The organism is Ralstonia nicotianae (genome assembly GCF_018243235.1).
In the GTDB taxonomy this organism is placed as follows: Bacteria; Pseudomonadota; Gammaproteobacteria; order Burkholderiales; family Burkholderiaceae; genus Ralstonia; species Ralstonia nicotianae.
Window position 1 is genome coordinate 805,511 of record NZ_CP046675.1, and the last position, 230,686, is coordinate 1,036,196.

The following is a 230,686-nucleotide window of genomic DNA, read 5'->3' on the forward strand; positions in this document are numbered from 1 at the left end:
GCGAGCGACCGTTGCCATGCCCGCATGGCGCTCAGCACCCTCATGGCGCTGACTCAGGCCCGAAAGCGAGCACCGCAAAGTCAAGGAAACTGCGCAGCTTGGGGGTCACTCGCCGATCTGGCGCGTATAGCACGTGCATGGGCCGCGTCGGTGGCTCGTACTGGGGCAACACGCCCACCAGACTGCCATCGGCCAGCGCGCTTCTGACCAGCTCCAGCGGCTGCAACAGGACACCCATCCCAGCCAGCGCGGCACAAAGCAGTGGCTCACCATGATCGACCATCAACCGGCTGGACACCGGCACGACCACGCGGCCATCCGGCCCATCGAACGTCCAATGCGTGCGCAGTTCGGTATAGGCGAATCCCAGGCAGTTGTGCTGCCGCAGATCCCAGGGTGTGGTCAGCGGTGGTCGTCCTTCCAGGTAGGCCGGGGCCGCACAAAGAACCAGGCGATAGGGTGCGAGAGGCCGCGCGATGAGCCCGCTATCGGAAAGTTCTCCCACGCGGAAGACGGCATCGTAGCCCTCGTTAATCAGATCCACCGTCCGATTGCTCAGGGTCATCTCCACCTCGACCTCTGGATAGCGCTTCATGTATTCGGGCAGGCGCTGGGCCAGTGTGTGCATGCCAAAGCTCACCGGCGCATTGATGCGCAGCTTTCCCGTGGGCACGGCGCGGGTTTCCTCCGCCAGACTCTCGGCAATCTCAACTTCCGCCAGGATGATCTTGGATCGTTCGTAGAAGGCTCGACCGAAGTCGGTCAGGCTTTGCCGCCGTGTGGTTCGGTTGAGCAGGCGCACGCCCAGGCGCTGTTCGATGCCCTGCACATGCTTGCCCACGAGCTGCGAAGACATCTGCAACACCTCGGCCGCGGCGCTGAACGACCCGAGTTCCACTGCCTTGACAAACACCGCCATGCTGGTCAGTCGATCCATTTGAAATATCTGTTTTCCAATGCATATACATTTTAGTTATTTATCATGAATTTATTCAAATCTATGCTGGCTATTCCTCAACAAGACCTCCGGAGAAATCGCCATGAAGATCGCAGTCATTGGCACCGGCAACATCGGTGCGGCCTACGCCCGTGCCCTGGCCGATGCGAAGTTTGAAGTCGTGATTGGGCATCGTGAGCCGTCCAAGGCCGCCGCCCTGGCCCAGGAGATCAGCCCGAATGTGGAGGGCGGTGGCATTTCAGCTGCGTTCAAGCTCGCCGACATGGTTCTACTGGCCCTGCCATATCCGGCCATCGCCGAAGTCCTGGCCGATGCCGGTGATTTGACGGGCAAGGTGCTGATCGACGTGAGCAATCCGCTGAGCGCGGATTTCCAGAATCTTGTGGTGGGCCTGACGACTTCCGCTGCCGAGCAGATCCAGACCGCGGCACCGTCGGCGCACGTGGTCAAGGCGTTCAACACCATCTTTGCTGGGCTGGTTCCGGCCCAGGCCCGCGAAGGCAAGCAATTGCAGGTGTTCGTGGCCGGCGACGATGCCGCGGCTACGGCCCAAGTGCGCGAGTTGGCGCGGGCATTGGGCTTCGTGCCTGTCAATGCCGGTCCGCTGCGCAACAGCCGCTTCCTGGAGCCGGTCGGGATGATGAACATCCAGTTCGGTTTCTTCCTCGGAGCCGGCCCGGCCACAGCACCGGCCTGGATACACGCCTGACCCTCAACGCTGCCAGACGAGATACGCTTCCATGCGAAACCTCACCTTCCGGGTGGTGTGTGCCCTGGCACTGGCCGTTGCATCCGGCACCACGATGGCAGCCTCTGCCATCGCGGTGCTGGGCAAGGACTTTGCGTTCCCCAGCAAGATCCAAGGCCTCCCCGAAAAGCTTTCGGACTTCAAGGACCTGCGAATCAATACCTTCACCACCAGCGACGGCGTGAAGCTGTCTTACTGGGAGGCGGGAGAGGGGGAGCCCCTGATCTTCGTGCCGGGTTGGTCAGCCAACGGCGCGCAGTACATCAACGTGATGTATCTGCTGCGTCGGCACTACCACGTGTATGTACTCGACGTCCGTAACCAGGGGCTGTCCGAACGTGTGGACTACGGCGTCCGCATTTCACGGTTTGCCGCCGACCTGAAGGAGTTCAGCGATCACCTGGGCCTGAAGCAAGCGGATTACTGCGGCTGGTCGATGGGGGCCTCGGTGCTGTGGAGCTATATCGATCTGTTCGGCACTCGGGGCATCCACAAAGCCGTGTTCGTCGACGAGCCGATCTCAATCTACTCGCATCAGGACTGGAGCGAGCAAGAGAGGCTCGACGCCGGCGGCACAACGACCTCGCCCGAACGCATGATCGCAGGCTTCGTCCGGGGCGCGCCGCTCAACAGCCTGGTCACCGACCTGGCGCCGTGGCAACACGCGATGGCCAAGGATTCGCTCAGCTACGTGAACTCCGAGGCGTTCGCCAATGCCTTCGTCAAGAACGATCCGCAGGCGATGGGCGAGGTGCTGTTCGACCACATCACCAATGACTGGCGCGACGTCGTCAAGCACAAGCTCAACGTACCGGTGGCAATCTTCTCCGGCGACGACAGCAACAACCTGCCGAGCCAGCGCTGGATGCAGAAGACCATTCCCGGATCGAAACTGTTCGTCTATTCCAAGGCTGAACAGGGCGATCACTTCCTGATGTTCAAGAATCCGTTCAAATTCACCGCCGACCTCCGCGCGTTTCTGGCGGATGAGATGCCGCAGGATGTGCAAACGCGCCGCGAACGCGCTGTCCAGGAAAGCGTTGCAGGCGATGGCGCGCATGCGGTCGAGTCTTACCGCCTCTCAGGCGTGCAACTGCGTCCGTCGGCGTACCGGGGAAGCGCGGCCCTGGAGCTCCGCATGCCGTCCTCGGCCTATCAGGATCCGGCCAGAGAACAACTCAGCGATCGGAACTTCATGGCCTGGCTGCCGGTGGATTTCCAGGACGGAACGATTGAAGTGGAGGTTGCCAGCGACTTGGCCCCCGACGCCCCAGCCTACGCGAGAGGCTTTGTCGGGATCAGCTTCCGCATTGACGGGCAGGGACGATTCGAGAGTGTCTACCTGCGCCCCACGAACAGCACCGCCGATGACCAGCAGCGGCGCAATCATAGTGTGCAGTATGTCGCCTACCCGGACTTCCGCTTCAATCGCTTGCGCGCGGAATCGCCGGAGAAGTACGAAACCTATGCCGAGCTCGCCCTCGGAAGATGGATCCACATGAAGCTGGTCGTGGCGGGAAGCCAGGCCCGGCTGTACCTGGATCGAAAGGCGGAACCGGCGCTGGTCGTGCATGACCTGAAACTTGGACCCATGCAGCGGGGTGGCGTGGGCATCTGGCTTGAGTCTGGCACCATCGCCCACTTCCGAAACCTGCAGATCAAGCCGGCAAATCCCTCTCCGAGCGAGCCGATGCGCCCGGATACGCCTCTGTGAGCACGGTGGTGAATCCGATCACCACCGTCCACACTTTTCAGCGACACCCATACCCAAGCCCCAGGCGGCAACCGCCGCCCCCAACCCTGACCATGAGGAGGAACAAACACCATGCCAGTCGTTCGCGTGAGTTGGTTCGAAGGCAAGGATGCGAAAGCCAAGAAGGCCGTCGCCGCCGAGATCACCGACAGCATCGTCAAGCATGCGGGCACCGACCCCAAATACATCTACGTCATCTTCGAGGACATCAAACCATCCGACTGGGCTGGCGCCGGTCGGCTGTACGGCGAGGAACCCGGAACACCCTGACCGGGGAATGCACCTTTGCTGGCGTCCTTCCTTCGCGCATGTGTCCCCCGTCCGGGCCGACATGCGAGCGTTCCATGGTGAACAGGCCCTAGGCCAGGCCCAGGATCACGCTCGACGCCTCGAACACCGCCACCACTTCCACGCCTTCGGCCAGCGCCATCGCCTCCACCGCGGTGCGCGAGGCCATGGCAGCCAGCACGGTCTGCGTGGCCGCTGCGCCGGCATCCCGCAGGCGCAACCGCACCTCGGTCTGCACCGCGCCTTCGCGAATCTCCGTGACCTCGCACGGCAGCTGGTTCTCGGCGGACAGGCGCCAGTCGCCCGCGCCGCGCAGCAGCATCACGGCCGGCGCCTTGATGAGCGCGACCGCGTCCACGCCGGGTTTCAGGCCGAGCGCTTGCGTGCTTTCGCGGGTGATGGTGGCGACGACCGGCTGGCCGCCCGGCAGGCGCAGCGTCACGGCATCGTTGACCGCGCCCGGCACGACCGTCTCGACCGTGCCGAACAGCGCATTGCGGGCGCTGGTGCGCAGCATCAGCCGGCGCAGCAGGCCCGCGTCTGCGTGCGCGGCCTGCGTGGCGGCGTCGAGCCGCTCGACAAAGCGCCGGTGCTCGCGCTCCAGCAAGCGGAAGCTTTCGATCAGCCGCTGCGCCCGCGGCGTCAGCACGCTGCCGCCGCCGCCCTTGCCGCCCGTGGTGCGCACCACCAGCGGCTCGCCGGCCAGGTTGTTCATGGTGTCGATGGCATCCCACGCCGCCTTGTACGACAGCCCCACGGCCTTGGCCGCCGCCGTGATGGAGCCCTTCTCGCCGATGCGCGCGAGCAGTTCGATCCGGCCGTGACCGCCCCAGTTGTCGTCACCGGCGCGCAGCCAGATGGTGCCGTCGAGTTCCAGCATGTCGTCCCGTCTTGGTTGGTGGTTGCAACATGCGGATGGTAATCCCGATCGACGGATCGCCCCGGGGCCCGCGGCCGGGCCGGTGCCCTCAAGCCGCCATCGGGCACGGCGCGCGCGCCGCCAGCAGGATCGAACGCGCCAGCAGCAGCCCGCCCAGCAGGCCGAACACAAAGCTGAACAGCGCCATGAAGCCCGCCGCATGCTGCACTTCCGGATGGATCGCCAGCATCACGCGGTAGGCGTAGCGCGACACGAACAGCCCGACGATCACCGCCATCGGCACCCAGCTGCCGGGCACCCGCACGCTGTCGCCTGCCCCGGCAGGGATGCCCCTGGGCGGCGCCAGGCGCATCAGCAGGAACGCCACGGCCATTGCCAGCAGCCATGCCGCCAGCGCGAGCCGGCTGTAGCCGCTCGCCAGCGCCACACCGTAGAGCGAAGACCCCGCCACCGCCAGCGGCAGCACAATCAGCCGGCGGCGCGATACCGTGCGCGGCCGGGCCTGCCTGAAGCCGAGCACGACCAGCCCGGCAAACACGACGCGCACCCAGGTCGGGGTATGGGACAGGATGGATGCAAGCATGGCGGCCTCCGTTGGCATGCCGCCAGCTTAGGTGGCGCACGCAGCGCCCGGGAGCGCCATGCGATGAACGGCGGAAACGGCGGCGCGAACGGGCCGCCCGGCACTCAGCCCGCCGCCGTGCGCACCCCGGCATCGACCACCGCCAGGTGCGCCCGCAGCAGCCGGTCGAACCCCTCGGCGGTGACCGGCTTGCCGATGTAGTAGCCCTGGATCTCCTGGCAGCCCGCCTTGGCCAGGAACTCCACCTGGTCGGCGTCTTCCACGCCTTCGGCGGTGACCGTCATGCCCAGCGCGCGGGCCATGGCGACGATGGCCTCCGTCAGCGCCACCGAGTCGGGGTCGCCGGGAATGCCGAGGATGAACGACCGGTCGATCTTCACGTTGCTGATCGGGAAGCGCTGCAGGTACGACAGCGACGAATAGCCGGTGCCGAAATCGTCGATGGAAATGCGGATGCCCTGCGCGGTGAGCGCGTCGAACATCGGGCGCACCTCGTCGGCGCCGCCCATCAGCAGGCTTTCGGTGATCTCCACCTCCAGCGCAGTCGGCGGCAGGCCGGTCTCGGCCAGGGTCTGCTCGATCGTCGGCACCACGTCGCCGGTCTGGAACTGGCGCGCGGACAGGTTGACCGCCATGCGGAAGTCGTAGCCCAGCGCCTGATACCACTCCACGGCCTGCTCGCAGGCGCGGCGCAGCACCCACTCGCCGATCGGCACGATCAGCCCGGTCTCTTCGGCCACCGGGATGAACTCCGCCGGCGACACCGCCCCCAGCTTGACGCTGTTCCAGCGCAGCAGCGCCTCGGCGCCGACGATGCGATGGCTGGCCAGGTCGTACTTGGGCTGGTAGACGAGCTGCAGCTCGCTGTTGTCGCGCGCGTCGCGCAGCGCGGTTTCCAGCAGGTAGCGGCGCTGCAGGCGGGCATTGAGCTCGGCCGTGTAGAACTGCGCGCGGTTGCGGCCGTTCTGCTTGGCGCGGTACATCGCCGCGTCCGCCGAGCGCAGCAGGTCGGAGCCGGAGATGCCGTCGTGCGGATACAGCGCCACGCCGATCGACACGCCCAGGTAATAGCGCCCATTGACGGTATCGAACGGCTCGCGCATGGCCGCCAGCAGGCGCTCGGCCAGCTGCGCGATGCGCTTGCCCTCGACGCGCTGCTCGATCAGGATGACGAACTCGTCGCCGCCCAGCCGGGCGATCACGTCGCCGGGGCCGATGCAGTCGGTCAGGCGCGCGGCGGCGCTCTGCAGCAGGGTGTCGCCGCAGGCATGGCCGGCGGTGTCGTTGACGCTCTTGAAGCGGTCCAGGTCCAGGAAGAACAGGGCCAGCTCGCGGCTCTCGTCGCGGGCACGCTCGATGGCGCTGTCCAGGTGGGCGATGAAGAAGCTGCGGTTGGTCAGCCCGGTCAGCGCATCGTGCGAGGCCAGATGGCGCAAGCGCTGCTCGGCGCGCTTGAAATCGGTGATATCGGCGAACGACAGCATGATGCTGGACGGTGCCGCATCGCCATGGCGACGGATCGGGATGATGTTCATCCGGGCCCAGATCAGCTCGCCGGTCTTCAGCAGCAGGCCGTAGATGCGTCCGAGGATGGCTTCGCCGCTCTGCCGCACCAGCTTCGAGGGCAGCACGTCGAGCGCGACATCCTTGCCGTGCTCGTCGACCACGCGCTGCATCATGTCGAACCGGTTGCGCCCGACCAGTTGCCCCGGACGCACGCGCAGGATGCGCTCGGCGCTGGCATTGGCCGCCAGCACCACGCCGTCCAGCGTCTGGATCAGCACGCCTTCGTTGAGGTGCGAGACCGCCAGCCGGTAGCGCTCCTCGCTCTCGGCCAGGCCGCGCTCGGTGGCGTCCTTCTGGATGGCGACGCCGGCCAGGTGCGTGACGTCGTCGAGGAATTGCTGCTCGTCCTCGGTCGGCAGGCAGGACTGGCGATGGAACAGCGCCAGCACGCCCAGTTTGTCGCCGCGCGAAGCGCGGATCGGCAGCGCCCAGGCGGAGGCGAAGCCGGCGGCAAGCGCCGCCGTGCGGTCATGCTGCGAGCGCGGGTCGGTGGCGATATCGCCGATCAGCGCGGCATCGCCCAGATACGCCGCGCAGCCGCAGGCGCCGGCATCGGGGCCGATGGGCGAGCCCTCCAGCGTGGTGGCATAGGCGGCCGGCAGCGTGGGCGCCGCGGCCACGCCCAGCGTCTGGCGCTCGGCATCGAGCAGCAGCACGGCCGACATCGCGTTCGGATAGACCTGCTCGACATACAGGCACAGATGGCGCAGCACGGTCGACAGCGAAGCATTGGAAGCGAGTTGCGCAAGCACGGCATTCTCCGAGGCCAGCAGGCGGCGCGCGTGCAGGGCCTCTGCGCGGGCCTGCACGGCATTGCGTTCGAGCGCATGGCGCGAACCCGCCTCGCGCAGGACGAGCATCACCGCCGGCTGCCCGGCATGCGTGCAGCGCGCGGCTTCGCTGGTGACCAGCACGTGGGTGAAATCGGCACGCACCAGGCGATGTTCGATGGGGTCGGCAGGCACGCTGCCGGCGGCAGCGCGCGACAGGCTCGGCATGACCAGCCCGACGTCGTCCGGATGGATCACGCTGGTGAGCGCCACGCCGGCCAGCCACTCGGGCACCGGCGCGGCCAGCAGATGCGTGGCGGCCTGGTTGCCCTGGACGATGCGCCCGTCGACCACCACCAGCACGGCATCGGCCGACAGGCGCGCGAGCGTATCGAACTCCACCGCGTCCGCCAGCGCGGCGGCGAGGGGCGGATCCACCGGGCGCACCACGGGCTCCGATACGAGGACAGCGTCGACAGGATAGGCACCAGCGTGGGCCGGGGTGAAACGGGTCATCGGGGTGGTGATTGCGTGAACTGCATGACTGCCCCAGGCGCGAAAGCGCGCCCGATCCGATCATGAACGGCAGCCCGGCCCGAAACTGTAGCGCAGCAGCGGAAAACCCTGCTGAGGATGTGACGGACACACCGACATGCGGTGTGCGCGGGCAAAGAAAACCCGCGCTCAGTTGACGAGGCGCGGGTTGAAGTCTCTGGACCGTGTCGATCTGTTCCAGAGAGGAGAACCGTCGCATGAGCGGGCAGCCGATACACCGGCCAACCACGACTCCACGCTTTGAATGATAGTTGTCTGCTGCCAAAAACAAAGGGCGGAAAAAGCGGGGAAACCCTTCCCTTTTTCCTGACCGCGGCCGGCCGTGGTCCGCCATCGCGGCGCATCCCGCCTGGCGGTCGGGCGCGCGGTCCGCAGCGACGTGCGGGTGAAATATCCCTGGCCTATATTGGTGGGTCAGGCGGCATCGGCCAAGGCTCCGGAGGGGCCGGCAACGTCCGGACCCCGTTCCATTTTGCGCAGACAACATCACGCCATGCGCTGACATCCCATCAAGTTTCCCGCACGCGCGCCGTTAATGCCGGCAACAGGTGCCATCCGCACGAAGGCACCTCGAAGTCATTGCAACCGGTTTCGCATGCCGTCACTCTCACCGACTTCTTCAACTTTCCGCCGGCGCGCCGCGCGCACGCTGATCGCGATGACCGTGCTCGCCGCGCTGGTGGCGCTACCGCGTGCGCGCGCCTCCACCACGCAGCCCGCGTCCGACGTTACGCCGGCCGCCGCCAGCACGGTCACGGCATCCGCGCCGGCTGCCGGCAAAAACCCCACCTGCCAGGCCATCATGCAGCGCCTGTCCGGCAGCCTGGCCGGCACGCCCAGCCAGATCGGCGGAAAAAAAACGGCGGCCGTGCTCGTCGATGTCGACAAGGCCGGCGTGACGATGGCGTGCAGCCATTCGGACGCCGTGGCGATCCCCGTACCCGCCGGCGCCAAGACGCGATGACACCGGTCCGCTGGCGGGCCGTCCTGGCGGCGATGCTCCTGGTTGCAGTGCATGGCGCCCCTGCTGCCGGGCCCCGCACGGACCGGTGGATCGCCCTGCCGACGCAGCCCGATAGCCGCGCCTTGCTCGATGCCGCCAGCGTGCAGCGGATGCCGAGCGGCCCGGTGAGTGCATGGGTGCGCGTGGAAACCCGCACCCCGAACAGCACGCGCGCGCTGCGGCGCATGTTCGGCGCCGTGCGCGGCGACACGGCGGATTTTCTCTACACCATCGACTGCCGCACCCGGCAGTACGCCGTCTCGAGCGCCAAGCTGTACCAGGGCACGCTGATGCTCGGCGAGAAGCGCTTCGGCAACGACGCGGGCTGGCAGCCCATCGACGGCGCCAGCCTCGCGGCAGCGGTGGCGCACCACCTCTGCGCGGGCTGACGGCACGACCGCCCCGCCCCGCGCGCGCCATCCGTTGGTAACATCGGAACGTGCGCCCCACCTCCACGCCTCTCCCGGCCGATCCCCGCGTGACCGCAGACGCCAGCGTCTTCGGCACGCTCACGCGCGGCTCGCGCGCCACGCTGGAACGGGTGGCCGACCTGGGCGACGGCGTCACCGCCGCCATCTGGCGCAACGAGCATACCGAGGCGCGCTATGTCCAGCCCGGACACCACACGCTGTCGGTCTACCTGCAAGGCGGCTACACCACGCACCGGCAAGACCAGCCGCACCGGTTCGGCGCGCCGGGACGCGTCTGCATGCTGCCGGCCGAGCACGAATCGGCATGGGTGATCGAGCAGCCGATGCGCTTCGTGCATCTGTATTTCGCGCCCGAGGCGCTGGCCGGCCATGCCGTGCGCCTGCTCGACGCGGAGCCGCGGCTGTTCACCCTGCACGACCGCACATTCATCGAAGATCCGCACCTCGCGCAGTGGTGCACCCGCATCGCCGGGCTCGACTGGATCGACCTCGACGACCGCATGCTCGCCAACGCGCTGGCGAGCGACGCGCTGTCCCACCTGGTGCGCACACAGGGGCGCACCCGCGCCCTGCCGGTGCGCGGCGGCCTGGCGCCGCATGTGTGCCGGCGCATCGCTGCCATGATCGATGCCTCGCTGCAGTTGCCGCTGTCGATCGGTGCGCTGGCGCGCGAGGCAAACCTGTCCGAATTCCATTTCGCGCGCATGTTCCGCGTGTCGTTCGGGATCGCACCGCACGAGTGGGTCATGCAGCGCCGGCTGGCCCGCGCCCGCGATCTGCTGCGCCACACCGCGCTGCCGCTGGTTGCGATTGCCGACCGATGCGGCTTCGCCAGCCCCGCCCACTTCAGCCGGCGCTTTGCCGCCCATGCGGGGGTATCGCCGTCGCGCTACCGGCAGGCATGGCAGGGCGATGCCCATGCCGCGACCGATTTCATCCGTTGCCCAGGAGACCCTCATGCTTGCGCTGCGCCCCGGCTGTGAATGCTGCGACCGCGACCTGCCGCCCGACTCCACCGAGGCGCGCATCTGCACCTACGAGTGCACCTTCTGCGCAGACTGCGCGGAGAACCGGCTGCATGGCCTCTGCCCCAACTGCGGCGGCGAACTGGTCAGGCGCCCGCGCAGGCCGGCGGCCATGCTGGCCAGGCACCCAGCGTCCACCGAGCGCATCCATCGCCCGGAAGGCTGTCGGAACGCTGCCTGATCAACCTGACAGGATGCGTGCGCCGGCCGGACCGGGGACGCACGGAAACGAACGATCGCATTTTTTTGACAGCGGCTGCGGCTGCGGCTGCGGCTGAAGGCGGCAGGCGGCAGGCGGCAGGCGGCAGGCGGCAGGCGGCAGGCAGCGCCTAGCGTTTTCCACGATGGAGCCGGCGTGCGCAGCGCAGTAGCTTGGAAGCGGGTTCCCCGTGGAGAGTGCCATGTTCACCCACATCCTGCTGCCCACTGATGGCTCATCCCAGTGCACCAAGGCGATCGACGGGGCGCTGAAGCTCGCGCACGCCGCTGGCTGCCGCCTGACGGCCTATACCTGCATCGAAGACTTCCCGAGCATGGCGTACTCGGGCGGCGCCGGCGAATGCCCCTACTCGCACTACATGGAGCAGGTGCAGGGCTACGCCAAGGACTGTATCGACCGCATCGCCGAGCGCGCGCGGGAAGAAGGCGTTGAATTCGACAGCGACGTCACGCAGTTTGCCGAGCCTTACCTCGGCATCCTGGACGCGGCGCGCCGGCATGCGTGCGATGTCATCTTCATGGCGTCGCATGGACATCGCAGCCTGACGGGCCGCCTGCTGATCGGCAACGAAACGCGCAAGGTACTCACGTACGCGCACATTCCGGTCGTGGTGTACCGCTAGCCCCCGGCCGGGTCTCGTCTCGGACCCGGCCTTCGGGCGCCGCGGGCCGTGCCGTTCAGCCGCGGCGCACGATTACATCATCGGCTGCGGCGGCGGGCCGGCTTCTTCCTCCATCGCGGCCACGCGCTGGGCTTCGCGATCGCTGATCTGCTTGCGCTGCTCGGGCGTCAGCAGTTGCAGGATCTTCGCGTCGGCCTGCGCGCGCAGTTGCGTCTCGCGGGCGACGGCGCGGCCCAGCGCATCGGTCAGGGCGCGGCTGCGCGCTTCGTCGTACTGCCCGGACACCACCATCTCACGCAGGTCGCGGCGGGCATGCTCGATCGCCTTGCGCTGCTCGCGCAGTTCCGGCATCTGGGCGTATTCGATCGCGAAGACCTTGTCACGCTGCGCTTCGGTCAGCTTCAGGCCGTGCAGGAAGAGGCCGCCATGATGCGGGCCCATGAAGCCGGGGCCACCCGGCATGTGCGGCATGCCGTGCGGCGCCATCGGCGGACGGGGCGAAGCCTCGGGCGCGGAGCTCTGCGCATAGGCGACGGCACAGGACAGCAGCAGCCCGGCGGCAACGGCGGCCAGACTGCGACGGGGAGTAACAGCAAACATGGTTTTGACTCCTAGCGAGATCACTAGCCGGAAGGCTCCGGCGATGCATTCACTGTAGCCGCCGGCCCTGCCCCAAAGGTGGGAGAACGGTGAAGTCTTCTTGAAAAGCTGTGACTGCCGGCAACCCGCGCCCCATCAGGCATCGAGCCGATAGCCGACGCCATAGACCGAGTGGATCAGCTCCGTGCCGGGGCTCACCAGCTCCATCTTGCGGCGCAGGTTCTTGACGTGCGTATCGACGGTGCGGTCGGTGACCACGCGGTGGTCGTCGTAGATCTGCTCCAGCAGGTTGGCGCGCGACAGGATGCGGCCCGGCGCGTTGGCCAGCGCGCTCAGCAGGCGGAACTCCACCGGCGTGAGATCGAGCCGCTGGCCGCGCAGCGTGGCCGAATAGGCGGTGTTGTCGATCTGCAGGAGACTGTCGGACTGCGCGCCGCTGCGCTGCACGCGGCGCAGGATGGTCTTGATGCGCGCGACCAGCTCGCGCGGGCTGAACGGCTTGCAGATGTAGTCGTCCGCGCCCAGCTCGAGCCCCAGCAGCCGGTCGATTTCTTCCACGCGCGCGGTCACCATGACGATGGGCAGGTCGCTGAAAGCGCGCACCTCGCGGCAGATCTCCAGCCCGTCCTTGCCGGGCAGCATCAGGTCCAGCAGCACCAGCTCGGGGGAGGTCTCGCGCACGCGCTGCACGGCGCGGGTGCCGTCATCCACCCACTCGGTCTCGTAGTGGGCGGCGCGCAGATAGTCCGCCATCAGCGCGGCGAGCTTGGGTTCGTCTTCAACGATCAGGATCATGGTCAGCAACAGAGGAGTTGGCAGCCGGCAGGCGGATCGCAATCCACAGCCCGCCCAGCGGTGAAGGTCTGGCGTCGATGGTGCCACCGTGCGTCTGCACGATAGTCTGGCACAGGCTCAGGCCCAGCCCGGCCCCGCCTTGCGCGCGGCCCCGGGAAGGATCGGCGCGGAACAGCCGGTCGAACACACGCGGCAGCATCGCCTCCGGCACGCCCGGCGCGCTGTCCTGCACGTCCAGGCACCACCACGCGCCTGCGCGATGGACGTGGATGCGCAGCGTGCCGCCCGCGTCGGTATAGCGCAGCGTGTTCTCCAGCAGGTTCTGCATCAGCTGGCGCAGGCGCTGCGGATCGCCCTGGATGGCCGCGTCGCGCGACGGCCCCGTCGGCAGGTCGAGTTGCAAGGCGATGCGCTTGTCCATCAGGCGCGGGGTGAACCCCTGCGCCGCGCTGCATACGGTATCGGCCAGGTCGATCGACTCCATGTGGAAGGCCAGCGCGCCCACATCGGCCAGGGACAGCTCGTACAGATCGTCGATCAGCTTGGACAGCGTGCCCACCTCGGCCTGCAGCGAGGTCAGCGACGCGGGCGTGAGGGCCCGCACGCCGTCCTCGAGCGCCTCCAGTTCGCCGCGCAGCACCGCCAGCGGCGTGCGCAGCTCGTGCGAAATGTCGGCCGTCAACTGGCGGCGCATCTTCTGGTTGGCCTCGAGCGTTTCGGCCAGCCGGTTGAAATCGTCGGCCAGGTGGCCGATCTCGTCGCCCGAATGCACATCGACCCGTGCCGCGTAGTCGCCCTCGGCCATGCGGCGCGTGGCATGGGCCAGCCGCCGCATCGGCGCCAGCACGCCGCGCGCGAGCAGGATCGCCACGCCCGCCGCGAGCAGCACCGACAGCGCGGCGATGATCCAGGTGGCGCGCAGCTGCTGGGCCAGGAAGGCCTGGTCGGCCCCCTCGGGCACGTGCATGCGCTGCGGGGTCGCCAGCCAGCCGACGGTCTGGCCGTTGTGATGCAGCGCATGCCACTGCGAACCCGGGCCGGGCGGCGGGCCGTCGCCGACAATCGGGACGCGCCCGGCATCGAGCAGCCAGATCGGCGGATGCATGCCGGGCCCTTCGCCGGGCGGATGCTGCGGCGGGCGATCGCCGGCATCCGGAGGCGGCGGCGGCAGACCGGGCGGCGGCACGTCCCCCGGCGGCGGAGCGAAGGGCGGCACGGGCTCGGCCCCCCCGCGCGGACCGCCGAATGGCCCCGCATGGGTGCGGCCGATCTCGCGCCGGATCAGGCGGTACCAGGCCTGCCGGTCATTGCGCAGGGCATCCCAGTTCCCATGCTCGGCATAGACCGATTCGATGCTCTGGGCGAACACCGCCATGCGCTCGGCTTCGCGAGCGTTGACGTAGTCGAGAAAGTTGGTGTCGAAACGCCAGCGCACCGCCGCGCCCATGGCGAGCGCGACGACCATGCTCAGCGCGAACAGCGCGACGAACAGCTTGGAGGTGATGCCGAAAGACGGACGCATGAATCGATCAGGGCAGCGCGAAGGCGCAACAACAGGAAGCGCCTGCGCGCGGGTCAGCGGCCATCCTCGCATCCATTGGCGGTGCCGCTCAGCGGGAGGCCCAGCGTGATATTACCGGTATCGCCGCTGCCCGACGCCGTCAACGGGACTGCGAGCGACGACACGTCGATACCGTCGGCCGCGTTGGCGGTATCCGGCTGAACCTGCGTGCGCGAGGTATACCGCCCGAAAAGATGGGCACGGCGATCGAGCAGCGCGAAAGCCTTCACGCCCAGAGGCAACGGCTTGCGACACGAAGAAGTCTTCTTGTCAGCCATGGCGCGCTCCGGGGGTGGGAATGGGCTGAGCATAACAACCCCCTCCCCTCGAAAATTGAGCGAAATAAGGAGAAGTTTCCACCGGATCGTGGGGGTATGCCACCCGATGCACACATCCACACGCCGGGTCGACTACCCCGGCTTGCGGGTCCGCGTGCCGCCGGCCGCGCGCGCAGGCCCCTCGGGCTGGGGCTTCAGCAGCAGGTGCAGCACCTTGCGGTGGGTTTCCCGGATGTTGCGGTACTCGCTCTCGGCCACGTCCTGGTGAAACACCATCCGGCAAACCGCCACATACAGCACCGGCGCCATCACGAAGCTGAAGTAGTCGGTCACCGGCGTCTGCGGCATCTGGCCCGCCGCGACGTACTGTTCGATGCGGCGCTGCTGCTCGGCACGGGCCGGCACCACGGTTTCTTCGTGCCAGCGCTGGATCAGGTGCGGCACCCGATGGCTCTCCGCGATCAGCAGCCGGATCACGGCGATAACCTGCGGGGTGAGCCCCGCATACGCCTCGTCGATGAAGGCGTCGATCAGCTCATCGAGGTTCTGCCCCTGCCGGGCCTGCTGCAGCAGCGCGCGGGACGGCACGAGCAGATCCCGGAGCAGGGTCTCGAAGATCTCGTCCTTGTTCGAGAAATGCACGTAGAGGTTGGCCTTGGACGTGCCCGCCCGGCGCGCGATCTTGGCAATGCTCGCGGCGGTGAAGCCCAGGGTGCTGAACTCGACCAGCGCCGCATCGAGAATCTGCTGCCGCCGCACCTCCGGCGACAGGCGGACCCGCTTCCTGGGCGCGGCTTCGGCCGTGTCCGATGTCTGTTTTCGAGAAGAACGCATGTCTGCCTTTGCGGGCCGGGCGATGGCCCGACCTGAAGATCGAGCGCGCGACAGTACCACCTCGCCGCGCCCATCTAATGACCGATCGATCATTATCCAATGTATCATCTACTGACCGATCGATCATTAGTGATCGGTCGGCCACCGCGCGTCGACTGCCGCTGCCGCTCGCACCGGCGGCAGCAAGGCAGCCCGGCATCATTTCGTACTGTGCGTAAGGAGCCCACCATGCACACCTCCCTCGGTTTGCGTCTCGCCTGTCTCGTCGCCGTAGCCGGCGTGACCTTCCATGCCCACGCTGAAAGCTTCACATCAGCGGCATCCAGCGCCGGATCGGCCTCCAGCGGCAGCGTGTCGACCTCGCTGAACAGTTCGAGCCACAGTTCGACGGACGACGAGAAGACCGCGAACGGCGACTACCGCATCGTCGACGTGGCCCAGGCGCCCGACCGGGCCGACTACCTGCGGGTGACGATGGTCGCGGACGAATCACAGCAGCGCATCGCGCTCGACTTGCCGGCGGCCGTCTTTGCAAAGCAAGGCCTGGGACATGGCGACCTCGTGCGCGCGCAGCGCCGGGTCTACGGCTTCGAGTTCGCGCGCCAGGACACCCGCGAAGCGTTCTATCTCGTGCTCGCCGACAACTGGCACGATGAACTCGCGCCGCGTCCCGTGGTGAATCTGTGAGCGCCGGCCGCCTGCTGGTGCTGGCACTGGCATGCGCTGCGGCGGCGGCCGGCAGTGCGGCACGGGCGGCGACCGGCCTGTCCGCCTGGTCGGCCGCGTCGCAGTTCTGCGACCGCGCGCAGCCGTTCACCGCCGGCCAGCAGGACCGGCTGCTGCGCTTTGCCGCCGTCGTGCGCGAAGAGGTGGCGGCCACCGAGGGCGGCGCGGTGCTGATCAGCCGCTCCGGCCTGGACCTGTCGCGCTTCCGTCTGCGCTATTCCCACGCGGCCATCGCGTGGCGCAGCGACGCCGGTGCGTGGTCCGCCCGCCAGCTCTACTACGCCTGCGACGAAGGCCGCCCGCGCCTCTACGACCAGGGGCTTGCCGGCTTCACCATGGGCATCGACGATCCGTCGCTCGGCTACATCTCGATCGTGCGCCTGCCCGCCGATGCGGCAGATGCCCTGCGCCGCGCGGCCACCGACACACCGCGCGCGCTGCGGCTGCTGGCGGCAAGCTACAGCGCCAACGCCTATGCGTTCAGCGTGCGCTACCAGAATTGCAATCAGTGGGTCGCCGAGCTGCTCGCCCTGGCGTGGGGTGAGCTCGACCATGACGGCAATGGCACCGATGACGCCGATGACGCCGATAGCGATCTGCGCGAGCGCGCCCAGCGCTGGCTGCGCCAGGCCAGCTATGCCCCGCAGCCGGTCGACATCGACTCGCACGCGCTGATGTTCGCGTCGACCTTCGTGCCGCTCGTGCACCTGGACGATCATCCTGAGGCTGACGTCTTCGCCATGAAGCTGAAGATCAGCCTGCCGTCGACCGTGGAGCGCTTCATCCAGGAGCGGCTGCCGGGCAGCGAGCGCATCGAGCTCTGCTACGACCGCGAGCGGGTAGTGGTGCACCACGGATGGACGCCGATCGCAGAGGGCTGCCAGCCCGGTGAGGGGGATCGGGTGGTGCCGCTGAGGGCATAGCCGCTGGCACGACCGTCAATCCGTGCCCGGGAGCAAACGGCCGCGCAAGCGAGCGGATCGCGAATCGAGCGATAAAAAAACAGCGGCCGATTTGCTCCTTGCTGCATCCTTCCGTTCGCCGCGATCACCCAAGCCCTCGCCCTTGAGCATTTTCCAGGCTGACCGCCCAGAATGGAGAAAGCGAACGAGATAATGCAGCACAACCCCAGAAGTAAATATATTTCAATATACTTTTTTGCACACATCTTCAGACTGATCACCATAAAGTGTCATCACAACCCGGCGCATATATAAAGAATTCCAACGCCCCGTGGTGCGCACAAACAGAAACCGTTCCCCAACGATGGCGGTGGAATCACGTTTTGATTGATCACGATGATTTAAAGGGTTTTCCCTGACCCAAAGGTGCACACGTAGCCCCCTGATGGGCCGCGGTGCAACCTCACATCCATGCGCCGTGCCTGATCCCGGATGCGTTCATATCTTGGCCTTCCGGCAATTCCCCACAGGAGAATAAAAATGGTACGAATTGCGACGCCACTCAGTGAAATCAAGGAGCATTACGACATTGTGGTGATCGGGTCCGGCTATGGCGGAGGCATTGCTGCATCGCGCATGGCGCGAGCGGGCCGCACAGTCTGTCTGCTGGAGCGCGGCCGCGAAATCATTCCCGGCGAATATCCCAATACCCTGGCGGAGGCGACGGAAGAGTTTCAAGTCCATCACCCCGATGGCCATATCGGCTCACGCACCGGTTTGTACGATCTGCATGTCAATGCCCAGCAAAACGTCGTCGTGGGCTGTGGCCTGGGCGGCACCTCGCTGATCAACGCCAACGTCTCGCTGGAGCCTGAGCCTCAGGTCTTCGAAGACCCGCGATGGCCCCGGCACGTGCGTGAGCATGCCGATACCTTGCTCAAGGAAGGCTTCGCCCGGGCGCGGGAAATGCTCCGGCCCACCCCTTACCCCGGCACGGCGGCCGCCTTGCCCAAGCTGCAGGCCAACGAAAAGTCCGCCTCGCAGATGCAGGCTACGCACACCTTCTATCGCCCGCCCATCAATGTCACGTTCGACGACTTGCCGGACAACCGCAACCACGTGGGCGTGGAGCAATTGCGCTGCAACGATTGCGGCGACTGTGTCTCCGGCTGCAACAACAAAGCCAAGAACACCACGCTGATGAACTACCTGCCCGATGCCAGCAATCACGGCGCGGAAATTTTCTGCCAGGCATCGGTCCGCTATCTGGAGCGCGATGGCGATGGCTGGATCGTGCACTACCAGTATGTCGGCACCGGGCGGGAGGCGTTCGATGCGCCAACGCTGTTCGTCAAGGCCAATATCGTCGTACTCTCCGCCGGCACGTTGGGCTCGACGGAGATCCTGCTGCGTTCGCGCACCCAGGGCTTGCTGCTCTCCGATAAGCTGGGCAAGCACATGAGCGGCAACGGCGACATCCTGGGCTTCGGTTACAACAACAACGACAAGATCAACGGCATCGGGTTCGGCGCGCACTCCGGCAAAGGCATCGGCCCGGTGGGGCCCTGCATCACCTCCATCATCGACATGCGCGATGAGAAGGACTGGACACAGCGCATGGTGATCGAAGAAGGGTCGATCCCGGGAGCCCTCGGCGGCGCCATCGTGCCCGCCATGGCCGCCGCATCGACGCAGATCGGACGGCCGACCTCTACCGGGGTGGCCGCGAAGATAGCGCACGCCGCCAGAGAGGTGGAGAGCGCGGTACTGGGGCCCTACTACGGGGCGGTCAATCGCCTGCAAACCTATCTGATCATGAGCCACGACAATGGCGCGGGCGAGATGAAGCTGGACGACCACGACCAACTGTGCGTCCACTGGCCCGGCGTGGGAGAACAGCCCAACTTCAAGATCGGCAACGACCGACTGTATGACGCCACGCGCGCACTGGGCGGCACCTATGTTCCCAATCCCATCTGGACCGACCTGTTCAAGCACAGCCTGATCACCGTACACCCGCTGGGCGGGTGCGTGATGGGCGAGGACGCGGCACAGGGCGTCGTCAACCACAAGGGGCAGGTGTTCAGCAGCGCGTCAGGCAGCGATGTCTACCCGGGGCTGTATGTGACCGATGGCTCGGTCATCCCCACTTCGCTGGCGGTCAACCCATTGCTGACCATTTCGGCTGTCAGCGAGCGAACGATGGCCTTGCTGGCGCAAGACCGGGGCTGGAAGATCGACTACACCTTGCCGTCGGCGCCCAGCAAGCCCGCCCGGCCAGTCAAGCCGGGCATCGAATTCACCGAAGCCATGAAAGGGTATGTCTCCCTGGCCCATCGACAGGCGCAAGGCACCGATCCCGCCGTCTACGAGGCGGCCTACCAGGCCGGCAAGGACGCCGGGTCCACCATGGCGTTTATCGTGACGATCAGGTCCGACGACCTGGACCAATTGATCGCCAATCCCCAGCATCCGGCCACGATCGTCGGCACACTGAATGCCCCCGCTTTGTCTGCGCGGCCGCTGACGGTGAGCCATGGCGTGTTCAATCTGTTTGAGGCATTTCCGGAACAGGTTGGCGTGCGGCACATGAACTACAACATGGCGCTGACCGCGGAAGACGGCAAGGAATACTTCTTCAGCGCCTTCAAGTCCGTGCCCAGCGACCACAGCGTGTTGCGAGCGTGGGCCGACACCAGCACGCTCTATGTCACGGTCTACGACGGCACGGACAACACCGGACCGGTCGTCGGATCGGGCGTCCTGCATATCGAACCGGCCGACTTCGCCAAGCAGATGACCACGATGAAGGTCCTCAACGCCTCCGGCGAGGCTGAGCGCCTGAAAGATCTGGCCCGTTTCGGCAAGTATTTTGCCGGGGTGCTGTGGGAGAGCTACGGCGGGGTGCTGGCCGGGAACGCCTACTTCAACCCGGATGCCCCGCCGCGCAAAAAGCGCCCGCTCAACGCCGGCGCGCCGGAAGTGTTGTTCTTCCAGACCGAGGACAACGTGACGCTGCGCCTGACCCGCTTCCAGGGCGGCAGCAAGGGGCCGGTGATGCTGGTGCACGGCCTGGGCGTGGGGTCGAACATTTTCTCGACCGACACCATCGCCACCAATCTGCTGGAGTTCCTCTACCAGCACGGCTACGACGTCTGGTTGCTCGATTTCCGCGTCAGCATCTTGCTGGAGGCCAGCCGGCAGCAATGCGATGGCGACCAGATCGCGCGGTACGACTTCCCGGCTGCCATCGACCGGATTCGCCAAGCCACCGGAGCCGACGACGTGCAATGCGTGGTGCATTGCTATGGCGCCACCACGTTTTTCATGTCCCTGCTGGCCGGTCTGCAGGGTGTGCGCTCCGTCGTGTGCTCGCAGATTGCCACCGACATCGTCGTGCCCCCGGCAACCGCCGCCAAGACCGGGCTGCACATCCCATCGGTGCTGGACAAGCTCGGCGTGAAGTCCCTCACCGCCTATACCCAGGCCAACGCCGACTGGCTCGAAAAACTCTATGACACGGCGCTTAAAGGCTATGCGCTAGTCGAAGCACAAGGCTATTGCAACAACCCGGTCTGCCACCGCATCACCTTCATGTATGCCTCGCTGTACCGCCACGAAACGCTCAACGAATCCCTGCACGACAACCTGCATGAGCTGTTCGGCGTGGCCAACATGCGGACCATGGAGCATCTTGCCCTGATGTGCCGGACGGGCCATCTGGTGGGCTTCGGCGGAGAAGACATCTACATGCCGCACCTGGACAGGCTCCAGTTGCCGATCCTGTTCATCAGCGGAGCGCAGAACGAATGCTATCTGCCTGAAAGCACCCGGCGCACGTATCAGCAACTGGTGGATCGCTTTGGCCCGGAACGGTACAGCCGGCTGGTCATACCGGGATACGGCCATATCGACTGCATGTTTGGCAAGAATGCCGCCATGGATGTCTATCCGGCCATCCTGGCCCACCTGGACAAAACCGCCTCGGCCTGAGGCAACCGCGACATCACCCAGGTTGCGCAGCATCGACTTGCAGTATCGCCGGCCGGCGCATGTTGCCGACCGACCCGTAATGGCAACACCGTGAGGGAGCAGGCGCCCAGGCACCCCTGCTACCGCAGCCATTGACGCCGTCAAGGGGACATCAGCATGTTGAAGACCGGCTCCACAGTCCAATGCATCCAGTGGTACCAGCGCTTTATCTGGATCGGGATCGCGATCAATCTGGTGTTCGCCATCCCGGCGCTGTTCTGGCCCGATTTTCTCAACGCCACCTTCGGGCTCCCCACGCAGGCCACGTACCCGTGGCTGCAGAACACCGGCATGCTTCTGGTGGGCATCAGCCTGTTTTACGCCCCGGCCGGGATCCACGCGCTGAAGTACCCGGTGTACGCGTGGCTATGCGTACTGTCGAGGCTGATTGCCGTCGTCTTCTGGATCTACCTGATCAACACGTCCGGCTATCCGGAGGCATTCCGCCCCCTGATGTACTCGGACGGTGCCATGTTCCTGATCCTGGGCGGTCTGCTGTATGGCGCCATGCCCAGCGATCAGCGGCCCTGGGCCCTGATCGTGGCGGGGCTCGATGGCTTATGGAGGTGCCTGAAGGCGAGCTTGACCGGTCCCCGCCGCAAGGTGTCGCTGGTGGTCGCGCTGATCGTGGCATTCGTGGGCTTCGAAACCTGGGTCAATCTGTTTCGCGAAATACCACAGCCCGCATTGCAGTCGGACGTGGATCATTTCAAATATGCGCCGATCGGTCTCGGGCAGGATTCCCGCATCCCGCTCTATGTGTTCAATGTGTTGCCGCGCGCCTGCGCGCAGCACATGCCGAAGCAAAGCCTGGGCTGGCAATCGTTCGGCTTCGTCTATGAGGGTGGCCATGACTTGCCGATCGGGCTGGCCAGACGCCAGATCGGCTATCCCTCGGTGGAGGCCAACTGCGCGCTGTGCCACACCGGGCAATACCGCAAGAGCGTGGACGATGTCCCCGTGCCGGTGCCGACCGCCCCGGCGGCGTTGCTCAACCTGGAATCCTTCCAATGGTTCTTGTATGACTGCGCCGGCGAGCCGGACTTCACCAGCAGAGTGATGCAGGAAATCGACAAGCACTACAGCCTGGGCACCATCGAGCGGCTGTTCTACCGCTTCGTCATCGTTCCCGCCACGCAGAAGGCATTCCTGAAGCAGAAGCAGCAGTACGCCTGGCAGAAGCTCCGCCCCGAGCAGGGGCCGGGCCGCACGGACACCTTCAATCCCACCAAGATCGTGATCTTCGGCTTCCCGGACGACTCAACCATCGGCACGGTGGATCTGCCGCAAATCTGGAACCAGAAGCCGCGCGAATCCATGTATCTGCACTGGGACGGCAACAACAACGACATTCATGAGCGCAACTACGCCGCGGCCATGGCTGTCGGTGCGACACCGCAGTCGGTGCTGCCCGCCGAGTTCAAGCGCGTGACGGACTGGCTGCTCGACCATCAACCGCCGAAGTGGCCATTTGGTGAACTGGACCCAGTCCGGGTGCGTCGCGGCGAGAGCCTGTGGCAGGCCCACTGCGCAAACTGCCATGCCTTCGGCAAGGCCGCCACGGGGCAGGTCACGGTCAGGCTGGATCAGTTGGGGACGGATCCGGACCGGCTCAACTCATTCACCGTCGGGCTGGTGAGCAAGTTTCACCAGTTCAAGTCCGCACCGTTCGATTTCGGCGCCTACCGCAAGACCCAGAGCTACAGCAACACGCCGACCGACGGTATCTGGCTGAGGGCGCCCTATTTGCACAATGGCTCCGTTCCCACGCTATGGGACCTCCTGCAAAAGCCGGAGCACCGGCCCAAGGTGTTCTATCGCGGCTCCAGCGTGTTCGACCGGGAACATGTCGGCTTCGTCACCGCCGGGCCGGATACCAAGGGTGGCGGCACGTTCAAATTCGATACCGGACTGCCGGGCAATCGCAACACAGGACATGCGTACGGCACGGACCTGACCGACAGCGAGAAGTGGGACCTGATCGAATACATGAAAACGCTGTAAGGCCGCAAACACGTGGAGGTGTGCGATGTTCTTCGAGGACTGGAAAACCCGGATCGAAACGTATTTCGAAAATGCACGGCACAACCTGCAGCGGAAACAACAGATCCTGGCACGGCTCAAGCAAGTGCATCAGCAGGTGCGGGAAGTCATCGACTCAGGCTCCACCTCGGCGACCGGCATCCCGTGGGAGCTCGCGCATGGCCTGACCATCCTGGACGGCGTGGCAGCCGGTAAACCGCTGCCGACCACCGTGGCCGAGTTGCCGACCCGGGTGATGGACGATGGCACGCTGCTGGGCTGCCGCAAATGGGAACTGCTCGACCCAAAGTGGGGCGAAGCCCTGGTGGAGTGGATGGAACACCTGGTGGACCGTGCATCGTGGGGCCAGACCCCCGGCAGCGTCGCCATGCCCCCCGAACACGTCAGTCTGGCCATCGCCGGCGACTGGGGGACCGGTGACGGCATCGCCGGCAAAGTCGCCAAGGCCATGGGGCAACGCCCCGCGGACTACACCGTCCATCTGGGCGATGTCTACTACGCCGGCGCGAACCCCGATGAAGGCCGGGACCTCTCCGCCTGGCCGGCGGGCACGCTGGGGCAGTTCACCCTCAACTCCAACCACGAAATGTACAGCGGCGCAGTCGGCTATTTCCGGGAGCTGGCCCAGCGTTTCCCCTTGCAGAACGGCACCAGCTATTTCAGCCTGCAGAACGACCACTGGCTGATCGTCGGTCTCGATACCGCTTACTACGCGGACGAGATGAACCTGTATATGGATGGCGCGCTAGGTGACCAGCAAACGGCCTGGCTGAAGCAATTGGCCCAGGGTTGTTCCAAGCGGATCCTGCTGCTGTCGCACCATCAGGGCTACTCCATCGACGGCACCAGCAAGACCGCGCTCTACGATCAGGTACTGAATGCCTTGGGCCGGGAGCCGGATTACTGGTACTGGGGCCACCTGCACAACGTCATCTGCTATCAGCCGCAAGGCAAGCTCCGCGGCCGCTGTGTTGGCCATGGCGCCATTCCCTATGGCAGGGCCAGCATTCTGGACAACCAGGCGCGGGTGGCCTGGACCGAAACACAGTCCGCCGGCGACGACCAGTACCCGGATCGAATACTGAACGGTTTTGTCAGGCTGACGCTGGACGGCGAGACGCTGCGGGAAGAATGGATCGACGAGAACGGAAACAAGCGCTGGCCGTTGCCTTGAAGCGATGCGATGGCGTCGAAGCGGGGCGTCGAATCATGGCCCCCCTGCCTTGAGATCGCGCAGGAAGGCCCGCCATCCGATGCCCCATCGTCGGTCAATCAACACACACGCAAGCCATGCCGCGGCAGAATCGCGTCAAGCAGCACAGAGCGATGCTCCTTCACGGCATCGTGGAAATGGCGGTAGTGCGACGTTTCGAATGCCGGCTGCCATTGCGGTCGGTGGCTGCCGTCGTCCGACGCGGTGATTCCCGTCGCCATGTGCTTCCACGAACCCGCCCCCTTGGCGATGTAGGGCGGGATACGTTCAACACCGGGAAACTTTTTTTCATCGACCGCTTTCTGGATGGCGGCCAGCCGCTTATTGGCATCCTCCCAACGGTTGGCATCCAGCAACGCCCGCAAGGCAGCGGCCGTCTCTGCCGGTAGTGCCGGCGTGTTGTTCAAATCCGCCTTGCCATCCTTGAAGGCGCGTATCGCACCATAGGCCCGGTCGGCCGCCGCAAGGAAATCGTCCAGGTTGTTGCGGACGATCTTTGTCCCAAAACCGTTCGTGTAGTGCCACATGGTCCACGGCTGATCGGGAAAGCTCAGCGCTGCGCCGTGTCCCAGCGGCAAGTACCAGCTCAGGGTCATGGCCACGATCTTGTCCTTTAGCCATTCGAACGCCGCTGCGATTTTCCCCGTCATGCCGGGGTGGCTGCTGCCGTCAACGGTGATGTCGTCGACGTGGTTGTGTTGGCTGACAATGCCGCTGAATCCCTGGTGGGCCCAGGTATCGACGTAGGCGTGCAGCGTCACGCCGAGGCGATGCAGCGCGTTGTCCTGGCGGTGCCTGGCCAGCGCGTCGCAGACCAACGCTTGAGCAATCGCACTGTTCGGACGGCAGACCAGCCGGTCTTCGAACGTGGCGCCGTCACCGCCCGGCACGAAATGGAAGGGGATCCACGACTCCCGGTTGTCCTCATTGATACGATTTCGGTAGTCGATCATGCCGTGCGCACTGGCAAAACGCTCGAAGCGCTGCCCATCACGAAATTTCAATAGCCCGTCTGTCGTCGCATCATCGACATACTGGCACGCATGCGCCACGGTCTGCGCCTCATCCCGTGTCAGCCCGGCTGTACGGGCGAGGATGAAGATCACGCCATAGTGAAAATCGATGTTCATATGCATGCCCCTCCGAGTTGTTGGACGCCGGTCCTGATTGCCTCGCCTGCGCGTTTCGTCTCAGAGCGCAGGATCCAGAGGCGTGATCCGTGTCAGCATCACCGTGTATTCCTCCGCGGCAATCTGCCGGAATTTCATTCTCGCCACGGCTTCCCGCTGCCCCGGATCGGTATCCGGAAACAGGCGGCCTGCGGCCTCCGCGATGACAGCGTTGGGATTCTCGATCTTGGGCAGGTTGTCCGACGCGATGCCGTCGGTCGCTTTCATCAGCAGGTCGATCGGCACGACATCGGCCAGCCCGATGGGGAGCAGCACCGATGCATTGCTGCCGAAATGGCGGCGCACGATGGCCTGCGAACAGAGTCGCAGCGTGAAGCGAAACGGGAAACCGGTTCGGATGGAAAGCAGCACGGGATCCGCCGCGGCGACTTGCTCGACGGAGTTGATTCCCTCGGCTTCCAACACGGACACGATCGGCAGCGTGACCCCACTGAGGGAAAGCAGCCGGTCGGGAGCATTCTCTTTTTTTTCGATCTCCGTGAACTGAGGAAACCCCAACCTGCGGACGATCTTGAGCAATGCATCCACGGGGAATGCCCCCAGTGCAAAGACGGCCAACGCGTGAGCACCATCCGTCCCGTCCTGGCCGTTGACGGCGAGGGCAATCGGTATTGCCAACAGGATGCGCAGCGCGTACCAGTAGACGTCGGAGACATTCAGCGACCTGCGCCGGATGCTGAGCACGGCATCGCTCACGACAAACATCAACGCGCCGCCGCATGATCCAACCAGAACCTGTTGGCTGATTCCGTAGACGCAGGTTTTCAACGCGGCGACATCGCATTGGGCCGGGTTGTAGTTGCAGCCCACCAGGGAAGCGGCGGCATACGCGACGGTCAGAAGGATGACAAACGGCGGGACAAATGGCACCAAGCCGTATTGCTCGTGATAGATGCGAGCAAACAGCCGGTCACACAAGTCGAACCGCTCATCCGCGACTTTCCGCCAGCGATCGCCGGCCGGCATCGATTCCGGCGAATCCTGTAGCGCGGCGTTGTATTGCAGAACCTGCATCAGGCGCTTTGACCAGTAGCGCTGCAGATAGGCGGAGAGGGCATCGCCCTTCAGGCTGTTCTGGAATTCGCGGTATCGCGTGTACCACCCCAGGCAGAGGAACGCGATCAATGGCGCACCGATCATCACGGTGACCATTGCCGACAGGATGATGGCGAGTTCCAACTGCGCTGGGCGACAGCGAACCACCCTCCAGAGAAAGAGTCCGCCGGTTACGTTGATGCCGATGAGCGTCAGCGTCAGAATGACGGCGCGTCCTCGCGCCATCCAATGCGCCTCTGTCAGCGGGCGCTCAACCTGCCTTGGATCTGTTGGTGACGCCAACGAACCGTTCATGTTGTGCCCCTGCCCCGACCTGAATGTGCGCCTTCAGCGTTCGGCGGAAAAGGCGTGGCATCTCAAGGCCGGCTTCGGGTCGGCCTCGCAAGGGCGGAGCTGGGTCTCGCTTGCGCGTGCCGATGCAAAACGGCCCGGCGCAGGCTTCCCGTCCGCACACCTCTCCCCCTAGGCTGATTCTAGTGATCGGCCCCATGACGCGCGGTGGCGAACATGTTGAAATAAATTTATGCCCAGGGAGCACCGGACTTCATATCACGCATGCAAACGATCCTCGAGGCATGACGGCGGGATGTTGTCTCCAGACTGCCCCATGCGGGCTCACGCTCGCTTGCGCTGCCACTTGCCCTCGGTTCGTTGACGAGCCGCGCGTTAGCGGCCCCGATGACGGCCGCCCGCGCCGCGCCCAAACGATGGCGCGGCGGGCGGCTCCGGCTCAGGCCTCCGCCTCCGGCGCCGTCACGTCTTCCATTCGCTCGATGCGCACGCGCATGATGCGGCGGCTGCCGACTTCCAGGATCACGAAGCGCAGGTCGTGGCGCACCAGCGCATCGCTGACCTCGGGCAGCCGGTCCCACTGGCGGAACAGGTAGCCGCCCAGGCTGGTGGCACCGCCGCCCTCGTCGAGCAGCCAGTCGACGTGCAGGACGTCTTCCAGTTGGCGCAGATCGGCCTCGCCGGCCACTTCCCAGCAGCCTTCGCGGAGCGCCACCACGCCGGGGCGCTCGTCCTCGTCCGGGAATTCGCCGGCGATGGCTTCGAGCACGTCGATGGGCGTGACCACGCCCTGCACCACGTTGAGCGGGTCCGTCACCACCATCATGCGCCCGCGCGAGCGCTTGAGCTGATCCATCAGGCGCAGGATGCCGATGCCGTCCGACACCTTCAGCGCCGGCTTGACCGAGCGCTCCACGTCGATGGCGCCGCGCGTGTCGAGGTCGCCCATCAGGTCTTTCGCGCGGGCGACGCCCACTAGGTCGTCCAGCCCGCCGCGGCAGACCGGGAACTGGTTGTGGGGCACGGCCAGCAGCAGTTGCCGGGTGTGCGCGATGTCGCCTTCCAGGTCGACCCAGGAGATATCGTGGCGCGGCGTCATGATCGAACGGACCGAGCGCTCGGCCAGGCCCAGCACGCCGCTGACCATGCTGCGCTCTTCGGGCCGGAACACCGTCTCGGGCGTGGGCAGACCGGGCGCGTGCGAGGCGGCGGCCTCCGCCTCGCCGGTGCCGTGGTCGGCGCGACGCTCGCCCAGCAGGCTCAGCACCGTATCGGCAGTGCGCTCGCGCAGCGGGCGGCGCCGCTCGTAGCGGTCGGAGTTGCGCTGCGCGACCTGGTTGAAGAACTCGATCAGGATCGAGAAGCCGATCGCCGCGTACAGATAGCCCTTCGGAATATGGAAGCCCAGCCCTTCGGCGACCAGGCTGAAGCCGATCATCAGCAGGAAGCTCAGGCACAGCACCACCACGGTACGGTGCGCATTGACGAAGTCCGTCAGCGGGCGCGACGCGAACAGCATCGCGCCCATCGCCACCGCCACCGCCGCCATCATCACCGGCAGGTCGTTGACCATGCCCACCGCGGTGATGACCGAATCGAGCGAGAACACCGCATCCAGGACCACCACCTGCGCGATCACGTTCCAGAACTTGCCCTGCCCCGCGCCATGGCTGTCGTCCTGGGGCTGGCCGTCGAGCCGCTCGTGCAGCTCGGAGGTCGCCTTGAACAGCAGGAAGAAGCCGCCCAGCAGCAGGATGATCGACCGGCCCGACAGCGCGACCGGCCCCAGCGTCAGCAGCGGCTTGGTCAGCGTGATGAGCCACGACATCATCGACAGCAGCACCATGCGCATCACCAGGGCCAGCCCCAGGCCGATCATGCGTGCGCGGTCCCGCAGCGCGGGCGGCAGTTTGTTGACGAGGATGGCGATGAAGACGAGGTTGTCGATGCCGAGAACGATCTCGAGCACGACCAGCGTCACGAGTCCGATCCAGATGGACGGGTCAGCAAGCCAGGACATAGAAAGGAGTGGGTCTCACGACAAAACGAATCCGCCGATGATAACCGCAGCGCACGCCCGCCCAGCGCGACGCGGCATCGCGCTCGCAGCGGCCGGGCCGGCGGGGCGGGTCAACGCTTGGCCACCGGGCGGCTCGGGCGGTAGCCGTCGGTCAGGGTCTTGAGGAAGGCGACGATGTCGCGCACCTCGGCCTCGGACAGCACGGGCCGGTCACCCGGCTTGCCGCCGAAGGGCGGCTCCGTGTTGACGTTGGCGCGATACCGCGGCGGCAGATCGTCGAACGTGTCGAGGGTGCCGTCGGGCTTGCGCGGATACCACTTCCAGGGCTGCGTATCGCGCTGCGCGTAGAAGCGCACCGCGTCTTCCAGCGAGTGGATGGCGCCGTTGTGGAAGAAGGACTTGCGCAGCGCCACGTTGCGCAGCGACGGCGTGCGGAAGCGTCCGCAGTAGTCGCGGCGATCCGTCAGGTCGGTCCGGTCGGGGCCGCACAGGCCGAGATCGTAGAAGGCCGGATCGGCATTGGCCGCCAGTTGCCGGTTGCGCGGCACGCCGACGGCAATGTGGCCGAAATCCGAAAAGGCCGGGAAGGCGCCGTCTTCCTTGATGGTGCTGGTGTGGCACGACGCGCAGTTGCCCTTGCCCGGGTCGTTGAACAGCCGCAGGCCGCGCATCTCCTGCGGGTTCAGGCTGGCCTGCTTGCGCAGGAAGGCGTCGTACTTGCTGTCGTACGGATAGAACTCGGACGGCGTTTCCTGGAACACCTCGAGCGCCATCAGCGCGGCGCGGAAGGCGGTGTCTTCGCTGTCGAGGATGTCGTTGCCGAACACCTGGCGGAACGTCTGCGCGTGCCGGCCGCCGCGCAGCCTGGCGACCACGCCGGCCGGCGTGCCGTTGGCCATCTCGTGCGCGGAGAGCAGCGGGATGCGCGCCTGGTCGTGCGTGGACGAAGCGCGGCCGTCCCAGTTGTAGCCGCCGGTCGGGCCCTGGTCTTCGGCGTCGTTGCCGTCGTTCTCGTGGAAGTGCTCGGAGAACGGCGGCACGTTCTGCAGATAGCGCAGCGACGGCGCGGCGCGCGCGCCGGTCTTGTCCATCTCCGGGCCGCCGGGCTGGACGGACAGGTCATTGGGCGGCCCGTAGGCATGGGCCGGGCTGTGGCAGCTGGCGCAGGCCAGCCGGCCCGAGGCGGACAACGCGGGATCGAAGAACAGCGCCTTGCCCAGCGCCGCCATGGCGGGCACGGACGGACGGCGTGTCGCCATCATCGTGTAGAAGGCCTTCTCGTAGGCCGGCGCCGCGCCGGCCTGCGGCGCAGCGGCGGGCGGCGTGGCGGCCCGCGCTTCGGAAAGCTCGCCGCGTCCGCATGCGCTCAGCCCGGCAAACGCGAGCGCCACGACAGCCAACAGGCGGACAGAGGCGACAGAAAGCAGGCGGCGCATTGAAGCTCAGCGAAGTATCGGGAGCCCGGCAACTTAACATGACGGCCGTGACAGTTTCGTGTCGTCAACCGTTTGTCATGCCAGTCCACGGAGATCCCGCATGCTGCCCAATGTCTTCAAACGTTCGGCTGTCCCCCTCCTCGCCCTGACGGTGGTCGTCAGCGTGAATTGGGCCGAAATGCGCACCCAGACTGGGTCTTCATCATCAGCTTGTCATACGGCAAGCCCAGACTCGCGCTCATTTTCTCCCCACACACAACAATTCAGGGAAACCATGAGCCGAGCGTTCCATCTTCTGCCGTTGACCGCGCTGGTCGCGGCCAGCATGTCCGCCTGTGGCGGCAGTGACTCCAACAGCAGCGCCTCCGCTTCCACCTCCGGGGTGGTGACCGGCAGCTACTTCGAGCATGCCAAGGTCTGCATCGACACCAACAGCAACGGCAAGTGCGATGCGGGCGAGACCAGCACCTACACCGACGCCAACGGCGCCTACACGCTGACCGGCCAGGGCGCCATCACGGTGGAAGTCGGCACGGACGCGTTCCGCAACGACCCCGCCACGGGTTCGCACACCGCCATCACACGCCCGTTGGTGTTCCGCGCACCGGCCAGCGCCAACGGCGTGGTCAGCGCGATCACCACCGAACTGGTGGCGCTGATGGAGAGCAACGGCGGCGATCTCGGCGCCGCCAAGACCATCCTGGCCGCGCGCCTGGGCGTCACCGCTGACAAGCTGCTGGCCGACCACAACAAGGAAACCGACCCCACCGCCAAGGCCACGCTGCAGGCCGAGATCGACCAGACCATCGACCTGATCGCCGATGCGGTGGGCAACGGCGGCGACTTCCTCAAGGGCATCCGCGACGGCGTCGGCAAGCGCGTGGCGCTGGTCAACAACGTCAAGACCATCGTCGTGATCTACGCGGAAAACCGCGGCTTCGACAACCTGTACGGGCTGTTCCCCGGCGCCAACGGCGTCCCGGGCGTGAACCCGACCTCGACCGGCACCGCCGCCGCGCAGAAGGACTTCGACGGCTCCACCCTGCCCTCGCTGCCGCCGACCTGGGGCGGCCTGACCGCCGCCGGCCAGAGCGTGACCGTCACGCAGGCGCAGACCACCGGCTGGGCCAACAAGCCCTTCCAGATCGACGATCCGAGCGGCGTGAACGGCACCGGCGTGGTGGTGCCGCAGAGCGTCATCACGCGCGACCTGGTGCACCGCTTCTATAACAACCAGATGCAGATCAACGGCGGCGCGAACGACAAGTTCACCGCCTACTCCGATGCCGGCGGCCTGTCGATGGGCTACTACGACGGCAGCAAGATGTCGATGTGGAGCCTGGCCAAGCAGTACGTGCTGGCCGACAACTTCTACATGGGCACCTTCGGCGGCTCGTTCCTGAACCACCAGTACCTCATCTGCGCGTGCGCGCCGACCTATCCGAACGCCGACACCTCGGTGGCCTCGGGCAGCATCGCGAAGATCGACACCGATGCCAGCGGCAATTTCGTGCGCCTGACGCCGGGCACCAACACCCCGACCTCGGTGCTGTCGGGCAAGGCCACCTATGCCAATGACGGCGCGCTCACGCCGAAGGACGCGGCGGGCATGTTCTACGCCGTCAACACCATGCAGCCGCCGTACCAGCCGAGCGGCAACAACGCCCCGTCCGGCGGCAACGCGAGCTACGCCGACCCGGCCAAGGCCTCGACCCTGCCGACGCAGTCGCAGACCAACATCGGCGACCTGCTGACCGCCAAGGGCATCAACTGGGCCTGGTATGCCGGCGCCTGGAACGCGGCCACCTCCGATGCGCCCAACGCCACGCGCAGCGTGATCTATGCCGGCACCACGCAGTTCCAGCCGCACCATCAGCCGTTCAACTACTACAGCCGCTTCGATCCGGCCACCACGAGCGGCGCCGCCGAGCGCGCGGCCCACCTGAAGGATTACGACGCCGCCTTCCTGCAGGATGCCGCCGCCGGCACGCTGCCCGCCGTGACGTTCTACAAGCCGCAGGGCAACCTGAACCAGCATCCGGGCTATGCCAACGTGGCGGACGGCGATGCCCACATCGCCAGCGTGATCGCCCAGCTGCAGCAGAGCCCGCAGTGGAAGAACATGGTGATCGTCGTGACGTATGACGAAAACGGCGGCTTCTACGACCACGCCGCGGTGCCGAAGGCCGACCGCTGGGGTCCGGGCACGCGCATCCCGGCGATCATCGTGTCGCCGTTCGCCAAGAAAGGCTTCGTGGACCACACCCAGTACGACACGGCCTCGGTGCTGCGCCTGATCACGCACCGCTTCGACCTGCCGACCCTGCCGGGCCTGAAGCAGCGCGACGCGGCCCTCGTCATCAACGGCGGCAAGCCGATGGGCGACCTGACCAACGCGCTGGACTTCTCGCAGTCGCAGTAACGGCGCCGGGACGTTCCCGGACGGCCGGGCAAAAAGGGGCGGCTCCAGGGCCGCCCCTTGTCATTCGCCGCCGCTGCGGGCGCCGGCGTGCCGGACGGTGTGATCGCGCTATTTGCCTTTCTTCTTGCCCGACGGCTTGCCGCCGCTTTCCGCCTGCTCCAGCCGCATCCCCACCTTCAGCGTCACCTGCCAGTGGGCGATCTTGCCGTCCACCAGGTGCCCGCGCGTTTCCATCACCTCGAACCAGTCGAGGTAATGCAGCGTTTCCGAGGCCCGGGCGATGGCATTGCGGATGGCGGCATCGCTCGACTCCGGAGAAGACCCCACCAGTTCGATCATCTTGTAGGTATGCGAACCCATATTGCCTCCTGGTTGTTGGCTTCGGACAAGGGACGCGGCCAGGCACGGACCGGACGCCGGGCGCGCGCCACGTCACTCTCTCCAGAATGGCACCTGCCGCCCCGCTCTGGTAGTCCGATTTTGGGGGACGCTGCAAATGCCTGGCGGTTAATTGCACTTATGGAGCTGACAAACCTTGTCAGGCCGGCCGACGCGACACGTCAGGCCGGCAAGCCGGCCTGATCCAACTTGCCATTTTCCGCAAGCGGTGCGCAGCCGGCCGCACCGCAATCGAGCATCCGGCCCCTGGCACGGAACCTGCCTCAGTGGCTGCAACCGTTTCACCGACAGGAGACGCCATGCGTCATCCCGACCAGCACGCCGCTTCACGCCACAGCCACTCCGACACCGCCCGCCTGCTTGCCGATACCGTTGCGTTCCATATCGACCGGGGCGGCCGCCGCATCGACGCCACGTACTCGGCCCGCAACGGCATCGTGACCGTCAGCCACCAGGGCAAGAGCCTGTCGACCTACTCGCCGGAAGCCGACCACCACACCGTCGCCCGCAAGCTGCTCAGCGTCATGCTGACCCTCTGAGCCCGGCACACCCCTGCGCTGCCGCTTCGGTGGCGGCGGCGCTTGCCTGCCGCGCTATGCGCGGGCCGGCTGAGCCGGATGCGCGGGCGCGCCTTTGCCCGCTCATGCACCTGCCCGTAGCCGCCGTCGGCTTCGGGTGCGATGCCGGCCTGCGCGCACGGGATCGGATGGCCCGGATTCGGGAGGCCGCCAGGATCGGGCCGCCTTTGCGCGATGCCGCTGCGTCCCGCAAGGGCCATTCCCGCCGCGCGGGCTGGAGCCACGCCGCCCCATGACTTGCGCTACGATGGCGGGCATCCCGCACCCCACTCCCACCCGTCGCCGGCTGCCGGCGCTTTTGTAACGTGTCTGGCGACGCCGGCCTGTCCTCTCCTCCCGCCCCCGCGCAAACGCTGTCGCACGCGCCCTTCGCCTATCCCGCCTTCCGGCTGTTCTGGCTGGCCCGGCTGTCCACCACCTTCGCCTACCAGATGTTCGGCGTGGCGGTCGGCTGGCAGATCTATGACCTGACGCGCAGCGCCTATGTGCTGGGGCTGGTGGGGCTCGCGCAGTTCCTGCCGTCGGTGGTGCTGGTGCTGGCCTCGGGCCACATCGCCGACCGCTACGACCGGCGGCGCGTGGTGCGCATTTGCCAGGCGATCGAGGCGTTGGTGGCCGCCATGCTGGCCGCGGCCACGCTGACGGGCCACGCCAGCATCCAGCCGATCTTCGTGTTCGTGGTGGTGATCGGCGCGATGCGCGCATTCGAAACGCCGACCCTGCAGGCGCTGCTGCCCTCGCTGGTGCCGCCGGCGGCGCTGCCGCGCGCGGTGGCGCTGTCCAGCTCGGCCGGGCAGACCGGCATCATCCTGGGACCGGCCGTGGGCGGCTTCCTGTATGTGGCGGGCGCGCCGGTGGTCTATGCCACGGCAGCCGGCCTGTTCGTGCTGGCGCATGTGCTGGTGGCCTGCGTGCGCACCGGGCGGGCGGCGCCCGTCAGCCGGCCGGTGAGCCTCGAATCGCTCTTTGCCGGCATCGCCTTCATCAAGGGGCGGCCGGTGGTGCTGGGCGCGATCTCGCTGGACCTGTTCGCGGTGCTGTTGGGCGGTGCGACGGCGCTGCTGCCGATCTATGCCCGCGACATCCTGGGCACCGGCGCTTGGGGACTGGGCCTGCTGCGCTCGGCGCCGGCCATCGGTGCGCTTGCCATGGCGATCTTCCTGGCGCACCGGCCGCTGGAACGGCACGTCGGGCGCGTGATGTTCGCGGCCGTGGCGCTCTTCGGGCTGGCCACGATGGTGTTCGGCGTCTCGCGCTGGCTGCCGCTGTCGATGCTGGCGCTGGTGGTGCTGGGCGCCGGCGACATGGTCAGCGTGGTGATCCGGACCTCGCTGGTGCAGCTCGACACGCCGGACGCGATGCGCGGCCGGGTGAGCGCGGTCAACTCGGTCTTCGTGGGCGCCTCCAACCAGCTGGGCGAGTTCGAGTCGGGCATGGTGGCCGGGATGCTGGGGCCGGTGCCTTCGGTGGTGCTGGGCGGGCTCGGCACGCTGCTGGTGGTGGCACTGTGGATGCGCCTGTTTCCGGCGCTCACGCACCGCGACCGCCTGCGCGAAGCGCACCCCGCCGGCGAGGGGTAACCACGCCCCACGGCCGGCCCGCGCGCGCGGCGCCGTCCGGCAGCCGTGTCAGCGAAACCCCGATGGCATGCGGCTTGACCGGCTCGTATGCTGAGGACGTCATGCACTTGGTCGCCATGGTGCCTTGCGTTCGATCGTGAAGTCCTTGCTGCATCCTTCCTCTCGTGCCCCCGCTGCGCACCGCGCGCAGGACGCGGCGCTCTTCAGCACCCATCCCCAGGGAGACGCCCCGCCGATCCGGCCCTCCGCCTGGCTGGTGGCGATCGGCGCGGCCGTCGCGGGCACGTTCGCGCGGCTGATGCTGGAATCGGCCGCCGGCATCCGGCTGCCGTTCTACCTGGCGTTTCCGGTGGTGACCGTGGCCGCGTGGTACGGGGGCTTCTGGCCGGGCGTGGTCGCCATCGCCGGCTATGCCGCGCTCTTCGCGGGGCTGGCGGCCCTGCAGATTTCGCCGCCGCCTGCGCAGCCGATCCCGCCGACGCAGCTGGTGGTGCTGGCCCTGGGCACCCTGCTGATCTGCGTGCTGTGCGAACAGCTGCGGCGCGCCCGCGCGGGCGCGGAACGCCGCGCGCGCGCCGAGACCCAGCAGCGCGTCTCGCAGCAGCGGCTGCTGGCCGCGCTGCAGGCCTCGCCCATCTCGCTGTACGACGTCGATAACACGATGCACTTCACCTGGGTGCACAACCCGGTGTTCGGCCTGCAGCCGCACGAACTGCTCGGGCGCACCGTGCGCGAGGTGTTCGGCCGCCGCGCCGCCTCGCGCCTGACCGATGCCGGCCAGCGGGTGATCGCCACCGGCTTGCCCACGCGCGTCGAGTTCGCCTTCCGCCGCCGGCACACCCAGCGCGTGGTCTACGACGTGGTCGTCATGCCGCTGCGCGACGACACCGGCGAGATCATCGGCCTGACCAACGCCGTCATCGACATCACCGAGCACCGCCAGGCCGAGGCGCGCCGCGCGCTGCTGCTGGAGGCCGAATCGCGCGCCCGCGAGGAAGCCGAGCGCGCCAGCCGCCTGAAGGACGACTTCCTGGCCACCGTCAGCCACGAGCTGCGCACGCCGCTCAACGCGGTGCTGGGCTGGGCGCAGCTGCTGGCGATGCGCCCTTACGACGAGGCCATGTTCCGGCGCGGCCTGGAGGCCATCGAGCGCAGTGCCCGCACGCAGGTCCACCTGATCGACGATCTGCTCGACATGTCGGCCATCCTGTCCGGCAAGGTGCCGCTGGAGATCGGGCCGGTGGACCTGGCCGACGTGCTGGAGCGCGCGCGCGAGACCATCGAGCCGATGGCGCGGCAGAAGCAGATCACGGTCGACACCGAATACCTGCCGGTGCCGCTGCTGCAGGGCGACGCCGGCCGACTCAAGCAGGTGTTCTGGAACCTGCTGGCCAATGCGGTCAAGTTCACGCCCGAGGGCGGGCATGTGCGGATCACCGTGCAGGCCGGCGCGGACGGCCTGGTGGCAACGGTGCGCGACACCGGTATCGGCATCGAGCCGACCTTCCTGCCGCACGTCTTCGATCGCTTCCAGCAGGCGGACCTGTCGAGCACGCGCCGTCATGGCGGGCTCGGCCTGGGCTTGGCGATCGCCAAGCAGCTGGTGGAGCTGCACCACGGGCACATCACGGCGGCCAGCAGCGGCGCCGACCTCGGCACGACCATGGCCGTGACCCTGCCGCTGCATGCGCCGCCGTCGAACGAACCGCCGGGCCGCGCGCCGGGCTTGGTCACCGGGACAGCCGCGCCGGCGCTCGACGGCCTGCGCGTGCTGGTGGTGGACGACAATGCCGAATCGCTGGGCGTGATCGCGCTCATGCTGGAGCGCTACGGCGCCGAGGTCGTTACCGTCGCCAGCGGCGCGGCCGCGCTCGATGCGCTCGATCGCGCGGCGGGCGGCCCGCCGTTCGATGCGCTGGTCAGCGACCTGGCCATGCCCGGCATGGACGGCATGCAACTGCTGCGGGCCATCCGCGCGCGCGGGCTGACGGCGCTGCCGGCCATCGCCGTGACCGCCTTTGCCGACCCGATCCGCCTGAAGGCCGCCAAGGAAGCGGGCTACCAGTCCGTCATCACCAAGCCGATCTTCCCCGGCGAACTCGGCCACGTGCTGGCCGCCAATGTCCGGCGGGCCACCGGACCGCAGGACGCCTGAATCCATCCCCCTTCGGGAAAACCCGATGACTCGATAGGATTATCTCGAAAGACGTAATCCAAAATGGCATTGCTTTTTTCAAATCAGCGCCGCAAAACAATCCGTGATTATCAAAAACCACCATTGAGCATGACTTCATGCAGACCGGCACTCGCATGAATTCTGAGTCAAATATTAGTTAATTGACAGTCCATAATCCCCTTCCGAAACTCTCAACTTAATTCACCTGAGAGGCGGGACGCGCATATGCGGCGGATAAAAGTAACGCATAGACCACTCCGCGAGAGACAAAGATATTCACATCCGGAAAATCGCCTTACCGGCGCGCAGCCGAATCGATCGGCAGGTCCGGCACAGCAATGACGCCGAAAAAGCTTCGGCGGATGCCTCAACAAAATACCTCGGTGAATATGTCGATGGCCGCACGAACACGATGTGCAAGCCTGTTCGCCATCAATCGACCGATACGGCGAATCGGACATGGCCCCGCACGACATTCAAATTCAACAGCACGCATTCCAATGCACCGGCCGCCCCGCCGCGACCATGCCGCAAGCTGATTCCGGCATGACCGCAAATACCGGCCCGGTCCTGTTCTCCATGCGAAACGGTGCCCGCCGGGCGGCCGCGCCGGGACATCGCGCCACCCTTGACGCCGTCCCATTCATTGCATGGCCCGCCGCCATGCACCGTTCGATGTCTGTCCGGTCAGCTGCACAACGATAAGGAGTTTGACCCATGGTTTCGCCGTCCGTTTTGAGCAATCACACCGACATTCCGGTCACGTCGACTACGACGTTCGTCACGGCACCCAACGGTCCCGCCAATTTCCTGGTGGCGGCGCACAAGGACGACGTTGCCAACTATGCGCGCTCGGGCAATGACCTGGTTGTCGAGTTCAAGGACGGCCATGCGCTGCGGCTCCAGGGGTTCTTCGCCAACGGCACGGATTTCCACAACCTCGTCTTCCAGCAGGAAGACGGCCGGATGCTGGCGGTCTTCGACGGGGCATTGACCGCCGAGGGAGACGGTATCGTTGACTCGGCGGTGACACTCGAAGCGATCGCGGAAAGCAGCTCGACCGTCACGCTGCTGGGCATCCTGGGCGCGGTGGGCCTGGGCGCCGGTATTGCCGCCGCCGGCGGCGGTGGCGGCGGTGGCAGTAGCGCGGCCGTGGGCGCCGGCACCGGCAGCGGTTCGGTCGCCCCGCCGGCAAGCGTGAGCGTGGACTCGGTCGACGGCCGCACCGCCGGCAGCGGCGTCGTCACCACCAACGCCTCGCCCGCGGTCACGGGTTCCGGCGCGGTGCCCAATGCCCAGGTGACGGTCTCCGTCGACGGCCAGAGCACGGGCACGGTCACGGCGGACGCCAACGGCAACTGGAGCTACGCGCTAACGTCGCTGTCCGACGGCAGCCACCAGGTCACCGCCATCCAGACCGACAGCAGCGGCACTTCCAGCGCCCCGACCGCCGTCGCATTCACCGTGGACACGGTGGCGCCCGCCTCGCCCGTCGTCGCCAGCGTCACGGACGATGTCGACCCGGTCACCGGCGCCATCGTGTCCGGCAGCAGCACCAACGACGCCACGCCGACGCTGGCCGGCACCGCCGAAGCCGGCAGCACCATCACGGTCTATGACAACGGCACCGCGATCGGCACCACCACGGCGGACGCCTCGGGCAACTGGACCTTCACGCCGGCCACCGCCCTGGCCGACGGCAGCCACAGCATCACTGTCACGGCGACCGATGCGGCCGGCAACGTCAGCACCGCCACCTCGGCAATCACCCTGACGGTGGACACCGCCGCACCCACCGCGCCGACGCTCAATCCGAGCGATGGCACCACGCTCTCCGGCACCGCTGAAGCCGGCAGCACCGTCAGCCTCGACCTCAATGGCGACGGCACGCCCGATGCCACGGTCACCGCCGATGGCTCCGGCAACTGGACCTATACGCCGACGACACCGTTGACCAACGGCACCGTCGTCAGTGCCACCGCCACCGACCCTGCCGGTAACGTCAGCCCGGCTGCGACGGTCACTGTGGCAGCGACGAGCACCACGCCGGCCGCGCCGATCATCAGCACCGTCACCGATGATGTTGCTCCTGTGACGGGCGCCATCACGGCTGGTGGCAGCACCAACGATGCCACCCCGACGCTGACCGGGACGGCCGAAGCCAACAGCACCATCAGCGTCTTCGACGGCACGACGTTGCTTGGTACCACCACCGCCGATGCTTCTGGCAACTGGACTTTCACGCCGACCACCGCATTGATCGACGGCGGCCACAGCCTCACCGCCACGGCCACCGATGCGGCCGGTAGCGTCAGCCCCGCCAGCTCCGCATTCACCCTGACGGTCGACACCGCCGCCCCGGCCACACCGATCATCGGCACCGTCACCGACGACGTCGCACCGGTGACGGGCGCCATCGCCGCCGGCAGCAGCACCAACGACGCCAACCCGACGCTGACCGGCACCGCCGATCCCAACAGCACCATCAGCATCTTCGATGGCACCACGTTGCTTGGTACCACCACCGCCGATGCTTCTGGCAACTGGACTTTCGCGCCGACCACCGCATTGACCGACGGCGGCCACAGCCTCACCGCCACGGCCACCGATGCGGCCGGCAACGTCAGCGCCGCCAGCTCGGCCTTCACACTGACGGTCGACACCGCGACCCCGGCCACACCGGTTATCAGCACCGTCACCGATAACGTCGCACCGGTGACGGGCGACATCACGGCCGGCGGCAGCACCAACGACGCCATGCCAGTGCTAACCGGCACCGCCGAAGCCAACCGCACCATCAGCATCTTCGACGGCACCACGCTGCTCGGTACCACCACCGCCGATGCTTCAGGCAACTGGACTTTCACGCCGACCACCGCATTGACCGACGGCGGCCACAGCCTCACCGCCACGGCCACCGATGCGGCCGGCAACGTCAGCGCCGCCAGCTCGGCGTTCCCCCTCACAGTGGACACGGCCGCTCCCGCCGCACCGGTACTCAACCCGAGCAATGGCACCGCGCTCTCCGGCACCGCCGAGGCCGGCAGTACGGTCAGCCTCGATCTGAACGGCGATGGCACGCCCGATGCCACCGTCACGGCTGATGCCTCCGGCAACTGGACCTATACGCCGACGACGCCGTTGGCCGACGGCACCGTCGTCAGCGCCACCGCCACCGACCCGGCCGGTAACGTCAGCCCGGCTGCGACGGTCACTGTGGCACCGACTGGCACCACGCTGGCCGCGCCAGTCATCAGCACCGTCACCGATGATGTCGCGCCGGTGACGGGTGCCATCACCGCCGGTGGCAGCACCAACGATGCCACGCCGACGCTGACCGGTACCGCCGAGGCCAACAGCACCATCAGCGTCTTCGACGGCACCACGCTGCTCGGCACCACCACCGCCGATGCCTCCGGCAACTGGACCTTCACGCCGACTACGGCTCTGACCGACGGCAGCCACAGCCTGACCGCCACGGTCACCGACGCGACCGGCAACGTCAGCCCCGCCAGCTCGGTATTCGCCCTGACGGTGGACACCGCCGCCCCGGCCACACCGGTCATCGGTACCGTCACCGATAACGTCGCACCGGTGACGGGCGCGATCACCGCCGGTGGCAGCACCAATGACGCCACCCCGACACTGACCGGTACGGCCGAGGCCAACAGCACCATCAGCATCTTCGACGGCACCACGTTGCTCGGCACCACCACCGCCGATGCGTTGGGCAACTGGACCTTCACGCCGACCACGGCACTGACCGACGGCAGCCACAGCCTCTCCGCCGCGGCTACCGATGCGGCCGGCAACGTCGGCGCCGCCAGTTCGGCCTTCACGTTGACGATCGACACTGCGGCCCCGGCCATACCGGTCATCAGCACCGTCACCGATAACGTCGCACCGGTAACGGGCGACATTACGGCCGGTGGCAGCACCAACGACGCCATGCCGGTGCTGACCGGCACCGCCGAAGCCAACAGCACCATCAGCATCTTCGATGGCACCACGCTGCTCGGCACCACCACCGCCGACGCCTCGGGCAACTGGACCTTCACACCGACCACCGCCCTGACCGACGGCAGCCACAGCCTGACCGCCACGGCCACCGACACGGCAGGCAATGTCAGCGCCACCAGCTTGGCATTCGCCCTGACGGTGGACACCGCCGCCCCGGCCGCACCGGTCATCACCACCGTCACCGACACTGTCTCCCCCGTCACGGGGGCCATCACGGCTGGCGGCAGCACCAACGACGCCACGCCGACGCTGACCGGCACCGCCGAAGCCAACAGCACCATCAGCATCTTCGACGGCACCACGCTGCTCGGCACCACCACCGCCGATGCCTCGGGCAACTGGTCCTTCACACCGACCACGGCCCTGACCGACGGCAGCCACAGCCTGACCGCCACGGCCACCGATGCGACGGGCAATGTCAGCACCGCCAGCCCTGCATTCGCCCTGACGGTGGACACCGCGGCCCCGGCCACACCGGTTATCAGCACCATCACCGATGATGTTGCTCCGGTCACTGGCGCCATCACTGCCGGAGGCAGCACCAACGATGCCACCCCGACACTGACCGGTACGGCCGAAGCCAACAGCACCATCAGCATCTTCGACGGCACCACGCTGCTCGGCACCACCACCGCCGATGCTTCGGGCAACTGGACTTTCACGCCGACCACCGCCCTAACCGACGGCAGCCACAGCCTCACCGCCACCGCGACCGATACAGCGGGCAACGTCAGCGCCGCCAGCTCGGCGTTCCCCCTCACAGTGGACACGGCCGCGCCGGCCGCACCGACGCTCAACCCGACCGATGGCACCACGCTCTCCGGCACCGCCGAACCCGGCGCCACCGTTGGCCTCGATCTGAACGGCGACGGCACGCCCGATGCCACCGTCACAGCCGATGCCTCCGGCAACTGGACCTACACGCCGACGACACCGCTGACCAACGGCACCGTCGTCAGCGCCACCGCCACCGACCCGGCCGGTAACGTCAGCCCGGCTGCGACGGTCACTGTGGCACCGACTGGCACCACGCTGGCCGCGCCAGTCATCAGCACCGTCACCGATGATGTCGCGCCGGTGACGGGTGCCATCACGGCTGGTAGCAGCACCAACGATGCCACGCCGACGCTGACCGGCACGGCAGAAGCCAGCAGCACCGTCAGCGTCTTCGATGGCACCACGCTGCTCGGTACCACCACCGCCGATGCTTCGGGCAACTGGACTTTCACGCCGACCACCGCTCTGACCGACGGCAGCCACAGCCTCACCGCCACGGCCACCGACACCGCCGGCAATGTCAGCACCGCCAGTTCGGCATTCGCCCTGACGGTGGACACCGCCGCCCCCGCCGCACCAGTCGTCGCCAGCGTCACGGACGACGTCGCGCCGGTGACCGGTGCGCTCACCTCGGGCGGCAGCACCAACGACGCCACGCCGACGCTGGCTGGCACCGCCGATCCCAACAGCACCATCAGCATCTTCGACGGCACCACATTGCTTGGTACCACGACCGCCGATGCCTCCGGCAACTGGACCTTCACACCGACCACGGCGCTGACCGACGGCAGCCACAGCCTCACGGCTACCGCCACCGACCCGGCAGGCAACGTCAGCACCGCCACCTCGGCGTTCACCCTGACGGTCGACACCGCCGCCCCCGCCACACCGGTCGTCGCCAGCGTCACGGATAACGTCGCGCCGGTCACGGGCACACTCACGTCGGGCGGCGGCACGAACGACACCACGCCAACACTGGCCGGCACCGCCGAAGCCAACAGCACCGTCAGCATCTTCGATGGCACTACGCTGCTCGGCACCACCGCAGCCGATGCCTCGGGCAACTGGACTTTCACGCCGACCACGGCGCTCACCGACGGCAGCCACAGCCTTACGGCCACCGCCACCGACGCGGCCGGCAACGTCAGCACCGCCACCTCGGCGTTCACCCTGACGGTGGATGCCGCCGCCCCGGCCACGCCGGTCATCAGCAGCGTCACGGACGACGTCGCACCGGTCACGGGCACGCTCACCTCGGGCGGCAGCACCAACGACGCCACGCCGACCCTCGCCGGCACGGCCGAAGCCAACAGCACCATCGGCATCCTCGACGGCACCACGCTGCTCGGCACGACCACCGCCGATGCTTCGGGCAACTGGACCTTCACGCCAACCACGGGGCTGACCGATGGCAGCCACAGCCTCACCGCCACCGCCACCGACGCCGCTGGCAATGTCAGCACCGCCACCTCGGCATTCACATTGACGGTGGACACGGCCGCCCCGGCCACGCCGGCCCTTGTCAGCGTTACGGACGACGTCGCACCGGTGACGAGCACGCTCACCTCGGGCGGCAGCACCAACGACGCCACACCGACGCTGGCCGGCACGGCAGAAGCCAACAGCACCGTCAGCATCTTCGATGGCACCACGCTGCTCGGCACCACCACTGCCGATGCCTCCGGCAACTGGTCCTTCACACCGACCACGGCGCTGGCTGATGGCAGCCACAGCCTTACGGCCACCGCCACCGACGCGGCCGGCAACGTCAGCACCGCCACCTCGGCGTTCACCCTGACGGTGGATACCGCCGCCCCGGCCACGCCAGTCATCAGCGCCGTCACCGACGCCGTTGCTCCGGTGACGGGCACGCTCACCTCGGGCGGCAGCACGAACGACCCGACACCGACACTGGCCGGCACGGCAGAAGCCAACAGCACCGTCAGCGTCTTCGATGGCACCACGCTGCTCGGCACCACTACGGCCGATGCCTCCGGCAACTGGTCCTTCACACCGACCACGGCGCTGGCTGACGGCAGCCACAGCCTCACCGCTACCGCGACCGACGCCGCCGGCAATGTCAGCACCGCGACTTCGGCCTTCACGCTAACGGTGGACGTCTCCGTCCCGCTCGCGCCGGTCCTTGTCAGCGTTACGGACGACGTCGCACCGGTGACGAGCACGCTCACCTCGGGCGGCAGCACCAACGACGCCACACCGACGCTGGCCGGCACGGCAGAAGCCAACAGCACCGTCAGCATCTTCGACGGCACCACGCTGCTCGGCACCACCACGGCCGATGCCTCCGGCAACTGGACCTACACGCCGACCACGGCGCTGGCTGATGGCAGCCACAGCCTTACGGCCACCGCCACCGACGCGGCCGGCAACGTCAGCCCCGCCACCTCGGCGTTCACCCTGACGGTGGATACCGCCGCCCCGGCCACGCCAGTCATCAGCGCCGTCACCGACGCCGTTGCTCCGGTGACGGGCACGCTCACCTCGGGCGGCAGCACGAACGACCCGACACCGACACTGGCCGGCACGGCAGAAGCCAACAGCACCATCAGCATCCTCGACGGCACCACGCTGCTCGGCACCACCACTGCCGATGCCTCCGGCAACTGGTCCTTCACACCGACCACGGCGCTGGCTGACGGCAACCACAGCCTCACCGCTACCGCGACCGACGCCGCCGGCAATGTCAGCACCGCGACTTCGGCCTTCACGCTAACGGTGGACGTCTCCGTCCCGCTCGCGCCGGTCCTTGTCAGCGTCACCGATGATGTTTCGCCGGTGACGGGCACGCTCACCTCGGGCGGCAGCACCAACGACGCCACGCCGACACTGGCCGGCACCGCCGAAGCCGATACCACCGTCAGCATCTTCGACGGCACCACGCTGCTCGGCACCACCACCGCCGATGCGTTGGGCAACTGGACCTTCACGCCGACTGCAGCACTCACCGACGGCAGCCACAGCCTCACCGCCACGGCCACCGATGCCACCGGCAGCGTCAGTCCCGCCACCGCGGCCTTCACGCTGACGGTGGATACCGCCGCCCCGGCCACGCCGGTCATCGGCACCGTCACCGATGATGTCGCACCGGTGACGGGCGCGATCACGGCTGGCAGCAGCACCAACGACGCCACGCCGACGCTGACCGGCACCGCCGAAGCCAACAGCACCATCAGCATCTTCGATGGCACCACGCTGCTCGGCACCACCACGGCCGATGCCTCCGGCAACTGGACCTACACGCCGACTGCAGCACTCACCGACGGCAGCCATAGCCTCACCGCCACGGCCACCGATGCGGCCGGCAACGTCAGCCCCGCCAGCTCGGCATTCACGCTGACGGTGGATACCGCCGCCCCGGCCACGCCGGTCATCGGCACCGTCACCGATGATGTCGCACCGGTGACGGGCGCGATCACCGCTGGCAGCAGCACCAACGACGCCACGCCGACGCTGACCGGCACCGCCGAGGCCAACAGCACCATCAACGTCTTCGACGGCACCACGCTGCTCGGCACCACCACCTCCGATGCCTCGGGCAACTGGACCTTCACGCCGACTGCAGCACTCACCGACGGCAGCCATAGCCTCACCGCCACGGCCACCGATGCGGCCGGCAACGTCAGCGCCGCCACCTCGGCATTCACCCTGACGGTGGACACCGCCGCCCCGGCCACACCGGTCATCAGCGCCGTCACCGACGCCGTTGCTCCGGTGACGGGCACCATCACGTCCGGTGGCAGCACCAACGACGCCGCCCCGACGCTGACCGGCACCGCCGAGGCCAACAGCACCATCAACGTCTTCGACGGCACCACGCTGCTCGGCACCACCACCGCCGATGCCTTGGGCAGTTGGACCTTCACGCCGACTACGGCGCTGATCGACGGCAGCCATAGCCTCACCGCCACGGCCACCGATGCGGCCGGCAACGTCAGCACCGCCAGCTCGGCCTTCACCCTGACGGTGGACACCGCCGCCCCGGCCACGCCGGTCATCGGCACCGTCACCGACGCCGTTGCTCCGGTGACGGGCACCATCACGGCCGGTGGCAGCACCAACGATGCCAACCCGACCCTGACCGGCATCGCCGAGGGCAACAGCACCGTCAGCATCTTCGACGGCACCACGCTGCTCGGCACCACCACCGCCGATGCCTCCGGCAACTGGACCTACACGCCGACTACGGCGCTGACCGACGGCAGCCACAGCCTCACCGCCACGGCCACCGATGCGGCCGGCAACGTCAGCGCCGCCACCTCGGCATTCACCCTGACGGTGGACACCGCCGCCCCGGCCGCACCGGTCATCGGCACCGTCACCGATGACGTCGCGCCGATCACGGGCACCGTCGCCGCCGGCGGCAGCACCAACGACACCACCCCGACGCTCGCCGGCACCGCCGAGGCCAACAGCACCATCAACGTCTTCGACGGCACCACGCTGCTCGGCACCACCACCGCCGATGCTTCGGGCAACTGGACCTTCACGCCGAGCACGCCGCTGACCGACGGCAGCCACAGCTTCACCGCCACGGCCACCGATGCGGCCGGCAATGTCGGCACCGCCAGTTCGGCCTTCACGCTGACGGTCGACACCGATGCCCCGACCATACCGGTCATCAGCACCGTCACCGATCGCGCCGCGCCGGTGACGGGCGCCATCACCGCCGGTGGCAGCACCAACGACGCCATGCCGGTGCTGACCGGCACCGCCGAAGCCAACAGCACCATCAGCGTCTTCGACGGCACCACGCTGCTCGGCACCACCACCGCCGATGCCTCCGGCAACTGGACCTTCACGCCGACCACCGCACTCACCGACGGCAGCCACAGCCTCACCGCCACGGCCACCGATCCGGCCGGCAACGTCAGCACCACCAGCTCGGCATTCGCCCTGACGGTGGACACCACGGCCCCGGCCGCACCGGTGATCACCACCGTCACCGACGCCGTCTCCCCCGTCACGGGGGCCATCACGGCTGGCGGCAGCACCAACGACGCCGCCCCGGCGCTGACCGGCACCGCCGAGGCCTACAGCACCATCAGCGTCTTCGATGGCACCACGCTGCTGGGCACCACCACCGCCGACGCCTCGGGCAACTGGACCTTCACACCGACCACCGCCCTGACCGACGGCAGCCACAGCCTCACCGCCACGGCCACCGATGCGACGGGCAATGTCAGCACCGCCAGCTCAGCCTTCACGCTGACGGTGGACACCGATGCCCCGGCCACACCGGTCATCAGCACCGTCACCGACGATGTCGCGCCGGTGACGGGCGCCATTACCGCCGGCGGCAGCACCAACGACGCCACCCCGACGCTCGCCGGCACCGCCGAGGCCAACAGCACCGTCAGCATCTTCGATGGCACCACGCTGCTGGGCACCACCACCGCTGATGCCTCGGGCAGTTGGACCTTCACGCCGACTACGGCGCTGACCGACGGCAGCCATAGCCTCACCGCCACGGTCACCGATGCGGCCGGCAACGTCAGCACCGCCAGCACGGCGTTCACCCTGACCGTGGACACGGCAGCGCCTGCCGCACCGGTACTCAACCCGACCACTGGCACCACGCTCTCCGGTACCGCCGAGGCCAGCAGCACCATCCGCGTCTCCGACGGCACCACGCTGCTCGGCACCACCACCGCCGATGCTTCGGGCACCTGGACCTACACGCCGACAACACCGCTGGCCAGTGGCACCGTCGTCAGCGCCACCGCCACCGACCCGGCCGGCAACGTCAGCCCGGCTGCGACGGTCACGGTGACGGCGGTGAACACCGCGCCGGCCGCTCCGGTCATCAGCACCGTCACCGATGACGTCACACCGATCACGGGCGCCATCACCGCCGGCGGCAGCACCAACGACGCCACGCCGACGCTGACCGGTACGGCCGAGGCCGACAGCACCATCAGCGTCTTCGATGGCACCACGCTGCTCGGCACCACCACCGCCGATGCCTCCGGCAACTGGACCTTCACGCCGACCACCGCCCTGACCGACGGCAGCCACAGCCTCACCGCCACGGCCACCAATGCGACCGGCGACGTCAGCCCCGCCAGTTCGGCCTTCACGCTGACGGTCGCCACCGCGGCCCCGGCCACACCGGTCATCACCACCGTCACCGACGACGTCGCGCCGGTGACGGGCGCCATCGCCGCCGCCGGCAGCACCAACGACGCCACCCCGACACTGGCCGGTACCGCCGTGGCCAACAGCACCGTCAGCGTCTTCGATGGCACCACGCTGCTCGGCACCACCACCGCCGATGCCTCCGGCAACTGGACGTTCACGCCAACCACCGCCCTGACCGACGGCAGCCACAGCTTCACCGCCACGGCCACCGATGCCGCCGGCAATGTCAGCGCTGCCAGCTCAGCGTTCACGCTGACGGTGGACACCGCCGCACCGGCCACACCGGTCGTCGGCACCGTCACCGACAACGTCGCGCCGGTGACGGGTGCCATCACGGCCGGCGGCACCACCAACGACGCCACCCCGACGCTGACCGGCACCGCCGAGGCCAACAGCACCATCAGCATCTTCGACGGCATCACACTGGTCGGCACCACCACCGCCGATGCCTCGGGCAACTGGACCTTCTCGCCGACCACAGCGTTGGCCGACGGCAGCCACAGCCTCACCGCCACCGCCACCGATGCCGCCGGCAATGTCAGCACCGCCAGCTCGGCATTCGCCCTGACGGTGGACACCGCCGCCCCGGCCGCACCGGTCCTCGTCAGCGTCACAGATAACGTCGCTCCGCTGACGGGCACCATCGCCGCCGGCGGCGCCACCAACGACGCCACGCCGACCCTGACCGGCACCGCCGAAGCCAACAGCACCATCAGCGTCTTCGATGGCACTACGCTGCTCGGCACCACCACCGCCGATGCCTCCGGCAACTGGACCTTCACGCCGACCACGTCGCTGGCGGACGGCAGCCGCAGCCTGACCGCCACCACGACCGATACAGCGGGTAACGTCAGCACCGCCAGCACGGCCTTCACGCTGACGGTCGACACCGATGCCCCACCCACACCGGTCATCACCACCGTCACCGATAACGTCGCGCCGGTGACGGGCGCCGTCACGGCTGGCGGCAGCACCAACGACGCCACCCCGACGCTGACCGGCACCGCCGAGGCCCACAACATGATCAGCATCTTCGACGGCGCCACGCTGATTGGCGCCACGGTCGCCGATGCCTCGGGCAACTGGACCTTCACGCCAATCCAACCGCTGGCTGACGGCAACCACAGCCTCACCGCCACGGCCACCGATCCGGCCGGCAACGTCGGCACCGCCAGCTCGGCCTTCACGCTGACGGTGGACACCTCCGCCCCGGCCGCACCGGTCATCAGCACCGTCACCGACAACGTCGCACCAGTGACGGGTGCCATCACGGCCGGCGGCAGCACCAACGACGCCATGCCGGTGCTAACCGGCACCGCTGAAGCCAACAGCACCGTCAGCATCCTCGACGGCACCACGCTGCTCGGCACCACCACGGCGGACGCCTCGGGCAACTGGACCTTCACGCCGACCACCGCCCTGACCGACGGCAGCCACAGCATCACGGCCACCGCCACCGACGCGGCCGGCAATGTCAGCACAGCCAGTTCGGCGTTCGCGATGACGGTGGACACCGCGGCCCCGGCCACACCGGTCATCACCACCGTCACCGACGACGTCGCGCCGGTCACGGGCGCCATCACGGCTGGTGGCAGTACCAACGACGCCACCCCGACGCTGACCGGCACCGCCGAGGCCAACAGCACCATCAGCATTTTCGATGGCAGCACGCTGCTCGGCACCGTCACCGCCGACGCCTCCGGCAACTGGACCTACACGCCGACCACGGCCCTGGCTGATGGCAGCCACAGCTTCACCGCCACGGCCACCGATGCGGCCGGCAACGTCAGCACTGCCACCTCGGCGTTCACACTGACGGTGGACACCGCCGCCCCGGCCACGCCGGTCGTCGCCAGCGTCACGGACGATGTCGCACCGGTCACGGGTGTGCTCACCTCGGGCGGCAGCACCAACGACGCCACACCGACGCTGGCCGGCACCGCTGAAGCCAACAGCACCATCAGCATCCTCGACGGCACCACGCTGCTCGGCACCACCACCGCTGATGCCTCCGGCAACTGGACCTTCACGCCGACTACGGCGCTGGCGGACGGCAGCCACAGCCTCACTGCCACCGCCACCGACGCGGCCGGCAATGTCAGCACCGCCACCTCGGCATTCACCCTCACGGTGGACACCGCTGCCCCAGCCACGCCAGTCCTCGTCAGCGTCACGGACGATGTGGCGCCGGTCACGGGTGCGCTCACCGCCGGCGGCAGCACCAACGACGCCACACCGACGCTGGCCGGCACCGCTGAAGCCAACAGCACCGTCAGCATCCTCGACGGCACCACGCTGCTCGGCACCACCACCGCCGATGCCTCCGGCAACTGGACCTTCACGCCGACTACGGCGCTGGCGGATGGCAGCCACAGCCTCACCGCCACCGCCACCGACGCCGCCGGCAATGTCAGCACCGCCACCTCGGCATTCACCCTGACGGTCGACACCGCCGCCCCGGCCACGCCGGCCCTTGTCAGCGTCACGGACGATGTGGCGCCGGTCACGGGTGCGCTCACCTCCGGCGGCAGCACCAACGACGCCACACCGACGCTGGCCGGCACCGCTGAAGCCAACAGCACCATCAGCATCCTCGACGGCACCACGCTGCTCGGCACCACCACCGCCGATGCTTCGGGCAACTGGACCTTCACGCCAACCACGGGGCTGACCGATGGCAGCCACAGCCTCACCGCCACCGCCACCGACGCCGCCGGCAATGTCAGCACCGCCACCTCGGCATTCACCCTGACGGTGGACACCGCCGCCCCGGCCACGCCGGCCCTTGTCAGCGTCACGGACGATGTGGCACCGGTCACGGGTGCGCTCACCTCCGGCGGCAGCACCAACGACGCCACACCGACGCTGGCCGGCACCGCTGAAGCCAACAGCACCATCAGCATCCTCGACGGCACCACGCTGCTCGGCACCACCACCGCCGATGCTTCGGGCAACTGGACCTTCACGCCAACCACGGGGCTGACCGATGGCAGCCACAGCCTCACCGCCACCGCCACCGATGCCGCCGGCAACGTCAGCACCGCCACCACGGCGTTCACCCTGACGGTGGACACCGTTGCGCCCACCACCACGGCCACCCTCACCACGCTGACCGCCGACACGGGCACCACCGGGGACTGGATCACGGGCGATACCGCGCCGACCCTGAGCGGCACGGTGAGCGCAGCGCTCGGCACCGGCGAAACCGTGCAGGTCAGCCTGGACGGCGGGACGACCTGGTCCGATGCCGTCGTCAGCGGCACCAGCTGGAGCTGGTATCCGGTGGCCCAGTTTGCCGCCGGCGGCCATACCGCGATGACGCGCGTGGTCGATGCGGCGGGCAACGCGGGTACCGCCAGTTCGCAGGCTTTCACCATCCAGACGACCGCCGCGCCGGTGGTGTCGGTCCAGCAGTCGGCCGGGCTGCTCGGCATCGCGGGCGCCAACCTGTTTGACCTGATCGACTTCAGCCAGCAGCAGCTCTTCGCCGCGACCGACTACAACAACAACATCCAGTCCGTGGTGCTCCACTACGGTGGCGTGGCCAGCCTGCTGTCCACGAGCCAGTACAACGCCAACTCGGCGCTGGCGTCGGAACTGGGGCTGCAGTTCAGCGTCGTCAACAACAACGGCATCCTGGGCATCGCCGCCTCGTCCACGATGACGATCACGGCCACCGACGGCGGCACGATCGACAACCTGAGGCTCAACGAGTTTCTCGGCTCGGTCACGCTCAGCGGCGGCGGGCTGCTCGGCATCAATGCCAGCCTGCTGAGCAGCGTCACGATCCAGGCCACCGACTCGACCAGCCTGAGCAGCACGGCCAACGCCGGCCAGCTGCTGAACGTGTCGCTGCTGGGCACCACCCAGCCGGCGGCCATCATCGAGGGCACCTCGGGCAACGACACGCTCACCGGCACCTCGGGCAACGACCGCCTCTACGGCTACGCCGGCGCCGACACGCTGAACGGCGGCGCCGGCAACGACCTGCTGCGCGGCGGTGCCGGCAACGACGTGCTCAACGGCGGCGACGGCAACGACATCCTGATCGGCGGTGCCGGCAACGACACGCTGACGGGCGGCGCGGGCGGCGACATCTTCCTGTGGGAAGTCAACGCGGCGGACAACACCGGCGGCAACGGTGCGGACACCATCACCGACTTCACGCTCGCCTCCGGCCCCGACGATGCCACCGCCGACCGGATCGACGTGTCCGCCCTGCTGGTCGGCTACACCCCGGAAGCCGACGGCGCGGCCCACTACGTCAACGGCGTGGCGACGATCGATTCGGGCGACACGATCGGCCAGTACCTGACGGCCACCAGCGACGGCGCCGGCAACACGGTGATCACCATCGACCGCGACGGCGCCGGCACCACCTACAGCGCCACCACGCTCGTCACGCTGACCAACGTGACGACCAACCTGGAGACACTGCTGGCGAACCATCAGATCCTGGTCTGACCGCGATGGTGGACCGGGGAGGCGGGCCCGCCCGTCTCCCCGGCTGCGACATGCCCGACGATTTGTCCGCCGCGAGACGGGCGGGGGGAAGCTTTGCCCTGTCTCCGACGGAACGCTGTTGTTGTATTGCTGATGACATCCAGATGCATTGCCCGCCTGAGAGGCAACCGGCCGCGTGCACGCCGCGCGGCCAACGCAGTCCTGTTCCATGACCGGTGGTTCCTGACGCTCGCGCTCCTGGCCGGTCTGCCTGCCGGCCACGCCGCACCCGTGCCGCCGGCCGACGACATGGCCAGGCCCGCGGCGGCCAGCCCGAGCCGTCCGGACACCACACAAAGCGCCGGTGGCGCGACGTTCCGGGTAGCCCTCGACAACCTGTCGCTGCGCAACGCCGTCGGCGTCGCGATCGCGCGCCATCCCGACATCAGCCGCGCCAACGCCGAGGTCGCGCAGCGCTCGGCGGAAGTCGAGGTCGCGCAAGCCGCCTGGTACCCGAAGATCGAATACGGTGTCCGGCCCGGATACGGCGGCAGCTTCGGCAGCAGCGGCAACAGTACCGGCGCGCGCGCCTCGGTGGGCGTCAACCAGCTGGTCTACGACTTCGGGCGGACCGCGAGCCGCATTGCCGCGGCCGACGCAACGCTGAACCAGAAGCAGTACCAGCTCGCCGACACGGTCGAGACCGTGGCGTACAACACGGCCGCCACCTTCGTCGAACTGGCGGCGAGCCAGGACGTGATCGCCGCGGCGCGGCGCCAGGTCGCGGCGCTGCGCGAGACGCGCGTGAAGATCGTGGACCGCGTGCGGGCGGGCCTGTCGGTCTCGTCCGACCGCAATCTCGCCGACCTCGCCATCCTGCGCGCCGAGGCCGAGGTGCTGAAGGCCAACACGCGCTTCGACGTCGCCGCCGCCAAGCTCACGGAACTGATCGGCGCACGCCCGCAGCGCGTGGCCGACCTTGCCGGAACCGTCGGCTTCGTCCGCGGCCTGGGCGACAGCGGCGAGGACATCGAGCACACCCCGTCGGTGCTGGCCGCCGGCGCCGCCGTGCAAGCCGCCGATGCCCGCGTCGGCTTCGCCGATGCCGAGCGCTTCCCGTCGCTCGGCATCGGTGTCAGCCGCGCCGTCTCGACCGGCCGCGCCAACGCCAGCAACGACACGTGGATCGGCCTGTCGCTGAGCGGCAGCTTCTCGTTCGGCAATCTCAACCGGCACCAGATCGCCGCCGCCCGGGCCGACCTGCGCGCCAGCCGGGAAAGCCTGGAAAACCATCGCCTGGTGACCCGCAGCGCCCTGCACGCCGCCAGGACCGAAGCCGACGGCGCCTCGGCGCGCCTGGCGAGCTACCAGAACGTCATCACGCTCGCGCGCGCCTCGCGCGATCTCTACTGGCAGGAATACATGCTCAACAAACGCACCCTGACCGACGTCCTCACCCCGGAACGCGACATCTTCCAATCCGAGGTCGAGTGGATCAACGCCAACGCCGACGGCGCGCTCGCCCGGATCAAGGCCTACGTCGCGGTCGGCCTCTTCGTGGACCGGCTGCGCGCGCAAGGAGGCGACCGCCATGACTGACCCCGCCCGCCTCGAAGCAGCCCCGGTGCCGGCCAACGACGATACCGGCGCGCGCGAAGCCGGCCGCTGGGTCGAGCCCCTGCTGCTGGCCGCGCGCCACCTCGGGCTGTCGGTCTCGCCCGAGCTCGTGCGCAGCGCCGCCGCCTGGTCGAAGCACGCCGAGCCCGACGCGGCCATCGTTGACCTGGCCGCGTCCGCCGGCCTCACCGCGCAGTTCGTCGAGCTGCCCGTGGCGCAGCTCTCCCCGGTGATGCTGCCGGCGCTGGTGCCGATCGACGGCCGGCACATCGGCGTGGCGGTGGCGGTGGCGGGCGGGCGGTTGACGGTGCTGCTCGCCATCGACGGCAAGACCGTCGAGCGCGCGCTCCCGCTCGACGGCCCCGGGCACGGCACGCCGTCCCGCATCCTGCTGGTGCACGAGCACACGGTGCGGCGCGATGGCCGGCTCGACGCCTACCTGGCGGCCCGGCCCAACACCTGGCTGCAGGATCTCTTCACGGGCCATTGGCCGCTGCTGCTCGAACTGGGCGCGGGCTCGCTGTTCGGCAACCTGCTGGCGGTCGGCACCTCGCTGTTCGCGATGCAGGTGTGGGACCGCGTGGTGCCCGCGCGCTCCACGCACACGCTGTGGGTGCTCGCCTCGGGCGTGGCGCTCGCGCTGCTGCTCGAACTGCTGCTGCGGACCGCGCGCGTGGCGATCGCCGACCACTTCGGCAAGGCGGCCGACCTCAAGCTCTCGGCGATGTTCTTCGCGCGCGTGCTCGACATCCGCAACGACGCGCGGCCCCGGTCGCCCGGCACGCTGATCGCCCAGCTGCGCGATCTCGAACAGCTGCGCGAGCTGCTGACCTCGAGCACGCTGGGCGTGCTGATCGACCTGCCGTTCGTGGCGGCCTTCCTGTGCATCATCTGGCTGCTGGGCGGGCCGCTCGCCTTCGTGCCGCTGGCCGCGATTCCGCTGCTGATCCTGCCGGGCGTGCTCGCGCAGATTCCGCTGGCGAAGCTGTCGAACGCGGGCCTGGCCGAGGCCGCGGTGCGCAATGCCATCCTGATGGAGTCGATCTACCGGGTCGAAGACATCAAGACGCTGCAGGCCGAACCGCGCTTCCGCCACCTGTGGAACCACACCAACCGCGTCAACGCCGACATCGGCCTGAAGCAGCGCCATCTCGGCGGGCTGCTGGTCAACCTCGCGTCGACGGTGCAGCAGTTCGCCTATGTCGGCGTGCTGGTCACCGGTGTCTACGGCATGCTCGATGCCAGCCTGTCGTTCGGCGCGGTGCTGGCCTGCTCGATCCTCACCAGCCGCACCATCGCGCCGCTCGGCCAGATTCCCGCCGTGCTCGCGCGGGTGCAGAACGTGCGGGTCGGCAAGAAGGGGCTGGACAGCCTGCTCTCGCTGCCGGTCGACCACGATCCCGCGAAGGACGCTTACCACAAGCCCGCGCTGATCGGCCGGTATCGCTTCGACAACGTGGCCTACGGCTTCGACCCCGAAGAGAAGCCGGTGCTGACCCTGCCACGCCTGTCGATCGAGGCGGGCGAGCGCGTCGCCATCCTGGGCCGCGTCGGCGCCGGCAAGTCCACGCTGCTGCGGCTGCTCGGCGGCCTGGCAACGCCCGTCCAGGGCCGCATCCTGCTCAATGACACGCCGCTGCCCCTGATCGACGTCGCCGACGTCCGGCGCGACGTCGGCATGGTGCTGCAGGAATCGAGCCTGTTCTTCGGCACGCTGCGCGAGAACATGCGGATCGCCAGCCCGCTCGCCAGCGACGAGGCCATCCTCGCCGCCATGCGGCTGTCCTGCGCCGACCAGCTACTGCTCAACCAGCCGCACGGCCTCGACCTGCAGCTGCGCGAAAGCGGGCTGGGCCTGTCGGGCGGCCAGAAGCAGGCGCTGATCCTGGCGCGCACATTCCTGCGCTCGCCCAACGTGCTGCTGCTGGACGAGCCGACCGCTTCGCTCGACGAGGCGACCGAGGCCGCCATCATCGAGCGGATGAAGCCGTGGCTCGGCCAGCGCACCCTGATCGTCGCCACCCACCGCTACCCGGTGCTGTCGCTGGTGGACCGCATCATCGTCATCGACGGCGGACGGATCGTGCGCGACGGGCCGAAGGACGAGATCCTGGCCGGCCTGCGCGGCACCGCCGCCAACCAGGAGGCCGCCCGCCGGCCGCAGCCGGTGCACGCCGCGGAGGCGACGCGATGAACCGCATCGCCAACCCCATGCGCGGCCTGCGCGAGGCGCTGCGCGCGCGCGCCATCCTCTGGCTGATCTGCGCGGCCATCGCGGTCTTCCTGGTGTGGGCGGCGTTCGCCGGGCTCGACGAAGTGGCCATCGGCGAGGGCAAGGTGACGCCGGCCTCCAAGGGACAGGTCATCCAGAGCCTGGAAGGCGGCATCCTGTCCGAGCTGGCGGCGCGCGAGGGCGACGTGGTCGAGGCCGGCCAGAAGCTGGCCACGCTGGACCCGGTGCAGGCCCGCTCGTCGATGGAAGAGGCGCTGGAGCGCATCTCCGCGCTGCAGGCCCGCGCCGCGCGGCTGCGCGCCGAGATGGACGACCTGCCCGAGGTCACCTTCCCGCCCGAGCTGGCCAGGGAAAAAGCCGTGACGGACCGGGAGCGCCAGCTGTTCGCGGCCAACCGGCGCGCCTTCCGCGAGAACGTCGCCAACCTGCGCGAGCAGTTGCGGCTAGCCGAAGACGAACTGAAGATCGCGATGCCGCTGCTGCGCACCGGCGCGACCAACGAGGTCGAAATCCTGCGGCTCAAGCAGCGGGCCGCCGAGTTCGCCACCAAGCTCGCCGCCACGCAGAGCGAATACTACGTCGCGCTCAAGGCCGACTACGCCTCCACCATGGCGGACCTCGGCCCCCTGCTCAAGGTGCGCGAAGGCCGCGCCGACCAACTGCGCCGCACCGTCATCACCTCGCCCGCGCGCGGCATCGTCAAGGACATCCGGGTCTCCACGATCGGCGGCGTGGTGGGCGCGGGCGGCGTGCTGATGGAGATCGTGCCGCTGGACGACCAGTTGCTGATCGAAGCGCGCCTGAGCCCGCGGGACATCGCCTTCATCCACCCGGGGCAGGAGGCGACGGTCAAGATCACGGCCTTCGAGTCGTCCATCTACGGCTCGCTGCCGGCCAGAGTCGAGCGCATCTCGCCGGACACGATCGAAGACCAGGTCGACCGGCGCGTCTACTACTACCGCGTCTACGCGCTGACCCGGCATGCCTATCTCGAGACGAAGGACGGCAAGCGCCACCCGATCCTGCCCGGGATGGTGGCGACCACGGAAATCCGCACCGGGCGCCGGACCGTGCTCGATTACCTGATCAAGCCGCTGAACCGCGCGGCGGAAGCGCTGCGGGAGCGGTAAGCCGCGCTACAGCGCCGCGGCCGCCCCCGCCAGCGCCGCGCGCACCGCCTCGGCACGCGGGATCGGCGCGACGGCGCTGTAGCCGGTGGTCGACAGCGCCGCCGCCACGTTCGCGTAGCGAGCCGCGTCCTGCGGCGTGTCGCCCGCCACGATGCGCGCGACGAAGGCGCCGCCGAAGCAATCGCCCGCGCCGGTCGCATCGACCGCCGCCACCGGATGGCGCGGCACCAGCGTGCGCGCCTCGGGCGTGGCCACGTAGCAGCCTTCCGCGCCCATCTTGAGCGCCACCAGCCGGATGCCCCAGCCGAGCAGCGTATCGACGATGGCATCGCGGTCGTGGCAATCGAGCAGCACGGTGACGTCGTCCCAGCTGGGCAGGCACAGGTCGCAGGTGCGCATCGCCTCGCGCATCACCGCGCGGGCACGCGCCAGCGGCCACAGCCGCAGGCGCAGGTTGGTGTCGAACGACACCGTCACGCCGGCGGCGCGCGCATGCGCCATCGCCGCCAGGCCGGCATCGCAGGCGGTGTCGCTGATCGCCAGGCTGATGCCCGACAGGTGGAAGACCCTGGCCGCCGCAATGGCCTGCAGCGGCAGCTGCGCGGTCTGGAAGCGGCTCGCGGCCGAGCCGGCGCGCAGGTAGTCGAAATGGTGGCCGCGCGCGTCGTGCGAGACGAAGTACAGGCCGGTCGGGGCCTGCGGATCGGTCTGCACCCAGGTGTGATCGACGCCCTCGGCCTGCCACAGCGTACGCAGGGCCTGGCCGAAGCGGTCGGCGCCCACCGCGCTGACGTAGCCGGTGCGCGCGCCCTGCCGCGCGGCCGCGATGCAGAAGTTGGACGTGTCGCCGCCGTAGCCGAGCGCCCACGCGGCGCTGCCCGGGTCGGTCTGGTTGAATTCGATCAGCGCTTCGCCGTAAGCGAGGATGTCCGCCATGCCCGCCCCGCTCAGAAGTACGTCTGCACCACGTCGACGACGTTGTAGGCGTCATCGATGACGGGAATCTGCCGCCACTTATCGAAGGTCAGGCAGGGGTGCGAGATGTCGAAGGCGATCATGTCGCCGACCTTGATGTCGTCGCCGGCGGCGATCCTGAGATAGGCGTGCTGGTCCATCATGCCGGTGACTTCCCAGTGCGCCGGCACGTCCGTGGGCGACGCCTCGCCCGGGCGATAGCGCTGCGCCGGCTGCGGGAAACCGGCATCGAAGGCGGCATCGCGCTTGCCCAGCGCCACGATGGCGCGCTCGGGCTCCGGCACCGATTGCACATAGGCCCACACCTGCAGCGCCGGCAGCAGGCTGGAGCGCATCCGGTGCGCGACCGGGTTGCGCACGTTGATCTGCGCCTGCGCCGCCTTGTAGATGCCCACGTCGTGCGTGAGATAGCAGCCGGGGCGCAGCACCGGGTCGAACGGCCGGCCGATGTCGGCCTTGGAGAACTCCTCGGCCACCACGTCGTACCAGGCCGAGCCGGCGCCGGTCAGCACCGGCGGCGTGCGCTGCAGGCGGCCGGCTGCGGCCAGATCATGGAACACCCTGACGGCGCGCTGCAGGAACGCGCGGATTTCGCCCTCCGCCTTCAGCACGCCCTCGTAGACCTCCACGCCGGCCAGCCTGACCGCGCCGCCGGCCCGATCCAGCGCCGCCAGCACCGAGCGCAGTTGCGCATCGTCGCGCACGCCGGTACGCCCGCCCTTCTCGCCCAGCTCGATCAGCACCTGGATCGGCCGGCCGGCCTTGCCGAAAAACGCCGCCAGCTGATCGACCTGGTCGGCCGCATCCACCAGGCAGAAGAACTCGAACGACGGATCGGCCAGCAGCTCGGCCAGGATCGCCATGTTGCGCTTGCCGACGAGCTGGTTGGCCATCAGCACGCGGCGCACGCCGTGCACGTAGGCGATGCGCGTCTGGTGCGCGGTCGCCAGCGTGATGCCCCACGCGCCGCCGGCCAGTTGGCGCTGGAACAGGCGCGGCGCCATCGTCGTCTTGCCGTGCGGCGCGAGCTTGGCGCCGTACTCGCCCACGAAGCGCTGCATCCAGGCCAGGTTGTGCTCCAGCCTCGCGTGCGACAGCACCGCCGCCGGCAGGCTGAGGTCTTCGTTCAGCAGGTTCCAGCGCTGCGCGGCGACCTGCTCCGGGGTGCACGCGGCATCGAGCGCGCCCAGCCCCTTGTCGAGCGGGTCGACCACTGCGGCGGCCTCACCTTGGTACTTTGTATCATTCATGAAAATCGCCTCGTATCCCAGTACGGGTAATTCTTGGGTTGACACCATGATAGCGACGAAACTATTCTCCGAGCCTATCTGTTACAAAGTACCAAGGCGCGGCTTCCGCCGCGCGCCGGAGTGCTGCCCATGCGCGAACCGATGGACATTGTCACCCGCATCTCCCAGCGCGCCACCGACCTGCGGCCGGCCGAGCAGAAGGTCGCGCAGACCGTGCTGGGCGACATCGCCGGAGCAGCCGAGGGCAGCATCCAGACCCTGGCCGAGCGCGCCGGCGTGAGCGAAGCCAGCGTCACCCGCTTCGCCAAGGCGATGGGCTGCCGCGACGTGCGCGAGCTCAAGCTCAAGCTGGCGCAGGCGGCGGCCGTGGGCCAGCGCTTCCTCGACGGCGGCGCCGACCGCCCGCCCTCCAGCGCCGACGGCATCCTGGCCGACATCACGCACGTGCTGGAGGCCAACCGCGCGCTGGTGCGGCCCGAGGCGTTCCGCGCGGCCGCCGCGGCGCTGGTGGGCGCGCGCATGATCGCCGTATTCGGCATGGGCGGCGGCTCGACCACCATGGCCGATGAGATGCGCTACCGGCTCGCCCGGCTGGGACGGCCGGTCAGCACCTATCATGATGCGATGCTGCAGCGGATGGTGGCCGCCACGCTCGGCCCGGAAGACGTGGTGGTGGTGTTCTCCGTCACCGGACAGGTGCCGGAGATCATCGATGGCGTCAACATCGCACGGGAATACGGGGCCAAGGTGGTGGCCGTCACGGCCATCGGCTCGCCGGTGGCGGCGCTGGCCGACATCCTGCTCCCGATCCAGGCGATGGAGACCGACTTCATCTTCAAGCCGTCGTCATCGCGCTACGCCATGATGATGATGATCGATCTGCTGGCCACCGACGTCGCATTGCAGCAGGCCGACCGCAGCAAGGAGCTGTTGCGGCGCATCAAGCATGTGCTCGATGCGCATCGCGGCGGCGGCAACCGTCAGCCGCTGGGAGACTGATATGCAGCAGTACGACAGCGTCATCCGCAGGGTCCGCATCGTCGACGGCAGCGGCCACGAGCCCGAGTCCACACTGTTCGACGTCGCCATCGCCGATGGCCGCATCGCCGCCATCGCCACCTCCGACTCCACCGCCTGGCTGGGCGACGAGGAGGTCGACGGCGCGGGCCGCGTGCTGGCGCCCGGCTTCATCGACGTCCACACCCACGACGACACCAACGTGATCCGCACGCCGGACATGCTGCCGAAGGTGTCGCAGGGCATCACCACCGTCATCGTCGGCAACTGCGGCATCAGCGCGTCGCCGGCCACGCTCCGGGGCGAGCCGCCGGACCCGATGAACCTGCTCGGCCCGGCCGGCGCGTTCCGCTATCCGACCTTCGCGTCGTACGTGGAGGCGGTGGAGCAAGCGCGGCCGGCCGTCAACGTGGCGGCGCTGGTCGGCCACACGGCGCTGCGCAACAACCACCTCGACCGGCTCGACCGCCCCGCCACGGCGCCCGAAGTCGAAGCCATGCGCGCGCAGCTGCGCGAGGCGCTCGACCACGGCGCGCTGGGCCTGTCCACCGGACTGGCCTATGCCAACGCCCATGCCGCCACCACCGAAGAAGTGATGAGCCTGGCCGAGCCGCTGGCCGAGGCCGGCGCGCTGTACACCACGCACCTGCGCACCGAGTTCGCCGCCATCCTGGAGGCGATGGACGAGGCCTACCGCGTCGGCCGGCACGCGCGCGTGCCCATCGTGATCTCGCACCTGAAGTGCGCGGGCGCCGCCAACTGGGGGCGCGCCGGCGAAGTGCTGGAATCGATCGAGGCCGCGCAGCGCTACCAGCCGGTCGGCTGCGACTGCTATCCGTACACCGCCAGCTCGTCCACGCTGGACCTGAAGCAGGTGACGGACGAATTCGACATCGTCATCACCTGGTCGGACCCGCATCCGGAGATGGCCGGCCAGACCCTGAAGGCCATCGCCGCCGCCTGGGGCACCGACCTGCTCGGCGCCGCGCGCCGCCTGCGGCCGGCCGGCGCGGTCTACCACAACATGGCGGCCGAGGACCTCGACCGCATCATCGCGCACCCCGCCACCGTGATCGGCTCCGACGGCCTGCCCAACGATCCGCAGCCGCATCCGCGCCTGTGGGGCGCCTTCCCGCGCGTGCTCGCCCACTACAGCCGCGAACGCCAGTTGCTGAGCCTGGCGGCGGCCGTCCGCAAGATGACCGGACAGTCCGCCGAGCGCTTCGGCCTGGCCGAGCGCGGCCTCGTGCGCGAAGGCTGGTGGGCCGATCTCGTGCTGTTCGACCCCGACACGGTGCGCGACCTCGCCACCTTCACCGACCCCAAGCAGCCGGCCGCCGGCATCGCGGCGGTGTGGGTCAACGGCGCGCTGTCGTACCGCGACGGGGCCGTGCAGCCGCGCCGCGCCGGGCGCTTCCTGCGGCGCGGGCCGCGCGCGCACGCTCAACCCGCGCCCGAGCTCCACTGAACCCGATCTCCCATCCATCTGAAAGCACGTTTGAAAGGAATCCGGCAATGACGATTACCCGAATTGGCGTCGAAGGCGGCACCGGCACCGGCGGCCAGCACCTGCCCTTTGCCCGCGCGGCCGGCGCGGACGGCTGGCTGTTCGTCTCGGGCCAGACGCCGATGGTGGGCGGCGAGGTGGTCGGCCACGGCATCGTCGAGCAAACGCACCAGACCCTCAAGAACCTGCTCGCCATCCTGGCCGAGGCCGGCTACGGCCCCGAGCACGTGGTGCGCTGCGGCGTGTGGCTGGATGATCCGCGCGACTTCCCGTCGTTCAACAGGGTGTTCAAGGAATACTTCGGCGCCAATCCGCCGGCACGGTCATGCGTGGTGTCGAGCATGGTGATCGACTGCAAGGTCGAGGTCGATTGCGTGGCGTACAGGAAGCCGTAAAGACCGCATCCACAACAGGCGCCTTCCACGTCAGGGCGCCGGACCACAAACCATCCACATTCGCAGAGGAGGAAACCCATGGCCCCGTTGCAAGGCAACTCGCTGCTGCTGGCCGCCGCGCTGGCGGTGGTCGCGCTGATCTACCTGATCGCGGTGCGCAAGCTCAACCCGTTCGTCACGCTGATCGTCGTGTCGCTGGTGCTGGGCGTGGCCGTCGGCATGCCGATGGGCAATATCGTCAAGGCGTTCGAGACCGGCGTGGGCAACACGCTCGGCCACATCGCGCTGGTGGTGGGCCTGGGAACCATGCTGGGCAAGATGATGGCGGAGTCCGGCGGCGCCGAGCGCATCGCCAGAACGCTGATCCGGGCCTTCGGCGAGAAAAACGCGCACTGGGCGATGATGGTGGTGGCCTTCATCATCGGCCTGCCGGTGTTCTTCGAGGTGGGCTTCGTGCTGCTGATCCCGATCGCCTTCAACGTGGCCAAGCGCACCGGCACGCCGATCCTGATGGTGGGCCTGCCGATGGTGGCCGGCCTGTCGGTGGTGCACGGCCTCATCCCGCCGCACCCGGCCGCCCTGCTGGCGGTGACGGCTTACCAGGCGGACATCGGCAAGACCATCCTGTACGCGCTGATCGTCGGCCTGCCGACCGCCATCCTCGCCGGGCCGCTGTTTGCGATGCTGATCTCGCGCCACGTCAAGCCGGACCCGGACAACCCGCTGGAAAAGCAGTTCGTCGAGGCCGACAGCAGCCGCGAGCTGCCGCCGTTCGGCATCACGCTGTTCACGATCCTGCTGCCGGTGGTGCTGATGCTGATCGGCAGCTGGGCCGACCTGCTCGCCGCGCCCAAGTCGCTGGCCAACGATCTGCTCAAGCTGGCCGGCAATTCGGTGATGGCGCTACTGATCGCGGCGCTGGTGAGCTTCTACACCTTCGGCCGCGCGCGCGGCTTCAGCCGCGAGGCCATCCTCAAGTTCACCAACGAGTGCCTGGCGCCGATCGCCACCATCACGCTGGTGGTGGGCGCGGGCGGCGGCTTCGGCCAGATTCTGCGCGATTCGGGGGTGTCCAAGGCGATCGTGGCCGTGGCCATGGGCGCGAGCCTGTCGCCGCTGCTGCTGGGCTGGGTGGTGGCGGTGATGATCCGCATCGCCACCGGCTCGGCCACGGTGGCCATGACCACCGCCTGCGGCATCGTCGCGCCGATCGCGGCAGCCTCCGGCGCGGCCGTGCGGCCGGAGCTGATGGTGCTGGCCACCGGCGCCGGCTCGCTGATCCTCTCGCACGTCAACGACGGCGGCTTCTGGCTGGTCAAGGAATACTTCAACCTGACCGTGCCGCAGACCTTCCAGACGTGGACCGTGCTGGAGACCATCATCTCGATCGTGGCGCTGCTGCTGACGCTGGCGCTCGCCACGGTGATCTGACCACTTTTTCGTTCGAGGAGCGCGTTGTGGGTATTGATTCCGTCGTCCAGGCCGGCCCGGTGATTCCGGTGCTGCAATTCCAATCCGTCGACGAGGGCGTGGCCGTGTGCCGCGCGCTGTATGCCGGCGGCATCCGCACGTTCGAGATCACCATGCGCACGCCGGTGGCGCTGGACGTGATCCGCGCCGTGGCCCGGGACCTGGGCAGCGACGCCATCGTCGGCGCCGGCACGCTCACGCGGCCCGAGCACTTCCAGCAGGCCAGGGACGCCGGCGCGGTGTTCGCGGTGTCGCCCGGCATCACGCCGGCGCTGGCGCAGGCACAGGCCAAGTCGGGGCTGGAGTGGCTGCCGGGCATCGCCACGCCTTCCGAGCTGATCCTCGCGCTGGAGTTCGGCCTGGGCACGCTCAAGTTCTTCCCGGCCGAGGCCGCAGGCGGCATCCCGATGCTCAAGTCGATCCACGGCCCGTTCGGCGACGTGCGCTTCTGCCCGACCGGCGGCATCACGCCCAAGACGGCGCCGGACTACCTCGCGCTGCCCAACGTGGCCTGCGTGGGCGGCTCGTGGATGGTGCCGAAGGACAAGATCGCCGACGGCGACTGGGCCGGCATCACGGCACTTGCCGCCGAAGCCGCCGCGCTCAAGCGGTAACGCAGCCCGTTCGCGCGCGGCCGGCGCCGGGCATCACGCGAAGCTGACCGCGCGCGCCATCTGCTCCCGATAGCGGGCGATGTCTTCGATGGTCAGCACCGGCAGGCCGTGCTGATCGGCGAAGCGCACCGCATCGTCGCGGCGCGCCATGGTGCCGTCGGGCAGCATCAGCTCGCACAGCACGCCCGCGGGCGACAGCCCCGCCAGGCGTGCCAGGTCGACCGAGCCCTCGGTATGGCCGCGCCGCGCCAGGACGCCGCCCTCCTGGGCCACCAGCGGGAACACGTGCCCCGGGCTGACGACGGACTGCGCATCGGCATCCGGCGCAACCGCCGCGCGGATGGTGGTGATGCGGTCGGCCGCCGACACGCCGGTGCTCACGCCGACACGCGCTTCGATCGATACCGTGAAGGCGGTGCCGTACTGGCTGCGGTTGTGCTCCACCATCGGGCGCAGGCCCAGCACCGCGGCCTTCTCGGCGGTCAGGCACAGGCAGACGATGCCGCTGCACTCGCGGATCAGCATCGCCATGCCGGCGTGCGTCAGCCTGTCGGCGGCGATGATGAGATCGGCTTCGTTCTCGCGGTCCGCATCGTCGAGCACGACGACCGGGATGCCGAGCCGCATGGCATCGAGCGCGGCGGCCATGCGCGCCGGCATGGCGGCGGGATCGAAGCGGGCCTCGATGGGGTCGGCGCTCGCGTCGCCGGACGGCAACGCGGGCGGATGCACTGCGTGGGATGGCTGTGTGGACAACATGGAAACGCTCCTCGCTGAAATGGGCGACAAGACGTTCCAGGGCACGCGGAAGCGCGCGCCCGCGCCGCGCGAAGGCGCGGCCGGCGCAAGGCAGGCCGCACCCGCGGCGCGGGAGCGCATCGTTCCGCACATCTTCTTCCATCCGGACTCTGACCGTCGGCCCCGGCATCTCACCGGATCTGCTGACCCCGGCATGCGCTGCGCATGCCGGGCGCTCGCGGGCTCGCAGACCGATGGCCCGCATACCGCCGGTGGGGAATTCCACCCCGCCCTGAAGACGTACCAAGCCGGCAACGGCGCCGGCAGCCGGGATGCTACACCAGCCGCCCGCCGCGCATTGCCCCTGCTGACAGGTCGGACAAAGCGACCGCCCGGCGGGATGTTCCGCGCGGGCGCGGCCCGTTCGGACCGCGCCTGCCCTACGGCGTTCCGCTGTTCATCCTCCGTTCATCTTGATGTCAGGCCCGCTTCATTCAATGCCTGGGCTGCCATTCATGTTGGGCTTCAACAATAGGCCTGTGCTCGCAAGACACACAGACCAACCCGACAACGAGGGGAAGCTTCGATGACACACCAAGGTGGGGTATCCCATGCCGATGCGCCGATCCCGATGGCCTGGCCGCAGCATCCGATGCTGACGACGCGCCAGCAGGACATCCTGCGCGAAGCCGCGTTCGGCAAATCCAACGCGGAGATCGCCCAGTCCCTGCACATCAGCATCGAAACGGTCAAGACGCACGTGCGCCAGATCCTGATGCGGCTGGAGGCGCGCAACCGGACCGAACTCGCCGCGATGTACCAGCAGGCGCTGCATCATCACGGCCGCTGGCAGTAAGGCCCTCGCGCAGCAAGGCGACCTCGGGACCGCGCAAGCGCGGACGAGGGACACGGCGGCGCGCCGGCTAACCGTGCGCTAACCCGGGATCGACTAGAATCCTAGCCTTTCCGACCGTGCCCTTCTCCGCATGGATTCCCGCTTTGCTTCCTCCGGCCGCCCGGCGCGCCGCTCGCCGTGGATGGCGTTGCTTGTTGTCGCGCTCGTCGCCGTGTTTGTCGCGCTCTGGACGGACGACCTGTTCCAGCGCTCCACCCTGTTCCGCCCCGACGAGGGCCGCTACGCCGAGATCCCGCGCGAAATGGTGGCCACCGGTGACTGGATCACGCCGCGCCTGAACGACCTGAAGTACTTCGAAAAGCCGCCGCTGCAATACTGGACCACCGCCGCCACCTTCCAGGCCTTCGGCGTCCAGGCATGGGGCGCGCGCCTGTGGCCGCTGCTGTTCGCGCTGGGCGGCATCGCCATCACGGCGTGGACGCTGGCGGCCTACCGCGGCCGGCGCGCGGCGGCGATGGGCGCGGCCATCCTCGCGTCGTCGCTGCTGTACCTGCTGTTCGGGCAGGTCATCACGCTCGACATGGGCGTGGGCTTCTTCCTGACCGTGGGCGCGTGCGGCTTTGCCCTGGCGCAGCGGCCGGGCGCCTCGCGCGGCGCGCGGCTCGGCTGGATGCTGGCGGTGTGGCTGGCCCTGGCGGGCGCGACCCTGACCAAGGGCCTGATCGGCGTGGTGCTGCCGGGCCTGATCGGCGTGGCCTACCTGCTGATGACCCGCGACTGGGCCCTGCCGCGCCGCATGCACTGGCTGCCCGGGCTTGCGCTGTACCTGGCCGCCACGGTGCCGTGGTTCGTGCTGGTGCAGCGCCGCAACCCCGAGTTCTTCGACTTCTTCTTCATCCACGAGCACTTCCAGCGCTTCCTGACCACCGAGCACCATCGGGCCGGCAAGTGGTGGTACTTCATTGCCGTGGGCGCGGCCGGGCTGCTGCCCTGGACGCCGCTGCTGCTGGCCGCCATCGGCCGGCGCATCGGCCGCGTGGCCGAGCTCTTCGCCGGCACGCGCGAGTTCGACCTGATGCGCTGGAGCATCGCCTGGGCGGCGATGATCTTCCTGTTCTTCTCCGCCTCCAGTTCCAAGCTGCCGGGCTATATCGTGCCCGCCTTCCCGGCCCTGGCGATTTGTCTGGCGCTGGCCCTGGAGCGCCTGCCGACCCGCGCGGTGGCGTGGGCGCTGGGCGTCAATCTGCTGATCGCGATCGGGCTGTGGCTGGCGGTGCCCGTGATCGGCGCCAAGGCCGGCGCGAAGATGCCGGCCGCGCAGGTCGCGCTGGCCATGCCGGCGCTGCGCGACGTGCTGGCGATGCTGGCTGTCGGCACGCTGGCCGCGCTGGCCGCCCTGCGCTGGCAGCGCCGCACGCTGGCCGTGATCGTGCTGGCGCTGTCCGCCCTGTTCTGCTGGGACCGCACGATCAACGCCAGCGAGATCTTCCGCGACACGCTGTCGGCGCGCGACGTGATCGACCAGGCCCTGCGCGCGGCCGGCCCGATCCCGGCCGAAACGCCGTTCTACTCGGTCGAGACCCTGGACCAGACCGCGATCTATTATCTCGGCCGGCCGATGACGCTGGTCTCGGGCTTCGATGAGCTGGAAATGGGCGCGGGCCTCGAGCCCGACAAGGTCATCGCCACCACGGGCGACTGGATCCGCCGCTGGACCGACGGGCCGCCCGCCTACGCCTTCATGCGCCGCGCAACCTGGCAAAAGCTGACCGACGCCGGCGTGCCGATGCGGGTGGTGGCCGAATCGGCCGACAAGGTGGTGGTGGCGCGCCGCTGATCGGCTACGCCAGGCGACAACGCAGGCAGGGCCACCGCGGACGCGCGGCCCTTACCCTTACCACGTGCAGCTGCCGCGCAGGAACGCCCACTCCTCGCACTCGTCCCCGCCCGGGCTCACGCAGATGCCCACCTCGCCCCCGCCCGATCGGGTCGAGAATTCGAGTTGGCCGCCGCGCTGCAGGCAATAGGTCGACGCCGGATTCGCCGTGCCGGCTCGCGCGGACTCCTGCGGCAATGCAGGCGCATCGGGGGCAATCGGCGACGGCGCGGGCCGGACCGGCTGCGCCATGGCGGGCGACGGCGATACGGCGTGCGGCTGCGGCGCAGGCCGTATCGTCGTGCGGGGCGGCTCCCACGGCGGCATCGGCGAGGAGCAGGCCGCCAGGCCCAATCCCATCGCCATGGCAAGCGCCAGCGCCGGGCCCCTGGCGGCAACCCGCCCGCCTTGTCCGGCAGCGCCCGCCGAACAGACTGCGCGATTCATGCATGTCCTCCCGAAGCGGTGTCTCTGGTGGAAGGCACGCAGCCGGCGTGCATGACGGATCCCATCATGCGCGTGCCGCGCGCCACGCCTAAGGATAGCGTACGCGGATGACAGCGCCGTTCAGGCCGCCGCGACCGACATCGGAAAGCGCATCGTCACGCGGAAACCGGGCTGGGGCGCATCGGCATCGGCCTGGCCGATGGTCAGGTCGCCGCCCAGGTGCCGCACCAGCCGGTCGACGATGGCCAGCCCCAGCCCGCAATGCGCATTGCCGCCGCGCGCCGGGTCCAGCCGCACGAACGGCCGCATGACGCGGTCGACGGCGTCCTGGGGAATGCCGGCGCCGTGGTCTTCCACCGTCAGCATGAAGCTGCGCTCGTCGGCCGCGGTCGTCACGCGCACGGGTTCGGCGCCATAGGCGAAGGCGTTGTCGAGCAGGTTGACGACGATGCGCTCGAGGTAGGTCGGCTTGAGCCGGAAGCGGTCGCCGGCGCGCAACTCCAGCGCCACGTGCTTGCCCTGTTCGGCAAACGGCTGCACCAGCCCGCGCAGATGACGATCGACCATCACATCGCGGGCCTCGCCGTCGCCGCTTTGCGCATAGGCCAGGAACTGATCGACGATTGCGGACATGGAATCAACATCGCGCTCGATGCCGGCGCTGGCCTTGGGGTCGGTCAGCATCTCGGCGCGCAGGCGCAACCGCGACAGCGGCGTCTTCAAGTCGTGGGCGATGCCGGCCAGCATGGTGTTGCGCTCTTCGTCGGCCGCGGAGAGGTCCGCCGCCATGCGGTTGAACTGGTCGGTGAGCTGGCGCAGCTCGTACGGGCCGCGCTCCTTGAGCGGCGCCACGTAGCGCCGCCGCGCCAGCGCACCGGCGGCCTCGGCCAGCGCGCGCACGGGCCGCTGCAGCTGCCACGCCGCAAACAGCGAGAACGCAATGGCGATCGCCAGCACCACCATCACGCCCGGCACCATGGCGTTGACGGTCGGCGGCGCATGGACCCACAGCAGCGGCATGGCGATCCACTTGTCGCGATGCGGCAAGTGCACAAACACACGCGGCGTGGCGCCCGGCTCCAGCCGGACCTCCGACCCCGCCGGCAGGCGGCGCAGCAGCTGGCGGGCCAGCTCGACCGATTTGTCCGACGCCGACAGCGCACTGCCGGCCGGCGGCCCGGCGGCCTCGCTCACCAGATCGGGCAGCGTCGCCTGCAGGCGACCGTCCGCCACCGCCTGGAACGCCTGCAGCTGGAAGGCCATCTGATCGACCGATGCCTGGAACTGGCGCTCGCGCCGCTCCGTGCGCAGGATGCCCAGCCACGAAAAGTGGCACAGCACGAGCACCGCGACGATCAGGATGGCCAGGCGGCCGAACAGCGTGTCAAACCGGGCTTTGAACTTCATCGTGCGCATCCCGCTCGTCGGGAACGAAGGTGTAACCGCGGCCGCGCACGGTCTGGATATAGCGCGGGCGCTGGGCGTCCTCATCGAGCACGCGGCGCAGGCGCCAGACCTGCACGTCGATGCCGCGATCGGACACGCTGCTGCCCGGGCCGTACATCAGCTCGACGATGTGCTCGCGCGTGAGCACCTGCATGGCGTGCGTGACCAGCAGCTTGAGCAGGGCGAATTCGGTATCGCTGATGGACAGGGCATGCTCGCCGCGGAACAGCGTGCGCATGCGAAAATTGAGCCGGAACGGGCCGAAGCTGAAGCTGTCGCGGTCTTCCGGCGCAGCGGGCGCGACCGCCTGGCGCCGGCGCAGCACGGCGTTGATGCGGGCCAGCAACTCGCGCGGCGAGAAGGGCTTGCCGAGGTAATCGTCGGCGCCGATCTCCAGGCCGATGATGCGGTCGATCTCGTCGCTGCGCGCGGTGAGCAGGATGACCGGCACATCGTCGTTGCGCGCGCGCAGGTCGCGCAGGGCGGACAGGCCGTCCACCTTCGGCATCATCAGGTCCAGCACCACCAGTGCCGGGCGCTCCCGCTCCAGGCGCGCGGCCAGGCCGTCGCCATCGTGCAGGACGGAAACCGCAAAGCCCTGCTGGCTCAGATATTCGCGCAGCAGGTCGCGCAATTCGACGTCGTCATCGACGACCAGGATCTTGGTGCCGCTCATGTGCCCGCTGGAACTCAGGAAGTGTGCTCATGATAGCGACTGTTGCGGACACGGAAGGCGCGCACTGTCTTCATATTGTTTCCCGCCGTAACAGTGGGGCGGATTTGTAATACACCGTAATACAAGCCGGAGGGCGGCTAATCCTGCGCAAATGCGATGCCCTTAAGCTCCGCGTAGACACAGACAAAGTGACATCCGCCGGCCCGCTACCGCCCGGTATGATGGGCTTTGTCCCATCTTGATCGCTACAGGAACGCTCGACATGTCCGACGCCATGGACCCGAAGCCCGGCACCCCCTACGCTGGACACGATACCGTCTCACCGACGCTGCTGCCCCCGCCCCGCGCCGGCAAGCCGCGCCGCTGGATCCTCTGGGTGGTGCTGGCCTTCCTGGTGCTGATCGGCTATGCGATCTTTCACGCGGTGCACCGCAGCACCGCCGCCGGCAAGGGCGGCCCGGGCGGCCGCGGCGCCGCGATGACGAGCGGCAAGCCGATGCCGGTCATGGTCGCCACCTCGGGCAAGGGCGATATCAATGTCGTGCTGACCGCGCTGGGCAACGTCACCCCGGTCAACAACGTGACCGTCAAGACACGTGTCGACGGCCAGCTCGTGCGCCTGGCCTTCACCGAGGGCCAGACCGTCAAGGCCGGCGACCTGCTGGCCGAGATCGACCCGCGCGCCTACCAGGCCCAGCTCGCCCAGGCCGAAGGCCAGCTCGCGCGCGACACCGCGCTGCTGCAGAACGCCAGGCTGGATCTGCAGCGCTACCAGACCCTGATGGCGCAGGACTCCATCGCCAAGCAGCAGGTGGACACGCAGGCCTCGCTGGTGCGCCAGTACGAGGGCACGGTCAAGCTCGACCAGGGCAACGCCGACAACGCCGGGGTGCAGCTGTCGTACACGCGCATCACGGCGCCGGTATCGGGCCGCGTCGGCCTGCGCCAGGTGGACCCGGGCAACATCGTCCACACGTCGGACACCACCGGCATCGTCGTCATCACGCAGATCGACCCGATCACCGTCATCTACACCCTGCCCGAAGACACCCTGCCCAAGGTGATGCCCCGGCTGCAGGCCGGCGACAAGCTGCCGGTGGAGGCCTGGGACCGCGGCCAGACCAACCTGCTCGCCCACGGCACGCTGATGACGGTGGACAACACCATCGACAACACCACCGGCACCGTCAAGCTGCGCGCGCAGTTCCCCAACCAGAACGCGGCGCTGTTCCCCAACCAGTTCGTCAACGTGCGCATGCGCGTCGACACGCTGCACGACCAGGTGATCCTGCCGGGCGCGGCCATCCAGCGCGGCACGCAGGGCACCTTCGTCTACGTGGTCGGCGCCGACGGCAACGTCGCGCTGCGCACCGTCACGCTGGGCGTGACCGAGGGCGACCGCGTCTCGATCGCGCGGGGCCTGAACCCGGGCGAGCGCGTGGTCATCGACGGCGCCGACAAGCTGCGCGACGGCTCGCCGGTGGAGGTGATCCAGCCGGGCGCGAGCCCGGCCAGCGCGCCGGCGGCCGCGCACGACGGCCAGGCGGCCCAGGCCCAGGGCGGCCATCGCCGCCACGGCGGCGCATCGGCGCCGGCCGCCGCGCAGCCGTGATCACGCAGCCGCGCCCCGCGCCCGACGACGTCTCGAATTCCCAGCCGGCATGAATCCCTCCCGAATCTTCATCCTGCGGCCCGTGGCGACGACCCTGCTGATGGTCGCCATCCTGCTGTCGGGCCTGGTGGCGTACCGGATGCTGCCGCTGTCCGCGCTGCCGGAGGTGGACTACCCCACCATCCAGGTGACGACGCTCTACCCGGGCGCCAGCCCCGACGTGATGACCTCGTCGATCACCGCGCCGCTGGAGCGCCAGTTCGGCCAGATGCCGGGCCTCAAGCAGATGACCTCCGCCAGCTCGGGCGGCGCGTCCGTCATCACGCTGCAGTTCGACCTGTCGCTGTCGCTCGACATCGCCGAGCAGGAGGTGCAGGCGGCCATCAACGCGGCCGGCAACCTGCTGCCGACCGACCTGCCGATGCCGCCGATCTACAGCAAGGTCAACCCGGCCGATGCGCCGATCCTGACGCTGGCCATCACCTCCAGGACGCTGCCGCTGCCCAAGCTGGAAGACATCGTCGACACGCGCGTCGCGCAGAAGCTGTCGCAGCTGCCGGGCATCGGCCTGGTGAGCATCAGCGGCGGGCAGCGGCCGGCGGTGCGCATCCAGGCCAACACGCAGGCGCTGGCGGCGCTCGGGCTGTCGATCGACGACATCCGCACCGCCATCGGCAACGCCAACGTCAACGGCGCCAAGGGCAGCTTCGACGGGCCGATGCGCGCCTCCACCATCGACGCCAACGACCAGCTGCGCTCGGCCGCCGAATACGGCACGATGATCGTCGCCTACAAGAACGGCGCGCCGATCCGCCTGACCGACGTGGCGCAGATCATCGATGGCGCCGAGAACAGCAAGCTGGCCGCCTGGGCCAACACCACGCCGGCGATCATCCTCAACGTGCAGCGCCAGCCGGGCGCCAACGTGATCGACGTGGTCAACCGCGCCAAGGCCCTGCTGCCGCAGCTCAAGGACACCCTGCCCGCCAACATCGACGTGGCGGTGCTGACCGACCGCACCACCACCATCCGCGCCTCCGTGGCCGACGTGCAGTTCGAGCTGCTGCTGGCGGTGGCGCTGGTGGTGATGGTGATCTTCCTGTTCCTGCGCAACATACCGGCCACCATCATCCCGGCGGTGGCGGTGCCGCTGTCGCTGGTGGGCACCTTCGGCGTGATGTACCTGGCCGGCTTCTCGGTCAACAACCTCACGCTGATGGCGCTGACCATCGCCACCGGCTTCGTGGTGGACGACGCCATCGTCATGATCGAGAACATCGCCCGCTACATCGAAGACGGCGACCCGCCCATGGAAGCCGCGCTCAAGGGCGCCAGGCAGATCGGCTTCACCATCATCTCGCTGACGTTCTCGCTGATCGCCGTGCTGATCCCGCTGCTGTTCATGAGCGATGTGGTGGGGCGGCTGTTCCGCGAGTTCGCCATCACGCTGGCGGTGTCGATCCTGATTTCCGCGGTGGTCTCGCTCACGCTCACGCCGATGATGTGCGCGCGCCTGCTGCGGCACATTCCCGAGCCCGAGCAGACCCGCTTCTATCACGCCGCCGGCCAGTTCTTCGACAACGTGATCGCGCAATACGGCCGCATGCTGCAATGGGTGCTGGACCGCCAGCGCACCACGCTGCTGGTCGCCATCGGCACGCTGGCGCTGACGGGGCTGCTGTACGTCTACGTGCCCAAGGGCTTCTTCCCGGTGCAGGACACGGGCGTGATCCAGGGCATCTCGGATGCGACGCAGTCGATCTCGTTCCCGGCCATGGCCGAGCGGCAGCAGAAGCTGGCCGAGGTGATCCTCAAGGACCCGGCGGTGGAGAGCCTGTCGTCGTTCATCGGCGTGGACGGCACCAACACCACGCTCAACAGCGGCCGCATGCTGATCAACCTCAAGCCCAAGGACGCGCGCGACGCCGATGCCACCGAGATCATCCAGCGCCTGCAGCCGGAGCTGGCCAAGGTGGGCGGCATCTCGCTGTTCATGCAGCCGGTGCAGGACCTGACCATCGAAGACCGCGTCAGCCGCACGCAGTACCAGTTCACGGTGGAAGACCCCGACCCGAACAACCTGTCCAAGTGGGTGCCCAGGCTGGTGGAGCGCCTGCAGCAGACCGGTGAGCTGCGCGACGTCGCCAGCGACCTGCAAGACAACGGCCTGCGCGCCTACGTGCAGATCGACCGCGACAAGGCCGCCGTCTACGGCGTCACCACGGCGGCGGTGGACAGCGCGCTGTACAGCGCGTACGGCCAGCGCCTGATATCGACCATCTTCACCCAGTCGAACCAGTACCGCGTGGTGCTGGAGGCCGCTCCGCAGCTGCAGAAGGGGCCGCAGTCGCTGTACGACCTGCGCGTGGCGTCCACCGGCGGCCAGCAGGTGCCGCTGGGCGCCTTCGCCACGGTGGTGGAGCAACCGGGCTCGCTGGTGGTCAACCACCAGGGCCAGTTCCCGTCGGCCACCATCTCGTTCAACCTGGCGAGCGGAGCGTCGCTGGGCGCGGCGGTCGACGCGATCAACGCCGCCGAGCAGGCGATCGGCCTGCCGGCCAGCATGCAGACCAGCTTCCAGGGCGCGGCGCTGGCGTTCCAGTCGTCGCTGTCCAACGAGCTGTGGCTGATCCTGGCCGCCATCATCACCATGTACATCGTGCTGGGCGTGCTGTACGAGAGCACGATCCACCCGGTGACGATCCTGTCGACGCTGCCCTCGGCGGGCGTGGGCGCGCTGCTGTCGCTGCTGGTCTCCGGCAAGGACATGGGCATCATCGCCATCATCGGCATCATCCTGCTGATCGGCATCGTCAAGAAGAACGCGATCATGATGATCGACTTCGCGCTGGAGGCCGAGCGCGAGCAGGGCATGGCCCCGCGCGATGCCATCTACCAGGCGTGCCTGCTGCGCTTCCGGCCGATCCTGATGACGACCATGGCGGCCCTGCTGGGCGCCCTGCCCCTGATGCTGGGCACCGGCGTGGGCTCCGAGCTGCGCCAGCCGCTGGGCATCACCATGGTGGGCGGGCTGCTGGTCAGCCAGGTGCTGACGCTGTTCACCACGCCGGTCATCTACCTGGCCTTCGACAGCCTGGGCCACCGCCTGCGCGACTGGCGCGAGCGCCGCGCCGCCCGCCGCACCGGCGCTGACCAGTCCGGCAGCCAGCCATGAACCTGTCCGCCACCTTCATCGCCCGGCCGGTCGCCACCGCGCTGCTGACCATCGGCGTGGCGCTGGCCGGCATCGCGGCGTTCAACCTGCTGCCGGTGTCGCCGCTGCCGCAGGTGGACTTCCCCACCATCTCGGTCAACGCATCGCTGCCCGGCGCCAGCCCCGAGACCATGGCCGCCACCGTGGCGACGCCGCTGGAGCGCTCGCTCGGCCGCATCGCCGGCATCACCGAGATGACCTCGCAGAGCGCGCTGGGCTCGACGCGCGTGACGCTGCAGTTCGACCTGTCGCGCGACATCGACGGCGCGGCACGCGACGTGCAGGCCGCCATCAACGCCTCGCGCAGCCTGCTGCCCTCGGGCCTGCCGAGCAACCCGACCTACCGCAAGGTCAACCCGGCCGACGCGCCGATCATGATCCTGGGGCTGACCTCCGACACCAAGTCGCGCGGCGAGCTGTACGACGCGGCCTCGACCATCCTGGCGCAGAAGCTGTCGCAGATCACGGGCGTGGGGCAGGTCAACATCGGCGGCGCATCGCTGCCGGCGGTGCGGGTGGAGCTGAACCCGACGGCACTGAACAAGTACGGCATCTCGACCGAGACCGTGCGCACCGTCATCACCGCCACCAACGCCAACAAGCCCAAGGGCATGCTGGAAGCCGGCAACCGCGTCTGGACGCTCTACGCCAACGACCAGGCCAGGCACGCCGAGGAGTACAAGCCGCTCATCATCGCCTACCGCAACGGCGCGCCCGTGCGCCTGTCGGACGTGGCCGAGGTGACCGACAGCGTGCAGGACATCCGCAACTACGGCTCGGCCAACGGCAAGCCCTCGGTGCTGCTGATCATCAACCGGCAGCCGGGCGCCAACATCATCGACACGGTCGACCGCATCAACGCCATCCTGCCCTACCTGCGCAACACCATCCCCGCCCAGATCAACCTGGACGTGATGATGGACCGCACGCCCACCATCCGCGCCTCGCTGCGGGACGTCGAGCGCACGCTGATGCTGTCGATCGGGCTGGTCATCATGGTGGTCTACCTGTTCCTGCGCAACCTGCGCGCCACGCTCATCCCCAGCGTGGCGGTGCCGGTGTCGCTGATCGGCACCTTCGGCGTGATGTACCTGTGCGGCTACAGCCTCGACAACCTCTCGCTGATGGCGCTGACGGTGGCCACCGGCTTCGTGGTCGACGACGCCATCGTGGTGCTGGAGAACGTCTCGCGCCACATCGAGAACGGCATGCGACCGATGCAGGCCGCGCTCAAGGGGGCGCGCGAGGTCGGCTTCACGGTGGTGTCGATGAGCTTTTCGCTGATCGCCGTGTTCATTCCGCTGCTGATGATGGGCGGCATCGTGGGGCGGCTGTTCCGGGAGTTCGCGGTCACGCTGTCGGTGGCGATCCTGGTGTCGCTGGCGATCTCGCTGACCACCACGCCGATGATGTGCGCACGCCTGCTCAAGCCCGCCAGCGAGGAAGAGCCCGGCTGGTTCCACCGCAAGACCGAGGGCTTCTTCAACCTCCTGCTCGACGGCTATCGCCATTCGCTGGCGTGGGCGCTGCGCCACAGCTGGCTGACGCTGCTGATCCTGCTGGCCACGGTGTGCCTGAACGGCTACCTGTACGTCGTGGTGCCCAAGGGCTTCTTCCCGCAGCAGGACGTGGGCCGCCTGATGGGCTTCATCCAGGCCGACCAGGCGATCTCGTTCCAGGCCATGCGGACCAAGCTGGTCGATTTCATCCACATCGTCCAGCAGGACCCGGCGGTGGAGAACGTGGTCGGCTTCACCGGCGGCAGCCAGATCAACAGCGGGCAGATGTTCATCCAGCTCAAGCCGCTGGCCGAGCGCAAGCTGTCGGCCGACCAGGTCATCAACCGCCTGCGCGGCAAGCTCGCGCGCGAGCCCGGTGCCAACCTGTTCCTGCAGGCCGTGCAGGACATCCGCATCGGCGGCCGCCCCAGCAACGCGCAGTACCAGTACACGCTGCAGGCCGACAACCTCGAAGAGCTGCGCGCCTGGGAGCCGAAGATCCGGCAGGCGCTCACGCAGATCAAGTCGCTGGTGGACGTCAACACCGACGCGCAGGACAAGGGCCAGCAGACCGCGCTGGTGTTCGACCGCGACAAGGCGATGGCGCTGGGCATCACGCCCAAGGACATCGACAACGCGCTCAACAACGCCTTCGGCCAGCGCCAGGTGTCGACCATCTACAACCCGCTCAACCAGTACCGGGTCGTGATGGAGGCCGCGCCGCAGTACTGGCAGAACCCGGAGGGGCTGCGCGACATCTACCTGATCACCGCGTCGGGCGCCCAGGTGCCGCTGTCCACCTTCTCGCACTACGGGCCGACCAACACGCCGCTGGCGGTCAACCACCAGGGCCAGTTCGCCGCCAGCACGCTCTCGTTCAACCTGGCGCCCGGCGCCTCGCTGTCGGCCGCCACGCAGCAGATCCAGGACGCCATGAACCGCATCGGCGTACCGACCACGGTGCACGGCAGCTTCCAGGGCACGGCGCGGGCGTTCCAGGATTCGCTCTCCAGTCAGCCGGTGCTGATCCTGTTTGCGCTGATCACCATCTACATCGTGCTGGGCGTGCTGTACGAGAGCTACGTGCACCCGATCACGATCCTGTCGACGCTGCCGTCGGCGGGGGTGGGCGCGCTGCTGGCGCTGATCGTCACGGACACCGACTTCTCGGTCATCGCGCTGATCGGCGTGATCCTGCTGATCGGCATCGTCAAGAAGAACGCGATCATGATGATCGACTTCGCACTGGAGGCCGAGCGCAGCCAGGGCATGAGCCCGGCGGACGCCATCTTCCACGCCTGCGTGCTGCGCTTCCGCCCGATCCTGATGACGACCATGGCCGCGCTGCTGGGCGCGCTGCCGCTCGCGCTCGGCCACGGCGACGGCGCGGAGCTGCGCCAGCCGCTGGGGATCTCCATCGTCGGCGGGCTGCTGGTCAGCCAGATCCTGACGCTCTACACCACGCCGGTGGTCTACCTGGCGCTCGACCGGCTGCGCCTGCGCCGCGGCGGCCGCGTCAAGGACGCACCGCTGCCCGCACTGGATTCGCAAGGAAGCTGAACATGACAAGAGGCACCCACGCCCTCCGACCCTCCCCGCTGCTGCTGCGCGCGATGGCGCTGGCCGCCTGCGCGCTGATGACGGCCTGCGCCGTCGGCCCCGACTACAAGCGCCCGTCGGCCGACGTGCCGCAGCAGTACAAGGAAACCGCCGGAGACTGGAAAGTCGGCACCCCGAGCGATGCCATCACCCGCGGCAAATGGTGGGAGATCTTCGGCGACGCGCAGCTCAACGCGCTCGAAGAGCAGGTGGCCGCCGCCAACCAGAACATCCTGGTGGCCGAGGCGCAATACCGTCAGGCACAGGCGCTGGTGCAGTCGGCGCGCGCGCAGTTCTTCCCGACCATCAGCGCGAGCGCCTCGGCCAGCCGCAGCCGCTCGGTGCGCACCACCACCAATGCCGACGGCAGCCTGTCCACCGGCTCGCCGAGCATCACCAACACCCAGAGCCTGACGCTCGACGCCAGCTGGGAACTGGACCTGTGGGGCCGCATCCGCCGCACGGTGGAGTCCAACAAGGCCAGCGCCGAAGCCAGCGCCGGCGACCTGGCCTCGGCGCTGCTCTCGGCCCAGGCGACACTCGCGCAGGATTACTTCCAGTTGCGGGTCACCGATACGCAGAAGGCCGTCCTGCGGCGCACCGTGGCCGACTACGAGCGCTTCCTGCAGCTGACGCAGAACCAGTACGCGGTCGGCGTGGCGCAGCGCTCCGACGTGCTCACCGCGCAGACGCAGCTCAAGCAGACCCAGGCGCTGCTGCTCGACGCCGAGGTCACGCGGGCGCAGCTGGAGCACGCGATCGCCGTGCTGATCGGCAAGTCGCCCTCGGCGTTCTCCCTGGCGCCGGTCAGCGCCGCGACCGCGCAGGAACTGCCGCCGCTGCCCGACATTCCGCTCGAGATCCCGTCGACGGTGCTGGAGCGCCGGCCCGACATCGCCGCGGCCGAACGGCGCGTGGCGCAGGCGAATGCCAATATCGGCGTCGCCAAGGCAGCCTATTTCCCGACCCTCACGCTGGGCGCCTCCGCCGGCTTGTCGGCCAATACGCTGTCGCGGCTGGCAACGCTGCCCAGCCGCATCTGGTCGATCGGCCCGACGCTGGCCGCCACCCTGTTCGAGGGCGGCGCCCTCAACGCGGCGGTGAACAAGGCCGGCGCCGCCTACGATGCGGCCGTCGGCACCTACCGCCAGACCGTGCTCGGCGCCTTCCAGGACGTCGAGGACAACCTCGCCGCGCTGCGCTGGCAGGCCCAGGAATTCGACGTGCAGAACGATGCCGTCCAATCCGCCCAGGAAGCGGCCCAGCTCGACCTCAACCGCTACCGCGCGGGCACCATCAGCTTCCTCGAAGTCATCACCGCCCAGGCCACCGCCTACACCGCGGAACGAACGCTGCTGACGCTGCAGGGCAAGCGCTATTCGGCCGCCGTGCTGCTGGTCAAGGCGCTGGGCGGCGGCTGGCATGGCGAAGTCCCGGCGGTGGGCCCGGCCGCCGCCCGGGCGGCCTCCGCCACCGCGCCCGCGCAATAGCCGCCGCCCGGCCCCGGGCAACCCCGCGCGTTGCAGCACCGGCAATAACCCCTTGTGGGGTAGGCTGCACGCTGCCCGTCGGATCGACCTATAATCGTCAGAATTTTTTTCAGTTTTGCCCCTGGCGACTGACGGGGCAGAGGATGTTCGCGGCGCGGGCGCGCGGTTTGCGTGCGGGCCGTGTCATGCCGGCCGTTGGCACCTGGCCGGCCCGCTGTTTGCTTGCCGCCATGTCCGCCGCGCGCGTGGCCGGCTGTTGACGTACCCGTGCAATTCCCGCGCGCTACACAACCACCGTCAAGCTCTCTCTGATGACCCGATCCGCGCTTCCCCGTTCCGCCAAACTGCTGGCTGCCGCCGTCTCCGCCACCACGCTCCTTGCCGCCGCCCCGGCCCAGGCCGATCCGTCCGTGCGCGCCATCTACGGCCGCGACAACCGCCACGGCATCGAGAAATACGGCGTCGACATCGATTTCGACTCCGGCTTCCACTGGGGCAACCCGCAGGGCTGGTTCCTGAACCTGGACTGGGAAATCGCGCTCGGCCAGTGGCGCTCGACCAAGGGCACCAACCGCCAGAACCTGACCGAATTCGGCGTGACGCCGCTGTTCCGCCTGGAGAAGCGCGGCGGCTCGTGGGTGCCGTTCATCGAAGCCGGCATCGGCCCGCGCCTGCTGTCGCATACCCGCACCTCGGACGAGCACAACTTCAGCACGGCCTTCCAGTTCTCCGACATGATCGGCGTGGGCGTGGCCTTCGGCAGCAGGCAGCAGTTCCAGGTAGGCTACCGCTTCGAGCACCTGTCGAATGCCAGCATCAAGCGCCCGAACCCGGGCACGGACCTGAACGAGCTGTACTTGCGCTACACCTTCTGAGCCGGTCCACGCACCGCCCTGACAAAAACGGCCTGCCGCAGTGGCAGGCCGTTTGACTTTGGGCGCTCAGTGCGCGTCCGTATCGGGATCGGGACCGCGCTGGCGCATGCTCATCAGGCGCTCGTAGTTGAGCGAGGCGTGGAAGCCGAAATCGTTGCCGCCGGCACGCTTGACTTCGTACATCGCGGCGTCGGCGCAGCGGATCAGCGTCTGGGCATCGCGCCCGTCCGACGGGTAAAGCGCCACGCCGGCGCTCACGCCCATCGACAGCACATGCCCCTCCACCCGGAACGGGGCCTGCAGCTGCTCGATCAGCCGCTCGACGGTCTGCTCGACATCGTCCCGCGTCTGGCAGTGCGTGAGCACGGCGACAAACTCGTCGCCGCCCAGCCGCGCGACGGTGTCCGAAGCGCGCAGGCCGCTGCGCAGGCGCATGGCCGTGGCCTTGAGGACCAGGTCGCCGACCCCGTGGCCGTATTCATCGTTGACCGGCTTGAAGCGGTCCAGGTCGACGAACACCACGGCGACCAGGCTGCCGGCGCGGCGGGCAGCCTGGATGGCGACGAACAGCCGGTCGCGCAGCAGGCGGGCATTGGGCAGGTCGGTCAGCGGATCGTGCAGCGCGAGATGGTGCGCCTGATCCAGCATGGCGCGGCGCCGGGTGACGTCCTGCAGCGTGCCGCTCACGCGCACGGCGATCCCGAGGGCATCGCGCTGGGTCACGCGCCCGCGCGCCGACATCCAGACCCACTGGCCCTCCTGGTTGCGCAGGCGCTGCTCGACCTCGAAGCTGTCGGCGTCGCCGCGCAGATGCCGGTAGATGCGGCGCACGCTCAGGACGGCATCCTGCGGATGCACCATGGCGAACCAGTCCTGCGGATCGGTCGACAGCTCGTCGTGCGCATAGCCGAGCATCTCGGCGGTCCGGCGGTTGAAAGAGACATGGCGCACCCGCATCGACCAGTCGAACGTGCCGAGCCCGGCGCCGTCGAGCACATAGGCCAGCCGCTGCTCGGACGCCTGCAGCGACTCCAGCGCCAGGCGCCGCGCCGTCACGTCCTGCACCTGGACGATCAGGTGCCCGTCCTGGCCGTCGCCCGCCTCCGCCCGCGCCAGCGCGAGATCCGCCTGCACCCACACGGTGCTGCCATCCGGCCGGACGAAGCGGGTCTCGAGCGACAGGGCATCCTGCTCGCCGGCCAGCAGGGCTTCCACCCGTTCGCGGGTGCGGGCGGCGTAGTCGGGGTGGCAGAGGTCGAACAGGTCGCGTGCGCGCAGCGCCTGGGCTTCGTGCCCGGTCAGCGCGCACAGTGCACGGTTCACGTCTAGGAAGCGACCCTTCGGCGCACACAGGCCGATTCCAATCGGCGAATGTTCGATCGCTGCCTTGTACAAATGGTGATCCTCAAGCATGGCGATGCAGTTTCGCGAATGCGGCAGTCCCGGGGGGTTCTGGTCTGGAGCCGGCCGTCCCGCCGGTGCGCGCCGTCTGGCTGCACAGGGCGAACGGGTGGCACTTGGCGTCGTACCCCATGCCGGTCTCGTGGGCCGCGCATGTGGCTGGCGGGCCCGTGCCGCGCGTGAACACGGCAAATCGAGGCGGACTATAGAAGCCGCTGATTAACGGGGCAATCCCTTCCAGCGAGGGGACGTACACCCACCTCACATGCCTGGATCGACGCGAAGGAAACGCGCCCCGCGTCATTCCCGTCAGCGTTGTATCGCGCCCGGCGTATCGGGCACGATCCGGCGGCGCCGGACGCGACAATGTACCACCCCCCGATGGTCGGCAGCAGCTAACCGTTCGGTTAAGGTGACATGATGCGCGGTGCACCGCACACGTCCACCAGGCTCAGGCGCAGGCTCCACCACATGGAGGTGTTGTCTGCACCTGCAGACAACCTTTCGCTGTATCCGGAAGCACAATAAAGGCGCCATCCTGCCCGGTGCTCCGGTATTCTTCAAGCATTGCGTCGGGGGGTACGGTTTTCTCTACACACAGCCAAGCGGCGGTACAGCCAGCAGCCAGGGAGGTGGTATGGAACTGAGTTTTGTCGCCCCGGGGACACGGACACCCCGCTATGCACTCAAGCTGGCGGGTCTTCCCGAGACCGTCGAACCGATCGATCCGGCCTGGATCGACGACGCCCTGACCGCCGCGCTGCGGGTCTTCGAGGCCCATCGCGTCCATTTCGCCGACGCCTATTTCGCCTATCGCGCACGCGAGACGTCGCACGAGACGGTCGGCCGGAGCGCCGCCGCCGGCATCGGCGCCATGCAGCCCGCCGGCGACCTGCTCGACGACACGCCGCTGCTGGCGGATACGTTTGCGATCGCGCAGCTGGCCGCCCTGGTGTCGCTGGAAGCGACGGGCCTGACGGACATCATCGACGTGCGCCTGGTGGTCGAGCGGCTGCGCGACAATGCCCCGGCGGCGCCCGACCCCGGCCCGGGCGACATCACCCTCTCCCCCGACCTCCTCTCCGTCGCGCGCAGCCCGGGCGGGCCGCGCTGACGGGCGGCCCCTCCCGCGCGGGCATTGCCGCGCATCCACCGGGGCGCCACCGCCCCGAGGCACCGCGCGGGCACGGCCATGCGCCGCGCTCCCGTTGCGGTGGAACGGTCCGGCTGGCCACGGCAGCGTGATCTGCGATGCCCATATCGGAGGGGCCGCGCCCTCTCCGGCCCGCAAGCGACCCCGGGTGCGCTTAAAGTTATGTCCGGCCACGCCGTATATGACTGCGGGAGCGCTGGCCCAGCCGCCCCGACGCACCATGATCGAACTCCAACCTCTCGACATCCCCCTTGCCGCCCCCCTGCCCTGGCCCATGCTGGAGCCGGATGGGCAACTGCTCGTCCCCAAGGGCGACGTGATCCACTCGCCCGAAGAAATCGACCTGCTGTTCACGCTGCACCGGCCGCACCGGCGAATGGACGTGGCGACGCCCGCTTCGGCCGAGTTCGCCCACTCGCAGTTTCCCCAGCCCCTGCTCCCGGACATGGACGACGCCCCGGCGGACGAACGGTCGATCGCCCTGGAGCGGCTGGGCCTGCGCCCCGGCGGCGTGCTGACCGTGCGCCTGACGGCGGGCGCCGGCCAGAGCAAGGGCAGCGCCCGCGTGATCGGCTACAGCCCGCAGCGCCACCTGCTCATCACCGTGCCCACCGACAACGGCCGCTCCCTGATGCCGGTGAAGGACGAGCTGCTGGAGATCCACTCCTTCTCGGGCGAGGGCATCGCCAGCTTCGAATGCACGGTGATGGCGGTCTGCCGCCTGCCGTTCGAATACGCGGTGCTGTCGCCGCCGCGGCGTATCAAGCGCCGTCCGCTGCGCAAATCGCTGCGCATCCGCGCCAACGTGGTCGGCAAGATGCTGGTCAGCGGGGAGCCGCCGCGCATGATCCATATCTCCGACCTCAGCACCACCGGGGCGTCGTTCCGCTCGGCGCATCGGCTGGAGGTGAGCGGCGCGCCGGCCCGCCTGCGCTTCCGCGTCAAGACGCGCGACTACCACTCCGAGCTGGTGGCCCCCGCGCTGATCCGCAGCGAAAAGCCGGCCGGCGACCTGCCCAACGTCTACCAGTACGGCGTGGAGTTCCTGGAACTGGCGGCCGCGCAGAAGATGCTGCTGCAATGCTTTATCTACGAGCAGCTGCTGTGGGGCGGCCAGCGCATCGTCTGATGGCCTGACGGCCCCGGCATCGGGGCCCGCGGCGTCGGCTTACAGATGGTGGTAGCCGACGTCGCCGCGCACCTTGCCGCGGAACACGTAGTACGACCACACCACATACAGCAGCGTGATCGGCAGCAGGAACAGCGTGCCGATCAGCAGGAAGCCCTGCGACTTGGGCCCGGCCGCGGCATCCCACAGTGTGATGTGCGGCGGCGCCACGAAGGGCCAGAGGCTGATGATGAGCCCCGTGTAGGCCAGGAAGAACAGGCCGATCGAGGCAAAGAACGGCGCCAGCTCGCGCCGCTTGTCCAGCGAATCCCACAGCCACCACGTCAGCAGCGCGGTCAGCACCGGCACCGGCGAGAAGATCAGCAGGTTCGGCCAGCTGAACCAGCGCGCGGCGATGCGGGCATCGGCCAGCGGCGTCCAGATGCTGATCATCACGATGAAGGCCAGCACGCCGAACAGGCAGCGGCGGGACTGCACGCGCGCCCATTCCTGCAAGTCCCCCTCGGTCTTCATCACCAGCCACGTCGCGCCCTGCAGCGCGTAGCCGAAGATCAGGCCGACGCCGGTCAGCAGCGGGAACGGGGCGACCCAGTCCCAGCTGGAGCCGGAGAACTGGCGCCCCTCCACGGGAAAGCCGGTGATGAAGTTGCCCAGCACCACGCCCTGCGCGAACGTCGCGATGAACGAGCCGAGATAGAAGCCGGTGTCCCACAGGCGGCGGTGCGCGCCCTCCACCTCGCGAAACTCGAAGGCCACGCCCCGGAACAGCAGCCCCAGCAGCATGATCAGGATGGGGAAATACAGCGCCGGCATGATGACCGTGAACGCCAGCGGAAACGCCGCCAGCATGCCCCCGCCGCCGAGGATCAGCCAGGTCTCGTTGAAATCCCAGATCGGGGCGACCGAGGCGATCATGGTGTTGCGGTGCGCCTCGTCGGGATGGATGCCGAACAGCATGCCGACGCCCAGGTCGAATCCGTCCAGCAGCACGTACATCAGCACGGCCAGGGCCAGGATGCCCGCCCACAGGGGCACGAGATCAAGCAGCATCGGGGCCTCCGCGCGGATGAGGTGGATGGCCCGCCTCGTCGGACTCCCCGGCGGCGGACAGCGGACGGGCCGGACGCTCGTGCGGCGTGAATTCCGGCTCCTCGACGTTGTGCCCGCCCGGGCCGCCGCGCGCCAGCCGCAGCAGCAGCGTCAGCCCGCCGCCGAAGATCACCAGGTAGCAGAGCATGTAGCCGGCCAGCGACAGCGCCACGTCGGCCGCCGTCAGCGAGGGCGTGACGCCCTGGGCGGTGCGCAAATGCCCGTAGATCACCCAGGGCTGGCGGCCGACCTCGGTGGTGGTCCACCCCGCCAGCACGGCGATGAAGCCCAGCGGCGCGCCCCAGGTCGCCGCATGCAGATACGCATCGGCCTGGAGCAGCCTGCCGCGCCGGTGCAGCAGCAGGCCCCATGCCACCAGGGCCAGCATCAGCATGGCGACGCCCACCATGATGCGGAACGCGAAGTAGACGATGATCACCGGCGGCCGGTCTTCGCGCGGGAAATCCTTCAGGCCCTTGACCTCGCCGTCCCAGCGGTGGGTCAGGTACAGGCTGCCGAGCGCGGGGATGGCGATCTCGTAGCGGTTGGTCTCGGCCTGCGCATCGGGAATCGCGAACAGCGAGGCCGGCGCGTGCGTGCGCGTCTCCCACAGTCCTTCCATTGCAGCCAGCTTGGCGGGCTGGTGCTCCAGCGTGTTCAGCCCGTGCAGGTCGCCGACCACGATCTGCAGCGGCACCATCACCGCCAGGAAGAACAGCGCCATGCGCACCATGATGCGGCTCTCGTCCACGAAGCGCCCGCGCCGCAGGTAATACGCGCCCACGGCCAGCACGACGAAGCCCGTGGTCACCACGAAGGCCGTCACGGTATGCACCAGGCGATACGGAAACGAGGGATTGAAGATCACCGCCAGCAGGTCGGTGGGAAAGTAGCGGCCATCGACGACCTCGAAGCCGACCGGCGTCTGCATCCAGCTGTTGACCGCCAGGATCCAGAACGACGACAGCACCGTGCCGAGCGCCACCATCACCGCCGACAGCACGTGGGCCCACTGCGGCACCAGCTTGCGCCCGAACAGCAGTACCCCCAGGAAGCCCGCCTCCAGGAAGAAGGCCGTGATCACCTCGTAGCCCATCAGGGAGCCGATCACGTTGGAGGCGGCATCGGAAAACCGGCTCCAGTTGGTGCCGAACTGGAACGGCATCACGATGCCCGACACCACGCCCATGCCGAACGACACCGCGAAGATCTTGGTCCAGAACGTGGACAGGCGGCGGAACACGTCGTCGTTGGTGATCCACCAGCGCACCTCGAGCGTCGCCACGAAGCACGACAGGCCCACCGTGAACGCCGGCAGCAGGATATGCAGCGCCACCACCCAGGCAAATTGCACGCGCGACAACAGCAGAGCGTCGAATGTCACTGACACCTCCAGCATGCAAGTCCCGTGGGGGCCGGTCGCAGCCAGCATGTGCGGATAAGCATAGTGCCTGCCACCGAGCCTGCAAGGGCGCGATGCCGCCGCAAACCGCATGCCGTTGCCCGCCGCGCGGCGGGAATCGCGGCGGCCCGCCCCCGCCGACGTGCGATTCCCGCGACAATGCACCTGGATTCAGCCATCCGGGCCGGGTTTCCGCTTATGATGGCTGCAGGCCCGCCCCCAATCCAGCGAACGCGTCGCCGGCGGCGAGCAGTCCCCACCGCGTTATCCGTATCAAGGCATTAGCAGGACGATTCCCATCTATGAGTCGCGCAAGGTCTGTCGCGCCGCCTGGTCTGGACCCCGTTTCCGGATTGCCTGACCGCGAACGATTCGTCCAGCTGCTGGCCCGGACGCCGCATCCCGTTCCCTCCGGCGGCGTTGGCGCACTGCTGCTGATCGGCTTCGACCATTTTGCCGAGGCGGCAGCCTCGCTCGGGCCCCTCGCCGCGCGCAACGTCATGGTCGAATGCGCATCACGCCTGCAAGCGCTGTGCCCCCAGGCCGTGGATGGCGCCGCGCCCGTGGTCGGGCGGATCGGGCCGGAAACCTTTGCGGTCGCGTCGGCCGCGTTTGCGTCGGCGCAGGCCGTCCATGATCTGGCCCGCCGCATCTCGGCCTCGCTCACGCGGCCGTTCATCACCGCGGGCTACGAACTGGTGTGCTCGTGCAGCATCGGCATGACCATGTTCGATGGTCCCCCGGCCGACGCCGCCCGCCTGATCGAACAGGCCGACCGCGCCCTCTTCCATGTGCAGCACGGCGGCGAGCAGAGCCCGGCCATGTACGCCCCCGCCGCCACGGCAGGCGCGCCCGGGATTGCCGCGGATACAAACGATCCCGTCAGCGAGCATCCGCGGCTGGCGGCTCAGCTGCGGCATGCGCTGGCGCGTCGGCAGTTCAGCCTGAACCTGCAGCCGCAGCTCAGCCTGGTCAACGGCCAGATCGTCGGCTACGAATTCCTGCTGCGCTGGATCTCGCCCGAACTCGGCGGCGTCGCGCCGGCGGACTTCCTGCCGATCCTGGAGCAGACCGGCGATATCCGCAAGGTCGGGCACTGGGTGCTCGACAATGCCGCGCAGATGCTCGCCGGCCTGCAGCGCGAAGAGGCCGAGCGTGCCGGCACGGCCCGCCAACCGGACCTGCACGCCGCAGTGAATCTGTCGGATGCCCAACTGCTCGACCCGCAGCTGAGCGAGGTGGTACGCGACATTGCCGCGCGCCACGCGGTGCCCACCGCGCGCCTGGTCTTCGAGGTGTCCGAGCACACGCTGCTGCGGGCCGGCGCGGCGGCACGGCAGGCCGTGGATGCGCTGCATGCCTGCGGCGCGCGCGTGGCGGTGGAAGATTTCGGGGCGACCGCGCACAGCCTCGACTGCCTGGCGCAGTTCCGCCCGGACCAGGTCAAGCTCGACCGCGGCGTGGTCGGCGCGGTCTCCGGCGCCGGGGACGACACCGCACTGCAGCGCCTGGTGGTGGCGGCCCACGACGCCGGCGTGCCCGTCACGGCCACGCGGGTGGAAACGGCGGCCCAGTTGCAGGCCTTGCGGGCCTGCCGCTGCGATGTCATCCAGGGCTACCTGCTGTCGCAGCCCTTCCCGGCGCGCTGGATCGACGATACGCAGGGCGTCATCGCCGAACGCGCGCGCGATCTGATGCCGTAACGGCCGCCGCGCGGGCGGCCGCTTCGCCTCAAGCGTGCCCCACGCGGAACGCCGAGACCGCCTGCCGCAACGCTTCGGCCTGCGCCTCCAGCGATTCGGCGGCGGCCGCGGCCTGCTCCACCAGCGCCGCGTTCTGCTGCGTCACCTCGTCCATCTGGTTCACCGCCTGGTTGACCTGCTCGATGCCCGAGCTCTGCTCGTCCGACGCCGAGCTGATCTCGCCCATGATGTCCGTCACGCGCTTGACCGCCACCACCACTTCGTCGATCACCGTGCCGGCCTCGGCCACCAGCTTCGAGCCATTCTGCACGCGGTCGACCGAATCCGAGATCAGTTCCTTGATTTCCTTGGCCGCCGTGGCCGAGCGCTGCGCCAGGCTGCGCACCTCGCCCGCCACCACCGCGAAGCCGCGACCCTGCTCGCCGGCCCGGGCCGCTTCCACCGCCGCGTTCAGCGCCAGGATGTTGGTCTGGAACGCAATCCCTTCGATCACGCCGATGATGTCGGCGATCTTCTTGCTGCTGCCGTTGATGCCGGCCATGGTCTCGACCACGCGGCCGACCACTTCGCCGCCCTTGACCGCCACATCGGAGGCGTTGACCGCCAGCGTGCTCGCCTGGCGCGCGTTGTCCGCGTTCTGCTTCACGATCGAGGTCAGCTCCTCCATGCTGGAGGCGGTTTCCTCCAGCGACGAAGCCTGCTGTTCGGTGCGCTGCGACAGGTCGGCGTTGCCGGCGGCGATCTGCTTGGTGGCGCTGGCGATCGAGTCGGAGCCGGTGCGGACCTGTCCGACCATCTTCTGCAGGCTCGACTGCATCGACGCCACGGCGTGCATCAGGCGCGCGGTCTCGTCGCGGCGGCCGGCGCGGGTGGGCTCGTCCATGCGGGTGGCGAGATCGCCCGCGGCCATGCGCTCGAACACGTGGATGGCCCGCTCCAGCGGCCGCACCAGCGTGCGGCCCAACACGCCGCGCGCCACCACCGACAGCACCAGCGCGGCCAGCAGCAGGCCGCCCGAGAGCCAGACGCTCGCGGCGTAGCGCGACTGCGAACGGTCGAAACGGGCCTGGCCGTAAGCGAAGCGCGCCTTGACCAGCGGCTGCAGCGCGGCGTCATAGACCGCGAACAGCTGCGGCACCTGGGTGGTGTTCAGATCGCGGTAGGTGGTCAGGTCGCTGCGCTCCAGCGCGGTGATGGCCGGTTCCAGCGCGGTCTTGACGAACCGGGCGCGCGCGGCATCGGCGGCTTGCAGTTGGGCCCGGTCGGCGTCGGGGATGGGCAGTTGCGTGAACGCCGCCCACGCCGCATTGGCCGCATCGACCATCGCGTGCGCGTCCTTGAGCAGCTTGGCCAGTTCTTCCGGCGAGGACACCGAATCGAAGTTGGTCAGGTGGATGCGCGCCCACAGCAGGTTGGCCGTGTCCTTGGCCAGCAGGTCGAGGCCCTTGGCATCTTCCAGGTAGACGGCGCGCAAATCGGCGTTGGTGGCCCGGCCGGTGGCGATGCCGGTGCCGCCCACCGCCGCGATCATCACGGCAAAGGCGGCGACGAGCACCGTCAGGCGTGTCCGGATACTGGAGTCCATCCACTTCCACATGAGCATTTCCCCCTCTGGTTGTCCGTGGGCGGGTACCGCGCGGCGCGGCGTCGGCGCGCGCGTGTCCTCACCCGTGCTGCTCCAGAAGGACATATCGGCGGGGGCCATCGGAAATGGAGGGCCTCCCCACCGATGTCCGGTATGGGCCCTCAGGGAGCCGCAAGACTGTGAAAAAGATGCGGCCAGCGCACCCTTCGCTGGTGGGGAGCGCATTAGAATGACCGATACGCCACCACTGGCGGCAACACATGATCCTGGCGGCGCCCGTGCGTGCCGCGCCGCCATCCATTAGGGGAAAGAGATGAAGAAACTGATCGCTTTGCTGGCCCTGGGCTGTGCCGTCCTGGCCGGCTGCAACACCATGTCGGGCATCGGCAAGGACATCCAGGCCGGCGGCCAGAAGCTGGAAAACGCCGCCGACAACACCAAGCAGAAGATGTAATCCGGACGGTCGACCGGACACCCGGCCCCGCCTCGAAACGCCGCGCCATGCGGCGTTTTTTGTTGCCCGCCGCGGGCATGCACGGGTCGCGCGACATCCGTGCCTGTCCGCCGCGGCCGCGCGCTATGTCAGAATGCGCCCATTGTTGTGTGCCCGGCCGTGCTTCTCCTTCGATCCCTCGATGCCGACCAGTACCACTGCATTTGCCGCGTTCATCTTCCTGGTGCACTGCGTGGGCGTGCTCGCCGCGGGGCACGCCGTGCTGACGGTGCGCACCTCGCAGGGCGCCATCGCATGGGCCATCTCGCTCGTCACGCTGCCCGAGTTCACGCTGATCCCCTACCTGATCTTCGGGCGCAGCACCTTTGCCGGCTATGTCGATGCCCGGCGCTTCCACAATGCCCGCCTGCGCGAGATCACGCTCTCCGACGACTGGCGCCGCCTGCGCGACCATGAGTCGGCCGTGGTCGCGCCGCAGCATGCGTGCATGCAGGCCCTGCCGCGGCTGACCGGCATGCCGTGCCTGGCCCGCAACCGGGTACGCCTGCTGGTCAACGGGGCCGAGACGTTCAAGGCCATCTTCGCCGCCATCAAAGCGGCGCGGCAGGTCCTGTTCGTGCAGTTCTTCATCGTGCACGACGACGCGCTCGGCCGCCGGCTGGCCGAGGCGCTGCTGGAGCGCGCCCGCGCCGGGGTGCGCATCTACTTCCTGTTCGACCGCATCGGCAGCCATGCCCTGCCCGGCCACTACGTGCGGCAGCTCGAAGCCGGCGGCGTGATGGTGCGGCCGTTTTCCACCCATGCTGGCGTCGTCAACCGCTTCCAGCTCAACTTCCGCAACCACCGCAAGCTGGTGGTGGTGGACGGCGAGCGCGCCTACGTGGGCGGCCACAACGTCGGCACCGAATATCTGGGCGAGCATCCGCCGCTGGCGCCATGGCGCGACACCCACATCGAAATCGTCGGCGCGGCGGTGATGGACCTGCAGCTGACCTTCGCCGAAGACTGGTACTGGGCCGCGCACGAAGTGCCACAGCTGATCGTGCCGAGGGAGCGGCCGGGCGAGGACATGGTCTGCCAGGTGGTCGCCAGCGGCCCGGCCGATCCGCAGGAGACGTGCTCGCTGTTCTTTGTCGAGGCGATCCAGTCGGCGCGCAAGCGGCTGTGGATCACCACGCCGTACTTCATCCCCGACGAGGCCGTGTTCGCCGCGCTGCGGCTCGCGGTGCTGCGCGGCGTGGACGTGCGCATCCTGATCCCGGCGCGGCCGGACCATCGCGTGGTGTTCCACGCCTCCACGCTGTATGCCTACCAGGCCATCCGCGCCGGGGTGAAGATCTACCGCTACCTGCCGGGCTTCCTGCACCAGAAGGTGGTGCTGATCGACGACGAGGCCGCCGCCGTGGGCAGCGCCAACCTCGACAACCGCTCGTTCCGCCTGAACTTCGAGCTGATGGTCGTCACCGCGGATCACCGCTTCGCCAATGACGTCGCGCAGATGCTGGAGGCGGACTTTGCGCACGCCACGCGCATCGGCCGCGACGAGTACGAGCATGCGCACCCGGCGCGGCGCGTGGTGATGCATGTGGCCAAGCTGTTCGCGCCGATTCTCTAGCGCGACGGCTTACTGCGGCGCGTCCTGGGGCGGTGGTTCGCTTGCGGCTGCGTCCCGCTTGAGTTCGGCGGTATCCTTTTCCACCTCATTGAAGCGCTTGATGACCGCAGCCCTGCCAGACCGGGTATTCATGCCGTTGGCTTCAAGCGCCTCCAGCACGTCGGAGGGCAGCTGCTTTTTCGCTAACGCTTTCTTGATGGCTGCAGCGGCCCCCGGGTGGGCATCGCCCATTGTGCTGAGCGCTTCCGCCTGCTGATTGATCAAAATCTTGCGGACGGAAACATTCTGAGCGGCACGCAACTTATCGGGACGCTGGTGTACATACCCTCCGCCATCGGGCGATCCGAGGCGGATGCTCGAGCTGCGGCCAAGCACTTCGCCTTCTTTGCGCGAGCGTGGCTTGTCGATGAATTCTTCCTTCAACACCACGTCGTTGAATTTCACTTTCTTTGGCACCCGTGCCGCCGCGGCAGAAGATTCCGCCCCATCTGCAGCGGGGGCATGCCGTGGCCCGGCGAGCGCTGACTTCGAGGGCAGACTCATGTAGGCCCGCGTCTGCGCGGATGGGGCATCCTCGTGCATTTTCGCTGCGAGAGAGGACGGTGAAGGCCGGATCTTGCTGCGCAGCGATCCGATGTAATCCTCAGCCGGCGCCTGCCGAGGCGACTTCCCGCTGGATTTGGCGATACCGGCAGCGCCCAGTGCGTCACGCATGGGCCCGATGGCGAGTTGGCCGGCCGATTTCAGTGCCTTCAACGCTTTCAGCGGCAGACTGGCACTGCGAGGCCGGACCTGAGCCGCAGGTGTCTGCGGCGTGGAAGCCGGATCACTGGGGGTGGATGGGGTTTGAGTGACATGGGTTGTACCGGATTTCCGGACGCGGTTCATGGTGGTTTCCTCGAGAAAAACCTCGGGGCCACGGTCTGTACGGTCTGCCGCATGGTCTCCGTCGGTCAGGCAACCGTACCGACGCCACCATCCGCGTGCCGGGGGCGCCTCCGAAGCCTCGACGCCCACCACGAACCCGCCGGATCACACCATGCGCCGGATTCCGAACCGCTGTGCGCGGCGGCGCCACACCAGCCCGTAATACAACCCCTGCATCACAAACATCGTGATGAACGCCGCCGGATACGCCGCCCAGATGCCATTGGTGCCGATGTGCCGGCACAGCATCCACGCGACCGGCACCTCCACCGCCGCGATCGCCAGGATGGAGATGGCGGTGGGCGCGAAAACGGTGCCGCTGGCGCGCATCACCCCCGCGAACACGCTCGCCATGCCGAACACGACCGAGCTCCACAGTGAGATGTGCAGCAGGCTCTGTGTCAGATCAATCACCGCCGCACTGCGGGTGAACAGGCCGACCACCGCGCGCGAGAACAGCAGCGCCACCACCACCAGCAGGCCGGAGATCGCCACGTTCAGCCACAGGCCGGTGCGCGTGATGGCATCGAGCCGGTCCGGCCGGCCCGCGCCGATGGCCTGCGCGCCCAGGATGGACGCCGTGATGGCGATCGACATGGCTGGGAACTGCACGTAGCTGATGATCTGCGTGCCGGCGCCGTAGGCCGCGGTGGCATCCGAGCCGAAGCGGTTGACCAGCGACAGCAGCGACAGCTCGGCGATAGAGATCACCACCAGTTGCACCCCCGACGGCACGCCGATCTTCAGCACGGTCTTCAGCACCTTGGCATCGATCCGCAGATGGCGCGCCAGCGCAGCGTCGGGCGCGAGCGGATGCTGCCGGCGGCGCAGATGAAACGCCAGCCAGGTGAGCGCGACCAGCAGCGACACGATGGTGGCGATGGCGCCGCTGGCCACGCCCATCTGCGGCAGGCCGAACCAGCCGCGGATCAGCGAAGGCGTCAGCACCAGGCCGACCGTCGTGGACAGCAGCAGCGTGCGCAGCGGCGTGCGCGTATCGCCCACGCCGCGCAGCATGGCCGTGGACAGCAGGAAGACGAACAGGCCGGGCATCGCGTACAGCATCACGCTGGCATACACGGCGGCATCGGGCAGGATGTCGGCCGGCGTGCCGAGCCAGCCCAGCAGCGCATGCGCGAACGGCCAGCCCAGCAGCGCCACCGCCACGCCGGCCAGCAGGCCGACCGACAGCGTGGTGCCGGCCACGGTCTTGACCGCCTCGGGCTTGTGCGCGCCCCACGCCTGCCCGATCAGCACCGACGCGCCCGCCCCCAGCCCGATGATGAAGGCGATGAAGAAGAAGACGATGGGAAAGAACGCCGACACCGCCGCCAGCGCCCGCACGCCCAGCATGTGGCCGACATAGACGTTGTTGAGCGTGCCCGACAGCGACTGCAGGATATTGGCGAGGATCAGCGGCCCGAGGAATGACAGAAAGGTCCGCCACAGCGGACGGGCGGGTGGCGCCGTCATGTGACCGCCTCGTGGGAGGCGGACGGCGCATCGGCCGGCGCGGTGGCCGTCTCGAACGCGCCGCGCGCCAGTTCGCGCGCGAAATCGCGCACGTCGGCCGGCCAGGGCTGGGTCAAGGCGGCAAAGCGACCCGCGTCCGCCGCGAACAGCGCGCGCGTGGCCTCTTCGAAGCCGGGCGCATCGCCGGCCATGGCCGACATGAAGCGGTAAGCGGCCTCCTGCGCATTGCGGCGGCGGTCCGGACCTTCGGCCGCGCGGCTGGCCGCCTCCACCAGCTTGCGCAGGGTCACGGAGGCGCCGCCGGGCTGGGCCGCGAGCCAGTCCCAGTGGCGCGGCAGGAGCGTGACTTCGCGGGCGGTCACGCCCAGCTTGGGGCGGCCGGGGCCGCGCGGGCGGGTGGACGGCTCGCGTGCATCGGCGTCGGCATCGGCCGCCCCATCGAGCCGGGCCGCGACCGCCTCGGCGGTGCCGCGGAGGTCGAATTCCACCGGGCACGCAGTCGCATTGTCGAACACCAGGACCCGCGCCTCGGGATACGCGTCCAGATGCAGCTTGACGGCCGTGGCCACGTCCCGGACGGAGCCGGCGGCCAGGCGGCGCGAACCGGTGAACGCTGTACAAGCACGAACTGCTGCGGCATCCATGAATCGCCCTCCTGCGGGGGAAATCTCAACAGGAGCGAATTTTACCCGGATTTATTAGCCTCCCGTCAATATTGCCCGGGTCAAATCGGCATTCACGCAACAGCGAGCCCGACGGCTACCTTCGGGACGGGTTTCCTGCCTGCTGCTTCGACCAGTTGTCCAGCACGCCGACCACCTCCACGTGACCATGCTTGAGCGCCAGCAGCATGGCCTTGGGCAGGTCGACGCTGGCGTTGGCCTGGAGCAGCGCGCTCACGCCCTCGGCATTGCCGCGCGCCACCGCGCGCATCAGCGCGGTCTTGCCGTGGCGGTCGAACCGGTTCAGCTTGGCCTTGGGGATCAGCAACCGGACCAGCGCCATGTGGCCAGCGTCAATGGCGGCCATCAACGCCGTGGTGCCATCCTTGGTATGGGCATTGACATTGGCACCGGCCTTGACCAGCGCCTCCGCGCACGCGAAATGCCCGCCCCTGCAGGCGGCGATCAAGGGGGTCGTCGCATTGTTGTTGCCTCTGTTGGCATTCGCCCGCAGGCTCAGCAGCATCGTCACGACACCCTCGTGACCGTTCTCCGAAGCGGCCATCAGTGCCGTTTTACCGCTGGCGGCCTGATCGTCCAGGCTGGTCACGTGTCGCGACAGCACACCGACCGAGGCCGCATCGCCAACGCGGGCGGCGAGAAAGAGTGCGGTCTCGCTCCTGGCGTTCTTCGCCTCGACGCAAGCCCCGGCCAGGACCAGCGTGCCGACGGCTGACGCCTTGCCGTGCCGCGCGGCACGCATCAGCGGCGTCTCGCGCCGGACGTTCCGCGCATCGGGCGATTCGCTCTTGGGCAGCAGTTCGGCCAGCAGTTGGTCAAAGCCATGCTCGGCGGCATAGTGCAGCGCGGTGTTGCCGGCCGCGTCCGCGCGGTCCGCACGGTCCACCACCGCGCAGAGCTGCTCGGCGAGCGCGCGCTCGCCTTGCCGCAACACCTGCAGCAGCACCCTCTGCTGCGCGCCTGGCGACTGCTTGCGGATCGTCGCGAGCGCGTACGCAACCAGGAAGGCATCGTGCGCGGGCGCGGCCTCGCGATAGCGCCGCACGGCGGGGTGACTGAGATCCTCGAGCCAGCCCATGGGGTCTTTGTGCTGCCGGATCAGCGTCCAGACGGCCTCCGGCTCGAGCGTCTTCAACTGGCCGGGGTCCGTCGTGTTCATCAGCGCTGCCTTGCGGACGGCAATCGGTCCATGATGCCAGGCGGACTTGTGCAGATCGGCAATCATCAAGGGCCGGTAGCCCTTCTCGCCATCCTGACTGCGCATCTTGACGTAGAAGTCGTCGCCGCCGACATCCTTGATGCTGTGCCCGTCGGGCGTCGGCGCCATGCGCAGGAACTTGAAGGGCTCCAGCAGCTCGCACTGCCGCAGATTGCGGGCGATGGCGCGGGCCAGCAGGGTCGGGGTTTCGATGACGGAATAAGGCGCGTCCTTCGTTCCCCGGCCCTGGTGCGGGTTGATCAGCACGTCGCTCGGGATGTTGCCGTAGCGCATCTCCAGCGCGGCCTCCAGCGATTTGTCGTAGTCACGGTAGAACTGCCACGCCTCGTCCGCGGTCAGCGCCCGCTGGCAATAGGGCTTCAGGCGCTCGTGCACTTCGCCCAGGCAGGCTTCCGCCATCCGCCGGACCATCGCGCCGGCGGTCACGCGCTGCCTGACGAAGGCTTTGCATGCCGCCAGATGCCGCCCGACTTCCGGCGGAACGAAACTGTCCACGCGCCCGGCCACGCCGTATTCTTCGGCCAGGTGGTTGCGGTAGCCGTTGGCGAGGTGGATCTCGTAGAGCGCGTAGTCCGCCATGCCGCAATGCTGCTGCTGCGCGAACTCGCGGACGGCCTGATCGAGCAGCGCTTCCCAGGTCTGCCGGGCATGGTTCAAGAGGCCGTGCTGGCTCAGATGCAACGCCTGCGCGGCGATGTCCAGGTTGCTTGCCGTCCCCTCCGAGCACTCCAGCAGGCCCTTCGCCAGTTCCTCCACGGCCGACACACGCACGCCCATCGGAATGGCCGGGTTGCCCACGCCCGAGCAGAACCCATCGAAGGCGACCTTGCCCTCGCCGTACATGCGGCGGATCTGCGTCGAATACATCCCCTCGTGACCCGCCCCGATCCGCTTGCCGAACGCGTCGAGCGCATGGATCGCTGTGTCACGCTCTGGCGTCCCGTTGACGCGCAGGAAATCCTTCAGCTTGTCGATGCCGGCGCGATACTGCCCCGCCACCCGCTTGCCCTTGGGCGAGGCCTCGAAATCGGCCATGGACGTACCGTCCTCCTCCGACTGGTACGAAACCGCTTTTTCATTGTGGTAGGGCTCGGCCGGCGCGGACGTGCCGGTACCGGGCCGCAGGAAATTCGGGGTGACTTTGAGCATGATGACGCGACGGTGCTGCACTGGCGATGGACGGAGCGACGCGCACGGACCGGCGCCGGCGCACTGGACACGCCGACACAATGGACGCGGTGGACGCGGTGGACGCGGTGGACGCGCAAACGCAAACGGTACGCTTTCCCCGCCCGGCACGCCGGTGCCGGCCCGAACGCGCCGAGCGTCGCCCGAACCCCCGCGCCGCGCCGGCATGCCCGGTCGGACCGCCAACAAAAAAGGGACCGCGCCGGCGGTCCCCTCCCGTTCCGTCCTGCCCGCGACCGCTCAGGCCGCCTGCTGCACCCGCGCCTCCACCAGCAACCGCTTGAGCTCCGGCACGCACGAGCCGCAGTTGCCGCCCGCCTTCAGGCACGCGGTGATCTCGCCGGTCGATTGCAGCCCCTTGGCGCGGATCGCGTCGCAGATGGTGTTGCGGCCCACGCCGAAGCAGGAGCATACGGTCGGGCCGGCATCGGCGCCGGCTTCGATCGGCTGGCCAAGGAGCACGCCCGCGCGATCGATGTCTTCCAGGCGGTCGTGCGCGAACAGCCCGGCCAGCCAGTTGCGCGACGGCAGGTCCGGCCGCGGCGACAGGAAGATGCACGCTTCGATACGATCGTCCACCACGTACACGGCGCGGTAGACGCGCGCGGTGGTGTCTTCGTATTCGAGCCAGTCGGCGTGGGGGTCGTCCACGCCCAGCAGCCGGCGCGCCCATGCGTGCGCCGAGCCGATCTGCTGGCGGCCGGCCAGCTCGTAGCGCACGAACTGGCGGCCCTGGATGCGCGTCCACCAGGTGGCTTCGCCGGCATCGAGCGCGCGGCGCGACAGCACGAAGCCGTGCCAGGCCACGTCGAACGGCTCGACCATCACCGGCGTGTGCTTGAACTCGGGCTCGCCGGAGACCGGGTCGACCACCGGGTTGACCACCGCGCCCACGCGCGCGTCGGAGGCAAACTGGCCGTTCCAGTGGATCGGCACGAACACGCTGCCGCGCGCGATGCCGCCGCTCATGCGCACGCGCGCCACCACGCTGCCCCAGCGCGAGCCCACGCGCGCCAGCGCGCCCTCGCGCACGCCGGCCAGCAGCGCGTCGTGCGGATGCAGGTCGACGAACGGTTCGGGCACGTGATCGGCGAGCTTGGGGGCGCGGCCGGTGCGCGTCATGGTGTGCCACTGGTCGCGCACGCGGCCGGTGTTGAGGATGAGGGGGTAGTCGCTGTCCGGCGCGTGCACCGGCGCGCGGGCTGCCGTGGGCACGAAGCGCGCGCGGCCGTCGGCATGGGCGAAGCGGCCATCGCTGAACAGCCGCGCCTCGCCGGCCCCGCCGAGGGTGACCGGCCATTGCACCGGCGCCATGCCGTCGTAGGCGTCGGCATCCAGCCCCGTCAGGCCGCCGAGGTGGAAGGCGCGGCGCACACCCTGCGGGCCGTTGGCAAAGGCGGACAGGCGCGCGTGCTCGTCGAACACGTCGTGCGGGCCCTTGAAGTCGAAGCCGTCGTAGCCCATGCGGCGGGCCACGTCGGCGATGATGTCCCAGTCGGCGCGGGCCTCGCCCGGTGCGGGGAGGAAGGCGCGCTGGCGCGAAATGCGCCGCTCGGAGTTGGTGACGGTGCCGTTCTTCTCGCCCCAGCCGAGCGCCGGCAGCACGATATCGGCCAGCAGCGTGGTGTCGGTCGCCTCGACGATGTCGGAGGCCACCACCAGCTCGCACTTGGCCAGCGCGCGGCGCACCTGGTCGGCATCGGGCAGGCTGACCACCGGGTTCGTGCCCATGATCCACACGGCCTTGACGCGGCCGGCCTCGATGGCCGAGAACAGGTCGACCGCCTTGAGGCCCACCTTGTCGGCCATGCGCGGCGCGTTCCAGAACGTCTGCACCAGCTCGCGGTGCTGCGGCTCGTGCAGCTCCAGGTGGGCGGCCAGCATGTTGGCCAGCCCGCCCACCTCGCGCCCGCCCATCGCGTTCGGCTGGCCGGTGATGGAGAACGGCCCCATGCCGGCATGCCCGATGCGGCCGGTCAGCAGGTGGCAGTTGATGATGCTGTTGACCTTGTCGGTGCCCGCCGACGACTGGTTGACGCCCTGCGAGAATGCGGTGATGGTGCGCGGCGTGTCGGCGAACCAGCCGTAGAAGGTCAGCAGGTCGTCGAGCTTGAGCTTGCAGGCCCGGGCCACTTCGGCCACGTCGTCGGCATCCGCGTCGGCGGTGCGCAGGGCATCGTCCAGGCCGCTGGTGTGCAGGTCGACGAAGTCGCGGTCGACCGCGCCGCGCCGCGCCAGGAACGACAGCAGGCCGTTGAACAGCCGCACATCGGTGCCCGGCCGGATCGGCAGGTGCAGGTCGGCCAGCTCGCAGGTGGCGGTGTGGCGCGGATCGACCACCACCACCTTGACCTCCGGCCGGGCCTCCTTCACGCGCACGATGCGCTGGAACAGGATCGGGTGGCACCACGCGGTGTTGGAGCCGACCAGCACGATCAGGTCGGCCGCTTCCAGGTCGTCGTAGCAGACCGGCACCAGATCTTCGCCGAAGGCGCGCTTGTGCCCGGCCACGGCCGACGACATGCACAGCCGCGAGTTGGTGTCGATGTTGGCGCTGCCGATGAAGCCCTTCATCAGCTTGTTGGCGAGGTAGTAGTCCTCGGTCAGCAGTTGGCCGGAGACGTAGAGCGCGACGGCGTCCGGGCCGTGTTCGTCGACGATGCGGCGGAAACCCTGCGCGACGGCATCGAGCGCCGCGTCCCACGCTACGCGGCGCAGCGGCGCGGGCGGCGCGTCCGGGTCGGGCGTGCGCTCGCGCATGGCCGGATGCAGCAGGCGGCCGTCCAGGCCAACGGTCTCGCCCAGCGCCGAGCCCTTGACGCACAGCCGGCCGGCATTGGCCGGATGCGCCGGGTCGCCCGCGATGCCGACGCTGCCATCGGCGCGCGGCGTGGCCAGCACGCCGCAGCCGACGCCGCAGTACGGGCACGTGGTGCGCACGGCCTCGGTGAGCGGGTGGATGGGGATCGTCGTCATCGTCATGAGGGGGCGTACTTTATCGTTGTCAGGCGGCCTCGGCCTCGCACAGCGCGCGGCCGAACAGCAGGCGCTGGCGCATCGCCGCGATGGGCGCCTGCCGCTGGATCAGCTCGAAATACCACGGCCCGTCGGCCACGTCGCCGTACAGCACCGCGCCGACGATGCGGTCGTCCTTGAGCACCAGCCGCTTGTAGACGCCCCGGCGCGGATCGCGCAGCACGATGTCTTCGGTGCCGTCGCCGCCGATGAAGTCGCCGGCCGAGTACAGGTCCACACCGGTGACCTTCAGCTTGGTCGCCGTGGCCTGCTGCACGTAGCGGCGGTGGCCGGCGCCGGCCAGGTGCGCAGCGCACACGCGGGCCTGGTCCCAGATCGGGGCGACCAGGCCGAAGGTGGCGCTGCGGTGCTGCACGCATTCGCCCACGGCGTAGATGCGCGGGTCGTAGGTCTGCAGCGTGTCGTCCACCACGATGGCGCGTTCGCAGTGCAGGCCGGCCGAGCGCGCCAGCTCGATGTTCGGGCGCACGCCGGCGGTCATCACGACCAGGTCGGCGGGGATCTCCGTGCCGTCCTTGAAGCGCACGGCGGTTACGCGGTCGGTGCCGATCAGCTCGGTGGTCTGCGCGCCCAGCAGGAAGCGCAGGCCCTTGGCCTCCAGCGCGACCTTGAGCAGCGCGGCGGCGGGCTTGTCGAGCTGGCGCTCCATCAGCGTGTCGCTGATGTGCACCACGGTCGCGTCCATGCCCTGCCGCATCAGGCCGTTGGCGGCCTCCAGCCCCAGCAGGCCGCCGCCGATCACCACCGCGTGCCGGTGGTTGCGCGCGGCGTCGAGCATGGTCTCCACGTCCTGGATGTCGCGGAAGGCGATCACGCCCGGCAGCATGTGCCCCGGCACCGGCAGGATGAACGGCCGCGAGCCGGTGGCCATCAGCAGCCGGTCATAGCGCACCTCCACCCCGCCGCGCGAGCGCACCGTGCGGCGCGGACGATCGATCGCCACCACCGGGTCGCCCGCGTGCAGCGTGATGCCGTGCTCTTCGTACCATTCGCGCGTGTTGAGCATGATGTCATCCACGCGCTTCTCGCCCGCCAGCACCGGCGAGAGCAGGATGCGGTTGTAGTTGCCGTGCGGCTCCTCGCCGAACACGGTGATGTCGTACAGGTCGGGCGCCAGCTTGAGCAGCTCCTCGACCGTGCGCATGCCGGCCATGCCGTTGCCGATGACGACCAGCTTGGGGCGGGCGGCGCAGCTCATTGCTGTGCGATCCAGACCTTGCCGTCTTCCACCTTGGCGGCGTAGGCCGGCACCGAGTTGGCCGGGGCTTCCAGGCACTCGCCGGTGGCCAGGTCGAAGTGCTGCTTGTAGATGGGCGAAGCCACCACGATGCGCTCGCCCAGGTTGCCGACCAGGCCGCGCGAGAGCACGGCGGCGTCCGCGTTCGGGTCGTAGTTGCCGATGGCGTAGACGCGGCGCGGCGCATCGCCGGCCACGTGGAACACGGCGATTTGCGCCCCCCCGACCAGCGCGCAGACGCCGGTGTTGGGCACGATGTCGTCCAGCGCGCAGATGGCGGTCCAATGATTGGCTTGCATGACGTCCTCCTGGCTCAGGCCGCTTCGGCGACCACGGGAATGCGCACCGGGCGCGTGCCGCGCCGCTCTTCGGGCGTGGCGGGGCGGATCTGGCCGCGCTCCTCGACGAACACGACATTGGCGTCCGCCGTCTCGCTGTTGACGAAGTGGCGGAAGCGCTTGCGCACTTCGGGGTTGGTCACGGCGGTCTTCCATTCGTCCTGGTAAGTGTCGACCACGTGCTGCATCTCGGCTTCCAGCTCGGCGGCGAAGCCCAGCTTGTCGCCCACGATTACGTCCTTCAGGTAGTCGAGGCCGCCTTCCAGGTTGTCGCGCCAGGTGCTGGTGCGCTGCAGCCGATCGGCGGTGCGCACGTAGAACATCAGGAAGCGGTCGACCAGCTTGACGAGCGTGGCCTCGTCCAGGTCGGCGGCCAGCAGCTCGGCGTGGCGGGGCTTCATGCCGCCGTTGCCGCACACGTAGAGGTTCCAGCCCTTCTCGGTGGCGATCACGCCGACATCCTTGCCCTGCGCCTCGGCGCACTCGCGCGTGCAGCCGGACACGCCGAACTTGAGCTTGTGCGGCGAGCGCAGGCCCTTGTAGCGGTTCTCCAGGCGGATGGCGAGGCCCACCGAATCGCCCACGCCGTAGCGGCACCACGTCGAGCCCACGCACGACTTCACCGTGCGCAGCGACTTGCCGTAGGCATGGCCCGACTCGAAGCCGGCCGCGATCAGCTCTTCCCAGATCAGCGGCAGTTGCTCCAGGCGCGCGCCGAACAGGTCCACGCGCTGGCCGCCGGTGATCTTGGTGTACAGCCCGTACTTCTTGGCGACCTGGCCGACGGCGATCAGCCCCTCCGGCGTCACCTCGCCGCCCGGCATGCGCGGCACCACGGAGTACGTGCCGTCCTTCTGGATGTTGGCGAGGAAGTAGTCGTTGGAATCCTGCAGGCCGGCGTGCTCCTTCTTGAGCACGAAGTCGTTCCAGCACGAAGCCAGGATGTTCGCCGCGGCGGGCTTGCAGATGTCGCAGCCCATGCCGTGGCCGTGCGCCGCCAGCAGCGCCTCGAACGACTGGATGCGGCCCACGCGCACCAGGTGATACAGCTCCTGGCGCGAGTACGGGAAGTGCTCGCAGATGTGGTTGTTGACGGCCAGGCCCTGCTTCTTCATCTCGGCCTTCATCACCTGCGTCATCAGCGGCACGCAGCCGCCGCACGAGGTGCCCGCGCGGGTGGCGTCCTTTAGCGCGCCCACGGTGGTGGCGCCGGCGCACACCGCCTGGCACAGCGCGCCCTTGGAGACGTCGTTGCACGAGCAGATCTGCGCCGCGTCGGGCAGCGCATCCACGCCCAGCGCCGGGCGCGCATTGCCGTCGGCCTGCGGCAGGATCAGAAATTCGGGCGCCTCGGGCAGCTCGATGCGGTTGAGCATCATCTGCAGCAGCGTGCCGTACTCGGACGCATCGCCCACCAGCACGCCGCCCAGCAGGAACTTGCCGTCGGACGACAGCACCAGCTTCTTGTAGATCTGCTTGCGCTCGTCGACGAACTGCACGCTGCGGCTGCCCGGCGTGCTGCCCTGCGCGTCGCCCAGGCTGGCCACGTCCACGCCCATCAGCTTGAGCTTGGTGCTCATGTCGGCGCCGTTGAAGGCGGCCGCCTCTTCTTCGGCCGCCAGGATCTGCCTGGCGGTGATGCGCGCCATCTCGTAGCCGGGCGCGACCAGGCCGTAGACCTTGCCGCCCCACAGCGCGCACTCGCCGATGGCATAGACGTCCGGATCGGAGGTGCGGCACTCGGAGTCGATCACGATGCCGCCGCGCTCGCCCACGGCCAGGCCGCACTGGCGCGCCAGCTCGTCGCGCGGACGGATGCCGGCCGAGAAGACGATCATGTCGGCGTCCAGGTGCGTGCCGTCGGCGAACTGCATGCGGTGCGTGCCGTCCTCGCCGTCGACGATCTCCACCGTGTTCTTCTGCGTGTGGACCGTCACGCCCAGGTCTTCGATCTTCCGGCGCAGCATGCGGCCGCCGCCGTCGTCCACCTGCATCGCCATCAGGCGGCCGGCGAACTCGACCACGTGGGTCTGCAGGTCCATGTCGCGCAGGGCCTTGGCGCATTCCAGGCCCAGCAGGCCGCCGCCGACCACCACGCCGGTCCTGGCGCGCCGGCCGCATTCGAGCATGGCTTCCAGATCTTCGATGGTGCGATAGACGAAGCAGTCGGTGCGGTCCTTGCCCGGAATCGGCGGCACGAACGGCGACGAGCCGGTCGCCATGATCAACTTGTCGTAGGCCAGCACTTCGCCGGTGGAGGCCGTGACCTGCTTGGCCGCGCGGTCGATCGAGACGGCGCGGGCGTTGAGCCGGAGCACCACGTCATCGCGATCGAAAAAGCCCGGCGCGACCAGCGACAGGTCTTCGGCGGTCTTGCCCGAGAAGAATTCGGACAGGTGCACGCGGTCGTAGGCAGGGCGAGGTTCTTCGCACAGCACGGTGACGTGCAGGTCGTGGCCGGGGGCGTGCAGCAGGCTCTCCAGGAACTTGTGGCCCACCATGCCGTGGCCGATGACGACGATCTTCATGGTCATGGCGAGGTACTCCTTAGACGTTGGCAGCGCCGGCTGCCAGGGTGTTGTCATACAGCGCTTGTTCGCGCGCCTTGTGTTCTGCCGAGAAGCGCACCGCGACGGCGCAGATGGCGGACAGCATCACCATCACGCCCAGCACCGACAGCGTCTGCTGCGCGTCGCCCAGCCCCTTCATCAGGAAGCCGGCCGCCACTGCGCCCACGTTGCCGCCCGCGCCGATGATGCCGGCCACGCCGCCCAGGGCGCGGCGATCGATGAACGGCACCAGCGCATACGTGGCGCCGCAGGCCATGTGCGTGAACAGGCCGAAGCCCAGCATGGCCAGCACCGCCAGCGATGCGGTGCCGGCATGCGCGAAGCCCAGCAGGCCCAGGCCCTCGCCCACCATCAGCACGCACAGCAGCAGGGTGCGCGCATCCAGGCCGCGGCTGCGCGCCACGCGGTCCGACACGATGCCGCCCAGCGCGCGGGCGAACAGTGCCAGCAGGCCGAAGCTGGCGGCGGCCATGCCGGCGGCCGACAGCGACAGGCCGAAGTGATCGACGTAGTAGGTGGCGGCGATGTTGTGGATGAAGATCTCCACGCCGAAGCACGCGCCGTAGGTGACGAACAGTAGCCACACGCGGTAGTTGCCGGCCGCCGTGACGAAGCTGCCCCAGCCGCCCTTCTTGCCGCCCTCGATGGTCTTGCCGGCGGCGCGCAGGTCGTCGAAGTTGCCTTCGGGGCAGTCCTGCGTATAGCGCCAGTACAGCACCGCGACGATCAGCATGGCCACGCCCGGCACCACCATGGCGAGGCGCCAGCCCATGCCCTGCGTCACGCCCAGCATGACGATGGCGGTCAGCAGCAGCGGCATCGTGCCCTGCGCCACGCCGCCGCCCGCGTTGCCCCAGCCGGCCGCGGCCGCGTTGGCGGTGCCCACCACGTTGGGCGCGAACATCACCGAGGTGTGGTACTGCGTGATGACGAAGCTCGCGCCGATGGCGCCGATGGCCAGGCGGAAGAACAGGAAGGCCTCGTAGCTCTGCGCCAGCGCGACGCCCAGCACGGGCACGGCGCCCAGCACCAGCAGGCCCGTGTAGGTCTTGCGCGGACCGAAGCGGTCGCACAGCGGCCCGACGATCAGCCGCACCAGGATCGTCACGGCCACCGCGGCAATATTGATATTGGCGATCTGCCCGGGCGTGAGGTGGAACTCGCCCTTGAGCACCGGCATCAGCGGCGCGCAGGCGAACCACGCGTAGAAGCACACGAAGAATGCCAGCCACGTGAGGTGGAAGGCGCGCATCTGCGGCGTGCGCAAGCTGAACAGGTCGATTCGGGTGGCTTTGCCGGTCATGTCGAATCCCGCTTCCCAAAAAAAGAAAAGGCGCCCGAGAACCAGGCACTGGGCCGGGTTCAGGGACGCCGTTGTCCACAGTCAGGCCCCGTGCACCGGGGCCGTCTCACCACGAAGAGGCGGATCGCCGTTGATCCGCGCAAGGGTCTATGCAACAGGTGTGCCAGGGCGGCAAACCGTTGCGGCAGAAGGGTCGGCGGATTTTCCTGCGCGGCGGATGGTGCGCCGCGGGGCGGTGCGATGCACGGTTTCGGTGCAGCGGTGGGCGGTTATGGTGCGATACAGCATCGCAGGCGTTGCGCCTGCCCCGCCCGGCGCTGCCGTGGCCCAACCGGCACGGCGGGAAGACGATGCGGCGCCGCCTTCCCATCCGGCCGGATGGCCGCGTGCCGCGTCAGCGGAACACGCCGACGGCTTCCACGAGACGGGTCGCCTGCACCCGCAGGCTCTCCGCCGCCAGGGCGCTCTGCTCCACCAGCGTGGCGTTCTCCTGCGTGATCTGGTCCAGGTGCGTGACGGCCTGACTCACCTGCATGATGCCGTCGGTCTGCTCCGCGGTCGCCAGGCTGATCTCGGCAATCATGCCCGAGACGCGCTTGACCTGGCTGACGATGTCATCCATGGTCTTGCCGGCCTCGCCGACCAGCCGCGAGCCGGACGCCACCTTGCCCACGCTGGCGCCGATCAGATCCTTGATCTCCCGGGCCGCGCTGGCGCTGCGCTGCGCCAGCGCCCGCACCTCGCCGGCCACCACCGCGAAGCCCCGGCCCTGCTCGCCCGCGCGCGCCGCCTCCACCGCCGCGTTGAGCGCCAGGATATTGGTCTGGAACGCAATGCTGTCGATCACGCCGATGATGTCGGCGATCTGGTTGGCGCTCTGCGAGATCGACTCCATGGTGGCGACCACCTCGGCCATGGCGCGGCCGCCGTTGACGGCCGCCTCGGTCGCGGCGCCCGAGAGCTGGTTGGCCTCGCCCGCGGTCTCGGCGTTGCTGGCCACGGTGGCCGTCATCTGCGTCATCGAGCTGGAGGTCTGCTGCACGCTGGAGGCCGCCTGCTCGGTGCGCGCGTTGATGTCGCTGTTGTCCTGGGCGATCTCCTGGCTGGCGGCCTGGACGTTGAGCACCTGCTCGCTGACGTCGTCGATCAGCCAGCGGAACATCAGGCCGAGCTGGCTGATGGTCCGCAGCGTCATGCCGATCTCGTCGACGCGGTCCATGAGCACCGCCTTCTGGCTCTCGCCCGACGCCACGCGCAGCGCCTGCTGCAGCGTCTGTTCGAGCGGCCGGGCGATCTGCGCCTGCAGCCACCCGGCCCCCAGCGCCAGCGCCACCGCCTGCGCGGCGGCAAAGCCGCCGAGCGCCGCGCCGGACAAGCCCGCGCCCCAGGCCGCCCCCAGCGTCAGCGGCAGCAGCACCATGAACGCCAGGCGGATGCGCCAGCGCACCGGCATGACCTGGAAGACCGAGCGCCAGGCCATCAGCCCGGTCCGCACGATCAGGCCCTTGTGGAAGGTGCGGCTGCCGGCCCGGCCAGCGCGGAAATCGCGGTAGAGCGCCTCGGCCGCCGCCACCTCGTCGCGCGTGGGCTTGGTCCGCACGGACATGTAGCCGGCCGGCCGCCCGTTGCGCACCACCGGCGTGGCATTGGCGCGCACCCAGTAATGATCGCCGTTCTTGCGGCGGTTCTTGACCAGCGCGCTCCAGGGCTCGCCGCCCTTGAGCGTGGCCCACATGTCGGCAAACGCCTCGGGCGGCATGTCCGGGTGGCGCACGATATTGTGCGGCTGGCCCTCGATCTCCTCCCGGGAAAAACCGCTGACGTCGACGAACGCCGCATTCGCATAGGCAATGTAGCTCTGCGTATCGGTGGTCGACATGAGCGTCGCGTTGTCCGGGAAATCATATTCACGCTGGGTAACGGGTTCGTTGACGCGCATGGGGGAATCTCCTTTTATGGCGAATTTTCATCCGCTCTTTCGGCAAAAACCCATGCTTGATTAAGTCCCGCGGGTCCCTTCTTTCGTAGGGGCCGAGTGAAAATAACCCAAATGAATATATTGACCCGCCGGATTCTCCGGAAAATATCGGCCCAAACATGGCTGGAAGCGCCACCGGACATGCACCAAACTGCATAGAGACATAACCCGAACAACCGGGTTATTCCGGAGCAAGCTGTTAATCCATCCGATTCACCTACACCAATACCTTGGGGGATTTTCGTGCCGGCCAGGGTGAAATGGCCCGCGTGCAAATTCGGCCGACCGCGCAACGGGAACGGCGACCCTGGCCGATATGCAGCAAACTGCGTGCGCGCTGACATGCTCCAGCGCCGGGAACATGCGGCTTCGCGCACCTCCCGCCGATCCGGAAACCCCGTCGGCCACGGGGAAAACATGATGGGCTCACGGGACGCCACCGCTCCGGACGCCTCGGAACGGGATGGCGGGGCCTGCCCCGCCGGCGAAACTTCAAGCAACGGAGTCGATGCCGCCCAGGCAGGCGGGCAGCGCTACGCCGTGCGGGCGGTCGTGCGCCTGCGGCCAATCGCGCGCGGCAGCGCGGCCATCAAGCGTCGTCCGCGCGCAGCCAGCTGGCCGGAATGCCGAGGAACTCCTGTTCCTGCCAGAGCGCGTGCTCCCAGTATTCCTGCGCGATCCGCTCGATCAGGAGCGCCTTCGCGTTCGGGTCGATCGAGGTGATCCGGCCGATGGGCACCTGCAATGCGTTCGCATAGCGGATGATCTGCCGGTATCCGTCGATATCTTCCAGGACGGCATGGTTGCGGGGATGCCCCCACAGGCCCTGCAACTCGTCGAGGATGCCCGCCTGCCCCGGCGGCGGGTCGAGCATTTCCCGCACGCGCTTTCTGGCCGCCGCCATGAAGGCCGCCCGTCCCGGCACCGGGATCCGGCGCAAGACCCACTCCCCCCGCTCCGACCAGCGCGCATCGCGGATCATCGCGTTGATCAGGGAGACCGAGCCGCCCTCCAGGATCAGCGCCCGCTCCTGGGTCGCATACCGGGCCACCTTGTCGAGCAGCAGCTGATTCGCTTCCGCGGCCGAGACCACACCGCGCGACACCTCGCGCTCGCACAGGTATTCCCGCCGCGTGCCGAGCAGTTCGGACGGCGACGGACGGCCGCTGCCCACGGCCAGCTCATGGCAGCATTGCACCCGGTCGAGCGAGATGACGGGCGCGCCTGCGGATCGGGCCAGGGCGACGGACTGCGCGGTCTTGCCCGTGGTGGTGGCGCCCCAGATCAGGTATAGACGAACCGGCATCTCAGCACGCCCCCGGCGCGATCAGGGAAATGCTCAGGCCCGTTCCATCCGGCAGCTCACGCGCATAGCGCTCCAGCGCCCGGGCAACGTGGAGCGCCACCTGCCGATCCCAGCCGGCCGAGAACAGCAGGCCCTCCCGGCACACGGCCCCCGCCGACCTGGAATGCCACTCCACGCCGCCCCAGAGGTGCGCCCGGAACGCGTCCAGCAGCTCGCGGCCGTCCCGATTCCGGTAAAACAGGCAGACATGCGAACGCTGGGAAGCGTGCCTTCCGATTTTCTCGAGTATCCGGGAAGACAGCGCCATACCGGGCACGGCTTCGGGCAGGACAATAAAGACCGCTTCCCGCAGACAGGCCTGGCCGTCGTCGTCGTCCGGATCGCCGGCCGACTCGAAAATGATCCGCTTGTCGCCGCGGCCCACGGCCAGCGTGACGGCGCCGCGTTCCAGCCGCAGCGGCGACGCCAGCAGCAGGTCGCGCACCAGCGGCGTGAATTCCAGGTCGTCAAAGCCCACGGCCTCGGCCAGCGCGATCATGCCGAGCGTGTCGATGGTTTCTATCCGGTCTGCCTGGAGAAGGTCAGCCATAACGGTCTCCTTTTGGAATCCGGGGCGCTCGGCCGCCCATCGCCATTCGACGATGGGCGGCTTTCCATAGCGGCACCGCGATTTGCGCAGCACCCCGCCCGATTCCAGCCTCATGCACGCGTGCTGAGATTAGCAATATTGAAATGTCGATTTCAGCATGCAACAGATTGCATTTTCACGACAAACCGGGCGTCGCGAATGCGGCAATCCACAATAAATCTCAAACGCGACGTGGAATCGGAACTTTTTTGAGAATGCGCTGCGTTGCACAACGCACCCCGGCCGGACCGGGCGCCCATGGCGGCCCGCCCGGCCCCAGCAGCCTCCCGGGATTCAGATCGGCGTGCGGCCCAGCGCCGGAATCACCTGGGTGCCGAACAGGCGATAGGACGCCAGGATGGCGTCGCGGTCATCATGGTTGCCGGCGAAGAAGCCGATGATGTTGCCGGCGCCGGTCTCGCGCATCTGGTGCACGATCTGCTCGGTCACGGACTGCGGCGTCCCGGCGATGGTGTCTTCGGCCAGAATGGACGGCATCTTCTCGCGGGCCGAGGCCGCCTGCTCCTGCGCCGCGGACGCGCTGTCCGCCACGAACACGCAGCGCCGCAGGGCCAGCTTGCCGGCGCAGTCGCGCGCGTCGCGCGCCGACACCGCATCGCGATAGCCGTCGAACACCGCCTTCGCCTCGCTGGTCGGCAGGAAGCCCGTGCAGGCGCCATACCCCCGCGCCGCGACCGCCCTCGCCGAAGCCACGCTGCGCACGGTGCCCCACACCGGCGGCCCCGGCTGCTGGAGCGGGCGCGGCAGCACCGGCAGGCAGTCGAACGACCAGTACCGGCCCCGGTGCGACAGCGTCGGCTCGGTCCAGGCCTTGTCGAGAATGTCGAGCGCCTCATCGAACATGGGGCCCACGTCTTCGACGGCGACCCCCACCGCCTCAGCCTCCAGCGGGTTCGATCCGCGCGCGACGCCGATTTCGAGCCGCCCCTGGCTCAGGTGGTCGAGCATCCCCACCTTCTCCAGGAAGCGCCAGGGCTGCCACAGCGGCAGCACCCAGCCGAGCACGCCGATGCGCAGCACGGTGGTCCGGGCCGCCACCGCGGCCGCCAGCATGGACGGACAGGGGCTGACGCGCACGCCGCTGAAATGGTGCTCGCTGAAGAAGATGCCGTGGAAGCCCAGGGCCTCCGCATCGATCCAGGTGCGCTGCCGCCAGCCGAGCTCGTGCTGGAACGTGGCGGCATCGAACAGGCCGGCGTCGGCGCTGGTCGAGACGTTCACCTGCTCGAAGATCCAAGACTTGATCATGTGTGGTTTCCTTTTTTTCGTTATTGGAAGATCAATCCGCCGAAGCCGTCGGTTGCCCATGCCGCGAACGATCGTCCCGCAGACCCATACTTAGGGGACGCTTGCCCGTATGCCTCGGTTGGATTCGCCAGATGCGCCATGTTTTCGCCCCGGGCGGCCAGCAGGATCTGGACACCCATGCGAGGCAGAACCCCATGGCGACCCGGTCGCCGCCACCTGGCGACCGGATCTGCAAGCGTGCAGGCAGCAGTTTTCAAGCCGGTTGCACGGCCCGTCTGCTGACGCTGCCGAACAACGGCCAATGCGACGCTGTCATCACTTCATCATCTGGGGCCGCGATGCTACACGCGAACCCACTGATGGAGGAGAAAACCACATGCGTCCTTTCGGATCGGCAGGCCTGCGCAGCCTGCTTTGCGCGATCGCCTTCGGGCTTTCGCTCGCCAGCCCGGCCCATGCGCTGGACATCGAATACACCTCGACCAGCAAGCTCAACAACGTCACGCTGGCCGGCTCGCACAACACCTACGACAAGAAGAGCGACTTCGAATACCTCTTCTACGCGCTGGACAAGGTGCAGGTCATCGAGCTCGATGTGTGGGCCGCGGCGGGCAAGTGGTATGTGTCGCACAGCAGCCCGCTGGGCAACGTCAACAACTGCCCCAAGGGCGGCGTCATCGGCGCCGACCGCAACCAGGACCTGCGCTCGTGCATCGACGGTCTGCGCACCTGGCACGACAGCCATCCGCAGCATGAGCTCGTCATCGTCAAGATGGAGTTCAAGGAGGGTCTGCTCAATTCGGCGGCCAGCCTCGACGACCTGATCAGCGACCTCTCGGGCGGCGGCGCCGCGGCGCGCATTCCCGCCGCGTCGATCTTCAAGCCTTCCGACCTGATGTGCTTCAACGCACCGTCCTGCACGAGCCGCTACGCCACGCCCGAAGAGGCCGCCCGCGCCGGCAACTGGCCGACGCTGGCGTCGCTGCGCGGCAAGTTCATGTTCATGATGGTGCCCGGCACGGTGTCGGACAGTGGTCCGCGCACCTACGCGGCGGCGCTGCGCACGGGCCAGGCGCAACTCGTCTTCCCGGCGGTCTTCGCCAACGCGAACACGGCTTCCGCCGACCCGCGCCTGTCGTACTACACCGGCGACGACGCGGCCAGCCGCCCGTGGAACGTGGTCTTCGACATGCAGTCGGGCGTGCTCGACGCCGGCACCGTGCCCAGCAGCGTGACCAGCTGGATGGCGCAGAACAACTTCCTCATCTTCGTCAGCGATTCCACCCCGGGCGGCTCGTCGGCGGACGTGACCACGGGCCGTGCGCGCCTGCGCTCGCTGAGCCAGACCTACCGCGCCAACGTCATCGACACGGACCAGGAAACCACCGGCATTCCGTACGCGTTCGATCGCCCTTGAGCGGGCGCGGCGGGCCGGATCGCCCCATCGATCCATAGCCCGGGCGTATGGAAACCTTCCTCCGGAAGGAATTTACATAAGCCTTGCCGGCTGCAAGAGTTGAGGGTGTGCCGCCCTGCGCGGCGCACCCTCATTTTTTTGCAGGAGCAAGACACATGCATGCGCAAGGCGAATTCGCCAACATGCGGCTGCCGCTCGTCGTGGACGGCGCGGCACTGGACCTCGCGGCCATCCACCGCCCCGGCGATCGCCCGCCGATCCTGTTCCTGCACGGCTTCGGCTCGACCAAGGAAGACTACGCCGACATCGTGCGCCACCCGGCCTTCGATGGCCGCCCGTTCGTCGCCTACGACGCGCCGGGCTGCGGCGAGACCGCCTGCGCGGACCTCTCGCGGATCTCGATCCCCTTCCTGGTCAAGACCGCCGAGGCCGTGCTCGATCACTTCGGCTGGCGGACGTTCCACCTGGTCGGCCACTCCATGGGCGGGCTCACCGCGCTGATGCTCGCCAGCCGATGGCCGGACCGCGTGCTGAGCTTCACCGACATCGAAGGCAACATCGCGCCGGAAGACTGTTTCCTCAGCCGGCAGATCGTCAGCGACCCCGAGGCCGACGCCGAACGCTTCTTCGATGCGTTCATCGAGCGGACCCGGCACGCGCCGGCCTACGCCAGCGCCCTGTATGCCGCGAGCCTGCGCCACAAGGTGCGCGCCGGCGCCGTGCGGGGGATTTTCGAATCGATGGTCGACCTGTCGGACAACGGCGGCCTGATGGACAGGTTCCTCGGCCTGCCGTGTCCAAGGCTGTTCATGTACGGGGAGCAGAACGCGTCGCTGTCCTACCTGCGCCACATCCAGGCCCACGGCGTGGCGCTGGCGGAGATCCCGGCCTGCGGCCACTTCCCCATGTACTCCAACCCGGTCCTGATGTGGGAGCGGATCGCCCGGTTCCAGGCGGGTGCCGGCGCCGCGTAGCGCCGAGCGCGCCCGCGACGCCTCGCGCGGCGGGCAGCGGCTTCGGCGCAATCAGCCGGCCAGTTATCAGCCGGCCAGTTCGGCGATTTCGATGAGATTGAGGTCCGGGTCGCGGACGTAGACGGAGCGGATCCGCTGCGTGGCGCCGGTGCGTGCCACGGGGCCCTCCACGATGGGCCAGTCGGCCTGCGCCAGCCGTTCGATCACCGCGTCGAGCGGGATCGCGGCGATGAAGCACAGATCCAGCGCGCCCGGCACCGGCAGGTGCGCCTTGGGCTCGAACTCCTGCCCACGCACGTGCAGATTGATCTTCTGGTTGCCGAAGCGAAAGGCGATGCGCCCCTCGCCGAAGCGTTCGAGCTGCATGCCCAGCACGCGCGTGTAGAAGTCGATGGTGGCGTCGGGCTGCGTGGAGGTCAGCACCAGGTGGTCGAGGTGGTCGATCATGAGAAAGGCTTCGGGGAACGAATCGGGTTTCGCCCGTAGCCCGACCGACCGATGCGCAGGCCGCCGGCGACGGGCCTTCCGGACTTGGCCGGCACACGGGGTGCCGACCGCCGCAGATTACACCAGGCCGTAGCGGTTCAGCGTGTCCTGGAGCCCGAGCAGCTCGACCATGGTCGCGCCCTGCTTGAGCCGTTCGCGCATCTCGGCCTCCTTGCGCTCCCGCGCCTCGCTTGCGCGGATCACCGCGTCGACTTCATCGGCGGCCACCACCACCAGCCCGTCGCGGTCTCCGACCATCACGTCCCCCGGCCGGATCGGCACGCCGCCAATGACCACCGGCACGTTCACCCGGCCCGGCTGATGCTTGTTGGTGCCCTTGATGCACAGGCCACGGCAGAACACGGGAAAGCCCATCTCGATGATGCTGTCGGCGTCCCGCACCGCGCCGTCGATCACGAGGCCGGCCATGCCGACCTCCTGCGCCGCGAGCGTCAGGATGTCGCCCCACGGCCCCGCATCGACGAAGCCCTTGGCGTCGACCACCAGCACGTCGCCCGGGCGGGCCTTGGTCAGCGCGTAGTGGATCATCAGGTTGTCGCTGGGCCGCATGTCCACCGTCAAGGCGCGGCCCACCAGGCGGCGGGCGGGGTCGAGCGCGGCGATGCGCGGATCGATCGCGCCGCGCTGCCCCTGCGCCTCATGAATGGTTGCCGTACCGAAGCGCTGCAGCGCGGCAAGCGGGTCCTGGGAAAGATGCATCGTAGACATGGCGGATACCTGGAAAAGAAGCGAGGCGCGCCCCGGCCGGGCGGCCGCCTCGACAAGCCGTTGCGTGCCGGCGTCAGCGCAGCGACCGGGCAAACGTATCGATGGCCGTGCAGGCCGTGCGCAGCGCGGTGTCGTCGATCGCATACGCGATGCGCAGATACGGCCCCAGCCCGAACGCGCTGCCGGGCACGACGCCGATGCCGCGTTCGTCCAGCAGCGCGTTGGACACATCCTCATCGGAGCGCAGCAGCGTGCCGTCGAGCGTCGTCTTGCCGATCAGCCCGTCGCAGGAAGCGAACGCATAGAACGCGCCGGCCGGCGTCTCGCATCGCATGCCCGGCACCGCGTTGATCATGCCGACCACCAGGTCGCGCCGGCGCTCGAACGCGGCCCGGGAGGCGCCGATGAAGTCTTGCGGACCGCGCAGCGCGGCAACGGCGGCATGCTGCGAAATGCTGCAGGCCCCCGAGGTCTGCTGACCCTGGAGCGTCTCCATCGCCTCCAGCAGCCAGCGCGGCCCGGCGCCGAAGCCGATCCGCCAGCCGGTCATGGCGTAGGCCTTGGACACCCCGTTCATCGTCAGCACGCGCGATTGCAGCCGGGGCTCGACCTGCGCCAGCGTATGGAAACGCGCGCCGTCGAAGATCAGATGCTCGTAGATGTCGTCCGACAGCACCAGCACGTCCGGATGCGCCAGCAGCACCTCGGCGAGCGCGCGCAGCTCCTGCGCCGTATAGACCGCGCCGGTCGGGTTCGACGGCGAATTGAGGATCAGCCAGCGCGTGCGCGCGGACAGCGCCGCCTCCAGCGCCCCCGGCGTGAGCTTGAAGCCGGACTCGGCGCCGCACGGCACGATCACCGAACGCGCGCCGCACAGCTGCACGATCTCCGGGTAGCTCACCCAGTACGGCGCGGGGATGACAACCTCGTCCCCTTCGTTCAGCGTGGCCGCCAGCGCGTTGTAGATGACCTGCTTGCCGCCCGAGCACACGATGGTGTCCTGCCAGCCGACCGCCAGGCCGTTCTCGCCGCGAAACTTGTCCGCGACCGCCTCGCGCAGCGCGCGCAGCCCGGCCACCTGCGTGTAGCGCGTCATGCCCGCGCGGATGGCCTCGATGCCCGCCTCGCGCACGTGGGCGGGCGTATCGAAATCGGGCTCGCCGGCCGACAGCGAGATGACCTCGGCCCCGCTCGCCCGCCTGGCCGCCACCCGGTCGATCACCCGGTAGGTGGCCGAAGGCTGCGCCGCGGCCAGGTGCCGGTTCAGTTCAGTGTGCCGCGACATCATTGCCCCTTGCGCTGCAGCAGGTGGTAACCGAGCGCCTCGCGGGCCTCGCGCAGCGATTTGCCGCTGACGATCTGCGCGCGGATTCCGGCTTCCACCTGCTCGATCTGCGAGGCCACCGCGGCCACCTCCGCCGCTCGCTCGCGCGGGACCACGACCACGCCGTTGGCGTCCGCGATCACGATGTCGCGGGCCACCACGCGCGCGGTGCCGATCGAGACCGTCCCGTTGACCGCCTCCACCTGCACGCGGTCCTTGCCGGTGCGCATGAAGCGGCCGCGGGTGAACAGCGGATACCCATCGCCCAACGCACGCGACACGTCACGGCACACGCCGTCGATCACGGTGCCGGCGATGCGGCGCTGGCCGGCGTACTGGGTCATGATGTCGCCCCACACGGTGCAGTCCGTACGGCCGCCGTTGTCGATCACGACCACATCGCCGTCGGCGACATCGTCGATGAAATCGCCGACCGTTCCCGGCGGCGTGCTCGCGCTCACGTACCTGACGGTGAACGCCGGGCCGACGATCGGCGTGGCGTAGTGGTCGAGCGGCATGATGCCCAGGCACTGGCCGGGCAGGCCGAGCTTGTCCAGCGCGTCCGAGACGGCCGGCGTGTCCAGGCCGCGGAACAGCTTCACGAGATCCTGATCTTCCTGCTTCATGGTTCAGTCCTGCTGGGCGATGGCTTCGAATTCCTTGTCGTGCATGACCGCCTCAACGCAACGGCCGCTACGCACAGCCTGCACCATCGCGTCCTGGCGCCGCTGGATGCGGCCCGCCAGGTCCAGCACCTCGTCGATGCGGCCGGCCAGCACGAACACCGTGCCGCAGGCGTCGGCGATCACGTAATCGTCCTGGTTGACCACCACGCCGGCCACGGTGATCGGGCACGCCGCATCCACCTGCACCACGCGGTTGCGCGCGCTGATCATCGTGACGCCGCGCCCGTAGACCGGGTAGCCGATCGAGGCGCTGCCGTCGATGTCGCGGCTCATGCCGTCGATCACCGTGCCGCGGATCCGCTTGACCTGCGCCGCGTTGGCGAGGATGTCGCCCCAGCACGAGATGCCGTCGACGCCGCCCGCGATCACGAGGATGCGGTCCGTCGTGTCGATGCCGGCCACCACCGGGGTGATGAGGTGCACGGTCGGGGCCGACGAGATCTTGCGCCCGAGCTGGATCGTGCTGGCGCGGCCGACGATCTTCGGGCAGTCCCACAGCGGCCGCAGCCCCACGGTCGCGCCGGGCAGGCCGAGGAAATCCAGCGCGTCCGAAATGGTGTTGGAATCGAACTGCCCGAGACGTTCGAGCGCGGAGAGTGGGAGGGTCATGGCATCCGTCCGTACTGAGATGCCGCCACTTTCCAACGCCCGCTGATATATGTAAATTCCGAATCTCGTGTGTCAACCATAGGTTCTGGATATAGAACGCCATGATCAACTTCCGACTCATCCGGCACCTCTGGCTCTTCCACGCCGTCGCCGAAGAGCGCAACTTCAGCCGCGCGGCCAAGCGCCTGGGGATGTCCCAGCCGCCGCTGACGGACCAGATCAAGGTGCTCGAGCATGCACTGAAGATCAAGCTGTTCGAGCGTTCGCGCCGGGGCGCCCAGCTCACCCCGGCCGGGGCGGCCATCCTGCCGGCCGTGCAGAAGTTCGTGCGGCAGCTCGAGCAGCTGGAGTTCGCGGTGAAGGAGGCCGCCGCCGGCCAGAAGGGCACGCTCACCGTCGGCGCGGTCAGCACGGCGCTGCTCAATGAACTACCCGTGCTGCTCGACCGGCTGCGCGCGGCGCATCCCGACCTCACGGTCGCGGTGAAGGAGATCGACAGCGTGGACGCGGTCCCGATGCTCAACGCCGGCGACATCGACATCGCCTTCGCCAGGCTCGAAGGCGAGCTGGGGCCCACTATCCGCTCGCTGCCGCTGGCCGACGACCGGCTGGCGGTGGCGCTGCCCCAGGATCACCGGCTGGCCAAGGGGACGCGGATCAAGCTGGCCGCCCTGGCCGAAGAAGACTTCGTGATGTTCGCCAGGCATGTCAGCCCGGTCTACTTCGACGCGCTGACCGCCGTGTGCCTGGCGCACGGCTTCTCCCCGCGCGTGCTGCACGAGGTGCGCTCGGTCTCGTCCCAGGTGGCTTTCGTCGGCTGCGGCCAGGGGATCGCGCTGGTGCCGGCGGCCATGAAGAGCTTCGCGCCCGACAACGTCGTCGTGCGGCCGCTGACCGAGCGCATCCGCGTCGTGACGACGGCCATGGCGTGGAACAGCGCCCGCGAGAATCCGCTGATCGACCAGGTCATCGCCTGCCTGCCGCCCAGGCGCCCGAGCGAGCCGACCGGTCGGCGCGGCGCGGCCCGCGCGTGAGGTGCCCCGTCGAGCCCATATCGTGCCCACATCGCGGCCCATTGCCGCCCCCGGACGCGCCCAGGCTCGCATTCACGCATGACCTTTCGCGGGCGGGCCTCGCGGGCGCGGCGGGGGGCTGCTAAAAAGCGGCACCTTCTCCCGCCGTCCTGTTCACCATGCCGCCTCCCATCCGGAACGCACGCACCACTCCGCCCAGCTTCGACCCGTCGGCTGCCGGCGATGATCTCCGCGCCACGCCGCCACGAGTGGCCGCCGCCACCCCGACGCACAGAACCGCCCCATCCCAGCTTGCCGGCCTGCCGTCGAGACCGAGGCTGCAACCGCCTCAGCCAGATCCGACACCGACACCATTGGCCCAGCGCGGCAACACCCACACCGGATCGGCAACCGGCCGCTTGATCGCCCTTGCCCTTGCGAACCCGGCTGCGAACCGGACGCCAGGCCGCCTTGCAGGCGGCCTGCACCTGCCGTCGATCGACAACGGCAATCCCGTCCTGGCGTCCCTGAACGTCGCCTCCGGAGAACTGGCTGAAATCGGCGCTGCCGCCCTGCTTGCAACCCGCCTGCGCCTGCCATCGATCGCCCTCGACGGCCCGCGGGCGCGCGGGCCGGCCGCAACCCTGCTGGCAGGTCTAGAGCATCGGACGAGAGCACTGTCATTGGCACAGGAGCCGGGCGGCCTGGGCCCAGGCCATCCTCCATTGGCCGTCCTGCCCGACATCGTCGCAGCCGCCTTGGCAAACAGCAACAGCCTGCGCGACTTGCTGGACAGGCACCCTGCAAGCGTGTTGGCGAACCGGTTGCGCGGCGTCGGCCCAGCCCAGCCCGCAGCCGACCCATCCCTGGGACACGCGCAGCGCGCGGCTCAAATCCTGGAAGGCTGGGCACAGCAATGCCAGCTGCCTCCCAAGACCGTCGATGCATGGCGCCCCGTGCTCAACCAGGAAGAGAGCCGTCCGTTCGTCAGCCTCCTTGCCCGGCTGAACGGCTGCGCATCGTTCCGGCCCGCGCATCGCGCCGAGTCCCTCAAGGAGCTGGGCGGCATCCTGCAGCTGGCCGCGCACAACGATGCCTACCGCGCCCGGTGTTTTGACATCTGCGGCGGCGCCGACGCCAACTGCCACGATAACGTCGACGTCATCTTCGGCAACCTGCGGCTGGCGGCCAGGGACCCGTCGTACCACGGCAACGCCCAGTTGCACGAGGTCCTGAGCTATCACAATCGCTGCATGCCCTGGACGCTGATCGACGACTTCGTGTCGCACCGGTTTGGGCGGGGCGACCAGCTGGAGCGGGCGCTCGCCCTGCGGGTGCGCCTGTCCGACATCCTGCCGATCACGACGCCGGCCATGCTTCACCACGACATCGCCCGCATCGACAATGCGCATGAGCGCGAAGCGCGCGCCTACATCAGCGCCCATCTCGGTACGCAAGAGCACCTGCTGCGCAACCTGTCCAGAAGCCCGGCCTGGCGCCAGTTCCTGGAACAGCAGCGTCCTGTCGAATTCGCCGCCAATACGCTGCTGTGGGAATCCGCGCTGCAGGACGTCATGGCCAAACCGGCCGGCGACAGCGCCATGGCCGATGCGCCGCGAACCGCAAGCACGGCGGCCCCCGGTTCACGCACCGAGGCCCTGGCCCAGGCGCGCGCGATGCCCGGCATCGGCACCGGCCAGGCGTTCCAGCACAGGCAGGAAAACGCCACCGCCATGCTGGCCGAAACGATGACGCGCAAGCTTGTCATGGAGAGCGCGCCGCCGCCGGACGAAACCGGCGCCCATGCCGCGCTGCTCACGGACCCCGACTGGCTGGCCTACCTGCAGAAGGAGCATCCGGAAGACCGCGCCTTCTCACCTGCCGACATGCATGCCGCCGAGCGGCACGACCTGCTGATGCGGCTGACCCGGCAGGAAATCGCCGAGGCGCGCGGCATGGTCCAGCCGCACGCCGGCGCGCCGACGGACCACGGCTGAAGCGGTCTGCCCGAAGCGCTGCGTCCGGGCCTCACGGCATGGCGGGCCCGAAGCCGCTCCCCGGGTCCGGGCTTCGCCCCGCAGACGCCGCAGACGCAACACCGCCCGCGGCCCATGCCCGGGCATCGTCCGGCGCCGGCGCCTCGGGCGTCGCGCACGCGGCCCGGATCGCCTGGGCCACGTGCTCCATGAAGGCCTGCACGCGGCCCGCATGGCGCAGATCCGGATGGGTCAGCAGCCACAGCGGCACCGACAGGTCTTCCGGCACATCCTCCAGCCACACCAGGCGGCGCTGCCGCGCCAGGAACCTGGGCAGCACCACCGCCCCGAGGCCGCGCTCGGCGAGCCGGCGCAGGACGAGGAAGGAATCCGCCGAGGCCGCCACCCTGGCGCCGCCGATCCGTGACCGCAGCCACTCGGCAACCGCGCCCTGGCCCAGGGGGCTGTTCGGCATCAGCCAGTCGAGCGACTCCAGCGACCGGGGCTCCCGCCCGTCCAGGTAAGCGGGCGCGGCATACAGCGCCGCGTCCAGGCGCACCAGGCGCCTGCCGACCCAGGACGGCGGAGGCGCGTCCGTGACGCGCAACATCACGTCGGCCTCGCGCCGCTCCAGGTCCAGCCGGGCATTGGTGACCTTCATCTCCACGGTGATGCCCGGATAGCGCGCCCGGAAGGCCGCCAGGATGTCGGGCATCAGGCTGTAGCCGAGCGAATCGGTCGTGGTGAAGCGGATCGTGCCGGCCAGTTCGGTCGCCTGCCCCTCGATCTCCCGCCGGGTGTCCAGCAGCGCGCGCTCGAACGCCTCCCCCATCGCGACGAAGCGTCGCCCGGATTCGGTCAGCGCATAGCCGGTCTGCAGCCGATCGAACAACGGCGATCCCACCACCTGCTCGAGCGCCTGGATGCGCCGCAGCGCAGTGGCATGCGACACGCCGAGCGCCCGGGCCGCACCGGCGGCCGAGCCACTGCGCGCGACCGCCAGCAGGTAGCGCAGGTCATTCCAATCGAGAGTGTCCATTTTTGATCAGACGATTCGCACGGATGACTATTCTCAGAATCCGGCACACCCAGCAGCATGACACGCTTTCCACCGGCCAGCAGGCGTGCCGGCGCGCCGCCTGCGGACAAGCGCCGGAGCGGCATCGCAGGCGATGGCGATCCCGACCGCCGTCGCCGCGCGCCTCACCTGAACCGGCCCCGAACCCTTTTCTCTCGCATGGAATGGAAATGACGATGACACACCTGCCCGCCCGCCTGCTCGCCGCCCTCGCCGTGGCCGCGCTGCCCGCCTCGGCCTTCGCCGCCTGGGAGATCGAACCCACGCACACCCACATCAGCTTCCAGGTCGGCCACCTGGGGCTGACCAAGACGCCGGGCATCTTCCGCAAGTTCGAGACCCAGCTCAACTTCGACGGCAAGGACATCGAAGCCGCCAGCGTGACCATCGCCATCGACACGGCATCGATCGATACCGCCAACGACCTGCGCGATGCCGAGCTGCGCGGCCCGACGTGGCTCGATGCCCGGGCCAACCCCAGGATCACCTTCGTCTCGACGTCCGTGCGGCACGCCGAAGGCAATCACTACGTGATCAGCGGCAACCTGACCGTGCGGGGCAAGACCCTGCCGGTCGCATTCCAGACCACGCTGACGGCGCGCACGGTCAATCCCTGGCTGCAGGTTCCCGCCATCGGCTTTGTGGGCTCCACCAAAATCAAGCGCAGCGATTTCGGCATCGCGAGCTTTCCCGCCGCGATCTCGGATGAGGTCGATCTGAACATTGCGCTGGAGCTGCTCAAGAAGCCCTGACCGGCCCCCCCGCGCCCCGTCCGTCGCGCGCACCGCGTGACGGCGGGCGCCGTTCCATCCCCGCCACGCCCGCTGCCTCCACGGGCCACTATCGCGCGAGCCGATCCCGGTCTCGCCGGGCACATCCGACCTGCCGCGCGCTCGCCGCCGCCCTGCCCCATCCACGGATAGCGGGCGCTGATGATTTCCCTCGCCCGCGCAAAAACATTGACACCCCAATCGATATTTCGCATCTCAAAATGCCAAAATCGATCTAATGTTTTTTCAATTCTGATTATAAATACCCGGTTTTCGCATTCCAGCGATGAATTACGGGATGGAATCGGCATTTACCAGAACATCCAATTATTATGACCATCCAAATCCGAAGCATTAATTCAAAACAGGCAACACCCGAAGACACCCTGATTCCGGCAATGCCATTGGAAGCACGCCGAGAGACCGATCAACATCAAAAAAAGCCAATCCTATGGGTCGCATTCCTTCAACGCCGGGGCCGCAAAACCCCGCCGGCATCGGCGCGTCGCCCGATGTGCAAACCTCGGGACACGCCGCACCCGCACCGCAGCCGCTGCCCGTCGGTCGGCGCAGCCCGATCCAATCCGCATTGCGCGCCGGGCTTGCCCAGGCCCCCCGCCCCTCGACAACCGCGCTGCCCCAGTCGCGCGTCGCGCGGCTCCCGTCCTCCGCGGAAGGGCTGACGCCGCCCCGGGAAATCGCCGCACCCGGTGCCAATGAGGCCAGCGGCTCGCGCAGCGCGCCCGCCCACGCAGCGGATCTCAAGCCGGTGGTCGTGCTGGACTGGGATGACTGCCTGCGCTACGAAAAGGGCATGAACTATCAGCTGGTGCATAACGCACTGGAGATCGCCGCGAGCATGCATGCGCAGAGCCTGCCTGAACTCAGGGCAGCGGTCGACCGGCTGCGCGGCCGCATGGCGCGTGGAGAACAGCCCGGCGAGGGCGATCCGTTGATCATGCAAAGCCAGGAAGACTGCGCGAACTATCTCGCGGCCAATCCCGGCATCTACAAGCGCGGCATGGTCGAAGACTTTGTCCGGACCATGCTGCCCGACGTAGACAGCGGCAAGGCCGCGGACATCGTCAGCGCTGTGTACACGCAGTGCGTGCAGGAATACAGCCGGCTGGCGGCCAGCCCCCGCCTGCGGACGGCCAGGCCATGCGAGGTGCCGTTCCCGGGCGTCCGGATCGCGCTGATGCCGGGCGCGCGCGAACTGCTGGACACCTCCCACGCCGCCGGGTCGCCCGTCATGCTCATCAGCAACCGGGCGCACAGCGATCTGGAAAAAGAAGTGCGCTACCTCGACATGCAGCAAGACTTCGACGTCGTTTCCGGTGCGCCGACGGTCACGCGCCCCCGATCCAACGCCAGTGCCGCGCCCATGCCGGAAGCACTGCAGCAGCGGCTGACCGCGGCACTGCAGGGCGACGACGACGGTGCGCTGCGCGCGGCGCTGGAAGACGCATCGGCCTATGCCCATCCCAACACGACATCGGTCACTCAAACTGACAGGAAACCCCATGCCACCCGCCTGCTTGACAGCCTGCAGCGCCTTTCGGTGCCGTCCAAAGCACCGATCATCCTCTACGGCGATCAGCCGTCGGACATCTCGCAGGCGGCGAAGCTCGCCGAAACGGGGCGGCGCATTGAAGGTGTGCTCATCGATCCGGGCCACAACGACGTCGGCCGGCAAATCGATGTCGAAGGCATTCCGACGCGCGTGATCCGCAGCCTGGCCGATCCGGACGCGCCGTGGAAATCCGCCGCCCGTGCGGTTCATGAGCCGCCCCTGTTCCCGGCCATGCGAACGGTGCCCTTCATCTTGAGCCGCCCCGAACAGAGCGCGCCCCCGCTGCCGGTCGCGGCCGGAGACGGCGTGGTCTATTCGCGCGCCAAGCAAGCGCTCGGCGGCAGCGACGTGGGGATGCTGGCCTGGATGGATGGGCATGAGCATCTGGTCAAGACGGGCCTGTCGCGCAGCCTGCTGGGGCAGATCATGTCCTGCCGGGCACGAGGCCAGGAAAGCGAAGCCGAAAAGCGGGTGGGATACGTCGTCGATATCTGGGCACGCCTGTCGGGCGACGACACGCAAAAAGACGCACTGAAGGATCAACTGAAAAAGACGCTGCACGCCTTCATCCAATCCGAAAAAGGATCGCGGCTTTTTGAGAAAGCCCGGTCGGGCGACTTGGACCTGACGGACGTGAGCGGGCTTCACCGCGCACTGACGGATGCCTGCCCCCAGTTGAAGAACCCGCTTGGCATGCCGGTCATCTTCGACCTGGTCAACGGCGTGGCATCGCAAGCGCTGGCCAACGCGCTGCAACGCACGTATCTCGCGGGCAGCCACGTGCCCGATGCAACGTTGCTCGTTTCGCCCGACAACGTGCTCTTCGCCTCGCGCATCCTCCAGGACGCGGTGCCGATGGACGCATTCCTGACCCGCGCCTTCTTGCCGCAAGGCGTTTCCCTGCGCGACGCCAAGCTCGCCGCCGCCCGCATCAAGACAGGTGGGGCCGAATCAGCGGAGCTGCGCGGCGCACGGGAACTGATCGCACGCATCTGCGCCCCCCGGCAACTGGAAGCGGGCCGCCAAGGGCTGACGGCGGCACTGCAAGCGCAAGGCATGGATGGCTTTTTCACCAGCGTGCTGGCGCGCTTGACGATCGGCGAATCCCACAATGACCTGGGCCCCGACAACATGCTGATCGTGCCCGGCGCGGATGGCCGACACAAGGCCGTCAACATAGATGTCACCGGATTCTGGGAATCCCGCCGCGACAGCATCCCGGCAATCGACCAGGCCCCGCCTCGCCCGGGATGGGGCGAGGTGATGGCGCATCCGGAGCAGGCCGCCGACATCCTGCTCGACGCCAACGTCCTGAGCGGACGTTATGCGCGAGGCTTCGAAGCGGTCCATGAGGTGGTGGTCGATGTGCTGCGCAATACGTTGCGGGACCAGGCCGCACCCGAAGCCGCTTCGGTACGGGCGTGGTATGCCGCGCAGAACGAAGCGCACGTGCTCGCCTCGATGTCCGAACTCCAGCATGGCCTGCGCGATGTGGCCCAGCTCGGGTGGATGGTCGACCCTGAAATGCTGGAGAAGGGATTCAGCCGCAACGCCGACTTCATCCGCGACGTCATCGGACAAGCGAAGGCTGCCCAGCAGGCGGCATCGACTGCGGGCCATGCCAAGGCCCCGGGCGAGACCGCATCGCCAAGGACGACCCCAGGCACCATCGCGCAAGCCCCGCAACGCCACCCTGGCAGCCACGGCTGACCAACGCCATCGCGTTCATGCGAGCCGTGCCCCGCCGCAGGACGGACGGGAAATCGCCGCATTGGGGACACCGCCGATTTGCCGGCGGCTGCGCCCCGATTGCGTCGCCGATTCATGCAGCGCGTTTCAATTCAATTTGAAACCAACGCTTAATCATCGCGCGTTTATTCCCTATCATTGGACTCTGGTTTATCAAGCACTGGAGTAAAACGAATGTCAAAATTACCTTCATTTAAAGTCATTGCAATTCTTACTTCGTTCAGCCTCGGTGCATTTCATGTCACGGCACATGGACAAGACCTGAAGCCATCGGCCTCCGAGCCCGTGGCTTCGGGCGCCTCGGCAACCGGGGCCAGCCTTTCGGGGACGGACGCAACGTTCGATGCATGGGTCACCGGCTTTCGCCAGAAGGCCATCGATGCGGGCATCCCTGCCGGCACGTTCGACTCGGCATTCAAGCAAGTGACGCCCGACCCCGAGGTCGTGGAGCTCGATCGGCAGCAGCCGGAATTCACCACCGCGATCTGGGACTATCTCGACAAACGCATCACCGCCGAGCGCATCCAGCAGGGCCAATCCTTGCTGGGCATGCACGACGCCATGTTCCAGCGGCTGGAGCGCGACTACGGTGTCGACAGGCACATACTGACCGCGATCTGGGCCATCGAGAGCCAGTACGGAAGCGAGATCGGCAAGCGCTACATCATCCGCTCGCTGGCAACCCTGGCGAACGACGGGCGTCGCAAGACGTATGCCGAAAACCAGTTGCTGGCCTCCCTGCAGATTCTTCAGAAGGATCGGATCCCCCGCGAACAGCTGGTGGGCTCCTGGGCCGGCGCCATGGGGCAGACGCAGTTCATTCCGACAACCTACCTGGCCTACGCGGTCGATGGCGACGGCGACCAGAAGCGCGACGTCTGGAACTCCTCCGCCGATGCGCTGGCCTCGGCCGCGAACTATCTCAAGGAGGCCGGCTGGCAGCGCGGCGGCATCTGGGGACGTGAGGTCAAGGTGCCCGAGACCTTCGATTACGCCCTGGCGGACATGTCGGTCAAGAAATCCGTGGCCGAATGGCAGTGGCTGGGCGTGGTCGGCGCCTGCGATCCGCTTCCGCCGCAGATCGCCAGCCTCCAGGCCTCCATCCTCATGCCGGCCGGCTACCGTGGCCCCAAGTTCCTCGTGCTGGACGGCTACCGCGCCATCCGGCGCTACAACCCCTCCACCGCCTACGCCCTGGCCGTGGCGCTGCTGGCCGACAGCTATGCCGGCAAGGGCAAGCTGGTCCAGGCCTGGCCGACCGATGATCCGGCCTTGAACAACGCCACCGACATCAAGCAGCTCCAGCAACGGCTGGCCGACAAGGGATACGACCCGGGCACGATCGACGGCCTCATCGGCGACCGCACCCAGACCGCCATCCGCGCCTACCAGAAGGATCAGCATCTGCCGCAGGATGGTTATGCCAGCCGGTCGCTGCTGGCGCGGTTGGAGAAGTAAAGAAGCGGGCACAGTGGGCCGTCCGCCGTCGGGCGGCCCTTTACCATCGCCCACGCGCCTCTCCCGCTCCATCCGCCTCAACCCACCCCGGCGCCCGCCCGATCCCGCCGACGTGCGGCAAGTCGCCTCGGATTCCGCACCGTCATCCGCAAGACGCGCCCCCCGCCCCTCAAGCCCCATCCCCGCGACAGCGCGACGCATTTGCCCGGCCACGCCCGCGCACTAGACTTTCAGAAATTCCTAAAAATTGAGAAAGATCAAACAATGCAGCTTTCCCCCTTGAAGCAGCGCTTCGTGCTGCATTTCGGCGAGATGGGCAGCCGCTGGGGCATCAACCGCACGGTCGGACAGATCTATGCGCTGCTCTATGCCTCGCGCGAGCCCATCAACGCGGACGAGATCGCCGAGGCGCTGGGCTTTTCGCGCTCCAACGTCAGCATCGGCCTCAAAGAGCTGGAGTCGTGGAAGCTGGTCCGGCTGACCCACAAGCCGGGCGACCGGCGCGAATACTTCTCCGCGCCCGACGACATCTGGACCATCTTCCGCACGCTGGCCGAGGAGCGCCGCAAGCGCGAGATCGATCCCACGCTGTCCCTGTTGCGCGACGTGATGCTCGAATCCCCGGGCGACCCCGACGACCGCCACGCCCAGGCGCGCATGAAGGAGATGTACCGGCTCATCACGCTCGTCACCACGTGGTTCGACGATGTGCAGAGGCTCGATGCCGACGCCCTGCAGCAGCTGATGAAGATGGGTGCCAAGGTGCAGAAGCTGCTGGAAATGAAGAACAAGCTTGCCGTGGTGGTTGGCGGCAAATCGAAGTAGTCACGCCCCCGAGAACACAGCCATGTCCCTCGATCCCGTTGTGCTGGCGCGCATCCAGTTCGGCGCCAATATCACCTTCCATATCCTCTTTCCGACCATCAGCATCGCGCTGGCCTGGGTGCTGCTGCTCTTCAAGCTGCGCTACCGCAAGACCGGCGACGCGGCGTGGATGACCGCGTACCGCCTGTGGGTGAAGGTCTTCGCGCTGACCTTCGCGCTGGGCGTGGTCTCGGGCGTGACGATGAGCTTCCAGTTCGGCACCAACTGGCCGGGCTACATGAACACCGTCGGCAACATCGCCGGGCCGCTGCTGGCCTACGAGGTGCTGACGGCGTTCTTCCTGGAGGCTAGCTTCCTCGGCATCATGCTGTTCGGCACCGGCCGCGTGAGCGAGCGCATCCACACCTTCGCCACCTTCCTGGTCGCGCTGGGCACCACCATCTCGGTGTTCTGGATCATCGCGCTCAACTCGTGGATGCAGACGCCGACGGGCTACGTGATGATCGACGGCCGCGCGCATCCGGCCAGTTGGCTGGCGATCATCTTCAACCCGTCGTTCCCGTATCGCTTCACGCATATGCTGCTGGCCTCGGGGCTGACGGTGGCGTTCCTGCTGGCGGGGCTGTCGGCGTACCGCTGGCTGCGGCAGGACCGGGGCGCCGACGTGCGCGCCACGCTCAAGACCGGCGTGGTGCTGGCGGCCGCGCTGATCCCCCTGCAGATCGCCGCCGGCGATGCCCACGGCCTGAATACGCTGGAGCACCAGCCCGCCAAGCTGGCCGCGATGGAAGGCATCTGGCAGACCGGGCGCGGCGTGCCGGCGGTGCTGTTCGGCATCCCCGACGAGGTCACGCGCAGCAACCGCTTCGAGATCGCCGTGCCCGGGCTGGCGTCGCTGTACCTGCGGCATGCGCTCGACGGCGAGGTGACGGGGCTCGATGCCTTCGACCGGCACCCGCCCGTGCTGCCGGTGTTCTTCGCCTTCCGCCTGATGGTGGGCGTGGGCCTGCTGATGATGGCGGTGTCGTGGACCAGCGCCTGGCGCCTGCGCCGCGACGGCGAGCTGCCGCGCTGGCTGGCCCGCGCGCTGGTGGCCATGACGTTCTCCGGCTGGGTGGCCGTGGTCGCCGGCTGGTACGTCACGGAAATCGGCCGCCAGCCCTGGCTGGTCTACGGCGTGCTGACCACCGCGCAGGCCGCCTCCACCGTACCGGCCACGATGATCGGCGGCACGCTGGCGATGTACCTCGCGCTGTACGCCTTCCTGATCGCCTCGTATGTCGCCGTGGTGTTCTACCTGGCGCGCAAGGCCGGGGGCGCCATCGACCCCACCGACGCGGATGCCGCCGGCTCGCCCGCCATCGAAACGCCCACCCCGCTGCTCGCCACCCCCGCCCGGAGCCAAGCATGAACGCCATGCCCGACCTCACCCAACCCGCCGGCTGGCTGCCGGTGGTGTTCATGGCCCTGATGGGCATCGCCGTGCTCGCCTACGTGGTCCTGGACGGCTACGACCTCGGCGTCGGCATCCTGCTGCGCCGCGCCGACGACGCCGAGAAAGACACCATGATCGCCTCCATCGGCCCCTTCTGGGATGCCAACGAAACCTGGCTGGTGCTCGGCGTCGGCCTGCTGCTGGTGGCGTTTCCGGCGGCGCACGGAGCGATCCTCGGCGCGCTCTATTTCCCGGTGGCGCTGATGCTGTTCGGGCTGATCCTGCGCGGGGTGGCGTTCGACTTCCGCGTCAAGGCACGCGCGCACCACAAGCCGTGGTGGAACCGCGCGTTCTACGCGGGCTCGGTCATCGCCACCGTGTCGCAAGGCGTGATGCTGGGGTTTTACATCACCGGCTTCCGCTACACCCCGATCAACGTCGTCTTCGCGTTCTGCACGGCGGCCGGGCTGACCGCCGGCTACCTGCTGCTGGGTGCCACCTGGCTCATCATGAAGACCGAAGGCGCGCTGCAGCTGCGCGCGGTGCAGTGGGCGCGCGGCAGTCTGTGGTTCACGGCGCTGGGCGTGGCGGCCGTGTCGCTGGCCACGCCGTGGGTCAGCGCACGCGTGTTCGACAAGTGGTTCGCGCTGCCGAACCTCATCCTGCTGGCGCCGGTGCCGCTGGTGACAGTGGCCCTGTTCGGCCTGATCGACTGGGTGCTGCGCCGCCTGCCGCAGCAGATCGGCAAAGGCGACGAGCACCTGGTCTGGGCGCCCTTCGTCGGCACCGCGGCGATCTTCCTGCTGGCGTTCAACGGCCTCGCCTACAGCCTGTTCCCCTACCTCGTGGTGGACCGGCTCGACATCTGGCAGGCGGCCAGCGCGCCGGAGTCCCTGCAATTCATGCTGGTGGGCGTGGTGATCGTGCTGCCGACCATCGTTGCGTACACCATCTACGCCTACAAGGTGTTCCACGGCAAGGCGACCGAGCTGCGCTACTACTGAGCCGCCCGCCGCAGTTCCGCCAGCAGCGCCTCGCCGGCCCAGGCGGGGCGCGCGGCGCGGCGCTCGGCGTCGTGCACGAGCGCACACAGCCTGGCGTTGACCGGCGCCACGCGGCCCAGCCGCCCGGCCAGCCGCACCACCTCGCCGTTGATCCAGTCGACCTCCGTGGCGCGGCCGGCCGCCAGATCGTCCGACATCGACGAGCGCGCCAGCGGATCGATCGCCAGCATCCGGCCGCCCACCCTGGCGAACAGGCCGTCCGGCAGCGCCAGCAGGCCGGGGACCCACGCCGCGGGCAACGGCGTCAGCTTCGCGGCGCGGAGCCCGGCCGCCGCCAGCAGGCCGAGCGCCTCGGACTGCGCCATCGCCAGGCAGCGCCGGTAGGCCCGCTGCGACAGCTCCGCCTTCAGCGGCAGGTTCGCCAACGCATTGATGGCGTTGTTGAGGTTGAACAGCAGCTTGGCCCACTGCACCGGCCGCATGTCGGCATGCCGGATCAGCGGCAGGCAGGCCCGCGCGAAAGCGCCGACGAACGGCTGCAGCCCAGGCGCGGACCGGACCTCCAGCGCACCGCCCGATCCCTGGTGGAACGCGCCGGGCCCGCGGCTCACCACGTTGAACGGCACCATGCCCTCCAGCACCGTGTGCCGCGGCAGCGCGGCGCGCAACACATCGGCATTGCCCAGGCCGTTCTGGAAGCTGATCACGACGGCATCGGGCTTGAGCACCGGTGCCAATTCATCAGCCGCCTGCGCCGTGCCGGCCGACTTGACCGTCACCAGCACCAGATCCGCCCGCGCCGCCCCCGAGGCATCGGCCGAGAACCGGATGCGCGGCGCCTCGACCTGCCAGTGCCGGCCCTGGTAGTCCGACAGTGTCAGTCCATGCGCGCGCAGTTCATCGGCCATGCGGGCACGGCCGACGAACGTGACATCGCAGCCCGCGGCCAGCAGCCGGCCGCCGAGATAGCAGCCGATGGCGCCGGCGCCATAGATGCAGAGATTCGCCATGCGGTTCTCCGGAGAAGGAAACGGGCGCGAGTTCCAAGCTTAATCGGCAATCGGCCGGCAACACTGTCAAGTACCGGTCAATCGGCCCTACCATACGGCCTTCCGCCTGCCGACCGACATGCAACAGATCCTGCTCTATTCCGACTCGCTCTCCTGGGGCATCATCCCCGGCACCCGCCGGCGCCTGCCGTTCGCGGCCCGCTGGGCCGGCGTCATGGAACACGCGCTGCAGGCGCAAGGGCACGCCGTGCGCATCGTCGAAGACTGCCTCAATGGACGCACCACGGTGCTGGACGATCCCGCACGGCCGGGGCGCAACGGACTGCACGGGCTCGCGCAGCGGATCGAAGCGCACGCCCCGCTCGCCCTGGTCATCCTGATGCTCGGCACCAACGACTTCCAGGCGATCTTCCGGCACACCGCCCAGGACGCGGCGCAAGGCGTGGCGCAGCTGGTGCGGGCCATCCGCCAGGCGCCGATCGAGCCCGGCATGCCGGTGCCGCCCGTGCTGATCGTGGTGCCGCCGGCCATCACCGCGCCGGCCGGGGCCATGGCCGACAAGTTTGCCGACGCGCAGCCCAAGTGCGCCGGCCTCGCGCAGGCCTATCGGGCAACGGCGCAAACGCTAGGCTGCCACGTCTTCGATGCGAACAGCGTCACGCCGGCCAGCCGCGTGGACGGCATCCACCTCGATGCCGACCAGCATGCGCAGCTGGGCCGGGCGATGGCGCAGTTCGTCGGGACGCTGCTTGCGCAATAAGACGGCTTCGGCCTGCGCGGGCCGGCGCGTCCACCGATCCGCTCTCAAGCGAACCGCCTGCGCGGGCCACACCGGTTTCGTCAATTTGACCGATGGCCCCGTCCGCATGCCGGCCTAGCATGAAGCCAGCAAGCCGACAGTTTCCCAAGCGTCGCTGCCTGCACGAGATGCGCTCCATGTCCTCCGGTGCACGCTTGCGGATGCGCTTGCCGCCTCGCGCGGCGCTCCGCCTGCCCGTGGCCCCCCGTGCCCCACCGATTCCCGGAGAACAACGATGCGTGCCCATCTCATTGCCGCCGGCATGGCCGGCTGTGGCCTGATCCTGCTGCAAGGCAGCGCCTGCGCGCAGCAGAGCGCGCGTGCCCAAGCCCCCATCGAGTACATCCATGCCGAAGGGGAGTACACCATCCCGGTGCCGCTGACGCCGGCGGTCAAGGTCGGCAACCTGCTGTTCGTGTCGGGCATTCCCGCGTTCGACAAGCACGGCAAGCTCGCCGTCAACGACTTCACGGCGCAGATGAACCAGGTGATGGAGAACATCACCGGCATCCTGAAGGCGGCCGGCGTCGGCTGGGATCGCGTGGTCAAGGTGAACGTGTTCCTGGCCCGGCGCGAAGACTTCAAGGAGATGAACCGCATCTATGCCGCGCACTTCCAGGCCGGCAGATACCCGGCCCGCACCACCGCCGTGACGGCGCTGCCGAACCCGGACTTCCTGCTGGAGATCGAGTGCGTGGCGGCGCTGGACTAACCGATCGATGGGCGCACGGCGCTTGCGCAACACGCGCGGGTGGAAATCCAGCAAGCGCTGCACCGCGCGCGGGCCGCGGGCAGGCTATGCTGGCTCCACCATGAAACCCAGCACAGAACGCAGCTATGCCCAGCGGATCGCGCGCGTCGTCGAAGCGATCGTGGCGGACCCGGGCGCCCCGCACACGGTGGAAAGCCTGGCGGCCGTCGCGCATCTGTCGCCCTATCATTTCCATCGCATCTATCGCGCCCTCACCGGGGAGAGCATTGCCGCCACGGTGCAGCGCGTGCGGCTCGCGCGAGCCGCGCATCGCCTGACCGGCGCCAGCGAGCCCGTGTCGGCGGTCGCGCTCGAGGTCGGCTATGACAGCCCGCAGGCGTTCGCGCGGGCATTCCGCGGCTTCGCCGGCGTCAGCCCGAGCGCGTTCCATGCGCGGCAGCAAAGCCTCTCGTCGGCACGGTCCGGAACCAGCGTGCCGCATGTCGAGCTGATCGAACTGCCGCCGATCGAGGTGGTCTGCCTGCGCCACGACGGGCCCGTCGCCACCATCGGCCAGACCTTCCGGACACTGATGCGGATGCTGCACACCGGCCAGGCCCTGCCCGGCACGCCGGAGCGCATCGGCATCTGCTGCGGCGATCCGGAGGTGCGCGACACGTTCCGCTATTACGCGGCGGCGGCCGTCCCGCCCGCGCGCGGCCTGCCCTCGGGCTCGCTGGAGCCGGCCCGCATCGAAGGCGGCCTCTACGCCCGCCACCGGCTGGTCGGCCCGTATGCCCTGATCGCGCCGACCTTCGAAGCGCTGTTCGGCGGCTGGCTGCCCCACAGCAGCTACGAGCCCGACGACCGGCCCGCGCTGGAGCGCTACCGCAGCCCACCGTCGCCCCCGCAACAGCGGGACTGCGTCACCGATCTCCTGATCCCCATCCGAAAGGACTGACGATGCTGCTGCGTTCTACCCTGGCCGCCATGGCAGCGGCCGCCGCATGCTGCATGGGCCCCGCGCTTGCCGCTAGCGAGCCTGCCCCCTACCGCGTGGGCCAGACCGTACGCGAGTTCCGCCCCGATGCGCCCCGCCATTGGCGCGGCGCACAAGCCCATGCCTTGCTGACCACAGTCTGGTACCCCGCCGGCCTCGATGCGCCGGAAGTACCGCACGATATCGGCGCGCCGGGCCGCCGTACCTTCCAGGGCCACCCCTTGGCCGACGGTGCACCGGTATCGGCCGCCCGCTCAACGTATCCGCTGCTCCTGCTGTCGCACGGCACCGGCGGCACCGCCGACAGCCTGGACTGGCTGGCCGCCGCGCTGGCAGCGCAGGGCTACATCGTGGCGGGTGTCGACCACCCCGGCAACAGCGCGCTGGCGCCGCTGACGCGCGAAGGCTTCCGGCTCTGGTGGGAGCGGGCCACCGACCTCAGCCAGGCGCTCGACGGCCTGCTGGCCGATCCGGCGCTCGGCCCCCGGATCGACGCGGACCGGATCGGCGCGGTGGGCTTCTCGCTGGGCGGTTATACGGTGCTGGAGCTGGCCGGGGCGCGCACCAACCTGCCGGCGTTCGAGCGCTTCTGCGCCTCGCCCGACGCCGATGCGATCTGCCATCCGCCCGAGATGCGTAACGTTCAGGACGATGCGCAGCCAGCGGGTGCACCATCGCCGGAAACCGCCGCATCACTGGCGCGCGCCGGTGCGTCGTACCGGGACCCGCGCATCCGGGCCGTCTTCGCCATCGCGCCGGCACTGGGCATGGCCTTCGACGACACCGCGTTCGCGGAGGTCCGGATCCCGGTGGCACTGATTGCCGGCTCCACCGACATCACGGCACCGGTGGAGACCAACATCCGCCGCATCGGCAAGCTTCTGCCCGGCGCCAGCACGGAACTCGTACCGGGCGCGACGCACTACACCTTCCTCGACACCTGCCTGCCGCCCCTGGTCGAGCGCCTGGCCCCGATCTGCAAGGACGCCCCCGGCGTCGACCGCGATGCCGTGCATGCGCAGACGATCACGCGTGCGCTCGCGTTTTTCGCGGCATCGCTGTCGGCTTCACGGGTGCCTTGAGCGCGATATCCGGTCGCACGGGTCCACTACGACGCCAGGTCATAGGGCCGCGTCATCACCTCGAGAAAATGCCCGTCCGGGTCATCGAAGTAGAAGCCGCGGCCGCCGTTGTGCGCATAGGTTTCGCCGGCGTGCCGCTTGCCCGGGTCGGCCCAGTACGTCAGCCCCATCTTCCGCACCCGCGCGAAAACCGCGTCGAACGCGTCTTCGCCGATCAGAAAGGCGTAGTGCTGCATGGCGATCGGCCCGTCGCTGTCGAAGAAATCGAGCGAGACGCCGTTGTCGAGCTGGACCACCAGCATCTGCCCGAACGGCACGGGCTCCGGGAGGTCGAGGACCTCCCGCAGAAAGCGCGTCGATCGCGCCTTGTCGCGGCACCAGACGATGGTGTGATTCAGTTGCACGCTCATGCTCGGCCCCCGCTGCGTGGAGCGGGCCACGCCCACCCTGCCTACACCATAGGCCACGCTCCGGCACGCGCAAGTGAAGCCGCGCCGACGCAAACCCGGCCGGCCGGGCTCACCCGCACCGGCGCGAACCGCCCGGGACGGCGCACGCACCGCACCGCCGCAGCGGCATTTCGCGTACCCTTACGCCCTCCGCCGCTTCCCATGCCGCCGATGTCCGCCCTTGCCGATCTCGATCTCCGCACCGATCCCGCCGCACGCCGCTTCGTCAAGGACGAAACGGTCGGCGTCGAATTTGCCGCCGACGCCGGCGAGCTGATGAGCCTCGAAGGCCCCAACCGCTATGCGCGCGGCGACGCCCTCGTCACCGGTTCGACCGGCGACCGCTGGGTCGTCTCACGCGAGCGCTTCGACGCGAAATACGTACCGGCCGCGACCGGACTCGCCCACGGCCAGCCGGGGCCGTATCGCAACCGCCCCTCCGTCGTGCTGGCCAAGCAGATGGACGCCCCGTTCTCCATTGCCCGCTCCGCCGCCGGCGACGTGCTGCGCGGCCAGGCCGGCGACTGGGTCATGCAATACGCCCCGGGCGACTACGGCGTGGTGCAGGCCCAGCGCTTCGCCAAGGTGTACCGCCCGGCCGATTGAGCCGCCGCCGCGCGCTCACTGCGCCGCCTGCTGGCGCTCGTATTCGTGCCGCTTCATCTGCAGGTAGTCCTGCCGGTCGACTTCGTGCAGTTGCCGCGCGTATTGCTCGGTCGCATCGAACCAGGTGGCCAGGCGCAGCTGCAGGCGCTTGTCCGGCGCGGCTGACAGCCCCTTGAGATAGGCATCGATGGCGAGGTAGTAGCGCATGGTGTTGCGCTCCAGCAGACCGCGCACGCCGCCCACGTATTCGGGCTGCGCGGCCGATGGCCCTGCCACGTTGGTGAAGCCCACCTTGTCGGCGCCGATGGTGGCCAGATACGTGCGCATGGCCAGCCGCCCCGCCGTGCCATAGCCGTACGCATACGTCAGGTGCAGAAAGGTGCGGTTGCCCGTGGCCGGAATGGCTTCAAGCACGATGCGGTAATCCTTTGTGCTGAACGGGCCGGAATCGGCTTTCAGCTCGACCCGGAAATACCCGGCGCCGCCGGCCGCCAAGCGGTAACTGAAACGCAGCGGATAACCACTGGACAGCGACTGCTCGACCTTGCGGCCAAGGTTGACGTCGAGCATGCTGCCGCCCTCGCCGGCCGAGGCGCGGCAGTACTTGATGTTCAGGTGCAGGATCAGCACGTCGCACCAGTTGGCCGGCCCCTGCACCGGATCGTTCAGCGTGCCGTTGACGGTGGTGAAGGGATGGTCGATCACGCTGTAGATGTCGCCTTTGAGCAGGGTCGGCGTTTCGGTCGAATCCAGCACCAGGGGGCGATGGAACGGGTTGTCGGCCAGTTGCCGGGCCAGGCCCTGGTAGGCGTCGCGCAGATCCTGCGCGGGGTCGGCCGCGTTTGCCTGCAAGCTGGCGCACAGCATGCCCAGCACCCACCCCGCCAGCAGGCGCCTGGCGCGCGGCAATAGCATGTTCATCACGTGCGAAGGTCTCCTCATGGCATCGCATCGGCACAAAGCGTGGCGATGCCTGCATTCTAGGAGCGGCAGACGCAGCCATCGGCGCCATTGCCTTCACAGCCTATCGTTTGTATTCCAAAAATACAGCCTAGCTTGTGTATTCAACAAAAACAGCCTAAGATTTGTAAATCAAAAATACAGCTTGAAGCTTGTATGAACGAGTTCATCGTACGCACCCCCGAACAGCTGCCGGCGATGCTCAAGGGCTTCCGCAAACAGGCCGGGCTGAGCCAGGCGGAGCTGGCTGCCCGGATGGGCATGCGTCAGCAAACCCTCTCCGCGCTGGAGCGCAACGCCGAAAACGTGAGTGCCGGACGGCTGATGCGCCTGCTGTCGGTGCTGGGCGTCGAGCTGGTGCTGCGCAAGCCCGACGCCTCCGGCGAGCAGGGCCGCCCGGCCTCCGACCAGCCGCAGTGGTGACGCGATGGGACGCCGGTCGCATACGCGGGCCCTCGGGCTCTGGATGAATGGCACCCATGTCGGCCACTGGGAGCTGCACCCGCATCAAGGCGATGTGCTGAAGTACGCGGCGTCCTGGGTGGCCGCGCCCGAGGGGCGGCCCCTGTCGCTGTCCCTGCCCTTCACGCCGGACAACGCGCCCTACAGGGGCCCGGCGGTCCGGGCGTATTTCGAAAACCTCCTGCCCGACAGCCGCGACATCCGCGAGCGCATCGCGCGCCGGTTCCAGGCGGGCACGACCGAGGCCTTCGACCTGCTGGAGCAGATCGGCCGCGACTGCATCGGCGCCCTGCAGGTGCTGCCCGCCGACATGGCCCCGACCGGCATCGGCGACATCGACGCGGAGCCGCTGACCGACGCGCAGATCGCGCAGACGCTGCGGGAGACGGTCGCCCCGCCGCCGCTGGGCGGCATGCCGGAAGACGACGGCCATTTCCGCATCTCGATTGCCGGCGCGCAGGAAAAAACCGCCTTCCTCCGGATCGGCGAACGCTGGTACCGCCCCCGTGGCGCGACGCCGACCAGCCACATCTTCAAGCTGCCGATGGGGCTGGTCGGCAACATGAAGCTGGACCTGAGCGAATCGGTGGAAAACGAATGGCTGTGCGCCCAGGTGCTGCGGGCGTACGGACTGCCGATCGCCCACTGCCGGCCGCTGGTGTTCGAAGACCAGAACGTCCTCGCCGTGGAGCGGTTCGACCGCCTGTGGCAAGACCACGGCGGCAGGCAGCGCCTCATCCGCCTGCCGCAGGAAGACCTGTGCCAGGCGACGGCCACGCCCCCGCACCTGAAGTACGAGGCCGACGGCGGCCCCGGCATCGACCGCATCATGGGCCTGCTCGACGGCTCCGCGCGCCGGGATGCCGACCGCCTGATGCTGTTCCGCAGCCAGGTGCTGTTCTGGATGCTGTGCGCGCCCGACGGCCACGCGAAGAACTTCAGCCTCGCGCTTCGCCCCGGCGGCGCCTACGCGCTCACGCCGCTGTACGACGTGATGTCGGCCTATCCGCTGCTGGGCGAGGGGCCGGGCAGGCTTTCGCCGCACAAGATCCGGCTGGCGATGGCCGTCCGCTCGAAGAACGCGCACTGGAAAATGCAGGACATCCAGCGGCGCCACTGGCTGGCCCTGGGCCAGCGGCATGGCATCGTCACGCCCGATGGCGGAGATGCCGCCGCCATCGTGGACAGCCTGGTCGCCCGGACCCCCGAGGTGGTCCGCACCGTGCGCGCGGCGCTGCCGGAAGGCTTCCCGCAGCCGCTGGCTGACCGCATCCTGCAAGGGCTGCGGAGCGCTGCGGACAGGCTCGCGGCATAGCGCGCAACGCCCGTCCACCGGGCACCGCGGCCATCGCTAAAATGACCCTATCGGTCCCGTGCCGGCATCGTCGCCATGCACACCCCGCTCACTTCGCTGCGCGAACGCATCGTCACCCAGGTCCGCGGCATGACCCGCGCCTCCGGCGGCCTCACTCTCGACATCGCCTCGCCGCCGGGCGACCCCGGCCTGTTCGGGCCGGACGCCGTCTGCTGGCAGGTCCACGCCGATTTCCCGTCGATGATGGCGGGCGGCGTCAGCGCACTGCTGCTGCAGGCGCTGCACCCGCGCGCGCTGGCCGGCATCTGGGATCACTCCAGCTTCCGCGACGACCTGCAGGGCCGCCTCGGACGCACCGCGCAGTTCGTGGCCGGCACCACCTACGGCAGCCGCCGCGATGCGCTGGCGCTGATCGAGCGCGTCAAGGCCATCCACAGCCGCGTGCACGGCATCGCGCCCGACGGCCGCCCCTACTCCGCCAATGATCCGGATCTGCTCACGTGGGTCCACGTGGCCGAGATGTCGAGCTTCCTGGCCGGTTACCTGCGCTACGTGGATGCGCACCTGAGCGGCGACCGGCAGGACCGGTATTTCGAAGAGACCGCGCTGGTGGCCATGCTGCTGGGCGCGCGCGATGTGCCGACATCGCGCGCGGCGGTGCAGGCCTACCTCAATGCGATGCGCGCGGAACTGGTGGCGAGCGACCGCACGCGCACGGTGGTGGAGGTGCTGATGTCATGGCAGGCGCCGCGGCCGTCGCTGCAGCCCGCCGTGCGCATGTTTCTCGATGCCGGCATCCAGTTGCTGCCGCCGTGGGCACTGACGATGCTGGCGCTCGAGCAGCCGACGCTGCGGGCCGCGTTCACCACCGCCGCCATGCGGACCCTCGCGCCCACCCTGCGCTGGGCGCTGCGGGAAGGCAGCGTGGCTTACCGGGCCCGCCGGCGCGCGCTCGCGCCGGGCCACACCTAAGCGGTCAATCCACGGCCTGCGCGACCGGCACCTTGCCGCGCAGCGCCCGCTCCTCTAACCGCGCCAGCACCAGCGGCGCGAGCATCGACACCGCCGCCGCGAAGAAGAACAGGTGGCGGAACGCCGCTTCGGCCTTCGACCGCAGCACCAGCGCGTCCGCCCCATCGCTGGCGAGCGCGGCATGGAACAGATCCATCAGCAGGTCGCCGCCGGCCGCCTGTGCCTGCGGCGCGGCCTGCCGCAGCAGCGCGATCAGCACCGAAGTCAGCACCGCCACGCCCACCGCGCCGCCCAGCAGGCGCGAGAACGCCGTCAGCGCCGTCGCCAGGCCGACGTTCTGCGGCGGCACGGCATTCTGCGTGGCGACCAGCCCGGTCGGGAACTGCACGCCGATGGCCAGCCCGAGCACCACCATCGCCAGTGTCAGCGCCCACACGTGGTGCGGGTCCAGCAGACCAAGCGAGGCGATGGCGAACGGCACCGCGCAGGCGCCGCCCACCATCAGCGGCTTGTAGCGGCCGCTGTGCGTCATCCACTTGCCGGCCAGGAAAGCGCCGGCCGGAATCGCCAGCGTGAGCGGCACCAGGCGCAACGCGGCGGTATCCGGGCTGGCGCCGGCCACCATTTGGAAGCGCAGCGGCATCAGCACCGAAGTGGCGATCAGCTGGAAGAAGCACAGGAACAGCGCCAGGCAGCAGCGCGTCACGGTCGGCACGCGGAACATGGAAAGCGGAATGATCGGCTCGACCGCGCGGTTCTCCTGCCAGACGAAGGCCCCCAGCACCACCACCGACACCGCCAGCAAGCCAAGGTTGTCCGCCTGCGCGAGCGGCACGCCCTGGCCCACCCGCGTCACCATCAGCAGCAGCGCCGTCAGGCCCGCCGCGAACAACAGCACGCCCGCCACGTCGATCGGCCGCCGCTGGTGCGCCACCGGCAGGTGCCGCAGCGCCCGGCGCACCACCGCCAGCGCGACGATGCCCAGCGGCAGGTTGATCCAGAAGATCCACCGCCACGACAGGTAATGCGTCAGATACCCGCCGATCACCGGCCCCGCCAGGCTGGCCATGGCCCACATGCCGCTCACGTAGCCCTGGTAGCGGCCGCGCTCGCGCAGCGGCACCACGTCGGCGATGGTGGCCTGCGCCACCGAAATCAGCCCGCCGCCGCCCAACCCCTGCAGCACGCGCGCGACCAGCAGCATCGGCATGCTGGCCGCCACCGCGCAAGCCACCGAAGCCAGCACGAACAGGGCGATGGCGGTGGTCAGCATGGCGCGGCGCCCGTACAGATCGCTCAGCTTGCCGTAGATGGGCGTGACCACGGTGGAAGCCACCAGGTAAGCCGACACCACCCACCCCATCAGCGCAAACCCGTCGAGCTGCCCCGCGATGGCCGGCAGCGCCACCGCCACGATGGTCTGCTCCAGCGCCCCCAGCAGAATGGCCAGCATCAGCCCGCCCATCACCACCATCACCGGAATCTCCTGCGTCGGCGGCGCGCCGGACGCATCGGCGGAAGACAGCATGGGATCGGGTTGCCTGACGGCGGCGGCGCGGGATGGCATGGAAACATGCGCGCGGCGACCCGGAACGTCGCCTGCGCGAAAAGCTGGAGCGAAGCCGGTGATGATACTGTCGATCCGGGTTCGTTGCAGGATCAACGATTGGCGGCGGAGCGGGCAATGTCCTCGAAGCACCGGCTGGCACAGGCGGTTACCGCGGGCAGCTCTTCGGCCAGGAATTCGATGAATGCCCGCACCGCCGGCACCAGTCCGCGCCGGGACGGAAATACCGCGTGGAGCTGGTGCACCGGCTGCCGGTGGTCGGGCAGCAGCATGACCAGGCGGCCGTCCCGGATCGCGTCGGCGCACAGGTTGACCGGCAACTGCGCGACGCCCACGCCCGCCATGGCAACCTGCCCCAGCAGGAAGAGATCATCGGTGACGAACGCCGGCACGTACTCGATGTCCACAGTGGCCCCCTCCGGGCTGGTCAGCCGCCAGCGGGCCCGCTCCCCGCCCACACCGCCGAAGCCGACACCCGCGACGCCCCGCAACGATTCCGCCGAGTCGAACGGGCCGTGCCCGGCCACGAAGGATGGGCTCGCCGCCAGCACCAGATTGCTCGCGACAAAGGTCCGCACCACCAGGTTGGAATCATCCAGCGTCGAGCGCACGCGCAACGCGACGTCATACCCCTCGCCGATCACGTCGACGCGCCGGTTGGTCACGTCCAGCTCCAGCCGCACCTCCGGCTGCGCCAGCAGAAACTTCGACAGCACCGGTGCCAGGAAGGCATGCGCCACGCCCACCGGGCAGCTGACGCGCAGCCGCCCCGATGGCCGCTCGCCGGCATGCTCGGCCACCTCCAGGGCGGCGCGTGCGGCCTGCGTCATCACCTCGCACTGCGCGTAGAACGCCGAGCCCACGTCGGTGACGTGCACCGCCCGGGTCGAGCGCTGCAGCAGCCGCACCCCCAGCCGCTGCTCCAGGTCCGCCACGCGGCGGCTCACGCGCGACTTGGGAATCCCGAGCGCCCGCGCGGCGGCGGAAAAACTGCCGTGCGTCACCACGGCGGCAAACAGGACGAGGTCGTTGAGGTCTTCCATGACAACGCTCCAGGCCAATGGCGCATTGGATGCGCCCATTGTCTCACCGATGGAACAGAGTATGCCAATTTGCACCACTACTGGAACTTGATGCGCCGCACTATCTTTGCACCAACCCACCTGTTCCCGGAGAGACATCATGCAAGTGCTTCACCTCGACTCCAGCATCCTGGGCGACGCGTCCGCCTCGCGCATCCTGACCGCCGCCATCGTCGACGAACTGCGCCGCGACAACCCCGGCGCCACCGTCATCCACCGTGACCTGGCGGTCGAAGCGATCCCCCACCTGGACGGCGCCATCGCCGCGGGCTTCCGCGCCACCGGCGCCGACGGCTTCGACGCCGTCACCCTCGCCGAGCATGCGCGCTCGGAGGCGCTGGTCGGCGAGCTGCTCGCCAGCGACGTGATCGTGGTCGGTGCGCCGATGTACAACTTCTCGGTGCCGAGCCAGCTCAAGGCCTGGATCGACCGTGTGGCGCAGGCCGGCCGCACCTTCAAGTACACGGAAACCGGTCCGGTGGGCCTGGCGGGCGGCAAGAAGGTGATCGTCGCCTCCACGCGCGGCGGCATGTATTCGGCCGGCCCGACGGCCGCGATGGATTTCCAGGAGGCTTACCTGAAGACGGTCTTCGGCTTCCTCGGCATCACCGATGTGCAGTTCGTGCGCGCCGAGCGCCTGGCGATGGGCCCCGACGCCCGCGCACAGGCCCTGGAAGCCGCGCATGCCGCCATGCACGACGTCGTGAACCAGGCCATCGCGGCCTGACACGCCGGCGCCGGATCAACGGCGCCGCGGCATCCAGCCACGGCCAAAAGGGCGCCCGCAGACTTGCGGCGCCCTTTTTTTTTCACGAAAGAAGCGGCCCAGGCCGGACCGGCTGACCGTTCAGAGCTCGCGGTTCTCGCGCGCGTGATGAATGGCCTGGAGCGTACGGCGTGCGCGCAGCTTGCGCCACACCATTGGCCCGACGATCGCGGTGGCGATCAGGGACGGCGCCGCCCAGGCGACGGCGATTTCCAGAAACGTGGTCATGATATGTTCCCCCGACAGAGGCTTGCCGATGCGCGCAGAGCAAGCCGCTTGCATCGTCCTAGTCCGCGTGGAGTGTCTTTGCACTCCGGTCTCGTTATTCCGGCTATCGGCGCCGGGCATTCGAACTTGAACACCTGGCGTTGGCCGTTCGTATTATTTCGTGCTTCCCCAGACCATCTGTCAATAGTTCGCCCACATCTTTGCAAGGAATTGTCGCCTGGGGGTCACAGCCACCGACCACCCGGTTTTCCCATACAAAAGTAACGGCAAATTACATCGGTCCGAGGCGGAACACGCAGGCAGCGGCACCGGCCGCCACCCGCCGGCCGGGCGGTGCAGTTTTGCTTACAAAGCGTAAAGCGCGGTCACGCACGGTTTCCTTACAGTCAAGGCGAGTCCCATCCTCCCCCCAACTCACTGACCGGAGCCTCGCCATGAAACGTACCCTTGCCCTGCTGATCCTTGCCGCAACCGCGGCGTCCGCCCTGAGCGCCTGTGTGGTGGTCCCGGCCGACGGCTACTACTACCACCCGCACTACCACCCGTATTACCGCGGCTACTGAACCCGCCCCCTGGCCGACCGCTGCGCCTTGCACGCTGGCGGATGCGCCTCATGGCGAGGCGACCGGCGGCGGCACCGCCGTCGAAGCCAGCAAGGTCCGCCTCGGGCGCAATCCGGGAGCCAGAGAGCCGCGCCGCGCCCGGCCCTGCTGTGTAGCAGGGCCGGGCGCCGTCTCAATGAAGGCTCAGTGACGGTGATAGCGCCCGCATCGGGGGCCAGCCCTCCGATCCCATTTCAAGCCACGCGATAGCGGGGCGGCCGGCCGTTGAGCAACTAGCGCTCAGTCGGCATCCGGCGCGGCGGCCGGATCGCCGTCCGCGTCGGCCTGCTGCACGCGCCCTTCGTCGAAGGCCTTGCGGATCAGCGCGCCGCAGACCGCGCTGCGCACATAGCCGCGCGGCGAGAGGGTCTCGCGCACGAGCATGCCGTAGTGGCGCTTGTCAGCCGTGATCCACGGATAGAAGCCGAACGCACCGGGCGAGCTGAACGCACCGTCGCCGCCGGGCTGGTCCTCGATCCAATAGTTGAGCGCGTAATGCCACGGCTGGGAGGCCGGCGTGCTGACGGCGGCCGGGCAATTGCCGGGCTCGGTGCAGACGGCATGCTCCCCCAGCATCCTGCCGAGCCGGTATTCGCCGCGCATCAGGCGCCGCAGGAACCGCCCGTACGCGGCGGGCGAGGCGGCCATCCCGCCGGCCGGCTCGGGCACAAGGTAGTCCATGCCGAACGGCGCGCCCGCGTCCGTGAGGGCGGGCGCGTGGGCCAGTTCGCGCGCCAGCTCCGTGGTCAGCGCGGCCGCATCGGCCTTGCCGAAACCCAGGTCGATCAGCAGCTTCTGGTCATGGCCGCCGTTGTAGCTGAAACGGCCGACGTGCCCGGGCGTGAGCGTGCCGTTGCGGCCCCGCGCGAAGCAGCTTTGCGCCGTGTCGTAGCGATTGCACAGACGCGGATTGAGCGCGTCATACCCCGAACGCATGGTCAGGGCGTCGATGATCGCCGGGGTCAGCTTGCCTTGCTGACGTTCCACGACATAGGTCCCGAACACCCACTTGGACGCCGAAGCCAGCCGCACCGGCCGGTCCGCATCGACGCGGCGGCCTTGCTGGCCATGCAGCAGCACGCGATCCGCATCGCCGATTTCCCAGTAGTAGTCCCCCATGTGCTGGCATGCGGCCGCGTGCTGCAGGGTCGATTCGACCGCGGCGCGGCGCTTGGCCGGCGTCGGCGGCTCCGCGGCCTGCAGCGCCGGTGCCGCCACCGACAGCGCCAGAGCCCATACCGGCCCCCACATGGAAAATCGCCGCGCGCGGCGGGCCTGTATTTCTGTCATACCTGTTTCCTGCCTGATTGCATTACCTGTTGTTACCCATGCAGGGCAACACTCCCCCTGTTTATCGTTTGCTGTCCCACCGGCGTCCGGAAGCCGGCGGACAGGCAGCGAAACCCGCTTGCAAAGCCCTTTTCTCGAATATCGCAGCCATTGACAAAATACCGCCTGCCCCTTGCTGCAACAGAATGCATGCCGACACCGCACTTTTGAACGACTGCAGTCACCGGCATGATCCAAATGGAGGAGGAAAATCCCCCGACTTCGGGGTATCGCTTCGTGCATGTTGTCCTAGAATGAAGCCCAAGAAAAGCAGAATTAAAAAAAACTAAATACAGGTGGACTCGCAGGGAGTAGGTCATGGGATACATCAAGCGGGGAGGCACGGGCCTGGTGGCTCGCATGGGATGGGAGAGGACTGCCGACTGGCAGACCATTCCCGCGCGACGACGCTTGTTCCATACGGCACGACTCGCGCCCACCCGTGTTCCGGCATTGCTGCTCTGGGTGCTGGCTATCTCGCTGACGGCCGGCATCGGCCGCGTTCTGATACACCGATGGTGGTAACCGATATCGAAAAAGACTGGCAACGGGGAAGGTCACAGCGCGAGAGTTTGGGCCTGACAGCACCACCGGATTCATAGACCGCATTCATTACGGCACCGAGGGAAAACCATCCTGCTCCGCAGGATCGCATACCGTTCCGATGCTTTGGGCATCGGAATGGCATTTTCCTTCTTTCCGGCAACATCTCTCTCACGCACTTGACCGCAGTGCTGCGCAGGCAGCAGACAACGGGGCACGCGTCCCATGGCAGGCGGTGCCGACTATGAGGGGGAGCATCATGAATATTTCATTCACCGGCAAGACGTTCAGGTCCGTGGGCGACCTGTTCTTCCAGGCCATCGTGGACGGCAAGGTCTTGAGCTGCTTTGTCACGTCCGAAGCCCTGTCGCTCTGCGATTGCGCGCACCAGAAGGTCAGTGCCGAAGAGATCTACCGCAACTACCGCGACTGGATCGAGCAGGCGGCATCCGACCTGATCCGCGCCGGTGCGCTGGCGCCGGTGATCGTGCGCGGCCGTGATCTGGCGGCATCGCGCGCCTCGTTGCCGCACGGCGGCGTGCCGGCCTACGACCTCGACCGCGCGCGCCAGCTGCGGCTGGTGCCGCGCTCCTCGCGCTAGAGACATGCCCGGGCGCGGGGCCGCGGGGGCTGCCGGACGGGAGCCGGCGGCCCTGCGTTGAAGGTCCGTCCATGGCGCCGGCCGGAACGAGCGGACACGTCATGACGGAAAAGAGATATTAAAAACATTCAGTTGTCGCCGCGAATGTCTTGCGGCACATTCCGCCTCCTCTCTGCACCTTACTGCAATCGTTTCAGCGGCAGGCACTCACTCCAGCCCGCTGCCCCGCATCACCCATCACCATGGAACCGCCCGGAAATCCCTGGGCAACAATCCGGCTCAACCATAAGAGCACCGGCGTGCCCTGCCCGCCGAACAGTTTTCGCCGGTCCACAAGACCGGCGACTTTGCATGACCAGCGGTCAATCGAAACATGAAATCCGCGATATGAAATTCGATGTATTGGTAGTTGGAGAAGGCCTGGCCGCCCTGACGTTGCTGCTGCATTTGCCGCCGAGTTTGAAAATCGGTGTCATCTCGCGCAACAAATACGATGAACCGTCGAGCTATTGGGCGCAGGGGGGTATTTCGGCGGTGTTTTCGGCCGATGACGACCATGACAAGCACATCCGCGATACGCTGCTCGCAGGCGACGGCCTGTGCGATGAGGCGGCCGTGCGCCAGATCGTGTGCGAGGGCGGCGATGTGCTGCGCTGGCTGATCGACCAGGGCGTGCCCTTCACGCGCGAAGACGGTGAAATCCACCTGACCCGCGAAGGCGGACACAGCGAACGCCGCGTCGCGCACGTCGACGACATGACGGGCCGCGGCATCATGCGGGCCCTGCAGGCCAAGGTGGCCCAACTGCCCAACGTCATCTGGATCCGGCAATACGAGGCGGTGGAACTGATCTCCGACGGGCAGGCCGTCAGCGGCGTCATCGCCGAAAGCCTGGCCGACGGCGAAGTCACCGTCTTCAGCGCGCCGACGGTGGTGCTTGCCGCCGGCGGCCTGACCGGGCTGTATCAGTACGCGACCAACCCGCACGCGAGCAAGGGCGAGGCCATTGCCATGGCCTGGCGTGCCGGAGCGACCATCGAGAACCTGGAGTTCGTGCAATTCCACCCCACGGCCTTCCAGGTCGAGGGCCGGGTCATCAGCCTGATCACCGAAGCCGTGCGCGGCGAAGGCGGCCTGCTCTACAACGTCGCCAACGAGCGCTTCATGCCGGGCTATTCGAGCCAGCAGGAACTGGCGCCGCGCGACGTCGTGGCCCGCGCGATCTATTCGGAGATGCAGGCGCACGGCACGTCCCATGTGTGGCTCGACATCACGCACCAGGGCACGGCATTCGTCGAACAGCATTTCCCGAACCTGGTCGAGATCACCCGGGCCCACGGGTGCGACCTGTCGCAGCACCGCGTGCCGGTCTCGCCGGCGGCGCATTACACTTGCGGCGGGATCAGCGCCGACGTGGCCGGCCGCACCAATATCGAAGGGCTGTATGCCATCGGCGAAGTGGCCAACTGCGGCCTGCACGGCGCGAACCGGCTGGCCAGCAATTCGCTGCTGGAATGCGTCGTCATGGGCAAGGCCTGCGCGCAATCCGTGACGGACACCGCCGGCAGCGCATCGCGCCTGCGCCTGACGCTGCCGGAGAGGATCGAGACGCCATTCCACCCGAACCTCCTCGCCGACCTGCGCGCCATCCTGTGGAACCACGCCGGGATCGTGCGCAGCAACACGGGGCTCGAGATCGGCCTGCAGAACATGGCCCAGCTGCAAGAGCGCCATGCCAGCGTCCTGCCGTACGGGCAGGCGCTGCGGGCACAGAACATCTTCGATGCGGCGCATCTCGTCCTGTTGAGCGCGGCGGCCCGCAAAGAATCGCGCGGCGGCCATTTCAACAAGGATCACGCCGACAAGGCTGAAGCCCAGACGACCCAGATTCCCGGCGTGCCCGTGAACTTCTGGGCCGCGGGCGAGAACGCATCGCACGCCGCGCAGCTCGCTGCTGCCTGATCCCCTCCGAGACCGCGTCGCGGCGCACCGGGCAACCCGCCGGTGCGCCGCTGTCCTGATTTCTGCACCATTGGCTCGACCATGCTCTTCCTGTTTCTTCTGGCCGGCCTGACCGCCGGCTTCTTCGCCGGCATGTTCGGCATCGGGGGCGGCGCCATCGTCATCCCCATCCTCGTCCACGTCTACCGCGACGCCGGCATGGACATGACCGAAGCGATCCGCCTCGCCTTCGGCACCTCGCTCGCGACCATGGCCTTCACCGGGCTGTCGTCGTATCTCAGCCACCGGCAGCGCGGCAATGTCGACGGTGCCTGGCTGCGCAAGCTGATGCTGCCCTCGGGGCTCGGCGCGCTGGTGGGCGGCATCATCGCCGCCCGGATTCCGGGCGGGTGGCTCGCGCTCGGGCTGGCGCTGATGCTCGGGTACTTCGGCATCAAGCTGCTCGTGCAGCGCAGCGATGCGGTGGTCGCCTGGCCGTGGCTCGAGCGGTACCGCCACGTGGCCGGCTTCCTGTCGGGGCTGACGTATTCGCTGGCGGGCATGGGCGGCGCCTCGGTCATCACGTTCTACCTGACCAAGGCCGGGCTGTCGCTGCGCGCGGCCATCGGCACCGCGACCGGCGTGATCCTGCCGATCTCGGTGGGCGCCATCCTCGGCTTCGGGCTGACCGCCGGCTCGCCGCACGACTGGCGCTGGGGCTATATCGACCTGCGCGCGCTGCTGGCGCTGAGCGTGTGCTCGATCGTGGCGTCCAAGCTGGGCGTCAAGACCGCGGCGTGGCTGCCGGTCGCGGTCCTGCGCAAGGGCTTCGGCTTCTTCATGTTCGTGCTGGCCGGCAAGACGCTGCTGGGCACGCTGAGCTAGCCGTCCATCGGTCGATCGATCAGTCGGCCGGGAAGTCGTCTTCCCAGTATTCATGCAGGTTGCGGCCCGTCTCCGGACGGGCCGCTTCGCGCTGGCGCAGCTCGACGCGCCGGATCTTGCCCGAGATGGTCTTGGGCAGCTCCGCGAACTCGATGCGCCGCACGCGCTTGTATGACGCCAGCCGGGCCCGGCAGAACCGCAGGATGTCGCGCGCCAGGTCGGGGCCGGCCACGTGTCCGGCGCGCAGCACCAGGAAGGCCTTGGGCACGGCCAGGCGCAGCGGGTCGGGGCTCGGCACCACGGCGGCTTCGGCGATGGCCGGGTGCTCGATCAGCACGCTCTCCAGTTCGAACGGACTCACACGGTAGTCGGACGCCTTGAACACATCGTCGGCGCGGCCGACATAGGTGAGATAGCCGTCGGCATCGCGCGCGGCGATGTCGGAGGTGTGGTACACCCCGCCGCGCATCGCCTCGGCGGTCTTGTCGGCGTTGCCGGCGTAGCCCGCCATCAGCGCCATCGGGCGCGGATCCAGTTCGATGCAGATCTCGCCCTCGTCGGCCGGGTTGCCGTCGGGATCGCGCAGCGTGATGCGGTAGCCCGGCAGCGGCCGGCCCATCGAGCCCGGCTTGACCGGCTGGCCGGGGCTGTTGCCGATCTGGCAGGTGGTCTCGGTCTGGCCGTAGCCGTCGCGGATGGTGATGCCCCACGCCGCGCGCACGCGCTCGATCACCTCGGGGTTGAGCGGCTCGCCGGCGCCGATCAGCTCGCGCAGCACGGGCTTCCAGGCAGCCAAGTCCTCCTGGATCAGCAGGCGCCAGACCGTGGGCGGCGCGCACAGCGTCGTGACCCCCGCACGGCACAGCACGTCCAGCACCGCCCGGGCCTCGAAGCGAGCGGCATTGTAGACGAACACGGTGGCGCCGGCATTCCATGGCGCGAAGAAGCAGCTCCACGCATGCTTGGCCCAGCCCGGCGAACTGATGTTCCAGTGGACATCGCCGGGGCGCAGGCCGATCCAGTACAGCGTCGACAGATGCCCGACCGGGTAGCTCGCATGCGTGTGCATCACCAGCTTGGGCCGCGAGGTGGTCCCCGAGGTGAAATACAGCAGCAGCGGGTCGCTCGCCTGCGTCGGCGCGTCGGGCGTGAACTCGGGCGACGCGGCATAGGCGTCCTCCAGCCGATGCCAGCCGGCCGGCGCGCGGTCCGCCCCGGCCGCGATGCGGGTGAAGGTGCCGGCCACCCCGTCCAGCTTGGCGCAATCGGTGGCGCCGGCCACCACGTGCCCGACTTCGCCCATGGCGATGCGCTCGCGCAGGTCATCGGCCGTCAGCAGCGTGGTCGCGGGGATGATGATCGCGCCCAGCTTCATGCAGGCGAGCATCACGTCCCACAGCGCCGGCACGTTGCCGAGCATCAGCATGACGCGGTCGCCGCGCCGCACGCCGAGCGCGCGCAGGTGGTTGGCCACGCGCGCCGAGCGCTCGGCCATCTGCGCGAACGACAGGCGCGTCTCGCCGCCCTGCTCGTCGAGCACCCACAGCGCGGTGGCCCCGTTGCCGCGCGCCATGCCGTCGAAATAGTCGAGCGCCCAGTTGAAGCGGTCCAGCGCCGGCCATGCGAAGTCGCGCGCGGCGGTGTCGTAGTCCTCCCGATGCGCGAGCAGAGCGTCGCGGCACCGGAGGAATGCCTCCAGCGATGTCATGCCTGGTCTCCTGTGGTTGGGCGGCGCCTTGTTCCGGGCGCGGATCGGCCTGCGACGGCAAACGGCAACGGACAACAAACGGATCGGCACGCGCCACCGGGGCGCGCGCTCATTGCGAGCGCGGCGGCAGGCGCAACGAGCGGCCGCCGCCCAGGCTCAGCCAGGCCCAGGCCGCAGCGGCCGCCACCACCGCCAGCGCGGCGGCCCACTGGGCGCCCGCCAGCACCCATTCGGCCAGGCCGGACACCTCGCCAGGCAGCGACGTCCACGGCAGCTCCAGCCAGCCCGCGCCGAGCCAGGCACCGCGGCCGGCGCCGGTGGCCAGCTCCACCGCCAGCAGTGCCGCGCTGATCGCCGCGAACGACATGCCCCAGTGGGCCAGCACACGGCTGAACACGGGCAGTTCGTACAGGGGCTTGAGATATTGGATGTGGCGGGTCAGCGTCCATGCGCAGACCGCGAGCAGCGCGACGCTGACGGCGACCATCGGGGCCGGGCTGCGCAGGCACACGCCCAGCGCGATCCACCCCAGCGCGTGGATCTCGTGGCGCCGATAGATGCGCAGCGCCCGCGCGGCATGCAGCAGGCCAATCGGGGGGACACCGGCGGAAGCCATAGGCGCTCCATCTGGACGGATCGGGACAACCTCGACGACGACCGCGGTGGAACGGTGGCCGGACGGATCCGTGGTTGTGATGCATGCTGCGTCGCCGCATCCACCGCAGCAGACACAGTTGCTTGCAGTGTACTGGCGAGCGGCCGGCGGTGCGAGTGCCGGCCGCGCGTTTCAGCCGAACGAAGGACGGCGCCCGGATTCAGGCCTCGCGCAAATGTTCGATCAACTGGCGTGCGTAGGCCGGCAGATCATCGAAGCGGCGCACGCAGATGCGCAGCAGCCGTGTCGCCCAGGCGTCGGTCAGGCCCACGCGGCGGATGCCCATCGAGCGCTGCAGCCGGATGGCGGCGTGCTCCGGGATCACCCCTACGCCGACGTTGCGCTCCACCATGCGGCACACCGCGTCGAAGCTGCGCAGCCGCACGCGGTACTTCAGCCGGTAGCCGGCGCGCGCGGCGTGTCCCGCCAGGTAGGCCTGCAGCGCGTTGTCGCCGGTCAGGCCGACGAAATCTTCCTGCAAGGCGTCGACGAAGGCGATCTCGCGCCGCGCGGCGAGCGGATGATCGCGCGCGGTCACCAGCACGAGGCGGTCGTGGCGGAACGGGAAGGTCTCCAGCCCCGACAGGTCCACCGCGTCGTTGACAATGCCGATGTCCGCCCGCCCCTGCGCCACCGCCTCCACGATCTCATGGCTGACCAGCTCCTCCAGGTCGATATCGACTTCCGGATGCTGGGCCAGGAACGCGCTCAGGGTCTCGGGCAAGAACTCCGTCATGGCAGCGGTGTTGGACAGCAGGCGCACGTGGCCCTTGAGCCCGCGCGCATATTCGCCCAGCTCGCCGCGCATGCGCTCCATCTGTTGCAGCACCACGCGCGCGTGGTGCACCAGCGTGCGACCCGCGGCGGTCGTCTCCACGCCGCGCCGGTTGCGCGTCAGCAGCGGCACGCCGAGCGCCGCCTCCATGCCGCGGATGCGCGCGCTGGCCGAAGCCAGCGTGAGGTGCGCACGCTCGGCGCCGGCCGTGATGCTGCCGGACTCGGCGGTATGCAGGAAAAGGCGCAGGTCGGTCAGGTCGAAGCGCATAGCAATCTCGCCCGGAAAAACGGTGTGCCTCAGTCCCAGCCTGAGGCTGGGTCAATGTATCGCAGATTGCGGCGCACACACCAGTGGCCGAAACTGAGGCATCTGCAACCCCCACGCCCCCACATGGAATCCGCCACGCCGCTGCTGTTCGGCGCGGGCCTGCTTGCCGGCGCGATGAACGCGCTGGCCGGCGGCGGCTCGTTCGTGACCCTGCCCGCGCTGATGTTCGCGGGCGTGCCCTCGGTCTCGGCCAATGCGTCGAGCACGGTCGCCCTGCTGCCCGGCGCGGCCACATCCGCCTGGGCATACCGGCGCGACTATCGCGGCTTCGAGCAGGTATCGATGCGGGCCATGGTGGCGGTGAGCCTGACCGGCGGGCTGGCCGGCGCGCTGCTGCTGCTGTTCACGCCGTCGCGCGCGTTCGACTTCATTGTGCCGTGGCTGCTGCTGGTGGGCTCGCTCGCCTTTGCGTTCGGCAGGCAGGCCGGCGCATGGCTGCGCCGGCGGATGCGGATCGGCCGGCCTGCGCTGCTGCTCGCGCAGGGCGCGCTGGCCGTCTACGGCGGCTACTTCGGCGGGGCGGTGGGGATCATGATGATGGCGGTGTGGTCCCTGCTCGGCCATGACGACCTCCGCGCGCTCAACGCCTCGCGCACGCTGCTGGTGGGCGCGACCAACGTGGTGGCCGTGCTGTGCTTTGCCGCCGCGAAGCTGGTCTGGTGGCCGCAGACGCTGGTGATGCTGGCCGCCGCCGCGCTGGGCGGCTACCTGGGTGCGCACGTGGCGCGTCGCCTGCCGGTGCCGGTCGTGCGGCTGCTGATCTCCGCCTTCGGCTTTTCGATGACGGCGCTGCTGTTCTGGCGCGCGTGGTCGCATGCCTGACACGCACCCAAGCCGCCATGCCGCGCGTCCATCCCGCTCACGGCAAACCGGCTGCGCCACGCTGCCATCGCGGCCCAACGTTTGCGCCTGCCGCGCACCGTGTCCGGCCCGCGGGCAGCAAGGCCGGATCGGCCATCCCGTGCGCCGATCGCTTCCGCGCGCAAATCATCTTCTTCGTTGCGCGCGGTATCGCCATCCTGATCGTGGCTGTAGCGATCGGATTCGATGCAACGGAACGCGGAATGGAAAGCGGAACGCATGGCCCATCCCCCACTTCGTCGCACGCGACAGCACGTTGAAGCTGCGGTATGATCCGCCCCCGGTCCGAACCAGCAAAGAAAAAGCCCGCGGGCCGGGGGGCGGGCGGGCTTAACATCTTCAGCCTTTAACGACGAAAGATGGTCGGGTGTGCTTTGTGAATGAGCATGCGCCGGAATTCACAAAGCGAGGCCATTATAAAAAGGGCACGCCCCTCGCCATACCCCAACGACGAGGGGGGTCTGCACACGCCTTTCGTACACCGCTCGCCCCCATCTAATCACTGAACGCGGCGTCCAACGTTTGCGGTGTCAGCAGCCCGCTCGACGCATGCCGCCGGCCATCGGTCCGCAGGATCAGCGTCCTCGGCAACTCGCCCTGCCACTCGGGGTCGAACGCGGCGCGCAGGCGCTCCGGCATGGCCTCGGCGTTGGCGTACTGCGGCACATGCGCGAGGCCGATGCGGGCATCGCGCACCAGCGGCGCCAATGCGCGGTTCAGCATCGCAGCCTGCTCAGGGCCGTCCATGGCCACCATCACCACATCCACACGCCGCCGACCGGCGCGCCGCCACTCGGCGATGCGGGCGATGTTCTCGCGGCAGTAGCTGCAATCGAGCGCCCAGAGCTCGACGATGAGCGGGCGCGGCCGCGGTGTCCGCAGCATGGCCTGCACGTCGCCGGCATGCAGCGGCTGGAACCGCAGGGCACCGTCCGCATGTGCCGCCAGCACGGCGACCGACAGCGCCAAACCCATCGCCACCGATTTCCAGCGGCTCATGGCGCGGCCTCCAGGGCGGCGTCGGGCGGCACGGCATCGGTCACGTCGATGAGGCGGTAGCCCTCGGCCTGCGTGCGCCATGACAGGTAGACATGGCGATCGCGCGCCAGCAGCTGCGGATGATCGCTGCCGCCGTCGGTGCGCGCGAGGCTGGCGGGCGCGCTCCAGTGCGCTCCGCCGTCGGTCGACTTGCGCAGCAGGATCTGCATGCGGTCATCGGCGAACTGCTTCCATGCCAGCCAGAGCGCGCCGTCCGCGGACAGCAGCGCCGGATGCGAAGCCTGCGCGCCGGCCTGCGCCGCGCCGGTGAACGCCCAGGCTCCGCCCACCGGCTTGCCGTCGGCGGACAGGCGGCTGTAGAACAGCCCCGGCTTGCCCTGCGCCATGGAGAACCACGCCATGTGCCGCATACCGTCCGCCGTTACGGCCAGCGCCGGGCCGTGATGGGGGCAGGCCTCGACCCGCCAGTCGGAGAAGGTGGCGCGCGTGGTGGTCGGTGGCGTTGCGTCGACGGGCAGCGCCGCCAGCGCGTGATCGCGGATCTGGCCGGCGAAGACGTTGCGCCACAGGGCCAGCATGCGGCCATCCGCATCGGGCGCGAGCGCGATGCGGCAGCACTCGCAGGTCTGGTCGGCAACCTTGCGCTCCGGCGCGAAGGTGGCGCCGCGATCGGTGGAGACGGTGTAGTAGACCGCCGCCCCGTCATACGGCTGCCCCGCCGCCTGCGCGCGCAGCAAATCGCGCTTGTCGATCCAGGTGATGAAGAGGCGGCCAGCGCCGTCCACCGCGATGGAATCGAAGCGGTGCGTGATCGGCTGCCGGTCGTGGTGGACCGTCGCGGGCGCGCTCCAGGTCCGGCCGCCGTCGAGCGAGCGCGAGAAGCGGACAAACCCGGTGTACGGCGCCTCCAGCGGGCGCGACCAGGTCACGTAGAGTGCGCCGTCGGGGCTGGCGAGCACCTTGGGGCGGTTCTCGCCGTCGGTGTAGATGGGCTCGGGCTGCGGATTGAGGCGCCGGGGCGCCGACCATGTCATGCCCAGATCGTCGGACCACGCGACCACCACGTGCCGGCCCTCGGCCCGGGTCACCCACAGACGGCCGGCCGGGTCGAACGCGGCGGTGGTGGCGAGCTGCGGCTTGGCCGCCTGCGCGGCGGTGCCGCCATGCTCGTGGCCTGCGTGCGCGCCGGCCAGCGTCGCCGCCAGCGACAGCAGCAGTCCGGCCGTCAGCCGGGAGATCGGATGCATCATAGACGCCATTTCAGTTGCCCATAAAAGGTCCGGGACGGATACGGGTGATAGACGAAGTACCGCCGGTCGGTCAGGTTGTCGACGCCCAGCGCCAGCGTGACATGCTTGTCGACGCGGTAGCCGGCCTTGAGATCCACGGTGAAGAAGCGGCTGGTGCCGCCATAGACCTCGGGCAGCACGTCGGTGTTGTCGAGCGTGCCGTACTGCCGCCCCGAATAGCGTAGCCCCGCGCCGAGAGTCCAGCCGGCGCTCGCGTGCCAGCTGGCGAACAGGTTGGCCCGCACGCGCGGCATGCGCGGCCAGACCTTGCCGACATAGGCCGGGTTGGCGGCATCGGCCAGCGTCCTGGCTTGCGTGAAGGCGGCATTGGCCTCGATGTCCACGCCGCGCACGCCCAGATCGCGCGCCACATCCTGCCCGGAATACGCCAGCTCGATGCCGCGCGTGCGCACGCGGTCGACGTTCTGCACGCTGGTCACGTTGGGCGTGACGGTGATGTTGGTCTGCGTGTAGAGGCTGTCGCGCACGTCGCTCTGGAACAGGCTGGCGCGCAGCATGCCGCTGGTCACCGCCTGCTCGACGGTGAAGTCGAGGTCGTTGGCGCGCTCGGGCTTGAGGTTGGGGTCGTTGTTGACGATGGTGTTGCCGCTGATGCTGCCCTGGAACAGCTCGGCCACGGTTGGGAAGCGCACCGCGCGGCCGTATGACAAGCGCAGCAGCATGTCCTGCGTGGCCTGCCATTGCAGCGCCGCCTTGGGCGAGAAGGCATCTTCCGTGCGTCCGGCGTAGCCCAGCGTGGTGCCGGCGTTGCCGAGCCGGCCGTTGTCGGCGCGCCAGGTTTCGTAACGCAGCCCCAGCGTCGCCAGCCAGCGCGGCGCGAAGGCCCAGGCATCCTGCGCGAACAGGGCCTGCGTGCGGGTATCGCCCTGGTAGCTGGACTTGAGCGTCGACAGCGTCTCGGTGGGCCAGTGGCTCGCGTTGAAGGTCCGGTTGCGCAGGTGGTACTGGTCGTAGTGGTAGCCGGTCGTGACGGTATGGCCCGACACCGTGGGCGAGACCGCCTTGAGGTCGAAGTTGGACCAGCCCGTGCCGTCGCCGTAGAACACCGTGCCGGGGCCGCCGGCCGACGCCGTGTTCGATGCGCGCAGGATGTCGCGCGTGACGTCGTAGGCGGAAGCGTTGGCATCGAGCTTCCAGTCGCCCACCCGGCCCTTGACGCCGAGGCCGTAGAGCCAGTTCTCCTGATCGCCGTTCTGCGGCGCGAAGGCGTTCTGGGCGATGGTGTACGGCGTGCCGCCGATCAGCACATTGCCGCCGGTGACCACGTTGCCGGCCGCCGCCGGGGTCGCATCGCGCAGGAAGCTTTCGGCGCGGTCGGCGAAGTGGTTCTCCCAGTGGCCGAGCGTGAGCGTGGCCTCCAGGCGTTCGCTGAAGGCGTAGCCCAGGCGCAGGGTTTCCTGCAGCTGCTGCGTGCGCTCGAGCATCTGCGCCCCGAGGATCACGCGCGGCTGGCCGCCGGGGCCGAGATCGCGCACCGCGCCGGTCACCGGAACGCTCGCCTGGCCGCCGGTGAAGACCGAATTGGGCGTGGCGTACTGCATCGGCTGGCTGTCGTTCTCCAGCCGGTCGACCGACAGCGCATACCAGAGCCGGCCGATGCGATCGCCCAGCGAGGCGCTCTCGTGGTTGCCGGTGACGTTGCGCGAGAAGCCGTAGGCATCGCTGTAGTGCTGGCGCATGACCTGGGTCTGCGCGCCGGCTTCGAAGGCCTCGGGCTTGCGCAGGGTGAGCGCAATCGTGGTGCCCATCGAGTTGCCCGGCAGCAGCGCCGAGAACGGCCCGTACAGGATATCGACGCGGGCCAGGTCGTCGGGGCCGACCATCGACCAGCGCGGCGGGTAGCCGTAGCTGGAGCCGAGCAGGTTCGACAGCAGGATGCCGTCGGCGTACAGCAGGCCCGCGCGCTCTGGATCTCGTTGAAATCGCGGCCGGCGAAGATCGCATTGCGGTCGCCGATGAAGCGCCGGCGCACCATCACGTTGGGCTGGTACTTGAGCGCGTCTTCGGCGGTGACGAGGTTGCGGTCGGCCAGTTGGTCGGCGGTCACGGTCTGGACCACGGCGGGGGTGTTGCGGGCGAACGGCGCGGAAGCCGTGCCGGCATGCGCCACGGTGGGCGCGAGTTCCTGGGCGACGAAAGCCGGCGCGGCCCCGACGGCATCGGCATCGACGGCGGCAAAGGCGGACAGCGGTGCGGCAGCGGCGAGCGCGAGCACGGCGCGGCACACCGGCGTGCGCAGCGGCATGGCAGCCGTTGCGCGCTGGAGGGGTGACATCGGGAAGGTCTCCGGATTGACGGTGACGCCGGCCGGATACGGCCAGGCGCAAGCGCGCCGCGGAGATCACTCCCGCGGGCGCGTCAGCTCGACAGCGGCATCGGAGACCGGGGCGGCGCGCGCGATTCGGCCACGCGCAGCGCATTGCGCGCATGCACGGGCAGCGGCGCCGCCGGCTGGCGCACGCGATAGGCGAAACGCGCGGTCGGCACCCCGGGCGCGGGCGGCGAGGCCAGCGCAAACCCGGCGGCAAAGCCGGGGCAATAGAGACAGTGCGCCACGCCGTGGTGGTCGGCGGCGGGGCTGGGCGCGCCCTCGTCGCGCAGGTCGATGGCGATCCGCACGGTGCTGCCATGCGGTGCCGTCGCGCTGCACAGGTCGACGGCCAGCGTGCCCGACTGCGCCGCGCGGGCGGAGGCGAGCACGGGCGACAGTACGTTCAGTACGATCGCAAGCCAGACGAGGAAGAACCAGCGGCGCGGGAACATGGACACGATGGGAAGCCGGGCGAGTATAGCCCGGCACAGGGTTCCCCCGTTTGCGTGCGGCACAGTGCCGCGCAAACGGCGCCGGCCAGCCCCTCCACGGCGATTTATCGTCAATTATTGGATTGGCTATAATTTATACCGCATTCCATAATTGAGTCTAAACGAGGGCTTCCATGGATTCCGACACCGATACCGGCCGCTTCAGCTTCCACCGGCAGGACCTCGCCCACACCCTGTGCGACAGCCTGGAGGGCAAGGGGCTGGCGGACGCGCGCTCGGGCCTGTTCCTGGCGGCGCCCCGGCGCACCGGCAAGAGCACCTTCCTGCGCGAAGACCTGGTGCCCGAAGTGGAACGCCGCGGCTGGATCGCCATCTACGTCGACCTGTGGGCCGACCGCGCCCGCGACCCCGGGCTGATGATCGCCGATGGCATCAAGGCCAAGCTGGCCGAATTCGACGGACCGATCGCCAAGCTGGCCAAGTCGGCCGGCATGGAAAAGATCAGCGTGCTGCGCACCTTCACCTTCGACCTCGGCAAGACCGGCCTGCCGCCGGGCGTCACGCTGGCCGATGCGCTGGACACGCTCTACAGGGCGGCGCGGCAGCCCATCGTGCTGATCGTCGACGAGGCCCAGCACGCGCTCTCCACCGAGGCCGGCACCAACGCCATGTTCGCGCTCAAGGCCGCGCGCGACCAGATGAACCAGGGCGTGGCCTCGCCGCACCTGTTCCTGGTCTTCACGGGCTCCAACCGCGACAAGCTCGCCAACCTGCTGCTCAACCGCACGCAGCCGTTCTTCGGCTCGCGCGTGACCAATTTCCCGCTGCTGGGACGGGCCTTCGTGTCGGCCTACGCGGCCTGGGTCAACCAGCACCTGGCACCCGACAACCAGTTCAAGGACGACGACGTGTTCGCCGCCTTCCAACTGGTCGGACACCGGCCCGAGATGCTCAAGGCCATCGTCAGCGAGATCGCGCTGGAGCTGGGCGAGGCGGCCAGCCTGGGCGAGCTGCTCAAGCGCGGCGCGCAGGGCTGGCGCGACCGCATCTGGGGCGAGATCGAAAGCGAATACAGCGCGCTCACCGAGATCCAGCGCGCCGTGCTGGCGGTGCTGATCGAGCGCGGCCAGGCCTATTCGCCGTTCGCGGAGGCATCGATGAAGGCCTATGCCGCTCGCCTGGGCCACAGCGAGTTCTCCACCGCCACGGTACAGGCCGCGCTGGACGCGCTGCGCGACAAGAACCTGATCTGGAAGGAATCGCGCGGCGCCTACGCGCTGGAGGACGAAAGCCTGGCGCTGTGGTTCCGCGAAACGCGCGGCGCGCACGCCGTGCCGCCGAAGCTGGGGCGCTGAGCCTGGCAACCGGCCGGCGGCCGCGCTCGCGCCGGCCCCGGGTCAAGGCGGTGCCGCGCGCCGATGCCGCTTGCATTCCCGACACATTTCACCATGTGCAGCGCGTGGCCACGCGTGCGCACCGTCCGCATCCGCCTAAAGTAAAACAAACATGAAATCGGCGGCCGCCGTGCACTTTCTGGGCTAAGGTCGCTTTGGGCACGCGGTTTCGAAGTACGCAGGTCGTTCGTATCCAATCGCAACACCACGTTTTCGGGAGAGAAGGCAATGGACGCATCCGGTTTCCTCACGTCGCTGCAGGCCACGCTGGGCGGCTACCTGCCGAAGATCGCCGGCGCGATCGGCATCCTGGTGGTCGGCTGGCTGATCGCCATCGCGGTGCGGGCGGGCACGCGGCGGCTGCTCGCCGCACTGAAGGTCGACCAGCGCATCGCGGAGAGCACCGGCCAGGGCGCGCAGGTCGAGGGCATCGTCGCGGGCGGACTGTTCTGGCTCGTGCTGCTGGTCACCGCGGTGGGCATCTTCAACGTGCTCAACCTGTCCGAGGTGTCCAATCCGTTCTCCCAGCTCGTCACCAACATCGTCAACTACCTGCCGAACCTGATCGGCGGCGCGGCGCTGGTGCTGATCGCGTGGCTGCTCGCGTCGATGCTGCGCAGCGTGGTGAACCGCGCGCTCAAGACCGGCAACCTCGACAGCAAGCTGTCGGCCAGCGCCGGCATGAAACCGATGAGCGGCTACCTCGGCGACGTGCTGTTCTGGCTCGTCATCCTGATGTTCCTGCCCGCGATCCTGTCGGCGTTCTCGCTGTCGGGCCTGCTCGCGCCGGTGCAGGGCATGATCGACAAGCTGCTGGCGATCGTGCCGAACGTGTTCGCCGCGGCGGTGATCGGCTTCGTCGGCTGGCTGGTGGCGCGCGTGCTGCGCGGCCTCGTCACGAACCTGCTCATCGCGGCGGGCGCCGACCGGCTCACGCAGAGCGTCGACAGCCTGGCGCCGGTGCGCGTGTCGAACCTGGTCGGCACGCTGGTCTACGTGTTCGTGTTCGTGCCGACGCTGATCTCCGCGCTCGACGCGCTGAAGATCGAAGCGATCTCGCGCCCGGCGACCAACATGCTCGACCAGTTCCTCGGCGCGGTGCCGAACATCATCGCGGCGGTGGTGATCGTGCTCGTCACGTTCTATGTCGCACGCTTCGTCGCGGCGCTCGCGCAGAAGCTGCTCGTCGCGGCCGGCGTCGACGGGCTGCCGGCCGTGCTCGGCGTCGAGCGCGTGTTCGCGGGGATGCTGCAGCCGTCGGTGCTGGCCGCCCGCCTGATCGTGTTCTTCGCGATGCTGTTCGCCACGGTCGAGGCCGCGAACCGGCTCAACTTCGCGCAGGTGCGCGACGTCGTCACGCTGTTCATCGAGTTCGGCGCGCACGTGCTGATGGGCGGCGTGATCCTGGTGATCGGCTTCTGGCTCGCGGGGCTGGCGCGCCGCGTGATCGAGCAGGCGGACCGCGAGCACAGCGCGCTGTTCTCGCGGATCGCGCAGTTCGCGATCCTCGGCCTCGTCTTTGCGATGGGGCTGCGCGCCATGGGCATCGCGAACGAGATCGTGCAGCTCGCGTTCGGCCTGGTGCTCGGGGCGATCGCGGTGGCGGTGGCGCTGTCGTTCGGCCTCGGCGGCCGCGAGGCGGCGGGCAAGCTGCTCGACCGCTGGTTCAACCAGCGCCGCGGCGGCGAGTGAGCGGACTGGCGGACACGCACGGGAAGCGGCGCACCGGCATGCCACAATCCGGGTGCCCCGATTCCTGATCGCCCCTGGGACGCCGCACCTTGGAATTCCTCCGCATCGCTTTCCTGTTCGCCCTCACCGCGCTCGCCGAAATCGTCGGCTGCTACCTGCCGTGGCTGGTCCTGCGGCAGGCCAAAAGCGCCTGGCTGCTGATGCCCGCGGCCCTGTCTCTGGCGCTGTTCGCGTGGCTGCTGACGCTGCACCCGACGGCGGCGGGACGAACCTACGCCGCGTATGGCGGCATGTACATCGCCGTGGCACTGGCATGGCTGCGCGTCGTCGATGGCGCCACACTGACGCGCTGGGACATCGGCGGCGCGGCCATCGCGCTGGCCGGCATGGCGGTGATCGCGCTGCAGCCTCAGCCGACGTAATCCCGGGCCGGACGGGCTGGCGAGGCCGGACGATGCTGTATATTTATAAGGGGTATCCTTTTAGCTCCAGTGCCTCAATATACTGGATGGGCATACAGTTATTAGCGATATTGGTAAGGAAGCGCTACGCTTATCGCTCAGTGGCTCAAAATGGGCCAGAAGCCGTCGTAGGCGACAATACGACCTTCCGCTAATCCGCTCCAGCGAGAACAGCTTTGCACATGCCCGGGTTCAGTGTTTTGAAGGCCGCCCCCTCCCAGGCCACCGAGATTAGTCAGCTTATTCAAGGGCTCGCTCACTACTTTCTGGGCGAGGCCAGCAGCGCGGCTGCGCAGCCCTTCCTCACGACTTTCGAGCCGGCCGCGATCGCCGCTCTCATCACCGCCCCCGCTTGCAAATACTTCGTCGCTATGGAGTCCGGCTTGCTTGTTGGGGTATGCGCGCTAAAGGATCGCAAACACATCTATCACTTGTTTGTTGCGCCCGAGGCGCAAGGCCGGGGCGTTGCTCGCGCGCTGTGGGAGTACGCGCGTGCCGATGCTGAGTTGGACGGAGCTACTGGCAGCTTCACTGTCAACTCATCTCTCCACGCCGTACCTGTCTACGAAAGGCTCGGGTTCCATGCGATTGACTCTGTGCAAGAGAGGAACGGTGTTCGGTTTGTGCCTATGGCGTCAGTACGTTGACTTGTCGAGGTCGCGGCTGCTCAAGACGCGGATGAGTCGTTCGACTGAATCACATCCGCATAGGTCACGGGGGCCGTAACCACGGCCTGCTGAAGCAACCGGTAGAACAGCATGCCGCGCGAGCCCGAGGTGCGGCGATTGAAGCGGAACACGAACTCGTCCAGGTAGGCGTCCAGATGCTCGGGCTGAACCGAGCCGTGGTGCGTGCCGAGAATCCAGCGTTTGACCAGCGAGGCGACCCGATGCACGCCGGCCATCGAGACATGCGCCGGCACCTCGGCGCCAAGCATCACATTGCTCTGGTGATCATAGCCCAACTTGCTCAAGGACCGGTAGGCTGCCGACCCGTCGGTCCTGACCTGCGCACCAGGCTCAATCGACGCCTGCACGAACGGAACGATGCACTCCTCCGCATCGTTGCGGATGCGCTGCAAGCGAATTCGGCCAAAGCCTTTGGGCTGGAGCATTTCGACAGCCAGGACGACCAACACCTTGCTCGTGTTGTTCTTGCGATTGACGGCCGAGATGGGGGCTTCGCGGTCTGTGATGGCAAGGTAGGTCTCGTCAACCTCAACACACCCCTTCAGGCGTTCACGCTCAGGCCGGACCATGGCCCGGCGGAACCGGTGCAACATTGTCCAAGCAGTCTGGTAGCTGCCCAATCCCAACACTCGCTGCAAGCCAAGGGCGCTGACGCCTTGCTTCTGATTGGTCAGATACCAGGCGCCGGCCAGCCACACCCGCAGTGGAGTGCGGGTCTTGTCGAATATCGTGCCAGCTGTCACCGTCGTTTGGTGGCCGCAACTGCGGCACATCAGGCGAGTGCGACTCGACCGATAAGGCTCGGCTGCCAAGCCGCAATCAGGACAAATGAATCCCTGCGGCCACCGCAATGCCACCAGGTACGACAGGCAGGCCTCTTCCGTGCCGAACCGGTCCAGAAACTCGTTCCAGTTGCGGGGGTAGTCCTTGCCGGCTTCTGGCGGTAAGATGCGTTCTACCTGTATATCCATCCAGTAATTCTGGCATAGCTGGAGCTAAGTGGATACCCCTTATATTTATACAGTTCGCTTCCGTGACACCCGCCGTGCCCGCCGCCATCCCCACCCCGGAAACCGCCCCCGCGCCCGACTACCTGGCGCAACTGAACGACCAGCAGCGCCTGGCCGTCGAGTTCGGCATTTCGGGGGCGGATGCGGCGCAGACAGGCCCGCTGCTGGTGCTGGCGGGCGCGGGCTCCGGCAAGACGCATACGCTGGGCTGGCGAGTGGCGCACCTGGTGGCCAATGGCGCCGATCCGCAGCGCATCCTGCTGCTGACGTTCTCGCGCCGGGCGGCGAGCGAGCTGTCCACCCGCGCCGGCCACCTGCTGGCGCGCGCCCTGCAGGGCAGCGCCGGCGCGCGGTCGGCCGCCGGCACCGCATACCGGACCGCGCTGCCCTGGGCCGGCACCTTCCACGGCATCGGCGCGCGCCTGCTGCGCGAATACGCCGAGCGCATCGGCCTCGCGCCCGATTTCACCATCCACGACCGCAGCGACGCGGCCGACCTGCTCAATGTCGTGCGGCATGAGTTGAACCTGTCGACCAAGGAACGCCGCTTCCCGCTCAAGCAGACCTGCCTGGCCATCTACTCGCGCGCCATCAATGCCGAGAGCCCGCTGGATGCCGTGCTCAGGCAGCACTTCCCGTGGTGCGCGATGTGGCAGGCGCAGCTGCGCACGCTGTTCGACGCCTACGTGGAGGCCAAGCAGGCCCAGCACATCCTCGACTACGACGACCTGCTGCTGTACTGGCACGCGATGGTGGCCGACGCCGGCCTGGCCGCCGAGATCGGCGCGCGCTTCGACCACATCCTCGTCGACGAATACCAGGACACGAACCGGCTGCAGTCGTCGATCCTGCGCGCGCTGCGGCCCGACGGGCGCGGCCTGACGGTGGTCGGCGACGATGCGCAATCCATCTACGCCTTCCGCGCGGCGACGGTGCGCAACATCCTCGACTTCCCGCGCCACTTCACGCGGCCGGCGCACACGGTGCTGCTGGAGCACAATTACCGCTCCACACAGCCGATCCTGGAGGCGTCCAACGGCGTGATGCGCTTTGCCACCGAGCGCTTCGCCAAGACGCTGTGGACCGACCGCGCATCGACCCACCGCCCGCGCCTGATCTCGGTGCGCGACGAGGCCGAGCAAGCGCGCTGCGTGGCCGAGCAGGTGCTGCGGCATCGCGAGGGCGGGCTGGCGCTGAAGTCGCAGGCCGTGCTGTTCCGCACCGCCAGCCACAGCGCGCCGCTGGAGATCGAACTCGCCCGCCGCAACATCCCCTTCGTCAAATACGGCGGACTCAAATTCCTGGAGGCCGCGCACGTCAAGGACGTGCTGTCGGTGCTGCGCTGGGCCGAGAATCCGCGCAACCGCATCGCCAGCTTCCGCGTCATCCAGCTGCTGCCGGGCGCCGGCCCCGCCACCGCCGCGCGCGTGCTCGATGCCATGGCCGAGGCGGCCGACCCGGTCGCCGCGCTGCTGGCCCATGCGCCGCCGGCACGCCTGGCCGGCGACTGGGCGGCGCTGATGACGCTGATGGCCACGCTGCGCGCACCGAAGGACAACGCAACCTGGGCCGGTGAACTGGAGGCCGTCGGCGCCTGGTACGCCCCCCACATGGAGCGCCTGCACGACGATGCGGCCGTCCGCCAGGGCGATCTCGACCAGCTCGCCCGCATGGCCGCGACCTACGCCTCGCGCGAGCGCTTCCTGACCGAGATGACGCTCGACCCGCCCGAGCTGACCAGCGATGAATCCGGCGAGCCGTACCGCGACGAGGACTACCTGATCCTGTCGACCATCCACTCCTCCAAGGGGCAGGAGTGGAAGGCCGTCTACCTGCTCAACGCCGTGGACGGCTGCATGCCCGCCGACCTGGGCGCCGGCTCGCACGACGAGCTGGAGGAAGAGCGCCGGCTGCTCTACGTGGCCATGACGCGCGCCCGCGACCACCTCGACATCCTGGTGCCGCAGCGCTTCTACATGACCCAGCAGACGCCCAACGGCGACCGCCACCTCTACGCATCGCGCACGCGCTTCATTCCGCCGGCGCTGCTGCCGCTGTTCGAGGCCTGCGCCTGGCCGCCGCCCGAACCCGGCGCCGACCCGGCGGCCGAGGCACGCGCGGCGGCCAAGGTCGACCTGGCCAAGAAGATACGCGGCTATTGGCGGTAGCCGGATACCCCGGGTTCATTCGGGCTCGGCGACGGGACTTCGCCTGGGCGCTCACCGACACGATGCCGAACGCCTAATTTAGTGCCAGAGTGCGGTCATTCACGCCTGCCCGACCGCAAACGGAATCCGAATCATGCTGCGAACCTCCCTTGACCGCGCCAGCGGCGTTGCGTCCGTCCCGACGCATCCGCAAGAAGCCACCGGCTCCACTCCGGCCCCGGCGCACACGCCATCCGGCCGCGCGCCCTCGGCCGAGCTGTCCGCCTTGCGGACCCTGTCTTCGCAATCGTCGCGGACGGAATCGGGCCGGCTCTCCATCGGCAGCCAGCGGCAGCCCGCCAGCGCGCAGGAATCCGCTATCGAGATGGCATCCCACCATTCGCCGACGTCTCCGGCATCCCCGAGGGCGCTGCTGAGCGGCCAATCCGAGCGCAGCAACAGCGATGTGAGCCAGTGGTTCTCCGCGGCGGCCTCCATCCGCGCACAATCGATCGGATCCATCGAATCGAATTCGCCGCCGGGGGGCTCACCGCCGCATACCGCCGACCCCGGGCAGACCGGCCGTGGCATCGACATCCCCCACTGGATGCCGATAGCCGACCAGTTGCGCGATATTTTCAGGCCGCACTTTGACGGTACCAACGATGCGCAATTCGAGATCCTGATCCAGCAGCGCGCAGAACGGCTCCAAGCGATGGGGGAAACGCCGGCAACCGTCGCCGCCGTACTGGCCAAGGGCGCCAACCGGGACCGGCTGGCCCAGACCACGGTAGGTTTCGTGCGCTCGGTGCCGTTCGGCATTGCCTCGCGCCTGTTCGACGTGAAGCAGGCACTGACGGCCTTCGCCAAGACGACGGCCCGAGTCGGCGCGACGGTCGGTGCCGGGTCGGGCACGGCGGATGCCTTCGGGGGCACCCTGCTGGGCAAGGCCACCAGCAACACACAATGGCTGGCGGCCTCGCCCGATCACCTCGAACCTGTCATGGCGCAAGCGCACAAGGCCGTGCAGCCCAGTCTGGGCCGGCTGGCTGCGGAGGTGAGCCTGGCATTCCAGGCCTATTCCCTGCGCAACGTGATCCGCACCGGCGTCGCGCCGCTGGCAACCCATGCCCTGGGCGCGGCAAGGGCAGCCAACGTGGATTCGTGGATCGCGGCGGTGGGCGGGCCCGTGGCCGGTGCGGCCGCCTACATGGCCATGCAGTACATGAATGAGACCCACCACCGCACCGGGGCGGAATACCTGCTGGGCCGCACCGACTGGGAAGACCAGTTCAAGCAGCTCAAGCAATCGACGTGGACTGACCCGCTGGTGGGAGCGGGCAAGCGCACGGCAAAGCTGCTCGTCGCCGATTTGGCGACCGAGACGCTGGCCGCCACGCGCAGCCTGTTCACCGCCACCAACCTCATCAAGAACGTGGGCGCACTGGCGGGCGGCTTTGCCGGTGTGTTGACCGCACAGACCGCTGCCGGCAAGGCCGCCACGGAGGCCGGCTATACCGAGGCGGCCGTCGCCGCCGTCAGGCGCGCCGTCAGCACGGTACTGTCGGCACCGGTCTACGCTGCGTGGACAACCGCCGATGTCATGGCCGGCCCGGCCATCGACGCCGCGGCCGGGCACATCCAGCAAGCGTTCACACCGCTGATGCCGCATGCCGCGCCGCCCGCGCACACGGCCATCGACATGGTGTAGCAGGCTACTCGGTCTCGACCTCCATCCGCCTGACCGTCTGCGGAGCCGCCTCGTGCGGCAGCTGCGCGAAGATCCACCCCGCGGCGGTGGTGATGAGGCCCAAGCAGATGTAGGCCTTGTGGAAAGCGCCCAGCGTATCGGCCGGCTGCCCGCCCGCGTATTCGCTGAAGCCATTGAGCAACGCCCCGGCAGCCGCCACGCCCAGGCTCATCGACAGCATCATCACCATCGACAGCATGCTGTTGCCGGCGCTGGCCTGCGCTCCGCTCAGGTCCCGGAGCGTGAGCGCGTTCATCGCGGTGAACTGCATCGAGTTGAAGGTGCCGAACGCCGCCAGCTGCACGATGCGCAGCCACAGCGGCTCCTGCGGGCTCGACAGCGCAAAGCTCACGATCATCAGGCCGAGCAGCAAGGTATTGCCGAACAGCATGTGCCGATAGCCATGGCGCTTGACCAGCCATGTGCCCAGCGGCTTGGCTGCCATGCCCGCGACCGCCACCGGCACCATCATCAGCCCGGCCTGCATGGGCGAATACCCCAGCCCCACCTGCAGCAGCAGCGGAATCAGGAACGGCATGCCGCCGGCGCCGATGCGCGCGAACAGGTTGCCGAGAATGCCGACGGAAAAACTCGGGATCGCGAACAGGGCGCGCGGAAATAGCGCCTGCTTCGCGCGGCCGGCGTGCAGCCAGTACGCCGTGAGCGCGGCGAGCCCGAACATCAGCAGCACCAACACCGTGGCACGCCGGAAACCCAGGTCCGACAGGCCGTCGAGCGAAAACGAAACGGACGCCATGCCGAACGCCAGCATCAGGTAGCCGGCCCAGTCGAAGGCATCGGCGGCATCGGCGGCATCGCCGCGCACGTCGGGCATCACCTTGAGCGTGACCAGCGCGCCGACGACGCCCACCGGCAGGTTGATCAGGAAGATCCAGTGCCACGACACCGCCTCGACCAGCCAGCCGCCCAGGGTCGGGCCGATCAGCGGACCGATCAAACCCGGAATCGTGACAAAGCTCATGGCCGGCAGGAACTGCTCGCGCGGCACCACGCGCAGCACGGTCAGCCGCCCCACCGGCATCAGCAGCGCACCGCCCACGCCCTGCACCACGCGCGCGACGATCAGCATGGTCAGCGTGCGCGACTCCGCGCACAGCAGCGAGCCGACGCTGAAGAGGAAGATGGCCGCGAAGAACATGCGGCGGGTGCCGAACCGGTCGGCCAGCCAGCCGGACGCAGGCATCAGCATGGCCGTCGTCAGCGTGTAGGCGATGATGACGGACTGCATCTGCAGCGGACTTTCCGACAGGCTGCGCGCCATGGCCGGCAGGGCCGTGTTGACGATGGTGGCATCCAGCGTCTGCATGAACAGGCCGACCGCCACCAGCCACAGCAGCGGTTGCAGGGATTTGTCGACGGAGGCGAAGGAAGGCATGGGCAGGACGGGCCGCAGGGCGCGGCGAAGCTTCACGGAATGGCCAACGGCCGGGACCATCGACCCGCCGGCGCAGCCGACATTGTGCGCCCGCCGACGGAACCGGCGCAAAGCCCGTCACCCTCTTTCACATTGCGTCGCCCTACCGCCGGCATGGGCAAAGGGCCCCGCCTATACTGATGGGCGTTGCTGACAGCCAGGCTCATCACCATGACGACCCGTACCGAACGCGATACCTTTGGCCCGATCGAAGTCCCCGCCGACCGCCTGTGGGGCGCGCAGACGCAGCGCTCGCTGCAGAACTTCGACATCGCCGGCGACCGCATGCCGCGCGAACTGATCGACGCGCTGGCCCGCATCAAGCGCGCCAGCGCCGCCGTCAACCAGCGCCTGGGCCTGCTGCCGGCCGACAAGGCGAACGCGGTCATCGCCGCGGCCGACGAGGTCATCGCCGGCAAGCATCCGGGCGAGTTCCCGCTGGTGGTCTGGCAGACCGGCTCCGGCACGCAGAGCAACATGAACATGAACGAGGTGCTCGCCAACCGCGCCAGCGAACTGCTGGGCGGCGAGCGCGGCGAAGCCCGCCTGGTGCACCCCAACGACGACGTAAACCGCAGCCAATCGTCCAACGACGTGTTCCCGACGGCGATGCACGTGGCGGCCGTCACCGCCATCACGCGGCACCTGCTGCCGTCGCTGCGCGCGCTGCGCGAGACGCTCGCGCGCAAGGCCATCGACTTCGACGACATCATCAAGATCGGCCGCACCCACCTGCAGGACGCCACGCCGCTCACGCTCGGCCAGGAGTTCTCCGGCTACGCGGCCCAGCTGCAGCACAGCGAGACGCACCTGAACGCCGCGCTGCCGCACCTGTGCGAGCTGGCGCTGGGCGGCACGGCGGTCGGCACCGGCCTGAATGCGCCGGCCGGCTATGCCGAACAGGTGGCCGCCGAACTCGCCGCGCTGACCGGCCTGCCCTTCGTCACCTCGCCCAACAAGTTCGAGACCATGGCCTCGGCCGACGGCCTGGTGCACGCGCACGGCGCCCTGAAGACGCTGGCCGCCAGCCTGACCAAGATCGCCAACGACATCCGCTGGCTGGCCAGCGGCCCGCGCAGCGGCCTGGGCGAGCTGTCCATTCCCGAGAACGAGCCGGGCTCGTCCATCATGCCGGGCAAGGTCAACCCGACCCAGAGCGAGGCGATGACGATGCTGTGCGCGCAGGTGTTCGGCAACGATGTCGCCGTCAACATCGGCGGGGCCTCGGGCAACTTCGAGCTGAACGTGTTCCGGCCGATGATCGCCTACAACTTCCTGCACAGCGCGCGCCTGCTGGCCGACGGCATGCGCAGCTTCAACGACCACTGCGCGGTCGGCATCGAGCCCAACCGCGAGCGCATCGCCGAGCTGGTGCAGCGCTCGCTGATGCTGGTGACCGCGCTCAACCCGCACATCGGCTACGACAAATCGGCGCAGATCGCCAAGAAGGCGCACAAGGAAGGCACCAGCCTGCGCGAGGCGGCGCTGGCGCTGGGGTATGTGACGGCCGAGCAGTTCGATGCGTGGGTGCGGCCGGAGCAGATGGTGGGACGCTGAGTGCGCGCGGCCCCGGCATCGGGGCCGTGCCAAGGGGGAAATCTCCGACACCTCGGGGTTGAGCGCATCGGCCCGCAAGCGGCACTGGCCTGCGGCCCCGAAGGGCGTGACCCGCTGCCGTGTTGAGCAGGAACACGCCGTGTTGCGGTACTCGCGCCGGCCTCAATCTGGCCATCGAAGACCCGCGGCCAGGAGCGGCGAGCGCCATCGCACTCGCCGTCCGGACCGGATCGCCGGAAACAGCCAACAGCTACCGCGATACCGCGAGCGCGGACACGATCTCTTCCCGCGTCGGTGCGTAGGCCCCCTGGCGGGCGCAGACCGCCGCGGCGCTGGCCGCGGAGAATTCCAGGTGCGATGCGGGCATCGCCTCCGGGCGCGTGAGCAGGCTCGCCAGCCAGCCGCCCATGGAGGCGTCGCCGGCGCCCACGGTATCGGCCACCGGGGTCGGCAACGCCGGCTGGAACAACGTGCCTTCGGCGGTGATCAGCGTCATGCCTGCCGCGCCGCGCGTCATGAGAATGGCGGCCGTGGGCGCCCAGGCCCGCAGCTGGGCCAGCGCGGACGTCTCGTCCAACTCGGGAAACAGGCCACGCAGGTCTTCGTCCGAAACCTTGATATAGCTGGCGAGTCCGGCCATGCGGCGCAGCGTCGGCCGGTAATCGGGGCCGGCCATCGCATCGCGGTAGTTCGGGTCGAAGGCGATCCGCTTGCCAGCGGCATGGACGGCCGTCGCGGTTTCCAGCAGGTGCGCGGCAAGCGGCTGGCGCGCCAGGCTCAGGGAGCCGAAATGGACGATCTGCGCCGCCTCGATCCAGCCGTCCGGCAACACGCCGGTGTCGAAGGCCAGGTCCGCGCTGTTCTCGCCGATGAAGAAATACTGCGGTGGATGCGCGGCCGGGACCATCGCCAGCAGCGGCGGGCGCGCGACCTGCCGCATGAAGCGCATGTCGAGGCCGGCCTGCCGGCTCAGTGCCGTCAGTTCGTCGCCGAAGACATCGCGGCTGACGGTGCCGGCGAATCCGGTCGGCGCGCCCAGCCGCGCGCAGACGCGGGCGACGTTCCAGCACGATCCGCCGGCCACGCTGCGCCAGCGCCCGTCCGCTTCGCGGATGAAGTCGGTCAGCGCTTCGCCGAACACGACCAGTTGAGGGAGGTTCATCGTTGTCAGCATGAAGTTCAGGCTACCGGCGCGGGTTGCGCGTCCGGACTGACGCCTTGCATGGAAGAGATGGCAGGGTGCCGCGGCGTGCCACCACGCGCGGCGCGGGTGAATGCGCCCATCACCGGTGGCGGAGGGCGGGCGGTGTGCTTCATGGCTTCATCCTCATGGAAGTTGGGTGGGTGCGGAGCCCGGAGCGGCACATGGCGGCCACCCGGCGCGCGGTGTCGATGTCGCGCCGGGTGGCCGGGATGCTGCGTCCGATCCGGGCAGCGCCGGCGAGGCTCTGCGGACAGATTATTCCAGCGACTTGCTACGCTCCAGCGATCGCGCCTTGAGCGCCGGGCCGGCCGGCCGCTCGCTGGGCAGCGACTGCGAGCGTTGCAGGCGCGGCAGGTCCGGCGCCTGCGCCGGCGCGGCCCCGCCGGCGGCCGGCACCGGCTGCACGCCGGCATCGACAAACGGCTGCAAGACCTTCTGCCCGGCCACGGCGCGCTGGGCCCCCGGCAGCAGATCGGCCCCCAGCAGCCGGCCGTTCAGCCCGTAGCGCAAATGCACCTCGGCGGCAAACAGGGAGCGGGAGACCTCCGCGCTGTCGTTGAAGGCCAGCAGCGGCAACGGGTTCAGCGTGAAGGCGCTACGGTTGCTGTCCGAATCCTTGGCGCAGATCTCGGTCAGGCGATACGGCGCCGGCACCGTGCGCGCCATCGTATTGAACTCCGCCCAGGACAGCTTGCCTTCCAGCATGAGCCGGTTGACCGCGTTGATGTAGGAAGGATCCATCTGGAACACGAAACGCACATCGTTCACGCCGTCCCGCTCCGACATGGCCCGCATCGCATCGGCCAGCCCCGGCACGGCCTCCCGCGCGCGTTCGGCGGCTTCCATCAGCGCGCCGAGGGAACGGTGCGCCTTGCTGTTCTTGCGCGTGTCCACCAGCGACCGGAAGTTCGGGATGTTGAATTCGATCTTGGCGCCGGGCAACAGCATGGCACGGCCCCCCGAGGCCAGCTGGTCTTGCAGCAGCAGCTGTTCCGCGCGATCGACGAAGCTGGCGCGCTCGTGCTCGGTGCGCGCGGCCCAGGTGGATTTCGCCGCCTGCAGCGTGGTCGCGATGATGGCCTTGAGGTGCGGGCCGTCGAAGTGCCCGATCGCCTGCGACGGAAACACCTCCCGCGCCAGCGCCGCCAGTTGCGACCACTCCTGCGGCGTGACCCGGGCCGCGGTCTTCCAGTCGAGCGTGCGCTTGAAGCTCTCCACGCCGGACAGTTCGACGCTGGCCCCCAGCAGCGTGATGTTCAGGGAGCGCAGCACGAGCGTGAACGCATCGCTGACGTGCGGCAGCAGCCCGCCCTGCTGCACCAGCGAAGCAAAGGCATTGGCCGACCAGCCACGTCCGCCCTGGTATTCGTAGCCGGAGATCGGCTCCCAGGCGTGCTGCAGCTTGAGGAAGAAATCCCGCACGCCCCAGTTCACGTTGGCGCCCACGAAGCCCCGCTGCAAGCCGGTCTGCTGGAATGCGCTGGTCGAAGAGCCGTCGCCGTGCCGATGCGCCGGACCGAAGCCCGGGATCTTGTCGGCATAGCCGCCCAGCCCGCCGGCGTTGGCGGACAGGTTGAGCTGCTGCTCGATCATGTCGAGCCCGATGGCGCCCTGGTTGAGCCCCAGCTCCAGCAGGCGGCCGGGGTCGTGGCTGGCCGGATCGAACAGCCGGCGGGCGAACTCGTCGATGTTGTCCGGGGCGACCAGCATGGCGGCGCCCTTGCCATGCATGACGCTGGCGCTGGCCTGGGCCCCGCCCTGAAGGCGGAAGCCGAGCACCTTGCGCAGCGGCTTGAAGTCCATGCCCATGCCGCCTCCCATTGTCAGGCCCTTGTTGGACTGCCGCACGAAGAACGCCACCAGCGGGCCTTCGGCCAGCTTGTCCGCGGTCCGCTCCACGCCGACCATGGTGGTCCGGTCCACCCCCAGCACGGCAAAGCCGAACGCGCCCACGCGCTTCTTCGGCAGCACCACGCCCGCCGAGGTCACGCCGGCCGAGGCGCCCTTGGACTCGATGCCGAACAGCGTGGACCGGTTGCTCAGGCCCTTCATCGCCTCCGCGAACTTGAGCGCCATCTCCGCCGGCGATGACGCATCCCGCACGGCGTGGCTTTCCGCGAACTTCCGGTTGAAGGGCGACCCCGGCTTCATCACCTCCTTCTTGAAGGTCTGCGCCGTTTCCCAGAAGGCCTCGGCATCGTGCCAGTTGCTGAAGCCGAAGCGCGCCAACCGAAGCACCTTGTCGGTCTCCACGCTCTGCCGCAGCACCTCGACCGCACTGTCCGAGCCGATCACGGCGACGGTCTGCGGCAGGGTCACCAGCCGCGTGGCGAGATCCAGCGTCAACAGATGGCGGCCGACCGCGCCCGTAAGGATGGCAAACCGGTCGCGGGTATCGCGCTGGCCGGTCAGATCGGGGGCCGGCAGCTTGACGCCGTGCTCGCTGAGCGTGTGCATCAGTTCGACGATGCGGTGCAGATCGCCCAGCCGGGCCGGGTCGAACACCGGCGCCGGCGCCTTGGCTCCGGCCTCGGGCGAGGGCTTGGCCTGCGCCTCGGCACGGCGGACGAACTCGTCGAGCCAGCTGTGCATCTTGGGCAGCAGATCGTCCGGGTCGGGCTTGGCCTTGGCCGGCCTGCGCTGTCTGCGCCGGCCGGCCGCGGCATCCAGCGTCAGGTCGGGGCCGAGCACGCGGGCTGCCACGCCGATCTGCGCAAGCGCGCCGAGCATCTTGTCGATGGCGTCGCCGCGCAATGCCGCACAGGCCTGCGCCGTCGCCTCGGGCACCACCGGCGCAACGGCCGGGCCGGCCGCCACCGTGGGCGGCAGCGGCCAGTGCCTGTGGTGCAGCAGCGGCTCCAGCTCGAGGTGGGTCGCCTTCATGTCGTCGTATTCCTCGGCCATGTCGCGGCGGCCGCGCAGGTGCTCCATCGCCCGGTTCACCGCGCCCTTCGGCATCGCCAGGACCCGCTCCACGTGCCCCACGGCGGTCCGGAAGTTGCTCTGCACCCGCTCGGTGACGCCGCCGGCCGTCCGGTGAAGGGTGGCGACCACACCGGTGCCGGGAATCCGCACGCGCTTGGGCCGGTTGCCGGTCAGTGCCTGGCTGACCGTCGGCTCGGTGGTGCCGGTGGCCAGCAGGCGATAGCGCTTCTGCGCGCCGAGCGGCGGCACGACGCGGTGGGTCCGCTGCTCGCCATCGGCGCCCCCCGTCGTCAGCTGCAACGTGCCCAGGCGGGAGATGCCCAGGCGCACCGTCTCCGGGTCCAGCGCGCTCAGATCGGCCTGGCAATCGGCCCAGCTCGCGCTCGCATGGTCGTAGCGCAACAGCGAAAGCTGCGGCGCGGCGCCGCCGTCCTGCGACGGGCTGTGCGCCAGGGCGAACACTTGATGCTGGTCGCTGGATACGGCGATCTGCTCGAGCCGCGCCTGCCCCGGTGGCGCCGGCAGGTGCTGCGGCTGACCGCCCGGCGGCGTGCGCATGAGCGCGTGGTCATCGGTCAGGTGATAGGCGACGCCCGCGCCGTCCACCGCAAAGTCCCGGATCGGCGCCGCCGATGCCGCCAGCACGCTGACCTGGCTGACATAGCGCTGCGCCGGCACCGCCGCCACGGCAACGCCGGGCCGCGCCGGCAGGCGGGCCATGTTCCCGCCGAGCTCCAGCGCGAGCAGCTGCGAACCGCCGGCGGGAGTCGACTGCAAGGCATACACCGGCTTGGCGTCGGCCAGGCCGAGCGGCCCCAGCTTGAGATCGCGCAGGTCCGCCAGCGGCGTGCCGTCGGCCTGCAGCAGCGGGCGCCAGTGGCCAGCCCCGTCTTTCTGGCTCGCCTGTCCGGCCGCTGAAATGCCCAATGCCGCGCCGTCGTTGTAGGTGCAGACCGTTCGCATGGCGGGGGCCTGCAACCCGCGCTCGCTCATCAGCAACAGGGGCTGCTCAACCTGCCACTGCGGTTGCCATTGCTGCCCGTCCCAGGCGGCGGTCACGCGCTGGCCCTCGCTGCTGCGGAACACCGCGTGCAGTGCCGCGCCCTTGTCCGATGGCCCGGGGCTGGTCGCCAGCGTTTCGACGCCCCACCCGTCGGCACTGCCCGGCATGCGCACGGGGACGCCGACGCGCCGCGCCTTGATCTCGCCGGAGGCGGCATCCGCCGCATGGAGATCGCCCTGGTAAAGATGCCCCTGCTGGTCGCGCGCGAACAGCGTATGGCCGTCCGGCGCCAGCACAAAGTCGCGTGCGCGTGCCAGCTGGATGGGCTTGTTCGGCTTGCCAAGCTGCACCGGCTCGAATGCCGGCCTGCCGTCGGCGAGTTGCAGCTGGATCGGGCGGGGCTGCGCACTGGGCGAATCCGGCCGGCACAACCGTCCCTCTCCATCCAGCGCGAGCGGCCTGCCGGCCGCGTCCATCCGCACGGCGGAGAACCGCTCCAGCCCCGCCACCTCGTACGCCCGGATACCGCCGGCGCCAAGCTTGAGCAGCATCGAGCCCGCCCTCGCCCAGGCTTCGCCGTCCAGCTGCCGGCCCAGCAGCGTGATCGGGGCCCGCATCTTGCCGGGCAAGGCATGCGGCTTCCACTGAGCCTGCTGCGTGTCCCACTGATAAAGCTGCCCATGATGCTCGCGCCACAGCGCGCCATCGGGCGAGCCGCTGAGATTGGCCAGCAGGCCGATCGGCGGCGGAGAGCACCCCTGCTTCATCCCGGGATGCGCCGGCAGGACAATGGCCGGCAGGCTCTTTCCATGCATGCCGACCCAGTACCGCACGCCGTGCTTCTGATAGTCGATCAGATAGCCGCCGGTCGCCTGGTTCCAGGTGAGACTGGTCACGCGGTTGTCGCGCAGATTCAGCAGGCGCTCCAGTTGGTGCGCCTGCTTGCGGTCCTGCGCCGGATGGCGGGCCTTGACCCGGATCTTGCCCTTCTTGAACACCAGATCGAACAGCGGCTCCTGGCGCAGCGGCACGCCGCCGCCGGCCACCGCGCCCGAAGCCGCCGCGGCCTCGGCCGGCTTGGCGCCCGCCGGCGCCTCGACTTCGATCGCAGGGCTGACCGGCACGGGTGTGATCTCGTGGATCGCCGCGGCGCTTGCCGTCGCCCATGTCCGCGCGCCCGAGAACGGCGACGGCGCCACCGACCCGGCCGGCGGCGCGAGATCCGACATGTGCCCGGCGGGCGGCTGCGACACCTGAGCGGCTCCCGCCGTGGAAGCGACATTCGGATCGGCGTCAAACAACTGCTGCAGCGAGTTGCCGCTCTCGCGCGTTCCCGCTGCCTTGATGGGACTGCCCGGCTCCGCCAGCGGCTTCCGCCGGACCGCGAGGTCCGGCTCGGACGCTTTGCGCGAGCGAGAGATGAGGCCCGTCAGCATACCGGTCGAGCGCTTGCCGCTCTTTTTCCGGGGCTCGGTTTGAGCAGGTGTGGAGGATAGGGTGTCGTCCTCGACCGTCCTGCCGGTAAAGCAGACTGGTAAGTATTTTCTTATGTTCATATTAAACCCGGCTTTGGATTGAATGAATGCACCGCGAATTTCATCACCCCCTCAAAATCCGAAACCAGCCATTAACACATAACAACATCCCGCACGCACACCGGATTAACAGCGGACACATCGAAAATCGATCATCCACGCGCCTCCGATTGAATCGGCGCAAGACGGCGCGGCACGTCGATCACCATCGGCGTGCCGGAAAAGCCTTCGGCTGGCTGTAACCTTGCGGACGTGACGCCTGGCGGGCTGCAACATCGCCAGGCATTCGCGCACATGACCGGGATTCGGCCCAGGCAAACGCAATCACCTCATGACAGGATGATTGCGATGCCGGCCGATTCCGGCCCATTCAGCGTAGATATCGCGTCTCCCACTCAATCACACCAAACCGAAGCGGCACATCACAAAACGAATATAGAAATCATTTTAATCAGCATTAATAACATAACCAAAAAGAAAGGATTCACGCGCAAAACAAAATGACGCGACAAAGCCTCCCGAATTAACCAGGAAGATTTAAAAAAGACAATAGAGAATTCATGCCCATCGCCCGCAGCCCGATGGGAACGGGACCGGCGCCGCCGGCCCCATGGTCGGTCGCGAGCGTCAGCCCTGGGCCAGGGCCTCCCGCACGCGCGCCGCGCTGCCGAGGGGCAGCACACGGCGCGCCAGCGCCCGGCAATCCTCGAAATCGAGCCGGGACAGCGCGGCCTTGACCGATGCGATCGCCGGCACGCTCACCGACAGCTCATCCACGCCGAGCCCGACGAGCACCGGCACCGCCGCCAGATCCGAAGCCAGCGCCCCGCAAACCCCAACCCACTTGCCGTGCGCGTGCGCCCCTTCCACCGTCAGCGCAATCATCCGGAGCACCGCCGGATGCAGGGCATCGACCCGCGCGGCCAGCCCCGCATGCCCGCGGTCAATGGCCAGCGTGTACTGCGTGAGGTCATTGGTCCCGATGGAGAAGAAATCCACTTCCTGCGCGAGCGCCTCGACGATCGCCACCGCGGCCGGAACTTCGATCATCACGCCGATCTTGACGGGGATCGGATACCGGGCCTGCTCCTCGCGCAGGATGCGCTTGGCCACCAGCACTTCGTCGAGATCGGACACCATGGGAAACATGATGTGCAGATTGCCGCCGGGCGCCGCGCGCAGCATCGCGCGCAGCTGGCTGCGGAAAAGCTCGGGATACGCCAGGCTCACGCGGATGCCGCGCAGGCCGAGGAACGGGTTGTCTTCTTTCGGCAGCGGCAGGTAGCGCAGCGGCTTGTCGCCGCCGATATCGAGCGTGCGCACGATCAGCGGCCGCTCAGGGCCGAGCGCGGCCGCCACGGCCTGGTAGGCTGCGGCTTGTTCGTCCTCGTCGGGCGGCGCCGTGCGATCTTCGAACAGAAATTCCGAGCGCAGCAGCCCGACGCCCTCCCCGCCCGCGGCCACGGCCTCGCGGGCTTCGGCGGCATCCCGCACGTTCGCCACGACTTCCACGCGGTGCCCGTCGCGGGTGCGGCCGGGGCGATGCGCCGTCTGCCGGTCGGCCTGAAGCTGCTGGCGCGCGGCGGCCAGGCGGCGCTCCACCTCGGCCCGCAGCGCGGGATCGGGGTCGGCCTGCAGCACGCCGGCCGTCCCGTCGAGCACGGCCGGCGTGCCGTCCCGCAACGACAAGGCCTGCGCGGGCACGCCGCAGACCGCCGGAATGCCCATCGAGCGCGCCAGGATCGCCACATGGCTGGTCGGCCCGCCGGATACCGTGCACAGGCCGGCGACCTTGCTGCGGTCCATGGTGATGGTGTCGGAGGGGGTCAGGTCATCGGCGACGATGATCGAACGCTCGGGCAGGCTGCGCGGGCGCTCGGCCGCGCCCGTGAGCACGGTCAGCACGCGCACGCCGACATCGCGCACGTCCGCCGCGCGCTCGCGCACCTGGGGATTCGCGTGCAGGCGCAGGTGCTGCTCCACGGACTGGCAGGCCAGGTGCCAGGCGCCCGCCGCGCTGGCGCCGCTGCGCAGCCCGGCCTCGGCCGCCTCGATGAGCATCGGGTCTTCGAGGAAGGCGAGATGCGCGTCCATGATCTGGGCCTGCGGCGTATCGGGCAGCGTGTCGGCCGTCACCAGCGACTTGATCTGGCTGGCGGCGATCTGCAGGGCGGCATGCAAGCGCGCATGCTCCTGCTCGAACGGGCCGCCGGTCTCATCGAACTCGGGTGCGATGCCGCTCCAGCGCACGATCTGGCCGACCGCCACCCCCGGCGATGCACCCACGCCCCGGAGCGACCCGGCGGCCGGCGCCGGCTCGAAGACCGGCGAGCGCTCATGCAAGGCAAACGCGGCGGCCTTCGCCTGGGGGAGCGCTGCCGTGCCGGCCGATTCGCCGCATCCGCTGCGCAGCAGGTCCGCCAGCGCGGCCAGTGCCTGCGCGGCGTCGCTTCCGCTGCCGCTCAGGCGGACTTCGTCGCCGCACCGCGTGGCCAGCGCCATGATCGCCACCGCCGACTTGGCATCGGCCTGCTGCTGGCCGTACCACAGCGTGAGGCGCGCCGCGAAGCCCCGCGCCTCGCTGGCCAGCCGCGCCGCGGGCCGGGCATGCAGCCCGGCGGGATTCGGCAGCACGATGGGCGGCGATTGCAACAAGGCCTCCTCCTGCGCGTGCCCGGGCGCGTCACCCGCTTCGTCCGCTGCGTCCGCCGCCTCCAGATGGAGGGTCAGCAGCACGCTCCGGCCGGCCTCGACGCTGCCCGCAGCCTTGTCCATCTGCCGCACCCGTTCGCCATTGACGACGACGATCTCCGTGAGCGCGGACGCCTTCGCCGCCACCAACGCCGCATCGAAGCGCAGCAGCGGCTGCCCGGCGCGGACGGTATCGCCCTTGCCGACCAGCGCCTCGAACCCCTGCCCCGCCAGCATCACGGTATCGAGTCCCACGTGCACCATGATCTCCACGCCCGAGGCGTCCGCTATCACGATCGCGTGGCGCGCATCGTGGAAATCGATCACCCGGCCGTCGATCGGCGCCAGCACGACGTCCGTCGCGGGATCGATCGACAGGCCGTCGCCGACCATCTTCTGCGCGAACGCCGGATCGGGAACGTCTTCGATCGGGACCACCCTGCCGGACAACGGGGCCAACACCCTCAGTTGCAATTGCCTGCTCGACATAGACTGCTCCTTGATGGCTGAAAACCTGAAAGTCGTGGAAAACGGCACGGCGGCGCTCACCACCAGCTCTCCAGCTGGATGCCGTACAGATTGGTGGAGCGGCGCCCCGCCGACCACGCCCCCCATTGCGCGCCCTGGGCCGCCAGCGCCGCGTCGTTCCACGCGACCCGGGTGGCGTAGATCCGCAACTCCGGCCGGCTCAGCAGCCCGGGCCCGGAGCTCAGCGCCGCCGCCACGGTGTACTTGTCGAGGCGCTGCAGCGGACCGCCATTGACCCGCAGTGTCGTCAGGCCGACCTCGGACAGCAGCTTGAGATAAGGCGTCACCGCATACGAAACGCGCCCGCCGACCGAGGTGCCGGTGCTGCCGCCGCTGCCGTGCTCGTTCAGCCCGCGCTGGTAGACCGCCAGCGCCTGGCCGCCGAACCGGCCGACCTGCCAGTTCACGGAATCGATCAGGCGAACGCTGTTGGTGCCGGTCGGGCTGTTGAGCGTGCCGAAACCGGTCTCCAGCGAGGCATAGCCCGTGCTGCCCTGCACCCAAACGGAATTGGTCACGGACGGCAGCGGGAAGTTGGGCGAGTCGTACTTGAACGTCAGCGCGCCGCCGCCGTTGCCGCCCGGAAACTCGCCGTGCATCACTTCGCCGATGACGCGCAGCCTGTCGGTGCGCGTGACCGGGATGTTGTAGAAGTCGACATTCAGGCGCGTCGCATCCCGCCGGTTGTCGGTGGGGCTGAAGCGCTGGCCGCTGCGCAGCACGCTGACCCCCAGCCGGGTCTGCTCGCCGACCGGGATGTTGGTGGCGCCGACGCCCGTGTCGATGGTCGGGCCGCCCACGCTGTAGAAGAAGTGGTCGACGATATGCACGTCTTCGCGCTCGATGTAGCGCTTGCCCGCCCAGAAGATGGCTGCGGGCGAGAAGGCATAGCCGCTGGTGGTCACGTACGCTTCCTTGGTCACGTACATGCCCTGGTCACCCGTGCCGCGGAAGTTGGCCAGGCCGTTCCAGTAGGTGCCGGTGAACGCGGCGGCCCAGGTGATCCCACCCGGCAGCTGGAAGACCTTCTTCAGGCTGGCCTCGAGGTAGGTATCGCCCTCGTTGCCGAGCCGGAACAGCTCCGCGCCGCTGCCGAGCGCGTACTTGTTGACACCGCCGGCGTCGGTCTGCCGCTCCGACACCACGCCCATGCGCAGGTAGCCGTTGAACTCCAGGCCCTCGCCCAGGTTCACGGCCCAGGCCTCCGTGGCCAGCCACGCCGGGATCACTGCGATCAGTGTGCTGATCGTCGTCTTTTTCACGTCTGTCTCCGCCTTGTTGTTCTCAGTGGAATGAAATCGGGGTGCCGGCGTCACCGTGCCAGCCTGTCCTCCAGTGGCCACACATGGATGTCGCGCAGGCTCAGGGGCTGCCTGGCCTGCAGGCGGGGCGCCTCGGGCTCGGCCGCCGGGTAGCAGCACGTGGTGAGCACCGCGACGCCGTCGTTGACGAACATCTCGACAGAGCTGCGGTCGATAAACACCTGCAGGCGCGTCACCGGGCCGCCTATTCCGCAGGTTTTGCGCTCATTGATCTGCCCCGCCATCGGGCAATGGCGCCGCAGCGTCAGCGTGCCGACGCCGTCGAACGCGAGGGACAGCGACTGCTGCGCGCTGTCGAACAGGTGCAGCACCCAGCCGGCCGGGCATTCCGCGCGGATCGACAGGTCGAGCTCCCATGCCCCGCCGTCCGGCTGCGGCAGCACGAACGCCGTGTTCGCCTCCAGGTCGACGTCGGGCACCCGGATCGTCGCGCTCCGCAGCATTGCCAGTTCCCGCGCCGGGCGCTGCATCAGTTGGTCGCCTTCGAGCGTCAGCTCGCGCGGCAGGGTCAGGCAATGCATCCAGCCCGAGGCAACCGTGGGCGTCTGCGGCTGGACCGGCAGGCCCATCCAGCCGATCAGCAGGCGGCGCCCGTCCGGACCGAGCAGCGTCTGGGGCGCGTAGAAGTCGAAGCCCTGGTCGAGCGGGCGGAACCCGCTGTGCGGGAACTGCGCGCGCTCCAGATCGATCTGGCCGAGCATGTAGCCGGCCACGTCGCTGCGGCGGTTTCCGCCGGCGCCCGTCTCCATCGTCTGCTGGCAGCACACCAGCACGGTGCGGCGGTCCAGCGTGAACAGGTCGGGGCATTCGTACATGTAGCAGGGCAGCGCCGGCGCGATCAGCTCGCCCAGCGACTGCCACTGGCGCAGATCGGGGCTCTTCAGGAGCAGGACGGTCCCGGTCAGGTCGGTGCGCTGCGCGCCGAGCACCGCGTACCAGTGATCGCCCTGGCGCCATGCCTTGGGGTCGCGGAAGTGCCCGGTGTAGCCCGGCAGCACGCCGTTGATGACCGGGCCCAGCTTGTCGAAGCCAACGCCGTCGCGCGAATGCGCCAGGCACTGGTAGCTGGCCCGGCCACCGTCCGGGCTGCGGACGTTGCCCGAATACAGCAGGAACAGGTCGCCGTCGACCTCCACCGCGCAGCCGGAATAGCAACCGTCTTCGTCGTAGGGCGCGTCCGGCGCGAGTGCCGGCGGCAGCAGCTCCCAGTGGATCAGGTCAGTGCTCCTGGCGTGCGCCCAGTGCTTGTTCTCATGGCGGCACCCGTGCGGGTTCCACTGGTAGAACACGTGGTAAGCGCCGCGCCAGAAGATCAGGCCGTTCGGGTCGTTGAGCAGGCCCTGCGGCGGGCACAGGTGATAGGCCTGCCGCCAGGGGTCTTCGATGACGTCGAGAGCGAGTGTGTCAAGCACCGGACTTCTCCCCGAACGGAACGGTCACCTTCAGGCAGGCAAGCCGGGCACAGACGAACGCGACGGAGAACGCGATGCCCGCGCCGATCAGGTAATTCACCAGGCTGCCCGGCTGCACGATGGCCAGCCCCGGGAATCCGGTCAGGGCGATGCCGGTCATGCCCACATGCGTGGCCACCACCCAGCCGCCGGCGACGGCACCGCCCACCGCCGCAGCGATGAACGGCCGGAAGAAGCGCAGGTTGATGCCGAAGATCGCGGCCTCGGTGATGCCCATCAGGCACGACAGCGCCGCGGGCAGCGCGATCTGGCGGATCTTGTCGTCGCGCGAGACGCTGAACACCGCCAGCGCCGCGCCACCCTGGGCAATGTTGGCCATCGACCAGATCGGCAGCAGGAAATTGACGCCGATCGACGGATTGGCGAGCAGCCCCGCCTCGATCGCATGAAAGCTGTGATGCACGCCGGTGACGACGATCGCCGAATACAGACCGCCGAACACCAGACCGGCCAGTGGCCCGCCGTGCTGGTACACCCATTGCAGGCCGAACGACAGTGCGTCGCCGAGCGCGCGGCCGATCGGACCGACCACCGTCAGCGCAATCGCGCCGGAGATCAGCAGCGTCAGGAACGGCGTGAAAATCAGGTCGACCCCGGTCGGCACGACGCGGCGCACGAGCCGCTCGATGCGCGCCATGATCCACACCGCGAACAGGACCGGCAGCACGGTGCCCTGGTAGCCGACCTTGGCCACCGGCACGCCGAACAGGTCCCAGTATTCGCGCACGCCGCTGCCGAGCGTCCAGGCGTTCTGCAATGCGGGATGGATCAGGATGCCCGCCAGCGCCGCCGCCAGGAACGGCGACACGCCGAAGCTCTTGCCCGCCGAGAACGCGATCAGGATCGGCAGGAACACGAAGGCCGTGCTGGCAAAGATGTCGAAGATCTGGAACAGCGCGTTGCTGCCCTCGGCCCAGCCCATGCTGCGCAGCATCCCGAGCACGCCCATCAGCAGGCCGGAGGCCACGATGACGGGGATGATCGGCACGAAGATGTCGGACAGGGTGCGCGCCAGCCGCTGGACCGGATTGAGCCGAGTGGTGGCTTCGCGCTTGACGTCTTCGAGCGACGCGGCCGCCGTGCTGTTGAGCAGGGGCTGGAGCGCGTCGTGGACCCGGTTGACCGTGCCCTGGCCGATGACGATCTGCACCTGCCCGGCATTGCTGAACGCGCCCTTCACCAGCGCCAGCGCCGTGATCGCGCCGTGATCGACCTTGGCCGCGTCGCGCACCACCAGCCGCAGCCGGGTCGCGCAGTGCGCCAGGGACACCACGTTGTCCGGCCCGCCCAGCAACGGCAGCAGGGCCTGTGCTGTCTCCTGTTCATTCATCTCTGTCGTCTCCTGTTCATCATTGACATGGTATCGATACCACATCCGGTAATTGTTCCGCCCGTCAAAAGCGGCTGTCGGGATCGTTGCTAGGTGCTGCGGCGCAGCGCCAGCCGGTACGGCATGACGATGCGCTCAACCTCGGCGCTATTGCTATTGGTCTCCCAGAGCTGGAGCATCAGCCGGGCGGCTTCGGCCCCCGTGCCGGCGTAGTCGTAGTGCACCGTCGACAGGGCCGGGCGGACCATGCTGGCCGTGTCGCTATCGCCCATGCCGGCGACCGCCATGTCGTCGGGCACACGCAGGCCGTGGTCGTGCAGGCACGCCATGACGCCCACCGCCAGCCGGTCGGTGACCGCCAGGATGGCCGTGCAGCGCGCATCGCCGCTGGCGCGCAGCAGTTGCTCCGCGGCCTCTTCTCCGGCGCCGGAGCGGAAGCTCGCGCGGATGATCAGCGCCGGGTCCACCGGCAGCCCGTGCACCTGCAGGGCATCGAGATAGCCGGCCGTCCGCTCGCGGCCGACCTGGATGTCCTCCTCGTCCACCGTCACCAGCCCGACCCGCTTGTGCCCTTGCGCAAGCAGGTGCTCCATGATCTGCCGGGCCGCGGACCGCTCGTTCTGGATCACGCTGGTGATGCCCAGGTGGCTGGCGTCCTGCCCGATCATGACGATGGGCAGACCGGCCTCCCGGATCGCGTCGATCAGGTCCGTGTTGACGGTGGTCGCCAGGTGCAACACCCCGGCGACGCGCTGCCGGCGGAACAGATCGTAGGCCGTCGCCTCCTCCGCCACGGAGTTGGCCGTGTTGGCCAGCAGCATCTGGTAGCGCAGCGGCGCGAGCGTCGCGGAAATCCCCGCGACGATCTCGCTCGTGGTGTACGAATTGATCTTCGGAATGATCACCCCGACCAGCCCCGAGCGCTGCGACTTGAGCTGCTTGGCCAGTTCCGACGGCGTGTAGTGCATGCGCGAGACCACCGCCTCGATACGCTCGCGGACCTCGGCCTTGACGTAGCCGGAGTTGTTCAGCACGCGCGACACCGTCGATGTCGACACGCCGGCGAGCGTGGCGACATCCCGGATGGTCGGACGTTTTTGTGGGATCGATACCATGCCGGGCACAATAGACAATTCCCGATCCGGAGTAAAGGGCCGCGTGCGATACCTTTCAGCGGCTGAAAAGGCACCCCGCCACAGGGCACCGGGAGGCACCCTGGCCGGCCCGGCAGACCCCATTCCCGGCTCGCCGCGGCGCGCGCCAGGACCTGCGGCGCAGGCAACGCATCCGCCCTGACCGAAGGGCCACCGGCGCACAGGCACTGACAGAGGCGACAGGCGGCTTGCCGGGCCGGGCGCGCTCCGACGAACCGGGTTCGGCGCCCGCCCTGTCTCATTGAGGCATCGCTACGGCTGGCTGTGTGCCGCGTGCCGCAGAGGACGCCCATACAGCCCTTCTGTTTGCTGGGGCCCGAGCGCGTCGAGAAACGTCCGGCAGCGTGGCGCCCCCGTGAGCATGAGCACCGCGCGCATGGTACCGATGACATCGCGCCAGCGGTCCAAACCCCGCCGGCGCATGACCGCCGCCGCTCGCGGCATCCCGAGCGGATCGCACGAGCAGGCCGGCGCTCTGTCGCGCGGGCGCGCAACCGCAGCCCACGCAACGTCCGTCACGCCGCGGGGGCGGCGCTCGGGCTGGCGCGCCGGCTTCGCCTCGCGCCCTCGCCATGCCGTTCCCCGCATCCCGCCCTCGTCCCCGACGGCGGGGCGTTTTCAAGCCAGCGTTACCAGCACTGCGACGCGGTATTATTGCCGCTGTTGCCCTGCACGCCCAGCTGATTGATCGTGTAGGTACCGCAGGCGTCGGACTGCTGGGGACCGGGGTTGGCCGGCACGGCCGAGGCCGAGAATCCGGGCAGCGTGCTCGTGCCCGGCGACCCCGTGACTTGCACGTACAGCTGGTAATAGGTCTGCCCGTTCGTCTGCAGCGCGACGGGGAACGCCGTTCCGGCGTAGCCCAGCGCGGACGGCGTGCTCGCGTAGTTGTTCTGCAGCGCGAAATAGCGCTCCTGGCGCGAGGCCAGGTCCAGCAGGGCCGTCTTGGCCTCGGCCCGGTGCGACTTCATGATGTAGCTGCTGTAGGACGGATAGGCGATCGCGACCAGGATCGCCACGATGGCGAGCGTGACCATCAGCTCGACGAGCGTGAAGCCCGCCGAATGCCGGATGGCAGAAGCAGTCTGTTGAGATTTCATGGTTAGCGCAGCTTGACCCAATTGACACGCGAGCCGGTCGCCGAGGCGCCGGGGTTGACCGCGGTCGCAGAACCCTTGCCGTCGCTGGTCTGCTGCACCATGGTCACCCCGCTGTCCGTCGTGACGAACGAGGGCGTGCCCGTGCCGCTCAGGCCGATGCCGCTCACGATGCCGCCGTTGTAGGTGGAGAAATTGCCGTTGCTGTCCCCGAAGAACGAGGACGACCCCGCGCCGCCGGCGCCGATCGTGATCGCCATGGTGTAGCCCGAGGCCTGCGTGGTGCTGCAGGACAGGATCTGCGTCACCGCCGGAATGGTGGTGTTCACGACGAACATGCCGTACGCCAGCGTCGGGTTATAGATGACCTGCTCGTAGTTGGTGGTGGAGCCCGACGTCGTGCTCGGCAGCACCAGCTTCCAGCCGTATTGGTTGTTGCCGCTGGAGCAGACGCTCGACCCCTGCCAGCAGACCTTGTTCGTGCTGACGGTCCGGTACGACGCCGTCGAGCCGCTGGCGGTGGACTGCGAGGTGATGGTCTGCGTCTGCAGCGACGATACGGTCACGGTCTGCGGCGCGGCCAGCGAGCTGTACTGCGACGTTGCCGCCGCCTTCGCGTTCCAGGCGCTCATGTTCCAGTCCCAGACGCCGTAGAGGGCCTGGCTGGACGTCGCATACGCCGCCGCGCTGGTCAGCGTGGCGGGCAGGCTCAGGCCCGTGCCGAAGGCGACCACAACGCGCGGGTTCCCGCCCGCGGTGTCCGGAACGGACGCCACCACCACCTTGGACGAGATCGGCTGGCCGGCCGTGGTCGAGAACAGCGGCGACGAGGCCACCGACCACGAAGACGCGGTGGCCGCCGTCAGGTCAAAGCGCCAGACGTTGCCGAACAGATCGCCGGCATAGACGTAATCGGTGATGTGATCGCCGTCCAGGTCGGCCGGCGTGATATAGGCGATGCCGTTCTTGCCGCCCTTGCCCGTCGGGTCCTTGGCCGCGCCGTAGCCGGTGTCGAAATAGTAGAACGTCTTCGCCCCGCTGCTGGGGTCCACCAGCATCACGAACAGGCCGGCCGTACCGTTTTTGCTGTTGTAGCCATTGCCGAACAGGACCGCCCACATCCCGTTGTGCAGGCGGCGGATGACCGGGGTGCCGTAGGTATTGCCCAGGTACTGGCCGCAATTGGTGACGTTGGCGCAGGTCAGGCTAGAAGACGACCACTCGCCGATCACCAGCGAGCCGGCGTTGCCTTCGCTGAACTGGGTCGGATCGGTGATGTCCAGCGCGTAGATCGTGCCGCTGGCCGAAGTCGTGCTGTCCGCGATGGTGCCGGCGGCATTGCCGCCGCCGCCGAGGCCGCCGACGAGCCAGGTGTGCCAGGCGCCGTTGTAGTACAGATCCCCAGTGCCGGGCGTGGCGTCGACGTACAGGTTGTGCGAGTACGACGGCGAGCTGAAGTCGACCTTGCCGGTGGTGCTGTGGATCGTGCTCAGCACCGCTGCCGGCATGTAGGCCAGCGCCTCCACGCCATCGTTGGGCGTGGCGGTGGTGCTCACGAAGTTGCCGCTCGAGTCGTACGCGCCCGCGCGGAATCCGTGCACCATGCCGTCGTTGGCGCCCACGTAGACGACGTTCTGGCGCGTGGCGTAGGTGCTCTTGAAGGTGGCATAGCTGCCCGTCGGCTCCGCCGGCGAAGCCGAGCCGTTCAGCGCGTCGACCCACGGGCCGTTGTACGACGAGGATGGCGCGCCGACCCAGGTCGGGCTCGAGTTGATGATGTCGCCCAGCACGCCGGTGCGCGTGCGGTAGGGGCCGCTGCTGCTCGCTTCCTGGGTGCGGTCGCCGCGCAGGTACAGCAGCCGGTTGCTGTTGACGGTGCTGTCGCCGGACGTCAGCGACGACTGCTGCGTCGAGCTCAGGTTGCTCCACTCGAAAGGAATGCCGGCGGAGCCATTCCAGGTCAGGATCTTGCGCGACGCGGGGCTGGTGGCCGTGACCGTGGCCGAACTGCCCATCGCTTGGCAGGAGCCGCCCGTCAGCGTGCAGCTGGCATCCCAGTTCGCCGTCGAGGCAATCGACACGGTGCCGGTAGTCGAGTCCACCAGCAGGCTTTGCGCGGTCAGCTCGCCCCACCAGTTGCTCGGGTGGTAGTAGGCCAGGTACAGCTGCGTGCCGGCCTCGACCCGGGCCGACTGCTGCACGTTGGCGCCGGCCGAGCTGCTCGACTGCTCGACGGGCGCGGCCTTGAAGCAGGTGATCTCGTGCACGTTGCTGCCGCCGCCCGTGCCCGCGGAGAAGCCGAACCGGAACGACGCGGGCAACGCGCCGTTGGACGACGTGATGCTCTGGCTGGTGATCACCGGCTGCGCCGTGCCGCCGTTGACGCTGTACGACAGGCTCAGCAGGCCGTCCTGCGTGATCGTCAGGCCATACGTGATGGGCACGGCGGAGCCGCGCAGCGGCTTCGAGACGGCTTCCTGGTTCGCGATCGTGAACGACAGGTCATCGCCGGTGATGTAGTTGTAGTTGTAGGTCAGCGCCGATTTCTTGGTCGGGCTCCAGCTCCCCTGGCTGAAGTCGTAGAGGTAGCCGGTCGAACAGGTCTTCTTGACCGCCGTGGCCTGCTGCGAAGCGCTCAGCGAAGACGGGTAGTAGCTGGGATAGGTCGCATTCAGATAGGACCAGTTGGTGCTGCCGGCACCGCGCAGGCTGATCCGGCTGGCCTTGAAGCCGGTACCGGAACTGGTGTTGTCGCTGCTGTTGGAGAAGTTGCCGAATTCGTCGATGCCCAGCCCGATATAGCCGCCCAGCACGCCGTCGTACGTGCTGTTCACGTTCGAGCAGCTGTACCCGAGGCTCCCGCCCAGCGCCCCGACCGTCGCCGACTTCGAGCCGTCGGCCAGGAAGAAGCTGATGCCGTCCGCGCCGGTGCCGCTGTAATTGTTGCCGCCGTAGGTCACGGTCGTGAACGTGACCTGCAGGCCCTGGGTGCTCGGGAACGTGAAGTTCGACACCACGGCACCGGTCTGATACGTCCCGTTGGAGCCGCTGGTCGAGGTATCGCCGTTGGTCAGGCGCAAGGCGCCCGAGCCCACCGCATCGGGCAAGGTGCCGGTGGCGCCGCCGACCAGGGTCTTGCCGCTGTAGTAGCTCAGCCCGGAGCACGCGGGAATCGAGCCGGTATTGTTGCCCGCCGTCAGGCAGGCGCCGTTCAGCGCCTTCCAGTCGTACGAGGAGGACGCGCCGGTCAGCGTGTCACTGATGACGAGCTGGGCCCGCGAGACGCCCGGCAACGCGGCGGCCACCGCCAGCAGGAAAGTCCATTGCTTCTTGTTCATCATTATTGTTGTCCCAGATCTTTCGCACCCGACGCAATCTGATACGTGCTCTGCACGACGGACGCAGTGGTCGCGTCACCGCCGTAACCGAACGCCGTGACCTGATAAAGCGCGGCAAGGCCGTTCGCCGAGAGGCCGAGGTAGTTGATGTACAGCCCCGGCTTGGCGGCATAGTTGACGTCGCCGGACGACGTCAGCCCGCCGCCGCCGTTGGCGGTCATGGACGGCGGCAGGTAGTCGGACCGCACGCTCCATGGGAGGCTGGTCGGCGAAGTCGGCGCCAGATTGCACACCCGCATGCCGGTCGACACGTTGGCGCTGGTCACGCCGCTGCATGTCGACGCCGACAGGCTGCTGCTGCTTTGCCGCAGCCACCACTCCCCGTACTGCAGGGCGCTCTGCGCCGACTCGAACGCCCGCTGCTTGTCGCGCGTGTTGGCGGCAATCCGCTCCTGCAGCCCCAGGCTGCGGAACATGCCGAGCCCGAACAGCGTCAGCACGAGCAACAGCATCAGGCCGACGATGAGGGTGTAGCCCTGGTCCGCGCGGCGACCAAGGCGAAGACGACCATTGAAACGGTTCATGTGACGCGCCCCATCAGGCTGATGTTCTGGATCCATTGCGTTGTCTGGGTCTGTCCGCCGGAGACCGAGAGCGACGTCGTGAACGTCAGCGTGACCCGGATGGACCGGACCAGCGCCCAGTACCCGCCCGACTGCACCTGGGTGGCGGACATGTAGGTGTCGACATAGCCGTTGCCATTGGTATCGACGCCATACGTCACGCTGAACCCGGACACGCCGCTCACCAGCGGGACGGCTGTTGCGCCATTGAGCGAACACTGCAGCTCATTGGCGGAACTGATCGAAAAGGTGTTGACGTAAACCTGGGTCGTACCGGACGCGTTGGTGCCGCCCAGACAGTTCAGGATGCCGTCGCCGGAGGCGGTGGCATAGCGCAGGGTCAGCTTGTCGCTGGCGCTGCCGGTTCCCGTCCCGGTCGTTCCGTTGACGGCCTGGCCGGCCACCAGCGGTCCGTACGAGGCCGTGGAATCGGCGATCAGCAGCGATGCCAGGGTATTGTTGACCGGATCGGGGAAGTACCCCGCCGATTGCGCGGTGCCGGTCAGGATCGACAGCGCCAGCCGCTCGTTGTCCTCCAGCAGGGCCAACTGGTCCTGGTTCGTGAACGATTGCTTCATGTTGATGAAGACCACCACCACGCCGCTCAGGATGACCAGCGAGATGACCATGGCAATCATGAGTTCGATCAGGCTCGTGCCTGACTGGCGGACGGCTGGCCGCCACTGCTTGCGGTGCGATGCGGCGCTCATGGCTGGATGTAGAGCGTGAAACTCTGGGTGGCGGACGACGTCACGCCCGAGGCCGACGTCATGCTGTTGATGGCGACGGACTTCTCGTTCCACGATACGGTGGCGATGCACGACACCGGCACGCTCACCGAGGTGCTGCAGGTGACCGTCGCGCTGTAGCTCGGGAACTTCGCATTCATCGCGCTGGCCCAGGTCTGCACGTCGTAGGCGGCAAGCTGGCTGGGCGTGCATGCGCTCGAACACCCCGACACCGAGGCATTGAGCGTGCCGGACGCATCCGTGACGGTGGCGGCGCTGACCGTGAACGTCGCGGGGGCCAGGCCCGCCGCCCAGAAGGCCTTGTTCGCATGCATCGCGGCCGCCAGCGACTCGGTCTGCAGGGCGATCAGGGAGCGCACGCGCGTGTTCTGCGTATAGCTGATCGAGGCCGCCTGGAGCTTCGCCAGGCCCAGCAAGCCGACACTGATCACGACCAGCGTGATCAGCGTTTCGATCATCGAGAAGCCGGCCTGCCGCCGGCGGGGCACGATCATCATGCGCATGAGCCGGTCCCCGCGCTTTGAACGACCTGGCGGCCGACCACGTTGATGGCGACGCAGCGCGTGGCCTGCTGGTTGACCGGCGCGGTGTGCAGCACCAGCGTGACCGTGCCGTTGGTGAGCCCCGTCGCGAAGCCCTCGCGGTTGTAGGTGAGCACGGTCGTGGTGGGGCTGGCGACAAAGGTGTCGCTGCCGGCAAAGGTGGCGCGCCTGCGCAGCACGACGTCGGCGCTCGAATCGATCGCCCCCGAGCCGTTCACGTCGTTGAAGACAATCCAGCCGGCCTGCCACTTGTTGCTGCCGAGGCAGGTCGCGCCATCCGACGACACGCAAAGGCTGACGGGCTGCCCCCGCTTGATGGCCTCGCTGCGCGCGAACTGCAGGTCGTTGACGAGCGAGTTGACTTCGGTCGTCGTGCGGGCGCTCTGGATGGTCGACTGGAAGGACGGCGCCGCGAACATGACGAGGATGGCGACGATCGAGATCACGATCACCATCTCCACCAGCGTGAAGCCGCGCGCGCGGCCGGATGCCGCCACGGCACGGCACGGGCGACCGGCAGGTTGAATGCAGGATGAATCCGCCAGGGCAGCCCCGATGGGGGCGACCACCGCCACCATCATGGCCTCGGCCGGCACCCAACCGTGTGCCGACAACGCGCGCTGGCATGCAGGCTTGCTTGCCACAGAACCCCCACCCCGAATTGACGAGAACTTATCGTTGTATGGCGCACGGGCCCTGTGATGCATCAGCCCATGTCCCGCCTCTTGGATGGCGATTCTCAAACAATATTGAGGAGGAAAAATGGAGTTCAGGTGAAGGTCACATTACATAATTTTCACCTGTCCAGCCCCCTTCAAGGGGGGTATCGCGAGGTAGCAGCAGAATCGCCCGGTGCCTGTCGCAGCGCGCTCCTGGTGCCGGACGGGCGCGGCCGGGGAAGATGGTGAGCATTGACTCACCGCGCGCGGCCGGGAAGCGCGGCTGCGTGGGCGGCGGGCACCGCCGGCCAGCCGCATGCCTTCACTATTTGACGATCCCGGCATACATGCTGTGCGCCGCCCATCACTTGAGGGTGCGTTCGCTGGTCGTGACGATGCGCTGCGACAGCATCCGCTGGCAGCCGGCCACGTTGATCAGAGCTTGCACGTCGGCGTGCCGGACTGCCGTTCGAGCGGTATCGTGCCCCGCTGCGCCAGCCCGGGATAGCGACGCAACGAAGCGGCAAACTAGCCCGGCAGGCCCCCGCGCAGCGTCACGCGGACGTCCACGCGCGACGGCGCCAGCGCGCGCTCGAAGATGGCGCGCGCGGCGAGCGTGGCGCCGGTCCCGCACATGAACGCATCGATGGCGGCAAACCCGTGCTCGGGCCAGGTGTGGATGGACAGATGGGATTCGGCCAGCAGCAGCACGCCAGTCACGCCGCCGCCCGCCTCCGCCGGCGCGTTGGCGCCGGGCGCGCCGAAGCGGTGCAGATGCGCGTGCAGCACGGTAGCGCCCAGCGCATCGGCGGCCTCGCGCAGCGTGGACTCGAGCAGCGCCGCATCGCGCAGCAGCGCGGGAGACACGCCGTACAGATCCAGCAGCAGGTGTTCGCCGACCGGCGGCATGCCGCCTTCTGCCATGGCCGGGGCCATGTCGGTGCGCGTCACTTGTGGCCTCCGCTGAAGCCGCCGCCGTAGCCGCTGCCCGACGACCCGCCCCAGTACGAAGAGCCGCTGCTGGAGCTGCTGCCGTACGACGGCGAGCGCGGCGCCGCGAAGCCCGCCTTCCAGTTCATGTAGGTCGCGCCGATCACCACGGCCACGGCATAGAGCAGAAACAGTTGCCTCATTCCCCGCCCCCGACCTTGACGGCCAGCCACGCCGGCAACAGCAGCAGCCCCGCCGCGAACAGCGTGATGACGACGACCGACCCCGGCGCCATGAAGAACGGCACCAGGTTCAGCAGACCGAGCAGCACGCAGGCCACCACCGCCACCGTCATGTAACTGCCGTCGGCCGGCTTGACGGGCTCGGCCACCGTCTTGCCGAACCAGGCCTGGATCTCGGCGGACGAGACCGGGGTGCTGCGGGACCAGTTCAGTTCATGCGCGTCGCTTTCGGCGGCCAGGCCGTTGGCGGCGGCGCCGTATTCGATCACGCGGGTCACGTCGCCGCTCTTGACGCGCCAGTTGAAGGCGCCGGCGGCGTAGCTCACGCGCGCGCTGTAATCATCGCTGCGCGCGTAGCGCTTGCCGTCGAGCACGGCGCCGCCCGCATCGACCGTCTCCGGCCAGCGCTCGAGCACCTGGGCGCGCGACCAGCCCTCATCGGTCTCGACCAGCCACAGGAAACCGCGGCTGGCGCTGTACAGCAGGTATTCGAACCACTCGCCGTCGCCATTGACGACGGTGCGCCGCATCACGCCGATGATCTGCCATTGCGCGCCGTCGATCACCGCCTTGGCGCCCAGGTCCAGCGTGGTGACGACCTCCGGCACCGAGCGCGCCCGCTCGACGAGCTCGGCGCGCGCGGCGGAGGTATCGACGGCGCTGCCGCACGACGGGCACAGCAGGTGCGTCGTAACGCCTGGGCTGAAGGGCACGCTCGTGCCGCACGCCGGGCAGTCCAGGTTGACCAGCTTGCCCGGCAGCGCCCCCGCGCTGTCGCGGATGTCCTGGTCGGAGCGCAGCAACTGACAGTTCAGCGCCTTGAGCGAGGTGGCCACGCCCAGGTACAGCACCGGCGCGGTGCCGTCGGAATAGTCGAGCGTCAGGAAGGCGTCCTTGCTGCGCCCGTCCGCCACGCGCGCGCGCCAGCCCTGCCCGACGCGGAACGGCAGCTCGCCCTCGCCGCCGGTGCAGTCGGCCTCGCGCACGTCCGACAGCACGAACCGCTTGCCGTCGGCGTCATACGATTGGCCCGGCCGCAGCGATTCGAACGGCACCGCATCGGCGGGCCGACCGCTCGCCAGCGTCATCGTCACCTGCCCGGAGGCCTCGGCCAGCCAGCCGTCCGAGCCATCGTCGAACAGCGCGTACCACTCGTTCCAGAAGCCGGCGTCGTAGCGCAGCTGGATGCGGCCGATCACGGTGAACGCGCGGCCCTGGTAGCGCCCGGTGGTGCCGATCTGCACGCGCGCGTAGTCTTCGAGCACGGCGGACATCTTGCCGATGTCCTTGAGCGTCTCGCCGTCGCGCAGCAGCGTGCTCTTGCAGAAGCTGCACACCGCCATCACGGCGGCGGCAGACTTCAGTTCCACCGGCGCGCCGCACGCCGGGCAATTGGCATGAAACATGGTCAGCGAGGATCCGATAGCACAGGAAGACCGGGGCGGCCGCAATGGCCGCCCGGCCGGATGATGCGGCTCACCCCGCTCAGCCCGCGCCGCCGGTCAGCGCCTTGAGCACGGCCGCCTTGCCGGCATCGAAATCGGCCTGGGTGATCAGGCCCTTGTCGAGCAGCTCCTTGAGCTTGGCCAGGCGCGCGGCCGGGTCGTCGGCAGCCGGAGCGGCCTGTGCGGCCGGCGCGGCGCCGGCGTTGCCCTGCAAAGACGTGCGCAGGCTCTCGGCCATGGTCTGGCCCATCACCATGCCCGCCGCGAGGCCAGCACCCGTGCCGGCGATGCCACCTTCGTTGCGCGCGGCCAGCGGCAGCGATTCGGCGGTCTGGTATTGCGTGAAGCGCTGCATGTCGCCGGTCATGTCCATGCTGATGCGGCGGTCCAGCGCGGCCTGCAGCTCGTCGGGCAGCGTCACGCTGGAGACCTGGAAGCTGTCGAGCGCCAGGCCGTACTGCGTGAACTGCGGCAGCAGCGCCTCGCGCACCTTGTTCGACAGCAGCGTCTGGTTGGCGGCCAGGTCGACGAACGGCACGCCGGATTCGCCGAAGGCCGTGGCCATGGCGCCCATGATGACGGGGCCCAGCTGCTGCTCCATGTCATCGACGGTGTAGACGTCGCGCGTGCCGCTGACCTGCTGGTAGAACAGCTTGGGATCGGTCACGTGGTAGGCATACACGCCGAAGGCGCGCAGGCGCACCATGCCGAAATCCTTGTCGCGCACCGTCACCGGCTGCGGCGTGCCCCAGCGGCGGCCGAGCTGCTGGCGCGTGCTGAAGAAGTAGACATCCGACTTGAAGGGGGACTCGAACAGCTTGTCCCAGTTCTTCAGGTAGGTGAGCACCGGCAGCGTCTGCGTGGTGAGCTTGAACATGCCGGCGCCGAACACATCGGCGATCTGGCCTTCGTTGACGAACATCGCCATCTGCGAGTCGCGCACGGTGAGGCTTCCGCCGTTCTGGATCTCCATGTCCTGCATCGGATAGCGCCAGGCGAGCACACCGTCTTCGCTTTCGGTCCATTGCAGGATGTCGATGAACTGCTTCTTGATGAAACTGGACAAGCTCACGGGGAAACTCCTTCGCTTTCGTGTGCGTTGAGAGACAGGGATTCAGGCCAGGCAGGCCGCGTTGATGATGCCGACCGCCAGCGCGCTCACGCCGAACAGCCCGCCGGCCGCCGTGTTGTCGTGCTCGATCTGCACCCGATAGTCCGGCATCAGCCGCGTCAGCACCATGAACACGACCAGCTGCACCACCGACGCCATCACCGCCCAGAACAGGAACGGCACCAGGCCGTCGCTGTGCTGGATGCTGGACGCGATGGTCAGCACGAAGCCGAGCAGCGCGCCGGCCAGCGACAGGGCCGCCGCCATGTTGCCTTCGCGGATCAGCTTGAACTCGTCGTACGGCGTCAGCTTGAGATACACGAAGAAAAAGCCGGCGAAAACGATGGCGCCGGCCAGCAGGTGCGTTGCGTAGGCAAGGATGGGGGCGATCATGTGGATCAGGGCTCCGGACGCGGTCGGTGGCTGCAAGTGGCGCCACTATAGCGGGCTGCGTGACGCTTGCGTACCCCCCGGGGACGTGGCCGGCGGCAGGCCCGCACGGCCTGGGCCGCGCTTTGTTACCGGTTCTTAATGCCAAGAAGGCGGCCCAGGCGCGATCCAGCATTCAGACGGTCTCTCGTGACCACGAGGTGTCCCAAGAAGTCGTTGTGCACGATGACGGTGCTTGCTGCATCCCTAGCCGCTTACTTAGTCGGATGTGGAACAGCGCCAACCGCACCGAGTTCCCACAACCATCAGCCTCCTTGATGAGGCCTCATGGAGCGCCCCCCTGAATCTCAGGACACGAGGACTCTCTTAAATAGCGAGTAGTCTTGTGACTATCAGTAAGCCTAGTCATTACGTGGAACCCATCGAGATTCTGACCGAGCCGGAACGTCGCCGCCGACGCACGGCACATGAGAAAGTCGCCATCGTGCAAGAAACACTGGTGCCGGGAGCTTCGGTATCAGCGGTCGCCCGCCGGCATGGCGTGAACGCCAACCAGGTCTTCGGTTGGCGCAAGCAATATCAAGAAGGCAGCCTAACAGCGGTCAAGGCAGGCGAATCGGTCGTGCCCGCATCTGAGCTGGCCGCCGCCGTCAAGGAAATCAGGGAACTGCAGCGGTTGCTCGGGAAGAAGACACTGGAAGTCGAAATCCTGAAAGAAGCCGTGGAGTGGGGACGCTCAAAAAACTTGGTTGCGCGCTCGCCCTTGCTGCCGGAGGACGACCGATGAAGACGGTCTGCGATGTTCTCGGCGTGGCGCGCTCTGCAGTGGCGGTCAAACAGAGGCGCTCGACCGATTGGCAAGATGGTCGCTGTGCTCGCTCGACCAACGATGTCGAGCTGGTCGAGGAAATCCAGGCTCACGTGGTGGGCCTGCCGACCTACGGCTACCGGCGCATCTGGGCACTGCTGCGGCGCAGCCGCGAACTGACGGGTGCGCCGTGCATCAACCACAAACGTATCTATCGGGTCATGCGCGACCATCAACTGCTACTGCGCCGTCCCGGCGCACGTCGTGACCGACGTCGGCATGACGGCCGCGTCGCCGTGGACCGGAGCAATCGGCGGTGGTGTTCGGACGGCTTCGAGTTCCGGTGCGACGATGGCACGCCACTGCGCGTGACGTTTGCGCTGGACTGTTGCGACCGCGAAGCCATCAGTTGGGCGGCAACGACTGGAGGGCATAGCGGCGATGTTGTGCGCGACGTGATGCTAGCGGCCGTTGAACAGCGATTCGGCACCACGCAGGCCGAGCAGCGCATTGAATGGCTGACGGACAACGGCTCGGCCTATACCGACCATCGCACGCGCAGCTTCGCTCGCGAGCTCGGCCTTGAGCCACTGACGACGCCGGTTCGCTCCCCGCAAAGCAACGGTATGGCCGAGTCGTTCGTGAAAACGATGAAGCACGATTACGTCGCCTATATGGACAAGCCTGACGCGCCAACGGCGCTCTCGCGTCTGGCAATCGCCTTTGAACACTACAATGAGCGCCACCCGCACAGCGCCCTGAAATACCGCTCGCCACGGGAGTTCAGGAGGACTGCGGCATCCTTAACTTAACGATGTCCGAGTGTCCTGAGATGCAGGGGCAACTCCACCTCAGTGGAGTTGTCCTCTCTTATGCTGAGACCGAACACGAGCGCAAAGCTGAAGCCTTTCGGGCCAACACCGAACAACTGAAGGCGTTGCAGGACTTGGAGCGGCGACAGTCGGCCGTTGCCCCAGGACTAACAAGCCCACTCTACTGTGCTCGCGCCGCACCCACCCCTTAGAGTCGCTAACAAAACCGATCAACAAATCGTCCGCAGATGACGGCGCAAGCCAGGGTGAGCAAAGCGAGGTGAGTCTGAAGAGAACGCTCGAAACGAATGCGCAACTTGCCGAATCCAGCAAGCCAGGCATGGGTGCGTTCGACCACCCAGCGATGCTTGCCGAGCCGGTCGTTCTTCTCGATGCCACGGCGAGCGATCCGGGGAGTCATGCCCCGCTTGCGCAGATGCCGGCGGCATCGCGCGAAGTCGTATCCCTTATCCGCGTGAAGCTTGTCGGGGCGGCATCGCGGGCGGCCATCGAGTCCGGGCACGCTCGGGATGGCGTCAACGAGCACCTCGAACACCACCGAGTCGTGACGATTGGCACCGGTGACCATCAGCGCCAACGGCACGCCGCGCCGATCTACGACGAGATGGCGCTTGCTACCGAGCTTGCCGCGATCCGTTGGATTCGGCCCCGTCTGCTCGCCCCCCGGGGGCTGGCCACCGTTGCACCGTCGACACTGGCTCGGCTCCAGTCAATCTGGTCGTGTTCGCGTAGGCGCTTGAGCAGAGCCAAATGCAGCCGCTCCCAAACGCCGTTGGCCTGCCACTCCCGCAGGCGACGCCAGCACGTCATGCCGCTGCCAAAGCCCAGTTCTTTAGGCAGGTCTTCCCACGGGATACCGGTATGCAGAACAAACAGGATGCCGTTGAGCGCCGCCCGATCATCCACGCGCGGACGACCGCCTTTGGTCGAAGGCTCCACAACCGGCAGCAGCGGTTGCAATGCCTTCCACAGTTCATTGCTGATCTTCTTTCGTGCCATGCCAACAACAACGCTCAACCACCTGCGTTCGATGACTTGGTTTTGTTAGATGGTATGGACGCCTCCCCCCGGCAACGAGCAGGCCCGACCATGAGAGTCGGAATCCGAGGGATCCTCGCCGCGACGGCAACGCTGTGCCAGAGTGGAGATGTCAAGTAACCACCCGAGCGGGAGGACCCAAAATGAAGCTTACTGTAATCGGCATGGACATTGCCAAGCATGTCTTTCAATTGCACGCGGTCAACCCTAGCACCGGCGAAATCGAGCGCATCAAGCTCAGGCGCAGCCAGCTTCTGGAGTTTTTTGCGAAGCGGGAGCGTTCGTTGGTGGCGATGGAAGCTTGCGGTGGCGCGCATCACTGGGCCCGAGAGTTGTTGCAGCTCGGACATGACGTCAAGCTGATCTGCCCTCGGTCCGTACGCCCCTTCGTGTTGCGCAACAAGAGCGACGCTGCCGACGCGCGTGCCATCTGGACAGCAGTGCAACAACCCGAGGCACGCCTTGTTGCGGTCAAGAGCGAGGCGCAACAAACCATCCTCGCCCTGCACCGCCTGCGCGCCCAACTGATGAAGTTCCGGATCATGCAGACCAACGCGCTGCGTGGCTTGCTCCACGAGTTCGGCGAAGCGTTGCCGGAAGGCTATCAGGCCCTCTCAAAGGAGATTCCTGCGGCCCTTGCCAAGGTCTCGGATCGCTTGCCGGCCATGCTGATCGACAGCCTGCGCGAGCAGTGGGCTCGCGTGCAGGCTACGGACAAAGACATCAACCTACTTGAGCATCGGCTCAAGCTCGCACTTCGCGACAGTCAGCAATGCCAAAGGATCGCTGAAATCCCTGGTATTGGCTTGCTGACTGCAACCGCCGCCGTCGCCACCATCGGCGACCCCCATACCTTCCGCTCCGGCCGCGAATTTGCTGCCTGGCTCGGGCTGGTGCCAAAACAAGTCGGAACGGGCGGCAAAGTTCGACAACTTGGACTGAGCAAGCGCGGCGATACCTATTTGCGAACACTACTGATGCACGGTGCGCGATCAGTTATTACTCGTGGTACGCGATCCCCGTGGCTCGACGGCCTGCTTGCTCGACGTCCCTTTAACGTGGTGGTTGCCGCACTGGCAAACAAGCTCGCCCGCACGATCTGGGCGGTTCTATCTCGAGGTACTCCGTACCATGGTGCGGCCTAAACAAGCCGACATTGCTGGGTTCGAGTACATCGGTTCCTCTTCACCAAGGAGCGCAAGCAACTACGCATAATGGCTAACAGGTTGGACCGGGACGAGGAAAGTCTGGTAAGAAAAATGAACCTTCGTGTTCGATTGTTAGATGAGACCCTCGTCAGCGAAATCCATATGGGCCAGCAGGCCAAACGGCCTGCATCAACGGGCCGGACATAAGCGTGCTGCCTTTACCTGCCGACCAACATGCCAAACAGCTTGCAATCCGGGAGGCGTCCACATAAGCGACTCTTAATGGACGCCAAAGCAGGGACGAAGCGGTTGGCTGCCTGAGGGACGTTGTTGTGTTCTTCACTTACCCTCCGCTTGTTTTGGTGTCGGTGGTTTACGTATGCGTTCGCTCCGACTCAGTATTCCAAACCAAACGCCTACGGGAAATTTGCGGGCGGCCGGCCCGATCCAGGCAGACCGTTCAATTGCCACGGACACCATTGCCCGACGCGAGCTGCGCCGAGAGGCTACCGTGAATATTCTCAATCTCGCCAAAATGGTGAAAACGAAACGCTGCAAAACTGAAACATCTGAAAATGTGCCGGAGTCAAATGCAATCGATTGCTTGCAGAGCTCGGCCGCAACAGCGCGTGATCGTGATGATGGGGCAATGCCTTTGCAGCCACCCGATATGCTGATGCGTCAGCAATCCCATGCAAAGCGCCGCTCGCCTTTCCAGGAGGCGCAGCGCTTCCAGGAAAGCGGCTTGACTCGATTTATACGAGTGACTGAATCAATAATCTCGTGGATTTGGATTGCGCCGCAAAAACTTGATCGTCGCATTCTTGAATCAACACCCATAAAAATATTTTATTTATCAAAAATGAAACATTTATAAGAAATTTAAGGCAGATATGAATTATCTTCACATTTAGGTTTTCCGCGATCATCTAACATGCGCTCATATGCGGCAAGCGCGTTTCAGCTCCAGCCTCTTTTGCGGGAAGTTTGTTTAAGCAATGATTTCAGAAAATTTCCGCTATCACATAACGCAATAAATATGAAAGAACGGAGCAAAATGATGATCAAGCCAAATCGCAATCTTCTGTGGTCAGCACTCGTCGCCGCTTGCCTCACAAAATCCATAGGCGCAGCCGCCGATACAGTATGGGTCAGCAAGGACTGCACCGGCGGGCCCTGCACAGTCCAAGGAGGACCATACCCTACCCTCGGCTTTTTCAGGCTAACCGGCTCTTCGTTTGGCTGGTCGGCAACGTACACCGGTACTCCCCAGCGATTTTGGGTATCGCAAGGCGGCGCGAACATGGCCGACACGCAGCTCTCTACGTCGAATGGAGATTTGGGAGGTACAGCAAACCTCCCATTAGGCAATTGGTATATCAGCATCAAAACAGCTCTCATGGGACCCGGGAACTATTCGGTGCAGGGCCCAGCTGTCCACGGCGATCCACATATCACAACGACGAACGGGGTCCACTATGACCTTCAGGGGGCGGGCGAGTTTGTTCTCTTAAAGCACAGTGACAACGGCTTCGAGGTGCAAACTAGAATGACGCCGCTGGCCACCGTTGCGCCGCTTCCACCGGATCCGCACACAGGCCTGTCCAGTTGTGTGAGCCTCAACACAGCTGCGGCCATTCGCGCTGGCAGGCAACGCGTTACCTATCAGCCCAATCTCTCAGGCCAACCTGATCCCTCGGGCATGCAGCTTCGAGTTGATGGGCAGTTGGTGCGAGTTGGGGCTGGCGGATTGACACTGAACGATGGCACGAAGATCTTCCGTGACGCCGCTACCGGTGAGGTACGGGTCGATTTTCGCGATCAGTCATTGGTGCGGATCACGCCTCATTGGTGGAAGGAAAGAGGTGTGTGGTATTTGGACTTTGACCTCACGCCACCGAACAGGTCGATGGGCATCGTCGGTGAAATCCCTCGTGAAGGCGGCTGGCTACCAGCCCTGTCAGACGGTACATCCATGGGCCCAATGCCGACTTCTCTCACGGATCGCTTCAAAGCGCTCTATGTGAAGTTCGCGGATTCCTGGCGTGTCAGCGACTCAACCACTTTGTTCGACTACGCCCCTCATACGTCGACGAAGACCTATACGATGAAGACGTGGCCTCCGGAGGACGGCATATGCGAACTTCCGTTCACTGTCCCTTTGATCGGAGTAAACCAAGATGGTGCGGAGCGTGCGTGTAAAGGTGTCTTCATCCCGCACCTTAAGCGCTCTTGCGTCCAGGACGTTATGGTGACAGGCAACCTAGATATCGGGAAAGGCTATGTGCTGTCACAGGGACTTCCAAGATACAAAATCAGAGTCCCCAACGGCAAGCCGAATGATGTCGCGAAGGAGTAGCGTGGTGGCGGTGGATGGTCTGGCACGAGCTTGATATGGAGAGCATGTGCTGGATTGTGGCACCCAACTCGAACCGGAACCGCCATGAACAACTCTCACGACCAATGGATTGGCCTTGCGTTCCCCAACGATACGCGATCGGGCAATGAGTTCCGGACTCGCCTAGCATGAGCGGGCTAGCTCCAGAGGCCCATACTGTTATTGCGGGCGGTGCTGACGCTCAGTAGCGCCCACAAACGAGGTGGTGTTTTGAGCCGGGTCGAGCGCGATCGGTGGAATTGGGTCCTGCTTTTGACCTGATCCCGCAGCGCGAATTGGAGGAAGAACCGACGACGACGCGTGACCAGTCGATGCGGTCTGCCGCACGCAGCTTCGCTAGCAAAACTTCGTGCAATCGGTCCCAGACACCGGCCGCTTGCCGGTCGGGCAGACGGCGCCAGCAGCTCATGCCCGAGCCGCAGCCCATTTCCTGCGGCAGCGCCTCCCAGGGAATTCCGGACTGCAGCACGAACAGGATGCCGGTCAACACGGCGCGATTGTCCAATGGCTTGCGCCCTGGGTTTAGGGGCCGACGTTGCATAGGCGCCGACAACAAAGATTCGATCAAAACCCACATACAGGCCGTCACCGACTATCGGTTTGGCCATGTCCTCTTCGCCAAGAAAACAGCAAAGAGGCTAACGGAGCAAGGCGCGAACTAACAGCCCCATCCGCTCAATTTGTTGGAGCTTCTCAATGCCTGGGCATGGATGGCCCCTGCCCCATAGGCGCCGCCGCCTGCCCGCGCCTGCCACCGGCATTCCGTAGAACCCCTTGCCCATCGGCCGTTTTCGCGCATCGCGCACCCTTGTGCAGCTCGGCGGGCACACCTAGAGTTGTCTGCAGGAGACACCCGCGCCACGGCCCGGGATCAGGCGATTGATCGGCTCAACAGCATAGCCAGGGGGCCACCATGACAACACCGGATTGCATCCACGTTGATCGCCGCACTGTACTCAAGAGCGCACTCGCCGCCGCCGCGGTGCAGCTGGCGCCTGCGTTCATCCGCCAAGCGCGCGGCGAAGCGCCTCTGCGCATCGGCATGGTCGACCCGATGACCGGCGTCTACGCGGCCGTCGCGCAGAACGAAGTCACGGGCGCCAGGCTCGCCGTGGCGCAGATCAACGCCCGGGGCGGCATCCTCGGCCGGCCGATCGAGCTGCTGGTGGAAGACTCGGCCAACGACGTCGGCACCGGCGTCCAAAAGGCGCGCAAGCTGATCGAGCGAGACCAGGTGAGCTTCCTGATCGGCGATGTGAACTCCGGCATCGCGCAGGCCATCGCGCAGGTCAGCAACGAGAAGAAGGTGCTGCACATCGTCTCGGGCGGCCACACCGACACCATCACCGGCAGCGACTGCAAGTGGAACGTCTACCGCGTCTGCAACACCACCAGCATGGAAGCCAACGCGGTGGCCAACCTGCTGTTCTCCAAGTACGGCAAGAAGTGGCACTTCATCACGCCGGACTACGCCTTCGGCCACACCCTACAGAAAGCCGCGGCGGCCGACCTGCAGAAGCTCGGCGGCACCATCACCGGCAACGAGCTGACGCCGCTGGGCACCACCGACTTCTCCGCCTACCTCATCAAGGCGCGCGCGGCCAATCCGGACGTGCTGCTGGTGCTGCCGCAGGGCTCGGACATGGTCAACTGCCTCAAGCAGATCGCCCAGTTCGGCATCGGCAAGCAGATGCATATCGCCGGGCTGCAGCAGGAGCTCGAATCGCTCGAGGCGATGCCGCCGGAGGCGCGCGTCGGCATCTGGATGTTCGAGTGGTACTGGAAGCAGCCGGGCGTGCCGGGCGTCGAGCAGTTCGTCGCCGACATCCGCAAGGTCAATAACGGCAAGGTGCCCACCGCGCGCCACTGGTTCGGCTTCACCTCGGTGCACACCCTGGCCGCGGTCGCCAACCGCGAGAAGACCCTCGATTCGAGAAAGCTCGCCGAAGCGCTGGGCGGCTTCGCGCTGGCCGACGACGTCAAGCTGCAGCCCAACAAGTGCTACTACCGCAAGGGAGATCACCAACTGATGACGTCGTCCTTCGTGGGCGAAGCGCTGTCCAGGCCGGCGGGGGACCCGGAAGACCTGTTCCGCGTCGACCACGTGGTCGCGGGCGACCAGACCGCGCCGCCCGAAAGCGCGACCGGCTGCACCATCAAGTGGCCGGCCTGAGCGGGCCGGTCACGCACGCGCGGCACGCCGGAATGCGGGCGACGGGCGATGACGCAACTGCTGCTGTTCAACATCACCAACGGGCTGATCATCGGCGCGTTCTACGTGCTGATGGCGCTCGGGCTGTCGCTGATCCTGAACCTGAGCAACGTGATCAACTTCGCCCACGGCGGCTTTCTGGTCATCGGCGGCTACATCGCCTACACGATCACGCCCTATGTCGGCTTCTGGGGCGCGCTGCTGCTGGCGCCGCCGCTCACCGCCGCGATCGGGCTGGCGCTCGAGCGCCTGCTGATCCGCCGCGTCTACGGGCGTGACCCGCTCTACAGCCTGCTGCTGACCTTCGGGCTGGCCTTCATCTTCGAAGACGGGACCCGCTTCATCTGGGGCGCGCAAGGCAAGCCGGTGACCATCCCGGCCGCCCTGTCGCAGCCGCTCAGCAGCGCGTTCTTCTTCATCACCGGCTACCGGCTGTTCATGGTCGGCACGGTGGCGGTGACGGTGGCGCTGCTGTTTCTGCTGCTGCGCCACACGCGGCTGGGTATCCGCATCCGCGCCGGCACGCTGGACCTGGAGACGGTGGCGGCGCTGGGCATCAACGTGGGCCGGCTGCGCGCGCTGAACTTTGCGGTCGGCATCTTCCTGGCGGGCCTGAGCGGTGTGCTCGCCGCCGGCCAACTGGGGCTGGAGCCGACCATGGGCACCGGGCTGCTGATGCCGAGCTTCATCGCCATCATCGTCGGCGGCGTGGGCAGCCTGACCGGCACGCTGCTGGGCGGGCTGCTGATCGGGGTGGCGTCGGGCATCACGGCGGTGTTCCTGCCGGCGGCGAGCGAGGCGGTCATCTACGTGATGATGGCGCTGGTGCTGCTGCTGCGCCCGCGCGGCCTGCTCGGCGAAGAGGGCATGCTGACATGACCGCCCCGGGCCCGCCCTCGTGGCCGCGCCGGCTGGCGGGCCCGTTCGCGATCTGGGCGGCGCTGCTGCTCGCGCCGTACTGGATGCCGCTGCTGGGCGGCTACACGGCGCTGGGCACGCGCGTGCTGGTGCTGGGGCTGGCGGCCATGTCGGTGAACTTCCTGCTGGGCTTCACCGGCGTGCTGTCGTTCGGCCATGCGGCGTATTTCGGGCTGGGGGCCTACGGCGCCGGCTTCGCGCTCAAGTTCCTCGCGCCCAGCACGCCGCTGGCGCTGGTGTGCGGCACGCTGCTGGGGGGCATCGCGGGCGCGCTGCTGGGGGCGCTCAGCGTGCGGCGGCGCGGGGTGTACTTCGCCATGGTCACCATCGCCTTCGGCCAGGTCTTCTACTACATCGCGTTCCAGTGGAGCGCGCTCACCGGCGGCGACGACGGCCTGCGCGGGTTCTCGCGCATGCCGCTCGACCTCGGCTTCACCACCCTCGACATCCTGTCGAACGCCGATGCGTTCTACTACTTCGTGCTCGCGTGCCTGGCACTGGCGACAGGCCTGATGGCCTTCATCCTGCGCTCCCCCTTCGGACACACGCTGATCGCCATCCGCGAGAACGAGCGGCGCGCGCGCTTTCTCGGCATTCCGGTGAACCGCCACATCTGGATCGCCTTCACGCTGTCGTGCTTCTTCATGGGCTTCGCCGGCGCGCTCTACGCCCTGCTGAACAACTTTGCCGACCCGCGCGGCCTGCACTACAGCCAGTCGGGCGACTTCGTGATGATGGCGGTGATGGGCGGCATGCGCAGTTTCTGGGGCCCGCTGCTCGGCGCGGTGGTGTTCGTGGTGCTGCAGGACTACCTGTCGAGCCTCACCGTCAACTGGATGTCGTTCGTCGGCATGCTGTTCGTGGCGATCGTGCTGTTCTTTCCGCGCGGCCTGCTCGGCGTGCTGCGGCGCAGGGGGCGGACATGAGCGTGCTCGAGGTCAGCCGCCTCGGCAAGCACTTCGGCAGCCTGGCCGCGGTGCGGGATGTCTCGCTGTCGGTGGAGGCGGGCGAGCTGCGCGCGGTCATCGGCCCGAACGGCGCGGGCAAGACCACCTTCTTCAACCTCATCAGCGGCTTCTTCCGGCCGAGCGCGGGCACCATCGTCTTCGAAGGCCGCGACATCACGGCGCAGCCCGCGCACCGGCGCGTGGCGGCGGGCATTGCGCGCACGTTCCAGATCACCGAGATCTTTCCGGAGCTGACGGTGTTCGAGAACGTGCGCATCGGCGCGGAAGTGACGGACGGCCTGCGCCTGCGCCCGTGGATCAGCCGGGCCACACGGGCCAAGGTCCGCCGGCGGGTCGAGGACACGCTCGAGCTGACCGGCCTGCGCGACAAAGCGGACCGGCTGGTCGGCGAGCTGTCCCACGGCGACCAGCGCGCCGCCGAGATCGCCATCGCCCTGGCGCTGCGCCCCCGCCTGCTGCTGCTCGACGAGCCGACCGCCGGCATGGGCGACCAGGAAACCGACGAGACCATGCAGCTGATCCGGCGCCTGCATCGCGACAACCGGTTCACCATCGTGCTGATCGAGCACGACATGCGCGTCGTGTTCGACCTGGCCGACCGCATCACCGTGCTCGACCAGGGGCGCCTGCTGGCCGAGGGCACGCCCGAGGCGATCGCCGCCGACGAGGCCGTCCAGGCGGCCTACCTGGGGAGCGCCGCATGAGCGCTGCGCTGATCGCCGAAGGGCTGCACACCTACTACGGCAAGAGCCACATCCTGCACGGCGTCAGCCTGCAGGCGGAGCCGGGCCGCATCACCGTCCTGCTCGGCCGCAACGGCGCGGGCAAGACCACCACGCTGCGCACGCTGATGGGCCTCACGCCCGCGCGCCGGGGCCGGGTGACCCTGTTCGGCGCCGACACCACGCGCTGGCCGACCTACCGGATCGCGGCCAGCGGCGTCGGCTACGTGCCCGAGGGCCGCCGCATCTTCGCCAACCTCACGGTGGAAGAGAACCTCAAGGTGCCGCGCGAACGCAGCGGCCCGTGGACGATCGCGCGCATCTACGAGCTCTTCCCGCGCCTGGCCGAGCGCCGGCTCAGCCGCGGCCGCCAGCTGTCGGGCGGCGAGCAGGAAATGCTGTCGCTGGGCCGGGCCCTGCTGCTCAACCCGCGGCTGCTGATGCTCGACGAGCCGTCGCAGGGGCTCGCGCCGCTGGTGGTGCGGGAAGTGTTCCGCGTGGTGTCGCGCATGCGCGACGAGGGGATCACCGTCCTGCTGGTCGAGCAGAACGCGCGCATGAGCCTGGAGATCGCCGACCACGCCTATGTGCTGGACGACGGCGGCATCGTCTATGCCGGCAGCGCCCGCGAGCTGGCGGCCGACGAGGGCCGCGTGCGCGCGCTGACCGGTGCCAGCGCGGCGGCCTAGGCGCCAACCCGGCGGCCGGGGCAGCACCGGACGGGGTCGCCCGTTTCGGAAAAAATCGGCACAATCGCGCTCGCCCGATCCGCGCGTTCGCATCCGCGAGCGAGCGTTCACCGTCCCTTTCCGCTCCCGCATGCCGACGCCGCAGCCCGACGCCACCGACACCTCCTCGCAGCCCCTGAACCGCGGCAACGCCCTGCTAGTGCTGGCGGTCTTCGTGGTCGCCTCGTGCGGGCTGGCCTACGAGCTGATCGCCGGGGCACTGGCGTCGTACCTGCTGGGCGACTCCATCCTGCAGTTCTCGTCGATCATCGGCGCCTACCTGTTCGCGATGGGGATCGGCTCGTGGGTCTCGCGCTACGTGGCGGACGACGCGCTGCTGGCGCGCTTTGTCGACCTGGAGCTGCTGGTCGGCCTGTTCGGCGGCGTGTCGGCGGCGGCGCTGTTCCTGCTGTTCGCGCTGGAGTCGGCGCCGTTCCGGCTGGTGCTGTACGCGCTGGTGACGGTGATCGGCGTGCTGGTCGGCATGGAGATCCCGCTGGTGATGCGGATGCTGCATCGCCGCCAGGCCAAGTTCTCCGACCTGGTCAGCCGCGTGCTGACCTTCGACTACCTGGGCGCGCTGGCCGTCTCGCTGCTGTTTCCGCTGGTGCTGGCGCCGCGCCTGGGGCTGGTGCGCACCGGCTTCCTGTTCGGCCTGTGCAACACGGCAATCGCGGTCTGGACGCTGTGGCATTTCCGCGCCGAGCTGGGGCTGTCGGCCCGCCTGCGCGGCGCGATGGCGTGGCGCGCCGGAATGGTCGGCGCGGCGCTGCTGGCCGGCTTCGCCGCGTCGGACCGGCTGACGCACTGGTCGGAGCGGGCGCTGTTCGGCGATGAGATCATCCACGCCATCTCGTCGCCCTACCAGCGCCTGGTGGTAACGCGCTGGAAAGACGACCTGCGCCTCTACATCAACGGCAACCTGCAGTTCTCCTCGCGCGACGAGTACCGCTACCACGAGGCGCTGGTGCTGCCGGCGCTCGAATCCGTGCGCGGCGCGCGGCGGGTGCTGGTGCTGGGCGGCGGCGACGGCCTGGCGCTGCGGCAGATCCTGAAGTATCCGCAAGTCGAGCACGTCACGCTGGTCGACCTGGACCCGCGCATGACCAGCCTGTTCTCGCACGCGGAGGCGCTGGTCGCGCTCAACCAGCATGCCTTCAGCGACCCGCGCGTCACCGTGGTCAACGCCGATGCGGGGCAGTGGCTGCAGACCGCGGCCGACATGTTCGACGTGGCGATCGTGGATTTCCCCGATCCGTCCAACTTCAGCATCGGCAAGCTGTATTCGGTACCGTTCTACCGGCTGCTGTCGCGCCACGTGGCGGACACGGGGCTGGTGGTGATCCAGGCCACCTCGCCATACTTTGCGCCGCGCTCATACTGGTGCGTGGACGCGACGCTCAAGGAGGCCGGCTACCGCACCTGGCCCTACCACGCGCTGGTGCCGTCGTTCGGCGAATGGGGCTTCATCCTGGCGGCGCCCGGCCGCGCCGACTTCCGCCCGCCGACAACCTACCGCGTGCCCACCCGCTTCCTCGATGCCGACACCACGCACCAGATGTTCAGCTTCGCGCCCGACATGCCGCGTCCGCAGGTCGAGCCCAACCGGCTGAACAACCAGTCGCTGGTGCGGTATTTCGAAGAAGACTGGCACGGCGTGCTGCGCTGATGGCCGGTACGCCATGACCACGCGACGCAGCTTCCTGATCGGCGCGGCCGTCACCGGTGTGGCGGCGTCGGGCCTGGCCTCGTGGGCCGGCCTGCGCGCCATCACCGAGATCACGCCCAACGTGCGCCTGCCGGGCCAGGCCGCCGGCCACCGCCTGCGCGACATGAAGGCCCTGCCCGCGCCCGCCGAGACGCGCCGCGTGGGCGTGGCGATCTGCGGCAGCGGCATCGGCGGCCTGAGCTGCGCCTGGCGGCTTGCCAAGGCGGGGCAGCGCGACGTGGTCGTGGTCGAAGGGCCCGAGCGCTTCGGCAACGCGGCCGGCGGCGCGTTCGGCACGCAGCGCTTTCCGACCGGCGCGCACTACCTGCCGCTGCCGTCGATGGAATCGACGCACGTGCGCGAGATGCTGGCCGACTTCGGCGTGATCGAGCGCGACCCGTTCGGCCTGCGCCCGACCTACGACGAGCGGGTGCTCGTCCACGCGCCGGACGAGCGCCTGTGGCTCGGCGACCGCTGGCAGGACGGCTTCGTGCCGCACGACGGCATCTCCGAAGCCGAGCGTGCCGAACACACCCGCTTCTTCGCCCACGTCGACCGCCTGCGCCAGACCGCCGGGCGCGACGGCCGCCGCCTTTTCACAGTGCCCACCGCGCTCGCCTCCGCCGACCCGGCCTGGCGCGCGCTCGATGCGCTGAGCTTCCGCGACTGGCTGCACCGCGAAGGCTACCGCGCCGCCACCCTGCACTGGTACGCCGACTACTGCTGCCGCGACGACTACGGCGCCACCGCCGACCATGTCTCGGCCTGGGCGGGCCTGGCCTACTTCGCCAGCCGCGGCGGCCTCGCCGCCAACGCCGAGCCGGGCACCATGCTGACCTGGCCCGAGGGGCTCGACTGGATGGCCCACCGCCTGTCCGACGCCGCCGGCCTGAACGAGCCCGGACGCCTGCTGGCCGGCAGCGCCGCCCGCATCGGCCACACCCGCGAAGCCGGCGCCCGCGTCTTCGCCGATGTGCTGGAACCGGACGGCCGCGTGGTACGCCTGCTGGCCGACCACGTGGTCAGCGCGATGCCGCTGCATGTCGCCAAGCATGTCGTCGAAGGCTTCGACGTGCCCGCCGCCGAACTGCCCGAGGCCGCGCCGTGGCTGCTCGCCAACCTGCTGATCGACGGCTTCCCGCGCGAGCACGACGATGCGCCGCTGGCGTGGGACAACGTGGTCTACCGCGGCACCGGCCTCGGCTACGTGGTGGCCAATCACCAGGACATCCGCGTCGGCCCGCCGGAGCAGTCCGTCTTCACCGCCTACGTGGCGCTGTCCGACATGACGCCCAAGGCCGCGCGCGAATGGCTGAGCCAGGCCGCGCCGCAAACCCTGCTGGAACGCGCGATGCGCGATCTGGACACCGTGTACGGCATCCGCCTGCGCGCCCAGATCCGCCGCGCGGACCTGACCCTGCGCGGGCACGGAATGGCGATCCCCTCGCCCGGCTTCCTGTCCCGCCCCGGCATCGCGCGCCTGCGCGAGAGCGCCGGCCCGATCCACTACGCGCACGCCGACCTGTCGGGCTACTCCGTCTTCGAGGAAGCCGCCTGGTGGGGCGACCAGGCGGCGCGGCGCATCCTCGCGCGCTGAGCGGCACCGCGTGCCGGCACGCCGTCAGATCGAGATCAGCCCTGGCGCGGCCACAGGGTGCGGCCGAAGAACGTGAGCGCGCGGTCCCATGCCTGCTGGGCCCAGACCGGGTCGTACTGCGTATGGGCAATGCGGCCCGGGCCCACGGCCGTCTCGTTGGCAAAGGCGTGGTGCGCCAGGTAGCGGTGGAACTCGACCGACACGCCGCCCTCGGCCAGCTTCTGCTCCAGCGCGTCGACCGTCTCGAGCTTGAAGAAGCCGTCCTGCGTGGCCCAGTGGCCCTGCACCGGCACCTTGATACGCGATGCGTCGATGTATTCCAGCGGCGGGAAGCCGTACCACACCACGCCGGCCGCGGCCTCCGGCACGTTGCCCAGCGCCAGCAGCGTCAGCGCCCCGCCCATGCAGTAGCCCGTCACGCCCACGCGCTCGCAGCGCTGCTTGAGGTATTGCACCGCGCCGCGGATATCCTGGCTGGCGGCATCGCCGAAGTTCAGGTTGGTCATCAGGTGGTGGGCCTCTTCCTCTTCCACCGTCGCGCTGCCGCGGTAGAGGTCGGGCACCAGCGCCACGTAGCCGGCCGCGGCCAGCCGGTCGGCCACGCCGCGGATCTGGTCATTCAGCCCCCACCACTCCTGGATGACGACCACGCCGGGCGCGCCCGCCTCCTGCTCCGGCCTGGCCAGATAGCCCTGGAGTTCCTGGCCGTCCGGGCGCTTGAACGAAATCATGGATCCCTGCTTTGCTTGCATGCGATTGGCTCCGAGTCGCAACGAAAGCGCACAGCATAGCCGCGGGCGATGACTTTTGCAGGCGCCCCGGATGCCATTTTTTGTGCCGCAGCCTCTATCATTGCCGGATCGCCCTTCCCCAGAATCGTCATGATCCGGAACCTCGCCCTCATCGCTTACCTGCTGGTGCTGCTGATCCACGTCTACATCGTCGTGCTCGAAATGGTGCTGTGGAAAACGCGCGGGCCCAAGGTGTTCCGCATCACGCCGGAGAAAGCCGCCGAGACCGCCGCGATGGCCTCCAACCAGGGGCTGTACAACGGCTTCCTGGTGGCGGCGCTGGTGATCGGGCTGGTGGCGCCGGATCCGACCATCAATGCGGCGTTCGCGCTGTTCGGGCTGATCTGCGTGGCCGTCGCCGGCATCTGGGGCGGGATCACGGTGAACCGGCGGATCGTGCTGGTGCAGACGGTGCCGGCGGTGGCGGCGCTGGTGCTGGGGTGGTTTGCCTGAGGCGGGGCCCCCACTCGAAGCCCCCTGCCCCCACGCATATGTCCACCGACAGTTCCAGTTCCTTGCCCTTGCTCTACAGCTACCGCCGCTGCCCCTATGCGATGCGCGCCCGCATGGCGATGCTGCTGGCCGGCCGCCGCTTCCTGACCTTCGAGGTGGTCCTGCGCGACAAGCCGGCCGCACTGCTGGCGCTATCCCCGAAAGGCACGGTGCCGGTGCTGCAACTGCCTGACGCAGGCGTGCTCGAAGAGAGCTGGGACATCATGCGATGGGCACTGGAATGCCCGGACCAGGACGGCTGGTGGAGCCGAGCCCAATCCACCGGGAACCTGGACTTGCTGCGACGCAACGACGGCGATTTCAAGCATGCGCTGGATCGCTACAAGTATCCGGAACGCTACCCGGATGAGGCGCGACCCCGCGAAGCCCAGCGCTCACGAGCCGTGTCGGCATTGCTGACCTTGCTGGAGGCAAGACTGCAGCGCCAGCGCTATCTGGGCGGTGCCGCCCCATGCGCCACCGACCTGGCGATTTTTCCCTTCGTGCGCCAGTTTGCAGCGGTGGAGCCGGGCTGGTTTGCCGCCCAGGCGTTGCCGGCGCTGCAGAACTGGCTGGCTGCATGGCTGGCCAGCCGCCTGTTCGAGGTCTGCATGACCAAGCAGCCGGTCCAGGCCGTTGCGGTATTTCCGGAGTTTCGAGTTGAGGTTGGGGGTGGTGGTGGTTTTTGAGATGGTTCGCTGCCGGCCAGTTTGAGTCAGCCGGTCTTGCATTGTCGATGACCGTAGTGGACCGCAAAGCGGGCATCGTTGGCGAAGCGCATTTGCGTGCCTCTCTCCACGGCCAATGTTCCCCCACGAGCTCCTCGCGGCCCATACGGAACCGGGGCTCGCAATACATCCCCTCCTTTCCACATTCCGAGCATCGGACGGCTCCTTTGGCGCCGAAACGGAATCAAGAGTCAGGGCATTTCAGCGGCGCAGCATGCTAGTGCCCGACGGGATTGTCGGCCCCCAAGAGCTGGGCGGAACTTGACAAAGCACCATCGCTCCCCAACGCTTGAATTAAGCGCATCACCACTTTTACCGATCGAACCTGAGCAGCAATCAGTCGTGCTAACCAGCGAACAACTCGCGTGCCCCAGTGGGACGCGAGTTGTTCTCTCTACGACGCCTTATCCCTTTGCGGTTCGATCAAGGAGCCACTCAGCCGGTCCAGCAGGGAAAAGAACACGTCGATCCCATAGCCAGTCAGAAAAGCGAGTACCAGCGGCAGCGAGAGAATGTTGCCGCTTACGGCCGGCGACCCCGTCCCTACGGAGGCGGAAAACCATCCTATTACGATGCCAGCGAGTCCCCCGAGCGAAAGTCGCACGATCATTGGAAACACTTCCATCGCCGGGCGTCTCTCGCTCGTAATGTTTCTCATGACGAATATCATTGCGCCGAGCAACCCATACAGGAATGGCATCAACCACGTGGCACGCATGGCCACACTGTTCTTCAGCGTCGACATATAGTTAAGCGCATTTGCCGCATTCACTGCCACGGTTAGCGGTGGGGGCTCTTGGCTGCTGGCGTAAACCACCTCCAACAGGAAGCAATCGTCTTCGAGACTCTCGGATTTGGCGCTACGCACCCACTCAAGCAGATTCTCCGCCTCCGGCGAAAGCTTGAGCCGTCCCGATGCGTCTTGGGCGCAAATATCGGGGGATTGAACTAGTCCGCTCGATAATTCGGCAGTCTTCCCTGCGGTGCTCGTGTCTGGAACCATGGCTCCGGCCGTGCTGATGCCGAAATAACCGCGAATGACCTCCCAGACTGGAAGTTGTCCCTCACCAGTCGTCTCCCTGACGAAAGCGTTGACTTCGTTGATTCGGTCAATCATCTTCCGTAGTTCCACCTTGCGGTTCTGATAGTCCTCATAGGCGGCCCTGTCCGGGTCCGGATTCGGGCGGGCGGATCGCTCCTGTGCCATTTTTCGGAGTGCGCCTAGTTTGATTTCCGGATTAATCGTCGCAATTTCTGCTAAACCGGAAAGCGCCTCCTGCTCCCTGCTCAGGATATTGGCTGAGTAGACAATAATAATCAGAATAACCGGGACGAATATCGACAGATAAAACTGCATCTTACGCAAGCGCGTCTGATTATTTTCCTCCAAGGGATTCCGTCTGCACCGGAGGTCAGAGAGGGTAATCGGAGCAATGATCTTTACGATCTCGTTAATGGCGAACGTCACTGCCCCCACGTCTGGCGGTTTATCGTTGCGTACCGTTGTTTCGGCGGCCTTCAGAATATTAACCAGCCCGCGATCGTATAGAAGTCCCGCGCGCGATGCGTACGCGACGGCCAGCCTCAGATCTTCGAGGAGCGAATTGACATCCACAACGCGTTTTTCAAGCATGACGTTCTTCACCAAGACGCTAGGTGCTGCCCTCTCAGGCGCTAGCCGAGTCTGCCGGAAATCTGCCCATACGGGGTGAAACACACGCAGGCAGTGCCCGGTGAGCCCGGCGGCGAGGCCCAGCACCACAGTCTCGAAGTGAAGCAAATCGTGCCTGGATTATGTGGTGGAACTTGTGCTGGCGCGACCGCCGATAATATGGATAGCGCCACAATAATGAGCTTGATAACAAAATTCATATGTTTCATCACACACTCCTCCCCAGCGTATATTCCGGAAATCGTTTGGCACCCGCGCTGCCTCAGACGCATTCTGGCAACTCTTCTGGCCGGATGATCCTATATATCAAGCCGAGGTATAGGACTTTTCTTAAAATTTTCAACCCGCCTTACGGATGAAATCCAAAGTGCTGACATCAATTTACTTAAAATCGTTTCATTAATGAAAACTTCAGTGAAAGAAATATTTCACTACAGATATTTTCAAAAATTAAATCTGAGCCTTCCGCCGCTGGAGGATCCTTTTCCATTCCGGGTGCGTAGATGGGGAGACATTGGCGCCTGAAGGCCCTCGTCCGCGAAAAGTTCGGCGACGGCATCATCAGCCATCAACTTCAAACTGGCCATCCAGGACGTTGCGGACCCGGAAGGCGGCCACCGCACGGTCATCCCCCTCGACTGCAAGTCCCTTCCGAGCAAACAGTTCTGACCGCGAGTCACGTCGGACAAAGGCCACACGAAATGTGTGGCGCGGCCCGCTTGTTAACTCGAGGACAGCGGGCTGTTTTCCTGCGCTACTCGATAGGCGAGGGAAACCTGTGGCTGCGGAGAATATTGCTCTGCCCTCGCAGAGCCCTGCCGCAGAGATGCTTCGGCGTGCCATTCACCTTCTGGCGAAATCCAAAGGAGCAACTTGGGTCAACAAGGCTAGCGTGTGGCCCAGGATCAAGCGACTGGACCCGGCTTTCTCCTTCAAAGATCACGGCTTCACCAGCTTCAGCGAAATGCTCAAGACATTGGACGCGGTCGTCGAATCTAAGAAAGGTGATAAGGACCATCTGGCGCGATTGAGATAGTGGCCTGACAAGGAGTTGCAGGTAGATACGGCAACCCTTCCGTAGCCTCCAACTCTGCCAGCGCTTCGAAAGTCAGCATCGCGCCACGGATCGGCCGTTCAGTGAGGCGAGTCCGGCAGTCTCTCAAGGGTCGAAAGCGGTCAACGAGCATGCCACCACCAACCAACCGCAACCGGCCATGATCTGTCATTTAGCCATCGGCACGCTCAAGCGTTTTCAGTTTCAACCTCGGCGCCCTCCCGCAAACGAAACAGCCGCCCCCGTTGCCTGTCTTGGCATGCATCGCCAAATCAGCTGAAACGCAGGCGTTTCATATCCACCAGCCCGCCTCACGCCCTCATCCAAAACGGACACAGTAAACCGGCGGCAAATGCGCTGAAACCAAACGCCAGCTTTCGCCGCCGTCGTCGGACGTCCACAGTGCGCCGGTGGTCGATCCCATCGCCAGGCGCGCGCCGGATTCATCCACGGCGAGGCCGTGCCGATACACGAGGTCATATGCCGGTGCGGGCGGCAACCCATTCGAGAAACGCTCGAACGTGCGCCCGCCGTCGCGGGTGCGCGTGACAACGAGCCGGCCGTCTGCCGGGATCCGGCATTGGTCGCGCGCGGCGGGCACGAACCACGCGGTGTCCGGCTCGCGCGGATGCACGGCAACCGCGAAGCCGAAGCTCGATGGCTGCGCTTCGATCCGCTGCCAGTGCGCCGCCCCGTCGGTCGAGCGAAAGATCGCGCAGTGATGCTGCGTCCACAGCACATCCGGGTTGGCCGCGCATTGCACGACGCGGTGCGGGTCTTGCACGTTGGCATCGCCACGCCGATCCGGCGGCATGTAGTCGGCCTCCATGCCGTCGGCGGTCACGCGCCAGGTCGAGCCGCCGTCGGCGGTTTGCCAGACGCCGCCGCACGACACGCCGATCGTCACGTGCCGGCTGTCGCGCGGATCGACCATCACGGAATGGATGCCCGGCGCATCGTAGCCGCCTCCGAACCATTCGCGGCGCTCCGGGCAATCCCACAGCGCGCGGTTGAGCACCCATGTGTCGCCACCATCGTTGGAACGGAAGAGCCCACCGGGAATCGTGCCGGCCCACAAGACGGCCGGTTCGTCCGGACCACCGGTTTCGAGCGACCAGATCTGCTGAAGCGTCCACGGAGGCGATGGCGGGCTGGGCGCGGCGGCGCTCGCATTGTCCGCGCTCGCGTTTGCGCCCGCGTTCGCACCGTCAGCGGCACGCGTCTCGTCGGCGGGCTGCGGCGGGTAGACGGGGACCGCGCACGCTTCCCAATCCGCCATGCCCGCGCGCCGGCGATGCAGCTTCACGCCGAAGTGGCCGAGATTGAGCGCGGCATACAGCGCTCCGTCGCGCGGATCAGGCAGCACCATGCTCACGGGCTCGCCGACGAAATACGGCTCGCTGAGGGTCCAGCCGCCTTCGCCATCGGCCCGCAGAACGAACAGTCCCTTGCGGGTTGCGACAAGCAATCGATCGCTCATGTCGAGTGTCTCCTCGAGTGCGGCCGGCCTCCTTATCCGCCCGACAGCGCCTGTATGACGTAGACCCGGCTTTTCTCGCCGAGCGCATCGGACAGATGTTGCCGGTCGCGCACCGGCTGGCTGTCGACAAACACGGCGAGATGCTTTCGCAGTGCGCCCTGATCGTCCAGGATGTAGCCGCGCAGTCGAGGTTGCGCCGCGAAGACGGCCTCGAGCGCTTCGCCAAGCGTGCGCGCGTCGACCTCGCGCTCTGGCGTTGCGATATGCCGCTGAATCGAAGCAGCGAAGAAGATGTGCGCCATGGAGGGGTGCCGCGCGGGAACCGCCGTGTCCGCTGGCTTTGTAGTGTAGGCGATCCGCCATGGGCTTCGGCGCATCACGCTACGCCAGGCGATCGGACGTTACGATGATCGAAGCGGACAACGGCGACCTGTCGCGGCGCACAGTCGAGGCGGCACAAAGTGACAGGGCATCGGGCTGTTCTTGCACGTGACTCGTCGCTGCCGCGTCGCGGCCTCAACGTCCCCTGATTCCGCTAACCCTGGAGCGCAGCCCACATCTCCTTGTCACGCTGCGCCGTCCAGATGCGCGGGTGCGCAATGCCTCCGGCCTCGTCAAACGCGCGGGACACATCGAACGGCAGGCAATGCTCATAGATGAAGACGCTGCCGAACCGGGCATCCATCAGCGCGCGCGCATGGCGCATCGCGCCTTTCAGGTCGAGGCCCTGGGCGTGTGCTTCGCGGCCGGCCTTGCGCAGCGTGGTGACGAATGCGTGGGTGTAGCGGATGGCATCGTCGGCCGCTCTCGCGGACAGCAACGCGGGACCCCGACCCGGCACGAGCTTCTCCGGCCCGAGCGCCCGCAGGGCCTCCAACGTTGCCGGCCACTGATCCAGGTGCGCGTCGCCGCAGTAACAGGCGGCTTCGTGTTCGACCAGGTCCCCCGAGAACAGCACCTTCTGCGACGGCAGCCAGACCACGGTATCGCCCTTCGTATGGCCTGCCCCGAGGTGCGCGATCCGAACTTCGAGGCCACCCAGCCACAGCGTCAACGCCTGCTCAAACACCAGCGTTGGCCACGTCAAGCCGGGGATGGTTTCCACACCGGCGAACAGGCGCGGGAATCGCTCGATCTCCGACTGCATGTCCTGCTCGCCGCGCTCGACGATCAGATCGTACGTGCCCCGGCTGGCAATGATCTGCTGGCACCCCTGCGCGAGAAATGCGGAGGCGCCCAGCACGCGCACCGCGTGGTAGTGGGACAGCACCAGATGCCGGATCGGCTTGTCCGTGACCGCGCGAATCCTGGCGATCAGGTCTTGCGCCATCGCTGGCGTCGCTGTCGTGTCGACCACGAGGACGCTGTCATCGCCGATGATCACGCCGGCGTTCGGGTCGCCTTCCGCTGTGTAGGCGTAGGCGTTTTCGGAGAGCCGGGTGAAGGTTGTGGCCTTGACTTGCGTGTCGCCGTGGGATGCGAAGGTCTTGCTCATCTGGGGTCTCTTGGTCATCTCGGGTTGCGGTATCGCTCTGCCGATCACGCGGCGCGTGTCGCAGCCACCGCCTTGATCTCGATTAACAGCGTCGGCCTGGCCAGCGCGGCCACGCCGAGGATGGTCCAGGCGGGCGCGCCTTCCTTGATGTAGCGATCCTTGATCTCGCGAAACGCCGCGAGCTGCCGGTCGACATCGACGTGATAGCTGACCAGCTCGACGAGATCCTCGAAGCCGAGCCCGGCCGCCTGCAGGATCGCGCCCAGCCGCTGGAATGCGAGATCGATCTGCTCCTCCACGCTGGCGGGCACGGTCCCATCGGCGCGGATGCCGATCTGGCCGGCGATGAACAGCAAGCCACCCGCCGCGACGGCCGGCGCATAGTTGAACGTCTTGAACACCTCGGTGCTGCCGAACACGGGATGCGGATTCGGAAGGGCGACAGTTGTCTTGGTCGCCTGGGTCGTCTTGAAAGATTGCATGGTGCGTACCTTGGGAAAAAACGGATGCCGGGCTGGCCGGCCTACGCGGCGTTCAACGACCCGCGCCGGACCTGGTCCTGCTCCTGGGATTCGAAGAGCGCCTTGAAATTGCCTTCGCCGAAACCGTCCTCGCCGCGCCGCTCGATGATCTCGAAGAACATCGGGCCGATCTGGCGGCGCGTGAAGCGTTGCAGCAGGATCCGGCCGCCGCCCTTGCCGTCGACGAGAATGCCCCGGCGCTCCATGCTGTCGAGGTTCTGCCCGTGACCGGGAACCCGACCATCCAGGTTCTGGTAGTAGGTCTTGGGCGGCGTCTCCATGAACTCGATGCCGGCGGTTTCCATGGCCGCGATGGTCTGCTCGATGTTCGAAGACAGGAAGGCGATGTGCTGGATGCCCTCACCGCGGTAGTCGCGGATGAACTCGTCGTTCTGGTTCAGCACGCCGGGCTGGTCGTGCGCGGCGGCGGCAATCGGGATCGACACCTTTCCGCACGGGCTCACCATCGAGCGCGCGCGCATCCCCGTTTGCCGGCCTTTCACGTCCAGGTACTGCTTCTGGACGAAGGCAAAGGTGTCCTTGTAGAAGTCGGCCCAGTGGTCGAGGTTCTCCGGCTTGACGATGTTCGAGGTGTGGTCGATCGCCCGGATGGCGGCCTCCGCCACCGCGATGGGCTGCCCTGGCCGATACGGCGTCGAAAACACCGATTCGATGTCGTGATCGATGAAGTAGACCAGGCTGTCGCCGATGCCCACGATCGCCGGCGCGTCGACGACGAACGCGCCGCACTCGGCCGGTGTTGCCCGACGGGCGCCACCGGCCAGCGCCTGCGCCAGGGCATTCGCTGCGTCGTCCACGTGGATCGCGATCGCGCGCGCGGATGCGCCGTGAACATCGCGGAACGGATTCGGCGCGGGGTTCACGATCAGGGCCGCTTCGTTCTGGCGCAGGAGAACCGCCCCCGTCTGTGCATGTTGCCCCTGTGCCTTGAACCCGAGCCTCCCGAACAGGGCTACCAGCTCTTCGGGCTCCTGGCAGACAAACTCGACAAAGGCAAAACCTGCTGTCGTCACGGTACGCATCGGCCACTCCGCATGCAAATTAGGAACGGAGAAAGTTTGCTTCATATTGCGCGGATCATCGCTTTAGAATCGAAAGTCCAGACGCCATCCCTCTTTTGTTTTCATGGAAAACACGGATCGAAACTTTCTCGACGCAACGGACCTGAAACTGGTGCAGTTGCTGCTGCGCGACGGCAGGGCCCCCTACAAGTCGCTCGCGGCGGAAGTCGGGCTGACGGCGCCGGCATGCGCGGAGCGCGTCCGGCGCCTGAAGGAGCGCGGCGTGATCAAGGGGTATCGCGCCGAAGTGGACTGGACGCGGCTGGGCTTCCCGATCAACGCCATCATCCGCATCGGGGCATCCGCCGAGCGCGGGACCAGCCTTCTGAAAACGTTCCGCGAGACGCCGAACGTGGTCGAGGTCATGCGGGTCACGGGGTCGGACAGCTACATCCTCCATGTGCTGACCCGGTCGAGCGCGGAACTGGAGGCCGTCATCGACCGGATCGGCAGCTTCGGCACCATCACCACGTCGCTCGTGCTCTCGGTGCCCATGCCGGCGGCCGAGCGCGTCAGCCAGGTGCTGTCGGCGAAGTCGCCGGAGCCGCTGTCGCGGTGATCGGCGATCTGTGCGTGCGGTATCTCTGTCTTGTGGCCCAAGAGCGACCACTCCAGGCACACCGGATGCGGGTTCGATTCCCGCCGGCGGAAGAAAACCCAAACCTGCAATCCAACCAACCTCCAGCCCGAATGGCATTCGGCCAGCGTCGGCTATCGCGAGCGCCCCCGAAGGCCCGCGCACAGTACACGCAGGATGCCCGCGCCGCGAAAAAAACAGAGGCGCCGACTCGCATCGGCGCCCCAAAGCAAGACGCTCCCAGAGACAAGAGCACCCACAGACAACCAGGCCATCGACCAAGGGCGACGAATCACGAAGTCGTGAGTCTCGCCCCTCACCCGCCTCACCACATCAGTGCCGATGCCGGATCACGGCCGATCGCCCGCCGCACGGCCACCCGCACAACGACATGGCTTCCGCCCGAGGCCGATGCAGGTGAATCATCAAGATGGGCGCCCATCGGCGGAACGCCGGCCATCCCGTCGCCCGGGCTCAAGCGGCGGCACCGCCTGCGCGTCGAGCCGCAGGTTTTTCCGGATACCCGCATCGACCACGCTCGCCGGCGCGAATCTGCGGAGCAGTCGCAGTCCGTTCGCGCGGCGGCCGGCCGCGTACCGGAGTTTCGGGTGGGCCGCGGTGGCTGCTTCGAGCACGGCATCGGCCGCGACGCTCGGCGCGTCGGCATCGGCCAGCGCCTCCTTGATCCGCGCGGCCACATGGACACGCGCCTGGTGGTAGGCCTCCAACTTGGCGTCAGGCTCGATCAGGTTCGCGTCGAACGAGGTGCTGGTGTAGGCCGGCTCGACCACCGAAACCCGGATGCCCCGGGTGCGCAGCTCGTGGTCGAGGGACTCCGAATAGCCTTCGAGCGCATGCTTGGTTGCCGCGTAGAGCGCGCCGTACGGCATCGGAATCAGGCCGAGCACCGAACCGACGTTGACGATGCGGCCGCTACCCTGGCGCCGCATGTGCGGCACGACAGCGCGGATCATGCGGACGACGCCGAAGAAATTCGTATCGAAGATCGACTGGGCCTGCCCGATCGAGCTTTCCTCCGCCCCGCCGGGGGCGAGGCCGAAGCCTGCGTTGTTGACGAGCAGGTCGATGCGGCCCTCGCGCCGGATCAGCTCCGCGACAGCCGCTTCGACCGACGCATCGCTGGTCACGTCCAGGGACAGCATGGCGAACGGCTGCCCGCCCGCCGGCGCCTCCCGCCGGCTGGTGCCGTAGACCTTGTAGCCGGCTTTCGACAGCCGCTCCGCGGTCGCTTTGCCGATGCCTGACGAGGCGCCCGTCACGAGCGCAATGGAACCTTGGATTTTCATTGGAGCACCTTCACTGGTGGTGGGCGAAACCCGGTTGCTTGGCTAGAAATATGATGATCATCATATTTCTAGCCAAAAAAAATGACGGCTGATCCGATGCGGGCTGCTGGCATCAGGTGTCCGTCGGAACAAGGTGGTTGAGCGTTGCCTCGCGCAGCGCGTCGGAAAGCTTCGGGTCGTCGACCGCGCGTGCAAGCACCAGGGTACCGACCATCATGGCGACGGTGACCAGGGCCTGCTCGTGCGCGCTCGGCTGCCCCCAATCGGGCAACTGGCGGGCGACGAGGTCGACCATCTCCTTGATGCGCCGCGTGGATGCCCGCCTGACCTCGGGAGCCTGGCGCGACATCTCCGACGCCAGCGCCGCGGTCCCGCAGCCGTTTTCCACGTTATCGACATGCGCCTTCGACAGATATGCCTCGGCCATCGCGCGCAGCACTTCCCGGGGCGGCGTGGTGGCGGCAATGTGCTCCATCAGCGTCACGCCTTGCGCGCCGGCGCGATCCGCCGCTTCCGCCAGCATCGCTTCGCGCGACGCAAAGTGCGCGTAGAAGCCGCCGTGCGTCAGGCCGGCATCCTTCATGATGTCGGCCACGCCCGTGCCGTGATAGCCGCTGCGCCGGATGGCGCGCGCAGCCGCTTCGACGATACGTTCGTGCGTGGCTTCCTTGGTCCTGGAGGTCGGGCTTTTTTTCATATGATGCTCATCATATTTATTCTTGCCACCAAATGCAAGGCGATTTTCGGCATGCCGGTCGGGCTCAATGTGGGCCTGGGCATCCGTCGGGCAGCAGCAAGATCCAACACGGCAAAGCCCTCTTTCAAGGTAGCGAGCAGACAACGTGGCCTCGGATGCATATACGCCAGCGACCCTTGACTGATGCTTTACATGCAAGCATTTTATTGCCTATTATTCATGCAACCAATGACTTGCCTGTAGCCGTCCATGGCCGAGCACCCCGATGACACCGACCTGCTGTTCAAAGCCCTCGCCGATCCCAGCCGGCGCAAGCTGCTGGACCTGCTGCACGCCCACGACGGCCGCACCCTCAACGCGCTGTGCGAGCACCTGGACATGACGCGGCAGGGCGTGACCCAGCACCTGGGCGTGCTCGAGGCGGCCAACCTGGTCGTCACCCTGCGGCAGGGTCGCGAGAAGCTGCACTTCCTCAACCCCGTGCCGCTGCAGGAGATCTACGAGCGCTGGATCGCCAAGTTCGAGAAGCCGCGCCTCAAGGCGCTCTCGAAGCTGAAACAACGACTGGAGAAAGACAATGACTAGATCGACCTTTGTCTACGTGACCTACATCCGCACCACGCCGCAGACGCTGTGGTCGGCGCTGACCGATGCGGAATTCATGAAGCAGTACTGGTTCGGCATGCACTGCGAAAGCCAGTGGACGGCGGGATCCGCGTGGCGGCTGGTGTCCGGCGACGGCCAGGTCTTCGACACCGGCGAGATCGTCGAGGCCGACCCGCCACGGCGCCTGGTGATCCGCTGGCTGCACCAGAGCCGGCCCGAACTCAAGGCCGAAGGCGCATCGCAATGCACGATGGAGCTGGAGCCCACCGGAACGGCGGTCAAGCTCTCCATCACCCACACCATCGAGCGCGAAGCGTCGAAGCTCATCGAGGCGGTGTCCGGCGGGTGGCCGAAGATTCTCTCCAACCTCAAGTCCCTGCTGGAAACCGGCTCCATTGCTCTGCAGGACCCCTACCCCACCGCGAACGCCCACGCTGAAAAGGCGTCGTCGTAGCCGGAAACCGTGCGTCGGCCAGGGTGCGGCGACAAGGCCGGGACAGCGCATGGCGCCCGGCTTCGATGCAGCGCAGCGCCGTCTGCAGCACCGACGGAAATCGCTTGTCAGCAAGCGCCCCTGGGCCGATGCAGCTCTGCAACCGTCATGGAAAAGACGAGCTCGGCGGTGCCATCGTTGACATACCGGTGGGGCACATCCGTCTTGGCAATCGCGGAGCAGCCTTCCGGAATCATTCAGGTCGGTGGCGCGTTCAACGACCGCGCCCCACCCGGAGCAGTCAGCCGCGTGAATGGGAACGCATGACCCGCTTTGCAGAGCGTCAAGGCTTATAGGCAATCGCCTCGATTTCTATCTTGGTACCGACCATGTTCTTCGCCTGCAGCGTCGAACGCGACGGCTTGTTGTCGCGGAAGAACTCGCCATAGACACGGTTGAATGCCTCAAAGTCGCGGGCGTCTTCAAGCCAGACGGTTGTCTTCACGACGTCCGCGAGCGTGCAACCCGCGAGCGCGAGGACATGCGCGACGTTCTCCAGTGTCTGGCGTGTATGCGCTTCTATCCCGCCACTGATGATGCTGCCGTCTTCGCCTCTGGCGACCTGACCGGACACAAAGACCAGATCGCCGGCCTTCGTCGCCAACGAACGCGGCAAGGTGCGTGTGGCCGGATTGCTTTCGGCAAAATACTCAATCGTCATTTGAGTCACCTTCCTCACGTTCCGCTCGCCCGTCTTGGCGTTGAATCCCGAGGCTGACGGCGTGTGCCACAGGTTGTCCGGACATCAGAATATGCGGTCGGATTCCAAATCGCTCTAGTGCGTTTGCTTGAGCGGCCAAGGTCATATTCTTGAGGTCATTTCGGCCAGCAACGGTTTCGGATTCAACCGGTCGGTGCGCATTCCATCAGTCAACACCCATTCTCCTTCGATGCGCTTTTGGTGGTGTAGCGAAGTCAGTGAATGCTTGAGGTCCGACTACGTAGGCGTGGTCACGAATCGAGCCCCCACCTCGAGTCAGCTGCCTTTACCGTGCCATCGGCTTGCCGCTTCTTCAACGAGGCGTTGCGTTTCGCGAGCCGGTCTGCATTCAAAAGTTTGTCGTGGTGCCGCTAAGAGCCGCCCGAAGCAATCCGGACACGGTTTCAGCCGTGAAACATTCCTGCCCCGAAATCAGCCTCCCCAGCGAATCCAAACCCACGAACGCTTGCCGTTCCAGCATTGGCACGATTGTTGTTCGTACTCACTAACTGGCCCGTCGTAATCGGGCCGGCTACGGCCACGACGTTGGCCTGCATGCCCGCGCATCGATCGGGATGATGATTCCGCTCAACGCACCTGTGAACCGTGAGGCCGAAGTCGAGATCGACGGCGGCCGAGGCGTTATTTGCCCGATGTGCCATGCCAACCGTAGCGCGTATTCGCACCCTCACCATCAGTACGTACGCCAGCGGGCAGCAGTCGCCGCCGGGGCGCTCCAGGAGGCTCAAATGAATGGGGACTCAAGGCCATTTCATGCTGGCCTGGCAACGGCCTGCGCTTTGATCATGGCCGGTTGCGCTGCCTACAGGCAGACGGACAGCCAGGTTGTCGCCAGGGAACCTGGAGACCGTTTCCTGGGGACACCCAAGCCTGTTCAAACGGAAGCCGAAACGGACTGGGAATATGCGTGGCTCAGCCAGGTCGCTTACTGCAAGATTTCGTCCGTTACACAAGCGCCAAAGGGCGCGGACAAGAACGCATGCGTCCACGCCAAGGAGATCCTCGAACATGACGGGTGGAAATCCTGGGGCGACCTTCCTGCTGACGAGCTGAAGACTGCGATTAAGGGCTCCCATCTCAGGGTGGAGGTCTGGGAAAAACCTAGCGCCAGATTGCTCGTGGTGGCTTTTGGCGGAACGATTTTGAAGAGCGGGAAGGACTGGAAATCGAATCTGAGGTGGTTCCTCCCTGGACACAAGGACGAATACACGCAAATTGTTGACAAATTCGGCCCGGCTTTCACTGACGAATATCTGAGACGTGTTCACAGCGCAGAAGGCGCCTACCTGAAGGACTTTCGCATTCATTCAACCGGGCACTCACTGGGTGGCGGGTTGGCTCAGCAATTTGCCTACTCATTGCCGCTGCGCCCCGAAGTGCCACGGATCTCGCACGTGTATGCGTTCGATCCGTCGCCTGTCACCGGGTTCTTCAGCGTCGACAAAGAAACCCGCGATCAGAATAAGAAAGGCTTGAACATCGACCGCATTTATGAGCGGCATGAAATTCTGGCGGTGGTCAGATCGTTTACCAGCCTCTTTGTGCCGCCGTCCAAAGCAGATCCGTCAATTCGCGGTGTCCGATACAACTTTTTCGGCTCCATCAATCCGATTTACGACCACTCCATCCTGGAATTGGCTGAGAAGCTTCAGGCGGTGAGCGATCACGGCCACGCCGTCGAAGCTGCCAAGTAGTGTTGACAGCGCCGCTATCATAGCGAAACCGACTTTGCAATCCTTGTACGTCTTCCATAGGAGAGGAACTATGAGCGTCGATATTCAGCCCCAGCCGGCCGTTCCTCCTCAATCGGCCGTCCTAGTTCCGCAACCTGGCAAGGGTATGCCGCCTGAGTTGCTTTATCAGTTGATGAAAGACGTCCTTGACGGACCGTACACACCAAACCAGAAAAAAGAACTGATCGACGAAATTAGAAAATCTTCTGGTATGGACCGATGGTCGTCAAGAACCGCAATCTGGATGCTCGGCTTGATTGTTCCATGTTCGTTAATCTCGCTTATCGTTTTGAATGCCGCGGGTAACGATATAACGGGTGTAGTCGCCATTGGTTCAACTGCGGTTGGCGGACTCGCTGGTTTATTGGCTCCCACCAAGGATTAGTGAGCGTCACTCAGTCTTGTGCGATGACTTCCCTTGTGAGCCGTTACGCTCCTATGGCGACAGCCAGCCACGATTTCCGGCGACAGAGCGTCTGTTACGAGGCCGACTGCAGACATTCGAATGTCTGCGCGAACGCGTTGCTCAGCGTCCGCAACTGGCCGGCAGCCGAATACCGGTGCCCCATCGCGCATCGGCACGCCGGGAGGTGACTGGTCACGCTATGTGGGGCAGGAGAAGCTGCGCCCCAGACCGGCTGGACCGTGCTCGCGTTTGCGCTGGACCAGCACCCGCCGCGACGCCACACGAACGGCACGTCGTTCCTTTACGCACGCGTTGCTCAGTGGCGATCGCCCCTAAGAGCCCGTTTGAAAATTCAAGGATGAGCGATTCCGCGCAGTAGCGATCCCGCATCGCAAAAATACAAGAAAGCTCAACTTTGGGGCGCTGTCCGTGTGTTGATTCCCAGTGGATGAGCGCTGCTTACCGATCTTAGCGCGATATTCCGTATCTGATGCTCGCATGTCGTGTGCGTACCCAGATCTGAGGCGTATTGCCACACTCAAGATTCCTCTTGCACTGCCGACATGTTCGATCGAAGCAGCCTGGGCAATATCGGCGAGCGCCGGCTTTAAAGATCGGCAAACGACGGCCGCAAGTCTTCCCGAGATGCGCCTGCTTCAACGCATGCACCTGCGTGCATTGCGCAATGGCTCGGCAATGACGCCGCCGGGCCGTGATGTCTCTCTCTTTGAAGCTGCTGAAACAGGAAGAAGCAAATGAGAATCTCGGATATGAGGATCGGGGTACGGCTCGGAGCAGCGTTCGCGCTTGTCGTGGCGTTGCTGATCGGGATCGCCGCGGTCGGCATACAACGGCTGGACGACAACAACACAAAGATGGGTCGGATCGTGAGCGAGCGCTACTCACTGATCGCGCTGAGCAACCAGATCAAGAACAACGGCTACAAGGCCAGCGGCATTCTCAGCAATCTGCTGCTCGCCACCGCGCCCGAGCAGAAGACGAAGTACATGAGCGACTACGCGGCCATCCGCCAGGCCAATGCGCAGGCCTATAGCCGCCTGGAGAAGCTGCTCACGACCGATCAGGGCAAGGCGCTCTTCAAAGACCAGTTCGAGGCGCGTTCAGCCTACGGTGCCAGCGTCCGCAAGTTCTTCGCGCTGGTTGATGCCGACAACGTGCAGGAGGCGCGTGCCCTGTACCAGGGTGACATGTCGCGCCTGCAAGACCGGTACTACGTGCTGGTCGACAGGATGGTCGACCAACAGGCCGGCGAGATGGAGCACGATGTGAGCGAGGCTGCCGCCCAGGGCGCCAACGCCAAGATCCAGATGATCGTGCTGGCCGTTCTTGCCACGCTGCTGGCCATTGCCACGGGGGCCTTCATCACCCGCACCATCACGCGCCCGATTAACCATGCCATGCACCTGGCTGAGGCCGTGGCGCAGGGCAATCTGACGCATCGGCTGGAGGTCGACACGCAAGACGAGATCGGCCGTCTGCTGGCGGCGCTCAAGCACATGATCGAAAACCTGCACGGCATTGTCAGCCAGGTGCGGGGCGGCACGGACACCATCACCCGCGCATCGAGCGAAGTGGCCAGCGGCAACATCGATCTCTCGAGCCGTACCGAACAGCAGGCCAGCTCACTGGAGGAAACGGCGGCGGCCATGGAGCAGCTCACCTCCACCGTCAAGCAGAACGCTGACAACGCGCAGGAGGCCAGCCGCCTGGCATCCAATGCGTCGATGGTCGCCACCAAGGGCGGCGATGCCGTGG

177 protein-coding genes, 5 pseudogenes and 1 riboswitch (1 of these 183 only partly in view) are annotated in these 230,686 nt (G+C 67.8%); of the genes and pseudogenes, 92 read left to right on the forward strand and 90 right to left on the reverse strand.

Features of this window, described 5'->3' with window-relative positions:
• Positions 1-40: 40 nt before the first annotated feature.
• A complete protein-coding gene (locus tag GO999_RS19805) occupies positions 41-937 on the reverse strand; it encodes a LysR family transcriptional regulator (RefSeq protein ID WP_111374546.1) in 897 nt (298 codons plus the stop codon).
• A gap of 103 nt (positions 938-1,040) precedes the next feature.
• Between GO999_RS19805 and GO999_RS19810 the strand changes: the two genes are divergently transcribed.
• The 3 genes from GO999_RS19810 (at position 1,041) to GO999_RS19820 (ending at position 3,729) form a co-directional block, all read left to right on the forward strand.
• Positions 1,041-1,667 (forward strand): NADPH-dependent F420 reductase, encoded by a 627-nt coding sequence (locus tag GO999_RS19810; protein WP_011004436.1) that lies wholly within the window; start codon positions 1,041-1,043, stop codon positions 1,665-1,667.
• 31 nt (positions 1,668-1,698) lie between these two features.
• A complete protein-coding gene (locus GO999_RS25055) occupies positions 1,699-3,420 on the forward strand; it encodes an alpha/beta fold hydrolase (RefSeq protein WP_211907146.1) in 1,722 nt (573 codons plus the stop codon).
• Positions 3,421-3,531: 111 nt separating this feature from the next.
• Positions 3,532-3,729 carry a tautomerase family protein gene (locus GO999_RS19820; protein ID WP_011004439.1) on the forward strand — a complete coding sequence of 66 codons (198 nt, stop codon included), beginning with the start codon at positions 3,532-3,534 and terminating at the stop codon, positions 3,727-3,729.
• A gap of 88 nt (positions 3,730-3,817) precedes the next feature.
• Here the strand turns inward: GO999_RS19820 and modE are convergent, their stop codons facing one another.
• The 3 genes from modE to GO999_RS19835 all read right to left on the reverse strand — a co-directional run bounded on the left by modE (position 3,818) and on the right by GO999_RS19835 (position 8,062).
• Positions 3,818-4,627 (reverse strand): molybdenum-dependent transcriptional regulator ModE, encoded by an 810-nt coding sequence (gene modE / locus GO999_RS19825; protein WP_019719669.1) that lies wholly within the window; start codon positions 4,625-4,627, stop codon positions 3,818-3,820.
• A gap of 88 nt (positions 4,628-4,715) precedes the next feature.
• Complete coding sequence (locus GO999_RS19830) at positions 4,716-5,210, reverse strand: DUF6622 family protein (protein WP_071507664.1); 495 nt, start codon at positions 5,208-5,210, stop codon at positions 4,716-4,718.
• A gap of 104 nt (positions 5,211-5,314) precedes the next feature.
• Positions 5,315-8,062 (reverse strand): sensor domain-containing protein, encoded by a 2,748-nt coding sequence (locus tag GO999_RS19835; RefSeq protein WP_029240560.1) that lies wholly within the window; start codon positions 8,060-8,062, stop codon positions 5,315-5,317.
• 634 nt (positions 8,063-8,696) lie between these two features.
• Between GO999_RS19835 and GO999_RS19840 the strand changes: the two genes are divergently transcribed.
• The 5 genes from GO999_RS19840 to GO999_RS19860 all read left to right on the forward strand — a co-directional run bounded on the left by GO999_RS19840 (position 8,697) and on the right by GO999_RS19860 (position 11,402).
• The gene (locus GO999_RS19840; RefSeq protein WP_021155223.1) at positions 8,697-9,065 is read left to right on the forward strand and encodes a hypothetical protein; all 369 of its coding nucleotides are present in this window, start codon (positions 8,697-8,699) and stop codon (positions 9,063-9,065) included.
• Positions 9,062-9,493: a surface-adhesin E family protein gene (locus tag GO999_RS19845; protein ID WP_011004443.1), complete on the forward strand. Its 432-nt coding sequence runs from the start codon at positions 9,062-9,064 to the stop codon at positions 9,491-9,493. Before GO999_RS19840 ends, GO999_RS19845 begins: the two co-directional genes overlap by 4 nt.
• Positions 9,494-9,543: 50 nt before the next feature.
• Entirely contained in the window at positions 9,544-10,518 is a 975-nt protein-coding gene (locus tag GO999_RS19850; protein WP_211907147.1) for a helix-turn-helix domain-containing protein, read from the forward strand.
• Positions 10,493-10,741 (forward strand): DUF1272 domain-containing protein, encoded by a 249-nt coding sequence (locus GO999_RS19855; protein WP_011004445.1) that lies wholly within the window; start codon positions 10,493-10,495, stop codon positions 10,739-10,741. Before GO999_RS19850 ends, GO999_RS19855 begins: the two co-directional genes overlap by 26 nt.
• Before the next feature lie 220 nt (positions 10,742-10,961).
• Complete coding sequence (locus tag GO999_RS19860) at positions 10,962-11,402, forward strand: universal stress protein (RefSeq protein ID WP_011004446.1); 441 nt, start codon at positions 10,962-10,964, stop codon at positions 11,400-11,402.
• Between the two features lie 72 nt (positions 11,403-11,474).
• Here GO999_RS19860 and GO999_RS19865 read toward each other — a convergent pair whose 3' ends face one another.
• The 5 genes from GO999_RS19865 to GO999_RS19885 all read right to left on the reverse strand — a co-directional run bounded on the left by GO999_RS19865 (position 11,475) and on the right by GO999_RS19885 (position 15,470).
• On the reverse strand, positions 11,475-12,002 hold the full coding sequence (locus GO999_RS19865; RefSeq protein ID WP_020371776.1) for a Spy/CpxP family protein refolding chaperone: 528 nt from the start codon (positions 12,000-12,002) through the stop codon (positions 11,475-11,477).
• 135 nt (positions 12,003-12,137) lie between these two features.
• The gene (locus GO999_RS19870; protein WP_011004448.1) at positions 12,138-12,797 is read right to left on the reverse strand and encodes a response regulator; all 660 of its coding nucleotides are present in this window, start codon (positions 12,795-12,797) and stop codon (positions 12,138-12,140) included.
• Positions 12,781-14,319, reverse strand: a complete 1,539-nt coding sequence (locus tag GO999_RS19875) for an ATP-binding protein (protein ID WP_211907148.1) — start codon at positions 14,317-14,319, stop codon at positions 12,781-12,783. Before GO999_RS19875 ends, GO999_RS19870 begins: the two co-directional genes overlap by 17 nt.
• Before the next feature lie 53 nt (positions 14,320-14,372).
• Positions 14,373-14,636, reverse strand: coding sequence for a hypothetical protein (locus GO999_RS19880; RefSeq protein ID WP_197360945.1), 264 nt, complete (start codon positions 14,634-14,636; stop codon positions 14,373-14,375).
• Between the two features lie 132 nt (positions 14,637-14,768).
• Positions 14,769-15,470 (reverse strand): TetR/AcrR family transcriptional regulator, encoded by a 702-nt coding sequence (locus GO999_RS19885; RefSeq protein ID WP_038937866.1) that lies wholly within the window; start codon positions 15,468-15,470, stop codon positions 14,769-14,771.
• A 228-nt stretch (positions 15,471-15,698) separates the two neighbouring features.
• Between GO999_RS19885 and GO999_RS19890 the strand changes: the two genes are divergently transcribed.
• From GO999_RS19890 to GO999_RS19910, 5 genes are all read left to right on the forward strand, one after another.
• Positions 15,699-16,157, forward strand: a complete 459-nt coding sequence (locus GO999_RS19890; protein WP_016726164.1) for a hypothetical protein — start codon at positions 15,699-15,701, stop codon at positions 16,155-16,157.
• Positions 16,154-17,119: a DUF2145 domain-containing protein gene (locus GO999_RS19895; RefSeq protein WP_211907149.1), complete on the forward strand. Its 966-nt coding sequence runs from the start codon at positions 16,154-16,156 to the stop codon at positions 17,117-17,119. The genes GO999_RS19890 and GO999_RS19895 overlap by 4 nt, the downstream gene beginning before the upstream one ends.
• Positions 17,120-17,638: 519 nt before the next feature.
• Positions 17,639-21,091: an alpha/beta fold hydrolase gene (locus GO999_RS19900; protein ID WP_211907150.1), complete on the forward strand. Its 3,453-nt coding sequence runs from the start codon at positions 17,639-17,641 to the stop codon at positions 21,089-21,091.
• A gap of 156 nt (positions 21,092-21,247) precedes the next feature.
• Complete coding sequence (locus GO999_RS19905; protein WP_211907151.1) at positions 21,248-23,134, forward strand: c-type cytochrome; 1,887 nt, start codon at positions 21,248-21,250, stop codon at positions 23,132-23,134.
• Between the two features lie 25 nt (positions 23,135-23,159).
• Positions 23,160-24,347, forward strand: a complete 1,188-nt coding sequence (locus tag GO999_RS19910) for a metallophosphoesterase family protein (RefSeq protein WP_020830315.1) — start codon at positions 23,160-23,162, stop codon at positions 24,345-24,347.
• 98 nt (positions 24,348-24,445) lie between these two features.
• Here the strand turns inward: GO999_RS19910 and GO999_RS19915 are convergent, their stop codons facing one another.
• The 4 genes from GO999_RS19915 to GO999_RS19930 all read right to left on the reverse strand — a co-directional run bounded on the left by GO999_RS19915 (position 24,446) and on the right by GO999_RS19930 (position 30,379).
• A complete protein-coding gene (locus GO999_RS19915; RefSeq protein ID WP_016726168.1) occupies positions 24,446-25,522 on the reverse strand; it encodes a DUF6765 family protein in 1,077 nt (358 codons plus the stop codon).
• A gap of 54 nt (positions 25,523-25,576) precedes the next feature.
• Positions 25,577-26,926, reverse strand: coding sequence for a hypothetical protein (locus tag GO999_RS19920; RefSeq protein ID WP_249215123.1), 1,350 nt, complete (start codon positions 26,924-26,926; stop codon positions 25,577-25,579).
• 436 nt (positions 26,927-27,362) lie between these two features.
• Positions 27,363-28,943: a TerC family protein gene (locus GO999_RS19925; RefSeq protein WP_019719657.1), complete on the reverse strand. Its 1,581-nt coding sequence runs from the start codon at positions 28,941-28,943 to the stop codon at positions 27,363-27,365.
• 110 nt (positions 28,944-29,053) lie between these two features.
• Entirely contained in the window at positions 29,054-30,379 is a 1,326-nt protein-coding gene (locus GO999_RS19930) for a cytochrome-c peroxidase (protein ID WP_211907152.1), read from the reverse strand.
• A 274-nt stretch (positions 30,380-30,653) separates the two neighbouring features.
• Here GO999_RS19930 and GO999_RS19935 point away from each other — a divergent pair, with 274 nt between their 5' ends.
• Positions 30,654-32,801, forward strand: coding sequence for an acid phosphatase (locus GO999_RS19935; RefSeq protein ID WP_211907153.1), 2,148 nt, complete (start codon positions 30,654-30,656; stop codon positions 32,799-32,801).
• 108 nt (positions 32,802-32,909) lie between these two features.
• Here GO999_RS19935 and GO999_RS19940 read toward each other — a convergent pair whose 3' ends face one another.
• A complete protein-coding gene (locus tag GO999_RS19940; protein WP_011004462.1) occupies positions 32,910-33,161 on the reverse strand; it encodes a dodecin in 252 nt (83 codons plus the stop codon).
• Between the two features lie 338 nt (positions 33,162-33,499).
• On the opposite strand from GO999_RS19940, the gene GO999_RS19945 reads away from it, so the two are divergent.
• From GO999_RS19945 to GO999_RS19975, 7 genes are all read left to right on the forward strand, one after another.
• On the forward strand, positions 33,500-33,739 hold the full coding sequence (locus GO999_RS19945; RefSeq protein WP_011004463.1) for a hypothetical protein: 240 nt from the start codon (positions 33,500-33,502) through the stop codon (positions 33,737-33,739).
• Positions 33,740-34,083: 344 nt separating this feature from the next.
• Positions 34,084-35,358, forward strand: coding sequence for an MFS transporter (locus tag GO999_RS19950; RefSeq protein ID WP_011004464.1), 1,275 nt, complete (start codon positions 34,084-34,086; stop codon positions 35,356-35,358).
• A gap of 124 nt (positions 35,359-35,482) precedes the next feature.
• Positions 35,483-37,513 carry a hybrid sensor histidine kinase/response regulator gene (locus GO999_RS19955; RefSeq protein ID WP_211907154.1) on the forward strand — a complete coding sequence of 677 codons (2,031 nt, stop codon included), beginning with the start codon at positions 35,483-35,485 and terminating at the stop codon, positions 37,511-37,513.
• A gap of 738 nt (positions 37,514-38,251) precedes the next feature.
• Complete coding sequence (locus GO999_RS19960; RefSeq protein ID WP_211907155.1) at positions 38,252-52,954, forward strand: Ig-like domain-containing protein; 14,703 nt, start codon at positions 38,252-38,254, stop codon at positions 52,952-52,954.
• A gap of 132 nt (positions 52,955-53,086) precedes the next feature.
• Positions 53,087-54,532, forward strand: coding sequence for a TolC family protein (locus GO999_RS19965; RefSeq protein ID WP_211907156.1), 1,446 nt, complete (start codon positions 53,087-53,089; stop codon positions 54,530-54,532).
• The gene (locus tag GO999_RS19970) at positions 54,525-56,744 is read left to right on the forward strand and encodes a type I secretion system permease/ATPase (RefSeq protein WP_211907157.1); all 2,220 of its coding nucleotides are present in this window, start codon (positions 54,525-54,527) and stop codon (positions 56,742-56,744) included. Before GO999_RS19965 ends, GO999_RS19970 begins: the two co-directional genes overlap by 8 nt.
• Positions 56,741-57,913, forward strand: coding sequence for a beta-barrel domain-containing protein (locus tag GO999_RS19975; RefSeq protein ID WP_020830326.1), 1,173 nt, complete (start codon positions 56,741-56,743; stop codon positions 57,911-57,913). Before GO999_RS19970 ends, GO999_RS19975 begins: the two co-directional genes overlap by 4 nt.
• 6 nt (positions 57,914-57,919) lie before the next feature.
• Here the strand turns inward: GO999_RS19975 and GO999_RS19980 are convergent, their stop codons facing one another.
• Together GO999_RS19980 and GO999_RS19985 are read right to left on the reverse strand one after the other, a co-directional pair.
• Positions 57,920-58,849, reverse strand: a complete 930-nt coding sequence (locus tag GO999_RS19980) for a sugar kinase (RefSeq protein ID WP_020830327.1) — start codon at positions 58,847-58,849, stop codon at positions 57,920-57,922.
• An 11-nt stretch (positions 58,850-58,860) separates the two neighbouring features.
• Positions 58,861-60,138, reverse strand: coding sequence for an amino acid deaminase (locus GO999_RS19985; protein WP_020830328.1), 1,278 nt, complete (start codon positions 60,136-60,138; stop codon positions 58,861-58,863).
• Positions 60,139-60,267: 129 nt separating this feature from the next.
• Here GO999_RS19985 and GO999_RS19990 point away from each other — a divergent pair, with 129 nt between their 5' ends.
• The 5 genes from GO999_RS19990 (at position 60,268) to GO999_RS20010 (ending at position 65,141) form a co-directional block, all read left to right on the forward strand.
• On the forward strand, positions 60,268-61,137 hold the full coding sequence (locus GO999_RS19990; RefSeq protein WP_011004472.1) for a MurR/RpiR family transcriptional regulator: 870 nt from the start codon (positions 60,268-60,270) through the stop codon (positions 61,135-61,137).
• Position 61,138: 1 nt separating this feature from the next.
• On the forward strand, positions 61,139-62,623 hold the full coding sequence (locus GO999_RS19995) for a D-aminoacylase (protein ID WP_211907158.1): 1,485 nt from the start codon (positions 61,139-61,141) through the stop codon (positions 62,621-62,623).
• 47 nt (positions 62,624-62,670) lie between these two features.
• Complete coding sequence (locus tag GO999_RS20000; protein WP_011004474.1) at positions 62,671-63,057, forward strand: RidA family protein; 387 nt, start codon at positions 62,671-62,673, stop codon at positions 63,055-63,057.
• Between the two features lie 78 nt (positions 63,058-63,135).
• Positions 63,136-64,488, forward strand: a complete 1,353-nt coding sequence (locus tag GO999_RS20005) for a GntT/GntP/DsdX family permease (protein ID WP_011004475.1) — start codon at positions 63,136-63,138, stop codon at positions 64,486-64,488.
• A gap of 26 nt (positions 64,489-64,514) precedes the next feature.
• The gene (locus tag GO999_RS20010; RefSeq protein WP_011004476.1) at positions 64,515-65,141 is read left to right on the forward strand and encodes a bifunctional 4-hydroxy-2-oxoglutarate aldolase/2-dehydro-3-deoxy-phosphogluconate aldolase; all 627 of its coding nucleotides are present in this window, start codon (positions 64,515-64,517) and stop codon (positions 65,139-65,141) included.
• Between the two features lie 33 nt (positions 65,142-65,174).
• Here GO999_RS20010 and ribB read toward each other — a convergent pair whose 3' ends face one another.
• Complete coding sequence (gene ribB, locus GO999_RS20015) at positions 65,175-65,900, reverse strand: 3,4-dihydroxy-2-butanone-4-phosphate synthase (RefSeq protein WP_020830330.1); 726 nt, start codon at positions 65,898-65,900, stop codon at positions 65,175-65,177.
• 126 nt (positions 65,901-66,026) lie between these two features.
• Positions 66,027-66,183: riboswitch (FMN riboswitch) on the reverse strand.
• A gap of 351 nt (positions 66,184-66,534) precedes the next feature.
• Here ribB and GO999_RS20020 point away from each other — a divergent pair.
• Both GO999_RS20020 and GO999_RS20025 read left to right on the forward strand, forming a co-directional pair.
• A pseudogene (locus GO999_RS20020) lies at positions 66,535-66,735 on the forward strand (response regulator transcription factor); the annotation flags it as partial.
• A gap of 130 nt (positions 66,736-66,865) precedes the next feature.
• Positions 66,866-68,572, forward strand: a complete 1,707-nt coding sequence (locus GO999_RS20025; protein ID WP_023470081.1) for an ArnT family glycosyltransferase — start codon at positions 66,866-66,868, stop codon at positions 68,570-68,572.
• A gap of 57 nt (positions 68,573-68,629) precedes the next feature.
• On the opposite strand, the gene GO999_RS20030 is transcribed toward GO999_RS20025, so the two are convergent.
• From GO999_RS20030 to GO999_RS20040, 3 genes are all read right to left on the reverse strand, one after another.
• On the reverse strand, positions 68,630-69,058 hold the full coding sequence (locus GO999_RS20030) for a putative hemolysin (RefSeq protein ID WP_011004480.1): 429 nt from the start codon (positions 69,056-69,058) through the stop codon (positions 68,630-68,632).
• A gap of 120 nt (positions 69,059-69,178) precedes the next feature.
• Positions 69,179-70,465, reverse strand: coding sequence for an ATP-binding protein (locus GO999_RS20035; protein WP_211907159.1), 1,287 nt, complete (start codon positions 70,463-70,465; stop codon positions 69,179-69,181).
• A complete protein-coding gene (locus GO999_RS20040) occupies positions 70,443-71,180 on the reverse strand; it encodes a response regulator (RefSeq protein WP_011004482.1) in 738 nt (245 codons plus the stop codon). Before GO999_RS20040 ends, GO999_RS20035 begins: the two co-directional genes overlap by 23 nt.
• 262 nt (positions 71,181-71,442) lie before the next feature.
• Here GO999_RS20040 and GO999_RS20045 point away from each other — a divergent pair, with 262 nt between their 5' ends.
• The 5 genes from GO999_RS20045 (at position 71,443) to GO999_RS20065 (ending at position 81,469) form a co-directional block, all read left to right on the forward strand.
• Positions 71,443-72,792 carry an MdtA/MuxA family multidrug efflux RND transporter periplasmic adaptor subunit gene (locus GO999_RS20045; RefSeq protein ID WP_211907160.1) on the forward strand — a complete coding sequence of 450 codons (1,350 nt, stop codon included), beginning with the start codon at positions 71,443-71,445 and terminating at the stop codon, positions 72,790-72,792.
• 49 nt (positions 72,793-72,841) lie between these two features.
• Positions 72,842-75,967: an MdtB/MuxB family multidrug efflux RND transporter permease subunit gene (locus GO999_RS20050; protein ID WP_211907161.1), complete on the forward strand. Its 3,126-nt coding sequence runs from the start codon at positions 72,842-72,844 to the stop codon at positions 75,965-75,967.
• On the forward strand, positions 75,964-79,065 hold the full coding sequence (locus GO999_RS20055; RefSeq protein ID WP_011004485.1) for a multidrug efflux RND transporter permease subunit: 3,102 nt from the start codon (positions 75,964-75,966) through the stop codon (positions 79,063-79,065). Before GO999_RS20050 ends, GO999_RS20055 begins: the two co-directional genes overlap by 4 nt.
• A gap of 2 nt (positions 79,066-79,067) precedes the next feature.
• Positions 79,068-80,594 (forward strand): AdeC/AdeK/OprM family multidrug efflux complex outer membrane factor, encoded by a 1,527-nt coding sequence (locus tag GO999_RS20060; protein WP_011004486.1) that lies wholly within the window; start codon positions 79,068-79,070, stop codon positions 80,592-80,594.
• A gap of 311 nt (positions 80,595-80,905) precedes the next feature.
• Complete coding sequence (locus GO999_RS20065; protein WP_211907162.1) at positions 80,906-81,469, forward strand: acyloxyacyl hydrolase; 564 nt, start codon at positions 80,906-80,908, stop codon at positions 81,467-81,469.
• 66 nt (positions 81,470-81,535) lie between these two features.
• Here GO999_RS20065 and GO999_RS20070 read toward each other — a convergent pair whose 3' ends face one another.
• The gene (locus tag GO999_RS20070; protein WP_028854506.1) at positions 81,536-82,882 is read right to left on the reverse strand and encodes a diguanylate cyclase domain-containing protein; all 1,347 of its coding nucleotides are present in this window, start codon (positions 82,880-82,882) and stop codon (positions 81,536-81,538) included.
• A gap of 625 nt (positions 82,883-83,507) precedes the next feature.
• On the opposite strand from GO999_RS20070, the gene GO999_RS20075 reads away from it, so the two are divergent.
• Positions 83,508-83,984 carry a hypothetical protein gene (locus tag GO999_RS20075; protein ID WP_011004490.1) on the forward strand — a complete coding sequence of 159 codons (477 nt, stop codon included), beginning with the start codon at positions 83,508-83,510 and terminating at the stop codon, positions 83,982-83,984.
• Positions 83,985-84,243: 259 nt separating this feature from the next.
• Positions 84,244-85,152, forward strand: coding sequence for a flagellar brake protein (locus tag GO999_RS20080; protein ID WP_211907163.1), 909 nt, complete (start codon positions 84,244-84,246; stop codon positions 85,150-85,152).
• A 39-nt stretch (positions 85,153-85,191) separates the two neighbouring features.
• On the opposite strand, the gene cydB is transcribed toward GO999_RS20080, so the two are convergent.
• Positions 85,192-86,202 (reverse strand): cytochrome d ubiquinol oxidase subunit II, encoded by a 1,011-nt coding sequence (cydB, locus tag GO999_RS20085; RefSeq protein WP_011004492.1) that lies wholly within the window; start codon positions 86,200-86,202, stop codon positions 85,192-85,194.
• A complete protein-coding gene (locus GO999_RS20090; RefSeq protein WP_011004493.1) occupies positions 86,192-87,640 on the reverse strand; it encodes a cytochrome ubiquinol oxidase subunit I in 1,449 nt (482 codons plus the stop codon). The genes cydB and GO999_RS20090 overlap by 11 nt, the downstream gene beginning before the upstream one ends.
• Before the next feature lie 305 nt (positions 87,641-87,945).
• Between GO999_RS20090 and GO999_RS20095 the strand changes: the two genes are divergently transcribed.
• Positions 87,946-89,346 carry a bifunctional diguanylate cyclase/phosphodiesterase gene (locus GO999_RS20095; RefSeq protein ID WP_071507194.1) on the forward strand — a complete coding sequence of 467 codons (1,401 nt, stop codon included), beginning with the start codon at positions 87,946-87,948 and terminating at the stop codon, positions 89,344-89,346.
• A gap of 28 nt (positions 89,347-89,374) precedes the next feature.
• Here GO999_RS20095 and GO999_RS20100 read toward each other — a convergent pair whose 3' ends face one another.
• Positions 89,375-90,943 carry a methyl-accepting chemotaxis protein gene (locus GO999_RS20100; RefSeq protein ID WP_071507207.1) on the reverse strand — a complete coding sequence of 523 codons (1,569 nt, stop codon included), beginning with the start codon at positions 90,941-90,943 and terminating at the stop codon, positions 89,375-89,377.
• Positions 90,944-91,244: 301 nt separating this feature from the next.
• On the opposite strand from GO999_RS20100, the gene GO999_RS20105 reads away from it, so the two are divergent.
• Together GO999_RS20105 and cls are read left to right on the forward strand one after the other, a co-directional pair.
• Positions 91,245-91,385 (forward strand): entericidin A/B family lipoprotein, encoded by a 141-nt coding sequence (locus GO999_RS20105; RefSeq protein WP_011004496.1) that lies wholly within the window; start codon positions 91,245-91,247, stop codon positions 91,383-91,385.
• Between the two features lie 181 nt (positions 91,386-91,566).
• A complete protein-coding gene (cls, locus tag GO999_RS20110; RefSeq protein WP_058907264.1) occupies positions 91,567-93,000 on the forward strand; it encodes a cardiolipin synthase in 1,434 nt (477 codons plus the stop codon).
• A 9-nt stretch (positions 93,001-93,009) separates the two neighbouring features.
• On the opposite strand, the gene GO999_RS20115 is transcribed toward cls, so the two are convergent.
• The 13 genes from GO999_RS20115 to GO999_RS20175 form a co-directional block, all read right to left on the reverse strand.
• Positions 93,010-93,888: a type III effector protein gene (locus tag GO999_RS20115; protein WP_071507193.1), complete on the reverse strand. Its 879-nt coding sequence runs from the start codon at positions 93,886-93,888 to the stop codon at positions 93,010-93,012.
• A 144-nt stretch (positions 93,889-94,032) separates the two neighbouring features.
• Positions 94,033-95,400: an MATE family efflux transporter gene (locus GO999_RS20120; protein WP_071507192.1), complete on the reverse strand. Its 1,368-nt coding sequence runs from the start codon at positions 95,398-95,400 to the stop codon at positions 94,033-94,035.
• Positions 95,397-96,044, reverse strand: coding sequence for a DUF2239 family protein (locus tag GO999_RS20125; protein WP_011004500.1), 648 nt, complete (start codon positions 96,042-96,044; stop codon positions 95,397-95,399). The genes GO999_RS20120 and GO999_RS20125 overlap by 4 nt, the downstream gene beginning before the upstream one ends.
• Positions 96,045-96,159: 115 nt before the next feature.
• Positions 96,160-98,451, reverse strand: a complete 2,292-nt coding sequence (locus GO999_RS20130) for an ankyrin repeat domain-containing protein (protein ID WP_211907164.1) — start codon at positions 98,449-98,451, stop codon at positions 96,160-96,162.
• 279 nt (positions 98,452-98,730) lie between these two features.
• Positions 98,731-101,472: a nitrate reductase gene (locus GO999_RS20135; RefSeq protein WP_020830347.1), complete on the reverse strand. Its 2,742-nt coding sequence runs from the start codon at positions 101,470-101,472 to the stop codon at positions 98,731-98,733.
• Between the two features lie 22 nt (positions 101,473-101,494).
• Positions 101,495-102,724: an NAD(P)/FAD-dependent oxidoreductase gene (locus GO999_RS20140; protein ID WP_071014743.1), complete on the reverse strand. Its 1,230-nt coding sequence runs from the start codon at positions 102,722-102,724 to the stop codon at positions 101,495-101,497.
• Entirely contained in the window at positions 102,721-103,062 is a 342-nt protein-coding gene (nirD, locus tag GO999_RS20145) for a nitrite reductase small subunit NirD (protein ID WP_011004505.1), read from the reverse strand. The genes GO999_RS20140 and nirD overlap by 4 nt, the downstream gene beginning before the upstream one ends.
• Positions 103,063-103,076: 14 nt before the next feature.
• Positions 103,077-105,635 (reverse strand): nitrite reductase large subunit NirB, encoded by a 2,559-nt coding sequence (gene nirB / locus GO999_RS20150; protein WP_028854516.1) that lies wholly within the window; start codon positions 105,633-105,635, stop codon positions 103,077-103,079.
• Positions 105,636-105,648: 13 nt separating this feature from the next.
• Positions 105,649-106,974, reverse strand: coding sequence for an MFS transporter (locus GO999_RS20155; RefSeq protein WP_019720051.1), 1,326 nt, complete (start codon positions 106,972-106,974; stop codon positions 105,649-105,651).
• A gap of 394 nt (positions 106,975-107,368) precedes the next feature.
• Positions 107,369-108,913: a methyl-accepting chemotaxis protein gene (locus GO999_RS20160; RefSeq protein WP_019720050.1), complete on the reverse strand. Its 1,545-nt coding sequence runs from the start codon at positions 108,911-108,913 to the stop codon at positions 107,369-107,371.
• 628 nt (positions 108,914-109,541) lie between these two features.
• On the reverse strand, positions 109,542-110,258 hold the full coding sequence (gene tzs / locus GO999_RS20165; RefSeq protein ID WP_104070802.1) for an adenylate dimethylallyltransferase Tzs: 717 nt from the start codon (positions 110,256-110,258) through the stop codon (positions 109,542-109,544).
• A 1-nt stretch (position 110,259) separates the two neighbouring features.
• On the reverse strand, positions 110,260-110,847 hold the full coding sequence (locus GO999_RS20170; protein ID WP_071091557.1) for a hypothetical protein: 588 nt from the start codon (positions 110,845-110,847) through the stop codon (positions 110,260-110,262).
• A gap of 333 nt (positions 110,848-111,180) precedes the next feature.
• Positions 111,181-112,155 carry an LLM class flavin-dependent oxidoreductase gene (locus tag GO999_RS20175; protein ID WP_016726219.1) on the reverse strand — a complete coding sequence of 325 codons (975 nt, stop codon included), beginning with the start codon at positions 112,153-112,155 and terminating at the stop codon, positions 111,181-111,183.
• A gap of 376 nt (positions 112,156-112,531) precedes the next feature.
• On the opposite strand from GO999_RS20175, the gene GO999_RS20180 reads away from it, so the two are divergent.
• A complete protein-coding gene (locus tag GO999_RS20180; protein ID WP_071014759.1) occupies positions 112,532-113,572 on the forward strand; it encodes a phosphatidylinositol-specific phospholipase C domain-containing protein in 1,041 nt (346 codons plus the stop codon).
• A 155-nt stretch (positions 113,573-113,727) separates the two neighbouring features.
• Entirely contained in the window at positions 113,728-114,546 is an 819-nt protein-coding gene (locus tag GO999_RS20185) for an alpha/beta fold hydrolase (protein WP_058907258.1), read from the forward strand.
• 66 nt (positions 114,547-114,612) lie between these two features.
• On the opposite strand, the gene GO999_RS20190 is transcribed toward GO999_RS20185, so the two are convergent.
• The 5 genes from GO999_RS20190 to GO999_RS20210 all read right to left on the reverse strand — a co-directional run bounded on the left by GO999_RS20190 (position 114,613) and on the right by GO999_RS20210 (position 118,380).
• On the reverse strand, positions 114,613-114,993 hold the full coding sequence (locus GO999_RS20190; protein WP_011004514.1) for a VOC family protein: 381 nt from the start codon (positions 114,991-114,993) through the stop codon (positions 114,613-114,615).
• Between the two features lie 117 nt (positions 114,994-115,110).
• Positions 115,111-115,761: a 4-carboxy-4-hydroxy-2-oxoadipate aldolase/oxaloacetate decarboxylase gene (locus tag GO999_RS20195; protein ID WP_029240629.1), complete on the reverse strand. Its 651-nt coding sequence runs from the start codon at positions 115,759-115,761 to the stop codon at positions 115,111-115,113.
• A 73-nt stretch (positions 115,762-115,834) separates the two neighbouring features.
• Positions 115,835-117,049 (reverse strand): pyridoxal phosphate-dependent aminotransferase, encoded by a 1,215-nt coding sequence (locus tag GO999_RS20200; RefSeq protein ID WP_028861854.1) that lies wholly within the window; start codon positions 117,047-117,049, stop codon positions 115,835-115,837.
• Positions 117,046-117,711, reverse strand: coding sequence for an RraA family protein (locus GO999_RS20205; protein ID WP_019720044.1), 666 nt, complete (start codon positions 117,709-117,711; stop codon positions 117,046-117,048). Before GO999_RS20205 ends, GO999_RS20200 begins: the two co-directional genes overlap by 4 nt.
• Positions 117,712-117,714: 3 nt before the next feature.
• Positions 117,715-118,380: an RraA family protein gene (locus tag GO999_RS20210; protein ID WP_173941740.1), complete on the reverse strand. Its 666-nt coding sequence runs from the start codon at positions 118,378-118,380 to the stop codon at positions 117,715-117,717.
• A gap of 101 nt (positions 118,381-118,481) precedes the next feature.
• Between GO999_RS20210 and GO999_RS20215 the strand changes: the two genes are divergently transcribed.
• The gene (locus tag GO999_RS20215) at positions 118,482-119,414 is read left to right on the forward strand and encodes a LysR family transcriptional regulator (protein ID WP_118872748.1); all 933 of its coding nucleotides are present in this window, start codon (positions 118,482-118,484) and stop codon (positions 119,412-119,414) included.
• A 353-nt stretch (positions 119,415-119,767) separates the two neighbouring features.
• Positions 119,768-121,390 (forward strand): NEL domain-containing protein, encoded by a 1,623-nt coding sequence (locus GO999_RS20220; protein ID WP_069079425.1) that lies wholly within the window; start codon positions 119,768-119,770, stop codon positions 121,388-121,390.
• A gap of 31 nt (positions 121,391-121,421) precedes the next feature.
• Here the strand turns inward: GO999_RS20220 and GO999_RS20225 are convergent, their stop codons facing one another.
• Complete coding sequence (locus GO999_RS20225; protein ID WP_011004521.1) at positions 121,422-122,408, reverse strand: LysR family transcriptional regulator; 987 nt, start codon at positions 122,406-122,408, stop codon at positions 121,422-121,424.
• Between the two features lie 215 nt (positions 122,409-122,623).
• On the opposite strand from GO999_RS20225, the gene GO999_RS20230 reads away from it, so the two are divergent.
• From GO999_RS20230 to GO999_RS20255, 6 genes are all read left to right on the forward strand, one after another.
• A complete protein-coding gene (locus GO999_RS20230) occupies positions 122,624-123,199 on the forward strand; it encodes a YceI family protein (RefSeq protein WP_211907165.1) in 576 nt (191 codons plus the stop codon).
• Positions 123,200-123,986: 787 nt separating this feature from the next.
• A complete protein-coding gene (locus GO999_RS20235; RefSeq protein ID WP_249215125.1) occupies positions 123,987-126,500 on the forward strand; it encodes an HAD family hydrolase in 2,514 nt (837 codons plus the stop codon).
• 324 nt (positions 126,501-126,824) lie between these two features.
• Positions 126,825-127,997, forward strand: coding sequence for a lytic murein transglycosylase (locus GO999_RS20240; protein WP_019720038.1), 1,173 nt, complete (start codon positions 126,825-126,827; stop codon positions 127,995-127,997).
• Positions 127,998-128,261: 264 nt separating this feature from the next.
• Positions 128,262-128,822 carry a GbsR/MarR family transcriptional regulator gene (locus tag GO999_RS20245; protein WP_028854529.1) on the forward strand — a complete coding sequence of 187 codons (561 nt, stop codon included), beginning with the start codon at positions 128,262-128,264 and terminating at the stop codon, positions 128,820-128,822.
• A 22-nt stretch (positions 128,823-128,844) separates the two neighbouring features.
• Positions 128,845-130,233: a cytochrome ubiquinol oxidase subunit I gene (locus tag GO999_RS20250; RefSeq protein WP_111374889.1), complete on the forward strand. Its 1,389-nt coding sequence runs from the start codon at positions 128,845-128,847 to the stop codon at positions 130,231-130,233.
• Positions 130,230-131,261, forward strand: coding sequence for a cytochrome d ubiquinol oxidase subunit II (locus GO999_RS20255; protein WP_043898122.1), 1,032 nt, complete (start codon positions 130,230-130,232; stop codon positions 131,259-131,261). The genes GO999_RS20250 and GO999_RS20255 overlap by 4 nt, the downstream gene beginning before the upstream one ends.
• Here the strand turns inward: GO999_RS20255 and GO999_RS20260 are convergent.
• Positions 131,255-132,271 (reverse strand): 2-dehydropantoate 2-reductase, encoded by a 1,017-nt coding sequence (locus GO999_RS20260; protein WP_211907167.1) that lies wholly within the window; start codon positions 132,269-132,271, stop codon positions 131,255-131,257. The genes GO999_RS20255 and GO999_RS20260 overlap by 7 nt on opposite strands.
• A gap of 118 nt (positions 132,272-132,389) precedes the next feature.
• Here GO999_RS20260 and GO999_RS20265 point away from each other — a divergent pair, with 118 nt between their 5' ends.
• The 4 genes from GO999_RS20265 (at position 132,390) to GO999_RS20280 (ending at position 135,843) form a co-directional block, all read left to right on the forward strand.
• Complete coding sequence (locus tag GO999_RS20265; protein ID WP_071013469.1) at positions 132,390-133,031, forward strand: SGNH/GDSL hydrolase family protein; 642 nt, start codon at positions 132,390-132,392, stop codon at positions 133,029-133,031.
• A gap of 274 nt (positions 133,032-133,305) precedes the next feature.
• On the forward strand, positions 133,306-133,782 hold the full coding sequence (locus GO999_RS20270) for a RidA family protein (protein ID WP_019720032.1): 477 nt from the start codon (positions 133,306-133,308) through the stop codon (positions 133,780-133,782).
• A 100-nt stretch (positions 133,783-133,882) separates the two neighbouring features.
• Positions 133,883-134,722: an AraC family transcriptional regulator gene (locus GO999_RS20275; protein WP_043876974.1), complete on the forward strand. Its 840-nt coding sequence runs from the start codon at positions 133,883-133,885 to the stop codon at positions 134,720-134,722.
• 2 nt (positions 134,723-134,724) lie between these two features.
• Positions 134,725-135,843, forward strand: coding sequence for an alpha/beta hydrolase family protein (locus GO999_RS20280; RefSeq protein ID WP_211907168.1), 1,119 nt, complete (start codon positions 134,725-134,727; stop codon positions 135,841-135,843).
• Between the two features lie 26 nt (positions 135,844-135,869).
• Here GO999_RS20280 and GO999_RS20285 read toward each other — a convergent pair whose 3' ends face one another.
• On the reverse strand, positions 135,870-136,253 hold the full coding sequence (locus GO999_RS20285) for a VOC family protein (protein ID WP_011004533.1): 384 nt from the start codon (positions 136,251-136,253) through the stop codon (positions 135,870-135,872).
• A gap of 201 nt (positions 136,254-136,454) precedes the next feature.
• On the opposite strand from GO999_RS20285, the gene GO999_RS20290 reads away from it, so the two are divergent.
• Entirely contained in the window at positions 136,455-136,898 is a 444-nt protein-coding gene (locus tag GO999_RS20290; protein WP_152547532.1) for a PGDYG domain-containing protein, read from the forward strand.
• 15 nt (positions 136,899-136,913) lie between these two features.
• On the opposite strand, the gene GO999_RS20295 is transcribed toward GO999_RS20290, so the two are convergent.
• Positions 136,914-137,819 (reverse strand): hypothetical protein, encoded by a 906-nt coding sequence (locus tag GO999_RS20295; RefSeq protein WP_016723886.1) that lies wholly within the window; start codon positions 137,817-137,819, stop codon positions 136,914-136,916.
• Positions 137,820-138,014: 195 nt separating this feature from the next.
• On the opposite strand from GO999_RS20295, the gene relB reads away from it, so the two are divergent.
• The 3 genes from relB (at position 138,015) to GO999_RS20310 (ending at position 140,607) form a co-directional block, all read left to right on the forward strand.
• Entirely contained in the window at positions 138,015-138,281 is a 267-nt protein-coding gene (gene relB, locus GO999_RS20300) for a type II toxin-antitoxin system RelB family anti-toxin (protein WP_011004536.1), read from the forward strand.
• 4 nt (positions 138,282-138,285) lie between these two features.
• Positions 138,286-139,635, forward strand: a complete 1,350-nt coding sequence (locus GO999_RS20305) for a type II toxin-antitoxin system HipA family toxin (protein ID WP_029240622.1) — start codon at positions 138,286-138,288, stop codon at positions 139,633-139,635.
• A gap of 75 nt (positions 139,636-139,710) precedes the next feature.
• Complete coding sequence (locus GO999_RS20310) at positions 139,711-140,607, forward strand: oxygenase MpaB family protein (RefSeq protein ID WP_011004537.1); 897 nt, start codon at positions 139,711-139,713, stop codon at positions 140,605-140,607.
• A gap of 4 nt (positions 140,608-140,611) precedes the next feature.
• Here the strand turns inward: GO999_RS20310 and GO999_RS20315 are convergent, their stop codons facing one another.
• Entirely contained in the window at positions 140,612-142,135 is a 1,524-nt protein-coding gene (locus tag GO999_RS20315; protein WP_021155165.1) for an MDR family MFS transporter, read from the reverse strand.
• A gap of 131 nt (positions 142,136-142,266) precedes the next feature.
• Positions 142,267-143,217, reverse strand: coding sequence for a LysR family transcriptional regulator (locus GO999_RS20320; protein ID WP_019720023.1), 951 nt, complete (start codon positions 143,215-143,217; stop codon positions 142,267-142,269).
• Positions 143,218-143,356: 139 nt separating this feature from the next.
• On the opposite strand from GO999_RS20320, the gene GO999_RS20325 reads away from it, so the two are divergent.
• Complete coding sequence (locus GO999_RS20325) at positions 143,357-143,983, forward strand: FMN-dependent NADH-azoreductase (protein WP_016723883.1); 627 nt, start codon at positions 143,357-143,359, stop codon at positions 143,981-143,983.
• Between the two features lie 120 nt (positions 143,984-144,103).
• On the opposite strand, the gene GO999_RS20330 is transcribed toward GO999_RS20325, so the two are convergent.
• Positions 144,104-144,250 (reverse strand): hypothetical protein, encoded by a 147-nt coding sequence (locus GO999_RS20330; protein ID WP_016726236.1) that lies wholly within the window; start codon positions 144,248-144,250, stop codon positions 144,104-144,106.
• A 434-nt stretch (positions 144,251-144,684) separates the two neighbouring features.
• Here GO999_RS20330 and GO999_RS25000 point away from each other — a divergent pair, with 434 nt between their 5' ends.
• Entirely contained in the window at positions 144,685-144,813 is a 129-nt protein-coding gene (locus GO999_RS25000) for a hypothetical protein (protein WP_011004542.1), read from the forward strand.
• Between the two features lie 279 nt (positions 144,814-145,092).
• Here GO999_RS25000 and GO999_RS20335 read toward each other — a convergent pair whose 3' ends face one another.
• A complete protein-coding gene (locus GO999_RS20335) occupies positions 145,093-146,142 on the reverse strand; it encodes a serine hydrolase family protein (RefSeq protein WP_011004543.1) in 1,050 nt (349 codons plus the stop codon).
• Between the two features lie 841 nt (positions 146,143-146,983).
• Between GO999_RS20335 and GO999_RS20340 the strand changes: the two genes are divergently transcribed.
• The 3 genes from GO999_RS20340 (at position 146,984) to GO999_RS20350 (ending at position 150,151) form a co-directional block, all read left to right on the forward strand.
• A complete protein-coding gene (locus GO999_RS20340; RefSeq protein ID WP_011004544.1) occupies positions 146,984-147,325 on the forward strand; it encodes a DUF1488 family protein in 342 nt (113 codons plus the stop codon).
• Between the two features lie 351 nt (positions 147,326-147,676).
• Positions 147,677-149,287, forward strand: a complete 1,611-nt coding sequence (gene nadB, locus GO999_RS20345; protein ID WP_087452709.1) for an L-aspartate oxidase — start codon at positions 147,677-147,679, stop codon at positions 149,285-149,287.
• An 81-nt stretch (positions 149,288-149,368) separates the two neighbouring features.
• On the forward strand, positions 149,369-150,151 hold the full coding sequence (locus GO999_RS20350; protein WP_016723878.1) for a sulfite exporter TauE/SafE family protein: 783 nt from the start codon (positions 149,369-149,371) through the stop codon (positions 150,149-150,151).
• 19 nt (positions 150,152-150,170) lie between these two features.
• Here GO999_RS20350 and GO999_RS20355 read toward each other — a convergent pair whose 3' ends face one another.
• The 3 genes from GO999_RS20355 to GO999_RS20365 all read right to left on the reverse strand — a co-directional run bounded on the left by GO999_RS20355 (position 150,171) and on the right by GO999_RS20365 (position 153,559).
• Entirely contained in the window at positions 150,171-151,859 is a 1,689-nt protein-coding gene (locus tag GO999_RS20355; RefSeq protein WP_019720021.1) for an AMP-binding protein, read from the reverse strand.
• A gap of 109 nt (positions 151,860-151,968) precedes the next feature.
• Positions 151,969-152,475: a hypothetical protein gene (locus tag GO999_RS20360; protein ID WP_011004548.1), complete on the reverse strand. Its 507-nt coding sequence runs from the start codon at positions 152,473-152,475 to the stop codon at positions 151,969-151,971.
• A gap of 199 nt (positions 152,476-152,674) precedes the next feature.
• Entirely contained in the window at positions 152,675-153,559 is an 885-nt protein-coding gene (locus GO999_RS20365) for a LysR substrate-binding domain-containing protein (protein WP_019720019.1), read from the reverse strand.
• Positions 153,560-153,682: 123 nt separating this feature from the next.
• Between GO999_RS20365 and GO999_RS20370 the strand changes: the two genes are divergently transcribed.
• Positions 153,683-154,441, forward strand: a complete 759-nt coding sequence (locus tag GO999_RS20370; protein WP_011004550.1) for a sulfite exporter TauE/SafE family protein — start codon at positions 153,683-153,685, stop codon at positions 154,439-154,441.
• Between the two features lie 534 nt (positions 154,442-154,975).
• On the opposite strand, the gene GO999_RS20375 is transcribed toward GO999_RS20370, so the two are convergent.
• The 4 genes and pseudogenes from GO999_RS20375 to GO999_RS20390 form a co-directional block, all read right to left on the reverse strand.
• A complete protein-coding gene (locus GO999_RS20375; RefSeq protein WP_020830376.1) occupies positions 154,976-155,479 on the reverse strand; it encodes a thioredoxin domain-containing protein in 504 nt (167 codons plus the stop codon).
• Positions 155,476-156,738 (reverse strand): sialidase/neuraminidase family protein, encoded by a 1,263-nt coding sequence (locus GO999_RS20380; RefSeq protein WP_211907169.1) that lies wholly within the window; start codon positions 156,736-156,738, stop codon positions 155,476-155,478. Before GO999_RS20380 ends, GO999_RS20375 begins: the two co-directional genes overlap by 4 nt.
• Positions 156,726-159,064: pseudogene (locus tag GO999_RS20385) on the reverse strand (TonB-dependent receptor). The gene GO999_RS20380 and the pseudogene GO999_RS20385 overlap by 13 nt, the downstream one beginning before the upstream one ends.
• Positions 159,065-159,147: 83 nt before the next feature.
• Complete coding sequence (locus GO999_RS20390; RefSeq protein ID WP_020425392.1) at positions 159,148-159,552, reverse strand: DUF2946 domain-containing protein; 405 nt, start codon at positions 159,550-159,552, stop codon at positions 159,148-159,150.
• A 173-nt stretch (positions 159,553-159,725) separates the two neighbouring features.
• On the opposite strand from GO999_RS20390, the gene GO999_RS20395 reads away from it, so the two are divergent.
• The 4 genes from GO999_RS20395 (at position 159,726) to GO999_RS20410 (ending at position 163,746) form a co-directional block, all read left to right on the forward strand.
• The gene (locus tag GO999_RS20395; RefSeq protein WP_019720013.1) at positions 159,726-160,907 is read left to right on the forward strand and encodes an ATP-binding protein; all 1,182 of its coding nucleotides are present in this window, start codon (positions 159,726-159,728) and stop codon (positions 160,905-160,907) included.
• A gap of 267 nt (positions 160,908-161,174) precedes the next feature.
• Positions 161,175-162,638 (forward strand): mechanosensitive ion channel, encoded by a 1,464-nt coding sequence (locus GO999_RS20400; protein ID WP_019720012.1) that lies wholly within the window; start codon positions 161,175-161,177, stop codon positions 162,636-162,638.
• Between the two features lie 89 nt (positions 162,639-162,727).
• A complete protein-coding gene (locus GO999_RS20405; RefSeq protein ID WP_016723868.1) occupies positions 162,728-163,060 on the forward strand; it encodes a YnfA family protein in 333 nt (110 codons plus the stop codon).
• A 221-nt stretch (positions 163,061-163,281) separates the two neighbouring features.
• On the forward strand, positions 163,282-163,746 hold the full coding sequence (locus GO999_RS20410; RefSeq protein ID WP_011003064.1) for a GNAT family N-acetyltransferase: 465 nt from the start codon (positions 163,282-163,284) through the stop codon (positions 163,744-163,746).
• Positions 163,747-163,766: 20 nt separating this feature from the next.
• Here GO999_RS20410 and GO999_RS20415 read toward each other — a convergent pair whose 3' ends face one another.
• A complete protein-coding gene (locus GO999_RS20415; RefSeq protein WP_118872758.1) occupies positions 163,767-164,759 on the reverse strand; it encodes an IS1595 family transposase in 993 nt (330 codons plus the stop codon).
• A 74-nt stretch (positions 164,760-164,833) separates the two neighbouring features.
• Here GO999_RS20415 and GO999_RS20420 point away from each other — a divergent pair, with 74 nt between their 5' ends.
• Together GO999_RS20420 and GO999_RS20425 are read left to right on the forward strand one after the other, a co-directional pair.
• Positions 164,834-166,966 (forward strand): ATP-dependent helicase, encoded by a 2,133-nt coding sequence (locus GO999_RS20420; protein ID WP_211907170.1) that lies wholly within the window; start codon positions 164,834-164,836, stop codon positions 166,964-166,966.
• Positions 166,967-167,099: 133 nt separating this feature from the next.
• Positions 167,100-168,656: a hypothetical protein gene (locus tag GO999_RS20425; RefSeq protein ID WP_247392081.1), complete on the forward strand. Its 1,557-nt coding sequence runs from the start codon at positions 167,100-167,102 to the stop codon at positions 168,654-168,656.
• A 4-nt stretch (positions 168,657-168,660) separates the two neighbouring features.
• Here GO999_RS20425 and GO999_RS20430 read toward each other — a convergent pair whose 3' ends face one another.
• On the reverse strand, positions 168,661-170,091 hold the full coding sequence (locus tag GO999_RS20430) for a multidrug transporter subunit MdtD (RefSeq protein ID WP_071013482.1): 1,431 nt from the start codon (positions 170,089-170,091) through the stop codon (positions 168,661-168,663).
• Positions 170,092-170,301: 210 nt separating this feature from the next.
• Here GO999_RS20430 and fumC point away from each other — a divergent pair, with 210 nt between their 5' ends.
• Positions 170,302-171,687 (forward strand): class II fumarate hydratase, encoded by a 1,386-nt coding sequence (gene fumC, locus GO999_RS20435; protein WP_011004561.1) that lies wholly within the window; start codon positions 170,302-170,304, stop codon positions 171,685-171,687.
• 250 nt (positions 171,688-171,937) lie between these two features.
• On the opposite strand, the gene GO999_RS20440 is transcribed toward fumC, so the two are convergent.
• The 18 genes from GO999_RS20440 to GO999_RS20525 form a co-directional block, all read right to left on the reverse strand.
• Entirely contained in the window at positions 171,938-172,861 is a 924-nt protein-coding gene (locus tag GO999_RS20440; protein WP_019720007.1) for a carbohydrate kinase family protein, read from the reverse strand.
• Positions 172,862-173,146: 285 nt separating this feature from the next.
• A complete protein-coding gene (locus GO999_RS20445; protein WP_249215126.1) occupies positions 173,147-178,255 on the reverse strand; it encodes an AvrE-family type 3 secretion system effector in 5,109 nt (1,702 codons plus the stop codon).
• A 726-nt stretch (positions 178,256-178,981) separates the two neighbouring features.
• Positions 178,982-181,534, reverse strand: a complete 2,553-nt coding sequence (gene ptsP, locus GO999_RS20450) for a phosphoenolpyruvate--protein phosphotransferase (RefSeq protein ID WP_020830388.1) — start codon at positions 181,532-181,534, stop codon at positions 178,982-178,984.
• Positions 181,535-181,590: 56 nt separating this feature from the next.
• Entirely contained in the window at positions 181,591-182,835 is a 1,245-nt protein-coding gene (locus tag GO999_RS20455) for a maltoporin (RefSeq protein ID WP_016723858.1), read from the reverse strand.
• 50 nt (positions 182,836-182,885) lie between these two features.
• Entirely contained in the window at positions 182,886-184,307 is a 1,422-nt protein-coding gene (locus GO999_RS20460; protein ID WP_016726254.1) for a glycoside hydrolase family 32 protein, read from the reverse strand.
• Positions 184,300-185,697 (reverse strand): sucrose-specific PTS transporter subunit IIBC, encoded by a 1,398-nt coding sequence (locus GO999_RS20465; protein ID WP_011004567.1) that lies wholly within the window; start codon positions 185,695-185,697, stop codon positions 184,300-184,302. Before GO999_RS20465 ends, GO999_RS20460 begins: the two co-directional genes overlap by 8 nt.
• Before the next feature lie 89 nt (positions 185,698-185,786).
• On the reverse strand, positions 185,787-186,812 hold the full coding sequence (locus GO999_RS20470) for a LacI family DNA-binding transcriptional regulator (protein WP_019720004.1): 1,026 nt from the start codon (positions 186,810-186,812) through the stop codon (positions 185,787-185,789).
• A 668-nt stretch (positions 186,813-187,480) separates the two neighbouring features.
• Positions 187,481-187,951, reverse strand: a complete 471-nt coding sequence (locus tag GO999_RS20475) for a type IV pilin protein (RefSeq protein WP_211907173.1) — start codon at positions 187,949-187,951, stop codon at positions 187,481-187,483.
• Between the two features lie 2 nt (positions 187,952-187,953).
• A complete protein-coding gene (locus GO999_RS20480; protein WP_069079545.1) occupies positions 187,954-191,289 on the reverse strand; it encodes a pilus assembly protein in 3,336 nt (1,111 codons plus the stop codon).
• Positions 191,289-191,870 carry a pilus assembly PilX family protein gene (locus GO999_RS20485; protein WP_019720003.1) on the reverse strand — a complete coding sequence of 194 codons (582 nt, stop codon included), beginning with the start codon at positions 191,868-191,870 and terminating at the stop codon, positions 191,289-191,291. Before GO999_RS20485 ends, GO999_RS20480 begins: the two co-directional genes overlap by 1 nt.
• Positions 191,867-192,619, reverse strand: a complete 753-nt coding sequence (locus tag GO999_RS20490) for a PilW family protein (RefSeq protein WP_011004572.1) — start codon at positions 192,617-192,619, stop codon at positions 191,867-191,869. Before GO999_RS20490 ends, GO999_RS20485 begins: the two co-directional genes overlap by 4 nt.
• Complete coding sequence (gene pilV / locus GO999_RS20495) at positions 192,616-193,152, reverse strand: type IV pilus modification protein PilV (RefSeq protein WP_028861881.1); 537 nt, start codon at positions 193,150-193,152, stop codon at positions 192,616-192,618. The genes GO999_RS20490 and pilV overlap by 4 nt, the downstream gene beginning before the upstream one ends.
• A complete protein-coding gene (locus GO999_RS20500) occupies positions 193,152-193,844 on the reverse strand; it encodes a GspH/FimT family pseudopilin (RefSeq protein WP_211906797.1) in 693 nt (230 codons plus the stop codon). The genes pilV and GO999_RS20500 overlap by 1 nt, the downstream gene beginning before the upstream one ends.
• Positions 193,845-194,387: 543 nt before the next feature.
• Positions 194,388-194,810, reverse strand: coding sequence for an adenosylmethionine decarboxylase (gene speD / locus GO999_RS20505; RefSeq protein WP_011004575.1), 423 nt, complete (start codon positions 194,808-194,810; stop codon positions 194,388-194,390).
• Positions 194,807-194,992, reverse strand: a complete 186-nt coding sequence (locus GO999_RS20510) for a hypothetical protein (RefSeq protein ID WP_011004576.1) — start codon at positions 194,990-194,992, stop codon at positions 194,807-194,809. Before GO999_RS20510 ends, speD begins: the two co-directional genes overlap by 4 nt.
• Entirely contained in the window at positions 194,989-196,437 is a 1,449-nt protein-coding gene (locus tag GO999_RS20515) for a DUF4178 domain-containing protein (protein ID WP_087452696.1), read from the reverse strand. Before GO999_RS20515 ends, GO999_RS20510 begins: the two co-directional genes overlap by 4 nt.
• Positions 196,438-196,516: 79 nt before the next feature.
• Complete coding sequence (locus GO999_RS20520; protein ID WP_011004578.1) at positions 196,517-197,548, reverse strand: SPFH domain-containing protein; 1,032 nt, start codon at positions 197,546-197,548, stop codon at positions 196,517-196,519.
• A 42-nt stretch (positions 197,549-197,590) separates the two neighbouring features.
• A complete protein-coding gene (locus tag GO999_RS20525; protein WP_020830394.1) occupies positions 197,591-197,980 on the reverse strand; it encodes a DUF350 domain-containing protein in 390 nt (129 codons plus the stop codon).
• Between the two features lie 418 nt (positions 197,981-198,398).
• Here GO999_RS20525 and GO999_RS20530 point away from each other — a divergent pair.
• A protein-coding gene (locus GO999_RS20530) for an IS3 family transposase (protein WP_211906792.1) occupies positions 198,399-199,597 on the forward strand; the annotation gives its coding sequence in 2 pieces (ribosomal slippage) (positions 198,399-198,714 and positions 198,714-199,597; 1,200 coding nt in all).
• A 217-nt stretch (positions 199,598-199,814) separates the two neighbouring features.
• On the opposite strand, the gene GO999_RS20535 is transcribed toward GO999_RS20530, so the two are convergent.
• A protein-coding gene (locus GO999_RS20535; protein ID WP_354542400.1) for an IS5-like element IS1421 family transposase occupies positions 199,815-200,617 on the reverse strand; the annotation gives its coding sequence in 2 pieces (ribosomal slippage) (positions 199,815-200,270 and positions 200,273-200,617; 801 coding nt in all).
• A gap of 182 nt (positions 200,618-200,799) precedes the next feature.
• Between GO999_RS20535 and GO999_RS20540 the strand changes: the two genes are divergently transcribed.
• The 3 genes from GO999_RS20540 to GO999_RS20550 all read left to right on the forward strand — a co-directional run bounded on the left by GO999_RS20540 (position 200,800) and on the right by GO999_RS20550 (position 204,163).
• Entirely contained in the window at positions 200,800-201,801 is a 1,002-nt protein-coding gene (locus GO999_RS20540) for an IS110 family RNA-guided transposase (RefSeq protein ID WP_020829879.1), read from the forward strand.
• Between the two features lie 382 nt (positions 201,802-202,183).
• Positions 202,184-202,681 carry a hypothetical protein gene (locus GO999_RS20545; RefSeq protein WP_127592251.1) on the forward strand — a complete coding sequence of 166 codons (498 nt, stop codon included), beginning with the start codon at positions 202,184-202,186 and terminating at the stop codon, positions 202,679-202,681.
• 426 nt (positions 202,682-203,107) lie between these two features.
• Positions 203,108-204,163 carry a hypothetical protein gene (locus GO999_RS20550; RefSeq protein ID WP_249215075.1) on the forward strand — a complete coding sequence of 352 codons (1,056 nt, stop codon included), beginning with the start codon at positions 203,108-203,110 and terminating at the stop codon, positions 204,161-204,163.
• A gap of 235 nt (positions 204,164-204,398) precedes the next feature.
• On the opposite strand, the pseudogene GO999_RS20555 reads toward GO999_RS20550, so the two are convergent.
• A pseudogene (locus GO999_RS20555) lies at positions 204,399-204,810 on the reverse strand (transposase); the annotation flags it as partial.
• A gap of 305 nt (positions 204,811-205,115) precedes the next feature.
• On the opposite strand from GO999_RS20555, the gene GO999_RS20560 reads away from it, so the two are divergent.
• The 7 genes from GO999_RS20560 to GO999_RS20590 all read left to right on the forward strand — a co-directional run bounded on the left by GO999_RS20560 (position 205,116) and on the right by GO999_RS20590 (position 213,055).
• Positions 205,116-206,375: an ABC transporter substrate-binding protein gene (locus GO999_RS20560; RefSeq protein WP_028854557.1), complete on the forward strand. Its 1,260-nt coding sequence runs from the start codon at positions 205,116-205,118 to the stop codon at positions 206,373-206,375.
• A gap of 48 nt (positions 206,376-206,423) precedes the next feature.
• On the forward strand, positions 206,424-207,293 hold the full coding sequence (locus GO999_RS20565) for a branched-chain amino acid ABC transporter permease (protein ID WP_014631870.1): 870 nt from the start codon (positions 206,424-206,426) through the stop codon (positions 207,291-207,293).
• Entirely contained in the window at positions 207,290-208,258 is a 969-nt protein-coding gene (locus GO999_RS20570) for a branched-chain amino acid ABC transporter permease (RefSeq protein WP_019719997.1), read from the forward strand. The genes GO999_RS20565 and GO999_RS20570 overlap by 4 nt, the downstream gene beginning before the upstream one ends.
• The gene (locus tag GO999_RS20575; protein WP_028861886.1) at positions 208,255-209,004 is read left to right on the forward strand and encodes an ABC transporter ATP-binding protein; all 750 of its coding nucleotides are present in this window, start codon (positions 208,255-208,257) and stop codon (positions 209,002-209,004) included. The genes GO999_RS20570 and GO999_RS20575 overlap by 4 nt, the downstream gene beginning before the upstream one ends.
• On the forward strand, positions 209,001-209,711 hold the full coding sequence (locus GO999_RS20580) for an ABC transporter ATP-binding protein (protein ID WP_020830396.1): 711 nt from the start codon (positions 209,001-209,003) through the stop codon (positions 209,709-209,711). Before GO999_RS20575 ends, GO999_RS20580 begins: the two co-directional genes overlap by 4 nt.
• 130 nt (positions 209,712-209,841) lie before the next feature.
• Entirely contained in the window at positions 209,842-211,419 is a 1,578-nt protein-coding gene (locus GO999_RS20585) for a polyamine aminopropyltransferase (RefSeq protein ID WP_016726292.1), read from the forward strand.
• 13 nt (positions 211,420-211,432) lie between these two features.
• A complete protein-coding gene (locus GO999_RS20590; RefSeq protein WP_211906798.1) occupies positions 211,433-213,055 on the forward strand; it encodes an NAD(P)-binding protein in 1,623 nt (540 codons plus the stop codon).
• A 35-nt stretch (positions 213,056-213,090) separates the two neighbouring features.
• Here the strand turns inward: GO999_RS20590 and GO999_RS20595 are convergent, their stop codons facing one another.
• Positions 213,091-213,807 carry a dienelactone hydrolase family protein gene (locus tag GO999_RS20595; protein ID WP_011004587.1) on the reverse strand — a complete coding sequence of 239 codons (717 nt, stop codon included), beginning with the start codon at positions 213,805-213,807 and terminating at the stop codon, positions 213,091-213,093.
• 129 nt (positions 213,808-213,936) lie between these two features.
• Between GO999_RS20595 and GO999_RS20600 the strand changes: the two genes are divergently transcribed.
• The 3 genes from GO999_RS20600 (at position 213,937) to GO999_RS20610 (ending at position 215,331) form a co-directional block, all read left to right on the forward strand.
• Positions 213,937-214,299, forward strand: a complete 363-nt coding sequence (locus GO999_RS20600) for a DUF1304 domain-containing protein (RefSeq protein WP_014631877.1) — start codon at positions 213,937-213,939, stop codon at positions 214,297-214,299.
• A 38-nt stretch (positions 214,300-214,337) separates the two neighbouring features.
• On the forward strand, positions 214,338-215,027 hold the full coding sequence (locus GO999_RS20605; protein ID WP_211906799.1) for a glutathione S-transferase: 690 nt from the start codon (positions 214,338-214,340) through the stop codon (positions 215,025-215,027).
• Positions 215,028-215,142: 115 nt separating this feature from the next.
• Positions 215,143-215,331 carry a peptidoglycan-binding domain-containing protein gene (locus GO999_RS20610; protein WP_081357767.1) on the forward strand — a complete coding sequence of 63 codons (189 nt, stop codon included), beginning with the start codon at positions 215,143-215,145 and terminating at the stop codon, positions 215,329-215,331.
• A 129-nt stretch (positions 215,332-215,460) separates the two neighbouring features.
• On the opposite strand, the gene GO999_RS20615 is transcribed toward GO999_RS20610, so the two are convergent.
• Positions 215,461-216,699 (reverse strand): hypothetical protein, encoded by a 1,239-nt coding sequence (locus GO999_RS20615; protein WP_249215076.1) that lies wholly within the window; start codon positions 216,697-216,699, stop codon positions 215,461-215,463.
• A gap of 560 nt (positions 216,700-217,259) precedes the next feature.
• Between GO999_RS20615 and GO999_RS20620 the strand changes: the two are divergent.
• Both GO999_RS20620 and GO999_RS20625 read left to right on the forward strand, forming a co-directional pair.
• Positions 217,260-217,407: pseudogene (locus GO999_RS20620) on the forward strand (cyanase); the annotation flags it as partial.
• Between the two features lie 157 nt (positions 217,408-217,564).
• A complete protein-coding gene (locus tag GO999_RS20625; RefSeq protein WP_081357832.1) occupies positions 217,565-217,774 on the forward strand; it encodes an OST-HTH/LOTUS domain-containing protein in 210 nt (69 codons plus the stop codon).
• 337 nt (positions 217,775-218,111) lie between these two features.
• Here GO999_RS20625 and GO999_RS20630 read toward each other — a convergent pair whose 3' ends face one another.
• The 5 genes from GO999_RS20630 to hppD all read right to left on the reverse strand — a co-directional run bounded on the left by GO999_RS20630 (position 218,112) and on the right by hppD (position 222,331).
• Complete coding sequence (locus tag GO999_RS20630) at positions 218,112-219,272, reverse strand: WD40/YVTN/BNR-like repeat-containing protein (protein ID WP_211906801.1); 1,161 nt, start codon at positions 219,270-219,272, stop codon at positions 218,112-218,114.
• Between the two features lie 32 nt (positions 219,273-219,304).
• Positions 219,305-219,574 (reverse strand): MoaD/ThiS family protein, encoded by a 270-nt coding sequence (locus tag GO999_RS20635; RefSeq protein ID WP_019719987.1) that lies wholly within the window; start codon positions 219,572-219,574, stop codon positions 219,305-219,307.
• A 233-nt stretch (positions 219,575-219,807) separates the two neighbouring features.
• Complete coding sequence (locus GO999_RS20640) at positions 219,808-220,767, reverse strand: MBL fold metallo-hydrolase (protein ID WP_071014336.1); 960 nt, start codon at positions 220,765-220,767, stop codon at positions 219,808-219,810.
• A gap of 44 nt (positions 220,768-220,811) precedes the next feature.
• Positions 220,812-221,249, reverse strand: a complete 438-nt coding sequence (locus tag GO999_RS20645) for a RidA family protein (protein WP_211906802.1) — start codon at positions 221,247-221,249, stop codon at positions 220,812-220,814.
• A gap of 41 nt (positions 221,250-221,290) precedes the next feature.
• Positions 221,291-222,331, reverse strand: a complete 1,041-nt coding sequence (gene hppD, locus GO999_RS20650; RefSeq protein WP_211906803.1) for a 4-hydroxyphenylpyruvate dioxygenase — start codon at positions 222,329-222,331, stop codon at positions 221,291-221,293.
• A gap of 103 nt (positions 222,332-222,434) precedes the next feature.
• Here hppD and GO999_RS20655 point away from each other — a divergent pair, with 103 nt between their 5' ends.
• On the forward strand, positions 222,435-222,929 hold the full coding sequence (locus GO999_RS20655) for an Lrp/AsnC family transcriptional regulator (protein WP_019719983.1): 495 nt from the start codon (positions 222,435-222,437) through the stop codon (positions 222,927-222,929).
• Between the two features lie 443 nt (positions 222,930-223,372).
• On the opposite strand, the gene GO999_RS20660 is transcribed toward GO999_RS20655, so the two are convergent.
• On the reverse strand, positions 223,373-224,254 hold the full coding sequence (locus tag GO999_RS20660; protein WP_071014348.1) for an oxidoreductase: 882 nt from the start codon (positions 224,252-224,254) through the stop codon (positions 223,373-223,375).
• 112 nt (positions 224,255-224,366) lie between these two features.
• A complete protein-coding gene (locus GO999_RS20665) occupies positions 224,367-224,951 on the reverse strand; it encodes a TetR/AcrR family transcriptional regulator (protein ID WP_028854564.1) in 585 nt (194 codons plus the stop codon).
• 249 nt (positions 224,952-225,200) lie between these two features.
• On the opposite strand from GO999_RS20665, the gene GO999_RS20670 reads away from it, so the two are divergent.
• Both GO999_RS20670 and GO999_RS20675 read left to right on the forward strand, forming a co-directional pair.
• Positions 225,201-225,536 (forward strand): ArsR/SmtB family transcription factor, encoded by a 336-nt coding sequence (locus GO999_RS20670; protein WP_071093340.1) that lies wholly within the window; start codon positions 225,201-225,203, stop codon positions 225,534-225,536.
• Positions 225,529-226,011: an SRPBCC family protein gene (locus GO999_RS20675; protein WP_019719979.1), complete on the forward strand. Its 483-nt coding sequence runs from the start codon at positions 225,529-225,531 to the stop codon at positions 226,009-226,011. The genes GO999_RS20670 and GO999_RS20675 overlap by 8 nt, the downstream gene beginning before the upstream one ends.
• Positions 226,012-226,118: 107 nt before the next feature.
• On the opposite strand, the pseudogene GO999_RS24860 reads toward GO999_RS20675, so the two are convergent.
• Both GO999_RS24860 and GO999_RS20680 read right to left on the reverse strand, forming a co-directional pair.
• Positions 226,119-226,247: pseudogene (locus GO999_RS24860) on the reverse strand (XRE family transcriptional regulator); the annotation flags it as partial.
• An 86-nt stretch (positions 226,248-226,333) separates the two neighbouring features.
• On the reverse strand, positions 226,334-226,711 hold the full coding sequence (locus GO999_RS20680) for a RidA family protein (protein ID WP_028854566.1): 378 nt from the start codon (positions 226,709-226,711) through the stop codon (positions 226,334-226,336).
• A gap of 614 nt (positions 226,712-227,325) precedes the next feature.
• Here GO999_RS20680 and GO999_RS20690 point away from each other — a divergent pair.
• The 4 genes from GO999_RS20690 to GO999_RS20705 all read left to right on the forward strand — a co-directional run.
• Complete coding sequence (locus GO999_RS20690; RefSeq protein WP_232111388.1) at positions 227,326-228,465, forward strand: Tle-like phospholipase domain-containing protein; 1,140 nt, start codon at positions 227,326-227,328, stop codon at positions 228,463-228,465.
• A 70-nt stretch (positions 228,466-228,535) separates the two neighbouring features.
• Positions 228,536-228,889, forward strand: coding sequence for a hypothetical protein (locus GO999_RS20695; protein ID WP_072633718.1), 354 nt, complete (start codon positions 228,536-228,538; stop codon positions 228,887-228,889).
• A 519-nt stretch (positions 228,890-229,408) separates the two neighbouring features.
• Positions 229,409-229,669 (forward strand): hypothetical protein, encoded by a 261-nt coding sequence (locus GO999_RS20700; RefSeq protein ID WP_211906804.1) that lies wholly within the window; start codon positions 229,409-229,411, stop codon positions 229,667-229,669.
• Positions 229,666-230,686: the 5' portion of a methyl-accepting chemotaxis protein gene (locus tag GO999_RS20705; RefSeq protein ID WP_211906805.1), read on the forward strand. Its footprint extends 611 nt past the window's final position; the window shows 1,021 of its 1,632 coding nt (coding positions 1-1,021); its start codon is at positions 229,666-229,668; the stop codon falls past the right edge of the window. The genes GO999_RS20700 and GO999_RS20705 overlap by 4 nt, the downstream gene beginning before the upstream one ends.

Coding starts and splice junctions, on each gene's coding strand:
- GO999_RS19805 (WP_111374546.1), bottom strand. CDS start 937: ATGGATCGACTGACCAGCATGGCGGTGTTTGTCAAGGCAGTGGAACTC.
- GO999_RS19810 (WP_011004436.1), top strand. CDS start 1,041: ATGAAGATCGCAGTCATTGGCACCGGCAACATCGGTGCGGCCTACGCC.
- GO999_RS25055 (WP_211907146.1), top strand. CDS start 1,699: ATGCGAAACCTCACCTTCCGGGTGGTGTGTGCCCTGGCACTGGCCGTT.
- GO999_RS19820 (WP_011004439.1), top strand. CDS start 3,532: ATGCCAGTCGTTCGCGTGAGTTGGTTCGAAGGCAAGGATGCGAAAGCC.
- modE (WP_019719669.1), bottom strand. CDS start 4,627: ATGCTGGAACTCGACGGCACCATCTGGCTGCGCGCCGGTGACGACAAC.
- GO999_RS19830 (WP_071507664.1), bottom strand. CDS start 5,210: ATGCTTGCATCCATCCTGTCCCATACCCCGACCTGGGTGCGCGTCGTG.
- GO999_RS19835 (WP_029240560.1), bottom strand. CDS start 8,062: ATGACCCGTTTCACCCCGGCCCACGCTGGTGCCTATCCTGTCGACGCT.
- GO999_RS19840 (WP_021155223.1), top strand. CDS start 8,697: ATGCCGTCACTCTCACCGACTTCTTCAACTTTCCGCCGGCGCGCCGCG.
- GO999_RS19845 (WP_011004443.1), top strand. CDS start 9,062: ATGACACCGGTCCGCTGGCGGGCCGTCCTGGCGGCGATGCTCCTGGTT.
- GO999_RS19855 (WP_011004445.1), top strand. CDS start 10,493: ATGCTTGCGCTGCGCCCCGGCTGTGAATGCTGCGACCGCGACCTGCCG.
- GO999_RS19860 (WP_011004446.1), top strand. CDS start 10,962: ATGTTCACCCACATCCTGCTGCCCACTGATGGCTCATCCCAGTGCACC.
- GO999_RS19865 (WP_020371776.1), bottom strand. CDS start 12,002: ATGTTTGCTGTTACTCCCCGTCGCAGTCTGGCCGCCGTTGCCGCCGGG.
- GO999_RS19870 (WP_011004448.1), bottom strand. CDS start 12,797: ATGATCCTGATCGTTGAAGACGAACCCAAGCTCGCCGCGCTGATGGCG.
- GO999_RS19875 (WP_211907148.1), bottom strand. CDS start 14,319: ATGCGTCCGTCTTTCGGCATCACCTCCAAGCTGTTCGTCGCGCTGTTC.
- GO999_RS19880 (WP_197360945.1), bottom strand. CDS start 14,636: ATGGCTGACAAGAAGACTTCTTCGTGTCGCAAGCCGTTGCCTCTGGGC.
- GO999_RS19885 (WP_038937866.1), bottom strand. CDS start 15,470: ATGCGTTCTTCTCGAAAACAGACATCGGACACGGCCGAAGCCGCGCCC.
- GO999_RS19890 (WP_016726164.1), top strand. CDS start 15,699: ATGCACACCTCCCTCGGTTTGCGTCTCGCCTGTCTCGTCGCCGTAGCC.
- GO999_RS19900 (WP_211907150.1), top strand. CDS start 17,639: ATGGTACGAATTGCGACGCCACTCAGTGAAATCAAGGAGCATTACGAC.
- GO999_RS19905 (WP_211907151.1), top strand. CDS start 21,248: ATGTTGAAGACCGGCTCCACAGTCCAATGCATCCAGTGGTACCAGCGC.
- GO999_RS19910 (WP_020830315.1), top strand. CDS start 23,160: ATGTTCTTCGAGGACTGGAAAACCCGGATCGAAACGTATTTCGAAAAT.
- GO999_RS19915 (WP_016726168.1), bottom strand. CDS start 25,522: ATGCATATGAACATCGATTTTCACTATGGCGTGATCTTCATCCTCGCC.
- GO999_RS19920 (WP_249215123.1), bottom strand. CDS start 26,926: ATGAACGGTTCGTTGGCGTCACCAACAGATCCAAGGCAGGTTGAGCGC.
- GO999_RS19925 (WP_019719657.1), bottom strand. CDS start 28,943: ATGTCCTGGCTTGCTGACCCGTCCATCTGGATCGGACTCGTGACGCTG.
- GO999_RS19930 (WP_211907152.1), bottom strand. CDS start 30,379: ATGCGCCGCCTGCTTTCTGTCGCCTCTGTCCGCCTGTTGGCTGTCGTG.
- GO999_RS19935 (WP_211907153.1), top strand. CDS start 30,654: ATGAGCCGAGCGTTCCATCTTCTGCCGTTGACCGCGCTGGTCGCGGCC.
- GO999_RS19940 (WP_011004462.1), bottom strand. CDS start 33,161: ATGGGTTCGCATACCTACAAGATGATCGAACTGGTGGGGTCTTCTCCG.
- GO999_RS19945 (WP_011004463.1), top strand. CDS start 33,500: ATGCGTCATCCCGACCAGCACGCCGCTTCACGCCACAGCCACTCCGAC.
- GO999_RS19960 (WP_211907155.1), top strand. CDS start 38,252: ATGGTTTCGCCGTCCGTTTTGAGCAATCACACCGACATTCCGGTCACG.
- GO999_RS19965 (WP_211907156.1), top strand. CDS start 53,087: ATGACATCCAGATGCATTGCCCGCCTGAGAGGCAACCGGCCGCGTGCA.
- GO999_RS19970 (WP_211907157.1), top strand. CDS start 54,525: ATGACTGACCCCGCCCGCCTCGAAGCAGCCCCGGTGCCGGCCAACGAC.
- GO999_RS19975 (WP_020830326.1), top strand. CDS start 56,741: ATGAACCGCATCGCCAACCCCATGCGCGGCCTGCGCGAGGCGCTGCGC.
- GO999_RS19980 (WP_020830327.1), bottom strand. CDS start 58,849: ATGGCGGACATCCTCGCTTACGGCGAAGCGCTGATCGAATTCAACCAG.
- GO999_RS19985 (WP_020830328.1), bottom strand. CDS start 60,138: ATGAATGATACAAAGTACCAAGGTGAGGCCGCCGCAGTGGTCGACCCG.
- GO999_RS19990 (WP_011004472.1), top strand. CDS start 60,268: ATGCGCGAACCGATGGACATTGTCACCCGCATCTCCCAGCGCGCCACC.
- GO999_RS19995 (WP_211907158.1), top strand. CDS start 61,139: ATGCAGCAGTACGACAGCGTCATCCGCAGGGTCCGCATCGTCGACGGC.
- GO999_RS20000 (WP_011004474.1), top strand. CDS start 62,671: ATGACGATTACCCGAATTGGCGTCGAAGGCGGCACCGGCACCGGCGGC.
- GO999_RS20005 (WP_011004475.1), top strand. CDS start 63,136: ATGGCCCCGTTGCAAGGCAACTCGCTGCTGCTGGCCGCCGCGCTGGCG.
- ribB (WP_020830330.1), bottom strand. CDS start 65,900: ATGTTGTCCACACAGCCATCCCACGCAGTGCATCCGCCCGCGTTGCCG.
- GO999_RS20025 (WP_023470081.1), top strand. CDS start 66,866: ATGGATTCCCGCTTTGCTTCCTCCGGCCGCCCGGCGCGCCGCTCGCCG.
- GO999_RS20030 (WP_011004480.1), bottom strand. CDS start 69,058: ATGAATCGCGCAGTCTGTTCGGCGGGCGCTGCCGGACAAGGCGGGCGG.
- GO999_RS20035 (WP_211907159.1), bottom strand. CDS start 70,465: ATGAAGTTCAAAGCCCGGTTTGACACGCTGTTCGGCCGCCTGGCCATC.
- GO999_RS20040 (WP_011004482.1), bottom strand. CDS start 71,180: ATGAGCGGCACCAAGATCCTGGTCGTCGATGACGACGTCGAATTGCGC.
- GO999_RS20045 (WP_211907160.1), top strand. CDS start 71,443: ATGTCCGACGCCATGGACCCGAAGCCCGGCACCCCCTACGCTGGACAC.
- GO999_RS20050 (WP_211907161.1), top strand. CDS start 72,842: ATGAATCCCTCCCGAATCTTCATCCTGCGGCCCGTGGCGACGACCCTG.
- GO999_RS20055 (WP_011004485.1), top strand. CDS start 75,964: ATGAACCTGTCCGCCACCTTCATCGCCCGGCCGGTCGCCACCGCGCTG.
- GO999_RS20060 (WP_011004486.1), top strand. CDS start 79,068: ATGACAAGAGGCACCCACGCCCTCCGACCCTCCCCGCTGCTGCTGCGC.
- GO999_RS20065 (WP_211907162.1), top strand. CDS start 80,906: ATGACCCGATCCGCGCTTCCCCGTTCCGCCAAACTGCTGGCTGCCGCC.
- GO999_RS20070 (WP_028854506.1), bottom strand. CDS start 82,882: ATGCTTGAGGATCACCATTTGTACAAGGCAGCGATCGAACATTCGCCG.
- GO999_RS20075 (WP_011004490.1), top strand. CDS start 83,508: ATGGAACTGAGTTTTGTCGCCCCGGGGACACGGACACCCCGCTATGCA.
- GO999_RS20080 (WP_211907163.1), top strand. CDS start 84,244: ATGATCGAACTCCAACCTCTCGACATCCCCCTTGCCGCCCCCCTGCCC.
- cydB (WP_011004492.1), bottom strand. CDS start 86,202: ATGCTGCTTGATCTCGTGCCCCTGTGGGCGGGCATCCTGGCCCTGGCC.
- GO999_RS20090 (WP_011004493.1), bottom strand. CDS start 87,640: ATGCTGGAGGTGTCAGTGACATTCGACGCTCTGCTGTTGTCGCGCGTG.
- GO999_RS20095 (WP_071507194.1), top strand. CDS start 87,946: ATGAGTCGCGCAAGGTCTGTCGCGCCGCCTGGTCTGGACCCCGTTTCC.
- GO999_RS20100 (WP_071507207.1), bottom strand. CDS start 90,943: ATGTGGAAGTGGATGGACTCCAGTATCCGGACACGCCTGACGGTGCTC.
- GO999_RS20105 (WP_011004496.1), top strand. CDS start 91,245: ATGAAGAAACTGATCGCTTTGCTGGCCCTGGGCTGTGCCGTCCTGGCC.
- cls (WP_058907264.1), top strand. CDS start 91,567: ATGCCGACCAGTACCACTGCATTTGCCGCGTTCATCTTCCTGGTGCAC.
- GO999_RS20115 (WP_071507193.1), bottom strand. CDS start 93,888: ATGAACCGCGTCCGGAAATCCGGTACAACCCATGTCACTCAAACCCCA.
- GO999_RS20120 (WP_071507192.1), bottom strand. CDS start 95,400: ATGACGGCGCCACCCGCCCGTCCGCTGTGGCGGACCTTTCTGTCATTC.
- GO999_RS20125 (WP_011004500.1), bottom strand. CDS start 96,044: ATGGATGCCGCAGCAGTTCGTGCTTGTACAGCGTTCACCGGTTCGCGC.
- GO999_RS20130 (WP_211907164.1), bottom strand. CDS start 98,451: ATGCTCAAAGTCACCCCGAATTTCCTGCGGCCCGGTACCGGCACGTCC.
- GO999_RS20135 (WP_020830347.1), bottom strand. CDS start 101,472: ATGACGATGACGACGATCCCCATCCACCCGCTCACCGAGGCCGTGCGC.
- GO999_RS20140 (WP_071014743.1), bottom strand. CDS start 102,724: ATGAGCTGCGCCGCCCGCCCCAAGCTGGTCGTCATCGGCAACGGCATG.
- nirD (WP_011004505.1), bottom strand. CDS start 103,062: ATGCAAGCCAATCATTGGACCGCCATCTGCGCGCTGGACGACATCGTG.
- nirB (WP_028854516.1), bottom strand. CDS start 105,635: ATGACCATGAAGATCGTCGTCATCGGCCACGGCATGGTGGGCCACAAG.
- GO999_RS20155 (WP_019720051.1), bottom strand. CDS start 106,974: ATGACCGGCAAAGCCACCCGAATCGACCTGTTCAGCTTGCGCACGCCG.
- GO999_RS20160 (WP_019720050.1), bottom strand. CDS start 108,913: ATGCGCGTCAACGAACCCGTTACCCAGCGTGAATATGATTTCCCGGAC.
- tzs (WP_104070802.1), bottom strand. CDS start 110,258: ATGCCGGTTCGTCTATACCTGATCTGGGGCGCCACCACCACGGGCAAG.
- GO999_RS20170 (WP_071091557.1), bottom strand. CDS start 110,847: ATGGCTGACCTTCTCCAGGCAGACCGGATAGAAACCATCGACACGCTC.
- GO999_RS20175 (WP_016726219.1), bottom strand. CDS start 112,155: ATGATCAAGTCTTGGATCTTCGAGCAGGTGAACGTCTCGACCAGCGCC.
- GO999_RS20180 (WP_071014759.1), top strand. CDS start 112,532: ATGCGTCCTTTCGGATCGGCAGGCCTGCGCAGCCTGCTTTGCGCGATC.
- GO999_RS20185 (WP_058907258.1), top strand. CDS start 113,728: ATGCATGCGCAAGGCGAATTCGCCAACATGCGGCTGCCGCTCGTCGTG.
- GO999_RS20190 (WP_011004514.1), bottom strand. CDS start 114,993: ATGATCGACCACCTCGACCACCTGGTGCTGACCTCCACGCAGCCCGAC.
- GO999_RS20195 (WP_029240629.1), bottom strand. CDS start 115,761: ATGTCTACGATGCATCTTTCCCAGGACCCGCTTGCCGCGCTGCAGCGC.
- GO999_RS20200 (WP_028861854.1), bottom strand. CDS start 117,049: ATGATGTCGCGGCACACTGAACTGAACCGGCACCTGGCCGCGGCGCAG.
- GO999_RS20205 (WP_019720044.1), bottom strand. CDS start 117,711: ATGAAGCAGGAAGATCAGGATCTCGTGAAGCTGTTCCGCGGCCTGGAC.
- GO999_RS20210 (WP_173941740.1), bottom strand. CDS start 118,380: ATGACCCTCCCACTCTCCGCGCTCGAACGTCTCGGGCAGTTCGATTCC.
- GO999_RS20215 (WP_118872748.1), top strand. CDS start 118,482: ATGATCAACTTCCGACTCATCCGGCACCTCTGGCTCTTCCACGCCGTC.
- GO999_RS20225 (WP_011004521.1), bottom strand. CDS start 122,408: ATGGACACTCTCGATTGGAATGACCTGCGCTACCTGCTGGCGGTCGCG.
- GO999_RS20230 (WP_211907165.1), top strand. CDS start 122,624: ATGACACACCTGCCCGCCCGCCTGCTCGCCGCCCTCGCCGTGGCCGCG.
- GO999_RS20245 (WP_028854529.1), top strand. CDS start 128,262: ATGCAGCTTTCCCCCTTGAAGCAGCGCTTCGTGCTGCATTTCGGCGAG.
- GO999_RS20250 (WP_111374889.1), top strand. CDS start 128,845: ATGTCCCTCGATCCCGTTGTGCTGGCGCGCATCCAGTTCGGCGCCAAT.
- GO999_RS20255 (WP_043898122.1), top strand. CDS start 130,230: ATGAACGCCATGCCCGACCTCACCCAACCCGCCGGCTGGCTGCCGGTG.
- GO999_RS20260 (WP_211907167.1), bottom strand. CDS start 132,271: ATGGCGAATCTCTGCATCTATGGCGCCGGCGCCATCGGCTGCTATCTC.
- GO999_RS20265 (WP_071013469.1), top strand. CDS start 132,390: ATGCAACAGATCCTGCTCTATTCCGACTCGCTCTCCTGGGGCATCATC.
- GO999_RS20270 (WP_019720032.1), top strand. CDS start 133,306: ATGCGTGCCCATCTCATTGCCGCCGGCATGGCCGGCTGTGGCCTGATC.
- GO999_RS20275 (WP_043876974.1), top strand. CDS start 133,883: ATGAAACCCAGCACAGAACGCAGCTATGCCCAGCGGATCGCGCGCGTC.
- GO999_RS20280 (WP_211907168.1), top strand. CDS start 134,725: ATGCTGCTGCGTTCTACCCTGGCCGCCATGGCAGCGGCCGCCGCATGC.
- GO999_RS20285 (WP_011004533.1), bottom strand. CDS start 136,253: ATGAGCGTGCAACTGAATCACACCATCGTCTGGTGCCGCGACAAGGCG.
- GO999_RS20290 (WP_152547532.1), top strand. CDS start 136,455: ATGCCGCCGATGTCCGCCCTTGCCGATCTCGATCTCCGCACCGATCCC.
- GO999_RS20295 (WP_016723886.1), bottom strand. CDS start 137,819: ATGAACATGCTATTGCCGCGCGCCAGGCGCCTGCTGGCGGGGTGGGTG.
- relB (WP_011004536.1), top strand. CDS start 138,015: ATGAACGAGTTCATCGTACGCACCCCCGAACAGCTGCCGGCGATGCTC.
- GO999_RS20305 (WP_029240622.1), top strand. CDS start 138,286: ATGGGACGCCGGTCGCATACGCGGGCCCTCGGGCTCTGGATGAATGGC.
- GO999_RS20310 (WP_011004537.1), top strand. CDS start 139,711: ATGCACACCCCGCTCACTTCGCTGCGCGAACGCATCGTCACCCAGGTC.
- GO999_RS20315 (WP_021155165.1), bottom strand. CDS start 142,135: ATGCTGTCTTCCGCCGATGCGTCCGGCGCGCCGCCGACGCAGGAGATT.
- GO999_RS20320 (WP_019720023.1), bottom strand. CDS start 143,217: ATGGAAGACCTCAACGACCTCGTCCTGTTTGCCGCCGTGGTGACGCAC.
- GO999_RS20325 (WP_016723883.1), top strand. CDS start 143,357: ATGCAAGTGCTTCACCTCGACTCCAGCATCCTGGGCGACGCGTCCGCC.
- GO999_RS20330 (WP_016726236.1), bottom strand. CDS start 144,250: ATGACCACGTTTCTGGAAATCGCCGTCGCCTGGGCGGCGCCGTCCCTG.
- GO999_RS25000 (WP_011004542.1), top strand. CDS start 144,685: ATGAAACGTACCCTTGCCCTGCTGATCCTTGCCGCAACCGCGGCGTCC.
- GO999_RS20335 (WP_011004543.1), bottom strand. CDS start 146,142: ATGACAGAAATACAGGCCCGCCGCGCGCGGCGATTTTCCATGTGGGGG.
- GO999_RS20340 (WP_011004544.1), top strand. CDS start 146,984: ATGAATATTTCATTCACCGGCAAGACGTTCAGGTCCGTGGGCGACCTG.
- nadB (WP_087452709.1), top strand. CDS start 147,677: ATGACCAGCGGTCAATCGAAACATGAAATCCGCGATATGAAATTCGAT.
- GO999_RS20350 (WP_016723878.1), top strand. CDS start 149,369: ATGCTCTTCCTGTTTCTTCTGGCCGGCCTGACCGCCGGCTTCTTCGCC.
- GO999_RS20355 (WP_019720021.1), bottom strand. CDS start 151,859: ATGACATCGCTGGAGGCATTCCTCCGGTGCCGCGACGCTCTGCTCGCG.
- GO999_RS20360 (WP_011004548.1), bottom strand. CDS start 152,475: ATGGCTTCCGCCGGTGTCCCCCCGATTGGCCTGCTGCATGCCGCGCGG.
- GO999_RS20365 (WP_019720019.1), bottom strand. CDS start 153,559: ATGCGCTTCGACCTGACCGACCTGCGCCTTTTCCTGCATACCGCCGAG.
- GO999_RS20370 (WP_011004550.1), top strand. CDS start 153,683: ATGGAATCCGCCACGCCGCTGCTGTTCGGCGCGGGCCTGCTTGCCGGC.
- GO999_RS20375 (WP_020830376.1), bottom strand. CDS start 155,479: ATGAGCCGCTGGAAATCGGTGGCGATGGGTTTGGCGCTGTCGGTCGCC.
- GO999_RS20380 (WP_211907169.1), bottom strand. CDS start 156,738: ATGGCGTCTATGATGCATCCGATCTCCCGGCTGACGGCCGGACTGCTG.
- GO999_RS20390 (WP_020425392.1), bottom strand. CDS start 159,552: ATGTTCCCGCGCCGCTGGTTCTTCCTCGTCTGGCTTGCGATCGTACTG.
- GO999_RS20395 (WP_019720013.1), top strand. CDS start 159,726: ATGGATTCCGACACCGATACCGGCCGCTTCAGCTTCCACCGGCAGGAC.
- GO999_RS20400 (WP_019720012.1), top strand. CDS start 161,175: ATGGACGCATCCGGTTTCCTCACGTCGCTGCAGGCCACGCTGGGCGGC.
- GO999_RS20410 (WP_011003064.1), top strand. CDS start 163,282: ATGCCCGGGTTCAGTGTTTTGAAGGCCGCCCCCTCCCAGGCCACCGAG.
- GO999_RS20415 (WP_118872758.1), bottom strand. CDS start 164,759: ATGGATATACAGGTAGAACGCATCTTACCGCCAGAAGCCGGCAAGGAC.
- GO999_RS20425 (WP_247392081.1), top strand. CDS start 167,100: ATGCTGCGAACCTCCCTTGACCGCGCCAGCGGCGTTGCGTCCGTCCCG.
- GO999_RS20430 (WP_071013482.1), bottom strand. CDS start 170,091: ATGCCTTCCTTCGCCTCCGTCGACAAATCCCTGCAACCGCTGCTGTGG.
- fumC (WP_011004561.1), top strand. CDS start 170,302: ATGACGACCCGTACCGAACGCGATACCTTTGGCCCGATCGAAGTCCCC.
- GO999_RS20440 (WP_019720007.1), bottom strand. CDS start 172,861: ATGCTGACAACGATGAACCTCCCTCAACTGGTCGTGTTCGGCGAAGCG.
- GO999_RS20445 (WP_249215126.1), bottom strand. CDS start 178,255: ATGCTGACGGGCCTCATCTCTCGCTCGCGCAAAGCGTCCGAGCCGGAC.
- ptsP (WP_020830388.1), bottom strand. CDS start 181,534: ATGTCGAGCAGGCAATTGCAACTGAGGGTGTTGGCCCCGTTGTCCGGC.
- GO999_RS20465 (WP_011004567.1), bottom strand. CDS start 185,697: ATGAATGAACAGGAGACAGCACAGGCCCTGCTGCCGTTGCTGGGCGGG.
- GO999_RS20470 (WP_019720004.1), bottom strand. CDS start 186,812: ATGGTATCGATCCCACAAAAACGTCCGACCATCCGGGATGTCGCCACG.
- GO999_RS20475 (WP_211907173.1), bottom strand. CDS start 187,951: ATGAAATCTCAACAGACTGCTTCTGCCATCCGGCATTCGGCGGGCTTC.
- GO999_RS20480 (WP_069079545.1), bottom strand. CDS start 191,289: ATGATGAACAAGAAGCAATGGACTTTCCTGCTGGCGGTGGCCGCCGCG.
- GO999_RS20485 (WP_019720003.1), bottom strand. CDS start 191,870: ATGAACCGTTTCAATGGTCGTCTTCGCCTTGGTCGCCGCGCGGACCAG.
- GO999_RS20490 (WP_011004572.1), bottom strand. CDS start 192,619: ATGAGCGCCGCATCGCACCGCAAGCAGTGGCGGCCAGCCGTCCGCCAG.
- pilV (WP_028861881.1), bottom strand. CDS start 193,152: ATGATCGTGCCCCGCCGGCGGCAGGCCGGCTTCTCGATGATCGAAACG.
- GO999_RS20510 (WP_011004576.1), bottom strand. CDS start 194,992: ATGAGGCAACTGTTTCTGCTCTATGCCGTGGCCGTGGTGATCGGCGCG.
- GO999_RS20515 (WP_087452696.1), bottom strand. CDS start 196,437: ATGTTTCATGCCAATTGCCCGGCGTGCGGCGCGCCGGTGGAACTGAAG.
- GO999_RS20525 (WP_020830394.1), bottom strand. CDS start 197,980: ATGATCGCCCCCATCCTTGCCTACGCAACGCACCTGCTGGCCGGCGCC.
- GO999_RS20540 (WP_020829879.1), top strand. CDS start 200,800: ATGAAGCTTACTGTAATCGGCATGGACATTGCCAAGCATGTCTTTCAA.
- GO999_RS20545 (WP_127592251.1), top strand. CDS start 202,184: ATGCGTTCGCTCCGACTCAGTATTCCAAACCAAACGCCTACGGGAAAT.
- GO999_RS20550 (WP_249215075.1), top strand. CDS start 203,108: ATGGCCGACACGCAGCTCTCTACGTCGAATGGAGATTTGGGAGGTACA.
- GO999_RS20560 (WP_028854557.1), top strand. CDS start 205,116: ATGACAACACCGGATTGCATCCACGTTGATCGCCGCACTGTACTCAAG.
- GO999_RS20565 (WP_014631870.1), top strand. CDS start 206,424: ATGACGCAACTGCTGCTGTTCAACATCACCAACGGGCTGATCATCGGC.
- GO999_RS20570 (WP_019719997.1), top strand. CDS start 207,290: ATGACCGCCCCGGGCCCGCCCTCGTGGCCGCGCCGGCTGGCGGGCCCG.
- GO999_RS20575 (WP_028861886.1), top strand. CDS start 208,255: ATGAGCGTGCTCGAGGTCAGCCGCCTCGGCAAGCACTTCGGCAGCCTG.
- GO999_RS20580 (WP_020830396.1), top strand. CDS start 209,001: ATGAGCGCTGCGCTGATCGCCGAAGGGCTGCACACCTACTACGGCAAG.
- GO999_RS20585 (WP_016726292.1), top strand. CDS start 209,842: ATGCCGACGCCGCAGCCCGACGCCACCGACACCTCCTCGCAGCCCCTG.
- GO999_RS20590 (WP_211906798.1), top strand. CDS start 211,433: ATGACCACGCGACGCAGCTTCCTGATCGGCGCGGCCGTCACCGGTGTG.
- GO999_RS20595 (WP_011004587.1), bottom strand. CDS start 213,807: ATGCAAGCAAAGCAGGGATCCATGATTTCGTTCAAGCGCCCGGACGGC.
- GO999_RS20600 (WP_014631877.1), top strand. CDS start 213,937: ATGATCCGGAACCTCGCCCTCATCGCTTACCTGCTGGTGCTGCTGATC.
- GO999_RS20605 (WP_211906799.1), top strand. CDS start 214,338: ATGTCCACCGACAGTTCCAGTTCCTTGCCCTTGCTCTACAGCTACCGC.
- GO999_RS20610 (WP_081357767.1), top strand. CDS start 215,143: ATGTTCCCCCACGAGCTCCTCGCGGCCCATACGGAACCGGGGCTCGCA.
- GO999_RS20615 (WP_249215076.1), bottom strand. CDS start 216,699: ATGCTTGAAAAACGCGTTGTGGATGTCAATTCGCTCCTCGAAGATCTG.
- GO999_RS20625 (WP_081357832.1), top strand. CDS start 217,565: ATGCTTCGGCGTGCCATTCACCTTCTGGCGAAATCCAAAGGAGCAACT.
- GO999_RS20630 (WP_211906801.1), bottom strand. CDS start 219,272: ATGAGCGATCGATTGCTTGTCGCAACCCGCAAGGGACTGTTCGTTCTG.
- GO999_RS20635 (WP_019719987.1), bottom strand. CDS start 219,574: ATGGCGCACATCTTCTTCGCTGCTTCGATTCAGCGGCATATCGCAACG.
- GO999_RS20640 (WP_071014336.1), bottom strand. CDS start 220,767: ATGAGCAAGACCTTCGCATCCCACGGCGACACGCAAGTCAAGGCCACA.
- GO999_RS20645 (WP_211906802.1), bottom strand. CDS start 221,249: ATGCAATCTTTCAAGACGACCCAGGCGACCAAGACAACTGTCGCCCTT.
- hppD (WP_211906803.1), bottom strand. CDS start 222,331: ATGCGTACCGTGACGACAGCAGGTTTTGCCTTTGTCGAGTTTGTCTGC.
- GO999_RS20655 (WP_019719983.1), top strand. CDS start 222,435: ATGGAAAACACGGATCGAAACTTTCTCGACGCAACGGACCTGAAACTG.
- GO999_RS20660 (WP_071014348.1), bottom strand. CDS start 224,254: ATGAAAATCCAAGGTTCCATTGCGCTCGTGACGGGCGCCTCGTCAGGC.
- GO999_RS20665 (WP_028854564.1), bottom strand. CDS start 224,951: ATGAAAAAAAGCCCGACCTCCAGGACCAAGGAAGCCACGCACGAACGT.
- GO999_RS20670 (WP_071093340.1), top strand. CDS start 225,201: ATGGCCGAGCACCCCGATGACACCGACCTGCTGTTCAAAGCCCTCGCC.
- GO999_RS20675 (WP_019719979.1), top strand. CDS start 225,529: ATGACTAGATCGACCTTTGTCTACGTGACCTACATCCGCACCACGCCG.
- GO999_RS20680 (WP_028854566.1), bottom strand. CDS start 226,711: ATGACGATTGAGTATTTTGCCGAAAGCAATCCGGCCACACGCACCTTG.
- GO999_RS20690 (WP_232111388.1), top strand. CDS start 227,326: ATGATGATTCCGCTCAACGCACCTGTGAACCGTGAGGCCGAAGTCGAG.
- GO999_RS20695 (WP_072633718.1), top strand. CDS start 228,536: ATGAGCGTCGATATTCAGCCCCAGCCGGCCGTTCCTCCTCAATCGGCC.
- GO999_RS20700 (WP_211906804.1), top strand. CDS start 229,409: ATGTCGTGTGCGTACCCAGATCTGAGGCGTATTGCCACACTCAAGATT.